At 67.3% G+C, this 165,775-nt stretch carries 160 protein-coding genes, 1 tRNA gene, 2 pseudogenes and 1 riboswitch; of the genes and pseudogenes, 77 read left to right on the top strand and 86 right to left on the bottom strand.

Annotation, left to right across the window (positions count from 1 at the left end):
- The 4 genes from NVU01S_RS34210 to NVU01S_RS34195 form a co-directional block, all read left to right on the top strand.
- Window positions 1–779, top strand: a 779-nt coding sequence (locus tag NVU01S_RS34210) for an aldolase/citrate lyase/malate synthase family protein (RefSeq protein WP_507762150.1), incomplete at its 5' end; no start/stop codon positions are given.
- Window positions 780–1,025: 246 nt separating this feature from the next.
- On the top strand, window positions 1,026–1,325 hold the full coding sequence (locus tag NVU01S_RS34205; RefSeq protein ID WP_014984413.1) for an ArsR/SmtB family transcription factor: 300 nt from the start codon (window positions 1,026–1,028) through the stop codon (window positions 1,323–1,325).
- A gap of 88 nt (window positions 1,326–1,413) precedes the next feature.
- Window positions 1,414–3,243: a phosphoenolpyruvate carboxykinase (GTP) gene (locus NVU01S_RS34200; RefSeq protein ID WP_043674949.1), complete on the top strand. Its 1,830-nt coding sequence runs from the start codon at window positions 1,414–1,416 to the stop codon at window positions 3,241–3,243.
- A 2-nt stretch (window positions 3,244–3,245) separates the two neighbouring features.
- Complete coding sequence (locus tag NVU01S_RS34195; protein WP_167829411.1) at window positions 3,246–4,901, top strand: SulP family inorganic anion transporter; 1,656 nt, start codon at window positions 3,246–3,248, stop codon at window positions 4,899–4,901.
- 108 nt (window positions 4,902–5,009) lie between these two features.
- Here the strand turns inward: NVU01S_RS34195 and NVU01S_RS34190 are convergent, their stop codons facing one another.
- The gene (locus NVU01S_RS34190; protein ID WP_043675127.1) at window positions 5,010–5,381 is read right to left on the bottom strand and encodes a hypothetical protein; all 372 of its coding nucleotides are present in this window, start codon (window positions 5,379–5,381) and stop codon (window positions 5,010–5,012) included.
- Window positions 5,382–5,537: 156 nt separating this feature from the next.
- On the opposite strand from NVU01S_RS34190, the gene NVU01S_RS34185 reads away from it, so the two are divergent.
- On the top strand, window positions 5,538–6,371 hold the full coding sequence (locus tag NVU01S_RS34185) for a 1-phosphofructokinase family hexose kinase (RefSeq protein ID WP_082032170.1): 834 nt from the start codon (window positions 5,538–5,540) through the stop codon (window positions 6,369–6,371).
- Between the two features lie 97 nt (window positions 6,372–6,468).
- Window positions 6,469–7,455 (top strand): Acg family FMN-binding oxidoreductase, encoded by a 987-nt coding sequence (locus NVU01S_RS34180; protein ID WP_043674951.1) that lies wholly within the window; start codon window positions 6,469–6,471, stop codon window positions 7,453–7,455.
- A gap of 39 nt (window positions 7,456–7,494) precedes the next feature.
- Here the strand turns inward: NVU01S_RS34180 and NVU01S_RS34175 are convergent, their stop codons facing one another.
- The 4 genes from NVU01S_RS34175 to NVU01S_RS34160 all read right to left on the bottom strand — a co-directional run bounded on the left by NVU01S_RS34175 (window position 7,495) and on the right by NVU01S_RS34160 (window position 9,984).
- Complete coding sequence (locus NVU01S_RS34175) at window positions 7,495–7,923, bottom strand: arsenate reductase ArsC (protein WP_043674953.1); 429 nt, start codon at window positions 7,921–7,923, stop codon at window positions 7,495–7,497.
- Window positions 7,920–9,011, bottom strand: a complete 1,092-nt coding sequence (gene arsB / locus NVU01S_RS34170; RefSeq protein ID WP_043674954.1) for an ACR3 family arsenite efflux transporter — start codon at window positions 9,009–9,011, stop codon at window positions 7,920–7,922. Before arsB ends, NVU01S_RS34175 begins: the two co-directional genes overlap by 4 nt.
- On the bottom strand, window positions 9,008–9,277 hold the full coding sequence (locus tag NVU01S_RS34165; RefSeq protein ID WP_244467364.1) for an ArsR/SmtB family transcription factor: 270 nt from the start codon (window positions 9,275–9,277) through the stop codon (window positions 9,008–9,010). The genes arsB and NVU01S_RS34165 overlap by 4 nt, the downstream gene beginning before the upstream one ends.
- A gap of 182 nt (window positions 9,278–9,459) precedes the next feature.
- Window positions 9,460–9,984 (bottom strand): ArsI/CadI family heavy metal resistance metalloenzyme, encoded by a 525-nt coding sequence (locus NVU01S_RS34160; RefSeq protein WP_043674958.1) that lies wholly within the window; start codon window positions 9,982–9,984, stop codon window positions 9,460–9,462.
- A gap of 101 nt (window positions 9,985–10,085) precedes the next feature.
- Here NVU01S_RS34160 and NVU01S_RS34155 point away from each other — a divergent pair, with 101 nt between their 5' ends.
- Window positions 10,086–10,442 carry an Rv2640c family ArsR-like transcriptional regulator gene (locus NVU01S_RS34155; protein ID WP_043674959.1) on the top strand — a complete coding sequence of 119 codons (357 nt, stop codon included), beginning with the start codon at window positions 10,086–10,088 and terminating at the stop codon, window positions 10,440–10,442.
- Window positions 10,443–10,551: 109 nt separating this feature from the next.
- Here the strand turns inward: NVU01S_RS34155 and NVU01S_RS45375 are convergent, their stop codons facing one another.
- Window positions 10,552–11,418 (bottom strand): DUF302 domain-containing protein, encoded by an 867-nt coding sequence (locus tag NVU01S_RS45375; RefSeq protein WP_082859555.1) that lies wholly within the window; start codon window positions 11,416–11,418, stop codon window positions 10,552–10,554.
- 242 nt (window positions 11,419–11,660) lie between these two features.
- Here NVU01S_RS45375 and NVU01S_RS34145 point away from each other — a divergent pair, with 242 nt between their 5' ends.
- The 4 genes from NVU01S_RS34145 (at window position 11,661) to NVU01S_RS42780 (ending at window position 13,947) form a co-directional block, all read left to right on the top strand.
- Entirely contained in the window at window positions 11,661–12,257 is a 597-nt protein-coding gene (locus tag NVU01S_RS34145) for an Rv1733c family protein (RefSeq protein WP_425287702.1), read from the top strand.
- A gap of 4 nt (window positions 12,258–12,261) precedes the next feature.
- Window positions 12,262–12,549, top strand: a complete 288-nt coding sequence (locus NVU01S_RS34140; protein WP_043674961.1) for an SHOCT domain-containing protein — start codon at window positions 12,262–12,264, stop codon at window positions 12,547–12,549.
- Between the two features lie 20 nt (window positions 12,550–12,569).
- Complete coding sequence (locus NVU01S_RS34135; RefSeq protein WP_043674963.1) at window positions 12,570–13,469, top strand: universal stress protein; 900 nt, start codon at window positions 12,570–12,572, stop codon at window positions 13,467–13,469.
- A gap of 169 nt (window positions 13,470–13,638) precedes the next feature.
- The gene (locus tag NVU01S_RS42780) at window positions 13,639–13,947 is read left to right on the top strand and encodes a serine hydrolase (protein ID WP_082032171.1); all 309 of its coding nucleotides are present in this window, start codon (window positions 13,639–13,641) and stop codon (window positions 13,945–13,947) included.
- Window positions 13,948–14,168: 221 nt separating this feature from the next.
- Here NVU01S_RS42780 and NVU01S_RS34120 read toward each other — a convergent pair whose 3' ends face one another.
- The 7 genes and pseudogenes from NVU01S_RS34120 to NVU01S_RS34095 all read right to left on the bottom strand — a co-directional run bounded on the left by NVU01S_RS34120 (window position 14,169) and on the right by NVU01S_RS34095 (window position 22,628).
- Window positions 14,169–14,447: a hypothetical protein gene (locus tag NVU01S_RS34120; RefSeq protein ID WP_043674971.1), complete on the bottom strand. Its 279-nt coding sequence runs from the start codon at window positions 14,445–14,447 to the stop codon at window positions 14,169–14,171.
- A 45-nt stretch (window positions 14,448–14,492) separates the two neighbouring features.
- On the bottom strand, window positions 14,493–16,769 hold the full coding sequence (gene ppsA, locus NVU01S_RS34115; RefSeq protein ID WP_043674974.1) for a phosphoenolpyruvate synthase: 2,277 nt from the start codon (window positions 16,767–16,769) through the stop codon (window positions 14,493–14,495).
- Window positions 16,770–16,898: 129 nt separating this feature from the next.
- A complete protein-coding gene (locus NVU01S_RS34110; protein WP_244467358.1) occupies window positions 16,899–17,471 on the bottom strand; it encodes a flavodoxin domain-containing protein in 573 nt (190 codons plus the stop codon).
- A gap of 53 nt (window positions 17,472–17,524) precedes the next feature.
- Window positions 17,525–18,898 (bottom strand): annotated as a pseudogene (locus tag NVU01S_RS34105) (HAD-IC family P-type ATPase); the annotation flags it as partial.
- A gap of 170 nt (window positions 18,899–19,068) precedes the next feature.
- The gene (locus NVU01S_RS45495) at window positions 19,069–19,497 is read right to left on the bottom strand and encodes a cation-transporting P-type ATPase (RefSeq protein WP_373864232.1); all 429 of its coding nucleotides are present in this window, start codon (window positions 19,495–19,497) and stop codon (window positions 19,069–19,071) included.
- 71 nt (window positions 19,498–19,568) lie between these two features.
- Window positions 19,569–21,959 (bottom strand): lysylphosphatidylglycerol synthase domain-containing protein, encoded by a 2,391-nt coding sequence (locus NVU01S_RS34100; RefSeq protein ID WP_043674976.1) that lies wholly within the window; start codon window positions 21,957–21,959, stop codon window positions 19,569–19,571.
- A gap of 90 nt (window positions 21,960–22,049) precedes the next feature.
- Complete coding sequence (locus NVU01S_RS34095) at window positions 22,050–22,628, bottom strand: phosphatase PAP2 family protein (protein WP_244467359.1); 579 nt, start codon at window positions 22,626–22,628, stop codon at window positions 22,050–22,052.
- A gap of 355 nt (window positions 22,629–22,983) precedes the next feature.
- Here NVU01S_RS34095 and NVU01S_RS34090 point away from each other — a divergent pair, with 355 nt between their 5' ends.
- Entirely contained in the window at window positions 22,984–23,406 is a 423-nt protein-coding gene (locus NVU01S_RS34090) for an Hsp20/alpha crystallin family protein (protein ID WP_043674982.1), read from the top strand.
- Between the two features lie 193 nt (window positions 23,407–23,599).
- Window positions 23,600–24,946: a wax ester/triacylglycerol synthase family O-acyltransferase gene (locus NVU01S_RS34085; RefSeq protein ID WP_244467360.1), complete on the top strand. Its 1,347-nt coding sequence runs from the start codon at window positions 23,600–23,602 to the stop codon at window positions 24,944–24,946.
- Here NVU01S_RS34085 and NVU01S_RS34080 read toward each other — a convergent pair whose 3' ends face one another.
- From NVU01S_RS34080 to NVU01S_RS34060, 5 genes are all read right to left on the bottom strand, one after another.
- Complete coding sequence (locus tag NVU01S_RS34080) at window positions 24,947–25,825, bottom strand: universal stress protein (protein WP_043674985.1); 879 nt, start codon at window positions 25,823–25,825, stop codon at window positions 24,947–24,949. It lies immediately after the preceding gene.
- A gap of 29 nt (window positions 25,826–25,854) precedes the next feature.
- Entirely contained in the window at window positions 25,855–26,772 is a 918-nt protein-coding gene (locus NVU01S_RS34075) for a universal stress protein (protein ID WP_043674987.1), read from the bottom strand.
- A gap of 121 nt (window positions 26,773–26,893) precedes the next feature.
- Window positions 26,894–28,660, bottom strand: a complete 1,767-nt coding sequence (locus NVU01S_RS34070) for a GAF domain-containing sensor histidine kinase (protein WP_043675145.1) — start codon at window positions 28,658–28,660, stop codon at window positions 26,894–26,896.
- A gap of 78 nt (window positions 28,661–28,738) precedes the next feature.
- Window positions 28,739–29,386, bottom strand: coding sequence for a response regulator transcription factor (locus NVU01S_RS34065; protein WP_014984441.1), 648 nt, complete (start codon window positions 29,384–29,386; stop codon window positions 28,739–28,741).
- Window positions 29,387–29,413: 27 nt separating this feature from the next.
- Window positions 29,414–30,943, bottom strand: coding sequence for a bifunctional aminoglycoside phosphotransferase/ATP-binding protein (locus NVU01S_RS34060; protein ID WP_052280881.1), 1,530 nt, complete (start codon window positions 30,941–30,943; stop codon window positions 29,414–29,416).
- A 613-nt stretch (window positions 30,944–31,556) separates the two neighbouring features.
- Between NVU01S_RS34060 and NVU01S_RS45070 the strand changes: the two genes are divergently transcribed.
- A complete protein-coding gene (locus NVU01S_RS45070) occupies window positions 31,557–32,006 on the top strand; it encodes a hypothetical protein (RefSeq protein WP_244467361.1) in 450 nt (149 codons plus the stop codon).
- Between the two features lie 9 nt (window positions 32,007–32,015).
- Here the strand turns inward: NVU01S_RS45070 and NVU01S_RS34050 are convergent, their stop codons facing one another.
- Together NVU01S_RS34050 and NVU01S_RS34045 are read right to left on the bottom strand one after the other, a co-directional pair.
- Window positions 32,016–33,038 carry an Acg family FMN-binding oxidoreductase gene (locus NVU01S_RS34050; RefSeq protein ID WP_043674993.1) on the bottom strand — a complete coding sequence of 341 codons (1,023 nt, stop codon included), beginning with the start codon at window positions 33,036–33,038 and terminating at the stop codon, window positions 32,016–32,018.
- Entirely contained in the window at window positions 33,035–34,051 is a 1,017-nt protein-coding gene (locus NVU01S_RS34045) for an Acg family FMN-binding oxidoreductase (RefSeq protein WP_052280882.1), read from the bottom strand. The genes NVU01S_RS34050 and NVU01S_RS34045 overlap by 4 nt, the downstream gene beginning before the upstream one ends.
- 256 nt (window positions 34,052–34,307) lie before the next feature.
- On the opposite strand from NVU01S_RS34045, the gene NVU01S_RS42775 reads away from it, so the two are divergent.
- The gene (locus NVU01S_RS42775) at window positions 34,308–34,736 is read left to right on the top strand and encodes an excalibur calcium-binding domain-containing protein (RefSeq protein ID WP_082032173.1); all 429 of its coding nucleotides are present in this window, start codon (window positions 34,308–34,310) and stop codon (window positions 34,734–34,736) included.
- Window positions 34,737–34,757: 21 nt separating this feature from the next.
- On the opposite strand, the gene NVU01S_RS34040 is transcribed toward NVU01S_RS42775, so the two are convergent.
- From NVU01S_RS34040 to NVU01S_RS43715, 6 genes are all read right to left on the bottom strand, one after another.
- Window positions 34,758–35,627: an SDR family NAD(P)-dependent oxidoreductase gene (locus tag NVU01S_RS34040; RefSeq protein WP_052280883.1), complete on the bottom strand. Its 870-nt coding sequence runs from the start codon at window positions 35,625–35,627 to the stop codon at window positions 34,758–34,760.
- A gap of 33 nt (window positions 35,628–35,660) precedes the next feature.
- The gene (locus NVU01S_RS34035) at window positions 35,661–36,473 is read right to left on the bottom strand and encodes an NADPH-dependent F420 reductase (protein WP_014984449.1); all 813 of its coding nucleotides are present in this window, start codon (window positions 36,471–36,473) and stop codon (window positions 35,661–35,663) included.
- Window positions 36,467–36,847: a winged helix-turn-helix transcriptional regulator gene (locus NVU01S_RS34030; RefSeq protein ID WP_014984450.1), complete on the bottom strand. Its 381-nt coding sequence runs from the start codon at window positions 36,845–36,847 to the stop codon at window positions 36,467–36,469. Before NVU01S_RS34030 ends, NVU01S_RS34035 begins: the two co-directional genes overlap by 7 nt.
- Before the next feature lie 70 nt (window positions 36,848–36,917).
- On the bottom strand, window positions 36,918–37,514 hold the full coding sequence (locus NVU01S_RS34025; RefSeq protein ID WP_014984451.1) for a carboxymuconolactone decarboxylase family protein: 597 nt from the start codon (window positions 37,512–37,514) through the stop codon (window positions 36,918–36,920).
- Window positions 37,514–38,077 carry a nitroreductase family deazaflavin-dependent oxidoreductase gene (locus NVU01S_RS34020; protein WP_014984452.1) on the bottom strand — a complete coding sequence of 188 codons (564 nt, stop codon included), beginning with the start codon at window positions 38,075–38,077 and terminating at the stop codon, window positions 37,514–37,516. The genes NVU01S_RS34025 and NVU01S_RS34020 overlap by 1 nt, the downstream gene beginning before the upstream one ends.
- A 430-nt stretch (window positions 38,078–38,507) precedes the next feature.
- A complete protein-coding gene (locus tag NVU01S_RS43715; RefSeq protein ID WP_014984453.1) occupies window positions 38,508–38,768 on the bottom strand; it encodes a transposase in 261 nt (86 codons plus the stop codon).
- Window positions 38,769–39,088: 320 nt separating this feature from the next.
- Between NVU01S_RS43715 and NVU01S_RS43710 the strand changes: the two genes are divergently transcribed.
- The 3 genes and pseudogenes from NVU01S_RS43710 to NVU01S_RS34005 all read left to right on the top strand — a co-directional run bounded on the left by NVU01S_RS43710 (window position 39,089) and on the right by NVU01S_RS34005 (window position 41,545).
- Window positions 39,089–39,613: a hypothetical protein gene (locus NVU01S_RS43710; protein WP_014984454.1), complete on the top strand. Its 525-nt coding sequence runs from the start codon at window positions 39,089–39,091 to the stop codon at window positions 39,611–39,613.
- Between the two features lie 104 nt (window positions 39,614–39,717).
- A pseudogene (locus tag NVU01S_RS45490) lies at window positions 39,718–39,864 on the top strand (Tn3 family transposase); the annotation flags it as partial.
- A 148-nt stretch (window positions 39,865–40,012) separates the two neighbouring features.
- Window positions 40,013–41,545 carry a carboxylesterase/lipase family protein gene (locus NVU01S_RS34005; protein WP_043675001.1) on the top strand — a complete coding sequence of 511 codons (1,533 nt, stop codon included), beginning with the start codon at window positions 40,013–40,015 and terminating at the stop codon, window positions 41,543–41,545.
- A gap of 70 nt (window positions 41,546–41,615) precedes the next feature.
- Here NVU01S_RS34005 and NVU01S_RS34000 read toward each other — a convergent pair whose 3' ends face one another.
- The 14 genes from NVU01S_RS34000 to NVU01S_RS33935 form a co-directional block, all read right to left on the bottom strand.
- On the bottom strand, window positions 41,616–42,413 hold the full coding sequence (locus tag NVU01S_RS34000) for a hypothetical protein (protein WP_052280884.1): 798 nt from the start codon (window positions 42,411–42,413) through the stop codon (window positions 41,616–41,618).
- Window positions 42,414–42,773: 360 nt separating this feature from the next.
- Window positions 42,774–44,177, bottom strand: coding sequence for a wax ester/triacylglycerol synthase domain-containing protein (locus NVU01S_RS33995; RefSeq protein WP_063776003.1), 1,404 nt, complete (start codon window positions 44,175–44,177; stop codon window positions 42,774–42,776).
- Window positions 44,178–44,199: 22 nt separating this feature from the next.
- Complete coding sequence (locus NVU01S_RS33990; protein ID WP_043675007.1) at window positions 44,200–44,994, bottom strand: efflux permease Rv1217c-related protein; 795 nt, start codon at window positions 44,992–44,994, stop codon at window positions 44,200–44,202.
- A 6-nt stretch (window positions 44,995–45,000) separates the two neighbouring features.
- A complete protein-coding gene (locus tag NVU01S_RS33985) occupies window positions 45,001–45,891 on the bottom strand; it encodes an ABC transporter ATP-binding protein (protein WP_043675010.1) in 891 nt (296 codons plus the stop codon).
- A 32-nt stretch (window positions 45,892–45,923) separates the two neighbouring features.
- Window positions 45,924–46,655, bottom strand: coding sequence for an SDR family NAD(P)-dependent oxidoreductase (locus tag NVU01S_RS33980; RefSeq protein ID WP_014984461.1), 732 nt, complete (start codon window positions 46,653–46,655; stop codon window positions 45,924–45,926).
- 109 nt (window positions 46,656–46,764) lie between these two features.
- Window positions 46,765–49,953: a beta-phosphoglucomutase family hydrolase gene (locus NVU01S_RS33975; RefSeq protein WP_043675013.1), complete on the bottom strand. Its 3,189-nt coding sequence runs from the start codon at window positions 49,951–49,953 to the stop codon at window positions 46,765–46,767.
- A 19-nt stretch (window positions 49,954–49,972) separates the two neighbouring features.
- Complete coding sequence (locus tag NVU01S_RS33970; RefSeq protein WP_043675016.1) at window positions 49,973–50,635, bottom strand: hypothetical protein; 663 nt, start codon at window positions 50,633–50,635, stop codon at window positions 49,973–49,975.
- A gap of 1 nt (window position 50,636) precedes the next feature.
- Complete coding sequence (locus NVU01S_RS33965; protein WP_043675159.1) at window positions 50,637–51,260, bottom strand: DUF2267 domain-containing protein; 624 nt, start codon at window positions 51,258–51,260, stop codon at window positions 50,637–50,639.
- A 14-nt stretch (window positions 51,261–51,274) separates the two neighbouring features.
- Window positions 51,275–52,195, bottom strand: coding sequence for a universal stress protein (locus NVU01S_RS33960; RefSeq protein WP_043675018.1), 921 nt, complete (start codon window positions 52,193–52,195; stop codon window positions 51,275–51,277).
- Window positions 52,196–52,221: 26 nt separating this feature from the next.
- Entirely contained in the window at window positions 52,222–53,295 is a 1,074-nt protein-coding gene (locus tag NVU01S_RS33955) for an alcohol dehydrogenase catalytic domain-containing protein (protein WP_043675021.1), read from the bottom strand.
- A gap of 21 nt (window positions 53,296–53,316) precedes the next feature.
- Window positions 53,317–54,192 (bottom strand): universal stress protein, encoded by an 876-nt coding sequence (locus tag NVU01S_RS33950; RefSeq protein WP_043675024.1) that lies wholly within the window; start codon window positions 54,190–54,192, stop codon window positions 53,317–53,319.
- 39 nt (window positions 54,193–54,231) lie between these two features.
- Window positions 54,232–55,143 carry a universal stress protein gene (locus tag NVU01S_RS33945; RefSeq protein WP_043675027.1) on the bottom strand — a complete coding sequence of 304 codons (912 nt, stop codon included), beginning with the start codon at window positions 55,141–55,143 and terminating at the stop codon, window positions 54,232–54,234.
- A gap of 116 nt (window positions 55,144–55,259) precedes the next feature.
- Entirely contained in the window at window positions 55,260–55,787 is a 528-nt protein-coding gene (locus NVU01S_RS33940; protein ID WP_014984469.1) for a flavodoxin family protein, read from the bottom strand.
- 10 nt (window positions 55,788–55,797) lie between these two features.
- Complete coding sequence (locus NVU01S_RS33935; protein ID WP_014984470.1) at window positions 55,798–56,232, bottom strand: hypothetical protein; 435 nt, start codon at window positions 56,230–56,232, stop codon at window positions 55,798–55,800.
- A gap of 124 nt (window positions 56,233–56,356) precedes the next feature.
- Here NVU01S_RS33935 and NVU01S_RS33930 point away from each other — a divergent pair, with 124 nt between their 5' ends.
- A complete protein-coding gene (locus NVU01S_RS33930) occupies window positions 56,357–58,060 on the top strand; it encodes a SulP family inorganic anion transporter (protein WP_082032175.1) in 1,704 nt (567 codons plus the stop codon).
- Window positions 58,061–58,081: 21 nt separating this feature from the next.
- Here NVU01S_RS33930 and NVU01S_RS33925 read toward each other — a convergent pair whose 3' ends face one another.
- Genes NVU01S_RS33925 through NVU01S_RS33915 form a run of 3 tightly spaced genes read right to left on the bottom strand, consistent with a single transcriptional unit; the run spans window position 58,082 to window position 60,258 of the window.
- Entirely contained in the window at window positions 58,082–58,417 is a 336-nt protein-coding gene (locus NVU01S_RS33925; protein WP_043675032.1) for a spore germination protein GerW family protein, read from the bottom strand.
- An 11-nt stretch (window positions 58,418–58,428) separates the two neighbouring features.
- Window positions 58,429–59,301 (bottom strand): universal stress protein, encoded by an 873-nt coding sequence (locus NVU01S_RS33920; protein ID WP_043675035.1) that lies wholly within the window; start codon window positions 59,299–59,301, stop codon window positions 58,429–58,431.
- Window positions 59,302–59,343: 42 nt separating this feature from the next.
- A complete protein-coding gene (locus NVU01S_RS33915; protein ID WP_043675037.1) occupies window positions 59,344–60,258 on the bottom strand; it encodes a universal stress protein in 915 nt (304 codons plus the stop codon).
- 306 nt (window positions 60,259–60,564) lie between these two features.
- On the opposite strand from NVU01S_RS33915, the gene NVU01S_RS33910 reads away from it, so the two are divergent.
- Window positions 60,565–63,159 carry a cation-translocating P-type ATPase gene (locus NVU01S_RS33910; RefSeq protein WP_244467363.1) on the top strand — a complete coding sequence of 865 codons (2,595 nt, stop codon included), beginning with the start codon at window positions 60,565–60,567 and terminating at the stop codon, window positions 63,157–63,159.
- Between the two features lie 403 nt (window positions 63,160–63,562).
- Here NVU01S_RS33910 and NVU01S_RS33905 read toward each other — a convergent pair whose 3' ends face one another.
- From NVU01S_RS33905 to NVU01S_RS33890, 4 genes are all read right to left on the bottom strand, one after another.
- Window positions 63,563–64,081 (bottom strand): hypothetical protein, encoded by a 519-nt coding sequence (locus tag NVU01S_RS33905; RefSeq protein ID WP_052280886.1) that lies wholly within the window; start codon window positions 64,079–64,081, stop codon window positions 63,563–63,565.
- A gap of 95 nt (window positions 64,082–64,176) precedes the next feature.
- A complete protein-coding gene (locus NVU01S_RS33900; protein WP_052280887.1) occupies window positions 64,177–64,668 on the bottom strand; it encodes a hypothetical protein in 492 nt (163 codons plus the stop codon).
- 376 nt (window positions 64,669–65,044) lie between these two features.
- Window positions 65,045–65,653, bottom strand: coding sequence for a DUF5134 domain-containing protein (locus tag NVU01S_RS33895; protein ID WP_043675042.1), 609 nt, complete (start codon window positions 65,651–65,653; stop codon window positions 65,045–65,047).
- A complete protein-coding gene (locus NVU01S_RS33890; RefSeq protein WP_052280888.1) occupies window positions 65,650–67,032 on the bottom strand; it encodes a PepSY-associated TM helix domain-containing protein in 1,383 nt (460 codons plus the stop codon). Before NVU01S_RS33890 ends, NVU01S_RS33895 begins: the two co-directional genes overlap by 4 nt.
- A gap of 287 nt (window positions 67,033–67,319) precedes the next feature.
- Here NVU01S_RS33890 and NVU01S_RS45300 point away from each other — a divergent pair, with 287 nt between their 5' ends.
- Both NVU01S_RS45300 and NVU01S_RS43700 read left to right on the top strand, forming a co-directional pair.
- Window positions 67,320–67,448: a hypothetical protein gene (locus NVU01S_RS45300; RefSeq protein ID WP_280140794.1), complete on the top strand. Its 129-nt coding sequence runs from the start codon at window positions 67,320–67,322 to the stop codon at window positions 67,446–67,448.
- The gene (locus NVU01S_RS43700) at window positions 67,445–67,600 is read left to right on the top strand and encodes a hypothetical protein (RefSeq protein ID WP_156161712.1); all 156 of its coding nucleotides are present in this window, start codon (window positions 67,445–67,447) and stop codon (window positions 67,598–67,600) included. Before NVU01S_RS45300 ends, NVU01S_RS43700 begins: the two co-directional genes overlap by 4 nt.
- A gap of 44 nt (window positions 67,601–67,644) precedes the next feature.
- Here the strand turns inward: NVU01S_RS43700 and NVU01S_RS33880 are convergent, their stop codons facing one another.
- The 4 genes from NVU01S_RS33880 to NVU01S_RS33870 form a co-directional block, all read right to left on the bottom strand.
- Complete coding sequence (locus NVU01S_RS33880; protein WP_063048209.1) at window positions 67,645–68,127, bottom strand: DUF3558 domain-containing protein; 483 nt, start codon at window positions 68,125–68,127, stop codon at window positions 67,645–67,647.
- 347 nt (window positions 68,128–68,474) lie between these two features.
- Complete coding sequence (locus tag NVU01S_RS45485; protein WP_373864235.1) at window positions 68,475–68,657, bottom strand: DUF6348 family protein; 183 nt, start codon at window positions 68,655–68,657, stop codon at window positions 68,475–68,477.
- A gap of 53 nt (window positions 68,658–68,710) precedes the next feature.
- A complete protein-coding gene (locus NVU01S_RS33875; protein WP_043675048.1) occupies window positions 68,711–69,184 on the bottom strand; it encodes an NUDIX domain-containing protein in 474 nt (157 codons plus the stop codon).
- Window positions 69,168–69,935, bottom strand: a complete 768-nt coding sequence (locus NVU01S_RS33870) for a helix-turn-helix domain-containing protein (protein WP_043675051.1) — start codon at window positions 69,933–69,935, stop codon at window positions 69,168–69,170. The genes NVU01S_RS33875 and NVU01S_RS33870 overlap by 17 nt, the downstream gene beginning before the upstream one ends.
- Before the next feature lie 166 nt (window positions 69,936–70,101).
- Between NVU01S_RS33870 and NVU01S_RS33865 the strand changes: the two genes are divergently transcribed.
- Together NVU01S_RS33865 and NVU01S_RS33860 are read left to right on the top strand one after the other, a co-directional pair.
- Complete coding sequence (locus tag NVU01S_RS33865; protein WP_244467367.1) at window positions 70,102–70,926, top strand: SAM-dependent methyltransferase; 825 nt, start codon at window positions 70,102–70,104, stop codon at window positions 70,924–70,926.
- A 44-nt stretch (window positions 70,927–70,970) separates the two neighbouring features.
- Window positions 70,971–71,690, top strand: coding sequence for a 3-keto-5-aminohexanoate cleavage protein (locus NVU01S_RS33860; protein ID WP_043675175.1), 720 nt, complete (start codon window positions 70,971–70,973; stop codon window positions 71,688–71,690).
- Window positions 71,691–71,861: 171 nt separating this feature from the next.
- Here NVU01S_RS33860 and NVU01S_RS33855 read toward each other — a convergent pair whose 3' ends face one another.
- Both NVU01S_RS33855 and NVU01S_RS33850 read right to left on the bottom strand, forming a co-directional pair.
- A complete protein-coding gene (locus NVU01S_RS33855) occupies window positions 71,862–72,173 on the bottom strand; it encodes a hypothetical protein (RefSeq protein ID WP_156161714.1) in 312 nt (103 codons plus the stop codon).
- Window positions 72,174–72,192: 19 nt separating this feature from the next.
- A complete protein-coding gene (locus tag NVU01S_RS33850; protein ID WP_156161715.1) occupies window positions 72,193–72,546 on the bottom strand; it encodes a hypothetical protein in 354 nt (117 codons plus the stop codon).
- Between the two features lie 175 nt (window positions 72,547–72,721).
- Between NVU01S_RS33850 and NVU01S_RS33845 the strand changes: the two genes are divergently transcribed.
- Both NVU01S_RS33845 and NVU01S_RS33840 read left to right on the top strand, forming a co-directional pair.
- Complete coding sequence (locus NVU01S_RS33845; RefSeq protein ID WP_043675060.1) at window positions 72,722–73,195, top strand: hypothetical protein; 474 nt, start codon at window positions 72,722–72,724, stop codon at window positions 73,193–73,195.
- Complete coding sequence (locus NVU01S_RS33840) at window positions 73,192–74,382, top strand: JmjC domain-containing protein (RefSeq protein WP_052280890.1); 1,191 nt, start codon at window positions 73,192–73,194, stop codon at window positions 74,380–74,382. The genes NVU01S_RS33845 and NVU01S_RS33840 overlap by 4 nt, the downstream gene beginning before the upstream one ends.
- Before the next feature lie 330 nt (window positions 74,383–74,712).
- Here NVU01S_RS33840 and NVU01S_RS33835 read toward each other — a convergent pair whose 3' ends face one another.
- Complete coding sequence (locus NVU01S_RS33835) at window positions 74,713–75,339, bottom strand: peptide deformylase (protein ID WP_043675063.1); 627 nt, start codon at window positions 75,337–75,339, stop codon at window positions 74,713–74,715.
- A gap of 107 nt (window positions 75,340–75,446) precedes the next feature.
- On the opposite strand from NVU01S_RS33835, the gene NVU01S_RS33830 reads away from it, so the two are divergent.
- The gene (locus NVU01S_RS33830) at window positions 75,447–75,728 is read left to right on the top strand and encodes a hypothetical protein (protein ID WP_156161716.1); all 282 of its coding nucleotides are present in this window, start codon (window positions 75,447–75,449) and stop codon (window positions 75,726–75,728) included.
- Window positions 75,729–76,062: 334 nt separating this feature from the next.
- Window positions 76,063–76,629, top strand: a complete 567-nt coding sequence (locus tag NVU01S_RS33825) for a hypothetical protein (RefSeq protein WP_156161717.1) — start codon at window positions 76,063–76,065, stop codon at window positions 76,627–76,629.
- Between the two features lie 7 nt (window positions 76,630–76,636).
- Here the strand turns inward: NVU01S_RS33825 and NVU01S_RS33820 are convergent, their stop codons facing one another.
- Window positions 76,637–77,107 carry a nuclear transport factor 2 family protein gene (locus tag NVU01S_RS33820; RefSeq protein WP_156161718.1) on the bottom strand — a complete coding sequence of 157 codons (471 nt, stop codon included), beginning with the start codon at window positions 77,105–77,107 and terminating at the stop codon, window positions 76,637–76,639.
- A 135-nt stretch (window positions 77,108–77,242) separates the two neighbouring features.
- Between NVU01S_RS33820 and NVU01S_RS33815 the strand changes: the two genes are divergently transcribed.
- Complete coding sequence (locus tag NVU01S_RS33815) at window positions 77,243–78,490, top strand: aminotransferase class I/II-fold pyridoxal phosphate-dependent enzyme (protein ID WP_052280892.1); 1,248 nt, start codon at window positions 77,243–77,245, stop codon at window positions 78,488–78,490.
- 4 nt (window positions 78,491–78,494) lie between these two features.
- Here the strand turns inward: NVU01S_RS33815 and NVU01S_RS33810 are convergent, their stop codons facing one another.
- Genes NVU01S_RS33810 through NVU01S_RS33800 form a run of 3 tightly spaced genes read right to left on the bottom strand, consistent with a single transcriptional unit; the run spans window position 78,495 to window position 81,096 of the window.
- A complete protein-coding gene (locus NVU01S_RS33810; protein WP_043675071.1) occupies window positions 78,495–79,580 on the bottom strand; it encodes an S-(hydroxymethyl)mycothiol dehydrogenase in 1,086 nt (361 codons plus the stop codon).
- A gap of 8 nt (window positions 79,581–79,588) precedes the next feature.
- Window positions 79,589–80,752 (bottom strand): NAD(P)/FAD-dependent oxidoreductase, encoded by a 1,164-nt coding sequence (locus NVU01S_RS33805; RefSeq protein WP_043675074.1) that lies wholly within the window; start codon window positions 80,750–80,752, stop codon window positions 79,589–79,591.
- The gene (locus NVU01S_RS33800; protein ID WP_175068932.1) at window positions 80,749–81,096 is read right to left on the bottom strand and encodes a bifunctional 3-phenylpropionate/cinnamic acid dioxygenase ferredoxin subunit; all 348 of its coding nucleotides are present in this window, start codon (window positions 81,094–81,096) and stop codon (window positions 80,749–80,751) included. Before NVU01S_RS33800 ends, NVU01S_RS33805 begins: the two co-directional genes overlap by 4 nt.
- Before the next feature lie 195 nt (window positions 81,097–81,291).
- Between NVU01S_RS33800 and NVU01S_RS33795 the strand changes: the two genes are divergently transcribed.
- The 10 genes from NVU01S_RS33795 (at window position 81,292) to NVU01S_RS33750 (ending at window position 96,351) form a co-directional block, all read left to right on the top strand.
- Window positions 81,292–83,745, top strand: coding sequence for a GcvT family protein (locus NVU01S_RS33795; protein WP_043675077.1), 2,454 nt, complete (start codon window positions 81,292–81,294; stop codon window positions 83,743–83,745).
- Window positions 83,746–83,750: 5 nt separating this feature from the next.
- Window positions 83,751–84,899: an N-methyl-L-tryptophan oxidase gene (gene solA, locus NVU01S_RS33790; RefSeq protein ID WP_043675186.1), complete on the top strand. Its 1,149-nt coding sequence runs from the start codon at window positions 83,751–83,753 to the stop codon at window positions 84,897–84,899.
- The gene (locus tag NVU01S_RS33785; RefSeq protein ID WP_156161719.1) at window positions 84,896–86,047 is read left to right on the top strand and encodes an aromatic ring-hydroxylating oxygenase subunit alpha; all 1,152 of its coding nucleotides are present in this window, start codon (window positions 84,896–84,898) and stop codon (window positions 86,045–86,047) included. The genes solA and NVU01S_RS33785 overlap by 4 nt, the downstream gene beginning before the upstream one ends.
- A gap of 6 nt (window positions 86,048–86,053) precedes the next feature.
- The gene (locus NVU01S_RS33780; protein ID WP_043675083.1) at window positions 86,054–87,535 is read left to right on the top strand and encodes an aldehyde dehydrogenase family protein; all 1,482 of its coding nucleotides are present in this window, start codon (window positions 86,054–86,056) and stop codon (window positions 87,533–87,535) included.
- A gap of 62 nt (window positions 87,536–87,597) precedes the next feature.
- Entirely contained in the window at window positions 87,598–89,127 is a 1,530-nt protein-coding gene (locus NVU01S_RS33775; RefSeq protein WP_043675086.1) for an APC family permease, read from the top strand.
- Window positions 89,120–90,676: a GMC family oxidoreductase gene (locus NVU01S_RS33770; protein WP_043675089.1), complete on the top strand. Its 1,557-nt coding sequence runs from the start codon at window positions 89,120–89,122 to the stop codon at window positions 90,674–90,676. Before NVU01S_RS33775 ends, NVU01S_RS33770 begins: the two co-directional genes overlap by 8 nt.
- A gap of 7 nt (window positions 90,677–90,683) precedes the next feature.
- On the top strand, window positions 90,684–92,525 hold the full coding sequence (locus NVU01S_RS33765) for a putative nucleotidyltransferase substrate binding domain-containing protein (protein ID WP_043675092.1): 1,842 nt from the start codon (window positions 90,684–90,686) through the stop codon (window positions 92,523–92,525).
- Window positions 92,526–92,537: 12 nt separating this feature from the next.
- On the top strand, window positions 92,538–93,323 hold the full coding sequence (locus NVU01S_RS33760; RefSeq protein WP_043675095.1) for an IclR family transcriptional regulator: 786 nt from the start codon (window positions 92,538–92,540) through the stop codon (window positions 93,321–93,323).
- Window positions 93,324–93,525: 202 nt separating this feature from the next.
- Window positions 93,526–93,622, top strand: a riboswitch (glycine riboswitch).
- 42 nt (window positions 93,623–93,664) lie between these two features.
- Window positions 93,665–94,987 carry a serine hydroxymethyltransferase gene (gene glyA / locus NVU01S_RS33755; protein WP_043675097.1) on the top strand — a complete coding sequence of 441 codons (1,323 nt, stop codon included), beginning with the start codon at window positions 93,665–93,667 and terminating at the stop codon, window positions 94,985–94,987.
- On the top strand, window positions 94,984–96,351 hold the full coding sequence (locus NVU01S_RS33750) for an L-serine ammonia-lyase (protein ID WP_043675100.1): 1,368 nt from the start codon (window positions 94,984–94,986) through the stop codon (window positions 96,349–96,351). The genes glyA and NVU01S_RS33750 overlap by 4 nt, the downstream gene beginning before the upstream one ends.
- 10 nt (window positions 96,352–96,361) lie before the next feature.
- Here NVU01S_RS33750 and NVU01S_RS33745 read toward each other — a convergent pair whose 3' ends face one another.
- From NVU01S_RS33745 to NVU01S_RS33720, 6 genes are all read right to left on the bottom strand, one after another.
- Entirely contained in the window at window positions 96,362–97,588 is a 1,227-nt protein-coding gene (locus NVU01S_RS33745) for a globin domain-containing protein (RefSeq protein ID WP_043675103.1), read from the bottom strand.
- A gap of 9 nt (window positions 97,589–97,597) precedes the next feature.
- On the bottom strand, window positions 97,598–98,053 hold the full coding sequence (locus NVU01S_RS33740) for an RrF2 family transcriptional regulator (RefSeq protein WP_043675105.1): 456 nt from the start codon (window positions 98,051–98,053) through the stop codon (window positions 97,598–97,600).
- Between the two features lie 162 nt (window positions 98,054–98,215).
- Complete coding sequence (locus tag NVU01S_RS33735; RefSeq protein ID WP_052280898.1) at window positions 98,216–99,235, bottom strand: alpha/beta hydrolase; 1,020 nt, start codon at window positions 99,233–99,235, stop codon at window positions 98,216–98,218.
- A 90-nt stretch (window positions 99,236–99,325) separates the two neighbouring features.
- A complete protein-coding gene (locus NVU01S_RS33730) occupies window positions 99,326–100,150 on the bottom strand; it encodes an acyl-CoA thioesterase (protein WP_043675108.1) in 825 nt (274 codons plus the stop codon).
- 20 nt (window positions 100,151–100,170) lie between these two features.
- Window positions 100,171–100,389, bottom strand: coding sequence for a hypothetical protein (locus NVU01S_RS33725; RefSeq protein WP_043675111.1), 219 nt, complete (start codon window positions 100,387–100,389; stop codon window positions 100,171–100,173).
- Between the two features lie 54 nt (window positions 100,390–100,443).
- Entirely contained in the window at window positions 100,444–100,878 is a 435-nt protein-coding gene (locus tag NVU01S_RS33720) for a nuclear transport factor 2 family protein (RefSeq protein ID WP_043675114.1), read from the bottom strand.
- 200 nt (window positions 100,879–101,078) lie between these two features.
- On the opposite strand from NVU01S_RS33720, the gene NVU01S_RS33715 reads away from it, so the two are divergent.
- Entirely contained in the window at window positions 101,079–102,044 is a 966-nt protein-coding gene (locus NVU01S_RS33715; protein WP_043675115.1) for an alpha/beta hydrolase, read from the top strand.
- A gap of 32 nt (window positions 102,045–102,076) precedes the next feature.
- Here the strand turns inward: NVU01S_RS33715 and NVU01S_RS33710 are convergent, their stop codons facing one another.
- A complete protein-coding gene (locus NVU01S_RS33710) occupies window positions 102,077–102,544 on the bottom strand; it encodes a hypothetical protein (protein ID WP_156161720.1) in 468 nt (155 codons plus the stop codon).
- A gap of 113 nt (window positions 102,545–102,657) precedes the next feature.
- Here NVU01S_RS33710 and NVU01S_RS33705 point away from each other — a divergent pair, with 113 nt between their 5' ends.
- The 3 genes from NVU01S_RS33705 to NVU01S_RS33695 all read left to right on the top strand — a co-directional run bounded on the left by NVU01S_RS33705 (window position 102,658) and on the right by NVU01S_RS33695 (window position 104,337).
- Window positions 102,658–103,068 carry a hypothetical protein gene (locus tag NVU01S_RS33705; RefSeq protein ID WP_043675121.1) on the top strand — a complete coding sequence of 137 codons (411 nt, stop codon included), beginning with the start codon at window positions 102,658–102,660 and terminating at the stop codon, window positions 103,066–103,068.
- Window positions 103,068–103,553 carry a pantetheine-phosphate adenylyltransferase gene (coaD, locus tag NVU01S_RS33700; protein ID WP_082032179.1) on the top strand — a complete coding sequence of 162 codons (486 nt, stop codon included), beginning with the start codon at window positions 103,068–103,070 and terminating at the stop codon, window positions 103,551–103,553. The genes NVU01S_RS33705 and coaD overlap by 1 nt, the downstream gene beginning before the upstream one ends.
- Before the next feature lie 115 nt (window positions 103,554–103,668).
- Complete coding sequence (locus NVU01S_RS33695; RefSeq protein ID WP_156161721.1) at window positions 103,669–104,337, top strand: DUF6304 family protein; 669 nt, start codon at window positions 103,669–103,671, stop codon at window positions 104,335–104,337.
- A gap of 151 nt (window positions 104,338–104,488) precedes the next feature.
- Here NVU01S_RS33695 and NVU01S_RS33690 read toward each other — a convergent pair whose 3' ends face one another.
- Window positions 104,489–105,922 (bottom strand): FAD-binding oxidoreductase, encoded by a 1,434-nt coding sequence (locus NVU01S_RS33690; RefSeq protein ID WP_156161722.1) that lies wholly within the window; start codon window positions 105,920–105,922, stop codon window positions 104,489–104,491.
- Window positions 105,923–106,192: 270 nt separating this feature from the next.
- On the opposite strand from NVU01S_RS33690, the gene NVU01S_RS33685 reads away from it, so the two are divergent.
- From NVU01S_RS33685 to NVU01S_RS33665, 5 genes are all read left to right on the top strand, one after another.
- A complete protein-coding gene (locus NVU01S_RS33685; RefSeq protein WP_052280896.1) occupies window positions 106,193–107,836 on the top strand; it encodes a M14 family zinc carboxypeptidase in 1,644 nt (547 codons plus the stop codon).
- A 28-nt stretch (window positions 107,837–107,864) separates the two neighbouring features.
- Window positions 107,865–109,403, top strand: a complete 1,539-nt coding sequence (locus NVU01S_RS33680; RefSeq protein WP_082032181.1) for an ADP-ribosyltransferase — start codon at window positions 107,865–107,867, stop codon at window positions 109,401–109,403.
- A gap of 9 nt (window positions 109,404–109,412) precedes the next feature.
- Window positions 109,413–109,658 (top strand): hypothetical protein, encoded by a 246-nt coding sequence (locus NVU01S_RS33675; protein ID WP_063048208.1) that lies wholly within the window; start codon window positions 109,413–109,415, stop codon window positions 109,656–109,658.
- A gap of 163 nt (window positions 109,659–109,821) precedes the next feature.
- Window positions 109,822–110,067 carry a hypothetical protein gene (locus NVU01S_RS33670; RefSeq protein WP_043678468.1) on the top strand — a complete coding sequence of 82 codons (246 nt, stop codon included), beginning with the start codon at window positions 109,822–109,824 and terminating at the stop codon, window positions 110,065–110,067.
- A gap of 298 nt (window positions 110,068–110,365) precedes the next feature.
- Complete coding sequence (locus tag NVU01S_RS33665; RefSeq protein WP_082032341.1) at window positions 110,366–111,628, top strand: IS30 family transposase; 1,263 nt, start codon at window positions 110,366–110,368, stop codon at window positions 111,626–111,628.
- A 128-nt stretch (window positions 111,629–111,756) separates the two neighbouring features.
- Here NVU01S_RS33665 and NVU01S_RS33660 read toward each other — a convergent pair whose 3' ends face one another.
- The 4 genes from NVU01S_RS33660 to NVU01S_RS33645 form a co-directional block, all read right to left on the bottom strand.
- The gene (locus NVU01S_RS33660; RefSeq protein WP_156161858.1) at window positions 111,757–111,990 is read right to left on the bottom strand and encodes a hypothetical protein; all 234 of its coding nucleotides are present in this window, start codon (window positions 111,988–111,990) and stop codon (window positions 111,757–111,759) included.
- A 36-nt stretch (window positions 111,991–112,026) separates the two neighbouring features.
- Window positions 112,027–112,109: transfer RNA gene (locus tag NVU01S_RS33655), tRNA-Tyr, on the bottom strand.
- Between the two features lie 225 nt (window positions 112,110–112,334).
- Window positions 112,335–112,754 carry a VOC family protein gene (locus NVU01S_RS33650; protein WP_063048207.1) on the bottom strand — a complete coding sequence of 140 codons (420 nt, stop codon included), beginning with the start codon at window positions 112,752–112,754 and terminating at the stop codon, window positions 112,335–112,337.
- A complete protein-coding gene (locus NVU01S_RS33645) occupies window positions 112,751–113,635 on the bottom strand; it encodes a sigma-70 family RNA polymerase sigma factor (protein ID WP_043678473.1) in 885 nt (294 codons plus the stop codon). The genes NVU01S_RS33650 and NVU01S_RS33645 overlap by 4 nt, the downstream gene beginning before the upstream one ends.
- A gap of 101 nt (window positions 113,636–113,736) precedes the next feature.
- On the opposite strand from NVU01S_RS33645, the gene NVU01S_RS33640 reads away from it, so the two are divergent.
- Together NVU01S_RS33640 and NVU01S_RS33635 are read left to right on the top strand one after the other, a co-directional pair.
- Window positions 113,737–114,150, top strand: a complete 414-nt coding sequence (locus NVU01S_RS33640) for a VOC family protein (protein WP_043678475.1) — start codon at window positions 113,737–113,739, stop codon at window positions 114,148–114,150.
- A gap of 47 nt (window positions 114,151–114,197) precedes the next feature.
- A complete protein-coding gene (locus NVU01S_RS33635) occupies window positions 114,198–114,590 on the top strand; it encodes a VOC family protein (RefSeq protein WP_082032340.1) in 393 nt (130 codons plus the stop codon).
- Here NVU01S_RS33635 and NVU01S_RS33630 read toward each other — a convergent pair whose 3' ends face one another.
- Window positions 114,591–116,126 (bottom strand): carboxylesterase/lipase family protein, encoded by a 1,536-nt coding sequence (locus NVU01S_RS33630; RefSeq protein WP_043678481.1) that lies wholly within the window; start codon window positions 116,124–116,126, stop codon window positions 114,591–114,593.
- Between the two features lie 101 nt (window positions 116,127–116,227).
- Here NVU01S_RS33630 and NVU01S_RS33625 point away from each other — a divergent pair, with 101 nt between their 5' ends.
- The 4 genes from NVU01S_RS33625 (at window position 116,228) to NVU01S_RS33610 (ending at window position 120,891) form a co-directional block, all read left to right on the top strand.
- Window positions 116,228–117,469 (top strand): ROK family transcriptional regulator, encoded by a 1,242-nt coding sequence (locus NVU01S_RS33625; protein ID WP_043678483.1) that lies wholly within the window; start codon window positions 116,228–116,230, stop codon window positions 117,467–117,469.
- A 112-nt stretch (window positions 117,470–117,581) separates the two neighbouring features.
- A complete protein-coding gene (locus NVU01S_RS33620; protein ID WP_156161859.1) occupies window positions 117,582–117,953 on the top strand; it encodes a hypothetical protein in 372 nt (123 codons plus the stop codon).
- A 203-nt stretch (window positions 117,954–118,156) separates the two neighbouring features.
- Entirely contained in the window at window positions 118,157–119,503 is a 1,347-nt protein-coding gene (locus NVU01S_RS33615) for a hypothetical protein (RefSeq protein ID WP_052281154.1), read from the top strand.
- Window positions 119,503–120,891, top strand: coding sequence for an outer membrane protein assembly factor BamB family protein (locus tag NVU01S_RS33610; protein ID WP_043678487.1), 1,389 nt, complete (start codon window positions 119,503–119,505; stop codon window positions 120,889–120,891). The genes NVU01S_RS33615 and NVU01S_RS33610 overlap by 1 nt, the downstream gene beginning before the upstream one ends.
- An 11-nt stretch (window positions 120,892–120,902) precedes the next feature.
- Here NVU01S_RS33610 and NVU01S_RS33605 read toward each other — a convergent pair whose 3' ends face one another.
- The 7 genes from NVU01S_RS33605 to NVU01S_RS33575 form a co-directional block, all read right to left on the bottom strand.
- The gene (locus tag NVU01S_RS33605; RefSeq protein ID WP_043678489.1) at window positions 120,903–121,982 is read right to left on the bottom strand and encodes a PQQ-dependent sugar dehydrogenase; all 1,080 of its coding nucleotides are present in this window, start codon (window positions 121,980–121,982) and stop codon (window positions 120,903–120,905) included.
- A 66-nt stretch (window positions 121,983–122,048) separates the two neighbouring features.
- Window positions 122,049–123,710 carry a sensor histidine kinase gene (locus tag NVU01S_RS33600; RefSeq protein WP_244467451.1) on the bottom strand — a complete coding sequence of 554 codons (1,662 nt, stop codon included), beginning with the start codon at window positions 123,708–123,710 and terminating at the stop codon, window positions 122,049–122,051.
- Window positions 123,711–123,789: 79 nt separating this feature from the next.
- On the bottom strand, window positions 123,790–124,437 hold the full coding sequence (locus tag NVU01S_RS33595; RefSeq protein WP_043678491.1) for a response regulator transcription factor: 648 nt from the start codon (window positions 124,435–124,437) through the stop codon (window positions 123,790–123,792).
- Between the two features lie 112 nt (window positions 124,438–124,549).
- On the bottom strand, window positions 124,550–126,031 hold the full coding sequence (locus NVU01S_RS33590) for an alpha/beta hydrolase (RefSeq protein ID WP_043678492.1): 1,482 nt from the start codon (window positions 126,029–126,031) through the stop codon (window positions 124,550–124,552).
- Window positions 126,032–126,182: 151 nt separating this feature from the next.
- Window positions 126,183–127,184, bottom strand: coding sequence for an Acg family FMN-binding oxidoreductase (locus NVU01S_RS33585; RefSeq protein WP_052281155.1), 1,002 nt, complete (start codon window positions 127,182–127,184; stop codon window positions 126,183–126,185).
- Window positions 127,185–127,314: 130 nt separating this feature from the next.
- Entirely contained in the window at window positions 127,315–129,540 is a 2,226-nt protein-coding gene (katG, locus tag NVU01S_RS33580; protein ID WP_063048205.1) for a catalase/peroxidase HPI, read from the bottom strand.
- 35 nt (window positions 129,541–129,575) lie between these two features.
- Window positions 129,576–129,992 (bottom strand): Fur family transcriptional regulator, encoded by a 417-nt coding sequence (locus tag NVU01S_RS33575; protein WP_373864234.1) that lies wholly within the window; start codon window positions 129,990–129,992, stop codon window positions 129,576–129,578.
- 235 nt (window positions 129,993–130,227) lie between these two features.
- On the opposite strand from NVU01S_RS33575, the gene NVU01S_RS33570 reads away from it, so the two are divergent.
- Both NVU01S_RS33570 and NVU01S_RS33565 read left to right on the top strand, forming a co-directional pair.
- On the top strand, window positions 130,228–131,238 hold the full coding sequence (locus NVU01S_RS33570; protein WP_043678498.1) for an alpha/beta hydrolase: 1,011 nt from the start codon (window positions 130,228–130,230) through the stop codon (window positions 131,236–131,238).
- The gene (locus tag NVU01S_RS33565) at window positions 131,235–132,656 is read left to right on the top strand and encodes an MFS transporter (RefSeq protein WP_052281156.1); all 1,422 of its coding nucleotides are present in this window, start codon (window positions 131,235–131,237) and stop codon (window positions 132,654–132,656) included. Before NVU01S_RS33570 ends, NVU01S_RS33565 begins: the two co-directional genes overlap by 4 nt.
- On the opposite strand, the gene NVU01S_RS33560 is transcribed toward NVU01S_RS33565, so the two are convergent.
- Window positions 132,649–134,754: an AMP-binding protein gene (locus NVU01S_RS33560; protein WP_043678560.1), complete on the bottom strand. Its 2,106-nt coding sequence runs from the start codon at window positions 134,752–134,754 to the stop codon at window positions 132,649–132,651. The genes NVU01S_RS33565 and NVU01S_RS33560 overlap by 8 nt on opposite strands.
- Before the next feature lie 288 nt (window positions 134,755–135,042).
- Here NVU01S_RS33560 and NVU01S_RS33555 point away from each other — a divergent pair, with 288 nt between their 5' ends.
- The 3 genes from NVU01S_RS33555 to NVU01S_RS33545 all read left to right on the top strand — a co-directional run bounded on the left by NVU01S_RS33555 (window position 135,043) and on the right by NVU01S_RS33545 (window position 137,474).
- A complete protein-coding gene (locus tag NVU01S_RS33555) occupies window positions 135,043–136,128 on the top strand; it encodes an alpha/beta hydrolase (protein ID WP_043678501.1) in 1,086 nt (361 codons plus the stop codon).
- 140 nt (window positions 136,129–136,268) lie between these two features.
- Window positions 136,269–136,949: a hypothetical protein gene (locus tag NVU01S_RS33550; protein ID WP_043678503.1), complete on the top strand. Its 681-nt coding sequence runs from the start codon at window positions 136,269–136,271 to the stop codon at window positions 136,947–136,949.
- A 78-nt stretch (window positions 136,950–137,027) separates the two neighbouring features.
- Window positions 137,028–137,474 (top strand): nitroreductase family deazaflavin-dependent oxidoreductase, encoded by a 447-nt coding sequence (locus NVU01S_RS33545; protein ID WP_043678507.1) that lies wholly within the window; start codon window positions 137,028–137,030, stop codon window positions 137,472–137,474.
- 16 nt (window positions 137,475–137,490) lie between these two features.
- Here NVU01S_RS33545 and NVU01S_RS33540 read toward each other — a convergent pair whose 3' ends face one another.
- Both NVU01S_RS33540 and NVU01S_RS33535 read right to left on the bottom strand, forming a co-directional pair.
- Window positions 137,491–138,885, bottom strand: a complete 1,395-nt coding sequence (locus NVU01S_RS33540) for a condensation domain-containing protein (protein ID WP_043678510.1) — start codon at window positions 138,883–138,885, stop codon at window positions 137,491–137,493.
- On the bottom strand, window positions 138,882–145,226 hold the full coding sequence (locus tag NVU01S_RS33535; RefSeq protein ID WP_043678513.1) for a type I polyketide synthase: 6,345 nt from the start codon (window positions 145,224–145,226) through the stop codon (window positions 138,882–138,884). Before NVU01S_RS33535 ends, NVU01S_RS33540 begins: the two co-directional genes overlap by 4 nt.
- A gap of 370 nt (window positions 145,227–145,596) precedes the next feature.
- Between NVU01S_RS33535 and NVU01S_RS33530 the strand changes: the two genes are divergently transcribed.
- The 4 genes from NVU01S_RS33530 to NVU01S_RS33515 all read left to right on the top strand — a co-directional run bounded on the left by NVU01S_RS33530 (window position 145,597) and on the right by NVU01S_RS33515 (window position 149,043).
- Entirely contained in the window at window positions 145,597–147,783 is a 2,187-nt protein-coding gene (locus tag NVU01S_RS33530) for an MMPL family transporter (protein WP_043678516.1), read from the top strand.
- A gap of 95 nt (window positions 147,784–147,878) precedes the next feature.
- Complete coding sequence (locus tag NVU01S_RS33525) at window positions 147,879–148,313, top strand: SRPBCC domain-containing protein (protein ID WP_043678562.1); 435 nt, start codon at window positions 147,879–147,881, stop codon at window positions 148,311–148,313.
- The gene (locus NVU01S_RS33520) at window positions 148,300–148,644 is read left to right on the top strand and encodes an ArsR/SmtB family transcription factor (RefSeq protein ID WP_043678518.1); all 345 of its coding nucleotides are present in this window, start codon (window positions 148,300–148,302) and stop codon (window positions 148,642–148,644) included. The genes NVU01S_RS33525 and NVU01S_RS33520 overlap by 14 nt, the downstream gene beginning before the upstream one ends.
- Window positions 148,645–148,656: 12 nt before the next feature.
- Window positions 148,657–149,043: a VOC family protein gene (locus NVU01S_RS33515; RefSeq protein ID WP_043678519.1), complete on the top strand. Its 387-nt coding sequence runs from the start codon at window positions 148,657–148,659 to the stop codon at window positions 149,041–149,043.
- 44 nt (window positions 149,044–149,087) lie between these two features.
- On the opposite strand, the gene NVU01S_RS33510 is transcribed toward NVU01S_RS33515, so the two are convergent.
- The gene (locus NVU01S_RS33510; protein WP_244467452.1) at window positions 149,088–149,648 is read right to left on the bottom strand and encodes a BPL-N domain-containing protein; all 561 of its coding nucleotides are present in this window, start codon (window positions 149,646–149,648) and stop codon (window positions 149,088–149,090) included.
- Window positions 149,649–150,101: 453 nt separating this feature from the next.
- On the opposite strand from NVU01S_RS33510, the gene NVU01S_RS33505 reads away from it, so the two are divergent.
- The 6 genes from NVU01S_RS33505 (at window position 150,102) to NVU01S_RS33480 (ending at window position 155,835) form a co-directional block, all read left to right on the top strand.
- A complete protein-coding gene (locus NVU01S_RS33505) occupies window positions 150,102–151,079 on the top strand; it encodes an ABC transporter ATP-binding protein (protein WP_052281157.1) in 978 nt (325 codons plus the stop codon).
- Window positions 151,076–151,891 carry an ABC transporter permease gene (locus NVU01S_RS33500; RefSeq protein WP_043678520.1) on the top strand — a complete coding sequence of 272 codons (816 nt, stop codon included), beginning with the start codon at window positions 151,076–151,078 and terminating at the stop codon, window positions 151,889–151,891. The genes NVU01S_RS33505 and NVU01S_RS33500 overlap by 4 nt, the downstream gene beginning before the upstream one ends.
- Before the next feature lie 5 nt (window positions 151,892–151,896).
- Window positions 151,897–153,030 carry a sensor histidine kinase gene (locus NVU01S_RS33495; RefSeq protein ID WP_043678522.1) on the top strand — a complete coding sequence of 378 codons (1,134 nt, stop codon included), beginning with the start codon at window positions 151,897–151,899 and terminating at the stop codon, window positions 153,028–153,030.
- Window positions 153,027–153,647: a response regulator transcription factor gene (locus NVU01S_RS33490; RefSeq protein ID WP_043678524.1), complete on the top strand. Its 621-nt coding sequence runs from the start codon at window positions 153,027–153,029 to the stop codon at window positions 153,645–153,647. The genes NVU01S_RS33495 and NVU01S_RS33490 overlap by 4 nt, the downstream gene beginning before the upstream one ends.
- A gap of 182 nt (window positions 153,648–153,829) precedes the next feature.
- A complete protein-coding gene (locus tag NVU01S_RS33485; RefSeq protein WP_043678526.1) occupies window positions 153,830–155,290 on the top strand; it encodes an alpha/beta hydrolase in 1,461 nt (486 codons plus the stop codon).
- 59 nt (window positions 155,291–155,349) lie between these two features.
- On the top strand, window positions 155,350–155,835 hold the full coding sequence (locus NVU01S_RS33480) for a pyridoxamine 5'-phosphate oxidase family protein (RefSeq protein ID WP_043678529.1): 486 nt from the start codon (window positions 155,350–155,352) through the stop codon (window positions 155,833–155,835).
- A gap of 39 nt (window positions 155,836–155,874) precedes the next feature.
- Here the strand turns inward: NVU01S_RS33480 and NVU01S_RS44670 are convergent, their stop codons facing one another.
- Window positions 155,875–155,982: a DUF1707 domain-containing protein gene (locus tag NVU01S_RS44670; RefSeq protein ID WP_218023641.1), complete on the bottom strand. Its 108-nt coding sequence runs from the start codon at window positions 155,980–155,982 to the stop codon at window positions 155,875–155,877.
- The gene (locus tag NVU01S_RS33475) at window positions 155,982–156,824 is read right to left on the bottom strand and encodes a MerR family transcriptional regulator (protein WP_043678531.1); all 843 of its coding nucleotides are present in this window, start codon (window positions 156,822–156,824) and stop codon (window positions 155,982–155,984) included. The genes NVU01S_RS44670 and NVU01S_RS33475 overlap by 1 nt, the downstream gene beginning before the upstream one ends.
- A 409-nt stretch (window positions 156,825–157,233) precedes the next feature.
- Here NVU01S_RS33475 and NVU01S_RS33470 point away from each other — a divergent pair, with 409 nt between their 5' ends.
- The 5 genes from NVU01S_RS33470 (at window position 157,234) to NVU01S_RS33450 (ending at window position 161,055) form a co-directional block, all read left to right on the top strand.
- On the top strand, window positions 157,234–157,701 hold the full coding sequence (locus tag NVU01S_RS33470; RefSeq protein WP_373864231.1) for a helix-turn-helix domain-containing protein: 468 nt from the start codon (window positions 157,234–157,236) through the stop codon (window positions 157,699–157,701).
- A gap of 160 nt (window positions 157,702–157,861) precedes the next feature.
- The gene (locus tag NVU01S_RS33465; protein WP_043678534.1) at window positions 157,862–158,872 is read left to right on the top strand and encodes a hypothetical protein; all 1,011 of its coding nucleotides are present in this window, start codon (window positions 157,862–157,864) and stop codon (window positions 158,870–158,872) included.
- A 15-nt stretch (window positions 158,873–158,887) separates the two neighbouring features.
- On the top strand, window positions 158,888–159,532 hold the full coding sequence (locus NVU01S_RS33460) for a hypothetical protein (RefSeq protein WP_043678535.1): 645 nt from the start codon (window positions 158,888–158,890) through the stop codon (window positions 159,530–159,532).
- Between the two features lie 111 nt (window positions 159,533–159,643).
- Window positions 159,644–160,555, top strand: a complete 912-nt coding sequence (locus NVU01S_RS33455; RefSeq protein ID WP_043678570.1) for a bile acid:sodium symporter family protein — start codon at window positions 159,644–159,646, stop codon at window positions 160,553–160,555.
- A 119-nt stretch (window positions 160,556–160,674) separates the two neighbouring features.
- On the top strand, window positions 160,675–161,055 hold the full coding sequence (locus tag NVU01S_RS33450; RefSeq protein ID WP_043678538.1) for a low affinity iron permease family protein: 381 nt from the start codon (window positions 160,675–160,677) through the stop codon (window positions 161,053–161,055).
- Here NVU01S_RS33450 and NVU01S_RS33445 read toward each other — a convergent pair.
- Window positions 160,983–161,444 carry a GNAT family N-acetyltransferase gene (locus NVU01S_RS33445; protein WP_167829440.1) on the bottom strand — a complete coding sequence of 154 codons (462 nt, stop codon included), beginning with the start codon at window positions 161,442–161,444 and terminating at the stop codon, window positions 160,983–160,985. The two genes, NVU01S_RS33450 and NVU01S_RS33445, sit on opposite strands and share 73 nt — an antisense overlap.
- Window positions 161,445–161,512: 68 nt before the next feature.
- Window positions 161,513–162,238: a GntR family transcriptional regulator gene (locus NVU01S_RS33440; protein WP_043678540.1), complete on the bottom strand. Its 726-nt coding sequence runs from the start codon at window positions 162,236–162,238 to the stop codon at window positions 161,513–161,515.
- A 121-nt stretch (window positions 162,239–162,359) separates the two neighbouring features.
- Between NVU01S_RS33440 and NVU01S_RS33435 the strand changes: the two genes are divergently transcribed.
- Genes NVU01S_RS33435 through NVU01S_RS33425 form a run of 3 tightly spaced genes read left to right on the top strand, consistent with a single transcriptional unit; the run spans window position 162,360 to window position 165,744 of the window.
- Window positions 162,360–163,775: a sugar porter family MFS transporter gene (locus NVU01S_RS33435; protein ID WP_043678542.1), complete on the top strand. Its 1,416-nt coding sequence runs from the start codon at window positions 162,360–162,362 to the stop codon at window positions 163,773–163,775.
- Window positions 163,772–164,671, top strand: coding sequence for an N-acetylglucosamine kinase (locus NVU01S_RS33430; RefSeq protein WP_043678544.1), 900 nt, complete (start codon window positions 163,772–163,774; stop codon window positions 164,669–164,671). Before NVU01S_RS33435 ends, NVU01S_RS33430 begins: the two co-directional genes overlap by 4 nt.
- Window positions 164,672–164,724: 53 nt before the next feature.
- Window positions 164,725–165,744, top strand: a complete 1,020-nt coding sequence (locus tag NVU01S_RS33425) for an SIS domain-containing protein (RefSeq protein ID WP_209444868.1) — start codon at window positions 164,725–164,727, stop codon at window positions 165,742–165,744.
- The last annotated feature ends 31 nt before the right edge of the window (window positions 165,745–165,775 follow it).

Genomic DNA, 165,775 nt, shown 5'->3' with positions numbered 1-165,775 from the left:
ACACCTCCATGGAGGCCGGGCCGATGGTCCGCAAGGCCGAGATGAAGGGCCAGCAGTGGATCAAGTCCTACGAGGACTGGAACGTCGACACCGGCCTGGCCACCGGACTGCCCGGCAAGGCGCAGATCGGCAAGGGCATGTGGGCCATGCCGGACCTGATGGCCGACATGCTGGTGCAGAAGATCGGCCACCCCAAGGCCGGCGCCAACACCGCGTGGGTGCCCTCGCCCACCGCGGCCACCCTGCACGCCACGCACTACCACCAGGTCAACGTGCTCGACCGGCAGCAGGAAATCCTCAAGGGCGGCCCGCGCGCCACCGTCGACCAGATCCTGGAGATCCCGCTCGCCGCGGCCCCGAACTGGTCGGCCGAGGAGAAGCAGCAGGAGCTGGACAACAACTCGCAGTCCATCCTCGGTTACGTGGTGCGCTGGATCGACCAGGGCGTCGGCTGCTCCAAGGTGCCCGACATCGAAGACGTCGCGCTCATGGAAGACCGTGCCACCCTTCGCATTTCCAGCCAGCTGATGGCGAACTGGCTGCGCCACGGCATCGTCACCGCCGACGAGGTGGTGGCCAGCCTGGAACGGATGGCGCCGATCGTCGACCGCCAGAACGCCGGCGACCGCAACTACCGCCCCCTGTCCCCGGACTTCGCCGGCAGCATCGCCTTCCAAGCCGCCAAGGAACTCATCCTCGAAGGCACCAAGCAGCCCAACGGCTACACCGAGCCGATTTTGCATCGGCGTCGTCGGGAAGCCAAGGCGGCTTGTAAGTAGAGCGGTTCTGTGCTCGGAAGGTAGTGGCCAGTAGGCATTTGCGCTAACCCCCGAGGCCCGCTCCGGAGATGTCCGGAGCGGGCCCGCGGCGCTATCGTAGGGCAGCTCGAACGCTGGTTCACCCGCTCGCGACGGCGCACTGTTTCGCTGCTTGCTAAACTCTGCAATTGGGAGTGGTCGAAGCGCTACTCCTGCTGCGACGGAAGGGTGTGGCACGTGCCAGGATTGAGCAGGCCGCTATACCAGATGAAGGCCGACTTCTTCAAGACGCTCGGACATCCTGTGCGGATCCGTGTGCTGGAGTTGCTGAGTGAGCGTGAGCACGCGGTGTCGGAAATGCTGAGCGAGATCGGCGTAGAGTCGGCGAACTTGTCGCAGCAGTTGGCGATTCTGCGCCGGGCCGGGCTGGTGCGTGCTAGCCGTACGGGCTTGTCGGTGACCTATGAGCTCACGTCGCCGGAGGTCGCCCAATTGCTGGCTACGGCAAGGGCTATTCTCACAGGTGTTGTCGCTGGTCAGGTCGAGGCGCTAGAAGAGCCTGCCTGAGTCCGAGGTCTTTTGGGGCGTTCTTCGCATGCCCTTTGATTGCAGAATTTCTAAACTAAGTACCTAGTAGTTCAAGAAGGAGAATCGCGTGTCCGACCACGCCATCGCCATCCAGCCCTCCGCCGTGCCGACCGACCATACGGGTGTCCTGTCCTGGGTGGCCGAGGTTGCCGAGTTGACCGCACCGGATCGAATAATGTTCTGCGACGGATCCCGAGCGGAGTGGGATCGGTTGACCACTGAGCTGGTACGCCAGGGCACGTTCGTCCGGCTGGACGGCAAGCCGAATTCGTTCTGGTGTGTGTCGGATGCAGAGGATGTGGCTCGGGTAGAGGACCGGACCTTCATCTGTTCCGAGGACCGTGACGATGCCGGTCCGACCAACAACTGGGTGGATCCGGTGGACATGCGCACGGTGATGAGTGAGCACTACCGCGGATCAATGGTCGGGCGCACAATGTTCGTGATCGCCTACTGCATGGGGTCGTTGGACGCCGAAGATCCGAAATTCGGTGTGCAGATCACCGACTCGGCGTATGTAGCAGTGTCGATGCAGATCATGGCCCGTTCCGGCGCCCCGGTGTGGGAAAAGCTCATCGAAGGAACCGAATTCGTCCGATGCCTGCACTCGGTCGGTGCTCCGCTGGCAGACGGGCAGGCAGACGTCGCATGGCCGTGCGACAAGACGAAGTACATCGCGCATTTCCCGGAAGCCCGCGCCATCTGGAGTTACGGCTCGGGCTACGGCGGCAACGCGTTGCTCGGCAAGAAGTGCTTCGCGCTGCGCATCGCGTCCGTGCTCGGTCGTGACGAGGGATGGCTCGCCGAGCACATGCTGATACTGAAACTGACGTCCCCACGGGGCAAGACGCACTACATCGCGGGTGCGTTTCCCTCCTCCTGCGGCAAAACGAATCTCGCCATGCTGGAACCGGCATTGCCGGGCTGGAAAGCCGAGACGATCGGCGACGATATCGCATGGCTGCGTTTCGGAGCGGATGGCCGTTTGTACGCGGTGAACCCGGAGGCGGGTTTCTTCGGAGTCGCACCGGGCACGGGTGCCACGACGAACCCCAATGCGATCGCCACGATCGACGTCGGCAATTCGATCTTCACCAACACCGCGCTGACCGACGATGGCGATGTGTGGTGGGAAGGCTTGACCGAGGTCGCACCCGGCCACCTCATCGACTGGCGTGGCAAGGACTGGACGCCGAAGTCGGGAACGCTCGCCGCACATCCGAACTCGCGATACTGCACGCCGATCGAGCAGTGCCCCTCGGTGGCCGCGGAATGGAACGATCCGACCGGAGTACCGATCTCTGCCATCTTTTTCGGAGGGCGCCGTGCCACGACGGTCCCGCTGATCACCGAGTCGTTCGGCTGGGAACACGGGGTGTTCACCGCATCGGTGCTGTCCTCGGAGACGACCGCCGCAGCCGCTGGGCAGATCGGCGTCGTGCGCCGCGATCCGATGGCGATGTTGCCGTTCCTCGGCTACCACGTAGGCGACTATTTCGCGCACTGGTTGCGGCTCGGGGCGGCCGCAGATCCTGCCGAACTGCCGAAAATCTTCCAGGTCAACTGGTTCCGCCGAGGCACTGATGGACAGTTTCTGTGGCCGGGTTTCGGTGAGAACGTACGGGTCCTGAAATGGGCGCTGGAACGTCTCGACGGCGCGGCCGGCGCCGTCGAGACGCCGATCGGTTATGTGCCGAATTCTGCGGACTTGGACCAGTCGGGTCTGTCCGATGGGTATCGCGACTCGGTGGCCGATGCCTTGGCCGTGCACGTCGAGGAATGGGTGGCCGAGGTCGCGGCAATTGAGCAGTGGTACGACACGATCGGTGCGAGGATGCCCGAGGCCCTGCGCGTCCAGCTCTCCGCGCTCAGGGCTCGCCTCGCAGTGGCGCACTGATCGTGCGTGCGTTTCTGCCGAGTTGGTCGGACTGGAGCCCGGGTGTCCGCGCACCGGGTGCGGATCTACTGTCGGGTTTGATCGTCGCCCTGGTGGCGCTTCCGCTGGCGTTGGGCTTCGGAATCGCCTCGGGCCTCGGCGCGTCAGCCGGGCTCGCCACCGCCGTTGTCGCGGGCGTGGTGGCCGCGGTGTTCGGAGGCTCGGGCTTCCAGGTCTCAGGACCCACCGGCGCAATGACTGTCGTGTTGGTTCCGATCTTCCACCGGCACGGCGCACCCGCCGTGCTGGCCGTCGGGCTGCTGGCCGGCGTCGTTCTGGTGGTGCTGGCCTTCGCGCGAGTGGGACGCGCAGTCCGCTACATGCCCGCACCGGTGCTGGAGGGCTTCACGGCGGGAATCGCGACAGTGATAGCGCTGCAACAGGTTCCGGCTGCGCTGGGGATCGCGCACGCGAACGGGGAGAAGGTGTGGCAGTCGGCTTTCGACGCGGTCCGCCAGTATGCCTCGAATGCGAACCCGATGCCACTGATCACCGCGTTCGTGGTCGCCGCCATCGTCCTGGGTGGTGGTCGGTTGCTACCGAGGTTGCCGTTCGCGCTGATCGCCGTGACCGGGGCGACGGTGGCGGCCCAAACCATGCACCTCGAGCTCACCCCGATCGGTGCCATTCCTTCCGGATTGCCCTGTCCCAGTTGGGAATTTCTGCACCTCGATGAACTTGGAGCACTTGTCGCACCCGCCCTGGCGGTGGCGGCCCTGGCCGCGCTGGAATCACTGTTGTCGGCCTCCGCCGCGGACGCGATGGCAGTGGGCGCTCGATACGATCCGGACCGAGAGCTACTCGGGCAGGGGCTGGCCAACATCGCGGCCCCTTTGTTCGGCGGAGTGCCCGCGACCGGTGCTATTGCTCGTACTGCCGTCAACGTGCGCTCCGGTGCGCGCACTCGGCTGGCGGCCCTCACGCACGCGCTCATCCTCGCGGGGATCGTCTATCTGGCCGCGCCGTTGGTTGCGGACGTGCCCTTGGCGGCGCTGGCCGGTGTGCTGCTGGCCACCACGGTGCGCATGGTGGAGACGGCCTCCCTCGCGGCAATCGCACGGGCGTCGAAAGGAGACGCTGTCATCATGGCGGTGACCTTCGGCGTCACTGTCGCCATGGATCTGGTCACCGCGGTTGCGGTGGGGGTCGGCGCCGCGGTGCTGCTCGCCGTGCGGGCAGTGGCGAAAGAGGCGCGGCTGCAACAATTTCCGATCGACATCGGGAGCGACGACAAGGAACGCTGGACGGAGGAGCATGAGCTGCTGCACGACCACATCGTCGCCTATCGGATCGAAGGGCCGCTGTTCTTCGCCGCCGCGCATCGGTTCCTGCTGGAGCTCGCCGAGATATCGGACGTACACGTGGTGATTTTGCGAATGTCTCGCATCACGGCGTTGGATACGACCGGCGCGCTTGTGCTCGCGGATGTCATCCGAAAGCTGGAGCATCGGCAGATCACCGTCCTGATGTCGGGCCTGCGCGCCGATCACCGTCGCCGCCTGGCTGCTATCGGCGCATTACCGGTCGGCGGTGCCGCGCACATTTTCGGGCACACCCGAGAAGCCATCGTGCACGCGCGTGGGCACCTGCCGAGCGGCGTCGAAAGCGCGCGACGGTGAAAGTGGCGTTACCGTTCGACCTGTTTCACCGCTGTGCAGCCGCTGGTGATCGCCCAGCGGCTGCCGGAGGCGAACCGCGTCGTCGTTGCCGAACTCGGCTGTGGCGGTTCAGACCTCGAGATCCTCCTCGATGTCTTTCAAGCGACGCCGGGCAAGGGCAAGGTTGCCACGGCTGCGATCCAGGGCGAGGTAGAGGAACAGGCCCCTGGTCCTTCGGCCATGAGTCGGGCGGATCAAGTGATATTGGCTGCCGAGGGTGATCAGCACATCCTCGATGCCTTCGTCGAGCCCGAGTTGCTCGATCGTGCGCATCTTGGCGCGGACCAGTTCGGTATTGCTTGCTGCCGCGAGTTCGATATCCAATGCCTTCGAGCCACCCAGGTGGCCTAGCGGCATGCCACTGCCGTAGTCGACGACAGCGGCACCGAGCGCGCCGTCCAGCAGCATCATGTCCTTCAATGCAACGTCCATGTCCGCCATGGTCATTCCTCTCTAGCGCGGCTTGAAAACCTTCGCGCGCCGAGACGCTACCTACGCGCTCCGGGGCTTGTCCGGCGATTGCTGAAGAATTCCATTAGGTATGCAATTTATATGTTCTGCAATCAAGCAGGTCGGATACCATGACGTGGTCTCGGAGTGCAGTGGTCGGACGGGACCTGCGGCTGCCGACCGAGGCCATTCGGCACTGTGGTCATCCGGTGCGCGCGCGTGAAGGCGCACAGTGGCATCGAGATAGGGGCCCACACCCGCGAAGCTGTCGTGGTAGCGGAGACGGATGTCTGGCACAGCTACCACCTGGTGCCGCCGGGCGAGGAATTGACCGCCGCCGAGCGAGAGCGTTGCTTGTCCGCGATCACCTCTGCTGCGCAACGGTTTCCGTACCTGGTGCTGACCGGTAGCGTCCCGCCCGGCATGCCAGACGACTTCTGTGCTCGGATTGCGCACGGCATCGACCAGACTGTCACTCGCGTCGTTCTCGACATAGCAGGGGCACAATTGCGAGAAGTATTGGGGGAGAGGTCATTCGCGATCCGGCTCGACCGTCGCGAGGCGGCGGGCCTGCTCGGGCGGCCGATCGAGTGTTTCGAGGATGCGCAGGCGGCGAACGATCTGCTTTTGGATGTCGGTGCCACCGGCAATGCGATGACAACTGTGGCCGCGCTGGGTGCCGTCTACTCGAACCGCGCTTCGCATCATCGGATTTCCGCACCCGTGTCGGCATCGCCGCGGCGCAGCGATGCGTGCGCGGGCGACAGCTTGGTCGCAGCGTTCACCCATCGGCTTGCGGCAGGTTCGGACTGCCTGCGCGCCTGCGAATACGGAGTCGCCGCCGCCTCTGCGACCGTGATGCGGCCTGGTACCGAGGTCTTCGACGTCGCGACCGTCGACTCGCTGCTCGGTGCGGTGCGCACCCATCGGGTCGATCGTCAATCCGCGGCCGAGCCGGCATCGCTGTCCGAAGGTCCTTGAGTTCGAGGGCCTTTCGGTTCGTGCGGGGGCCATCGTGCCCTTATCCGCCACCCCGCTGCGGTGAGACGGTAGACGGAGACAACCTGGAGGTAACGACATGGACCACGGACTGCCCGACGACAACACCGTCAAGACAGCACTGGCGCTCGCGGTGCGGGCGCCGTCGGTGCACAACTCACAACCGTGGCGCTGGCGGATCGGCAGCAGGTCGGTGCATCTGTACCTCGATCCCGCGCGAGCGCTGCCTGCCACCGACCCCGATCAACGGGAGATGGTGCTCAGCTGTGGTGCGGCACTGCATCATCTGCGTGTCGCTCTTGCAGCGCTCGGCTGGTCGGCGGTGGTGCATAGGCTGCCCAACCCGGCCGATCCGAACCATCTGGCGTCGATCGAGCTGCTGCGTCACCGGCCTACGCCGACGGAAGTCGAGCTGAGCGCTGCCATCTCGCGTCGGCAGACCGATCGTAGGCACTACACCTCCTGGCCGATCCCGCGCGGGTATCTCGGACTCGCCGCCGAACGTGCGTCAGCGCTCGGGGCGCTCTTGCGTCAGGCCACGGATCGCTCACGGGAACACCTGATCACGGCCACCCATGCCGCGGCGGTTCAGCACGCGATGAATCCGGAGTACCGATTCGAACTCGCGAACTGGAGCGGCACGCACAGTGCCGCCGAGGGCGTGCCTGCACGTAGTGCGCCCGCTCCTCGGGCGGAGGACGAATTGCCGGCTCGAACGTTCGTCGCCCCGCAACTGAGCGACACCGCCCATGAGCCGGATTTCGCGGACCTGCTGGTGCTCGCCACCTCCGGCGACGACCGGATGTCCCGATTGCAAGCAGGTGAGGCACTGAGTGCAGTGTTGCTGACCGCGACCAATGTCGGCCTGGCGACCTGCGTGCTCACCGAACCGCTCGAGATCGCGGAACTGCGCCACGATGTTCGACGTGGTGTCCTCGACGGTAACGCCTACCCCCAGGCGATCATTCGAATCGGCTGGGTGCCCACAAGCGCGGCGCCCCTGCCGATGACACCACGTCGAGCTGTCGACGACGTTCTGGACCCCTTCGACGCTCCGATCGGTTGAACGCGTTTCGCGTCGCCAGTAGGCACAGGTCGATGGCGGTCATTGCGGTGAGGGTATGCCGAGTTCGTCGAGCAGGCCACGCACGCGGTGTTCGATCTCGTCGCGAATGGGGCGCACGGCATCGATGGCTTGTCCGGCGGGATCGTCGAGTTTCCAGTCCAGATAACGCTTTCCGGGAAAGTAGGGGCAGGCGTCCCCGCAGCCCATGGTGATCACCACGTCGGAGGATTCGACGACGTCGCCGGTGAGCACCTTGGGTACTTCGGTGGAGATGTCGATGCCGACCTCGCTCATGGCCTGTATCGCGATCGGATTGACCGCCTCGGCAGGGGCCGAGCCGGCCGAGCGAACCTCGACCTTGCCTGCGGCGAGGTGGGTGAGGAACGCGGCGGCCATTTGGGAGCGTCCGGCGTTGTGCACGCAGACGAACAACACGCTCGCGACGGTGGGGGTGGGTCGGCCGGTCATGCGGGGTCTCCGGTTCGATGCTGGGTCGTGCTGTGCGGGAGGCGGTTTCGCAGGGCGAGGGAGACGTAGACGAGCCCGACGAGGACGGGGACTTCGATGAGCGGGCCGACGACTCCGGCGAGTGCTTGCCCGGAGGTGGCGCCGTAGGTGGCGATGGCGACGGCGATGGCGAGCTCGAAGTTGTTGCCCGCGGCGGTGAAGGCCATCGTGGTCGTGCGCTCGTAACCGAGGTGCAGGAGTACTCCGAGTAGGTAGCCGCCTCCCCACATGAGCGCGAAGTAGACCAGTAGGGGGACTGTGATTCTGACGACGTCGAGGGGGTGGGAGGTGATCTGGCGGCCTTGTAGGGCGAACAGGATCACGATGGTGAACAGCAGTCCGTAGAGCGCCCACGGCCCGAGCGCGGGTAGCAGCTTGGATTCGTACCAGGTTCTGCCCCTGGCTTTTTCGCCGAATCGCCGGGTGAGGTATCCGGCCAGGAGTGGGATGCCGAGGAAGATCAGGACCGATTTCGCGATCTGCCATGGCGAGGTGTGGATCTCGGTTCGGGCCAGCCCGAGCCAGCCGGGCAACACCGAGAGGTAGAACCAGCCCAGGACGGCGAACATGACGACCTGGAAGATCGAGTTGAGTGCGACCAGGATGGCGGCGGCTTCACGGTCACCGCAGGCCAGATCGTTCCAGATGATCACCATCGCGATACACCGGGCCAGGCCGACAATGATCAGCCCGGTCCGATACTCGGGTAGATCCGGTAGCAGCAGCCAAGCCAGGGCGAACATGAGCGCGGGTCCGATGACCCAGTTCAGAACAAGGGAGCCGAGCAGCAGGCGACGGTCGCCGGTGACCGCGTCGAGGCGGTCGTAACGAACCTTCGCCAGCACCGGGTACATCATTACCAGCAGCCCGAGCGCGATCGGCAGCGAGATCCCGTCGACCTGTACCGCCGACAGGGCGTCCCCGAGAGCGGGGATCGCCCGGCCCAGCCCCAGCCCGGCGGCCATGGCTGCCCCGATCCACACCGGCAGGAACCTGTCCAGGCGCGAGAGCTTCCCGACGACGTCGGGGTGTTCGGAGGTGGTGGTCATGTGCTCACCGCCACATCGGCTTCGATCGCAAGTAGGCCCGAGAGGCGTTGCAGCGCTTCGGGAATCACCCGGTAGTACACCCAGGACGCGCGGCGTTCGCTGGTCAGCAGCCCGGCCTGGCGCAGCACCTTCAAGTGGTGGGACACGGTCGGCTGGCTGACCTCGAGTCCCTCGGACACATCGCACACGCATGCTTCGCCACCGGCGCGGGCGGCGATCGCGGAGAGCAACCGCAGCCGCACCGGATCCGACAGGGCTTTGAACATGACGGCCAGTTCGGTCGCGGTGTCCGCGTCCAGGGGTGGGCGGATCCGGGGTGTGCCCGCACAGCCTGGTGCGGGCACACCGATCAACGGCAACTCCGACTTCGACATGCATCGATATTGACAGTTATCGATATCAGCGCGCAAACGAACAGCCGATGAACTCGCCCATCCGAGGGCGTGGGTCAGCAGCAGCTCGCGCCAGAGGCGAGAGCTTTCTCCCTGGCCACGCTGCCACAGCACGCACCCTCGGCCGCGGCTTCTTCGGCGGTGCCACAGCACACCTGCACAGCTTCGCCATCGGCACGCTCTGAATCGGCGAGTTCGGGTGCGGTGCCGAAGGATTCACTGTCGGCCAGCACCGTGTAGACCTCCCAGCGCTCAGCATCGGGGGCGGTGACCCACACCTTGTCCTGGGTGGCGAAACAACACGTAGTCGCGATCTGCTCTTCGGTGAACAACCCCGCCTCCGACAGCCGGGCGATCTCGCCGTGCACCCGCTCGGAGGACTCGACCTCGACCCCGAGATGGTTGATGCTGCCGCCGTGGCCGGCGTTTTCGATCAGGACCAGCTTCAGCGGCGGCTCGGCGATGGCGAAGTTGGCGTAACCGGGCTTGCGCTTGGCCGGCTCGGTGTTGAACAGCGTCGAATAGAACGTGATCGCCTGGTCGAGATCATCGACGTTGAGGGCGAGCTGGACACGGGACATGATGACGAACCTCCACTTGTGAGACATATGTCGAAGAACCGACGAGACCGAGTGTGCCTCACCTTTTCGACATATGTCAACGAGGTGGGTAGTCTGGTTCCATGCCCAAGGCGCTACCCGTGATCGACATGTCCGCCCCGGTCTGCTGCCCACCCGTCGCGGCCGGACCGGTCGACGACGCCGCCGCACTCGAAGTGGCGTTGCGGCTCAAGGCAATCGCCGACCCGGTCCGGGTGAAGCTGATGTCGCTGCTGCTGACCAGCGCGACGGGTGCGGAGAACAGCGGCGAGCTCGCCGCCGTCGTCGGCGTATCGGAGTCCACGGTCAGCCACCACCTCGGTCAGCTCCGCACCGCGGGGCTGATCGAATCCGAACGCCGGGGTATGAACACCTTCCACCGCGCGCGTCGCGACGCACTCAGTGCCCTCTGCTTGGTCCTCGACCCCAACTGCTGCTGACTGGAAGTAACCGGACTGAGCTTAACGAAGCCGAGACCGCGCGTGCTCATCGGCACTTTGACGCTCAACGGATTCGCCGGGCACGAAAGGGGGTGGACGCTCGATAAGCCTATCTCGGGCCGGCTGCCACCACGGTGAGCGCCGCGGCCAGGTGCGAGCGCGCGTCTTGTGCGATGGGGCGCAGTCCTGGTTGGTTGTCCGCGCGCAGCAGCAGATCTGGGTCCACCGCTTCGACGACAATGGTGTCGTCCTCGGCGCGTACCACCACGTTGCAGGGCAACAGTTTTCCGACCTGGCGGTCGATATCGAGCGCCTGCCGGACGAGGTTCGGGTTGCAGGCGCCGAGGATGACGTAGTCTTCTATGTCTGTCCCGAGTTTGGCGAAAAGTGTTGCTCTGATGTCGATTTCGGTCAGGATGCCGAAGCCCTGCGTGGTGAGTGCGTCACGTACCAGCGATACGGCCTGGGCGAACGGCGCCGAGACGCGCACGGTGAGATCGGCCGCAGCGATGGGGAGGCGGATCTCGGTGAGCAGGTCGCGTGGATCGAGCGCTTCGTCCGGCGCGACCAGGTATACCTCGGTGGGTGGTCCGGCCTGCTGGTACGGCGAGCCGCGCAGCCACTCGTAGAGAGCGTTGTAAGCGTCCCCGATCAGGTGGTAGGAACCTCGATGAGTGAGGCGCGCGAACGTCTGAGGTTCGGTCTGCCGCAGCGTCATTTCCTCGTTGGCGCCGCCGATCGGATTCGGGAAGACCGGTAGCCCGAAGTCGACCTCGGCCTTGGTGCCAGGCCGGAATTCGCCGATATAGGTGGTGGTCGGCGGTCCGGCGGGCGCGAGTCCGTTGGCCGCGGCGAGCCCGTAGAGCGCGTCCATTCCGTTGCCGATGTCTGCGCCGGCCTGGTCGGTGCGCACGGTGCGGCGCAGTTCGAGGATGGTGTACGGGGTCGAATGGTCGACCGAGATCTGATACGTCATGGCCAGCTCCTCGGGTTCGCCTGTCCGGCTGGGGATCGGCGTGCGGTATCGACGCTAGGTAGCAGTCGAGGTGCGCCACTAGTGCCGAACCGACGCGCGCGGAGGGACTTTCGGCCGCGGTTGCCGAGACGAGCCCTGAAACAGGTCACTCGGCCGCTGACGAGGGACCTTGTTCCCTGCCCGCGGGTGGCGCTGAGCGGGATCCTTGAAGACAACACAGGACTGAAGCGAGGCGAACGGCGATGTCGGAGCACACGATTATCCCGATCCACACGTCATGGATTCGACTGATTCGCTGGTGGTCGACCCGGCCGTGGAGCCCCAATCCCATGCTGCGGACATCGGATCGCTGTGAGGCGTTGGTGCGGATCATCGCGATACTGGCCGTGCTCGTCGCGGTGCCGGTGGCGGGTGCGCTCGGCACATCGGCCTATACCGAGAGTGCCGCACGGATCGACCTCGAGCGAACCACGAAACACAGTGTCAGCGCGGTACTTACGGAGAACCCGACCAAGACCGCGCCGTACGAGTACCAGGCCCGCGTTCAGTGGATGGACGCAGAACATCCGGGTACTGCCGTCGTACCGGTGCCGCGCGGACGGCAATCAGGTGACCTGGTGACGATCTGGCTCGGCGCGGACGGTTCGCCGACCACCGAGCCACCGGAAGCCGTAGCCGCCGTCGTGACCGGGATCGGTGTGGGCGTCGTCGTACTCGTCGGCACCTGGCTGTGTGGTTGGTGCCTGGTTCGTGGCACCGGATGGGTGCTGGATCGGCACCGCAACGCCCGATGGGCCGATGAGTGGCGGCAACTCAGCCGCCCGATCAGTAAGGACTGAGAAAATGATGTATTGGTATGGCGACGCTGCGCACTGGTGGATGTTCGCGCTCATGATCTTGTTCGCGCTGCCGCTGTGGGTCGCCGTTGTCGTCGCGATCGTTGCGCTCAGCAGGGGCGATCTCGCCCCGGAACCGAAATCGCAGGGGCCCGTGCGGCTGGCGCCGGAGGCATTGCTGGCCGAACGTTTCGCCAGCGGCGAACTCGATGAGACCGAGTACCGGCGTCGACTGGCCGTGCTCCGCCCGACCTCGGCGCCGAAACACGGCGACGCACACCACCCGCAGCACTGAACCCGAGAGGCTGAAATCCCATGACTACCGAAAACGTCTCGTCGGCAACACGATCCGACCCGATCATCGCCGCGGTCGACGGCTCGGCGAGCTCGTACCAGGCGGCGGCGTGGGCGGCTGTCGAAGCAACCCTGCATCGTCGCCCACTCCATCTGTTGACCTCTATGGCGATCCGGACCGGTTACGGGCCGGGGATGTCGCTGGGTGAGTCCGATCTCGAGTGGCTGCGGCGCGACGGCGAACGAATCCTGCACGAGGCCAAGCGAATCGCTCGAACGGCCGCGCCGGGTGAGGAACCCGTCATCAGTACGGAAGTGTCGTTCGAACTGGTGATACCAATGCTGATCGAGCGGTCCGCGCACGCGTCCATGCTGGTGGTCGGCAGTCGCGGGATGGGCGCGTTCCAGCGCGGGCTGCTCGGCTCCTTCAGCACTGCCACGACCCACCACGCCCACTGCCCGGTCGCCGTGATCCACGGGATCTCGGCGATAGACCCGGTCTCGGCAACCCTGCCGGTGCTCGTCGGCGTGGACGGCACCGCCAACAGCGTGCCCGCCCTGGAGCTCGCCTTCGAGGAAGCATCCCGCCGCAAAGTAGGTCTCACCGCGCTGCACGCCTGGAGCGACGTCAGCGGAATGGATCTGCCGGTCGCAGGCTGGGACGGCGCCCAGGAGTCGTCCGAGGCCATCCTCGCCGAAAGTCTCGCCGGCTACGCCGAGCGTTACCCCGATGTCACCGTACGCCGAATCGTCAAGGCCGACCGCCCTGTTCGCTCATTGCTGGACGAGTCGGCGAATGCCCAACTGGTTGTGGTCGGCAGTCACGGACGCGGCGGCTTCGCGAGCATGCTGCTCGGCTCGACCAGCAACGCGCTGTTGCACTCGGTCGAGGCACCGATGATCGTCGTCCGCGAACGTTGACCCGGCACCACCGGCCTGCGCCGGTCCCGACCGCGGGACCGGCGCAGACGGCCGGGCCTGGGACCAAAGTCCCTCGAATCCCCTCCGATGGGCTCCATCGGGCGAGTCGTCCTCGGCGCACGCTATTTCCTGAGCATCGTGGAGCGAAGGCTCCGGCCAGGGATACCGGCTGGTTCCCGCCCGGCCGGAGCTCGGCGACGCCACGCTGCTGCATCTGCTCACCCACACCTCCGGCATCAGCGAGATCGTCCGGCCCGCACAGGCATTGCGTCCCGACTTCGGTGAGAGCGTGGCACAGCAGCGACCGGTGCCGACGCCGGCCGAGTTCTACCGGGGTGCACTGCACACCAACGCCGAACCCGGGACGCGGTGGATTTATACCGATCACGGCTTCGCCACGGTCGGCCAGATCATCGAGGACGTCAGCGGCGTGCCGCTGGCACGGTACCTGCGCGAGCACATCTTCGGACCGCGGTAGGCCGATATTGCGAATTCTGACCCCGGTCCCTGCCCTCCTGCGGGGGCTGCCCTTGCATCCCGACGACGACAAGGACGCTTACGCGTTCCGAATCGATCTGTCCGCATTCGGGATACCTTCTGCGCGAGTGGTATTCGGCACAGACGCGTACACCGGCAGCAGGACGTTGCATGCAGACCTGCTGCCGATGGCGCTGTACAAGCGTAAGTAGGGTAGTGCGATCAGTGCTGTGCGGGCGGCAGTCCGGCACGGCGCTCGGCGAGGCGGCGCAGCCGTTCGTGTTCGAGCAGGAACAACGTGATGCTGATGCCGAAACAGAGTGCGGTCGCGCTGGATCCGAGAATGACCCACCCTGCGAATCCGTAGCCTGCCGCGGTGAGGGTGCAGGCCAACCCGACGATTCCGCACAGGAACAGGGCGATGCCGGGAATGTTGTAGGTGTCGGCGAGACTTTCGCCCGGCTTGCTGTGGTATGGCATAGGGGAAGACTTGTCGCTCATCGTGTTTCCTTCGCTGGTTGTCAGATGGTGGTCGGCGGTCGCGGATTACGCCCGCTCGTCGTTGAGAGCTCGATTGAGCAGTAGCCGCCGCTCGGCCGCGGCGACGGTGCGGCGGGCTGCCGCGGCGGCGTCCGGGGTGACCGAGATCGACGTAATCCCCATGCGCACGAGGTGTTCGGCGAATTCGGGGTGGTTCGACGGCGCTTGGCCGCACAGCGACGAGGTGATGCCGAGGCGGCGGGCGGTGGCGACGATGCGGGCGATGGCGTCGAGGACCGCCGGATCGGATTCGTCGAAGAGTTCGGCGCATTGCTCGGAATCACGGTCCACGCCGAGCATGAGCTGGGTCAGGTCGTTGCTGCCGATCGAGACACCGTCGACGCCGAGCCCGACGTACTCGGGCAGCCAGTGCACCACCGACGGCACTTCGGCCATCACCCAGCGGTGCAGGCCACGATGCGTGCCGAGCGGACTGGCATCGACCAGTTCGAGGCAGGCCTCCAGCTCCCAGCGGGTGCGCACGAAGGGAATCATCAGGTGCAGGTTCGGGGTCTGCTCGCGGACTCGGGCGAGGGCGGCGAGTTCCAGCGCGAAGAGTTCGGGCTCGCGGATGTAGCGGTAACAGCCCCGATAGCCGATCATCGGGTTGTGTTCGACCGGCTCGTACCGGCTGCCCCCGGTAAGCGCGCGGAACTCGTTGCTGCGCAAGTCTGTTGCGCGGTAGATGACCGGGCGTGGTTGGAAGGCGGCGGTGATCCGGTGCAGCGATTCGGCCATCCGGTCCACGAAATGCTGTTCCTCACCACGCGCGACGAGATCACGCGGGTGCCGGCCGTCGAGGGCGGTGGTGAGCAAGGTTTCGGCGCGCAGCAGCCCGACTCCGTCGACGTCGGTCTGCGCCACCTTCTCGGCGGCTTCGGGCAAGGCGAGGTTGACATAGATTCGGGTGGCCGTCGTCTCCGCGGTAGCGAGGGGGACAGGTTGAACTGTGACAGTGCTGGTGCCCGACGTCGGTTTGCCCGCACGAACCTCCCCGGCGGATCCGTCGACAGTCACCACGAGGCCGTTGCCGAGCACCGTGGTCGCGGTGCGGGCGCCCACGATGCAGGGCACACCGAGCTCACGCGCGACGATCGCCGCGTGGCAGGTCATGCCCCCGCTGTCGGTGACGATCGCCGCGGCACGGGTGAGGGTGGGCAGCCAGTCCGGGTTGGTCATCGGTGCGACCAGTACTTCACCGTCGCGCAGTGCCTGCCCCTGAGCGGGGGAGGACAGGACGCGTACCGTACCGGTGGCGGAGCCCGGGGCGGCGGCAAGCCCACGGACGAGGACCGGCAGTGGGATCGGGCCTGCGATGGGCTGCTGGGGGTTGTCGGGCAGCATTGTGATCGGTCGCGCCTGCACCAGCCAGAGGGTTTCGTCGTCGAAAGTCCACTCGACGTCCTGTGGTCGACCGTCGTGGTGCTGCTGGACGGCGAGTGCGAGACGCGCGACCGCGGTTGCCTGTGCGTCGTTCAGCACCGGCGCGTTGGTCCCGGTCAGATCGATCTGCCGATCGCCGTCGGGGCCGGCGACGATCTCGAAAGTTTGATGCCCCCTCCGGCTTTCGAGCAACGTGGGTCCGTCGGAGTCGAACAGATACGTGTCCGGTTCGGTGGCGCCGGACACCACCACCTCGCCTTGCCCGCGCGCGGCGTCGATGACGACTCGGTCGCGGCGGCCGGTGGCGGGGTCGGCGGTGAATGCCACGCCCGACTGCCGGGCGGCGACCATACGCTGCACCACGACGGCCATCTCGGGTCGCTGATGCATGCCACGCCTGGCCCGATATGTCACGACGCGGGGGCTGAACAGTGAAGCCCAGCACTCGATGACGGTTGTCAGCAGTTTGTCGTCACCGCGCACGTTGGTACGGGACACGTTCATACCGGCGAAGGAGGATGTGGCGCCGTCCTCGCCGATGGCGGAGGAGCGCACCGCTACCGTCACCTCGTCGCCGAGGGTGTGGTACGCGGACAGGATGGCGTCGGCAACCGCTCCGTCGATTTTCGCGGTGTGCACGAGTTCGCGCATGCGGCGGCACAATTGGGTGATTCGCGCGGTGTCGTCGATGGATTCAAGTGCCTCGGTGTGCAGCCGGTCCAGTTCGACGCCGTGCGGGCCTTTGGTGATCACCTCGTCATAGCACGAGCGGAGAACGACGAAACCGGGTGGCACGGGCAGCGCGGCGGCCACCAGTTCACCCAGATTCGCGCCCTTGCCGCCGGCCTTGTCCGCGTCGGCGAGCCGCAACTCGCTGAATCCGGCTACATAGTCGCCCATTTCGGCTCCGATCTCGGTATCTGATTGGTACTCAGCGTCTCTCGGAGCGCTGTTCGATCACTACCGCCGAAGGTCCCGACCCGATGCGCCGTTGGGCCTGGTTTCGTCCGGCGGCCGTCATCGCGGCGGTCAGGGGCGCACGGTTGCCGTGTTGGCTTTGGGCAGGCCGAGCGATTGGGCGATCATGGTCGACCAGGTGCGGATCGCGTGCCAGTTGCGCAGGTCGCCATAGCGGCCTCCGCCCATGAATCGGTAGAGCAGCCGCGCCCGCAGCGAGATGCCGGCCCGTTCATAGTGTCCGGCAAAGGCGCGATAGTCCCACGGGCTGACCGTTTCGCACAGGGCGGCAATCTTTTTCGGCACAATGGCACCGAGACGTCGACCGACCGGGCCGCGTAACGCCGGGCCGAGCCCGACGCTGAACAGCCACACATCGGACTTACGCAACTCGTCGCGATGGTTCCGCACAAACGCCTCGGCTTCAGGCAACAGGGCCATGTTGTGCACGGCGCTGCCCAGGATCACGCCGTCGAAGCGGGTCAGCTCGGGTGCGTGCTCGACGTCGCTGAGTTCTACCTCGGCGCCACGGTCGGTCAGATCCGCAGCGATGAACTCCGCGATATCGCGCGTGGATCCTTGGGCGGTCGCGTAGAGGACCGCGATTCTGATGGGTTTCGTTTCCATGCCTTCAGCGTGGCTCACCCGCCCATCGCCAGGTCAGAGCCGTGATGCCCGGCCGATAGGGACCAACGACCTCAGTGTGTGCCGGTCCGGCTGCGGTGGCGGGCACGCACCGCCTTGTGCGCGGTGTCGGCGAGCACGAGCACCGGAATCGCCAGGGCGGCGACCGACCAACCGAGCCAACTCGGCGGAGCTCCGCCCAGCAGGCCCGGTAGCGGCGGCAGCCAGAGGAAAGCGACCAGTAGCACCAGCTCGGCCGCTATCGCCCACAGCAGCAACGGATTTCCTCGCCAGCCGCGTGCCCCGACCCAGTGCGATTCGCTGCGGCAGGCGAAAGCGTTGGTCAACTGCCCGAGGACAACCGCGGTGAACAACGTGCCGGACGCCGTCGCGATCAGCCCGGGGTCGGCCGGGGCGCCGGGGCGCCAGCCGCCCGCCCCGAGGACCAGCAGGAAAGCGAGCATGCCGAGGCCCGCCTCGGCCGGTCCGAGCACGCCGAAGACCCGCCGCAGCAGTTTCGCGTCCATCAGGGTGCCGGTGCGTGCGGGCCCGGACATGGTGCGTGGGTTCGATGGTTCGACACCGAGCGCAAGGGCGGGCAGCATGTCCGTGCCGATATCGAGTGCGAGCACCTGTAATACAGTGAACCCCAGCGGTATTGCGCCACCCGATGCGGCCCACACGGCGAACGGGGCGAGCTCTGCGACATTGTCGGTCAGGTGGTAGGTGAGGAACCGCCGGATGTTCGCGAACGTCGCGCGACCGAGCTGGACCGCCGCGACGATGGTGCCGAAATGGTCGTCCAGTAGCACTAGGTCTGCTGCTTCCCGGGCGACATCGGTACCCGATGCCCCCATGGCGATGCCGATATCGGCCGAGCGCAGCGCCGGTCCGTCGTTGACGCCGTCGCCGGTCATGGCGACCACGTGTCCGTGCCGTTGTAGCGCCACCGCGATTCGCAACTTCTGTTCCGGCGCCACCCTGGCGACGACGACACCGTCGCGGTCGAGCAGGGCCGCCAGATCCGCGTCGTCTGCCGGAAGGTCTTTGCCTTCCACTATGATTCGGTCGGCCCCGAGCAGGCCGACCTCGGCGGCGATCGCTGCTGCGGTGCCGGGGTGATCGCCGGTGATCATGGCGATTTTGATGCCGGCGCGACGGCAAGCGGTGATCGCGTCGGCGACATCGGGCCGCGGCGGGTCCTCGAGTGCGATCAGTCCGAGCAATCGTGCGGGCCGGGCGGGATCGGCCGCGACTGCCACGGCGATCACCCGCAGCCCACGTGCCGCCATGCGGTCGACCTGCGCGCCGGCTGCGGCGACCGCAGGATCCGCGGGGTCGCAGAGCGCGAACACCGCTTCCGAAGCACCGGTGATGTGCTTACCGTCGGCGTCGGTGACCGACGCACGACGGGTGTGGGTGTCGAAGGACTCCCGGGCCGTGGCCGGTGGTGCGGGGCGCGCACCGGCGCGTGTGGCCAATACATGCACGGCGACTTCCATCGGGTCGCCCACCGGCAACCATCGGCCGCCGTGCTGGTGTGCGTGCGCATCGGGTGAACACCGTGCCGCCGAGTCGGCGGCACAGCGCGCGGCGGCGACCGCGGCTTCCGCACCGTTCAGCGTGCCTTCCGGGTTGTAGCCCGCACCGCGAACCGTGGTGCGGCCCTGAGGTGTCCACACCTCGACGGCCTCAGACGTACGCGGCCGTCCCGGCGTACCCGAGCGCGCACCGGGAGCAGATCACGCAGGCGCTCGGCGGCACGATCTGCACGGTACTCCTGCGCGAAGGCGAAACCACCGTTCAGCACGACGACCACCGCGATGGCCACGGCCAGTGCCGGCATACCGGCCAGCAATGCCAAACCGGCTGCCGCCCAGAGCATCAGGGCGAAGAAGTGGGTCAGTTGTGTCAGCAGGAGCAGGACCGGATTCGGTCGTGGTGGAGCGGGTAGCGTGTTCGGCCCGTCCCGGTGTAGTCGTGTGGCGGCCTCCGCCTCGGACAGACCACACCGAGCGGCAGTTGGCGTGTGGGTCGACGGATGCATGGTGTCAGCCTGCCTGTCTGTACTCGCGCGGGTCAGAGCCCTCGTACCCGGGTCAGCAGGACCAACGTCTCTCATAGAAACCGCTGGTGTCGCAGTGATTTGAAGGAGATGAAGCCTGCCGCCGCGGGCAGCCAGAATGTCGCAAGGCGGTAGGCGAGCACGCCCGCGACTGCCGGCGGGCCCGCGACGCCGCCGACCATCAAACCCGCGACCAGTGCCGCTTCGACCACACCCAGACCAGCCGGTGTCGGGCTGGCCGCACCCAGTGCGGACCCGCCGAGAAAGACCGCAGCGACCAGCGCCGCGGAAGCTTGCCCCCCGAACGCGTGCACGGCGAAACCGAGCGCCGAAATATAGGCGATATTGCTGCCGACCTGTCCGCCGATGAGCAGGACGGCACGCCGCGGCTCGCGCAGGATGCTGACCATGTCCCGCGCGGCGGTGTGTACATCGGCGAGCAAACCAGGACGACGCAGCAGCACTGCGACCGCGATGCCGAGTACGGTCATCACCGCGACGAAGGCGATCAGCAACGTCCACGCCGACGGCAGGGCCGCGGTGAGCAGCAGCCGGGTCTGCCCCAACCACACACCGACGGCGGCCAATTCGACGAGGTGCAGCACGACGCCGGACGTGATCGTGAGCGCCACGGCTGCGACCGCGGTGGCCCTGCTCAGACCACAGCGTTCCAGATATCGCTCGTTGACCGCGGTACCGCCGAGACCGTAAGGCATCAGGCGATTTGCGAACGACGTCGCCAGCTGCACATTCATGGTTCGACCGAACGCGAGCGGCTGCGGACTGGCGCCCGACAACGCCAGTGCCGCCGCCGCGTAGGACGCGGCCGACATCGCCAGTGCGCCCGCCAGCCATTGCCACTGCGCCTCATCGATGGTGCGCACGGTCTGGCCGAGCTGTCCGATCTGCGGCAACAGGACATAGGTGGCGAATATCGTCGCAGCGATCCAGCCCAGGGTGCGCCAGCGGAACCGCAGCAGCACCTCCGGTGGCGCGAGGGTGGTTTCGGTCGCATCGGCGACGGCGGTGCGCAACTGCACGAGCAGACCGCGCCGGTGCCGGACGGCACTACGCGTGGCGGTCGCCAAAGCGAGCGGTTGCAGCAAGGGGGCCGCTTCAGCCAGCGCGGCGGAGCCGAGGACGGTGCGAGCGGTATGCACCGCGCGCTCGGCGCCGACCTTCAGGCCCATCGATACGAGGAGCTCCGCGACATCGGCGGCGAGCCGACGATCCGAAGCGCCGGACTCACCGAAGCCGAAATCGACGATCCACGGCGTTCCGCGCTCATCGATGAGTATGTTGGCCAGCCGTAGATCGCGGTGGGCGATGCGGGCGGCCCGCAACAGAGCGAGCTGGCACCAGATGTCGGACAGCAGCTCGTCAGTGACCGGCTCGGGGACCGCGCGTGCGAAATTCCTTCCGGGGATTCGCGTTTCGGCGAGCCAGCCTTCGCCGTCGGGGGTGACACCGACCGACACGACCGTCGGGGTGCGCACGCCGGCTCGTTGCGCGAGCAAGGCGATGAAGGCCTCGTGCTCGGCTTCTTGTTTCGGTGTGGTGAAGGGAGTTTCGTCCTCGATCTCGCGGAACACCAAGTGCCGGAACAGTTTGAACAGCACATCGGAGTTGCGTTCGTGGTAGCCGATGACTTTGACGAACAGGTCCCCGGTCCCGTTCGCTGTGCTCACCAGGAACGGGCGTGAGCCGCGCGCGTCCAGTGTCACGGGAGCGACATGCAACGGTCGTAACCCGGCGGCGGCGAGGGCACGGTGCAGGGCGGGTGCCTCCGTGCGGTGCACCGGTGCGCCCCAGAGCAAGTGCAAGGCTGCGGCCACGGTCCAGCCGAGGGCGGCACCGCCGAAGACATCGAGGACGAGGTGGGCCCCGACGAAGACGCGCGACATCGCGACCACACCGGCGAGTGCCCAGACGATCCGGCGCCATGGTCGCGGCAACCAGGGCGCGGCCGCGGCGGCCAACGCGGCCGCGACGGCGGCGTGCCCGGACACGAAGCCGAGGCCGCCCTGTTCGGTGCGCAGGTTCAGTTCATCGAGCAGGACATCCGGGCGTGCCCGGCCGATCAGTGACTTGATCTCGATCGCAAGCAGGTACGCCAGGGTTCCGGCGGCGGCGAGGTCGCGCGCCAGCCTGACCCTTCGCGTGCACAGCGCCGCGACGGCAGCCACCCCGACCGCGCCGATGGTGCCCAACTGCATGACGACGAACAGGATCGGCATCACCCAGGAGGGAAGATCATTGATCACCCGGAACAGGTCGATCTCAAGCGCGGGCACCTCCGTGTGCCGTGCGACGAGTGACGAAATGGTCAGTGCCGCAACACCGAGCGCGACCCGAACGGCATCGCCCAGATGGCGTTGAACAATGCGTGGGTAGGTCTCGCTCGGGGTCTGTGCGGTGAGCGCCTGTACTGCTTCGGCCGTCATCGTTTCGTCTTTCGTCGGTGTCCTGAACTGTCGCAAGCCGGAACACCGCTCGAACAGGGGACTTCGGCTCGCCCGCCGAGGACCATCGGCCTACGGGTCGCGGCGTCTGGCCAGGACGCCCAGCACCAGGTCGATCGAGCCGCCCACGGCAAGACCGGCACCCGCGCCGCCGATCACATCGAGCGGTGTGTGGGCTCCGAGATAGACCCGTGCCAGAGCGGCGACGACTGCGATCGACAGCACGGTCATCCTGGCGCGGCGTCGCAGATACGGCCCCAGCAACGCGACCGTGCCGAACAGGAGGATCGCGTGCCCGGACGGAAACCCCGCCCCCAGTGTCGGCACATCGCGCAGGATCGTCTCCGGCCACCGTGCGCCCGGACGAGGCTGGTACACAATCTCTTTCAACACCTCGCGTTCGACGACGAGCTTCGCCGGAATCAACAGCAGCAAGCCGATGGCCAGCCGGGATCTGCCGGTGTAGAAAGCGAGCGCGGCGACGACGGCGGGCGCGACCAGCACCCCCGTCAATTGAGCGAACCAGAGTGGTGGTTCGAGCAGGTCGGGTAGCGCGTTGATACGGAGAAAAGCGGCGCGGTCGGCTTGCGCGGCCACTGGCCACGCGGTGGCCGCTACGCAGAGCGCCGTGAGGGCCGAGCCGCCGAGCACGAGCCACACATCATTCGCCTGGCGTCGTTTCCCTACTGTCGCGTCCATTCACAGGTTCTCCTCAGTGTCTTGCTCGGCGCGGGTCGAAGTGATTCCACGGACCAGCTTCCGACGCTCAGATCCTTCGTCAAAGAGCCGAAAGTTGTTCACGCGGTGGAGTAACGGTCCTTTGCGCAACGGGCTGCGCTGGTGGTGCTCACCGATCGGAGTCCGAGACGGTCCGATGCTCTAGTGGCTTTGGTCCTTTTCCGTGGCAGACGACGGTAGGTGCCACCGGTTACCCGATGCTCTACCTGTTGCCGACCTGAACGGGTGGAATCGATGGCGTCCGAGGACATTTCATCGAGGAGGAACCATGAGTCTGCTTCCCGCCCATCGCGAATCGTTGCTGCCTGATCTGAATGATCTGTGGAACTCGTTCGCGCCCACCGGAATGGCACCGATTTTCGGCTCGCACCTGTTGCGGGTCGAGGACGCGGTCGAGGACGGGCACTATGTCGTGCGCGCGGAGATGCCGGGAATCGATCCGGCCAAGGACGTCGAGGTGTCGATCCGGGGCCGGCAGTTGACGCTCAAGGCCGAGCGCACCGAAAAGCACGAGGAGAAGGGGCGTTCGGAGTTCAGCTACGGATCGTTCTATCGCTCCGTGACGCTGCCGCACAACGCCGAGGAAGACGGTATCGAGGCGAGCTACGCCAAGGGCATCCTCACCGTCAGCATTCCACTCGGTGAACCCAAGGAAGTCGCGAAGAAGGTCGAGGTCAAAGAGGCAGAGTAGATCACGGCGGACGCTGTCCACCGGCGGGCAGCCCGGGCGGTGGACAGCAGCATCTCGGGTGCACGAGTGTCGACCAGGTCACCGGAGACACTCTGACCGTCGCGGTCGCTACCAGTGGGCACGTGGCCGTAGTGGAGCGCTTCGCCGTGACCGGCGTCGAATGCTGAGGCCGAGCCTCGGAACGGAAAGATCTATGATGTCCGAATTGGGCCCGCTGGACTCGGGTTTCATGGAATTGGAGGACGGCGACCGGCATGTGAGCGTCGGGATCGGCGCCGTCGCGATCCTTGCGGGATCACCGCCGACGAGAGCCGAACTCGTGGCGGAGTTGGCGGCGCGACTGAACGTCGACGCCCGTCTCCAGCAGAAGGTGCGCCGCGCACCGTTCGATATCGCTGCACCGGTGTGGGTGGCGGACTCGAATTTCGATCTAGCGCACCATATTCGGTGGTTGGCCTTACCTGAGCCGGCGGACGAGGCGGCGCTGTGCGAATTGGTCGCCGAGGTGATGGAGGAACGGCTGGATCGGGATCATCCGCTGTGGCAGTGCATCGTCGTCGAGCGTCTCGCCGGCGATCGGTGGGCGATGATCGTGAAGGCGCACCACAGCATGGTGGACGGGATCTCCGGCATCACGCTGTTCGAACGACTCTGTGATGCCCCGCTCGGCCGGCGGCTGACCGCCGTGCCGAACGGTGTCGACAAGCCTCCGGCGTGGGATCACCTACTGCTGAATGTGTTGCGACTGCCCGTGACGGCGCCACGGTTCGCGGTGCGCACCCTGCGCGCGGCCGTGCCGTTGGTGCTGTCGGCTGCGTTGCCCGCCGCCGGGTCCTCGCTGAACGGTTCGATCGGGCGGCAACGTCGGTACGCCGTTGCCCGCACCACTCTGCCCGTCGTCCGGGAAATCGGCGCGGCCTTCGGCGCCACGGTCAACGACGTCGTCCTGGCCGCCGTGGCCGCGGCGTTCCGCACCGTCTTGGTGGCTCGAGGCGAGGAACCGACAGCGGACAAGCTGCGGATTCTCACACCGGTCTCCGTGCGCGCGGAGGACGCGAAAGGCATTCTCGACAACCGGGTTTCGGCGATGCTGCCGCTGCTTCCGATCGAGTCCGCCGATCCGGTCGAGCAACTGGCTCTGGTGCACAGCCGGATGAGTGCACACAAGGCGAGCGGTGAGGCAGCAGCCGCGAACTCCTTTCTCACCCTGGCCCGCTGGCTGCCATTCGCCTCCATCGCGTGGACTGTGCGCTTGGTGTCCCGATATCCGCAGCGCGGTATTTCGGGCTTGGCCACGAATGTGCCCGGGCCGCGGCGTCGACTGTACCTTTACGGCCGGGAAGTACTGGAGATCCTGGCCTATGTGCCGATCGCGATGCGCGTGCGCACCGGTATCGCCATTCTGAGCTACAACGATCAACTGCGATTCGGCATCACCGGCGATTACGACAGCACTCCGGATCTGCCCCTGCTCGCCGCACGTATCGAGGAAGCCATCGACCACCTACTGCAGCGTGCTCGGGAAGTCGCGCAGACCTGATCAGTTCGGCGGGCGCGCGATGATGACCGGGCAATCGGCCGCGTGCAGGACCGCCTGGCTGACCGAGCCTAGGGTCATGCCCGCGAAACCGCCGCGGCCATGGCTGCCGACCACGATCAACTGGGCTTGTTCGCCCTCTTCGAGGAGTCGTTCGGCTGGTTGCCCCTCGGCGACAATCCGTTCCACCGCGAGGTCGGGATACCGATCGGCATAGCCGGCCAGCGCCTCCGACAGCAAAGCGGTTGCCTCGGTCTGCATCTCGGCATGCGGAAGGTACCGATGGAATTCCGACCAGGTGAGTACGGCGCGGACCGGCACGTTGCGGCGGAACGCCTCGTCGAAGGCGATCTCGACGGCGCGGGTGCTACACGGCGATCCGTCGACGCCGACCACCACCGGCCCGCGCACGCGCCGCGCCGAATACCTTTCGGGCTCGGGCACGATCGCGACCGGGCAGTGCGCATGCCGGGCTAGTGCGGTACTCACTGACCCGAGTAGGCCGCGCCGAAAAGCACCGGCGCCGCGTGTGCCGACCACCAGTAGCCGCGCATCCTTCGAGCAATCCAGGAGAGCGGGGATCGGCGGAGCTTCGACCAATAGGGTTTCGATGACGAGTTCATCGACGGCTTCGGCTGCCGCCGTGGCGAATCGGCGGGCCGCTGCGAGCGTTGTGCCGCAGGCGGCGAGGTACTCGTCATGGTCGATCCGGCGGAAGTCGACCCCGGGCCCGAAGTCGGCCCGTGCGCCCGCGGCGAACACGATATGCAGCGGTGCATTGTGGTGCACGGCGTCGGCGGCGGCCCAGCGCAAGGCCTCGTCGGCCGCGCCGGATCCGTCGATGCCGGCTACCACGGGTGGGTTGATGCTGTTGGTGGACATGGAGTTTCGTCTTTCTCGAAAAGGAATGTCTACTTCGGTCGCACGACCATGACCGGACAGTGCGCGCGCTGGATCAGGGCCTTGCTGGTGGAGCCGAGCAGCAAGCCGCGGAATCCGCCGCGGCCCCGGCTGCCGACGACGACGAGTTGGGCGGAGCCGGACCAGTCGATCAAGGCGCGTCGGGGACCGAACGGGTACACCTTGCGGATGACCTGCACGTCCGGATACTTTTCCGGCCAGCCGGCGAGTTGCGCGCCGATAACGGCCTGCCCGGCGAGCTGGACGCCGTTGTTGGGGAGCCGATGCGGGACCTCGGAGAACCGGTCGAAGAACGGATCACCCCAGGCGTGTACGGCCACCAATTGAGTGCGACGCTCACTCGCTTCGGCGAACGCCGCTGCGACGGCGGGCTCGCTGTACGCGGTGCCGTCGAGGCCGACGACCACGGGGCCGACCCGGCGCGTCTGCTGTTCGGTGCCGGTATCGCGGACGACCACGATGCTGCCCTGACCGTGGTCGACTACTGCGGTCAGCGTAGAACCGAGATACCCGAGCGCAGTGCGATTGCCGGAGGTGCCGAGTGCGACAAGGTACGCGCTGCTCGAGTGACGGATCAGCAGGCGTGCCGGATTAGCCTCGGAGACTTCGGTTTCCACATCCAGCGACGGATCGATCTGGTGGGCCAGGCTACGGGCGGACACTACGAGATCGATACCGTGCCGACGGATTCTGTCGACCACAGCGGGCACCATCGTGTTGTAGATCCCGAGCAACTCCGCTGACGACGCCAGATCGAGGCCGTGTGCGATATGCAGCCGCCGGTTGTGTCGAGAGGCCGTCTCGGCGGCCCAGCGGACGGCGAGATCGGACGCTTCGGAACCATCGACGCCGACGACCACGGCGGCGGTGGCCGATCGCCGTGGGTCGTGGGTGGGGGAGGTGGACATGAGCGGATTCCCTTCGGGTCCCGTATTTCTGGTACCCGTAGGTTAGGAATCCGACGTGGGTCGACACGTCTGTCGTTGGTCCCGACTATGCGGGTCCAAAGGCCGCAGATATCGCTCTTGGTCAGGCTCCCCGTGGGGGCTGCACCGGCAGTGGCGCGGACCAGCGCAGGGTCGTCCCGCGATCGGTACCCCGTTCGATGTCGAAGCGACCGCCGGCTTGCTCGGCGCGGGTCGCGAGATTGTTCAACCCGCTCATGCGGGACAGTTCCTCGGGCAGGCCGTCGCCATCGTCGGTGATCTCGATGGTGACGTCGTCGCGGACCGCGAGATTGATCGATACCGTGGTCGCCGCCGCATGCCGCACCACGTTGCTGACGGCTTCGCGCAGCACCGCTTCGACGTGCTCGGACAGCGGCGGTGCCAGCACCGACACCGGTCCGGCGAGCCGTATCGTCGTGCGCAATCCACTGTCCTCGGTCATCTCGGCAATGATCGAATGCAGTTTCTTGCGCAGGGTCGGCGCATCCGCGCTGGTGCTGCTGTGCAGGTCGAAGATCGAGTGCCGGATCTCCTGCACGATGGACTGGATGTCTTGGATGGTCTCGGTGAGCCTGGTCTTGACCTCGGGCGTGCGGGCCCGCTGCGCCGTGCTCTGTAGTGACAGCCCGACCGCGAAGAGTCGCTGGATGACGTGATCGTGCAGATCGCGGGCGATGCGGTCGCGATCGGAGAGCACGTCGAGTTCGCGCATGCGTCGTTGCGTGGCCGCCAATTGCAGCGCCAACGCGGCTTGATCGGAGAACGCAGCCATCATCGCCTGCCCGGCGGCGTCAAGGGGTTGCGATTCCGCGGGCCGGAGCGTGACCAGCACCCCGATGACGGTGTTCTCGGCGCGCAGCGGGAGCACCAGCGCGGGACCGAAGTCGGTGGCGAATTCCAGCAGCGGCCGATACATCAGCTGATCGGTGGCGACCACCTCACCGGACCGGAACGCGATGCCGGAATGCGACTCCGACACCGGAATTCGCTGTCCATGGAGTTTGTTCGACCCGTTGCCCGCAGCGGCGACGACGACGAGTTCACCGACCTCGTCGTGTGGGATGTCGGGGTCGTCGGGGAGGGCGAGAAACGCGGTCGCGGATTGGGTGAGCTCCAGCGCTCGGTCGGCGACCAACTCCAGTACCTCGCCCGGGTCGCCGCCGCCGAGCAGTTGGGTGGCCACATCCTGGGTAGCCTCGAGCCATTGCTGGCGGATGCGGGACTGCTCGTAGAGGCGCGCGTTGGCGATGGCGGTGCCGGCTGCCGCGGCGAGGGCTTGGACGATGACCTCGTCGTCCTCGGTGAATTCTTGGCCGCCCGCTTTTTCGGTGAGGTAGAGGTTGCCGAATACTTCGTCGCGTACCTTGACCGGCACGCCGAGGAAGGTGTGCATCGGCGGATGATGTTCGGGGAAGCCCACCGAGGCGGGGTGGGTCGAAAGATCGGTCAGCCGTATGGGTTTGGGTTCTTCGATGAGTACGCCGAGCACACCGTGTCCGCGCGGGAGGTCGCCGATCAGTACCCGGGTGCGGTCGTCGATGCCTTCGTAGACGAATTCGGCGAGTTGCAGGCTGTCCCTGTCGGTTTCGCGGACGCCGAGTGCGCCGTAGCCGGCGTCGACGAGTTCGATGGCGGTGTGCACGATGGTGCGCAGGGTGTTGTCGAGGTCCAGGCCTGCGGTGACCACCAGCATCGCCTCGATCAGCCGGTCCATCTGGTCGCGCACGCCCACTATCTGGGCGATGCGTTCCTGGACCTCGGCGAGCAGTTCGCGCAGGCGCAGCTGGGACAGTGTCTCGATGACGGGGCTCTGCCCAGGTGTCTCAGAAGCGGGCGCCTTGCCTTCCATCTGGGTCATCTTTCCACGCGTCGCCGCCGGACGCGATGGGCTGACCAGGCACTCCGTCCTCGGTTAGCAGGCAGCGACTCATTCCCGCAGCGGTGGTGTGTTGAGCTTGGAGGCGATGACGGCGGCTTGGGTCCGTCGCTCCACCCCGAGCTTGGACAATAGTCGGGAAACATAATTCTTCACGGTCTTCTCGGCCAGGAACATGCGTGCGGCGATCTGCCGGTTGGTCAGCCCTTCGCCGAGCAGTTCGAGCAGGATGCGCTCTTGATCGGTCAGCCCGGTCAGGGGCCCGGCTTTGTCCTCGGCTTCCTCGCGGAGTTTGGCCATGAGCGCGGCCGCCGCTCGATTGTCGAGCAGTGAGCGTCCGGCGCCGACCTCGCGAATCGCGTCGACGAGTTCGGTGGTGCCGATGTCTTTGACCACGTATCCGCTGGCGCCGGCGAGGATCGCGTCGAGCATCGCCTGCTCGTCGGTGAACGAGGTCAGGATCAGACAGCGCAGGCCGGGGTGCTGGTCGAGTAGTTCGCGGCATAGTTCGATGCCGTTGCCGTCGGGTAGTCGTACGTCGAGGACGACGACGTCGGGGCGCAGTGCGGGGATGCGCGCCATCGCCTGGGATACGGTGCCGGCCTCGCCGATCACCTCGAGGTCGGGTTCGGCGTCGATCAGGTCGGCGACCCCGCGTCGCACGATGTGATGGTCGTCCACCAAGAAGACTGTGACCATTCCGGTGCACCTCTCTGAGCAGTTGACTCAGCCTACGAACATTTTGTCCCTCGTGTCGCGGACTTGGTCCTTCAATGGGTGACCAAAGTCCCTTGACATATCCGTAGGGGTCGAGTTCTGCCAGGCCCGGTACGCGCTGGCGATCGTGTCCTCGAGCGGCAGCTCGGTGTCGAGGACGATGGCCTGCGGCCACGGCGCGGTCGCGGCAGACATCGCTGCGGCGATGTGTGGTGTGGCATCGGAGTCGCTGGACCCACGCTGGCTGATCCGTCGACCGGCCACCTCGGGGGCGCACACGCAGTGCAACTGGACCAGGTCGGCGTGGACGTCGACAGCGAGTTCCGTGGCGCGTTGCCGTTCGCTCGCATCGATCCAGCTGGCATCGAGAACCACTGGTACTCCAGCACAGAGCAGGAGGCGGGCCCTGGTCAGCAGCTCGGTGTAGACCCGAGCCTTGTTCGCCGCGGAATACGCTCCCGCCTCGAAGGTTCCGCTGCCGCCGAGGACTGCACCGGTGCTACGCAATTGTTTGCGTACCTCGTCGCTGGAACAGAGGGCCGCACCGGTGGCCGCTGAAAGATCCTTGGCCACAGTGGATTTTCCGGTACCGGGCAGGCCGCCGACCAACACCAGTCGAACGGCGCCGGTTTCGAGATGGCGAGCAGCTATACCCAAATGCCGGTGCACCCGGTCGCGCGCAGCAGTGTCGCCTTGGTCGAAGCGAATCGCGTCGACTTTTGCCCGGACCAGGGCGCGGTAGGCGATGTAATGATCACGTAGCGATCGCGGCGCCGGGTCCGCGGTGATCAGCAAGTAGTCGTCCAGTAGTTGCGCACCCAGAGCGGAATGGCCGCGGAACTCCAGATCCATTGCCAGGAAGGCGATGTCGTCCAGGCAATCGACGTAGCGCAAGCGGTCGTCGAAGTCCAGGCAGTCCAGCACGCGGAAGCCGTCGGCCAAGTCGAAGATGTCCTCGGCGAGCAGGTCGCCGTGTCCGTCGACCATGCGGCCGTCCGCAATCCTGTTCAGCAGCAATGACTCTCGTCCGTCCAGATATCGCATCGCCAGCCCGTCGACCCGGTCGACCACCTGTTGATCCGCCACCGGCTGTTCGGCGAGGCTGCTCAGGAGGATCTTCCACCGGCGACGCAGTGCGTCCGGCGTACCTTCCTCGTCGATCTCCGGACTGCGTCCGGCGCTGTGATGGAACAGCGCGAGCACCTGGACCAGCGCAGACAATCTCGCACGCGAGAGCGCAGGATCATCGAGGATGTTCGACAGCCTGCGCTGCTCCGGCATCCGGCGCATGAGCACGATCGGTTCATCCGGCCCGCCGGCCGGATCGGTGAGGTGTGCCACGCCGAGGTACACATCAGGCGCCAGCCTGCGGTTGAGTTCGACCTCACGGGCACACGCGCGTTCGCGCAGCGCAGGAGTGCTGAAGTCGAGAAAGTCGGTGCGCAGTGGTTTTTTCGCCTTGTACGCCCGATCGCCGAAGAGCACCACCAACCCGGTGTGCGTCTCTCGCAATTCTGCGCGCGGTCCGTAATCGAGCATGGTGCACAGCCTTTCGGAGGATTCGTTTCCTGTAGCCAGGATCACTCCGGGTGGCCGTGCCCGGCGATGGCCGAAGGTCATGAATGCCATGGGTCTTGCGGATCGTTTCCTGAAGTCCCTCGACTTCAGGACCTGCTGCTCTTACCCGCCTCGTGGGTGACTGGCAGCGTGGTCCCCGACTAGGAAAGGACGATCGACGATGAATTACGGATGGCCCGAGGATGATGCGTTGCGTGCGGCAGTCGTGCTCGCGACACGGGCGCCATCTGTCCGCAATTCGCAACCGTGGCGATTCCGCGTCGGCGATCACCGCATCGACCTATACCTTGACCCGGTCCAGGTACCGGCGCCGACCGATTCGGCCCAACGCGACGCCGTCTCGAGTTGTGGTGCCGCACTGCATCATCTTCGGATCGCGTTGGCGGCCGCAGGGTGGTCGGCAGTTGTGCGTCGGTTGCCGAACCCAGCGGATGCGGACCACCTGGCCTCGCTGCGCTTGGTGCCGCATCGACCGACCATGATCGAGTTGGCGCTCGGTAACGCGATTCCCCGCCGGCAGACAGACCGGCGCAGCTTCAGTTCAGAGCTCATCCCACCCGGAAGTGTGGGCCTCGTGCGTGAACGGGCGCACGCGCACGGGGTCACGGTCCGGCAGGCCCTGGGCACAGAGCGTGAGCAGTTGGTCGAAGTGCTGGCCACGGCTGCGGCGCGCAATGCGGGCACCGACCGTAATCGGACTGCGCTCGGTAGCGAATCCGACTGTGCCGAACTCTTGGTGCTCGGCACAGCGGCCGACGACCGGCTGGCGCAACTGTGTGCCGGTGAGGCGCTCAGCGCAGTGCTGCTGACCGCGACGAACATCGGTTTGGCCTCCTGTGCGCTGAACGAATCACTGCGGGACGCCGATCTTCGGCAGTGCGTCCGCGCCCGGGTCCTGAACGGCCGAGGTCACCCTCAATCGGTGGTGAAGATCGGGTGGGCGCCAACCGACACCATCACACCCCCGGTTACCCCACGTCGCCAACTGTCCGACGTTCTCGACCTGTTCGGCGCGGTGTCCTGAACGCGGTACCTACATCATCAGGTCTCGGGTGCGATTTCTCGGGTGCTCCGGCTGGAAGTCGAAGACTTCGGACAGCGGGCGCCGCGGCGATGCGGTGACCGTCGTGTCGTCGGGGGCATTGCCGACTCGGACGACGACCTGCGCCGCACCGGGCCGGGAAAGTAGTTCGGCCAGAACAGATCTGGTAGCGGTGAGTTCGGTGAGGTGGGTCAGTTCACAGGTAGCCAGACCGCGTGCCGTGCATTCCAGCAAGATGTTGGACAGTGTCTCCCCGGTGTGCAGCCATTGCGTGAACGAGTCGCCGGTGGAACTGAGCAACAGCAGACGGGAACGGTCTTCGAGACCGGATCGCCGGTTGGCGTACGGGGCAAACGGAAAGGCCCGTCCCACGGGCGTTCGGGCCGCTTCGGCCGACGATGTGAGTGCGCTTGCGGGTATCCCACGTGACTCCGACGATCCACTCCACCAGTGCAATTCGTCCTGGTACGCGGTGTCGTATCGACGCAGCGCGGTAATGTGACGTGTGGCCTCGGCCAATCGAGGACGGTCGCCGTCGGTGATTTCGTCTACCACCACCTGGTGTGGCCGAGCGAGTTCACGCGCGGTCGCGAGCACATCCGGCCAGTGGTCGGGCGGCAGCATCGGCAGTCGGTCGGTATGTCGCCGGGGTATGGCGCGGACTCGTGCCGCGGTCCTGTTCAACGGACCGCTCCACGGTCGAAACCGCAGAGCGGCAAGCAGTTCCGGGCAGCCCGGCTGCGGGATGCGAGTGATATGGGCGAACCAGCCCATGGACACGAAGGCTTGCCGAGCATGATCGAGCGCCGCGCCGCAGCTGATGATCGACTGCCGGTACTGCGGGTCTCCGGCGGGCAACTGCCGCGTGGTATCGCGGTAGAGCAACAACTTCGATCCGTCGAATACCCAGTGCCAGGGCTGTGTGTTGTGCACCGACGGTGCTCGGCAGGCGAGGGCCAGCGCGGTGCGAACCACGGACAGGCTGGGGGTGGTCGAGCCGTCGGGTACGGTCATGGCTCCGGCTGCTCTCGGCGAAACGACAGGATGTCGGAGACCGGTCGGCGATGCGACATCGGAGTGGCTTCGTCATCGTCCGGTGCAGTGCCGACTCGGATTACGACCTGCGGCGTTACCGAGTGGCCGAGCAGGTCGGCGATGGCCTTGCGCGCGGTCGGTAGTTCGGTGATGTGGGTCAGCGCGCAACTGACCTGTTCGGCAACAGTGCATTCCAGCAGTACCGCCGACAGTGCCTCGCCGCTGCGTAGCCACGCCGACACGGAGTCGCCGGTAGAACTGAGCACCATCAGTTGGGCCTGGTCTTCGACGTCCGCGCGCCGCGACGAATGCGGCGCAGCGGGGAACGTACGAGCTACCGGGACCCGGGCGGCCTCGGCGTCCGAGATGAGTGCGCTGCGGGGCACGCCCTCTGGCGCATGCGAATGCCCACTCCACCAATGTAATTCGGCCTGGTACTCCATGTCGTAGCGGCGCAGCGCCGTCGCGTGCTGCGAGGCGGCAGCCAGCCGCGCGCCGGCGCCGGTGTCGAGGACATCGATCTGAATGTCGTGCGGATTGGCGAGCATCCGCGCGGCGTGCACGAGCTCGGCCCAGTGCTGTGGTGCCAGCATGGGCAGCCGGTCGGTGCGGCGCCGTTCGATAGCGCGGGCGCGCGCGTGGACCCCGGCGGGCGGATCCGGCCACGGGCGGAACTCGATGGTCGCCAGGTGATCGAGACTATCCGGGTCCGGCAATCGAACGGTATCGGTGTGCCAGCCGAACTCGGCGAATACGGTGCGCAGATGGTGCAGTACCGCGCCACAGCTGATGACCAGCTGCCTGCCGTGCGGATCGGTCGAGGTCAGCAGGCGTTCGTTGTCGCGATACAGGTGCAGGCGCGTGCCGTCGAACACCCAGCGCCACGGCTGGGTGTTGTGCACCGAAGGCGCACGCCCGGCCTGCCGCACAGCCGCCGTGATCGTCGGCCGATCCGGTACGAATGTTTCGGGAGATGCGTCGCTTACGGTCATGCATCGAGTGTCCGCCGCCGAAATGGCAGGAACTACGGGACTTCCGCCCGTACCGGAAGGCACAAAGTCACCCGGGATCCGGCGCTGTGCTGTCATGGCGGGTAACGAGGCCGAAGGTGGAAACCATTAGGGCCCTTCGACTCTGAAGCACAGCGTCGGTACGGCGAATCATCGGTGATACGCGATCACTCCGTCGGGGGAGTGAACCATTCGGATCAACACTCGATCGCGTCAATTCACCAGAACAAGGCACATCATGACTACAACACCGCGACACTGCGCCGCTGCCGTCCTCCTGATCGCGGGAATTTCCCTCGGGTCCACAGCCTGCGGGCGTACTCCTGCGATCGCTCCCACCGTGCATCCGACGCCGTCCTCGACTCTCAGCAAACCGGCGACCGCGACGCCGACCCGGACCTCCTACACGACCACGTCGGTAACCACTCCGGCGATCGTGCCGAGCCTGGTCACGCCACCACCGACGACCGTCGCGATACCGCAGCGATTCGTGCCGCCCGCGCCCGCTCCCGAGCCGCCGGCGACACCTTCGGCGCCCCCCGCACCGACTACCTACTACGCCAACTGCGCCGCCGCCCGGGCGGCCGGCGCAGCTCCTCTGCACCGCGGTGAACCCGGCTACCGTCCGGGCCTGGATCGTCCCGGCGACGGAGTCGCTTGCGAATAGCGGATGGCCGCGGTGCGGAGTTCAGGAGTGGTCGGCTCTGTCGAAGCGGGGTACTCCTGGCACGTGGCTCGCGCTGTCGCCGTGGGCGGCGATGGATACCTGATGCCATGCTTGCCAGGTGGCCAGCCGTGATTCGTACGCTGCGGTGATGCGTTCGAGTCCGTCGTTGCCGAATAGCAACCTCAGTGGTGGGGAGGCGGCGTCGACGAGGGTGAGGAGCGCGGCTCGGGTGGCGGCGGGATCCCCCGGGGAGCGCGTGGTAGCGGCGGTGGTGGTCGCGTCGCGGATGTCGCGATAGGCCTCGATCGTGGTGGTGGGTTGCATGGAGGTGTTGAATCCTGTGGAGAATCCTTGGGGTTCGATGATCGTCACCGCGATGCCGAAGGCGGAGACCTCCGCGGCGAGTGCTTCGTGGAAGGCTTCGAGGGCGAATTTGGTTGCCGCGTAGGCTCCGGCGCCAGGGTAGGCGATCTGCCCCAGTAGTGAGGAGACCGCGATGATGTGGCCGGATCGCTGGGCGCGCAGGATCGGTAGCGCGGCTCGCACGATCCGTATCGCGCCGAAGACGTTGGTTTCGAACACCGCGTCGATTTGGGCGTCGTCGAGTTCCTCGACCATTCCCAGTTGTCCGTAGCCTGCGTTGTTGACCACGACATCCAGGCGGCCCAGCACATTGTGGGCGCACTGGATGGCTCGAGCGCCGGCGCTTCGCTGGGCGACATCCAACTGAATCGGAACTACAGCGTCGCCGAAGCGTTCGACCAGTTCATCGAGTGTCGCGACGGTGCGGGCGGTCGCAGCGACGCGGTCGCCCCGTTCGAGTGCCGCAAGGGCCCATTCGCGTCCGAGACCTCGTGAGGCGCCGGTGATGAACCAATTTCTCGACCCCACCTGTCTACTCCTTTCTGATCGTCGGGATGGAGGTTATTTCTGGGCATCGTGGACTTTGGACACGGCGTCTTCTGTGTCAGCGGCCATCGCGTCGATGATCTGGTCGAAGCTCAACCCTTGCTCACGCAAGCTGCGGATGGTGTCGTATCCGGCGGCGGTCACGTCGTCGAACTGGGCGCGGTTGGCCCGGTAGATTGCCGGGTCCTGCGGTTGCGCGGCATCGAGGTGCTTGCGCAGCGCGGCCGCGGGCAGGTCGGTGGCATAGACCGGTGAGCCGGGTTGCTGACGCCAGGACTGTGCGAGGGTGCCGCCGTCGACCGGGTCGAATCCGGCCTGGTCGACCAGCTGACTCAGGCGATGTTTGGCGGTTCCGTCGGGACCTGCGATCGGCAGCCCGAACCGTTGCGGCGACCCCGCCGGGCGGCCGCCGTCACGCAGGCTCACGTAGGTGATGTTGTTGAACGCTTTGAAGATCGGGCGTCCGATCAGCCCTGACAGCCATAGGGTGTCCGGCTCCGGGGTGTCGGTGTCGCCCAGTCCGGGCAGGATGCCGTCGCGGCCCGGGTAGTAGTTGCCGGTGTCGACGATGATCGTTTCCGGCCCGGCGTGCTCGGCTACCGATCTCGCTGCGGTGGGCAGTGCGCTGTAGGGAAGAGCCAGGAACAAGATGCCCGCAGTGGCGGCCACATCGGCGGCCCACCCGGCACTCATCCCGTCGACAAGCAGATCCGACAATGATTCTGGTTCGTGTGAGTTGGCGACCTGCACCGTGTTCCCGACCGCGGCAAGATGCCGAGCGAGGGTGCCGCCGAGGATTCCCGCGCCGATCACACCGATTTTCACCATAACTGTGACTCCTTTCCAGCAGGGTCGACGGCGTCGGCGAGTGCGGCGCCGTGCTCATACATCCAGCGGCCCAGTGCGCGCACCGGACCATCGAGAAGGCTCATGCCCAAAACGGTGAGTTCGTATTCGACCCGAGGGGGTCGTTCGGCGAATCTGTGACTGGTGATCAACCCGAAACCAGTCAGTCGTCGCAGCGTTTCGGTCAACGATTTGTCACTGAGTTCGCCGACCCGCTCACGCAACTCGCTGCGCCGGTGCGGACCGTCGTGCAAAGCGGCCAGGACCACCATGTCCCAACGATGGGAAAACAATTCCGCACCGGTGCGGATACGGCAGTCCGCGAACAGTTCCTCGGGGTCGATGTTCGGGCTCATACCGCAATCATGCATATCGGTTTCCTACCGTTCGGTGCGCGACACCATCGCGTGCATTGGCGGCCGGTGCTCACGGCGCCCACTGCCGGGCGATGCGGTCGATGAGAGAATCGACCAATCCGTTGGCCCGGTCCCAGAAAGCCGCGGCGTCGACCTGTTCGGGCACATCGACCTCCACCTCGAGCACGGTGCTGAGCCGGGCGATCGTCAGATAGTTGCCGAGCAGGGCGAGGATCTCCACGAGGTGACGATCACTGAACCGGGCACGGAACCGATTCAGAACCGCCGCGGGTGGGCGTGGCCGGTGCACGCAGGTGGTGACGAACTCCAGCAGCACCTGCTCGTGTTCGGTGAACACCGGTGCGCTGAAATGACGCGCGGCGAGCGCGTCGAAATGGCTGCCGGTCAAGCCCGTCTGCGGGGCGGTGCGCAGGTGCTGGCGCCATTCGTAATCCGAACCGTAGAGCTGAGCGCACGCCAGGATCACCAGTTCCCGCTCGCGTGCGCCGAGCGCGGTGTGGGTGAGCAGGCTCGTGGAATACACCGAGAACAAGCTCAGCAGGATCGGTGAGTGCCCGGCCATCCGGAACACGTTGATCTGGTCGGCCAGTATCGGTGCCAGCGACGCCGGCACCTCGGCGGGTTCGGGGTAGGGGATGCGTGCCATCACCGCCGCCCGGCGGGGTCCGCGGGCGGGTCCAGGATCAACCGGAACAGCGGCAGGGTCCGCGCGGTCTTGGCCTGGTTGCCGACCTGAAACGGCAGCACGTGCACCAGCTCAGCGAATACGGCGTCACGTTCACTGCCGGACAACTCTTTCGCCGTTGCCGTGCGGACCTCGCGTCCGAGTTCGACGCGGACCCGCGGATCGGCCCGCAGGTTGTGCACCCAAGCGGGCGCCTTGTCCGAGCCGTTGTCCGAGCCGACGACGACGGGATTGCCGTGATCGTCGTAATAGGACAGCGGTGTCTGGCGCGACGCGCCGGATTTCGCGCCGGTGTGGTGCAGGATCAGCAGCGGAATTTTGCCGCGATAATCGCCGCCGATCTTTTTCTCCGGATCGTAGTAGCGGTCGATGACGCCGCCGTTGCGGCGGAAGGCCCGCATGAATCGTTGGTTGTAGGCGATCTGTTCCTCGATCGGCCACGACCACATCTTCGCGCTCGCCCCGAACTTCTCATAACCCTGTTCATCGGAAACGATCCCGGTTACGTCGTCGCTTTCCGGCACAACAGTCCACCTTTCGTCGGCCGAGTTCCGGCACCCACACGGTCTTTCCACCAACCAGGATGAATCTTCTGACGCCTACCAATCGGTGCATGACCACACAGTCGGCCGCCATCCCGACACCCACGGTCACCGAAAACAAGTAGCCCGCGACACCGAAGCCGGTGCCCGGAGCGCGTCGAACCTTTGCGCCAGGCGATGACTGCCGCGATGCAGCCGACGGTTCTTGCACCGGCACGGTGATAAGGTGCTGCAGCAGCGGATCGGAGCCGAGGAAGGCCTCTTGAAGACCTCGCCGCGGAAACACGAGCCGTTGTCGGAGACCACCGCGATCGGCGCCGCAGCCACGCCGACCGGCTCACCCTCCGGCCCGAGGCCCTCGGCTACTCCCCGGTCGTCGCGTAGGTCATCAAGATCCAGGACATGCTCGGCTTCAGCGACGGCGAGCCGGAGACACTTCAGCGCGTCGTGTCCGCGCGCGGTCGTCGTGACCGTGATGGCGAGGCAGTATTTGGGCGCGGTTCGAGGGCCTCGCGCCCGCCTCCAGGAATGCCTGCTTCCATTTCGAGACCGCGACCGCGCTCACGCCCCGTCGCCGCGCCGCCTCGGACACGCTCATCTCGCCCCGGAGGACCGATAGGACGATCCGCAGCTTGTCCTCGACCGGGATCCTCGACCTCGCCGACCGCGACATGGCGTCTCCTTCTGGGCTTGTGGGTCCAGGACCGTTAACCTGGCGAACCTGCCACATATGGTGACGCACTAGACCGACCAGAACGGCTATTCGCCATTGAGCGACGGCGCGTTTCGTGTACTCACGGCCCGGAGTCTCACTGCAATGCATTTCTCGGATATATGCGGACTGCAAGTTGCTGAAAACATCCGATTATATGATTAAGGAACGTTTCGCCAGGGAATCCACGGAGGCGGACGACCAGTCCGTTCGGCGCTCGTAAGCTTGAAATGTGCAGCTTCGATGTCTCGCGCTGCTGTGGTGTTCAAGGGAGGTATTTCATGCCGGCGGAATGGGTGGCCATCGCTCGCGCGATAAGTATGGCGAATTCCCTGAGCCAAGCGCTCGCGCGAAACGATCTTCTCCTCGAAGCCATCGGGAGAAATCGGGCAGACACCGCCAAGCGGTTGGCGCAAGAATCCGAAAACCTTCATCTCTCTGCTGGTGAACGAGAGGACAAGCGGAGAATGGCGTTGGGTGAGCTGGAAGGCGCGTACACGGCCGCCTTGGCAAAAGCAGCAAAACCGACGGGCATCAAGAGTTGGTTCATGGGTGTGCCGTCCGAGGCGCACAACGCCGCAGCTCGTGCCGCGGTATCGCTTGCTGTCGCGAACGGTGCGCTCGGCCGATACGAATCCAAGAACCAGAACATGGCCCGTGCGAGGAAGCACTTCGAGGATTACATCGAAAGGCGAGAGGACGAAGAACGTTGGAGGCCAGGGTTGGAGGGGCCCATCGAGGTGGATCTCGAGAAGACGGCGCGGGAACGAGCGGCATTCGCTGAGGTGGTCGCCAGGGTCGGATAGCGCAACAAAACGTAGTTTCGATTCACCAAGTGGCGCGGCTAGCTGGACTGCTTCACCCACGCCACCGGAAGCACACTCGCACACCGGAGTTCAAACGCAACCTCGCGGTTATTGCCCGGACGACCGAGTACTACGGGCTGGCGGTGGACCAGCTACGCCGCAGTGGCCGGCGCATCGATGACGAGGTGCTCGCCCATATCTCGCCTGCGCACCGGGAGAACGTCAACTTCTTCGGCGCGATCGAGGTCGACCCCGGGGTGTGGCTGGTTGGATTGTGGTGCAGGTGACATTCTTCTGGTTCGAGCTAGGGCGGTGAATGTCCTAGGTGCCTTTTAGCGTGGCTCACGAGTAGTTCGGTGCCGCGGTTCGCGGCCTGGTCAGCGATGGAAGGAGTCGACGATGAACAGCACTACCGATCCTGTGGTGACGATCCGATCGGGGCGGGTCCTGGGCCGTGCGGATGGTCCGGTGACGGTGTTCGAGGGCATTCCGTACGCGGCCGCTCCGGCGGGGGAGCTCTTGTTCGACGTACCGCGCCCGGCTCCGGCCTGGGCGGGCGTGCGTGATTGCACGGCGCCGGGGCCGTGGGTGCCGCAAGGGGTGTCGATCGCGAGTCCGGATCTGCTGGAGTCCTCGCTGGCCGAGGACAACGAGTGCCTGAATCTGAACGTGACGACCCCCGATGTCGGTGGGTCCGGACTGCCGGTGATGGTCTGGATTCATCCCTCGGCGTTCCAGGCGGGCAGCAATTCCGAGCCGCGCTTCGCCACCACTGCCGCGCTGGCGCGCCGTGGCGTAGTGGTCGTGGCGATCAACTACCGGCTCGGCGCGCCCGGATTCGCCGAGATCGCCGGGGCACCGAGTAACCGGGGCCTGCGCGATCAGATCGCGGCCTTGCAGTGGGTGCAGGACAACATCCGCGTCTTCGGCGGCGACCCGGACAATGTCACCATCTTCGGCAGCTCGGCCGGGGGTCTGAGTTGCGCGCTACTGTTCGCCTCCCCAGCCGCGGCGGGACTGTTCCATCGGGCGATCCCGCAGAGTTCCGGCCCGGTGGTGGTCGCCGACCCCGACGAGGCCCGCCTCGCCGCCCGCACCTGGGCGACACGCCTGGGCGTCGAGCCGACACGGGCCGCGCTGGCGGGAGTGTCGCGCAAGGACGTCATCGGTTCTCAGCTGGCGGCCGTTCTCGATTTCATCCCGAACCTGGATGCCCGGCTGTGGGGTGCGGCGACGATCCGCGCGGGTTTCGGTGTCGTGCCGTTCATCCCGGTGCTCGATGAGCAGATATTGCCACAACGCCCGGTCGAGGCGGCCGCCTCGCGCGCCACGCACGGGGTGTCGCTGTTGTTGGGGCAGTCGACCAGCGAGGTCGAGGCGATCGCCGCGACCATCGCACCCGCGGCGGGCACGCCGGGCGAGGATCCGAGCCTGGCGCGAGCGCTGGGGTTGATCGGCGCGGACGACCCAGCCGTGCTCGAGGTGTTTCGCCACAACCGGCCCGCCGGCGATGCGCAGCGGCTGTTCTACGCGATCGCCGCCGAGTACCTGGCCCGCGCGCCCTACATGGCGCTCGCCGAGAACTACGCCGCAGCCGGCGGGACGGTGTTCCTCAACGAGTTCGCTTGGGCCACACCGGTGATGGGCGTGGCCGGGCACAGTGCCGAGCTGCCGTTCCTGTTCGAAACCTACGAGGTCTTCCAATCCATGGGGTTGCTCGGCGAGGACATACCGATGCAGCTGACCGAGGAGATGCAGCGCGCCTGGATCTCGTTCGCCACCCATGGTGATCCCGGTTGGGCGCCGGTCAGCCTCAGTCGCCCGAACCCGGTCAAGGTCTTCGACGCCGACTCCAACCCGGTCGAGCCGACTCCACGGGCCGACGAACTCGCCGCGGTCCGCGCATCGAAGGCTCTCGCCAACCGCGGGTGATGTGAATTCGCGCTGTAACGTGCGCTCATGTTGGGTCCCTTTGGTCGACGGTCATTCGAATGGCCATCTATCAACGCTCCTGGTTGCGGAATGCGGCGCTCGGGGCGGCCTGTTGCGCCCTGAGGATGCGCAGAAGGAAGACACCGGAGACCGCGGCCATGGTGAGCGCCATCAGTAGCCCGCCGAAGAGTCCGATCAGGGCAGTGCGGGCGGTGGACTGCCCGGGCTGCCACAGTGGGGTGGTGACGGTGGTGAAGACGAGCAGGGCGGCCAGCCAGGCTGCGGCATTGGCCCAAATCCATTGGCCTGCATGGTGTATATGGCGGCGCAGGGCAAACCATTGCGTCACGCCGATCGACAGCAGGATGACGACCCCGCCGATGGTCGCGGCGGGAATGACGACAGCAGGCGGCCAGGAGTCGAGCCCATCGCCGGCGACTACCGGGATCACACCGATCGACCAGGCCAGCAGCGCGCCCAGTGCGGTCGCGAGAATCCAATCGGCGCGACGAAATCCGGGTACGACGGAACCGAGTACGCGGGCTTGGAACCAGCCGAGGACGGTGCCTTCGATCGCGCCTGCGGCGAGCAGTGCGAGGGCGGCGGTCGCGGGTGCGGCGTCCCGCACGAGAGCTCCTGTCAGCGCGGGTGCCGCGAAGCCGAACAGCTCGCCGAGGGTGACGCTGATGCACCAGCGTCGCCAAAGGCCGACGTACTTCGGTTCGGCCGCCACGGAGCTCGGGAGGTTGTGCGCGGCCTGCAATTCGATGACGACGAAGGGATCCGTAGCGGGGATGAGCATGCGGGGATATTTCGCCTGATAGACCGCGGCCACTTCTTCGTGTTCCAGCGATCCGGGAGGTGTCACGTGACCCGTACCGTATTGCCACCGGCCGTCGAGCCATACCGAGATCGGCCGGGGTGTACGGAAGTTACGCCACCACGACTTTGTGTGGGCGCGGGCTACTCGGACGACGACGTTGTGGTCCGAGCGGGCATAGGAGACGGGAAGAGCGACGTGGCGACCCGAAAGTCGGCCCTGGTAGCGCAGTTCCGTCAGATTCCGCCGCAGCCCGGCCGTCATGGGCGAGTGCAGCATCCTCGAGATCACGGATGCGCCGAAGCCTGGTGCCTCGTATCGGGTGGTGCTCGTCATATTTCTATGGTCGTCCGCGAGGACGCCTGTCGGCAGGCCCAAACGGCTCTCGTTCCGGTTGCCGATGGTCCCTCAGTCGGAAGTCCGATCGGCCTGACGGTGCGCCTGGTCGGAGCCGAGGGGCATTGCGCCGAGACGCCGGAACCTGGTGGCGAGCGCGGCGGTGAGGGTCTGCTGCTCGATGACGATGTCCGGGTCAGCAATGACGGTGACGCCCAGCGTGCCCTCGTAGGACAGCACCGCAAAGGTCACGCCGACGTTGCCTGGCGTCGACACCATCGGGATGATCCCTTCGATGCGGCTGCCGCCCAGGTGCAGGGCCTGCCCCGAACCGCGCACGTTCGTCTCGAAGGTGTGCACGAGGCGTTGGTGCGCGATGAACGACTGGAACAGTCCGACTCGTTGCAGCATCCGGAAGACCACACCCAGCGGTGCGGCTGAGGAAGCACGGATGGTCGTCTTGCCCATGGTGCTCGTCACCGCGGTGATGTCGGCGAGCCTCGTCGAATCGTCGTCGATCGCGGGGACCGAGATCGGCCGGACACCGGTGTCGTTGCCGAGGTCGGTTGGTCCGCTCGCGCGGCGACCTGAGATCGGTACCGAGATCACCAGTTGGCGCGGCCGCTCACCTCGCGCCCGCAGAATATCGAGCAGCGCACCGCTGATCGCGGCGAGCACGACATCGTTGACGGTGCCGTCCGCGCGGTGCGCAGCGGCGACGACGTCGGCCAGGCCGACGGTCACCCGGGTGAGGCAGCGCCGCGGCGATGTGGGCTGATTCAAGGAGATCCGTTCGGCCGGCCGCATAGTTGTCCAGCTGAATCCGAGTTCACGTAGCCCTGCGGCTGTCTCCCGGATTCCATGTGGAATCGAGCGCAAGGCGCGCAGCCGTGTTCGAGCGGCATCGGCCGCCAGCGCCCACCCGCTCGGCGGCGGCCGGGGGAAATCGGATTCCGCCGGTGCTGACCCTTCGTCGCCGAGTGCCGCGAGCACGGCCAAACCGCCGAGACCGTCGGTGAGGACATGGTGCGCGACGACAACCAGCGCGCACTGCCCTGGCGAGCGCACCAACCCGGCCCGCCACAGTGGCCGGTTCTTCGCCAGCGGTGTGCAGAGCAGGTCGGTGGCGATATCGAAGAGTTCCGACTCGGAAACCTGTGCCGACCGGTCGATCACCTGAACGTGCTGGTCCACACTGAAGGACGGGTCGTCCACCCAGATCGGCCGACCGCAGCCGAACGGCGTGTGCCGCAACGTCTGTCGGAATCGCGGTATCCGCGGTATCCGCTCGGCCAGTAGTGCGCGAAGGTGTGCCGGATCCGGCGGACAGGTGCTGTCGAAAAGCAGGATCGCGCCGAGGTGCATGGGCGTCGACCCGCGGTCGTCGACCATGACGGTGAGATCGGTCGGGCTCGCCCGGTCGATCACCGGTGAATGGGACCGCGCCGGCGTGCCGGGTACGTGTGCTCTGATCATCACTGGATCTCCGTGACCCGGCTCAACTGCCCGCTATATCGCGGCGATCGAAAATCGGCAGTGCGGCCAGGACACAGCAGATTCCGGCCGCTGCAAGCCATAGGTAGGAGAGCGGAAGACCGGCGCCCATCGGTCCGTCGGCTACCGCCTGATGGAACGGTGACCACGGTCCCCACGGCTGTACCGCGGTGACCAGTTTGCTCGCTACGTAGAGCACGTAGGCGGCAACGGCGAGAACCGAGGCGACACCGAGAGCGAGCACTCGCCTGCCGGTAGCGGCGCCGATCGCGACGGCGAGCAACCCGAATTCGATACCCAGCAGCATCATCGACAATGCCCCCGACGCGGCAGCGCCCACTGTCACGCCCAACCCGAAAATGGCCGAGCACACGACGAGGGACCCGAACAGCACCGATCCGAGGACCGCAACGGCGGTCACGACTACGGCGGCCTGCTCCAGCGTCAGCCGAATCGGTGAAACACCATTCACGAGAAGCACTTCCAGCGTGCCGCGTTCTTCCTCACCGGCGATGCCACGTGCACCGCGACCGATGGCGAAGACCATGAAAAGAATCGGCAGCAGCATGCTGAACAGCTCGGCGTTCAAGAACCCGGTCCCGGTGGTGAACTCCTCGAGGTTGAACAGCGTGCGCATGGCCTCGGGATAGTTGTTCAGGAACTCCTGCATGCCGGACATATCCGAGAAGGTCGGCCAGATCGCGGATTCGAGCAGCACGAGCAGCACGACCCCGATGCTCCAGCCGAGGAGCCCGCGGCGTTGATCACGCAACGACTTGGTGTACACGGTGCGCAGCATGGTGATTCAGCCCCGTCCGTAGTAGTTGAGGAAGACCTCTTCGAGGTCGGGTTCGTGGCTGACGATGTCGGTGACCTCGAACGGTGCCACCGCACGCAGCAGCGCCGCGGTGGAACCTTCGAGTTCGATGTGCACCGCCTTGCTGTTGCGCATGACCGACCGCACTCCGCTGGTGTGTCGTAGCCGGTCGAGATCCGGTGGCGCACCACCGAATACGAGATCGATGCGGCGCAGCGGCCGTGCGGTGAGCGCGCCGATCGATTGCACTTCGACCAGGCGTCCCTGCCGCAGGATGCCGACCCTGTCGGCGACCTCCTGGACTTCCGACAGCACATGCGAGGACAGGAATACCGTGCGTCCCGCGGCCTTCACCTCATGGATCAGAGCGTGGAATTCTCGCTGTACCAGCGGGTCCAGTCCAGCGGTGGGCTCGTCGAGCACGAGCAGATCGGGTTCGGACATGAAGGCCTGGACGAGGCCGACCTTCTGCCGGTTACCGTGCGACATCGCGCCGATGCGCACCGTGGGATCCAAGCCGAGCCGTTCGATCAGCTGCTTGCGGACCTTGTCATCGACGCCGCCGCGCAGGCTGGCCAGGTACCGGAGGTACTGATCTGCGGTGAGATCGGGATAGCCGACGAATTCGCCTGGCAGGTAACCGATATGGCGCTGTGCTGCGGATCGCTGGTGCACCGTGTCCGCGCCGGCGATGGTCACACTGCCCATGGTCGGGCGCATCAGCCCGACCAGCAGCCGGATGGTGGTGGTCTTACCCGCGCCGTTCGGTCCGAGATAGCCGAAGACGACTCCGGCGGGGACTTCGAGATCTACGTCGACCAGGGCGGGCTTGTGCCCGTAGAGCTTGGTCAACCCTGAGGTACTGACTATCGCTGACATGGCAGTTCGTCTTTCGTGCGGTGGTGGCCGATTCAGCCCGCCGCGCCCGCGGTCGCGCCGCCGTCGAGGACGAATTCCGAGCCGGTAGAGAAGGTGGCCTCGGTGATGAGGAAGCGCACCATCGCCGCCACCTCGTCCGGCTCGCCGAAGCGGGCCAACGGCTGGGCGGCCGCCATCGATTCATCCAGACCGGCGGTCATCGGCGTGTGAATCGGGCCGGGATGCACCGAGCACACCCGGATGTCGTCGCGGCCGAGCTCGAGGGCGGCGGCTTTGGTGAGACCACGCAGACCCCATTTGCTGGCGACGTAGCCGCCGATGCCCGCGTAACCGACCAGCCCCGCCGTCGAGGAGATATTGACTATCACACCGCCGCCCCCGGCCCGCAGGTGCGGAACGGCCATGTGCATGCCGAGCCAGGATCCGTACAGATTGACCTCGACGACGTGGCGGAACATCGCCGGTGACTCGTCCTCGATGCTGCCGAAATCGAGGATTCCCGCGTTGTTGACCAGGATCGCGAGCGGCCCGAAAGTGGCGGCGGTCTGGTCGATGACGTCGCGCCACATCGACTTGTCGGTGACGTCGAGGCGTTGGAACATGACGTTCGGCCCGAGTGAACGGGCAAGTTCGGTGCCTTCCCGCTCGAGCAGGTCGGCGACCACGACCGCGATGTTCTCCTTCGCGAGTGCTCGTACGATGGCGGCGCCGATGCCGCGCGCGCCACCGGTGACGATGGCACTTCGTCCGCTGAAATTGTTCATGGCCGACAACCCTCCTGATGTTTCGTGTCCCTAGAGCGTGGCGTCTCATGGCCTCCGTGCGAGCCTGGCGAAAGTCCTCAGTGCACAGGACTATCCGACTCTGTCTCGGCTACTCGACCGGCAGTCGGGCATCCGCCGGGGCGAGGTCGAATTCCTGGGTCTGGCCGCTGTGCAGGGTCGCGGACGAGCCCGCGACATCGAGATCGATCGGTGCGGCACTTGCGGCCGGTCTGCTGGTGAGGCGCAGTCGATGGTGATCGAGAGCGACATCGATGCGGTGCCCGCGGTAGTGCAGGCCGAACCGGACGCCCGAGAGTTGCTGTGGCAGCCGCGGATCGAAGACCAGCCGATCACGGTAACAGCGCAGGCCGGCGAACGCGCGGATCACGATGTCGACCGTGCCTGCCATCGCGGCGAAGTGGATGCCGTGCTGGGTGGTGCCGCCCTGGGTGTCGTCGAGATCGGCCACCAGGGCCCGCTGAAAGACCGCCCAGGCCCGTTCGGGTCGCATCCGGGCCAGCACCGAGGCGTGTACCACCTGGCTCAGGGTGGACCCGTCACTGGTGCGGTGTAGGTAGTAATCCACTGTGCGATCAAGGGTTTCGCGGGTGCACGGGTAGCCGAGACGGTCGAGGAATTCGAGCAGGCGGCCCGGGCCGAGCAGATAGATCAGCATCAGTACGTCGGCCTGTTTGGCGAGCTTGTACCGGTTGGTGGTGTCGCCTTCGGCTTCGAGGATGAGATCGAGCCGGCCGATGTTGCCGTAGCGGTGCCGGTAGTTGTCCCAGTCGAGTTCGGCGAGTTCGGCGTAGCCGTCGAATTGGCTGAGCACGCCGTCGTGGAACGGCACCGCCATCCGCAGGCTGCGGCGCGTCCACTGCGCGGGTTCCGCAGGATCATCGATATGCATTCGGCGGCAGAGCGTTTCGCGGGCGTGCCCGGCGAGGAGGTCCAATGTTTCGACCGCTTTGCCGCATACCCAGGCGGCGAGTACGTTGGTATAGGCGTTGTCGCGCAGCCCGGTGCCCGGGGCGTCGGGATACCCGTCGTGGTATTCGTCGGGTCCCATCACCCCGTCGAGGTGGTAGCGATCGGCGGCGCGGTCGTGGCGGGTCATGGCGGTGAACAGTCGTGCGACTTCGATGATCAGTTCGGCGCCGTGTTCGGCGAGCCAGGTGAGGTCGCCGGTGCATTCGTAGAATTGCCAGGCGTTGTAAGCGATCGCGAGTCCGACATGGCGTTGGTGCCGCGAGTTGTCGGGCATCCACCGTTTCGAACGGGGATTGAACAGTTGCGCCGGCGTCTCCTCCCGGCCGTCGCTACCGCTCTGCCACGGAAACAGCGCACCGCGCCAGCCGTGTTCGGCCGCCGCGAAACGGGCGGCGGGGAGCCTGCGGGCACGGTATCGGAGCGCGGCCTTGGCCACCTCGGGCCGATGCAGGGTGAGTAGCGGCATGACGAACAGTTCGTCCCAGAAAATGTGGCCGCGATAGCCTTCCCCGTGCAGACCGCGCACGGGTATTCCCGCATCGTGCTCGGCCGTGTGCTCGGTGAGTGTTTGCGCGAGGTGGAACAGGTGCAGATTCAGCACGAGCCGGGTCTGGGTGTCGGTCCCGTCGAGTTCGATCGCCAGCTGGTCCCACAGCGCGGTCCAGGCATCGTGATGTTCGAGGAACAGTCCGGTGAAACCCGCAGGTGCACGGTTTAATTCGGTCACGGCGCCGAGGGCGGGCGCGGCGATGGCGTGGTCTCTGGACGTGACGATCGCGACGACCTTGTCGACGACGGTGGGCTGTCCGTCTTGTACGGGGACATGCAGCACTTGGGAGTAATGCTCTGCACCATCGTTTTCGGCGACCGGACGGCTTGCGATCGTGCCGCGAAGGGTGGTCCGGGCCGCGACGGCGATGCGGATGCGGCTCGAACTCGTCTCCGCCTGCACCGTGAAGGTGTGCTCGTCGACCGGATCGGCCTCGATCCGAGTCAGCTGCCGGTGGGTGAACGAGGGGTACTCCGCGACGTTGGAGTTGGTCACGCCCGCATCGATACCCGATCGAACGTCGACCTCGCCGCTCCAGCCCTGCGGGACCACTGTCGTCTCGAGCGCGGCTACGTGCGGTCGTGCCATCGAGACGATGCGGCGCTGAGTGACCAGGAGCGTTCGTCCCTGGGGCTCCACCAGTAGCGCGGTGCGCGTGTAGATTCCAGTGCGCAGGTCGAGGTCGCGGCGTTCGTTGCGGACCGCCACCGCCTCGTCGGACCACCAGACACCACCGAAGCGGATGTCGAGCGGGAGCCAATTCGGGACATTGACGATCTGCTCCTCCTCGATCGTGCGCTGCGCGAGGGTTCCAGTACGCCGGTTGTATACACCAGCGATATAGGTTCCTGGGTAATGCGTTCGGCCACAGAAATATTCGGGCGAGCAGCCACGGGTGCCGAAGTAGCCGTTGGCGAGTGTCGTGAGGGCCTCGCGCTGTCGCTCGTGCGCGGAGTCCGAACCGCCGTAGCTGAGCAGCCAGGGATCGGTGAATAGCACGCCGAGGTCGAGCTCGGCGACGTCGCGCACGACGAAGTCGGCCCCGGCGGCCGCCAGACCGTCCGGGTGCAGTCGGCGATCGACGCCCACGACGAGTCCGAATCCGCCCGCCACGCCGGCTCGCACACCTGAGGGCGCGTCCTCTACCACCGCCGCTCGTTGCGGGGGGACGCCGAGGCGGCGCGCTGCTTCGAGAAAGAGTGCGGGGTCGGGTTTGCCTGGCAGCGCCAGTGTTTCGGCAGTATCACCGTCGATCACGACATCGAACAGATCGGTGAGACCCGCGGCTGTCAAGATCGCGTGCGCATTGCGGCTCGCGGTGACCAGGCCGACGGGCACCCCTCCGTTGCGTAACCGGCACACCAGGTCGACGGTGCTGGGAAAGGCCCGGACGCCTTGCTGGGCAAGCAGTGTCAGGAAGATCGAGTTCTTGCGATTGGCCAGACCATTAACCGTCCACGCGTCGTCCGGGTCGGTGTCGCTGCCCGGTGGCAAGGTGATGCCGCGGGACGACAGGAAAGCCGCGACTCCGTCCGTGCGGGCCCGGCCGTCGACCAGACGGTGATAGTCCGCATCCTCGAACGGACGCGGCGGCACTGTCGTGGTGAGCCGGTCATCACGTAGAACTGTGTCGAACAACTGTTTCCACGCGGCCGCGTGGACTGTGGCGGTGTCGGTGACCACTCCGTCCATGTCGAACAGTACGGCGTCGTAGGGCGGACGAGCGCCGAGCGGGCCGGACGGTGCGATGTGTGCCATAGCTGCCGGGCTTTCGCGGCTAGCCTGTCCGAGCGTCGACCGGACGCTCGGCAACCGGCGTGCTGTTGCGTTCGGCCCGCTGTTCGATGCCGATGAGCATCTTGCGCTCCATGACCCAGCTGCCGGGCTCCATGACGAGCCGGTTGAAGAGTCTGCCCGGCAAGCGGGCGCCCGGTACCGCGATCCGGTTCCGGCTCACCAGCCGGGTGCCTCCGTCGGTCGGGTACAGCCCGAACGACCACACCCAGTTCCCGTCCGCGGACGCGAAGACCAAGGCGTGCTCGGGTTCGAGAACGGCCACACGCATGCGTGGCCCGCTCGTACCCAGGGCGAAAGAGTCTCCGACAGAGATGTTCTGGAACTGTGGGAGAATCTCGTTCGCGCTGTGCATGTTCAGCCCGAGCAGGTTCTCGATCCAGTCGTAGGTGTAGGCGCCGCCGCGGCCGGGACCGAGCTGGACCAGCCATGGCCAGATCGCACCCGGGCTGGTCGCGATCGTGATCGCCCTGGTGGCAATGACGTCCGGTGCGGTGAGCAATTCGTCACCCGGCATTTCACGAGTGACTTCGTCCTCGGTTGCGCCCCAGGTCAGGCACCAGCGGCGCAGGAGCACCTGGTAGCCCGCTGCCAGACCGGCCAGATAGGTCGCGGTTCCCACGACGAGTGCTGTCTTCGTTCGCATTTCACGGCTCATCTGCGTATTCGGCCAGGAGTAACCGGTGGGCCTCCTGGGCAGCGATCTCGGATCGGGTACTGGCGGGTTCGATATCGGGGCGATATTCCAGTCCGCGGGTGAGCACCGCGACCGCCTCGGTCAGCGTCTGTACGCGATCGGACAGTTCGGTGAGTCGATCCTCTACTGTCTCTTCGTCATTCGGTCCCGGTGAGGTGCCGAGCAGGATTCGGTTCAGCGGGGCGGGCAGCCGGGAGAACAGATGATCGAGCAACCCGGGGGAGCACAGATCGCGGAACGCGTCGGTGACGATCCACAGCAAACCGACGGCTTCGTCGTCGGTGACGCCCGCCGCGCACGCGAAATCGGCGAGCATATCGTTCACTTCGCGCCGTTTCGGCGCGCGGTCCGGCACCCAGCCTTCGAAGAAGATGCCACGCAACAGTTCTGGCAGCTGCGCGCTCAAATGTGCGGCGGCGTGCAGTTCGAGGCGGTCACGCACGGTGTGCAGCCACGCCCGGGTGGCTCGATAGGCGAAGAGGCGATCGTCGGTGGCCATGCCGTCCGCGACATGGCGCAGCCAGACGTTGGCGGAGTGCACGGCAGGGCCGAAAGGATCTCGTTTGTGCGACATGACGGTCTCCTCGGTCATTCCTGATGGGTGACCATGACAGGGCAATGGGCATGCTGGACAAGGAAATTGCTGGTGGATCCGAGCAGCAGTCCGGTGAACGCGCCGTGGCCGCGGGTGCCGACGACGAGCAGCTGCGCCGTGCCGGACAGCTCCATCAGCGGCCGGACCGGTCCACCGGAACTGACCAACCGAGTGACGCGCACGTCCGGGTACTTCTCCTGCCAGCCGGCGAGACGTTCGGCGAGCAGCGCGTCTTCGGAGTTCTCGATCTCGCTCTCGACGAGTCCGAGATCGGCTCTACCTGCGAATCCGTAGAAGTTCCAGTCACTCCAGGCGTGGACGACAATCAATTCGGCGCCGCGATCCGAGGCCTCGGCGAAGGCGGCGGCGATGGCCGCGTCACCCGCGGTGGTCGCGTCGGCCCCGACCACCACCGCGCCGGTTCGTTCGTGCACCTGCCCGGATCCGTTGCCGCGGACCACAACGACCGAGCCGTGGCCGTGGCTGGTGACTGCGAGCAGGGTCGAGCCCAGGTGCGCGAATGTGCCTGCATTGCCGGTGGCCCCGAGCACCACCAGATGCGCTGCGCTCGAGGCCTGGATGAGAACTTCGGCCGCCTTGGCGTCGGACACCTCGGTGGTGACACTGAGCTCGGGGTCGACCTGGAGCGCGAGCCGGTAGGCATCGTCGACGACCTTACGGCCGCGCTGGAAGCTCATCTCGATGATGGGGCCCGTCAAGACGTCGTGTCTGGCGAGTTTGGCGCGGGTAGCGGCCAGGTCGAGGCCGTGCAGAAGATGAAGTCCTCTGCGACGGCGGGACGCGGCGTGCGCGGCCCAGCGGAGCGCGTCGTCGGATCCGGCCGATCCGTCGACGCCGACGACGACGCGCGCTGATGCGAGGCGGTGCGGTGTTGCGTTCTCCGGAGTGTTCATCTCGTCTTCCTCGGTGTTCGGGTGGATTACAGTGCGGTGGGCGCGGATTCGCCGACAGCGGATCGGGAGACCATGACCTTGAGAGCGCCGGTCTGCGCGGAGCGGGCGAAAACGTCATAGGCGATGGGGAATTCGGACATCTCGAAGCGGTGCGTGACGATCGGTGCCGGATCGAGCTGCCCGCTGCGGATGAGCTGGATCAGCGTGGGCGTGGAGTTCGTATCGACCAGTCCGGTGGTGATCGTCAGATCGCGGATCCAGATCCGTTCCAGGTGCAGCGTTGCCGGGGCGCCGTGCACGCCGATGTTGGCGACATGCCCGCCCGGTCGTACGAGATCGACGGAAAGCTCGAAGGTTTCGGGTGTACCGACAGCTTCCATGACGACGTCGGCGCCCAGCCCGTCGGTCAGTCGCGCGATGCGTGCTCGGACGTCGTCGCGTCTGCTGTTGAGGGTGATATCCGCACCGAGCTTCGTGGCGGCCACCAGCCGGCTGTCGGTTACGTCGATGACGACGATATGGCCCGGACTGTACAAGCGGGCGGTCATGATCGCGGCCAGGCCGATGGGCCCGGCGCCGACGATGACGACCACATCGCCGGGCCGGACGCCACCGTGGAGGACGCCTACTTCGTGGCTGGTGGGCAGGATGTCGGCCAGCATCAACATCTGCTCGTCGGTCAGGCCGGCCGGTATCGCGTGCGTCGACAGATCGGCGAAGGGCACGCGCACGAATTCGGCCTGGGTGCCGTCGATCAGGTGACCGAGGAGCCAGCCGCCACCACCGAGACACTGGCCATAGCGGCCCTCCTTGCAGAATCGGCACGCACCGCACGCCGAGATGCACGAGATCAGAACTCGGTCACCTACTTTGCGTGTGCGGACGCTCGAACCGACCTCGGTCACTGTGCCCACCGCTTCGTGGCCGAGGATGCGCCCCGGCGTCACTTCGGGGACATCGCCTTTGAGGATGTGCAGATCCGTCCCGCAGATCGTGACCGCGTCCACGCGCACGATCACGTCGGTACCGTCCTGGATCACCGGTTCGGGGACTTGCTCCCAGCTCGGTTGACCGGGGCCGCGAAAGGTCATGGCGTACATCTGAATCCACCTCTGATTGGATCAGTTCGATGGGCGGGTGATGATGACCGGGCAGTCGGCGCCGTGTAGTACCGCCTGACTGACCGATCCGAGCGTCATGCCGGGGAAGCCGCCGTGGCCGTGGCTGCCGACCACGATGAGTTGCGCCGTGCCGGCCGCCGCGAGCAGGCTTTTGGCCGGGCGCGCTTCCTTGACGAGCCGCGACACCGCGACCTCGGGGAACTTTTCCTGGTACCCGGCGATCGTCTCGGCGAGCAGTGTCTCGGCTTCGGTCTGCATGTCCGTGCGCGGGATGTAGCGGTTGAATTCCGACCAGGTGAGGATCGCGAGCAAGGGCGCGCCGCGGCGCGCCGCTTCATCGAAAGCGACTTCGAGCGCATGCGCACCCCCGGCGGATCCGTCGACGCCGACCACCACCGGACCGCCGGCCCGCTCCGGTGCGGCATCGGTCGACTCGGGGACGACCGCGACCGGGCACTTCGCGTGCCGGGCCAGGGATGTGCTCACCGAGCCGAGCAGACCTCGGCGGATTGCGCCGTATCCATGGGTGCCGACGACGAGTAGGCGCGCCTGTGCGGACCGGTCGCGCAGCACCGGAATTGCGGGGGCTTCGACAACGAAGGTGCTGACCTCCAGATCTGGGGTTCCTGCCGCGGCAATGGCCGTCTCGCGGGCCTTGGCGGTGATGTCGGCACCGGCCTTGCGGTATGCGTCGTAGTCGATCTGGGCGAAAGCGATGCCCGGTCCGAAGTCCATCGGTGCGTCGATCGCGTAGACGATATGCAGCGGTGCGCCGTGTCGGGCCGCTGCCCGAGCGGCCCAGCGCACGGCGACGGTGGCGGCGGGGGAGCCGTCGGTGCCGACCAGCACGGGTGGGTTGATGATGTTGTTGGACACGTGATTTCAGCCTTTCGAGGCGAGCGAATGGGGAGCCGGTCAGCTCGCGTGGACTACCTGGACCGGGCAGTGCGCGCGCTGGACCAGCGCGTTGCTGGTCGACCCGAGCAGCAGCCCGCGGAATCCACCACGGCCACGGCTGCCGACGACCACGAGCTGCGCGGCTTTGGACCACTCGAGCAGGTAGTGCCGAGGTCCGGACAGATACACCTCGCTGGTGACCACGACCTCGGGATACTTGTCGTGCCACCCGGAAAGCTGCGTGGCGAGCAGTGCGTGCGCCTCGGCCGCGACGGTGGGATCGGTGATGGTGCCCGAGAATCCGGCGAACCTGTCGAAATGCAGATCGCTCCACACGTGCACGGCGACCAAGCGCGCGTTTCGATCTCGCGCTTCGGCGAAGGCGGCGCCGAGCGCGACTTCGCCCGCCGCGCTCCCGTCGACACCGACCACCACGGGAGCGGTGGAATCGGGAGACCACTCGGTGCCACGGACGACCACGATGGATCCGTGGCCGTGGCTCGCCACCGCCAGCAGGGTGGATCCGAGATGGCGAATGGTTGCGCCTTCGCCGGACGCACCGATCGCGACGAGGTGCGCCGCGGCGGACCGATCGATCAGCAGTTCTGCCGGATTCGACTGGGATACTTCGGTTTCCACGACGAGGCTAGGCTCGAGGCGCAGGGCCAGCGCCCGCGCGGCGGCTACCCGTTCGCCACCCTGGCGGCGAATCGAGTCGAGCACAGCGGGAATCATGAGGTCATAGCTGCCCAGCACCCCGCGCTTGGCGGCGATATCGAGTCCGTTGACGAGCCGCAGTCGGCGGCTGCGGGCCGCGGCGGTGGTGGCGGCCCAGCACACGGCGTGGTCGGCGGCCGCGGAGCCGTCGACGCCGACTACCACTGGGGCCGTGGCGATTCGGTGCGGATCATCGGTGAGCTGGGTGGCCATTTCTTCGCCCTTCGAAGGTGCTGTGTTGCGGTACTTGTACGTTAGAAATGCGGAGGGTCCCGGCGCGGCTGTCGTTGGTCCCGAGCCCAGAGGCCCAAAGGCCGCAATCTCCCCGTTCAGCAGTGGTGTGCGAGGCGGTCGTATTCGGTGTGGGCTAGACGCTCGGCCCAGGCCCGGGCGCGCGCCTGCTCACCCGCGACGAGCGGTCCGGTCATCCCGTCGACGAGGAAGTCCACGGGTTCGTCGGCCAGCTCGTAACCGATGCGGCGCAAACGTTTTCCGGTTGCTTGCGCGGCGGATCCCGGCAGCCACGGCGGCTTCGCCACCTTGGTGCCGAACGCCGCGGCACGGCGACCCTCGGGCACGCCGAGCGCCGCATCGAGCCACTCCCGGATTCCGATGTCCACCGCCACTGCCGCCTCGGTGCGCGCCGCGGCATCGAGCCGGGTCTTTCGCCGGCTCAAGCCGAAGGCGTGCGTCGGCCCGCCCACGACGAGCAGATCCACCGTCGGTGCGGGCACATTCGCGGCAGCGGACACATTGATCAACTCCACGGTGCCGAACTCGCGCAGGCCCTCGGCGATGGCTTCGGCGACCGCAGCGGTGTTGCCGAACATCGATTCGTAGACGACTCGTGATCGCATCTTGTTCTCCTCAAGAAAGTTTCGGTTCGCTGCTATGCCTGTGACCGACCCGGAACTGCACAGCGCCCACGGCGAGGACGATCAGGCCGAGGAGCACACAGATCGGTTGCAGTACACTGAATTCGCGAATTACCGCTATCTGCACCGCAATCCAGCCGATCAGGGCCAGGCCGGCCACCATCGCGAAGATCGGTGTCCGTTCGTCGTCTCGGGCCGCGAGCACACCGGCCGCGGTCATCGGCAGGCCGACAACGACGGCCAGCATGAGGCCGCCGAAGACCGGACTGCGGAATGGGAGTCGTTGATCGAGGTCCGCGCCGAGACCGATCACCCCGGTGATCAGGCCGAGCGATCCGGCGAAAGCCCAAATCGCGACGACACCGGACACCAGGCACACCGTGGTCTGCAACGTGCCGGCTTTGCGTACGTAAGTAGTGAGTACCATTCACTTACTCTTCGCCCGCGGGCCGCTGCGCGGCAGGGCCCGATGGCCCCGGTCACCGGGCCGGAAGTCGTGTTCGGCGGCTTTCGCCGTCCAGCGGCGGTGCGCCGTGCACAATGCTGGAACAGTGTTGAGACGATGGCTGCCGGGGCTCCGGCAATTCGAGGGTTACCAACGGGCGTGGCTGCGGTCCGTCGTGGTCGCCGGCGTTACGGTGGCCGCGTATCTGATTCCACAGGTGATGGCTTACGCGACGGTGGCGGGATTGCCACCGGTGGTCGGTCTCTGGTCGGCGATCGGGCCCCTGGCCGTGTACACGCTGCTGGCTACCTCTCGGCAGCTGTCAGTAGGTCCGGAGTCGACGACCGCTCTGCTGACCGCAGTGGCGCTGGCCCCGCTCGCTCTGGGGGACGCGGACCGATACGCCGCGCTGGCCGCAGTACTCGCCCTACTGGTCGGCGGACTGTGCCTGGTGGCTTCGGCGGCCCGCCTCGGGGTGCTGGCGGATCTGTTGTCCAAGCCGGTGTTGGTGGGTTATCTCGCGGGCACGGCGGGCATGATGATCGCGGGCCAGCTCGGGCGGGTCACGGGGGTATCGGTCGAGGGCGAGTCGCTGTTCGCGCAACTGCGCTCGTTCGCAGGTCACGTCGATCAGTGGCATTGGCAGACCAGCGTGCTCGCGGTAGGTGTGCTCAGTGGGCTGTTGCTGCTGGCCTGGCGCACACCCCGGATACCGGGTCCGCTGTTGGCCGTATTGCTATCGGCCGGTGTCGTGGCCGCATTTTCCTTGCAGCGCTTCGGGATACGAGTCGTGGGTACGGTTCCCTCCGGCATCCCGGTGCCGGGCCTGTCCGGGGTCGCCTTCGCCGACGTGGCGGCGCTGCTGCTGCCCGCGGTGGGGATCGCAGTCGTCGGATTTTCCGACAATGCCCTCACCGCAAGAGCTTTCGCCGCCCGTCACGGAACGCACGTGGATGCCAACACCGAGCTCGCCGCGCTGGGTGCGACCAACGTGGCGGCCGGACTGACGCACGGATTTCCGGTGAGCTGCAGTGGCAGCAGAACCACGATCGCCGATGTCATGGGAGCGCGGACCCAGCTGTATTCCGTTGTCGCGCTCGGCGGCATCCTCGTCGTATTGTTCGGCGCACGCGGGGTACTCGCCGCCTTTCCCACTGCGGCACTCGGCGCATTGGTGATCTACGCGGCACTACGACTCGTCGATGTGACAGAGTTCCGGCGGATCGCTCGATTCCGGCGCAGCGAATTGCTGCTGGCGCTCGGCACGGTCGCCGCGGTGCTGGCGTTGGGTGTGCTCTACGGCGTGCTCGTGGCGATCGCCTTGTCGATCTTCGATCTGCTGCGGCGCATCGCTCGCGGCCACGACGCCATTCTCGGATTCGTGCCCGGGCTTGCGGGCATGCACGACATCGACGACTATCCGGCGGCGAAACCCCTTACCGGACTTGTCATCTACCGGTACGACGCCCCGCTCTGCTTCGCGAACGCGGAGGACTTCCACCGGCGGGCTCTGGCCGCGGTGCAGACGTGGGAGCGGCAGAGTGGGGCACCGGTGCGCTGGTTCGTCCTCAATGCCGAGGCCAACGTCGAAGTCGATCTGACCGCACTCGACGCGGTCGAGCAGTTGCGTGCCGATCTGGCTGCGCAGGGCATTGTGTTCGCGATGGCGCGGGTCAAACAGGACCTGCGTGACGATCTGGATGCGTTCGGGCTGACCGGTGTGATCGGTGCGGATCGGCTCTACCCGACGTTGCCCACGGCGATCGCGGCTTTTCGGGCGGACCAGCGCGCCGGACCGCCCGAGTCGTAATGTTCCGAAAGACCCGGAGCGTTATTCCACGTAGGCCCGTGCGATGCGAGCACCGACAACCAGTGCGGTGACCGCGACGACTCCGACGGCGAAGATCAAACGGTTGATATCGATCGCCGGTTGCCAGGCCACCTGACCGTCTTTGATCACGAAGGCCCCCACCGGCTTTGCCCCGAGACCGAATCCGCCGCCGGAACCCTGCTGTCCTTCGCTGTCGGACCCTTCGCCTGCGCCGCTGCCGCCGGACAGTGCTGCGGCCGTGATCACGGTGGTGCCGTTGCGCTCCACCGGTTCGGCGAACACGCGGCCGGCTTTCATCGAATCGGTCGCCGCTGCCAGGACATCTGTAGCTTTCATTGTGGTTTCACCTATTTCGTTCGAGCGATGATGATCGGGATGTGGACGCCGTGCAGGATGGCTTGGCTGACCGAGCCGAGGGTCATGCCGGCGAACCCGCCGCGGCCATGGCTGCCCAGGACGATCAATTGGGCGTGCGCGGCCTCCGCGACGAGACGATGTGCGGGACGCTCCTCGACGACGACCCGGCGCACCTGCACATCGGGGTACTGATCGGCGTATCCGGCAAGGCATTCGGCGAGCAGTTCCTCGTCTTCCTGCTGCATGTCGGCCCGTGAGTTGTAGCGGAAGAATTCGGACCAGGTGTGCACCGCGACAAGGCCGACGCCCCGGTTGGCCGCCTCTTCGAAGGCGATCGCCACCGCACGCAGGCTGCTCGGCGATCCGTCGACACCGACCACCACCGGCTGTCCGCTGCGGTCCGGCGCGTCGGCGGCGGCCGCCGGGATGACGGCGACGGGGCAGTGTGCGTGCCTGGCGATCGAGGTGCTCACCGAGCCGAGCAGTCCGCGCCCCAGTGCGCCCATGCCGTTGGTGCCGACCACGACCATCCTGGCTTCCTTGGAACGGGCGATCAGGGTAGGGATCGGTGGGCCGTCGATAACGCGCGCGGCGATTTCCGCGGTCCGGTCCGGCGGAAACAGGTCGGTCGCGAGTTTCGTTGCCTTGTCGAGAATTTGGGCGCCCTCCCGACGGTATCGTTCGGCGTCGAAAGGCAGGTATTCGATGGTGGGCGGGTAGTCGAGGGGGACGCCGGTGCTGTGCAGCAGCTCCAAAGGAGCATGCAGCCGAGCTGCTTCGGCGGCCGCCCACTGGACGGCCGCCAGCGCTGGTTCGGAGCCGTCGACGCCGACGACGATCGGTCTGGTGTGCTCGGTGGACATGGTGACTTCCTTGCTATCTGGCGGAATGCGCTGTCGAACGGGTTATTCGGGGTGCACGACCATGACGGGGCAATGGGCATGCTGCACAAGCCAATTGCTGGTCGAGCCGAGCAGCAGGCCGCGGAACCCGCCGCGTCCCCGGCTGCCGACCACGATCAGCTGGGCGGACTCGGACCACTCGTCGAGGTGTTTGCGCGGCCCTGCGGAATAGATCTTTCGTGTGACCGTGACGTCCGGAAACTTCTCCTGCCAACCCGAGAGTCGTTCGGCGAGTAGGGCGTTCTCTGCGACGTCCAGATCGGCGACGGGTATGTCGAGGTAGGACACACCCGCGTATTCGCCGGCAGACAGGTCACTCCACGCGTGCACCGCGACGAGCTCGGCACCACGCAGCGAGGCCTCGGCGAACGCCGCGCCGATCGCAGCCTCGCCGACGGCACTGCCGTCGATACCGACCACGACCGGACCGGACGTGCGTGCCTCCGGCTCGGTACCGCGCACCACCACGACAGAGCCGTGCCCGTGTGCGGTCACGGCGAGCAGCGTCGAACCGAGGTGGGCAAAGGTGCCGACGCCAGGGGTGGTACCGAGCACAACCATGTGTGCCGTCTTCGAACGGGCGATCAGGAGTTCGGCGGGATTGGCTTCGGACAGCTCGGTCGCGATGGTGAGATCAGGATGCGCCGAATGCGCGAGTTCGGCGGCGGCAGTGAGCACCTGCTCGCCGTGTGCCCGCATCGTGTCGGTGACAGCGGGCGACATGATTTCGTAGTTGCCGAGGACCGCGCGAACAGCGACCAGGTCGAGGCCGTGCTCGATACGCAGATCACGTCCCCGTTGTGCCGCGATATCGGCCGCCCAGCGGACAGCCCTCTCCGACGCCGGGGAACCGTCGGCGCCGACGACTACGGCCGCGGCGACGGATTCGTGCGGAATTTCTTTGTGCTGAACGGTCATTGCGCTTCGCCCTTCAGGTGATCCGGCTCGGTCAACGCTTCCGGGTGGACTGATAGGTCGAAACGATGACCATCAGCGCGATGACAACGGCGATGATGACGGCGGCGGTGGGCCAGTCCATGGTGGCTCCTCGATAGGGATTGAATCGCGTGTATCCACTGTCGATGCGTACGGTGTTGGGCTGTAGAGCAATCCGGCTCCCACGCGAGGTCCATCAGTCACAACTTGCGATTGCGAACGAAGTGCCCTCGCCAGAGGGCCCTGCGGCTCTACTGGCGGGTCTGGCGATTCTGATCTGCTCGATTCGTGACAATCGGTGCGCAGACAACGCCACACGCGACTTCTGGCCTTTCCGCCGTCGAGGCCGCCGAAAGGTTGGCCCGCGACGGCGCGAACTTACTGCCGCAGCCCGCGCCGATTCGACTGTGGCAGAGAGTGTTCGGTCAGCTCCGGGATCCATTGATCGTGGTCCTGCTGCTGGCGGCCGGATTGACCGCGGTGACCGCCGACTGGACCGACATGGCGGTGATCCTCGTGGTCGTCGTGGTCAACACCGCAGTCGGGGTCGGCCAGGAGGTAAGGGCCGATCGGGCGATTTCGGCGTTGTCGCGGCTCACCGCGCCGGTCGCCCGGGTGGTCCGCGACGGTGCCCAAAAGCAGGTCGACGCGGCGGATGTGGTGGTCGACGACCTGCTGGTGCTGAGCGAGGGCGATATCGTGCCGGCCGACGCGGTGCTGGTCGAAGCGGCTGCGTTGCTTGTGGACGAGTCGGCACTGACCGGGGAGTCGATTCCGGTAGACAAGGATGTTGCTGCTGATTCGGCGCTGTCCGCGGGGACGGTGGTCGTGAAGGGCCGCGGCCGAGCGCAGGTCACGGCGGTGGGCGGGGCGAGTGCGACCGGCCGGATCGCGCACCTGATGAAACGGCCTATCGAACCGACGCCGCTGCAACGGCGCCTCCTGGATGTCGGGCGGTTACTGGCCGGTGTGACAGTGGTGCTGTGTGCTGTCGTGCTCGTGCTGGGACTGCTTCGCGGACAGCCAGTGGAACTGATGGTGGTGACGGCGATCAGTTTGGCCGTTGCCGCTGTGCCCGAATCACTGCCCGCTGTAGTCACTTTGAGCCTCGCCATCGGCGCGCGGCGGATGGCCGAGCGGCATGCGCTGATCCGCAGGCTTCCCGCGGTAGAGACCTTGGGTTCGGTGACGGTCCTGGCCACCGACAAGACCGGCACGCTCACCGAGGGGAGGATGGTCGTGCACGAACTCTGGACTCCGGTGGCTCGGGCTACCGTCACTGGCTCCGAATACGCGCCCAACGGCGAAGTGCGATCGGGTGCAACGGTTCTGGGTAGAGATGACGTGCCTGCTGTGCGCGACCTGCTGGCGGCGGCAGCCATGTGTAACGACGCCAGGCTGTTCGTGGACGAGGACGGCGAGTGGGCCGCGCACGGTGATCCCACCGAGATCGCGCTGCTGTCCGCGGCGGCAAAAGCAGGACTTCATCGCGACGAGCTGGAGCGGCAGACCCCGCGATATGCGGAACGGCCGTTCGACAGCGAACGCAAACGGATGAGCACCGTGCACCGGCTGCCCGGCGGCCGGTATCGGGTGATCTGTAAGGGTGCACCGGAGTCGGTGCTGGAACCTGCGGTGCTGCACGAAGAACCAGCACTGCTGCGGCAAGCGCTACGGGAAGCCGAACACCTTGCGCGGCAAGGCTTTCGCGTGCTCGCGGTAGCGCAGGGCGACGATGCGGCCGAGCCGCGACCGGATCGGGATCCCGAACATGGATTGGCTCTGCTCGGCCTCATCGCGATCTACGATCCGCCCCGCACCGACGCCGCGGGAACTGTGGCCGCGTGCCGCGGGGCGGGCATACGGCCGATTCTCATCACCGGCGACCATCCCGGCACCGCACACGCGATCGCCACCGAACTGGACATCATTCGTGCCGCCGAGCCGGTGATCGACTGCCGCGATCTGACACCGTCCGATCTGACGACCGGCACCGTGTTCGCGCGAGCGACCCCCGGTCAGAAGCTGGACATCATCCAAGCGCTGCGCGACGACGGGCAGGTGGTGGCGATGAATGGGGACGGTGTCAACGACGGCCCCGCTTTGCGTCGCGCGGACATCGGCGTAGCGATGGGCGGGCGCGGCACCGAAGTCGCGCGGCAGGCGGCTGACCTGGTGCTCGCCGACGACGACCTGGGTACCGTGGTCGCCGCCGTCGAGGAAGGACGCCGGGTCTACGCCAACATCCGGCGCTTCCTCGTATATGGATTGTCCGGTGGTGTCGCCGAGATCTCGGTGATGCTCGCGGGGCCGCTTCTCGGGCTCGCCTTGCCGTTGTTGCCCGCGCAGATCCTGTGGATCAACCTGTTGACTCATGGTCTGCCCGGGGTTGCCCTCGGTGGCGAGCCGGCCGACCGGGACGTCATGTCGCAACCCCCGCGACCACCGACCCAGAGCATTCTCGGCGCGGGCCTGTGGCAGCGCGTGCTGCGCATCGGTGTGCTCCTGACGGTGGTGACCCTGGGCGTCGCGGTGTGGGCGTACCACACCGAGCGTCCTTGGCAGAGCATGGCGTTCTTCGCCTTGGGCGCAACCCAATTGGGCGTGGCACTCGGTTCCCGTACCCGTCCGTGGACCCTGGCCAACCCGCTGTTGCCTGCCGCTGTCGCCGGCGCCTTCGCATTGCAATTGGCCGGGCTGTATCTACCGCCGCTGCGCGGACTGCTCGGCACCGAGCCGCTGAACGTTGCCGATCTTGCCATCGTCTGCGCAGTGTCGGTGCTGGGCTATGCGGGAGTTCGACTGGACCGCTCGATCGACCGTGCGAGGCACCCGATTGCAGGGCGAGGGAAGGGCCGGATCACGCGTGCAGCGCCCGGGTGACATCCGGGAGTCGGGCCGTGGACTTTCGGCCCCTGTGAGGTGCCGGCGCGACAAGCGATCGTGGAAGGACACGACGGCATGGTCGCTGCCAGCTACAGCGGCTGTACCCAGGAGGACCCGATGATCGACTCGACTACGAAATATCCGACTGATCTGCGCCAAGAGCGGGTGGACTGGCCGGATCCGAGCCCACTGGCGTCATGGTGGGACAGTGTCATGTACGTGAACCGCACGTCGAGCCCCGAGGTTCGTCGGACTTCACGGTGACGAAACCTGTTGTGGCCAAACCTGGCAAATCCAAGAGGTTCCGCCTCGATGGAAGCCGACGTATCAGAACGACCGGACCTGTCGATCCATTCCCGAGTCCACGCGGCGCCGCAAACAGAGCCAGATCATGGCCCGATCAAGCCCTTCGCACGGTGATCAGTGCCGCTGTCGTGGAGCGGTTGAGGACGATGAGTTTGGCGACGACGTCGAACGGTTCGTAGTCGCCAGTTCTGGTGAGCAGGCGGACTATGCCAAAAGCTCGGCCGGTGTCGAGGTCGCGCTGCATCCGTCGCACGACTGCTCTGTCCGAGGGGTGGAGCTGCGGCCGCCCCTGCCGACGGATCTCGTCGTATTCCCAGGCGAGGTCGGGGCAGGGCTCGCCATACCAGCGCAGCAGACGGAGGGGGCGGAGCTCGAAGATCGCGCGGTACTCACCGGGCTCGGCGGTCGTTGCGGCTACCAGCTCTGCCAGCATGATGGGTGATTCGGGGTCGTCGCGCTGCTCGGCCGGCCCGAGGTCGTGCGAGATGTTCGCACAGTGACGGGAGTTGAGTTCGACATGGAGATCGCTTCGCGCCGGTCGGGCGATCCGGCGGTACGGTCGAGGCCGTCGGTGCCGCGGCCGGACGTCAGCGGCGATCGCATGCCGGCGCATGCCAGTAACTCACCGCTGTTGCTCCAGCACCCCCGACAGCTTGGTTCCGCACAGGTAGCGCGGGCCAGAGCGGCGCCGGCATCGAACTCGCTCGGTCAAGCCAACACCCGCGCGAACCATCCGTCCGGCTCGAGGTCGGGAACGGTAGGCCGCGGAGGCTGCCAGGTCGACGGTGGTTGTCGAGGCCACAGCACTTGCGCTCGGCGGACCGCGGCGAGGAACGGTTCGCTGTCGAGGTCAATCCGGCATTCGCGGATTCCTGCGGCCGGCCAGCAGACGATGATCGAGAACGGACCGGCAGGTGGAACGGGCGTGAGGAAGTAACTGGCACTGCTGTATTCGGGTCCGCCGCCGCTGTGGCCGTGCGTCAGCATCGGTGTCTGCGCGTCCTGGTCTGCCGAGTTGGACAGTGTCGTAGCGGTGCGACCATCGGCGAACTCCGTTCCGATCAGAATCGACTCGTCAGCGGCCACGAAGTGGCTGCTGAACGCTCCGAGCGCCGAGACCAGCTCCGGCAGGCGCGCGTGCACACTGAAATGCAGTTCCATGCCCTGGCTGTAGCATCGAGCATCGTTGAAGGCGATCACGACATCGTCTGTTCGCACAAGGACTACATCGACGGCCACCGTTGCGGGGACCTCGTTCAGCGGGATCGACCTTGCTCTTGATCGCTCTGTGGCGCTGGATATTTCACTCATTCTGCCTCCCCTTGTTTGCTGCGTCGCTACGTCGCTGGTGTGCGCGTCGCCGCATGGTGAGCAACCCTAGTGGCAGATGCCGACATGACGCAGCATGTCTTCGGCGCGCCCCGTAAGGCCTTGTCAGTCAATGGTTTTCGTCGATGTGACAACACGCCGATCTGGTCGGCATCGGCGCGGCGGATCAGTTCATGATCAGTTCGACGTCAGGCAGGGCGCGCTTAGGTTCGGATGCGAGTGTGGTCCTTCCCGGTGCTCCAGGACCTCAGCCGGTGTAGGACAAGAACATGACCGCGGTCGCGCCTGCCATGAGCGCGTGCATCGCGCCCAGGCGGCGGTGGGTGAGGTCGTGCACGGTCGAACGCCGATAAGTGTGAGCAACCCAGATCGCGGCCAGCACGAGATAGCCGAGCCCGATGGCCAGATCCAGGTTTCCGGCCCACGAAGGCAGGTGCATCGACATCGTCGCCGGCATGGACATGGTGACGCCGCCGCCCATGTTCATCGAGCCCTCCGCGGAGGTCACGGACGTGCCGCCGACGATCGAAGAGTCCATCACGGCGTACATCCACACCATGGTGGCCATCATGAGCGCGTGGTAACCGTGTTCGAGCCGGTGCTCTCGGCGCGCGACGAGTAGGACGACGAACACCGCCGCCGCGACGGCGAAGAACGTCATGCCCACGACCGTGGAAACCTGCGGTAGTCGAGACCACACCATGGCGAGCATCGCCAGTGACATCACCACGTGCAGGAGGCCGGTGATCCGGACCGGGACCGTCGTGGACCGCGCAGCGGCCCTGGTCGCCCAGAACACCGCGGTCGCCAGAAACCCGACGGAGACGGCCCAGCGTACGAAGGGGTCGGTGATCACGATGCCACCCGCTTCCGGCGTCGGACCAGTTCACCGGCGACGACGTCGCCGAGGACGAACACACCGAGGGTCATGCCGAAAAGTGGTGCGCACCAGCCGATTCCGGCGAGTACCGCGACCGCGACGACGGCTTCGGCCGGGTGCAGGCCTGCCAGCGCGCCGCGGCGTGGCGCGTTCGGCCATCCTCCTCGGGTGGGTCGCCGCTTCCACCACATGAGGTAGCCGCGCACGATCACCGTGATCAGGCACACGACCAGCAGTGCCAGCGCGATCTGGTTCGCGAGCCCGAACAACAGACCCATGTGGGCGTCGATGGCCCAGTTGGTCAGCTTCGCGATCAACGGCCACTCGGCGAAGCGGCTCTCGTCCACGATCGCTCCGGATCGGCCGTTGACCGCGACCGCGTCGAATCGGGTCGGGAAATCGCGTTTACGTTCATAGACCTGCCATGCCGTGCCGGTCGCCGTGGGTGGCTTCAGCCACAGTGGCGGCTGCAACCCCGCGTCGAGGGCGCTGCGCAGGACAGTGTCCGCGCTCGCCGCCGGATCGAGCGGGGCGTCGGTGGTGGTTTCCGGCAACGCTGTCGACACCGATGGTGTGGTCCAGCTCAGCTGCGACCGCAGGGTCTCGACGTGTTCACCGGTGAACCGCGACCACGTCAGGCCGGTCACCGACAACCCCAGCAGTCCGATCACGATCCAAACGCCCACCGCACCATGCCAATTCAACGTCCGCCCGCGCGATCCGGTGCGGGTGCCGCGGCGATCGGGGACCACGAGACGGCGAACACCGCGTCGGCGCGTCTGCGCGATCCACATGGCGAGTCCGCCCAGCGCGATCACCCACAGCCAGCTCGCCGCGATCTCGCTGTAGTACCGACCGAGTGCACCCAGGTGCAAGGTTCGGTGCATCTCGTCGAACCACGCCCGGATCGGCAGCCACTGCCCGTAGGTGGTCAAGGTGCCCTGCACCTGCGCCGTATAGGGATTGACGAATACGGTGCGCGTGTAATCCGGCGCGACATCCGTTGTCGCGAAAGCGATCTGGGTCGTCTCGCTGGCTACCGTGGGCGGCTTCACGCTGGTGATCGGCGCGTCCGGGTACACCGTGCGCGCCGCCGCGATCTGGTCGGCGAGGCTGCGTGTTTGTGGGGCGTATCCGTCGACGGTCACTTCATGGCGGAACACGATCCCGTCCAGCTGTGGTGTGAACGTGTACAGCAGGCCGGTGACGGCCGCGATGAGGATGAACGGCCCGACCAATACACCACCGTAGAAGTGCAGCCGTAACAGCACCGGTCGCCACCGTGCCCAGGCGGTGGGCTGGGGAGGGTGTTCGCCGTCGCCTTCGGGCGGCGTCTTCGCCAGTTGATCGACCATCCCGCCGACTCCTTACTCTCCGGGTGCACCTCATCCGCACTCCGCGAAGAGATAGTCGGACCGGGGCCGCCGAAAGTTCCCACGGGACATATTGTTTCCGTTCGGGGGAGACGTAGCGGCGAGTAATGTTCGTGACCAGGACACAGCGCCGAGCAGTGCTCCTCCGGGCGGGTTGCGAGCGAGGTCATCGGGGGCGGTGGGAACTGGAAGCGGTTCGGCAACGACTCCTTTGGTAGGGCGACGTATCGAGTCGTGCCCGAACGGGGTCGAGTTGGAAGGAACCTGTCGTGGGTGAAGTCGTGTACAAGGTGACCGGAATGAGCTGTGCGCACTGCGTGACCGAGCAAGCGCCGGTGTCGCTTCGATCGGTCGGTGCCGCGCTGGAGGCCGCCGGATACGAGTTGGCGCAGGCGTGAAAACCGGCCGGTCCCCGGCTTGGGCTCGGATCGTCCAATTTCTCCTGGTCCTGATCGTGGTTTTCGTGGTGGCGTGGTTGGCCGGGCATGCGGTGTCGCTCGACGAGCCGACGCCGCAACATCCCGGAACCGAACACGGTCAGGCCGGCTGACGTCCGCAATCGTGCACCACCGCCAGATGGTCGGCGGGGCAGGGCTATCGCGGTAGTACCGGCACGATCGATCGACTGACCAGATCCAGACGCTGGCAAAGGTTTTCGCGTTCGACGAGGCTGGGATCGATGAAGACGCGAATCTGGAATCCACCCTGTTCGGCCGCAAACACGACGTTGCAACCGAAAGGTTTGGAATCGCCGGCGATCCGGAATTGCCGCCCGGTGCGACCTGCGAGCGTGACGTCTTGGAATTCGACGAGTGCCGGCTCCCGCTCGGTTTCGGTCACAGTTTCGGCGGTGGAGTACACCGTCACCGCGTAGGCGTACCCAGGCGCATCCCAACGGCAGATTTCCTGCCTGGAGTGCAGCGGTCGCGTGATTCCGCTGTCCTCGGTCGCCGGGCGCAGGCCCGCGGACTGGAGGACATCGTCGGAGATCTCGGTGCACGGATTCCACAACGCCACAGGGCTTTCCGGCCTCTCGTTGTCGTTGGCGCTGCACGCGATCAGACCCGTGGCGACCATGGGCGCCACGACTACCGTCATGGCTCGGTGTCGCATCTCCGTGCTCGGTCTGCGGCCTCGAATCGCTCGCAACGACGATAGGTGTTTCGAATTCATGTCCGACCTCCACGATGAACAGATAGTGGACCAGCGAATCGAACCTGCCAGCAGTGCGCCGAAACGACCGGCCCTCACACACATTGCCGTCTCCGAGGGCGGGGTCGTTACACCACTCGGCGCGCCTCCTGGGCATCATCGAATGAGCCGTACCGTGTCCTCGACCCGGGGCACCCCGTCGGCCGCTACACGACGGTCGCCCTAGCCCACGGGTAGTGGCGTTGTCTCCCCAGGGGCAGGCGCGACGGTGTTCACGACACCGACCGCCTTCCTGCCGGGATCAGCATCGCCAATGTCCGCATGGCGCAGAACCTCTGACCGCCTGGTGCGGCGGCGACCGTAGCCTCACCGGCGGGCCATGGCTCGTTATCGAGCAGCACCTCGTTGACCTGTATCCGGCCCTTATCGGTATTGGTGAATAACCCGCAGCCAATGAATTTGCGGAGTCAGTGTTTCCGCGCGCAGCAGCGTGTCGAGCATCGATTTGCTAGCCCAGATATGGCTGGCTGCGTCGTTCAGCGTGATGCTGGAGCCTCAAACGGACTGTGTCGTGGACAGGAAGGTGGGCCAGTTCAGTGAAGCTGATGAACCGAACTGCGGTCGATTCGTCGCTGACTTCGATTTGGCCGCCGGTTACTCGGCCGTAGTAGGTGACGGCGAACTCTTGCCGAACCTCGCCGTCGGAATACTCGATGACGTGCCGGGGGTCGGTGTAGATGCCGAGGAGGCCGGTGATTTCGATGTCGAGCCCGGTCTCCTCGCGGGTTTCACGGATAACGCATTCCTCCAGTGTTTCGCCGATTTCCATGGTTCCTCCGGGTAGGGACCAATTTCCGGAGTCTCCACGGCGCTGCATCAAGACCGCGCCGTGATCGTCGGTGACCAGTGCCGAGCCGCCTGGGACAAGGCTGTTCGCCGCGGGCGCGTTCGGGTCTTGGTAGTAGTCACGCCGTGAGCCCATTGGCGCATCCTTGGGTTGTCGTGTACGGGGTGACTGTTCCCCAGATTTGCTCGAATTGGTCGGCGAAGGATTCGAATATCCCGTAGGGGGACAACTTTCGCAGGTGCAGGGCGGTGTGCTGGTAGCCCCTCGCGCGAAACAGGTAGGGGGTGACGATCATCTCGTCGTCGAAGCGGAATACCGAGTTGTAGAGATGGCTGGTGTGCAGGCCGATGGTGCAGCCGGGAGTGTCTGCCAGCGGGCCGAGCATGGATAGGGCGTTGCGGATCCGTCCGGGGAGGGTGCCACCCATCTGCTCGAGGGTGTCTCGCTCCATCGCGTGAGCGCAGTCGGGGTCGGCGAATCCCAGTCGAACCACGCATCCTGCACGGCATTTGGCGGCGATGACCTCTGATGCTTTGGGTAGGAGTTCGAACACGAACGGGTACGCGTATCCGATGATGTCGATTCGCTCAGTGGCCTTGTGCACCAACGAAGTCCACAGGTCGTTGGGAATTTCGGCCCGGTGCGCGTAGGCCGCTATGACCTCGGCGGTGGCCGGTGCCCCAGCTTGTAGGTCGGGCCTGGTAGGTGGCCACAGCGTTTCTTCGGTTTCGTGAAGCAACTCGGCTATCCGGACCCTGGTGCTGCGGTGTGGTATCCGACCTGCCAGCCACCGGTTCACGGTCTTCGCGTCCACGCCGACCGCGGTGGCCAGCTCGCCGGAACCTAGTCCCGCCCTCAGCATTGCCGCCTGTAGGCGCTGATTCATATTGGTGATCCTACGGGACGTAAGGGACGTTTGAAACGTTCTCGAAAGAGTCCTCAGCGCAGTTCAGGTGTCTAGGAAACATTCCTACCGTTGGGTTACAGAGTTCAGTGCCTACGAGGGGAAGATGTTGCCCGCGTTGAATCGCTCACTCGGCATCAACCCCCGGGTGCCGAACAGCCGACTTGAAGTCGAGTCCCTCGACGTCAGGGCATCGGGGGAGTTGCCTCGCACGCCGGATCCGTTCAACCCCGACGCTCTGAACTCGGCTCGGGTCTGGGACTACCTGCTGGGCGGGAAGGACTATCGCGAGGTCGATCGAGACATAGGAAACCAAATGCTTTCTCGCGCACCCGAAATCAAGACCCTGGTCTGGTTCGTCCGGGGTTTCATGCTGAAAGCGGTGCAGATGGCCGCCGATGCCGGCGTCCGGCAGTTCATCGATCTCGGCTCGGGTATTCCGAGCTCGCCGAACGTGCACGACGCGGCTCGGGAAATCGAGCCGACAGCGCAGGTGGTATATGTCGACCACGACCCCGTCGTGCACGCCCACTGTGACGCCTTGCTGGCCGGCCCACGCGGTATCACGGCGCTATTGGGTGACATTCGTCGTCCCCACGGCATCCTCGATCAGCTGAAGACCGTGATCGATTTCAACGAACCAGTCGCGATCACCGCCATCGGCGTGCTGCATTACGTGATGGACAGCGAACACCCCGCCGAGATCATCGCGGTGTTCCGCGAACGGCTGGCACCAGGCAGTCTGCTGGCCATCGCTCACGGCTCCATCGATTCCGATCCGGAGGTACTCCAGGTGCTTACTGGCGCCGACGGCACCTCGGCCCAGGTCTGCTTTCGGTCTGCGGCACAGACGGAGGCATTCTTCGATGGCTTCGAGTTGCTCGACCCCGGTGTGGTCCCGGTCCAGAGGTGGCTGCGTCCCGGCCTGCCGAAAACCCGGATGATCATAGACGGTGGTATCGGGCGCCGGTGAACGCCGTCGAGCCGGGGCTGGTCCTGGCTGGCAGGATCGTGCCCATGTTGCAGGCTTGTCTGAACGGCGCCAGGACTCGAACCGACTGCGGCCACCTGCCGATCTCCCCGGCGGAACTCGCCGAGGCTGCCCGCCGGGCAGTCGAAGCGGGGGCCGAAGACATCCATCTGCATCCCAAGCAAGCAGACGGCACCGACACCCTCGACCCCCAGCATGTCGCGGTGGCGCTGACCGCGGTCCGCGCCGCGGTCCCGGGCGTACCGGTCGGTGTGACGACGGGTGCCTGGACGATGCCCGAGGCCGGTAAGCGCGCGCAACTGGTGCGCTCGTGGACGGTGTTGCCCGACCATGCCTCGGTGAACTGGCACGAGGACGGTGCCGATCTGGTTGCCGAGGCACTGCTGGACCGCGGCATCGGTATCGAGGCCGGCCTGTACTCCGGCACGGACGCCGTAGCACGGTTCGCGGCCTGGCCATCGGCTCACCGCGCCCTGCGGATTCTGGCCGAGATCACCGATACCGACCCGCGCGCTGCGGCCGCGGCAGCCGATGCCATGCTCGCCGAACTCGCTTCGGGCCCAGCACTTCCGGTGTTGCTTCACGGTGAGGACGGCGCCGCTTGGACCGTTGCGCGGCTGGCTGCGGCCCGTGGCCTGTCCACCCGGATCGGACTCGAAGACGTCCTCGAACTGCCCGACGGTTCACCCGCCCCGGACAACGCCACCCTGATCCGGATCGCCCGCGCGCTAATGCACCAGCCATAGTTCCGCCGCCGCGATTCGGTGCACTGTCTTCGACCATCCAGAGGTCGCTCAATCCTGAGCATCGGCGCTAACGCAGCGGCCTGCTCATCGGGGCGATAGTGGGATGGGGAAGTTTTGTGATCGACATTCCTCGATCCGAGCGGCGCGCAGTCCCTCGATCACGCCGGCGGATCAGTAGTCGCAGCGCCAGTTGTAGGCGGTGGAGCCGCCGCGAGCGTGCAATCCGTAGATCGTCTGGCAGTACTTCTCGATGTCGACACCTTTGAGGGCTCCGCCGCCGCCCACCAAATAGCAGCGCCAGCCCCACCCGCCAAGATTGGGATAGGCCAAGGTGGCACGCCACCCGACCTGCCCATAGGTGACTTGGCACGCGACATGCATATCGACCGGTTCCGCGGCTGCTGCTTCGCCGGCACCGGCGATGAGCGCACCACCACTGAGGGTGAGCGCGAGCATCATTCGCGCGAAAAGCTTTGTGCGCATAGTTGTTTCCTTTCCGAGGTCAGCGCCAGCAGCGCCAGGCGTAAGGGTTTCCGCTGTCGAGCAGTCGGGCGTAGGCGCCGTTTCCGTAGAGGATTCGGCAGCCGCCGTTCATATCGATACCGCGGGCCTGATGAATGCGGTCGTTGTAGCAACGCCAGTTGTAGGGGCCGCGGGGTGGGACGAGCTCAGGTACCCACCATGCGTCATTGCCGTTCTGTGCCTTGCACACCCGGACCAGGTCCAGCCCGCCCAGCTCTCCTGCGTGTGCTGGTCCCGCCATGATCGAGCTGCCCAGGAGGAGGCCGGTCGCGGCCATACTCGTGACGGCAATTCTTCGCACATCGGATGCGAGATCTTTTACCAGTTTGCGCATCGCCACTCCTTTGCTGTCGGGAAACGCGTGTAATGCCAACTGACGCTACGGGTTCGAAGTCCTGCGCAGTATCGGACGTTTGACCGACTATCGGTCCGGTCAACGGACCAGGTGGTGTACGAATTCGCGGTTCGCGGCGAGGATTCCAACTGAATTCTGCTGCAAGGAGTTTCACATGATCGACAATCCGGATCTGCCGCCTGCGGTGCACTACGTCGTAGCGGGGGAGCAGGCAGTTGATGCTGAACCCATCGAGGACCCTTCGCCGAACAGTCAGCCGGGGGATGAACCCGCAGTCGGGGCGCTGACGTTCACTGTCGGGGTCGGTATCGCCGGAGATGCGGTGGATCGAGGGCCGATCGACCCGCCGGAGCCGGTTGTCGGTGCAGGGGGTGGCGTCCCGCGGATCCGGCCGGTCGCTGAGACGAGTGCGGTGATCGCTCCGTTGGCGGTCTCGGGTGCGGAGGGGCTGTTCGGCTTCACCGTGAAACTCGAACCGCTGCAGCGATGGGCGAACAATCCGCTGGATCGATGGGATGGTCAGGCGACGGGTCGGACGCTCGAGCCGCTCGATCGATGGGATGCCGATCGGGAGTCCGATGTGGTCGAGCGCAGGCTGGATCCACTCGAACGATGGAGTGCGCAATGAGTGGAGCGCGCACGCTCGGGCTGGCCGAATGGTTCGCACCGCACTCGCTGGAGGAGTTCGCGGGTTCCCTGCTCAGTCGACGCCCGTTTGCCGGGCCGCCGCGCCCGGACCTGGTCGAGCGCGTACGGAACGCGTTGGGCATCAACGGGATCGAGGATGTGTTCGCCAAACCTGGGGTGACCGTGGACGCCTGGTTCCATGATCTCGACGGCAGGCTCGGCTCCGCGCCCATCGAGGCGGCGACCGCGAACCGTTTCTATGCGGCCGGTACGACCCTGCTGTATCGGGCGATTCCGGAGTTCGCGCCGTTCGTCCGGGAGGCCGCCGAAGCGTTCCGGCTGGCGCCCGGCGCGGTCAAATGTCAATTGTTCTGCAGCCGTGCGGGTGGCGGAACGCGGGCGCATTTCGACGCCATCGACGTGATCACGATCCAGCTCACCGGCCGCAAGACGTGGCGGATCGCGCCCAACGCGTTCGCGCCCGCACCGCTCGACGGCTGGACGACGCTGGAAACGGTTTCTCCGCTGTTGCGCAACTACGCGTCCGCGCTGCCGCCCACCGAAATACCGGACGGCGTCACCGAACACGTGCTCGAGCCGGGATCGGTACTGCACATCCCGCGCGGCTACTGGCACGAAACCAGCTCTGCCAGCGACTCGATCTCGCTACACCTCGCGCTGCTCACGCCGTTGCGGGTCGAACTGCTGTTGGCCGCGTTGAAGAGTGAGTTGTTACGCGACGAACACTGGCGTGGCGCGATGTACGACTTCGGCGATACCGACACTGCCGCAACGCGACTGACTGCCGATATCGCCGGTATCGGTGACGCACTGCGCCGCCTCGACCCGGCCGATCTGCTCCGTCCTTCGCTCGATGAGCATTCGGTGGAACCGGCGACGACCTTCGTCCGGGCGGGCCAGTGCGGCTTCGGCATCGACGCCGTCGACGAAACCTCCGCCCGAATCACCGTCACCGCCTACAGCTTCCGCGAAACCCGTTCCTCGCACACCAGGGTCAGCCGCGACCTACTCCCTGCTCTGCTGTGGATAGCCGCGCTGCCCACCGGTGCCACCCTCGACGTCGCGGACCTCCTCCGGATCACCCCGACCGTGACGAAAATTGCCGCCCGGCAACTCCTCGCCACCCTCGAACAATCCAGGCTCATCCGCCGCCCCGCCCACCGATAGATGCTTCCAGCTAAGACCCATCAGCGGAGTCGCTGAGCGGTTCCGGAGGCGGTGTGGTCCAGCGGAAATCGGAGCTGCGGTATTCGGGTTCGACATAGGAGTCGGGGTGGTAGCGGACGGTTTGTTGGTGATAGTGCAGGACGGGTTGATCATGAACGGCCACGGGTAGTTGGGCTGTGGCAGCTCCCGCATCCAGACCATCAAGTCCTCGTGGGACAGGTCGGTACGTGGCATCGACGGTTCCCCATCCTTGATCGCGGGCGGCCTTCAGAGTCTGGCGGTGGCGAATTCTGGGTCCTGCGAGGAAAGTTGTCGAGCACTAGTGCCGTGTTATGGAAGTGAAAAGCCAAGCGCGTCAGCAGCTTCGACTGGTGTCGGCTGCGCCCAACGCGACAAGTAGGTCTCGTTGCCGGCCAGCGAGCGGGTGAGCGCCTTATCGATATAGATCGTGCCGTCGAGATGGTCGGTTTCGTGCTGGAAGATGCGGGCGGGCCAGCCGGTGATTCGTTGGACGTGACGCACGCCGTCGAGATCGTCGTATTCGGCCTGCACGGTTTCGGGCCGGGGCACGACGGCTTGGTAGCCGGGCATGCTGAGGCAGCCCTCGTAGAAGCCGACCGGGTCGCCTGCCGCGGTGTACGCCGGGTTGATGATCGTGAAGTCGCGCACCGGGATTCGTTTTCGCGCCGTCGCGACCTCCGCCGGGACTTCGGCCGTGTCACCGATCACGGCTATCCGCAACGGGATTCCGATCTGCGGCGCGGCCAGGCCGACGCCGCGGGTGGCATGCATGGTCGCGAGCATGAGTTCGCTCAGCTCTTTCAGCACGGTGGCGTCGAGCTGTCCGGTCACCGGGTCGGCGGGGCGGCGCAGCACGGGATCCCCCATCGCGGTCAAGGGGGCGACGCCGCCTCGATATTTGTCCAGTAGTTCGACGACCATGTCGGTGACGTTCATTGCGGCCTTTCTGGTCCTGATGGGTTCTGCGGGGAGGGCGCGGTCGATGAGGACGGCGGCGATGGCGCGGGCTCGGCGAAGCGGGCGGTTACGGACACCTTGTCGTCGTGGGCATGGCGGCGGGCGGGTGGTCGGTGATCTCGACGGCGGCCCCGATGAACGGGCGCCGCAGTGTCACCTCATCCGCCGGTATCGACGGTGGTTTGTCGAAAGCGGCGAGCAGCCGTGCGGTAGGCAGTGCGGTTCGACACCTCGGCCACGTGCGGAGCTGGTTCATGCCGGTGTCGTTGATGCCCTGCTCTCGCTCATGCGGCCACGATACCCGCGACGATTCGTCCTATGTCAACGGTATGGAGTCGGCCGTCGACGGCGGCACCTCGGCGATCTGAGTGGTCGGCGGCCGGGGCCCGGCGCTTCGCGCCCCGGTCGCCGACACACCGATCCGATACCCTGGGCGCTGCACTGGAGATTGTCGGATGTGAGGAAGTTTTATGGGAAGCGTTGTTCTCGACGTTGTCGCGTTGCTCGCAAATCGTGCGGCGATGTTCTGGAACTGGATGGCCACCGGCTCGTCCGGATTCCCGCCGCTCTGATTTCGCGGCAGTCGCGAACGCCCTGGTCTGTGGACCGGGGCGTTTGTGTTTTCGCGGGCTTGCCCCAAGATCGCTGCGGGGTTGAGGGATTTCGCTGTCCGTGGCGGCCCGCACCCGTATCTTGATCACCGTGAGCACCGCCACGACCGCGCGTCGCACGCCAGGTTGGTTCGCACTCTGGATGGGGCTCTTGACCGCCCTGATCCTGCTGTGCTGCCTAGCCCTGTTCTGGCAGTTGGCTGCCGAAGGCACCTTCCCCACCAAGGTCGTGCTGTGGTTGGCGATCGGCGTGCTGGGCGCGATCGCGCTGCTCTTCGGACTGTTCGGCCTGGTCCGCTACCGGTCCTTCTTCTACAGCCTCATCGCGCTGGTCGTGCTGGCCGTCTTCGGCGCGCTCGTCTGGTACAACGTCCCCGAGGACACAGGGTGGAAGCTGTCCCGCGGCATCCTGCAGGACCAGGCGGTCGACTGCAACAATCCCGGACAGCGCACCCGCCTCGGCGTCTACACGATCACCTTCGTCACCCGCCGCGACGGTGGCTGCCTCTTCTACACCCAAGGGGGAGAGTCGAATTCGCAACGCGGTTTCGCCTACTTCCCGGAAACCGCGCCACCGCACCTCGGCGCACCGCAATCCCCGGGGATCGGGTACGAGCCGTTCGAAGGGCACTGGTACCGATTCACCGAGGAGTCCTGAGCCGCGCTCAGTCGGCGCTGACCAGGTAGCGTTCCGGAATCGGTTGGCCGGGTGACTCGTTGGACCAGAAGATGGTCACCACCCACCACCGTTCGTCCTGGTGCAGCAGTTGAATGCTGTTGATACCGCGGACGAACGGCTCGCCGTCCGGTGTCAGCCGAGACTCGTAGGTACTCAGCGCGTGCACGATCGGCCCGAATCGTTCGGTCCGGCGGGCGATCTCGACTTCGTAGAACGGCTGGGTGCGCAGGAGCGGTGCGATCTGTTCGATGAAGGCATCGCAGTCGAGCGCTCGCCCACCCACATGGTGTTCGGTGAGCGGTTCCGCGGGAATCAACCGCGCTCCCGGCAGGAACAGCGCACGCATCCGATCGAAGTCACGCTCACCCGCCGGACCGGAGATCACGTCGTAGAGCGTGCACAGGATCGCGTCGACAGTCGCAGTGTCACTGCGGTTCTGGTCGGTCATCGTGGTCATCAGTGCATTCTCGCCGCCCGCGCCCACCGTTGGACCTGCTCGGTTCACTGAGCGAACCGAGCGGAGCGCAATACGCGGGCAGCGGTGCAGACTTGGTGCGTTGCGGGGGCTTCCACGAGATCGAAGGACAGGCCGATGCGCAGTGCGGGGGACATCGCCCGACTGACCGAGGAACTGGTGACCGCGGCCGCGGACGCCGGATTGATCATGCGCAGTGCGGAGGATGAAGAACTCGATGGCCGGACAGTGCGGCTGGACGGTCGGCCGCGGCTGAATTTCGGCTCGTGCAGCTATCTCGGACTGGAACTGGACCCCCGGCTGCGGGCAGCGGCCTGCGCGGCCGTATTGCGTTACGGGACACAGTTTTCGTCCTCCAGGGCCTACTTGGAGGCCCCGCTGTATCCGGAGCTCGAGACGTTGCTCGAGGCGATGTTCGGCGGCCACGTGCTGGTCGTGCCGAATACGACGTTGGGTCATCAAACAGCATTACCCGTCCTGGTCGGTCCTGCCGACGCGGTCGTCCTCGACGCGCAGGTCCACCACAGCGTGCACGCGGCGATGCCGCAATTGCAGGTCCAGGGGACGACCATCGAAGTCGTCGGGCACAGCGACCTCGCACAACTCGACAGCGCGGTCGCGCGTCTCGGCCGCACGCATCGGCACGTCTGGTACCTGGCCGACGGCGTGTACAGCATGCGCGGTGACGTCGCGCCGCTACCCGACATGGCGCGGCTGCTGCAGCGCTACGACCAACTCCACCTCTACCTCGATGACTCACACGGGGTCGGCTGGTGTGGACGCCACGGTCACGGTCCGACCTCGGATCTGCTGGCCGGGCACGACCGGGTCGTCGTGGCGGCATCATTGAACAAGTCTTTCGCGGCGGCGGGCGCGGCGCTCGTGCTTCCGTCCTCCGAGCTGAAGCATCAGGTCCGGATTTCGGGTGGCCCGCTGATGTTCTCCGGACCCGTGCAGCCGCCGATGCTCGGCGTCGCGGTGGCCGCGGCCCGGATCCACCTGAGTCCTGAACTCGCCGAACGGCAAGCCGCACTGCGTGCGCGAATCGAGTTCTGTACCAGGCTGATGCGTGAACACGGCCTGCCCTTGGCCGAGGCGACCGCGAGCCCGATCCGACATCTCACCCTCGGCGCACCCGCGCTCGCGCAACAGGTTGCCGCGCAGCTTCTCGACGCGGGCGTGTACACCAACCTGGCCACCTTCCCGGCGGTGCCGCTGCGTGCCGCCGGTATTCGCATGACGCTCACGCTGCATCAGGGGCTTGCGGACATCCGGGAACTGGTGGCGGCACTCGACCGGTACGTGCCGGTCGAGTGCCGTACGAGGGAGCGCGATACCGGAACTCGGTTCTGCACAACGGGATAGCGGTCTACCAGACGACCACGGAGCGGAGCACGTCACCGCGGTGCATGGCGTCGAAGGACTTCTCGACCTCGTCGAGGGAGATGCGTTCGGTGACGAAGCGGTCCAGTGGTAGCCGACCCTGTCGGTACAGGTCGACGAGCATCGGAAAGTCGCGTTCGGGCAGGCAATCGCCGTACCACGAGGATTTCAGCGCCCCGCCGCGGGAGAAGAGGTCGATCAGCGGGAGGTCGAGGGTCATGTCCGGGGTCGGGACGCCCACCAGCACCACGGTGCCCGCGAGGTCGCGTCCGTAGAACGCCTGCTGCCAGGTTTCGGGGCGGCCGACCGCATCGATCACGACATCGGCGCCGAAGCCGTCGGTGAGTTCCCGGATCCGCTCGACTACGTCCTCGGTACTGGCATCGATGCGGTGGGTGGCGCCGAATTCCGTCGCCCAGGCCAGCTTTCGGGGATCACGGTCGATCGCGATGACGGACTTGGCGCCGGCCAGGTGCGCGCCCGCGATCGCCGCGTCGCCGACACCGCCGCACCCGATCACCGCCACGCTGTCCCCACGCGAGACCGCGCCGGTGTTCATCGCCGCGCCGATGCCCGCCATCACGCCGCACCCGAGTAGTCCGGCGATGGCCGGATCGGTGGTGGGATCTACTCTGGTGCACTGCCGTTCGTGCACGAGGGTCTTGTCGGCGAACGCGCCGATGCCGAGGGCGGGGGAGAGTTCGGTGCCGTCGGTGAGGGTCATCTTCCGGCTGGCGTTGCTGCTGGCGAAGCAGTACCACGGACGCCCGCGGCGACAGGCCCGGCACTCGCCACAGACGGCCCGCCAGTTCAATACGACGAAATCGCCTGTCGCCACATGGGTCACCGCGTCGCCGACGATTTCCACGATGCCCGCGGCCTCGTGTCCGAGCAGGAACGGGAACTCGTCGTTGATGCCGCCTTCACGGTAGTGCAGATCGGTGTGGCACACCCCGCACGCCTGCACACGCACCACGACATCGTGGGCGCCCGGGTCGGGGATCACCACGTCCACGAGTTCTACCGGGGTTCCCTTGCGGCGCGCGATGACGCCGCGAACGGTTTCGGACACGAATCCTCCTACGGGCTGGCGACGGCCGCGGGCCGGCGCTCGATCTGTTTGCGGTAGCGGGTGAACAGGCGGGCGTTGTCGATCGCGAACACGGCGACCGGTTCGCCGTCGCGTTCGTAGAGCGCGGTGCACGAGGGCGTCGACGGGTCGCCGTCGAGGAACCGGAGCGTGTCGCCCGCGCGGTGCTCGCCCGCGAACTGGATCATGTGGCCGTACTGCTTCGACCAGAAATAGGCGGTCGGCGCACGGTCGGCGGGCACACCGAGCACGGCCGCGGCCGCGATCCGCGCTTGGGCGGTGGCGTTGGACCAGTGCTCGCTGCGGTGGTGCCCACCCAGCGCGTCGTGGTAGGTGCGAGCACAGTCGCCGATGGCGTAGACGCCGGGAATCGAAGTGCGGCACCGCGAATCGGTCAGGAATCCGTTGTCGATCCGCAGCCCGGAATGCTGCGCCCACTCGGTATTGGGTGTCGCGCCGATGCCGACGATCACGGTATCGGCGGGCAACACGGTGCCGTCGGTGAGCCGCACGGCCTCGACCCGGCTTTCGCCACGGAATTCTGCGACGGCGACGCCGGTGCGCAGGTGCACCCCGTTGGCCGCGTGCAGGTCGGCGCACAGCGCGCCGAGCAGTGGACCGAATACACCGGCCAGGGGTGCGGCCGCGAGTTCTATCACGGTCACCTGCACGCCGAAAGACGCTGCGGTCGAGGCAATTTCGGAGCCGATGAGCCCGGCTCCGACGATGACGACGGCGCGGGCGGTGCGCAGCGAAGTCCGGATCGCGCGCGCGTCGTCGACGGTGCGCAGCGTGTGGATCCCGTCGAGCGCCGGTGTGCCGGGCAGCGGACGGGCGCGGGCACCGGTCGCGAGCACGAGCGAACGCCCGGTGTGCACTGTCCCGTCGTCCAGCGTGACGGCGGGACCGGTTGCGGTCCGGATGATTTCGACCGCTCGGTGGCCCAGGATCCAGCGGGTCCCCGGATCGTCGCCGACTGCGCCGAGGGTGAGATCGACGTCGTCGCGCAGGAATTCCTTGGACAGCGGCGGGCGGTCGTACGGTGCGTGCACTTCGTCGCCGACGACGGTGATCGATTCGCCGTAGCCGCGCTCGCGCAACTCGCGAACCAGCGAGAACCCGGCCAGTGACGCGCCGATGACGACGACGCTCATGGCCGGACCGCGACCACGACGGCGCCGTCGAGCACCCGCACAGGGTAGGTGCGCACACCGATCTTGGCGGGCGGCCCCGAGACCTGTCCGGTGCGCAGGTCGAAACACGACTCGTGCAAAGGGCATTCGACCGTGCAATTCTCCACCCAGCCGTCGGCCAGTGACGCATCCTGGTGGGTGCAGGTGTCGTCGATCGCGAAAAGTCCACTCTCGGTGTGGAATACCGCGATCGGTGAGCCGCCGTCGGGGTGCACGGTGGCGGCCTCACCGACCGGCAGGTCGGTCAGGTGTGCGACGAACAGCTCGGTCCCGGAGGTCGCGGTGTGGTTGGCAAGGGATTCCATAAACCCTCCATGAGTTGCTTAGAGCGCAACAGAAATCGCGATACGCAACAGTGTGCATCGGTGTCGCGGAGGCGTCAACCCCGGAATCGCCCGGTGAACGGCCGGTTTCCAGCGGTTGACAGCACGCGGTGCGAGGCGGACTATTTGTTGCGTAATACGAATTCGTTGCGCTACTAGCAACAACGGAGGCACCCTTTGGCTCACCGGAAAGTTGTCGTCATCGGAGCCGGGATCGTCGGGGCATCGCTGGCCGATGAAATGACCGCACGAGGTTGGGCCGATATCACCGTGCTCGATCGCGGACCACTGTTCGTCACCGGCGGATCCACTTCGCACGCACCGGGTTTGGTGTTCCAGACCAACCCGTCGAAAACGATGACCGAGTTCGCCCGCTACACCACCGAGAAATTCCGCGGACTCGATCACCCGGCCGGCCCGGCGTTCGATCCGGTCGGCGGTCTCGAGGTCGCGACCACGCCGGAGCGCTGGCAAGACCTGCACCGCAAGGCGGGCTGGGCTCAATCGTGGGGAATCGCAGGGCGTTTGCTGAGCGCCGAGGAATGTGTGCGGCTCTACCCGCTGCTCGACGGCGACCGCATCTTCGGTGGGTTCCACACTCCGACAGACGGTTTGGCGAACGCAGTGCGCGCGGTGGAAGCCCAGGCGAGAGCTGCGACGGCACGCGGTGCGCGCTTCCTGCCCAACCAGGAGGTGCTCGGCATCGCCGAGCGCGACGGCCGGGTGGTCGGCGTCGTCACCGCCGAGGGAACCATTCCCGCCGATATCGTCGTGTGCGCCGCGGGGTTCTGGGGTGCGGAGCTGGCGAAGCAGGTGGGTCTGGTCGTACCGCTGGTGCCGATGGCGCACCAGTACGCCAAGACCGGGAGCCTGGCGACCCTGGCCGAGCGCGTGGGCGCACCGGGTACGGCCGCCTTGCCGATCCTGCGACATCAGGATCAGGACCTCTACTATCGCGAGCACGGTGACCGGATGGGCATCGGCTACTACGGTCACGCGCCGATGCCGGTGGATATGTCCACCCTGGCCGCGGCGACCGCGAGCGAGGCGATGCCTTCGATGCTGCCGTTCACCGACCCGGATTTCGCGCCTGCGTGGCGTGCGTCGATGGAACTGCTGCCGGCACTGGGAGATTCGAAACCCGAGGAAGGGTTCAACGGCATCTTCTCGTTCACCCCGGACGGCTTCTCGATCATGGGCGAGCACCGCGACCTCGCCGGATTCTGGGTCGCCGAGGCGGTCTGGGTGACCCATTCGGCGGGCGTGGCGAAGGCGGCGGCGGAATGGATCATCGAGGGTGCGCCGAGTATCGACGTGCACGAATGCGACCTCTACCGTTTCGAGGACGTCGCGCGCAGCGATCAGTTCATTCTGGAGACGAGCGCACAGGCTTTCGTCGAGGTCTACGACATCATCCATCCGCACCAGTTCCGGACGAAGTTGCGCGGCCTGCGCACCAGCCCGTTCTACGCCCGCCAGCAGGAGCTGGGCGCGTTCTTCTTCGAGGGCGGCAGCTGGGAGCGCCCGGCCTGGTATGAGGCCAATGCCGGACTGGCGCAACGGCTTCGCGACGAAGGTGTGCCGTTCCCGGAGCGCGACGTATGGTCGAGCCGGTTCTGGTCGCCGATCTCGATCGCCGAGGCCCGCTGGACCAGAGAACACGTCGCGCTGTTCGACATGACGCCGCTGACCCGGTACGAGGTGGCCGGCCCCGGTGCGCTCGAGCTGCTCCAGCGGCTCACCACGAACAATCTGGACAAGTCCGTCGGCTCGGTCACCTATACGCTGCTGCTCGACGAAACCGGTGGTATCCGAAGCGATCTCACGGTGGCCCGGCTGGGCCCGCAGCGGTTCCAAGTGGGGGCCAACGGCCCCATGGACTTCGACTGGTTCACCCGCCACCTGCCCGCCGACGGCGCGATCCAGCTGCGCGACATCACCGGTGGCACCTGCTGCATCGGCGTGTGGGGACCGCGCGCCCGAGATCTGGTGCAGCCCCTGTGCTCCGGCGACTTGGCGCACGAATCGTTCAAGTACTTCCGGGCCCTCCAGACGTATCTCGGCGCGATTCCGGTCACCATGATGCGGGTGTCCTACGTCGGTGAACTCGGCTGGGAAATCTATGCCTCCGCCGAATACGGCAGCGCACTCTGGGATCTGCTGTGGGAGGCGGGTACCGCGCACGAGGCGATCGCGGCCGGGCGGATCGCGTTCAACAGCCTGCGGATCGAAAAGGGCTACCGCAGTTGGGGCACCGACATGACGGCGGAGCACCGGCCCGCCGCGGCCGGTCTCGACTTCGCGGTGCGGATGACCAAGGGCGACTTCGTCGGCAGGGACGCCCTGGAACACGCGCCCGCTCCGGCGATGGTGTTGCGCAGCATCGTCTTCGACAGCCCGGCCGCGGTGGTGCTCGGCAAGGAACCGGTGTACGTCGACGGCGAGTGCGCGGGATACGTGACCAGCGCGGGCTATTCGGCGACCGTCGAACGCACCATCGCCTACGCGTGGCTGCCCGCGAGCGTGCACGTCGGGGACCCGGTCGAAGCCGACTACCTCGGTACCCGCTGGGCCGCGACGGTGCACGCCGAACCGGTGGTGGACCCGGAGATGTCCCGGATCAGGAGGTGAGCGTGATGACCACGGCGACAACGGGCTACGACGTCATCGTGATCGGTGTCGGCGGCATGGGCAGTGCCGCCGCGTATCACCTGGCGGCGCGCGGGCAACAGGTGCTCGGACTGGAGAAGTTCGGCCCCGCCCACGACCGCGGTTCCAGCCACGGCGGTTCGCGCATCATCCGGCAGTCCTACTTCGAGGACCCGGCCTATGTGCCGCTGCTGCTGCGCTCCTACGAACTCTGGGCGAAGCTGGCGGCCGACGCCGACCGGGAGGTGTTCCGGCTCACCGGCGGTCTGTACCTCGGCCCGCCGGACAGTCTCACGGTCGCGGGGAGCCTGCGGGCCAGCCGCGAATGGTCACTGCCGCACGAGGTCTGGGACGCGGCGCAGATCCGCCGGCGGTTCCCGAACTTCACGCCCGCGGACGACGACATCGCGGTGTACGAGGCCAACGGCGGGTTCGCCCGGCCCGAGGTGACGGTGCAGGCGCACATCGATCTGGCGTTGCGGGCCGGGGCCACACTGTCGTTCGGCGAAGAGGTGCTGGGCTGGGCTGAAACCGCGTCCGGCGTCACGGTGACCACGGCGCGTGCCACGTATCACGCCGAGCAACTCGTCGTCTGTCCCGGCGCCTGGGCGCCACAGTTGCTGGCGGACTTCGGCATTCCGATCACCATCGAACGTCAAGTGCTGTACTGGCTCGATCCGATCGGCGGGACCGCGGCGTTCGAGGGCGAACCGATCTACATCGCCGAGGACGCCTCCGGCATGCAGATCTACGGTTTCCCCGCCATCGACGGCCCGGCAGGCGGGGTCAAGATGGCGTTCTTCCGCAAGGGCATCGTCTGCACCCCGGACACCATCGACCGGGTGGTGCACCCGCACGAGATCGAGGAGATGCGGACCCGGGTCTCCGCGTTGCTGCCTGCGCTGGCCGGGCCGTGCGTGCACTCCGCGACCTGCATGTACTCCAATACCCCCGACGAGCATTTCGTCATCGCCCGGCATCCCGGCGGTACCCGGGTCACTATCGCCTGCGGCTTCTCCGGGCACGGCTTCAAATTCGTCCCCGTGGTGGGGGAGGTGCTGGCCGATCTGGTCATCGATGGCTCGACCAGGCACCCCATCGCGCTGTTCGACCCGCAAAGGCTGGTGACCACATGATGACCGATCCGCCGCCGGTGACCACCCCGGCGCTCATCCCGACGCTCGGTGGCAAGTGGTACGTCGACGACGGTGTCTTCGCGGCCGAGCAGGAGCAGCTGTTCGAGCGAATGTGGTTCTGCGCCATCAGATCCGCGGATCTCGCGCAGGCCGGGCAGTTCAAACGGGTGCAGGTCGGCCGGGAGAGCGTGCTGGTCGTGCGCGGCCGCGACGGCGCTCTGCGCGCCTTCCTGAACATCTGCCGGCACCGCGGCGCGATGCTGTGCACCGAGGACCAGGGCCAGGTGCGCCGCAACCTGCAGTGCCCGTATCACGCGTGGACCTACGGCCTGGACGGGAAGCTGGTCGCCGCGCCGAACATGGCGGCGCTGAAGGACGCGACGGGCGCCGATATCGACCGGGTCGCCTACGGCCTGATCCCGGTCGCGCTGCGCGAATGGCTCGGCTACGCGTGGGTCTGCCTCGCCGACGACCCGCCGGTGTTCGAGCGCGACGTGGTGGGTGCGGTCACCGAACGGCTCGGCGATCCGGGCGCGATCGACGCCTACGAGATCGAGACACTGGCGGTGGGCCGCCGGGTGGTCTACGACGTGGCGGCGAACTGGAAGCTCATCGTGGAGAACTTCATGGAGTGCTACCACTGCGCGACCATCCATCCCGAACTCACCGAGGTGCTGCCCGAATTCGCGCAGGGTTTGGCCGCACAGGTGTTCGTCGGCCACGGCGCGGAATTCGGCGCCGATATCGCCGGATTCACCGTCGACGGTTCACCGGGTTTCGACCGGCTGCCGGGGGTTACTCCCGAACAGGACCGCCGCTACTACGCCATCACGATCCGGCCGACGGTCTTCGTCAATCTGGTCCCGGACCACATTATTTTCCACCGGATGTTCCCGATGTCCGCGGACCGCACTATCGTCGAATGCGATTGGTTGTACACCAAGGATGTGGTCGCCGCGGGACGAGATGTGTCCCGCTCCGTCGAATTGTTCCATCGAGTGAACGAGCAGGATTTCGCGGCATGCGAGCGAACGCAACCCACCATGTCCTCGCGCGCCTACCGTAAGGGCGGGGTGCTCGTGCCCGCCGAGCATCACATCGCGGAGTTCCACGAGTGGTTGTCCTGTCGTATCGGTGACGTGAGGTGACATGAGATGAACGGTGATCCGGATCTGCTGATCGATGGTCGATGGACGCATGCCGAGGACGGCGGCGTGCGGCAGATCATCGATCCGGCCGACGGCTCGGTGGTCGCGACGGTGGACGAGGCCACCCCGCGCGACGCGCAGGCGGCCGTCGCCGCCGCCCGCGCGGCCTTCGACGCGGGCGACTGGCCCGCGACGCCGGTCGCCGAGCGGGCGGCCCTGCTGCTGCGGATCGCCGATCTCCTGGCCCGCGACAAGGACCGGTTGGCCCGGCTGGAGACCGCGGACACCGGAAAGACGCTGGTGGAGAGTGAGATCGACATCGACGATGTGATCTCGGTGTTCCGCTACTACGCGAGCGCGATCGCGGTACAGGCCGACCGGCTGATCGACGTGGGCGATCCGGCGGTGCTCAGCCGGGTGGTGCGCGAGCCGATCGGCGTCTGCGTGCTGATCGCGCCGTGGAACTATCCGCTGCTCCAGATGTCGTGGAAGGTCGCGCCCGCGCTGGCCGCGGGCTGCACCATGGTGCTCAAGCCGAGCGAGGTCACCCCGCTGAGCACGATCGAATTCGCGCGGCTCGCCGAGGAGGCGGGGGTGCCCGCGGGGGTGCTGAACCTGGTCCAGGGCAGCGGCGCGGTGCTCGGGGCGGCGCTGACCGGCACTCCCGACGTCGACTTCATCTCGTTCACCGGCGGTCTCGCGACCGGCCGCACGATCAGCAAGGTCGCCGCCGAACACGTCACCAAGGTGGCGGTGGAGCTCGGCGGCAAGAATCCGCACCTGGTGTTCGCCGACGCCGACTGGGCGAGTTCGGTCGACCAGGTGCTGACCGGTGTGTTCCTGCATTCCGGGCAGGTCTGTTCGGCGGGCACCCGGTTGATCGTGGCGGAGACGATCGCCGACGATTTCGTCGCCGAGCTGGCGAGCCGGGCCGAGCGCATCCGGGTCGGCCCCGGCTTGGACCCGGCCAGCGAAACCGGTCCGCTGGTCTCCGAGCAGCACCGCGAAAAGGTGGAAGCCTATGTCGCGCTGGGTATCTCGGAGGGCGCCAAGCTGGTGACCGGCGGGGCGCGGCCGAGTGATCCGGCATTGCAGGCGGGCAGCTTCTACCTGCCGACGATCTTCGACCGCTGCGACCGGTCGATGCGCATCGTGCAGGAGGAGACCTTCGGCCCGATCCTGACGGTGGAACGGTTCCGCACCGAAGCCGAGGCGATCCGGCTCGGCAACGACACCGAGTACGGCCTGGCGGCCGGCGTGCGCACGTCGGACCCGGCTCGCGGCGAGCGGGTGGTGCGCGCGCTGCGCCACGGTACGGTGTGGCTCAACGACTTCGGTTATTACACCGCCGCCGCCGAATGGGGCGGCTTCAAGAAATCCGGAAACGGGCGCGAGCTCGGCCCGACCGGCCTGGCCGAATACCAGGAAACAAAGCACATCTGGCACAACACGGCACCGAAGCCGGCGGAGTGGTTCAAGGGCGTCTGAGCACAAGTTGTAGATCTCGGCCGGACAGCCCGTACGGCCAACCGCGGAAGGCACGGTAGACAATGGTAGCCACGGAACGCAGTGTGTCCGATGACAGCGGAATGGAAGATTTCGGATACAAGGAATCACTCGATCGAAGTATCGGGAAATTCGCCAGCTTCGCGGCCGGCGTCAGTTATATCTCGATACTCACCGGCACCTTCCAGCTGTTCTATTTCGGATTCGGTAGTGCCGGTCCGGCGTATCTGTGGTCGTGGCCCATCGTTTTCGTCGGGCAGCTGGCGGTCGCGCTGTGCTTCATGGAACTCGCCGCGCGCTACCCGGTCGCCGGCTCGGTCTACAACTGGTCCAAGCAACTCGGCAGCAGAATCGTCGGCTGGTCCTCGGGCTGGTTGATGCTGACCGCCTCGATCGTGACGCTGGCCGCGGTGGTTCTGGCACTGCAGTTGAATCTGCCGCGACTGTGGAGCGGTTTCCAGATCATCGGCGACGGCACCGGTGAATACGACTACGCCACCAACGCGGTGTTGCTCGGCACCATCATGATCGTGTTCACCACCACGGTGAACGCGCTCGGCGTGCGGCTGATGGCGATGATCAACAGCGCGGGCGTGTTCATCGAACTGATCGCGGCGGTGCTGATCGCGATCATCTTGGCGGCCAACGCGACTCGTGGTCCGCAGGTGTTCTTCTCCACGCACGGCTACGGCGCGGGTGAGGCCGGTGGTTACCTCGGCGCGTTCCTCGTGGCCTCGCTCGCCTCCGGGTACGTGATGTACGGCTTCGACACCGCGAGTTCGCTGGGGGAGGAGACCGTGGAGCCGCGGCGCACGGCACCGAAGGCGATCCTGCGGGCGGTGCTGGCCTCGTTCGTGATCGGCGGGGCGATCCTGGCCTTCGCGGTGATGGCGGCGCCCGATCTGGCCGATCCGCAGATCGGCAGCTCCAGCGGTGGCCTGCAATACATTGTGGAACAGGTGATGTGGGGCCCGCTGGGCACGATCTTCCTGTGCTGCATCGTGATCGCGGTGACGGTGTGCTCGCTGGCCGTGCACACCGCCGCCATCCGGCTGACCTTCGCGATGGCCCGGGACAACGCGTTGCCGTTCGGCGAGAAGCTGGCCCGGGTGCATCCGAAGACGCAGACGCCGGTGATCCCCGCCGTCCTGATCGGTGTGCTCGCCGCGTTGATCCTGGTGGTCAACATCGGCCAGCCGAAGATCTTCACGGTGCTGACCTCGATCGCGATCATCATGATCTATCTGGCCTACCTGATGGTGACCGGACCGATGCTGAGCCGGCGGTTGCGCGGGCAGTGGCCGCCGAAAGAGCTTGCCGCGGGGGGCTATTTCACGATGGGACGCTGGGGCATGGTGGTCAATATCGTCGCCGTGGTCTGGGGTGTCGGCATGGCGCTGAATCTGGCCTGGCCGCGCCAATCGGTTTACGGCACACCTTGGTACAACACCTGGGGTGCGTTCGTCTATATCGGCGCGATCCTCGCGGCCGGGCTCGCCTGGTACGGGATCAAGGGCCGCAAACGAATCGGAACGCTCGCTGCACACGCCGCGGAGGTGCGCCACGATGTCTGACTCGGTGTTCGACTATGTGATCGCGGGCGGCGGTACCGCGGGCTGCGTGCTCGCCGCCCGGCTCAGCGCGGACCCCGACGTGTCGGTGTGCCTGCTGGAGGCGGGCCCGTCCGACGTCGGTGACCGGGCCATCCTCGAACTCGACCGGTGGATGCACCTGCTGGATTCCGGTTACGACTGGGACTATCTGGTCGAGCCGCAAGAACGCGGGAACAGTTTTCTGCGGCATGCTCGCGCGAAGGTGCTCGGCGGATGTTCCTCGCACAACTCCTGTATCGCGTTCTGGCCGCCCGCGGAGGGTTTGGACGAGTGGGCAGCGCTCGGCGCGAAGGGCTGGAGTGCGGCCGAGGTGCTGCCCTACGTGACGCGATTGGAGAACAACGACGCTCCCGGTCCGCAGCACGGCCGCAGCGGCCCGGTCCGGCTGCGCGATGTGCCGCCCGTGGACCCCTGCGGGCTGGCGGTGCTGGAAGCGGCTGCGGCGGTGGGCTTGCCGACCGTGCAGTTCAACCGGGGCGCCACCGTGCGCAACGGCGCTGGATGGTTCCAGATCAACGCGGCGGAAGACGGCACGCGCATGTCGACATCGCACGCGTACTTGCATCCCGTGCTGGATTCGCGCCCGAATCTGGTGGTGCGCACCGATTGCTGGGTCAGCGAGATCCTGTTCGACGACGCGCGCAACGCGACCGGTGTGCGGTATCAGCGGCCCGATCGCACCGGCTACGACAGTGTTTCGGCCCGGCGCGAGGTCGTCGTCACCGCCGGCGCCATCGATACCCCGAAACTGTTGCTGCTCTCCGGTATCGGTCCCGCCGAGCAGCTGCGCGAGATCGGCATTCCGGTGCGGGTCGACGCACCGGGTGTGGGCGCCAATCTCGACGACCATGTCGAGGGACTGGTGTTCTGGGAGGCGGCGCGGCCGATGGTCGACACGTCCACCCAGTGGTGGGAGATCGGTCTTTTCGCCACCACCGACGACACCCTGCGCCTGCCGGACGTGATGATGCATTACGGCAGCGTGCCGTTCGATATGAACACGCTGCGCCATGGTTATCCGACCACCGACAACGGCTTCTGCCTGACGCCCAACGTCACCCAGGGCCGCTCGCGCGGCACGGTGCGATTGCGCAGCAGGGACTTCCGGGACCGCCCGAAGGTCGATCCGCGCTACTTCACCGACCCCGACGGCCACGACGAACGGGTCATGCTCGCCGGAATCCGGTTGGCGCGCAAGATCGCCGAGCAGTCGCCGCTGCGGCCGTGGATCGCCCGGGAGCTGGCACCGGGGCCCGAGGCCGGCACCGACGACGAACTGCTGAGCTATATCCACGCCACGCACAACACGGTCTATCACCCGGCCGCAACCGCCAGGATGGGCGCGCCGGAGGACCCGATGGCGGTGCTCGATCCGGAGCTACGGGTGAAGGGGGTGTCGCGATTACGGGTGGTGGACGCGTCGGCGATGCCGAAATTGCCCGCGGTGAACCCGAACATTACTGTCATGGCCATGGCCGAGAAGTGCGCGGATCTCATCAGGGCGACGTGAGCCGGAAATGCCTGCGGAGGGCGAACTAGCGGCGTTCCTCGGCGGACACGCGCCGTTCCAGTCGATGCCGCGTGCCGACCTCGACCGGTTGGCCGCGGCCTCGACCCTGCACGAATTCGCGGCGGGCGCCGTGATCCGCGACTATTCGACACAGGTGCCCGACGATATCTGGATGCTGTGGCAGGGGCGGGTCGCGCTGCGCCCCAGCGGCGGTGCCGACGGTGATCGCACCATCGACACCGTCGAGCGCGGCGGGATCTTCGGCTACGTGCCGCTGCTCACCGGCGGCAGCGCCGAATTCGTCGCGCTGGCAATCGAACCGAGTCTGCTGATCCGGCTGCCGGGCGAGCTGGTCCGGGTGTGGTTCGCGCAACCGGACGGACTCGCGTTCCTGGCCTCGTCGAACTGGAAGACCTGGTCCGGTAACCGCGCCCCGGTCTCGCCGGCGCTCGGCAGCCGACCCGCCGGTGAACTCGTCTCGAGCGCACCGGTTTTCGTGACGCCGCAGACCAGCGTTCGCGATGCGGTGGTCCGGATGACCGAGCGGCACGTCTCGTCCGTGCTGATCCGGTTGCCCGACGGCGACTTCGGCATCTTCACCGACCAGGATCTGCGCGCCCGGGTGGTGGCGGCGGGTCTACCGGTCGACGTGGCGATCGCGCGGGTGATGAGCGCGCCGGCGCGCCGGGTCACCGCGGACCTGACCGGCGAGGCCGTGCTGATGGAGATGCTCGACTGCGGGTTGCGGCACCTGCCGGTCGTCACCCGGCGCGGCGAGGTGCTCGGCGTGCTCGAGGACTCGGATCTGCTCGCGGCCTCGGCCCGGCAGAGTTTCACGCTGCGCCGGGCCATCGGCGCGGCGACCGACCCGGCGCAGTTGCAACGGGTGGCCCGGGAAATCCCGGGCACCACCGTGGATCTGTTCCGCAACGGCACCAAAGCGTCTGCGACGAGCGGCATCCTGTCGGTGGTGGTCGACGCGGTGATCCGCAAGGCACTCGAACTCGCACGCGCCGAATTCGCGGACGCGCCCGCCGGTGGCTTCTCCTGGCTGACCCTCGGCAGCATCGCCCGGCGCGAGGCGATGCCGTCCTCGGATGTGGACAGCGCGCTCTGCTGGGTGGACGAGTTGTCCACCGCGAGTGGACAACTGCGCGCAATCGCACAGCGCACGCACGCCATCCTCGACGCGTGCGGGTTACCGGCGGACAGCAACGGGGCGATTGCCGCCAAGCCGAAATTCGCGCGTTCACAGCGCGAATGGACCACGGCCGCGGCCCATTGGCTCGACGATCCGCTGCACGGGCGGGGTCTGATCATGTCCTCGCTGCTCATCGACGGACGCGTGGTGTGGGGCGATCCCCAGCTGCGCGCGGTGCCCGCGGCCTTCGGACGGATGGCCGCCGAGCATCCCGACGCGCTGCGCCTGCAATTGCTGGACGCGTTGTCCGGGAAGGTTCGGGCCCGGTCGCTGCGCGATGTGCTCTCGCGGCGCGGCGGCACGTTCGATCTGAAGACGCACGCGCTGGTGCCCATCGTCAACCTGGCCCGCTGGGGCGGTCTCGCCGCAGGCCTGACCGCCGCGAGCACACCGGAGCGGCTCAGCGCGGCCGCCGCGGCCGGGGTGCTCACCGAACGCGACGCCACCGTGCTCACCGAGGTTTTCGTGACGTTGCAGCGCATGCGGATGGTGCATCAGGTCGGGCAATTGTCCGCCGGCCACCACCCCGGCGACGTGGTCATGATGTCGGAACTGTCGCCGCTGAATCGGAGCCTGCTCAACGAGGCATTGCGCGAGACAGCCGCCGTGCAGCGACGTGTCCGTGTTCGCGCAGCAACCTCGGCTTAGAATGGCGGTGTCATGGCGAATCGAGACGGCGAGGATCGAGGGCGGGCGGCCGCGGTGCAGTCCGTCGATCGCGCCCTGCTCGTGATGGAGATCATCGCCAAGCTCGGGCAGGCCGGCGTCACGGAAATCGCCGCCGAACTGGGCGTGCACAAATCTACCGTGTCGCGGTTGGTCGCCGTGCTGGAATCGCGCGGCTACGTCGAGCAGCTGTCCGATCGCGGTAAATACCGGCTCGGCTTCTCCATCGTCCGGCTGGCCGGATCCACCAGCGCCCAGGTCGATCTCGTCGGGCAGAGCCAGGGCGCGTGCAACGCGCTGGCTGCCGAATCGGGGGAGACCACGAATATCGCTGTGCTGGACGGTGATCGGATCATCAACATCGTCGAGGCCGCGGGCACCGGCTCGATCGCGTTGCGCTCCTGGGTCGGGCAGAGCTGCCCGGCGCACGCGACGTCCAGTGGCAAGGTGCTGCTGTCGGGTCTGGAACCGGCGGACATGCGCAAGCGGGTGGGCACCAAACTGACGGCCTACACGCCGCATACCGTCACCAAGGTCGCCGATCTGGCGACCCAGCTGGTCGAGGTCCGCGAGAACGGCTGGGCCAGCGTGTGCGAGGAGCTGGAGATCGGGCTGAACGCGGTGGCCGCACCGGTCCTGGACAACAACGGCGTGATCGTCGCTGCGCTGAGCGTGTCCGGCCCGTCCTACCGGCTCGGCCCGGACCGCTTCGCCGCGATGGCGGAACTGGCGATCGCGAGCGCCGCGGACATCAGCCGCAGGCTCGGCTACTACGGCTGACGAACCACGTTCGCCGGAGGCGCTCCGGCGTTGACAACGCGCGCGCTCGCCGACAATACTGAGTCGCATATAGGGCAGTTGTTGCGCTATATGCAACAATTGCATAATCGCCTCACACGCGGCGGGAGATCTCCATCTTCGTGACGGAGAGCCGAAGGAGCAACACCTCCCGGGAATCTCTCAGGCCCAGTACCGCCGCGCCTCGGGCAACTCTGAAAAGTAGTGTCCGCAGTGACACTCGCCGACGGGGCAAGCGCGGTCCGCGTGAATCTCTCAGGCCATAGGACAGAGCGGGAGGAGCCACACCCACGCGCGCGACCCGCGTCGACGAAAGGCTCCCTATGGCAGACCCGGCCCTCCGCACCGACCTCGACGTGCCGCTGCACGAATTCGATCCGCTCGTCGCCGAATTGGTCGGCCGCGAACTCGGCAGGCAGCAGCACGGCCTGGAAATGATCGCGTCGGAGAACTACGCACCCCTGGCGGTCATGCAGGCGCAGGGCACGGTCCTGACCAACAAGTATGCCGAGGGCTATCCGGGCCGCCGCTACTACGGCGGATGCGAGCACGTCGACGAGCTGGAGTCGCTCGCGCTCACCCGGCTGCGCGCGCTGTTCGGCGCGGATTACGCCAACGTGCAACCACATTCGGGGGCGCAGGCGAATGCGGCGGTGATGCACGCGCTGCTGCGTCCCGGCGACCGCATCCTCGGGCTCGCGCTGGACCACGGTGGTCACCTCACCCACGGCATGAAGATCAACTTCTCCGGACGGCTGTACGACGTTGCGGCATACCATGTTCGGGCCGAAGACCAGCTGATCGATATGGCGGAGGTGGCGCGCCTCGCGCGCGAGCATCGGCCGAAGTTGATCGTGGCGGGCTGGTCGGCCTATCCCCGGCACCTCGACTTCGCCGAGTTCCGGCGCATCGCCGACGAGGTCGGCGCGTACCTGATGGTCGACATGGCGCATTTCGCCGGCCTGGTCGCGGCCGGATTGCATCCCTCGCCCGTGCCGCACGCCCACGTGGTCACCTCGACCACGCACAAGACCCTGGGCGGACCGCGCGGCGGATTCATTCTCGCCACCGCCGAATTGGGCAAGAAGCTTGATTCCGCGGTGTTCCCCGGCCAGCAGGGCGGGCCGCTCGAGCACGTGATCGCCGCGAAGGCGGTCGCGTTCAAGATGGCGGCCGAGCCGGCCTTCCGCGACCGCCAGGAACGCACCCTGACCGGCGCGCGGCTGCTCGCGGACCGGCTGCTCGCGCAGGATTGCCGCGCCGCCGGTATCGGACTCGTCAGCGGCGGCACCGACGTCCACCTGGTCCTGGTGGATCTGCGCGCCGCCGAGCTGGACGGCAAACAGGCTGAGGATCTGCTGCACAGCGTGGGAATCACGGTGAACCGCAACGCCGTTCCATTCGACCCGCGCCCGCCGATGGTCAGCTCCGGCCTCCGGATCGGCACGCCCGCGCTGGCTGCGCGGGGCTTCGACCGCGCGGCCTTCGTCGAGGTCGCCGATATCATTGCGACGGCCCTGCGGGTGGGCCGGCCCTGGCGCGAATTCAGCGTGCGGGTGGAGGTCTTGACGCAGAAGTTCCCGCTCTATGCCGGGGTGCACCAGGACCTCTCGTCGGCCACCGACGCCGCGCGGGAGCTCGCGTGACCATCAGCGTCTTCGACCTGTTCAAGGTCGGCATCGGCCCGTCGAGTTCGCATACCGTCGGGCCCATGCGCGCCGCGGGCGCGTTCGTCGATCGGCTGAAAGGCACCGGCGTGCTGCACGATACGGCCGCGCTGCGGGTGCTGCTGTACGGCTCGCTCGGCGCGACCGGACGGGGCCACGGCAGCGTGGAGGCGATCGTGGCCGGACTGGCCGGGGCCCGCCCGGAGTCCGTCGATCCGGACACGATGCGCGATATCGTGGCCGAGGCGCGCGCCGACGCGCGGATCTATCTCGGTGGGGCGCAACCGATCACGTTCGCGATGGACGAGGACATCGAGCTGCTGGCGCGTACCAGGCTGCCGTTCCACACCAACGGCATGCTGTTCGCCGCCCGTGATGCGGCGGGCCGGGTACTGCTCGAATGCCGGTACTACTCGATCGGCGGCGGCTTCGTCCTGGACGAGGACGAGATCGACGGCCGTGCGGCCGAAGCGCCGATGGAGGTGCCCTACTCGTTCGGGTCGGCGGACGAATTGCTCTCGCTCACCGCGGCCACCGGCCGATCCATCAGCGAACTCGTCCTGGCCAACGAAATGACCAGGCGCAGCGGCGATCAGGTGCGCGCGGACCTGCTCGCCATCTGGGCGGTCATGCAGGGGTGTGTCGAGCGCGGCATGTCGAGCACCGGGGTGCTGCCGGGCACGCTGCGGGTGCGCCGCCGCGCCGCGACGCTGTTCGACCGGCTGCGCGCCGAAGCCGAGGACAACGATCCGCTGCGCGCGATGGAATGGGTCACGCTGTACGCGATGGCCGTCAACGAGGAGAATGCCGCGGGCGGGCGGGTCGTCACCGCGCCGACGAACGGCGCCGCGGGCATCATTCCGGCTGTGCTGCACTACATTCAGCAGTTCGTCACCGATACCGCGGACAGCGTGGTCGAGTTCCTGCTGACCGCGGGCGCGATCGGCCAGCTGATGAAGGAGAACGCGTCGATCTCCGGCGCCGAGGTGGGGTGCCAGGGCGAGGTCGGTTCCGCGTGCGCGATGGCCGCCGCCGGACTCGCCGCCGTGCTCGGCGGCACCCCGGCACAGATCGAGAACGCCGCTGAGATCGGCATGGAACACAACCTCGGTCTGACCTGCGATCCCATCGGTGGCCTCGTGCAGATCCCGTGCATCGAACGCAACGGCATCGCGGCCGTGAAGGCGATCACCGCGGCGCGCATGGCGATTCGCGGCGACGGGCACCACCACGTCTCGCTCGATCAGGTCATCCAGACCATGCGCGCCACCGGGGCGGACATGCTCGACAAATACAAGGAGACCTCGCAGGGCGGCCTGGCTGTCGCTGTCGTCGAGTGCTGAGCGGCGCGCACTATTCGCCGAGGAGCCAGTCGTTGGGTGCGAAGGATTCGAAATGCACTCGGCCGGAAGGTATCCGGGCGGCGAGCGACTGGGCGCGCACGGACCGCAGGAAGGCGTGGCTGCCGCACAGGTAGTAGTCCGCGTCGTCCGGCAAGACGATGTCGGTGAGGTCGATGCGCCCGCGTCCCTCGTCCTGATACCAGGTGTGCAAGCGGACGTTCCGAAGTCCGTCGCACAACCCGCGGACGCGCTCGCGGAGCGGGTGGACGGCGGCGGAGCGGTCGGCGTGCAGCACGAGGGCGGGCCGGTCCGGAGTATTGGCTGCCAGATAAGCCACGATGCCCGCCATGGGTGTGATGCCGACTCCGGCCGAGATCAGCACCACCGGGGTGTCGGCGGCTGGGTCGAGGGTGAGATCGCCGAAGGGCAAGGTGATTTCGAGGCGATCGCCGACGCCGATGGTGTCGTGCAGCCAGGACGAGACCTCACCCGCGGGGGCGTCCGGCTCGGCTGCGACCACGCGAACCGTGAAGGCGTAGCGGCCGGTGCCCGGCGCCTCGACCAGACTGTATTGACGGAGCTGGCGGGCGCCGTCGGGCAGGTCCGCGCCGACCGAAATATAGCTGCCCGGAAGGAAATCCGGCAGCGCACGCCCGGGGTCGGCGGACTCGACGACGAAAGTCACCACCCCGGACGGATCCGCGGTGCGGTCGACCACGACGGCCCGGCGGAAGACGTCACCCGGCGCGACCCCGGCCGCGTCGTAGAGTCCCGCTTCCAGGTCGATGAGGGCGGTGGCCATCAGCCAGTAGACGCGGTCCCACGCCGCCGCGACCGCCTCGGTCACCACCTCCGGGCCGAGCACCTCGACGATGGCGGCGAACAGGTGCCGGTGCACGATGTCGTACTGAGCCGCGGTGACACCGAGCGAAGCGTGCCGGTGCCCGATGCGCGAGAGCAGGTCGACGGGGTGCGGCAGTTCCGGGTCGACCAGATGCCGGGCGAAGGTGACGATGGACGAGGCCAGCGCGCGCTGCTGGGTGCCCTGTGCCTGGTTACCCCGATTGAACAGATCGCGGCCGAGCTCCGGATGCGCGGCGAACATCTTGCGATAGAACAGTGGTGTGATCGCGTCGATCCGGGTGCCGATCAGCGGCAGCGTGGCGCGGATCACCGCCTGGTGGGCGGGTTCCAGTTCCGGGGCGATATCGCTGGGCGAACCGGTCGCGGTGGGCATGGCTTCTCCTCAATTCTCTTGCGCGGGCAGGGCAATGGCGGGCAGGTGCAGCAGCTCGACGATGCGGGGGCTCACCAGATCGGCGAGGTGGTAGTTGTCCAGCTCGCGGTAAAAGGCTTCTTTCGCGTCCTGGAGAACTCGTCGCAAACGACAATTGGCGGCCAATGGGCACGGATGTTCGCCGAGGCATTCCACCACTTCGGCATCGCCCTCGAGGGCTCGAATGATGTGCCCGACGGTGGCGGCCCGGCCGGCCTCGGTGAGGAAGATCCCGCCGCCACGCCCGCGGTAGGAGGCGACGAAGCCGAGGTCGGCGAGTCGCGATACCGCTTTCGCTACCTGGTGCTCCGAGGAATCGACCTGTCGGGCAACGAGTTTGGCGGTCACGCGATGGTCGGCCGAGCCGCTGACCGCCAGCCGCATCATGGTCCGCAGGGCGAGATCGGTGGACCGGGCGAGCTGCATGACTTCACGGTACGTAATCGCGCGGGGAAAAAGCGCGTGCGGCGGGTGTGCTGTCTAATACGTGGCTGCGCGCCGATTATATGAGCCAGGCCACAGCCGGGGAGTGAACCCGGTGCTCCGCACGGCAATTCCAGCTATTGCGGAGCACCCGGGCAAGGTAGGTCAGCCGATCCCGATCGACTGCGCCAGGAAAGGCCATGACGTGCGCAGGTCGTCTTCCCAGTAGCCCCACGAATGGGTGCCCACCGGGCGGTCGTCGAAGGTCACCGGAATGTTCAACTCGCGCAAGCGGTTCGTCAGATTCACCGTGCAGTAGTGGATGGCCGCCTCGATCGGGCCGCCGAACGCGATCTGCACCGGCAACGGAATTCGGCCCTCCTGCACCCGGCGATCGCCAGGGGTGTCGTGCGGAGCCGCGGCGATACCGCTACCCGAACTCAGGTAAACCGCTGTGCCACGCAAACGTTCGGCGTTGACGAGCGGGTCGTTGGCGCGCCACAGCGGTCCGTTGCGCGGACCCCACATGTTCTCGACGCTCTGCCCGCCGCCCCAGTTCTCCACCGTGAGCCGGACGAATTCCTGGCCGATCGGGTCCGAGGTCTGCGCGCACCCGCTGTAGGAGGCCACGCTGTTCCAGAAGCCGGGCTTGGCGATCGCCAGGTTCAGCACCGAGGTGCCGCTCATCGAAACACCGGCGAGGGTGCGAGTCCCGTTGGCGCCCAGGAACTCTTCGATCACCGGCGGCAATTCCTCGTTCAGGAACGTCTGCCATTTGTTGTAGCCGAGCACGGCGTCCGCGCGGACCCAGTCGGTGTAATAGGAATTGGCGCCACCGAAGGGCGTGACGACATTGACGTCCTTGCCGCGCAGGAAACTCACCGCGTCGGTCTGCACATCCCAGCCGCTGTCGTTCGGGCCGCCGCCGGAACCGTTGAGCAGATACATCGTCGGCCGCGGTGTCGTCCGGTCGGCGGCCCGGATGACCTGGATCGGGATCGGGCGGTCCATCGCGGGGGAATACACCATGACGGTCTGCTGCCGATCGTTGACATCTGTTACCGACACGATGCCCGCGGGCGCGGCGGTCGCGGTGCCGGCCGCACCGGCCAGACCGGCCGCGGTCAGGGTGGTGGCCAGCGCCCAGCGCAGGGCGCTTCGTCGTATCCATCGCCGTGATCTCAAATCGTGGATCCTCTCGTAGCTGCCGCCGTGCACAGCGGCATTACCAGGGATTCGCGCCGCTCGGGCCGCCGGTTTGGTCCGGCGGGCGAGTCAGTCCTTGAAATAGGCGAGCTGGTGACTGGTCGCCAGCAGCGACCCGTCCGGTGTCCACAGTTCCGCGGCGTGATCGAAGAAGCCGTTGCCGAAGCGGCGGCCGCGCGCGGTGGCGAGGAGCGGCTGATCGGCCTGGGTGGCGAGCAGTTCGTCGTCGGCGTGGAAGTACACCGTCAGCGAGACCGTGCCTGCCGGGACGAACCGGCCGATGCGCAGCATCACCCGCGGAAAGAACACGTCGGTCAGTGCGGTCAGCGCCGGATAGTCCAGTGGCCGCGGCGGGTGATCGCGCACCCACAGCGTGGTGGTCGAGGACGGCTGGGCGTCTGCCTCCGTCGTGACGAGACCGCCTGTGACGAACCGCATGTCGTAGTTCTCGACCCAGGCCAGGAAGTCCGGCACCGGTCCCGGCGGCACGGTGGTCGCGGGCGGCGCCTGCGGCGCGACGGCTTCGGTGTGCGCCCAGGTCTGTCGCCGGATACCGAAGAGCGCGGTGGCCGTGGTGGCGACTACGCCGTCCTGGGTGATCGTCAGCGTCCAGTGCTGGGTGGTCCGGTTCGTGCGGGCCGGTATCGCGCTGACCTCGAACGGGCCCTCGGCGATCGGCCCCGCGTAGTTCACGGTGAGCGACAGCGGCGCACCGAGACACTCCGGATGCCGCTGCACCGCCCGGATCAACGTGGCGGCGGTGATTCCCCCGAACGGCCCGACCATATTCGCGTACTCCGGCGTGGTCCGACCGGTGAACGTCCCGACATCGAGGGGCGTGAGTTCGACGGCGGCGTCGAAGGGATGCTGGGTGACAACGCGAGTATGACTCATAGTGGCCCCAGCGTATCTATTCACGATGGTGCGGGTTCTGCGCGTGCCCACTGATCACCGTGGGGCGTTGAGCAACGGACCTTGCGCACGGCCGCGGCGCTGTCCCCGCGCAGCAGCGCGTCCAGATCGAGCAGGCCGACCGTCGTGCCGAGTGTGCGCGCGGCCAGCGTCTCTGCCGCGAAATGCGGATCCGTGCGGCGCGGATCGAGTGGATCGGCGCAGGACAACAGGCTGAGCATGGTGCCATCATGCTGCGAATACCGGAACCGGCAAACCGCTTTTCGCTGTCGGGACTAGCCGGAGCAGGCAGCGGTGATCGCCGCGGTGTCCCAGTAGAAAGGGTTGACTTCGGTGATTCGACCGTCGTCTACGGTGATCGTTTGCAGGATAGGAAATTCCAGCTCTCGTCCGGTCCTGCGGGATCTGGCGTGCACGTGGGTCAGGACGACGAGCGGGTTCGACTCGGATAGGAACACTTGGCTTTTCAGCTCGAAGCGGTCCCAGGTCGCACTCATGGCGCGGAAGAACTGGTCGAGCCCCGCGTGTCCGCGCCAGGTGCCGCCGTACGGCAGCGAATCCGCTTGCCGGAGCACGACATCCGCCGCGAAGAACGGTTCGAGCGTGCTGAACGACGCCGTCCCGGGACCGCCGGCGGCGAAGTACTCGGCCTCGGCCGCGTACATGCGCTCGAGTACGAGTCGGCGTGCGGAGGTGGACGTTGTGGTCATGGACTCACTATCGATCTGTTGTCCGTGGCCTGCTGGCGGCAATCGGACGGCGCGATAGTCTGGTCATCGCCTAGGGCAGAATCTGTCCTAGGTGGGTTCTACGGTGGGTTTCATACCGATGGTCATCAGCATTCGGACCGGCACGCCGGCGTGCGGACTGTGGGACTTTCGGTCCACTCATTGAGAAAGGATCGGCGATCATGGGCATTTCCGAAGCCGCAGACCGGGCTGACACCTTCGTCGCGCACAAGTTCGAGGAGCGGCTCGTGGATCTCGGGGAGATCCGCATGAACTATGTCGCCGCGGGTGACCCCACGTCGCCGGCGCTGCTGCTGATCCCCGCCCAGGGCGAATCCTGGTGGGGATATGAGAACGCAATCACCCTGCTGGCGAACGACTTTCGGGTCTTCGCGATCGATCTGCGCGGGCAGGGGCGGTCCACCTGGACGCCGGGGCGGTACAACCTCAACACCTGGGGTAACGACGTCGAGCGATTCATCGATCTCGTGATCGGACGGCCGACTCTGGTGGCGGGCAACTCTTCTGGCGGAGTGATCGCAGCCTGGCTGGCCGCCTACGCCAAACCAGGGCAGATCCGGGGCGCGATGCTCGAGGATCCGCCGTTGTTCGCCTCGCAAGCGGCCCCGCCCTATGGTCCCGGCATCATGCAGACCCTCGGCCCGATCTTCGCGTTGTGGGCCAAATGGCTCGGACCGCAATGGTCGGTCGGGGACTGGGACGGTATGGTCGCGGCCGCGCCGCGGGAACTGCCCGAGTTCCTGCACCCGGGTATCGCATTCCTGTTCGGCGACGGCACCGGCGAGGGTGCCGCGGCCACGCCGCCGCAGCATCTGCAGGAGTACGACCCCGAATGGGCGCAGGCCTGGGCCACCGACGTCGCCAACGCCGGCTGCGACCACGCCACGATGCTTGCGCAGAATCGGGTTCCGGTCCTGCTGACCCACCACTTCCACTTGACGGACCCGGAGACCGGGCGGCTCATGGGCGCGATGACGGATATTCAGGCGCAGCAAGCCCGTCGCTTGCTGGCGGCGACCGGTCAACCGGTCACCTTCACCGCTCTCGACGCGCCGCACACCATGCACGACCCCGAGCCGGACCGATACTTCGAGGTGCTCACGGAGTGGGCGTCCGCGCTGGACTGACCGGACCTCGACCGCGGGAAACGCGGCCGGTGTCACTCCGGTTCGAACAAGTGGTCATAGCCGACCGCGAAGGTGCGGTCGGACGGATCGACGACCACGCGGCGGCGATCACCCGGCCGCGGGTACGGGACGCCGGTCTGTATCTCGCACTCCGCTTCGAAAGTGTCGAAACCGGGGCCGCTGATCCGGACTTTCAGCTCGGCCACGTCCGGATTCTCGCCGCCCGCGACGATCCGTACCGCGATGATCTCCGCGGTCGCGGGGACCGCCGCCTTGTCGAATCGCTTAGCGTTCCAACGCCATTGGTATGTGGTCACCGCAAGCGCGACGCCGATCGGCATGGTGATGATGCCCGGGCACAACCCATTCCACAACGAATCACCGGCCAGGGCGATGACAGGTCCTGCCGCGACGAGTGCGGCCGCCACCGCATACGTGAACACCCCCGCAACCGGCCCGATTAGCTCGACCTGACCTGCGCTGCGTTCACCCTCGGACATGCCGCCACTGTAAGGGGATCAGGGCGGGGCCAGTTGCGGGAATCGGCACGGGCGGGGGCGGGGCGGATTACGATCGAGGTCGAATTCTCGTGGCGTCGGTCAGGAGGACCGCAATGCTCGGTAGCAGAGGTGCGTTGGTGGCGGCGTTGGGAGCCGCGGCCACGGTGCTGTGCACGATCCCGGCGAGTGCCGCTCCCGAGGACGAGTTCATCACGCTGAACTCCGTGGTCACGCCCGCTCCGGAGGGCTTGCAGGCCACCGGCACCTACCTGTGCGAGGCGGGCATCGGTTACCTCGACGTCTCCGCGCAGATGGAGACCAACGGCAGCGGCACGATCCAACTGACCAGCTCTCCGCCCGGGGCAACCCTGCAATGCACCGGCCGGGTGGAAACCTGGTCCGTCGTGCTGAAGCCGACCAACGGCATGCCCGTGCTCGTGCCCTACACCGAAGGCACCGGCACCGCACAACTGAACCGAAAATACTGGAAGACCGACTCCGGCCCAATCGCCCTGCACCTCTAGTGCGGTCGAAAGCCCTGTGCACCGGTTCTTTTGACCCGGTGACGTACGGTCACCTCAACGTGTTCGAGCGGGCCGCCGCCCAATTCGACGAACTCGTGGTCACCGTGATGGTCAACGCGACCAAGACCACCATGTTCACCCTTGCCGAGCGCATCGAGATGCTGTGTGAGGTCACCGCTCACCTCCGCAACGTGCAGGTAGCGTCCTGGTCGGGCCTCCTGGTGGATTTCGCGCGCGAACAGGGGATCACGGCGATCGTGAAGGGCCTGCGCCGCGGCGATTTCGACTACGAACAGTCCATGGCGCAAACCCACCGCACCCTCACCGACATGGACACCTTCTTCATCGCCAGCGACCCGGCCTACGGTTCCGTGTCCAGCTCGCTGGTCAAGGAAATCGCCGCATCCGGTGGAGACACGGTCGGTCTAGTGCCGGCGGTCGTGCGCGACAGGCTGTCGCAGAGACTGGTGGAAAGCAGGGCTTGAACGTCCTTGCCGCGCGATATTCGATGCGACAAGCGATCTCGTGGTGCGGTCGTGTCGATCCACGAGATTCGGCGATTCTGGGTGTGGCGGCACACGCAGCGAGACAATGGGTTTCATGGTGGATCGGATGCGGGCGTGGTCCTTTCCCGGCGGCTACGAAGACGATCGTGGTGCGGAGCCGGTCGAATGGCGAATCGAGCCGGATGAGGTATCGGATTCACGAGAACTGTTCGACCTCGAAGCGGTGATCAGAGGTGTCCGGGTCCGGGGCGATCTCGAGGACCTGACACCGTATTCTGCCGATACCCACGCACGCGAAATCTTTTCACTGGACGGCCGGTCCGGCAACCTCGCCCGGTACACGGTGACCGGCGAGTTGCCCTGCACTGTGGAGGTATCGGGTGTTCGGCGGGTGGAGGTCATCCGATTCACGTACGCGCAGCATCCGTATCCCGAGCACGACATGATGCACCTCGCGCTGTCCCTGGATGGTGAAGAGTACGAAACCGACTGTGATGCACTGGAAACCGGACTTCCGCGACTTGCTGACGCGTTGCCGGCGGGCGTTTCCCTGAAGTGCTGTTTCACCTGCCTGTACTCCGACTATATGCCGAGTAGTGGGCAGGCGATGGGGATAGCGTGCTTCCGCGACGACAAAGAACGGTATCTGGCCATCAGGTCGAAATTCGACATCTGGCGTCTTCGGCGCACGGAGTGGGTTCCGGAAACCTACCTGTGCTCGGAATACCAGCGTCGAGTACGCGGCACGGGATATCGCGGTTGAGTCGTCGAGGTCCGAAGGTGGACAACGCTTCTCGGCTGTGTGGCGGCCATCGCTCCGGCCGCGCGATTGCTGCGATCCCTAGCCGTCGGCATCAGGACGGTGGATTGCGCCGGTTCCTCAGTCGACGAGCACGGTGTCGGTGACAGGGGAGTCATTCCGGTGTGCTGAGGGACTGGCGGCGTCGGAAGAATCCCTCGGGGTCGTAGCGGTGTGCGATCTCGGCCAGGCGGGGGTAATTCGAGCCGTAATAGGCTGTGCGCCAGTCGGTCAGGGCTGGGTCGGGGAGGTTCTGGTACGTGTAGGGGGAGGACCAGCGGCGCAGGATCGGTTCGCAGGTGTCGATCCACGCGGAGCCGCTCGCACGCAGATCGTCGGTGATCTCGTCGTGGGACTCCACCACCAGACCGGCGTAGTAAAGATGGTCGCGATGCACGAAGGCGGTCGCGTCGGCGGGGACGCGATTGCATGCCCCGCCCATCGCGCCCAGTTCGAGCGCGCGAATCTGATCGCCCGCCGGGGTGTCGGTGAACGCGGTCAGGATCTGCTGAATGCCTTCGGCGGGTATGGTTTCGGGCACGAAGTGTCCGCGCTCCCGATGCCAGCCATCGCGTGGCAACTGTGCTTCCGGATTTGTGCCGACTCGATGTGACTGCGCGCGAGTGAGTTCCGCGCATCCCATCCACGTGCGCAGAGTGTCGTCGTATGAACCGGTGTGCAGAAACTCTGCGTCCGGTTCTCGGCCGACTCTGTGTCGCAAATCCTCCAGTAGCACTGGCAGTTCGCTCGGATCGCCGAGCCAGGCGCCGAGCACCATGACCTCCGGCTGCTCGCCGGCTTTCGGATGTTCCAGCGCGAAGCGCACATTCGAGGCCAGATCGTCGGGCGCATGCGGTGCCCAGCCTTGCCACGCGTCCCATACGCGCGCCGCGTCGGACCAGTCCCAGCTCAGGCTGTAGCTGGTGACGGGTGCCGCCGGCACCGCCTCCAGCACCAGTTCGGTGACGATGCCCAGGTTGCCGCCGCCGCAGCCGCGCAACGCCCAGAACAGATCGGCATGCCGTTGTTCGTCGCAGGTGAGGATGCTGCCGTCGGCGACAACGACCTGGATCTCGCGCACCCGGTCGCAGGTCAGCCCGTACTTGCGGGTGGCGATGCCAATTCCGCCGCCGAGCGTGAGCCCGGCCAGTCCGACGGTCGCGCAGGTGCCCGCCGGAATCACCCAGCCGTCAGGGACCGTTTCTTCGAGCAGATCGATGGTCTGGATGCCCGCACCCGCCCGGATCAGCGTCCCTTCCCGCCGCACCCCGGCGATTCCGGTGACATCGATGACCAATCCGTCGGTGGTGGAGTGGCCGGCGCAACTGTGCCCGCCGGAACGAGCGGCGACCGGCAGCGCGTGCGCCCGGGCAAACAATACGGCCTCGCGCACATCGTCCACGGTCGTGCAGTAGCACACGCCCGCGGGCCGTACCGTGTCGAATTCCCGTATCTGCAGGGCGCGGGCATCGTCGTAGCCGGAGTCACCGGGCCGCACCAACCGCCCCGCGATCCGTTCCGCCAGCGCCTGCCACGCCGCCTCGCCCACGATCACCGCACCTTCTCCCTCACGCCTCGTTCGAACCGAAGGAGCATACGAACAGCAACCCCAAACCGCCAGTGAATTCTCCGAGGCGAATGGTGCGCCATGCTTTCTCTAACGATCGACGGACCGTTGGGTGGACCGGGGTGTTGGCTGGGCGGGGATTTCCGGGCAGGGTGAGGGAAAGACTTGGGCGGCCCAGGGGGAGTGATGGCAGATCAGGAACCGCGTGTTCAGCGCTACTTCGTTGAAGTTTCGGCGGAAAGTGCGGCCGCTATGCGCGCACTGTCCGGGCGGGGGCTCGACCTGTTCCGGGCGACCGTGGCCGGAGCCGACGACGGAGTGACGATTGCGGGATATCTTTCGGTGACGGAGATCGGCGGTCTCGCCGAGGATGGTTACACCGTCACGGTCCAGGCCGTGCGCGAAACCCCGCCGCTGGAGATCGCGCCACCGAAGGCCTCCGCGATAGCAGCGCAAGACGTCGAAACATTCTCTGTCCCAGCCGGTTATCTGACCTACAGCCAGATCGAGGGCTGGATTTCCTCGATGGTGCGGCTCAGTCCGGCTTTCTGTACGAGGGTGCAATTGCCGTTGGCTTCGGTGGAGGGCAGAGCCATCAGTGCGCTGCGCATCCGAGCCGGAGACCGCGCCGAGCGGGACGGGGTGCTGCTGCTCGGCGGCGCGCATGCCCGTGAGCTGATCAATCCGGATCTGCTGTGCCACTGGATGTATCACCTGACCTCCGCCTACCGGAAAGACACCGATCTCACCTTCGGGCCGGTCACCTACAGCAACAGCACCGTGCGGCTGCTGCTGGACTCGTTGGACATCTTCATCGTGCCGTTGGTGAACCCGGATGGGCGGGAATTCGTGATGTCGGCCGACCGGATGTGGCGCAAGAATCGCTCCTACAATCCCGGATCGGATTGTCGGGGCGTCGATGTGAACCGCAACTACGACTTCCTGTTCGACAGCGGTATCGGCACCACCGCGTTCCCGTGCGACTATCAGACTTACCGTGGGCCGCAGGCGTTCTCGGAACCGGAGACCCGGAACATCCGCTGGCTGCTCGACGTTTTCCCGCACATCATCGGCATGGTCGACGTGCATTCCTTCGGCGAGATCATCGCCTACCCGTGGGGTGATGACGACAACCAGACCACCGACCCGGCAATGAATTTCCGGGTTCCGCATCCCGACCGCGGAGTTCCGAACGACAACCTCTATCGCGAGTACATGCCCGCCGAGGATCTGGACTGGTACCGGCGCACCGCGGGCTTGATGCGCGACGCCATCACCAGGGTGCGAGGCAGCGTTTACACAGTGCAGCAAAGTGTTTCGCCGCCGCTGCTCTATCCGGTGTCGGCGTCGGTGGACGATTACGCGTATTCCCGCAACTTCGTCGACCCGGCCAAACGCAAGGTTCGGTCCATCACCATCGAGACTTCCAAGCCGGTGCCGCGCGGCGAGGAACTGCGCGGCTTCCAGCCCGTGTACGAGGAGGCTCGACAGGTCATGGTCGAGAACGGACCGGCGCTGATCGAGTTCTGCCTCAGCGTCATGTGCCCCGGTCGCGGTGCGGCCGCGATGCGCACCACGCTCGATCGCCACCTGCCCGAAACGGGAGCAGTACGCGACGCCTACAACGACCTCATGAACCTGTCGCCTCGGGTAATGGAAGCGCTGGCCGCAGATCCGGACATGCGTGCCGGCGTGGCGAAAGCCCTGGCACAACTCGCCGACAGGTCGGCGCACGACCACGACCCGGTCCTCGACGAGCAGGCGATCGCCGCACTCACCCCGGTCGTGGCCTACCTCGCCCAAGCTGTGCCCGAAGCCCAACCCTCGCTGGACGTCTTGACCGCCTTGGCGGCCCAATCGGTAGGGAGCCCGATCAGCCAAGCCTTGAAAAGCTAGGTATTAAGATCTGCATCGTTCAGGAGGGATGACCGGAGGGGGCGACAGCAGTGACCGGAACCGTGCCAGGCGGGCGGGCCGTTCATTGACCGGATCGCTGCTCGACGTCGACACCGCGGTCTACTACGACACCGCTACCAAAATCGCGGCTGGTGCGTCCGCGTGGTGGTCGGCCATCGATGCGCGCTGGCCGGAACTGGCCAAGGCCACCAACATGACCGGGTCGTACTCCGAGGCCAAGGAGTGGGGTAAGTCCTACGACCAGCGCGCCAAAGACATCTTGTCCATGGTCACCAAGGTCGCCAGCGCCGCACACGCCTATGCCGTGGTGCTCAACAATTGCGGCTACGAACGCGCGCTGGCCGAGCACGGCGCGACTATCGATGCGGGCCCAGCCCCGGTCAAACCTCCGACCCCGATGTACCCGGTCCTCAATTGCCGAGTTCCGCTCCCGTCTGCGGGCGGCCCCGGCAACGGGTTGATCGATGAGGGATTGGGCCTGGTCGAGAAGATCGGGCTCACCGTGCCCGACGGCAACGCCACCACCATTTCCAACGCCGCGATCACCTGGGACGCCACCCGCACCGCGGAAGGGGCGGCAGGGTTTCCGGCGATTCTCGAGGCCGCCGCGGTCGCTTTCGCCGATGTGGTCGCGCCGGAGGTCGAGTTCATCGATGAGGATCTGCGCGCACTGAAAGCGGCCGCCGAGGCCGCGCTCACCGCGATGGCCGACCTCGCCCAGTCGTGCCGGGATCATCGCGCCGCCCTCGATGAACTGCGCGAGCTGCTCGCGCAGCAGCTCGAAATGGTGCGCGACGCACTGATCCAAGAGCTGGCGATCACCGCCGCAATCTCGGTCGCTTCCTCGTTCATCACCTTCGGTGCCGGGGCAGCTATCGGTGTAGCGGGTGCCGCAGCCATCTGCGCGCGCTACGCGCGCCCGATGCGGGCGATTATCGAACAATGGCTCACCAACCGCCGGATCGCCGCCGGGGTGAAGCTCGACGCCGACCTTGCCCGCCACGTGCGCGAATGCGAACGGCTCGAGGAATTGGGTCCGGCCGGACGACTCAAACCCAAAGCCGATCCGACGCCAGGGTCGCTGCTGTCCGACGCCGACCGCGCCGCATTGTGGGACTACACCGGTCCTGGCGGCTCGGAGGCGCTGAACTGGCAGTTGCGGCACGGTGGTATCAGCCGGTATCAGCAGATGCGTGAGGGGGAGATCAACGCCGCGCTCGACAAGCTGCCCGACTACCAAGGCCACGTGACACGGCGGGTGGACCTGAGTGCTGAGGATCTGGCCCGTTACCGCGAGGCAGCCAACCGAGACGGCATCATCACCGAGCCCGGTTTCACCTCCGCGTCACGTACGCCTGAGGCTGCATTCGACCGGCCCGTGGAATTTCGCATCTTCAGTGAGCACGGGAAGTCAGTAGAGGAGTTCGCCCGCCGACCGAGCGAGCAAGAGGTGCTGTTCAAGTCCGGGACCAACTTTGATGTCCGCCAAGTCGTGGAAAATGACCCGAGTGGGCGAATCATCATCTACATGAACGAGATCCCTTAGGAGGAAACGATGGCCGAGTACTACAAGGGGCGCAAGTTCAGCAGCCGTGTAGAGTTAGGACTGCCGCCACGTGACCCGGTGCGGGACGCAGAAATTGCGGCGGGATGGGCCGAATTCAACGCTCGGCGCGAGGCCGTGCCGCCCGAGAAACGTATCCATCTGTCGAGCCGGTTCGGTGACGAGGACTGGAACGATGATGCCGACTGGGACGACAGCACCCGATACGCGCCACCCGCGCCGCCCGCCGACGAGTAGACCCAGGGCGGGCACTGACGGCTCCGATTAACGGGCCGTCGACCCCCGACGGCTCTAACCCAAGGCCGATCCGACGCCAGGGTCTCTGCAGTCCGACACCGACCGTGCCGCGCTGCGGGACTACACCGGCATCTACATGATCGAGATCCCTTAGGAGGGACCGATGGCCGAGTACTACAAGGGACGCAAATTCACCAGCCGGGAAGAGGCAGGGTTGCCGCCGCCCTCACCGGAGCGGGACGCGGAAATCGAGGCGGAATGGGCCGAGTTCAACGCTCGGCGCGAGGCCGTGCCGCCCGAGAAGCGGATCCATCTGTCGAGCCGGTTCGGTGATGAGGACTGGAACGATGATGCCGACTGGGACGACAGCACCCGGTATGCGCCACCCGCGCCGCCCGCCGACGAGTAGGGCGAGGTAGGCGCTGATGAGGCTACCGGCGACCCCACGGTCGGCGGACGGGAAATAGGCTCTGTCTCGAAGTCCCACCCGACGCGCCCAGCACCATCCCGGTAACTCCCGCGGCAGGCACACCAATCTGGGCAAGTCACACATCGGCAGCCAGCCAACAAGCCCGAACGCAAGCAAACCAAACGACAGTTAGCCCCGTGTCGACACCCGAAAGCCGCACATCTGCACCACTTCTCGGGATTCACACCCCGGCGGATTCAAGTGGTGATTGCAACGCGGCTGATCAGGGAGTGTTGTGATGGTTCGTGTGTCGCGTGTGGTGTTGGGGGAGTTTTGGGGGTTGGTGGGTGAGGGGGTTTCGCCGTCGGTTGCTGGGGTGGCGGTGGGGTTGTCTGCCAGTACTGGTAATCGGTTGTTCGTTGAGGCTGGTGGGGTGAAACCTTGTGTGGGTGTGGTTGATTCGGTGGGGTCGAGGCCTCGATTGTCGTTGGCTGAGCGTGAGGAGATCGCGGTCGGTGTCGGGTGTGGGGAGTCGGTGCGTTCGATCGCGGATCGGCTTGGTCGTGCGGCGTCGACGGTCTCGCGGGAGATCAGGCGTAATGGCAGTCCGGGCAGGCATGGTCGCGTGATCAGGTATCGGCACGAGTATCGGATCGGGGCCGGTGTGCGACGTGGGCCTGTTGCGCGGGTGCACTATCGAGCGGGTGTGGCCCAGTACCGCAGTGAGCGTCGGGCTCGGCGTCCCAAACCGGCCAAGCTGGCCGGTGATGCGAGGTTGGCGGGGCTGGTCGGTGACTGGTTGGCTGCCAAGTACAGTCCCGCCCAGATCAGCCACCGGTTGCGGCGGGAGTTTCCCGAGCAGGAGCAGATGCGGGTGTCTCACGAGACGATCTATCGGAGCTTGTTCGTGCAAGGCCGTGGTGGTTTGCGTCGTGACCTGCATCAACAGTTGCGTAGTGGGCGGGCGATACGCAAACCCCGCCGCGGGGTCGGGCAACGCGGTTCACCCATCCCGGGCATGATCAATATCAGTGCCCGGCCCGCCGAGGTCGAAGACCGGGCTGTTCCGGGTCACTGGGAAGGTGATCTGATCATCGGCAAGAACAGTCGATCAGCGATCGGCACCCTGGTCGAACGCATGACCCGGTTCGTGATCCTGCTCCACCTTCCCACCGACCACTCCGCACTCGCGGTCCAAGAAGCGATGATCACGAAAATGAGCCGGCTACCGTCGATCCTGCGCAGAACACTGACCTGGGACCAGGGCCGGGAAATGACCAACCATGCTCAAATCACAGCCGCGACCGACCTCGACATCTACTTCTGCGACCCACATTCACCCTGGCAACGCGGCACCAACGAAAACACCAACGGCCTTCTGCGCCAATACTTCCCCAAAGGCCAAGACCTGTCGGTCTTCCCCGCCGACTACCTCGACTACGTCGCCACCCAACTCAACAACCGACCCCGCAAAACCCTCAACTGGGCCAACCCCGCCGAAGCACTCGATGAACTACTCTCCAACCCGACCAATCCACCCACTGTTGCAACAACCACCTGAATCCGCCAGGGTGTAAATCCCGAGAAGTGGTGCAGATGCTAATGGCCCCGTCTCACCACTTCGAGACAGAACCTAGGCGTACGCGCCGTCACGGTCGGTGGCCAGCCGAGTCTCGAGAAGCTGAGCGGCTACTCGTCGTCCTCGTCGATGTAGTCTTCGAGATGGCCGAGGTGGCGGAGTGGGAGCGACCAACCCGTCACCTCCGAGAGGGCTGCTTCGTAGATCAGCATGGCCTTGCGTAACCGTTCCCCTTGGCGGACGACGGTGACCGGGTCGTGCGGGGTTTCTTCGCAGACCGAGGCGTGGGCACGCAATTCCGCGCACACGTCCTCTGCTGCGCGGCCCAGAACTGAATCCGTCACGGCGTGCGTCCTCCACGTAGCCATCGGCCCCCATCGTGGGGCGGGAGGGATTCGAACCCACTCAGCGCGTGGCACTCGGTTTACAGCCGAGCCCGACTCTCCAACGTCGACGCCGCCCCGAATCGCTCGACAGCGCACTGCGTTTCAGCGCGACCGGTCGACCGGTCGAACACGGCGATATCGCGCCACCCGCACGCCCGCCCTCCTTCGGCCCCTCGAAAGTCTCCGATCCCATCGTGCCAAACCGGCCCACCCCTTCCAACCCATTTTCGCTCCTGCCGGGCTTGCGTGCGGTGTGCTCCGTCGATGAATTCGGTGCGCTGCATGCGGAGTGGCGGGCGGGGTCAGGGGTTCATCTGTTGGGTGAAGCGGAGGAGGTTGCCGGAGGGGTCCAGGAAGGCGCAGTCGCGGGTGTGGTCGGGGCGGGTGATGGGTTCTTGGATGACTTCGGTGCCGGCGGCCTCGAGGCGCTCGAAGGTGCTGTCGCAGTTGGTGGTTCGGAACTCCAGGCGACCGAGTAGGCCGACGGTCATCAGGTCCTCGATCGCACGGCGGTCGGCGGGTGAGATGCCGGGGACGGCGTCCGGGGTTTCGAGAACGATCCGGACCGGCGGTTGCGCCGACGGGCCCATGTGCAGTGACAGCTTTCCGCCGGGTTCGCCGTGGACTTCGAGACCGAGCACGTCACGGTAGAAGTCGACGGCCCGGCCGAGGTCGTGGACGGCGAGACGCAGGGTCGTGAGGCGCAGCTCCAGGTCGGTCATGCTTCGTCCGCGTTGCGTCCGGCGGCCGGGTCGACGAGGTAGACGATGGTCGAGTCGGTGATCCCCTGGGCGTCGGTTTCGACGTCGACGCGGGTGATCTTCCCGTCGTGCACGGTGAAGCCGATGACCGCCCGCGCCTGCCCGCGATGCAGCCACACCGCGGCCGGGACGCCGTCGACCAGCGCGAGCCGCGCGGCCTGCGCTCGCCCGGAGAAGAACGCCGCGACCGCGGTACCACCGCGGATCTCGCCGACCACGGCATCGGGATCGAGCAACTCGACTAGGGCCTCGAAATCCCCGTGTCGGGACGCGGCGAGGAAGGCGGCGACGACCTCCCGCTTGCGCGAGCGCGCGGCTCCGGAGGCCTCTGCCGCGCCCTGCACGCGCCGCCGGGCCCGGCTGGCGAGTTGCCGTGCCGCCACCGGAGAGCGGTCGATGATCTCGCCGATCTCGCCGAACGACACCGCGAAGATGTCGTGCAGCACGAACGCCAACCGCTCGGCCGGGGTCAGCACATCGAGTACCACCAGCAGCGCGACGCCCACCGAATCGGCCAGCAGCGCTTCGTTTTCCGGACCGGTCGGGGCCGTGTGCCGCAGGTCGGCGGCCGGGACCGCAGGTTCGGGCGGCAGCGCTCCGGCCGACTCCTCACGACGGACGCGACGGGCCTCGAGCATGTTCAGGCAGACCCTGGCGACCACCGTCGTCAACCAACCGGCCGGGTTCTCGATCTGGTCGGTGTCGGCCCGCCCGACCCGCAGCCACGCCTCCTGCACGGCGTCCTGGGCCTCTTCGGGTGATCCGAGCATGCGGTATGCCACCGCCTGCAACTGGTCTCTGTGCTCGGTGAACTGTTCGCTCAACCAGTCCTGCTCGGCCATCTGTCACGTTCCTTCGTCGGGGGCTGTCATACCTATTGACCGGCCACACCACACCGATGTGACAACCCGCCGGTCCACGCCTCGAATCCCCAGGGAGAAATATGAAAGCGCATGTGAGTTCGATCCTGCTCGGCGTCGCCGATCTGGAGCGGTCCAAGCAGTTCTATGTCGACGGACTGGGCTGGAAGATCAAGGACGACTACGGCGTCTCGGTGTTCTTCGAACCGGAGGGCGGTTCCCGGGTCGGTTTCTACGGTCGCGAAGGGTTGGCCGGTCAGGTCGGCACGAGTCCGGAGGGCAGCGGCTTCAGCGGACTGGTCCTGACTTATGTCGTCCGGAGCGAAGCGCGCGTCGAGGAGATCGTCGCCGAGGCCGAGAAGGCAGGAGCCACCGTGCTCAAACCCGCGGGCGCACTGCCCTGGGGCGGCTACGGTGGCTCGTTCGCCGATCCGGACGGCTACATCTGGAGTCTCGGCTACAGCGCCGAGGGAGCCGATCAGCCGTATGCGGAATAGCCGCTGCGGCAAGAGATCTGACGAGTACCGGCGTTGAAGGAGGAAACGTGCCGATACACCTGAAAGCCGTCATGCTCGGCGTGCGGGATCTGAACCGCGCCAAGCAGTTCTACGCCGAGGGCCTGGGCTGCGAAATCGACAAGGACACTCGCAAATTCGTCGCGTTGCGGTTGAACGACGGGGCGTTGAACCTGGCACTCTACGAATGGGACGCGGCGGCCGCCGATGCCGGTGTTCCCGCAGCAGGTTCCGGTTTCCGCGGTGCCTCGTTCCACCTCAGCCCCGACTCGCGGGCGGCGGTGGACGAGATCATGCGTACCGCCGTCGCCGCGGGCGCCGAGGTGGTCAAAGCTCCGGGTCCGGCCGAATGGGGTGGGTACTACGGCTATTTCAGCGACCCGGACGGCTACCTGTGGAAGGTGACCACCGCCGGGTCGTGATCAGGTCAGGGGCAGCCAGAGCCGACGTTGCGCGGCGAACGCGTCGGCGCGGACCTGGCTGTGCTCCGACCAGATCATGGCTTGCCGCTGCGCGAGGGTGTAGCGCGGCCAATTCCGGCCGGGGTCGGCCTCTTTCACGAAGGCGACCCAGGCGGCGTGGACGGCGTCGGCGAGGGCTTGCGGCGGTGCGGCGCCCTCAGCCTCGGTGACACCCGGCGCGTGCAGCAGATCGAAGGCGAAGGGGAGGTCCAGGCAGTGCGCCGCCATGCCCTGATAGCTCGGAGAGGTTGCGGTCCACTCGAATTCGTAGAGCCAGGTGGGCAGGTTCTGGGCGGCGCGTGCCTCGGCGATCCGGTAGGAGGGGCCGCGAATGATCGTGTCGCTGATGGCCTGCCCGGCGAGTTCGGTGGGGTTCGCGCCCGGGTAGGCGGCGCGCAGCGCGTCCGGATCGACGCCGCGGCCGGCTTGGGCGAGCGGGCTCGCGGCGGCCGCGTCCGGCTGCTGAGCGGCCGGCGTCGCCGCCATGTTGAATTCGTGTCTGGTGAAGCCGAGCAGGAGCGGAACATCGCCGCCCGCACCGCTTTTCAACAACTCGGGGGTGGACTCGGGGATCAGTGCACCGTCGGCGAACGGTGCGAGGCCGAGCATCGGCACGGATTCGCTGCCGGGGCCGGGCGCTTGCAGCGCGTCCTGCATATCGAGCAGCGCGTTCTCGGGGACCGCGCGCAGTGCCGCCGCGGTCGCCGGCACACCGGTGCGCCGGGTGAACAGTTCGGCCACCGCACGTCCTGCGGCGGGATCGTTCGGTTGTGTCACCGCCCCGGACGCGCAGATGCCGGCCCGGAACAACCCGCGCGCGGCGGGGGTGGCCAGCAGCGCCCAGACCGCGCCGCCCCCTGCGGACTGGCCCGCGACGGTGACTTTGTCCGGATCGCCACCGAACGCGGCGATATTGTCGCGGACCCAGCGCAGGGCGGCTATCCAGTCGAGTACCGCTCGATTGTCCGGGGCGCCGTCCAGGCGCAGGAACCCGTCGATCCCGAGCCGGTACCCGACCGAAACCACGATCACACCAGCACGATTGAAGGACGCGCCGTCGTACCAGGGGCTGGCCGGACTGCCCGCGACGAAGCCGCCACCGTGGATCCACACCAGCACCGGCAGCCCGCGGGCGGCCGGATCGGGGGTGAAGACGTTCACGCTGAGGATCGCGTCGCCGGGGATGCTCGGCTCGGGGATGGTCGTCACCGCGGCCAGTGATCTGCGCTGCGCAGTGGGTCCGTAAGCGGCGCATTCGAGCGTGTCGGTCCAGGGCGTGGGTGGTGCGGGCGCGGCGAACCGCAGCTCGCCGACCGGCGGTCGGGCGAACGGCACGCCGAGGAAGGCCAGGCCGGTGTCGCGGCGGATACCCCGGACCGGGCCGTAGGTCGTCCGGACGACGTCCGAAGGCGAACGCTCGGTGGTGCAGGCCGCCGCCACCGCGAGGGCACCCGCGCCCAGCAGGACGGTGCGACGCCGGATGCGCGCAGGGGACATGGCAGACCTCGATTCGGTTCGTGCGACCTCGGTATGTTCGCGAGTCGGGGGCGAATCAGTCAACGGTTGAAAAAATTCGTGACCTGCATAGTCTCGGAGAGATGGCGAGCAGTGGGGCACACGATTCGGTGGCGGTGCGGCGACGCAACCTGGGTGCGGTGCTGCGGCACGTCGCCGAGCACGGCCCGTGCGCGCGCACGGAGATCGCGGTGGCGACCGGACTGTCGCACGCCTCGGTCACCACCATGGTGGCCGATCTCGCGGTGCGCGGACTGGTGCGTGAAGACGGGGTACGGAATCTCGGCGGACGTGGGCGGCCGCGGCGACTGCTGCGGTTGGTGGCGCGGCGCGCGGTGACGGTCGCAGTGCAGATCAGTGCCGAGCACATCCGCGTGGCCCTGGCCGATCTCGCGGGAAGCCTTATGTGGCAGGACATGTCACCCCACGATGGCACCGCCGGTGTGCCGGCGGCGCTCGCCGATCGGATCGCGGACGCGGTACGACGGGCCCGAGCCGCGGCACCCGATGCGGAGCTGGTGCGCGTCGCGGTGGCGATGGCCGGGCCGGTCGCTGCGGACGCTGCGCAAACTGTGCTCCTCGCACCGGATTTCGGCTGGTTGCGTCCGGTTCGCCTGCGCGCGCTGATCGATCGGCGGCTCCCGGAGCTGACCTGCCCGATCGACGTCATCAACGACGCGAACGCCGCCGCGCTCGCCGAATACCACGCGCATCCCGGACGGCCGCGAGCCGTGGTCTACCTCGCGGCAGGCACCGGAATCGGCGGGGGCATCGTGCTGGATGGCGTCATCCACACCGGCAGTCACGGGGTCGCGGGCGAGCCGGGACATATGCCGGTGGCCTTCGACGGGCCGCTGTGTGTCTGTGGTGCTCGTGGTTGTCTGGTGTGTTACGCCGGTCCCGAAGCGGTGCTCGGTGCGGCCGGTCTCGGTGATCTGTTGCGGCGCAACGGACTGGCACCCGCCGCCGCTGAACTCGTCGGGGCGCTGGGGCGGGGTGACGAGCGCGCGCTCGCGGCGATCGCGAGTGCCGGGCGGGCGTTGGGTGCGGCGATCCTGTCCATCACCGCCCTGCTCGACATCGACGAGGTGATCCTGGGCGGCGCACTCGCGCAATGGTTTCCGTGGCTGGATCCGATCATCGGTCAGCAATTCGCCGGACGCAGCGCCCTCGTGCCCACGCTCGCACCGGAACTCACCCCGGCCCACCTCGGTCCCGACGCCGCCCTGCTCGGCGTAGTCGAATTCGCCCGGCGCGCAGCACTGTCCGACCCCGCCACCGTCCCACGCCTGCATCGTCCGCCCGTCGCGCAACCCTCGAGCTGAGATGCATCACCCGACCTGCTGAGCGAGCGCTGTGCCGAACGGAGTGCTGCCGGCACGGTGCCACGGCACGGGTCGAGGCGGTGGAGTGCAGCGGGGTCCATAAGCTGCAGGGATGGCTGATTCTGCGGCGGACGGTGCGAGCGTCACGAGGATGGCGGGGTTGGGGGCCTTGGTCGCGGTCGTGCTGGCACCTGTGGCGGCCGCATTGGTCGCGATCGTCTACCGGTTTCCGGTGCCGCTGTCGGGTTACGCCCGCGGGTTCGGTGGGGCGGGGGATGCGGCGTTGGGAAGTTTGTTCTATCTCATCCTCGGCGGTGCTCCGGTGCTGGCGATCCTCGGGGTGTTGGGTGGTGTGGTCGCGGTTCGGGTGGCCGGTGCGGACCGACGCCGTGCCCGTATCCTCACGCTCGGTGCGGCGGCCGGTTCGGCATTGCTGGCGGCAGTCGCGTTGGCGGTACTCGAATTCTTCATCGGCGCTTGGTAATAGGGCACCGGCTCGGCGATTCGCCGACCGTGCCGCGCCGGTGATGGGTGGGTTGAGCCGAACGAGTCCGGCGTTCCTGGCGTTGGTTCCGCTCGCATTCCGTCGTCCGCCCGAGTAGCGCCGGGCGCGCCTGCGCGATGTACCTTGTGCCGCGTTTGGTAGACATCCCCTGGAATGTCGACGGGCTAGGGAGGGCGTGACGCATGGACAGCGGTGAGAAAACCGACTCGGCCGAGCCGTCGCGCGCGGTGACCGGGTGGACCGTCGCGCTGATCTGTGTGGCGATCGTGGCGAGCGGCGTCATCGTGGGCGGGCTGCTGCACGAACGCGAGCCGGAGCTGACGACCGCGCCGGTGCCCGCGTCCAGCACGGAAGAGCCGTCGCGGGAACGGTCCTATAGCACCCCGCCGGTGGTGTTCCCGGTGGCGATTCCGGGTTGCGCCACCGTCGAGCCACCCAGTGCGGGCACCTCGATGGCGTTCGTGGAGTCGGCCGAGTCCGGCTACGACAACCCCGCGTATCCGTGGTTCTCCGGCCCCAAGGCGGTCGCGATGTCGCAGGCGGCGCAGGATGCGCTGCCCGGTGAGGTCGAGCTGGCCTTCGCGTCCGTAGCGCGTTCGCTGCGCTTCCGCCCCATCACCGATCCCGAAGACTCCGGCGAGCAGTCCGGCTTCGGCGGCTGGACCAGTGCGGACGCCATCCTGCGCCGGGGCAGTGCGACGGGAAATCTCAATCTCTCGGTGCGGCGCTCCACCGCGGCGGCTCCGCCCTGTGTGGCAGGCGATCTCGACGAACGCAAGCACCTCGCCGACGGGATCGTCGACGTCGACGACACCTGGTACGAAGTGGACGGCGTCCGCACCCTGTCGCGCACCGCGCACGCGTACCTGACCGACGGCACCGCGGTCACGGTCACCGCCACCGACACCGATGGCGCCAACCATTCCGGCACGGTGCCGTTGAGCCTGGATGAGCTGGTCGCCGTGGTGACGGCACCGGGCTTGCGGGTCGGCGCACCGGTGCCGCCCGGCACCCCGGACGTGCCCGAATCCTGCAATGGCGAGACCGAGGGCGGCGGCACGATCGACCAGGCCACGGCTCGCAGGCTGGACGCCGTGCTGGCCCGGATCCCGCTCGACGGGCTCACCCTGGATCGGCCATTGGGACAGTTGCGTCCTGTGGACTTCGGCGGCGGCGGGGTGTGTCAGGCGGTCCGGATCACGACGCCGGGGCAGCAGTCGCGGTTGGAGGTCGCCGTCCTCACGGGGCAGCGTCTGCCGGACCCTTCGGCTTCCGCATCGGACGGCGAGCGCGTGACCTCGCGCCGGCTGCCGGACGGAACCGTCGTAGAGACGCGGGAATCGCGTTTCACGACGATATCGACGCAGCCTGGGGCACAACCTGTGCCGCAGCTCATCCGTTCGGTCACGGTCACCCGCACGTCGGGCGCCCGGGTTCGCGTCGGCACTACCGTCGACGAGCCCACCCCTGCCTTGACGTTCGAGAGGCTCGAGGCGATCGCCCTGACGCCAGGTCTCGAGGTCCGGTGATGCGCTCCGTTCCCGGATTGCGCGGACTGATCCTCGCCGCGGTGGCCGCCGTACTCACCACGGCTGGTGCGGTTTACGTGCTGACCCAGCCCGCGGACGAGGTCCGCAAGATCACCGGCACGGCGGCCGCGGCACCCGGCCTGGCCTGGTCCGTCGCCGCCGCCACCCGCGGTGAGGACGGGCTGGAGTTCCGTGATCCTGTCGCGGGCACCGAATTCGACGTCGGCGGACCGGGATTCATCGATGCGGGCGACACCCTGGTCACGGTGACCGGTGCCGCGAACGGCGATATGGCGCTGCGGGATCCGATGTTGGTCGGCCTCGACGCGAAGTCCGGCGCGGTGCGCTGGCGTGCGCCCGCCCCGGGCCTGCGTGGTTGCGCGGCGGCCCCGGTAGACGGCCGAATCGTGTGCTACGCCAACGCTTCCGAGGCCTCCGAGCTGATCGGCTACGACCTCGGCAGCGGAAAGATCACCCGTACGCCCACACCCTGGCTGGTCTTCGCGCTGGCAACCCTCGGTGATCGTGTGTACGTCGCCGAGGGCGATGTCGAATCCGACGACGTGCGGGTGCACGCCGGAACGTTCGCGGACCCGCAGGCGTCCTGGTCCCGCGACTTCACGCTGGGCACGGCCTGGGAAGATCTGTCGGGCGACGCCCTGACGGTGACCGACGGTCAGGGCGTGCTCGCCCTCGGTGCCGGGCTCGCGGGATTCGATCTCGATTCGGGCGCGCCTACTTGGACGGCGGAACTGAACGGATGCTCGCGCGCGTCGGGCGTACGCGGCGCACTGGTCCAGCGCGTGCACACCGAGTGCTCCGGCTATCGGGTCACCGGCTCCGACCTGCTCGACCGCACCGGCCGGGTGATCGCGACGACCGATCAGGCAGCCACCCAGTCTCTTTCGATCGATAGTCCGGCCGACGACACCGTCCCGGTGCTGCTCGCCGACAGTGCCCGCGATCGCCGCACCGGTGCGGTCGTCTGGACCAACTCGGATCTCGTCACCGCCGCGCGAGGCAGCGAGACCGGCAACACCACCACGGGTACCGCGATCGCCGTTGTCGGCGCGGCTGCGCTGCTCCGAGATGATCAGGCGCACACCATGACCGGATTGGACATGCGCACGGGCCACCGATTGTGGCAGGTCCGTGCCGAGCGCTACGGCACGGCAGCCGCCTGGGACGGGCAGGTCGTCGTCCTGTCCGATGCCACCGGTCTGTGGGCGGTCGACCCGAAAACCGGTGCGACGGTGTGGGATATCCCGTTCACCGCGGTGGACGTCACGCCCGACGTGCTGAGCGGCGGCGGGCAATTGCGCGCCCGCACAACGGGCCACTTCTTTTACGCCTCCGCCCGCACCCTGATCGCGTTACGGCCACTCTGACGAGCGAACGCTCAGCGCGCCGGGAATCGGACGACGCGGTCGTCCCCGGTGCGGACGGTGCCGCGTCCGTCGGTGTTGGACGTGCTGACCCAGAGCGAGCCGTCCGGCGCGACCTGCGCGGTGCGCAACCGGCCGTAACGGTCCCGCAGCTGCGCGACGGGCTGGCCGAGGGTGCCGTCGGTGCGCAGCGGGATGGTCCACAGCCGCTGTCCGCGTAAAGCCGCGACGTACAACGTGTTCGCGGTGATCGCGAGCCCGGACGGCGAAGCTTCCTGGGTGGTCCAGGTGACCAGGGGATTGGTGTACTTGCCGCCTTGCGTGTCGCCTTTGCCCTCGACGATCGGCCACCCGTAGTTGCGTCCCGCCTCGATCCGATTGACCTCGTCGTAGGTGTCCTGGCCGAATTCGGTCGAGTAGAGCCGCCCGGTCGGATCCCAGGCCAAGCCCTGCACGTTCCGGTGGCCGAGGGTGTAGACCGGCGAGTTCGGCGTCGGATTGCCCGGTGCGGGCCGTCCTTCGGGCGTCAGCCGGAGAATCTTGCCGTTGGGGCTCGCCGGATCCTGCGACCGCTGTTTCTGTCCCGCGTCGCCGGTGCCCGCGTAGAGCATGCCGTCGGGCCCGAACGCGATCCGGCCACCGTTGTGTGTGCTCGCCTTCGCGATTCCGGTGAAGACCGCCTCGGGTTGGCCGTCCAGCCGGAAGCGCACGATCCGATTGTCCGCGCTGGCGGTGAAATAGGCGTACACGTAACCATTTTCGGCGTACTGCGGCGACACCGCGAGGCCGAGCAGGCCGCCCTCACCGCGGGCCACCACCCCTGGAACGCGATAGGCCTGCACCGGTTTGGTGCCGGGTGAAATGCGCAGGATCACACCGGTATTGCGCTGCGCGACCAAGGCCGATCCGTCCGGCAGAAAGGCCAGACCCCACGGGATGGCGATATCGCGCGCCACTTCCTGCGGGGCGCTGAGGTCGGGCACGCCCGCGGAGCGCTCCGCCAGCGAACCGGGCGTGGCCACGAAAGCCGTTGCCACCAAGAAGATCACCGCGGCACCCGCGTAACGTGCCGCACGTCGAAGTGCCGAAGTCATGACTAAGTAGAACCACATCCGGACGCCCGACTCGACTGGCGACGGAAGTGGGGAGGCCGCGCGGTGTCAGGAGCGTGGCGGCTGGTCGGGCAGGGGCGCCGACCAGCGCAGGACGGTGCCGTGCAGGTCGTTGCGGCGGATCTCGAAACTGCCGCCGGCTTGTTCGGCGCGGGCGGCGAGGTTCGCCAGCCCGCTCAGCCGCGGCGACTCCTCGGGTATGCCGCTGCCGTCGTCGGTGATCGCGATGGTGACATCGTCACCGACCGCGAGCTGGACCGATACCGTGGTCGCCGCCGCATGCCGGACGACGTTGCTGAGACCTTCGCGCAGCACCGCTTCCACGTCTTCGGACAGCGGCGGCGCCAGGACCGAGACCGGTCCGGCGAGCCGGACCGTGGTGCGCAGGCCGGTGTCCGCGGTCATTTCGGCGATCACCGCGTGCAGGCGCTTGCGCAGCGTCGGGGCGTCCGCGGCGGTGCTGCTGTGCAGGTCGAAGATCGAATGCCGGATCTCCTGCACGATGGACTGGATGTCCTGAATGGTTTCGGTGAGTTTGGCGGCCACCTCGGGCGTGCCCGCGCGTTTCGCCGTGCCCTGCAGCGAGAGCCCGACCGCGAACAGGCGCTGGATCACGTGATCGTGCAGATCGCGGGCGATGCGGTCGCGATCGGAGAGCACGTCGAGTTCGCGCATCCGCCGCTGCGTCGCCGCCAAATGCAAAGCGAGCGCGGCCTGGTCGGAGAAGGACGTGATCATCGCTTGCGCCGCGGCGTCGAGCGGTCGCGCGCCGGGCGGGCGCAGGGTGACCAGCACGCCGATCACCGTGTGCTCGGCCCGCAGCGGAAGCACCAGTGCGGGACCGTATTCGGCGGAACCGTCGAACTCGGGCTGGAACATCAGCTGTTCGCCCCCCACTACCCGGCCGGTGCGGAAGGCGGTGCCCGAATGCGATCCGGTGATCGGAATACGTTGTCCGGGTAGCTTTTCCGAGCCGGTACCGGCCGCCGCGACGACCAGCAACTCGGTGACCTCGTCGCGCGGGACGGCCGGGTCCGCGGGCAGCGCGAGGAACACGACCGCCGAGCGGGTGAGGCGCAGCGCCCGATCGGCGACCAGCTCGAGCACCTCGCCCGGTTCGGTGCCGGCCAGCAGCTCGGTCGCCACGTCCTGGGTGGCCTCGAGCCATTGCTGGCGGATCCGGGACTGCTCGTAGAGCCGGGCGTTGGCGATGGCGGTGCCGGCCGCGGCGGCCAGCGCCTGCACGATGACCTCGTCGTCCTCGGTGAATTCCTGGCCACCGGCCTTTTCGGTGAGGTAGAGATTGCCGAACACCTCGTCGCGCACCATCACCGGAACACCGAGGAAGGTGTGCATCGGCGGATGATTCGCCGGGAACCCGACCGACGCCGGATGGGTCGAAAGATCGCGCAGCCGTATGGGTTTCGGGTCCTCGATGAGCACGCCGAGTACGCCGTGGCCGCGCGGTAGATCGCCGATCAGCACCCGGGTCCGGTCGTCGATGCCCTCATAGACGAATTCGGCGAGTTGCAGGCTGTCCTTCTCGGTTTCGCGGACGCCGAGCGCGCCGTAACCGGCGTCGACCAGTTCGATGGCGGTGTGCACGATGGTGCGCAGCGTTTTGTCGAGGTCCAGGCCCGCGGTCACCACCAGCATCGCCTCGATCAGCCGATCCATCTGGCCCGGGTCGCCGGGCCCGCTGCCTGCCATGCCGGTCATTTTCGCACGCGCGAGCGCGCAGGCCCGCCGCGCCGGCCAACCGCTCCCGAGCCGGTCGGCGGTTCGCGGGTCATTCGCCCTTCGGCGGTGCATTGAGTTTGGAGGCGAGCACCGCGGCCTGCGTGCGCCGCTCGACCCCGAGCTTGGCCAGCAGCCGGGAGACGTAGTTCTTCACCGTTTTCTCGGCCAGGAACATCCGCCCGGCGATCTGCCGGTTGGTCAATCCCTCACCGAGCAGCTCGAGCAGGGTGCGTTCCTGCTCGGTGAGACCGGCCAGCGGGCCGGTTCGGGCCGCGGCCTCTTCCCGGAGTTTCGCCATGAGCGCGGCGGCGGCGCGATTGTCGAGCAGCGAGTGCCCGGCGCCGACCTCGCGAATGGCGTCGACGAGTTCGAGGGCGCCGATGTCCTTGACCACGTACCCGCTGGCCCCGGCCAGGATTGCGTCGAGCATCGCTTGCTCGTCGGTGAACGAGGTCAGGATGAGGCAGTGCAGGCCGGGGTGTTGGTCGAGTAGTTCGCGGCATAGTTCGATGCCGTTGCCGTCGGGTAGTCGTACGTCGAGGACGGCGACGTCGGGGCGCAGTGCGGGGATGCGCGCCATTGCCTGGGACACGGTGCCCGCCTCGCCGATCACCTGGAGGTCGGTTTCGGCGTCGATCAGGTCGGCGACCCCGCGTCGCACGATCGCGTGATCGTCCACCAAGAACACTGTGACCATTGCGTTGCACCTTCCTGGGCCGTTACCTCAGCCTACGAAGATTTACCCGCCGCAGGCCCGGCGTCGGGCCTCGAATCGGTGACCGAAGTCCCTTGACAAACGCGGTCGCACCTCACCCTACGTGCGCGCAGCGTACCTCCCCGGGAGGCGGGGCCAGATCGATCAGATAGCGGAGCACAGGCTCGTCCACGCAGGCCACGCCGCTATCGAACGCGCCGTGCTGCACGCTCTCATAGGTGATCAGCGGCGCGTGCAGGGCGCGGGCGAGTGCTACCCCGCCGGGATGCGGTGTCGCGGGATCGCCGGTGGTGGCGACGACGAGCACCGGGGGCAACCCGGTCACGTTCGGGACGTGGGGTTGCGACGCGGGGGGCACCGGCCAGAATGCGCAGAGGTCCAGCGGCGCTTGCCCGCTCGCCCGCCCGTCGTCGAATATGGGGGCGGCGGCCCGCATTCGGCGATCGAGTTCGGCCGCCGCGGCGCGATCGGTGACTCGGACCTCCTCCAGGCACATCACGGCGTTGTGCAGGTCGCGTGCCACCGTGCCCGGACGCGCGAAGAAGTCCGCGACCGCGAGCAGGGTGTCACCGCGACCCTGGGTGAGTTCGGTGAGCCCCTGGGTGAGCTGCGGCCAGGTCTGCGGCGTGTAGAGCGAATTGACGATCCCGGACAGGGCATCGGGATAACCGAGGCCGCGCTGGTCGGAGGTGGTCGCCGGCCGCTCGATCAGGGGGTCCAGCAACGCACGCAACGATATTCGTACTCGTGCCGGATCGGGGTCCACACCGATCGGGCAGGTCGGCGTCGTGACGCACGCGGCCGCGAACGCCTCGAACGCGTGCTGGAATCCGGCCGAGAAGGTGACCTGGTCGATCATGTTCGTCGCCGGGTCGACGCCGCCGTCCAAAACCATGGCGCGGATGCGCTGCGGGAACAGCTCGGCCATGGTCGAGCCGAGCCGAGTGCCGTACGACCCGCCGAAGTAGGTCAGCTTCGGATCGCCGAGCACAGCTCGGATGACGTCGAAGTCCCTTGCCACATCGGCGGTTCCGACGTGTGCGAGTACGTCGAGCCCGGTGCGTTCGACGCATTTCGCGACATAGTCCCGGTGTTCCTGCTCGGTCTGTGCGATACCGGCCGGGGAGAAATCGAGGTCCAGGTCGCTGCGCTGGGCCTGGAACTCTTCCTCGGTCAGGCAGGTCACCTTCGGTGTGGACGCGCCCAGGCCGCGCACATCGACGCCGATCAGATCGAAGCGTTGGGCCAGCGGCGTTTTCGCGAACACGGCCGGATACGTCAGGCCGGGGGCGCCCGGCCCGCCCGGATTGGTGAGCAGTGCGCCGATCCGGTCGCCGTCGGCGGGGCGACGGGAGATGGCGATTCGCGCGGTGGCACCGGCGGGTTCGGCATAGTCGAGCGGCACTTCGATATGAGTGCACTGGTATCCCGCATCGGCGATCGCGTCGGTGCCCGGGAATTCGGCGCACGAAATCCACTGCGGCGACTGCCGGTAGAACTTGTCCAGCGCGTCGGGTGCCTGTTCAGAGCTGCCGCACGCCGTACTGAACAGCAGCGCCACGGTCGCCGAGATCATCCCGATCCTGCGTGCCCGGATACGCATGGCCTACCCCCATCGCCGATCCCACCGGGAGTCATTCTGCCGCAACGAAACAGAACAGACCACCCGGCAGATTCCGGGGCACGGCGACCAACGGGCGCCGCCGTGCCCCGGGCCGGTCCTGTCGTTATCCCTGACGAAACGACAGGATGTCGGGGACGGGGCGGCGCCGCGACAGGACGGGCACCTCGCCGTCGGGTGCGACGCCGATCCGGAGCACGACCTGCGGGGTGCCGGGATGGGGCAGCAGATTGGCGATCGTCGTTCGGGCGGTGGTCATTTCGGTGATGTGGGTGAGCGTGCATGTGGCCAGCCCCGCCGCGGCGGCTTCCAGCAGCACCGCCGAGAGCGCCTCGCCCGTGTGCAACCACTCGCGCACCGAGTCCGCGGCGGAGCTGAGCACCACCAGCCGGGCACGGTCCTCGGTCGCCGCGCGGCGACCGGACTGTGCCGTGGCGGGGAACGCGCGCCCGACGGGCACACGGGCGGACTCCTCGCGGGAAATCATGGCGCTGCGCGGCACCACGTCCACCAGATCGGAATGCCCGGTCCACCAGTGCAATTCGGCTTGATACTCCATGTCGTACCGGTGCAGCGCGGTCGTGCGCTGCGCCGCGAGCGCGAGGCGCGGGCCCGCAGCCGGACCGAGCACATCGAGTTCGATGTGGTGCGGATTGGTGAGCAACCGTGCGGCGTGCAGGAATTCGGGCCACTCCCGCGGCGGCAGCAGCGGCAGCCGATCGGTCCGCCGTAGCTCGATCACCCGCGCCCTGGCGTGCACGCCCGCGGGCGGGTCCGGCCACGGGCGGAACGAGATCGTCGCCAGGCGATCGGGCCGGGCCGGATCCGGTAGCCGGACGACGTCGGTGTGCCAGCCGCGCACGGCGAGCGCGGTACGCAGGTGATGCAGCACTGCCCCGCAGCTGATCACCAGCTGCCTGCCGCGCGGGTCGGTCGAGGTCAGCAGCCGGTCGTCGTCTCGATGCAGATGCAGGTAGGTGCCGTCGAACACCCACTGCCACGGCTGGGTGTTGTGTACCGAGGGCGCCCGCCCGGCCAGTCGCACGGCCGCCGTGAGCGTCGGCCGATCCGGCGCCAGTGTCCGGGGGAGTGCGTCGCTTGCGGTCATGTCTCGAGTGTCCGATGCGCGAGCCGGCCGCCGATACAGGACTCGGACCCGAATCGGAAGGCCGAAAGTCACTCGCGGGCCGCACGAAAACAGGCCGCCCCCGAAGGAGCGGCCTGTTTCCGATCGACGATCAGGCGAGGTCGAACCGGTCGCTGTCGACGACCTTGACCCACGCGGCGACGAAGTCGTCGACGAACCGCCGGCCCGCGTCCTGCTGGGCGTAGACCTCGGCGATCGCGCGCAACTGCGAATGCGAGCCGAAGATCAGGTCGTTGGCGGTCGCGGTCCAGGTGGGCTGACCCGCGCGGACGCCCTGGTAGACGTTCTCCGCCGACTCCGCGGCCTTCCACTCGACGCTCTGGTCGAGGAGGTTGACGAAGAAGTCGTTGGTCAGCGTGCCCGGTCGCTGGGTGAACACGCCGTGCTCGGTGCCGCCGTAGTTGGCGCCCAGCGCACGCAGACCACCGATGAGCACCGTCAGCTCCGGCGCCGTCACGTCGAGCAGGTAGGCCCGCTCGAGCAGCAGCCGCTCCAACGGCGCCTTCTCACCGGCCCGCACGTAGTTGCGGAAACCGTCGGCCCGCGGTTCGAGCACCGCGAACGACTCGACGTCGGTGTTCTCCTGCGTCGCGTCGGTGCGTCCGGGGGCGAAGGGCACCGTCACGGCGTGCCCCGCATCCTTGGCCGCCTTCTCGATCGCCGCGGCACCGGCGAGGACGATCAGGTCGGCCAGCGAGACCTGCTTGCCGCCGGCGGCGGAGCCGTTGAAGTCCTGCTGGATCTGTTCCAGCACCGGCAGCACCTTGGCCAGTTCGGCGGGTTCGTTGAGCTCCCAGCTCTTTTGGGGCTCGAGCCGGATCCGGGCACCGTTCGCGCCGCCGCGCTTGTCGGTGCTGCGGAAGCTCGACGCGGAGGCCCAGGCCGTCTTGACGAGCTGCGGCACCGACAGGCCGGATTCGAGCACCTTGCTCTTGAGCGCCTCGATGTCCTGCGCGTCGATCAGCGCGTGCTCGACGGCCGGCACCGGGTCCTGCCAGAGCTGCGGTTCGGGCACCCACGGGCCGAGGTAGCGGCTGATCGGACCCATGTCGCGGTGCAGCAGTTTGTACCAGGCCTTGGCGAATGCCACGGACAGCTCTTCGGGGTGCTCCAGCCAGCGGCTGGTGATCTCCCGATAGATCGGGTCCTCGCGCAGGGCCAGGTCCGAGGTCAGCATGGTCGGGGTGCGGCCGGGACCGTCGAACGGATCGGGGATGGTGCCCTCGCCCGCGCCGTCCTTCGGCTTCCACTGCCACGCGCCGGCGGGGCTCTTGGTCAGCTCCCACTCGTAGCCGTACAGGTTCTGCAGGAACCCGTTGCCCCACTGGGTCGGCGTGGAGGTCCACACGACCTCCAGGCCGCTGGTGATGGCGTCCTTGCCCTTGCCGGTACCGTGGGCGCTCTTCCAGCCGAGGCCCTGCTGCTCGATCGGCGCGGCTTCGGGTTCGGCGCCCACCAGGTCGGGGTTGCCCGCGCCGTGCGTCTTGCCGAAGCTGTGGCCGCCGACGATGAGCGCGGCGGTCTCCTCGTCGTTCATCGCCATGCGGCCGAACGTCTCGCGGATATCGCGCGCGGAGGCGACCGGATCGGGCTGACCGTTCGGCCCTTCCGGGTTCACGTAGATCAGGCCCATCTGGACCGCGCCGAGCGGGCCCGACAGCTCACGGTCACCGCTGTAGCGCTCGTCGCCGAGCCAGGTGTCCTCCGGACCCCAGAAGACCTCTTCCGGTTCCCAGATGTCGGGGCGGCCGAAGCCGAAACCGAAGGTCTGGAAGCCCATCGAGTCGAGTGCCACGTTGCCGGCGAACACCAGCAGGTCGGCCCAGGAGATCTTGTTGCCGTACTTCTGCTTGACCGGCCACAGCAGCCGGCGCGCCTTGTCCAGGTTCGCGTTGTCGGGCCAGCTGTTGAGCGGGGCGAACCGCTGCGCGCCCTGTCCGCCGCCGCCGCGGCCGTCGGCGATGCGGTAGGTGCCTGCGGCGTGCCAGCTCATCCGGATGAACAGACCGCCGTAGTTGCCGTAGTCGGCGGGCCACCAGTCCTGCGAGTTGGTCAGGACTGCCGCGACGTCCGCCTTCAGCGCTTCGACATCGAGCTTCGCGAACTCTTCGGCATAGTTGAAACTCTCGCCGAGCGGGTTCGACTTGGACGAATGCGCGTGCAGCACCGAGAGATCGATCTGCTCCGGCCACCAGTCCTTGTTGGTGCGGGGGCGGTGGTCGGTCTGCGGCGTCGGGGACGGGATCGCCGGGTTCTCGCTCTCGCTCGCGCTGCGAGTTTCGGTATCAGGAGTAGGTGGACGGCTGTCGGACGTCACGGTATTCCTTCCTTGATGAGTAGTGCGGGCTGTGGTCAGGGACGTGGTGGAGCGGCGGTCTTCGCCGCACAGTCGGGGCAGCGGCCCCAATAGATGACTTCGGCCTCGTCGATGGCGAAGCCGCTGTCGTCGGACGCGGACAGGCAGGGCGCTTCGCCGATCGCGCAGTCGACGTCGGCGATCCGGCCGCAGTGGCGGCACACGACGTGATGATGGTTGTCGCCGACCCGGGTCTCGTACCGCGCCACCGAACCGGACGGCTGGATGCAGCGCAGCAGGCCGGCGGCGGTGAGGGTGTGCAGCGAGTCGTAAACCGCCTGGTGCGACACCGCCGACAGGCGGGAGCGCACGGCCCGGATGATGGAATCGGTGTCGGCATGCGGGTGCTCGTGTACGGCGCTCAGTACCGCGACCCGGGGCGCCGTCACGCGCAGCGAAACTCCCCGCAGCATCTGCTGGAATTCCATGGCCGTAGGCACGAACCAGAGTCTTGTCCGTTTTCTGGAATGAGTCAACCATTGGCCGCCGGTCGAATCCGGGTGCGCGCCCGTTGTGATCGACACCAGGAGCCCGCGGTGACGGTCGGTCAGGTGTCCCAAGGAATGCGGGAAGGCCGGGCCGGGGCGACCGGGGCCGGTTAGCGTCTGCGCACATCGGACGAGTGCACGAAGTGGCCGGAGGTGCCGCGTGGTCGATCGGATTTTCCGGGGCGCGTCGGTGCTCGCGGCGCGGTGCGCGACCGCGGTGCTGGTGGGCGCGCTGCTCACGAGCACCGCGCGCGCCGAGCCGCCGGTGACTGCTCCGGACGGCTCGCGCGTGCTGAGCTTCGCCGAGGGCCGGGCAGGCATCGACATGATCGTCCACTCCGCGTTGATGGGAAAACCGGTGGCCTTGAAAGTGCTTCGGGCACCGGATGATTCGATACCGGCGCCGACACTGTATCTGCTCAACGGCGCAGATGGCGGGATAGATCGAAATTGGGCCGACGCGACCGATGTCGCGGAGTTCTTCGCCGACAAACAGGTCAATATCGTCATCCCGTTCGGCGGCGAGGGCAGCTACTTCACCGACTGGCGCGCCGACGATCCGGCGCTGGGCAAGCAGCGCTGGGCCACCTTTCTCACGCGGGAGCTGCCGCCGATCGTCGACGCCATGCTGAACACGACCGGCGCGAACGCGATCGCCGGGATCTCGATGGCGGGCACGGCCGTGTTCCAGCTGGCCCTGTCCGCGCCCGGGGTGTATCGCGCGATCGGTTCGTACAGCGGGTGTGTACGGACCAGCGACGCGCGCGGTCAGGCCGTGGTCAACGCGGTGGTCGCCAGTCAGCAGGGTAATCCGGTGAACATGTGGGGACCGCCGAGCGATCCCGCGTGGGCCGCCAACGATCCCTACCTGCACGCCGAAAAGTTGCGTGGCACAGCGATATACGTGGCCAGCGGGAACGGCAATCCGGGGCCCTACGACACCGTCGACGGCGTCCGCGGCGATCTGCTGCAACTGACCTATCAGCTGATCTTCGGCGCACCGCTGGAGGCCATCGCGCACGTCTGCACCCGGCAGCTGCGAGACCGGTTGCGGGAGTTGCGCATTCCGGCGACCGTCGACCTGCGCGCGACGGGCACGCACTCGTGGGGTTACTGGCAGCAGGACCTGCACAACTCCTGGCCGATCTTCGATGCGGCGTTGCACCGGTGAGGGCGCTCGGCGCCAAGCTGCCCGATATCCGGCTCGCGGGTGGCCTCGACGCGTGGCTCGCGTTCACCGGCTGCCTCATCGCGGTGTTCATGCAGATGATCGACGTGACCATCGTCAATACCGCGCTGCCGGAGCTGACCGCCGACCTGAACGCGTCGGCGGCACAGCAGTTGCTGGTGGTGTCCGGCTATTCGCTGGCCTTCGCGTGCACCTTGCTGACCGCCGCGCGGATCGGGGCCATCCTGGGCCGTCGCGTGGTATTCCTGGTGTCGGTCACGGCTTTCACGGTGTTCTCGGTGTGGTGCGGAATGTCTACCAGCGCCGTGGAATTGGTGATCGCACGCATCTTCCAGGGCGCTGCGGGCGCGGGTATGGCCGCGCAGACCATCGCCATCCTGATCGCGAGCTTCCCACCCAGCCGGCACCAGGTGGTGTTCGCGCTCTACGGTGCGACCGCGGGCTTCGCGGGCATGCTCGGACCGATCGTCGGCGGCGTGCTGGTCACGGCCGATATCGCCGGTCTCGGTTGGCATTCGGTGTTCCTGATGAATCTGCCGATCGGGCTGCTCGCCTTCGCGCTCGGGTACCGGTACCTTCGGCTCGACCAGCCGCCGGAACGCGACCGGCTCGATCTCGGCGGGGTGGCGCTGTCCACCGTCAGCCTGTTCGCATTGCTCGCCGCGCTCGTCGATATCCAGCAGAACGGTTGGCGTCCGGTCCCTTTCGTGGTGCTTGCGGCGGCGCTGGCGCTGGGCGCGGTATTCCTCGGCTACGAGCGCAGGCTGGTCTGGCGCGGCGGCAGCCCGCTGGTGCGCCTGGATCTGTTCGCCGACCGCGGTTTCGCGATCGGCGCCGGACTGGTGGCGTGCTTCTTCGGCCTGTTCACCGCGTTCGTGTTCACCGTCTCGATCACCCTGCAGGACATCCTGCACTTCTCGCCGCTGCGCACCGGCATCGCGATGACACCGTTCGCGCTCGGGGCGGGCGCGGGTGCGCTCGCCTCACCGTTTCTCGTAAAGCGTTGGGGCGTAAAGATACTCGCGGGCGGGATCGCGGGGTACGGCGCCTTGGTCGCGGTCGGTGCGGGATATCTGCGCCTGACCGGCGGGGAGGTGAATCTGGCGCTGGCGCTCGGCCCGGTCTTTCTGTCCGGACTCGGCGTCGGTCTGTTCGGGGTGCAGCTGCAACCGCTGATGCTGTCGGGCCTGCGTGAGCGTCAGATGGCCGAGGCGTCCGGTCAGTTGCCCACCATCGAGCAGATCGGCAACGCGGTGGGGCTGGCGCTGCTCAGCGTCGTGTTCTTTCGCGTCCACACGCTGAGCGGCAGCGTGCTGATGCTGTCGGCCATCGCGATCGGGGCACTCGCCGTGGGCGCGGCGACCCTCGCGCTGCCCGATCCGGCGGACAAGCTCAGGTGACCAGGTGGGGCCCGCCGAGCGGGGATTGCACCGAACCCTCCGCCGGCGGGCCGCCGGTGAGCAGATGTTTGATGATCTTGCCGGTTTCACCGCGCGGCAGCGTCGGCAGGAAGGTGACGTCGCGCGGCACCGAGAAGCGGCTCAGACGATGCCGGATATAGGACCGGATCATGTCCGAATCCAGCCCCGCCCCTTCGCGTTTCACCACGAACGCGGCGAGCCGCTGGCCGAACTCCTGGTCCGGTACGCCGACCACGGCCACCTCGCTGACCTGTGGCAGATGCGCCAGGGCCTCCTCGACCGGGCGGGGGAAGACGTTCTCGCCGCCGGAGATGATCATCTCGTCGTCGCGCCCCGCGATGAAGAGCCGGCCCGCGACATCGAGGTAGCCGAGATCGCCGGTGTCGAGCATGCCGTCGGCCTCGGTGGGCGGCGCGGAGTTCACGTAGCCGTCGAAAAGCATGTGGTTGCCCACGAAGATATGCCCGGTGACGCCCAGCGGCACCGGTCGCTGATCGGGGCCGAGCACCGCGATGCGGGTGCCGAGCGGTGGCCTGCCCGCGGTGGTCGGCGCGGTGCGCAGATCGTCGGGGGTGGCGATGGTGGCCCAGGAGACCTCGGTGGAACCGTAGACGTTGTAGAGGATGTCGCCGTAGACATCCATGAACTGCAGCACCGTCGCCCCGGCCAGCGGGGCGCCGCAGCTGACGACGGCGCGCAGGCTCGAGGTGTCGTAGCGGGCGCGTACCGCGGCCGGGAGATCGAGGATGCGGTTCACCATGGTGGGCACCACGATCATGCTGGCGACGCGGTGCTCGGCGACCAGCCGCAGGCAGTCCTCGGCGTCGAAGCGCTCCGGCAGCACGACGGTGGCCCGCAACGGCGTGCTGATCTGCAAACCGGCCAGGCCCCAGGTGTGGAAGAGCGGCGCGGGGATGAGCATCGGCTCCGCCATCGGCAGCGGAATCCGCGACAGCAGCGCGGCGATGGTGCCGAAGCCCTTCGGCTCCGGGCGGCGCGCGCCCTTGGGGGTGCCGCTGGTGCCGGAGGTCAGCACGATCAGCCTGCCCGCGCGGTTCGGCAGCCGGAACGGCCGCTCGCCCTCGGCGATCAGATCGTCGAGGGTGGCCCGGCCCGGCACCGGCGGGCGGCCGTCGGTGTTGAAGCGCGGCAGGTCGGCGTGCAGATAGTGGACCAGTCGCTCGAGGTCGCCGTCGACGAACAACGCGGCGAGCCGGTGCCGCTGCACGATGTCCTCGATCTGCCTGCCGGACAGGCCGACGTTCAACAGCGCCACGTCGACACCGAGTTTGCCTGCGGCGACCATGCATTCGACCATGCCGGCGTGGTTGCGGGCGAGCAGCCCGATGGTGTCGCCGAAGCCGAGGTCGAGCGCGGCCAGCGCGCCGGCCAGTGCGCTTGTCCGCGTGTGCATCTCGGCGAAGGTGCGGGTGCCGGAATCGTCGATGATCGCGATCCGGTCCGGTGCATACGCGGCCGCCGTGGCGTAGCCGCCCGCCAGGTTGAAGCCCCACTTGGCAAGGGAGCGGGCCTGTTTGACGCCGGTCGCCAGGCTGCTGGTGCGCCCGACGCCGACGGTGACCATCTGTTTGGCGACGCTCACCTGCCTGCGCAGCGGCGAGTTCTCGGCGTTGACCACGGTCGAGGTCCGCGCGCCGCGGATGACGTCGACCGCGCGCCGCAGGCCGGCGTTCACCCAGGACATCACCGCGGCGTTGGACCCCTCGGCGATCCCGGGATGCAGCCGGCCCGGGGCGAACACGGTGACGACGATCTTGGTGCGCTCCTCGTCGCCGCGCAGCCGGACCGACACGAAACTGCCGGTACCCGGGCACTGCAGCTCGAAGCTCTCGTACCAGCGGCGCACGGTGAGGCGCAGCTGATGGGTGCGGATGCCGGATTCGGCGGTGCCGATGCGCACCCGCACGATCCGGCTGTCCGGACTCTCCTCCACGAGCTCGCAGGCGCCTATTCCGGCGAACAACCGTGGATAGGTCTGCGGTTCCAAGAACAGATCCCACAGCGCTTTACGGGCGACCGGGAAGTCCGCCCCCACATCGATGACGTCGGTAACCAACTCACGCACTTCTCGTCGGCCGGTTCGAACAGCTCGGGGCCGGCGGGTGCCCCTCGATCCGCGGGTCACCCGTCGCGCCGATGCGTCAGCGGATCGGCAACCTGCAATCGCTCCCAGTATGGGGCTGATCTGCCCAGTTGCTCACCATTTACTCCTACATTGTGTGCGCTGCCCAACGGTGCACCGGCGGCGATGTGAATCCACCCAATCCGCACCGGGATTGCGGCGCACGGCCTCGAACGCGGCTTACCGTCGGGCGATTACGCCTGGTGGTGTGCGGAGGTGCGGATGGGCAGCGGGGACGGACAGCTCGGCCGCCGGGTAGCTGCACTGCTCGGCGTCGCGGTCGTGCTGTGCTCCGGCGCAGCGGCTTTCGCGGACCAGGCGGCGACGATCGCGGACCAGGCGGCTGCGATCGCGGACCAGGCGGCTGCGGCGGCGCGGCCGTCGGCGAACGGGTCGCGGCTGATCGACGTGCGGCCGGGCCCGGGACGTGTGCTCGACCTCACGGTGCACTCCGTGGCGATGGGCCGGGCCGTGCCGGTCGAAGTGCTTCCGGCCGTGAATGTTTCGCAGCCTGCGCCGACCTTGTATCTGCTCAACGGGGTCGACGGCGGCGGCGAGCCCGGGCGGTGGCGCGACAGCCGGAATTGGCTCACCGAGACCGACGCCGAGCGCTTCTTCGCCGATCAGCAAGTGACGGTGGTGATGCCGGTCGGCGGGGGCGGCAGCTTCTTCGCGGACTGGCGCGCCGACGATCCGATCCTCGGCAGGCAGCAGTGGACGAGCTTCCTTGCCACGGAATTGCCCGCGATCATCGACTCGGCGTTCCGCGGCACCGGCGCGAATGCCATTGCGGGGCCCTCCATGGCGAGTTCGGCGGTGTTCCGCTTGGCCCTGGCGGCGCCCGGCCGGTTTCGCGCGATCGGTTCCTACAGCGGCTGTGTGCGCACCAGCGATCCGTTCGGGCAGGCGATGGTCGATGCCGTGGTGCTCGGCAAGCAGGGCAACCCGGTGAACCTGTGGGGCCCGCCCACCGATCCCGCCTGGGCGGCCAATGATCCCTACCTGCACGCGGATCGGCTGCGCGGCACGACCATCTACGTGTCGACGGGAAGCGGCCGTCCGGGGCCGCTCGACACGCTGGACGGACCCGGCATCGACGCGGATCCGCTGAAACTGCTGGATCAGCTCACGGTCGGCGGCCTGCTGGACGTCGTCGCGTCGGCCTGCACGGCGCAACTGCGTACCCGGCTGCGGGAGTTGAATATTCCGGCGACGTTCGATGTGCGGGAGGGCACGCATTCCTGGGGCTATTGGCAGCAAGACCTGCACAACTCCTGGCCGGTACTGCGTGCGGCGCTCGGCCCGTAACCGGATGACCTGTGCGGGCCCCACTTCGGGCCGCGCTGATTTTGTGAGTCGTCGTAGCGCCGGTGAATTCGAGCCGAGTCCTCGGCCGGAACGCATTTGAATGGGGATCGAAGGTTTGTTCCGGCCACCAAGGAGGAAATGTGGGCGCCACGTTCCGTGATCCCGTGATTCCCGATGGCGAGAAATCCGTGTACACCGGGGGAGTCGCCGATCAGCCACCGTCGTTCGAGGTGACCAGTGTGGTGACGAGGGCTGAACTCGATTACCACTCGACGCTCGAATTGCGGACCGGCGAGGCCGCGACGACGGTGACCGTCGAACAGCGGTTCAGCCGGGCGGGCGGCTGGTTGCGCGCGGCGGACTATCGGGCCGAAACGCGGTCGCGGGGCGTCGTGGTGTCCCGTGAGGAGGCGCACTTCCTCGACACCACGCACCTGCAATTCGGCAGCGGCATAGCGCCTTTCCCGTCGGACGTGGTGCCGTTCCTCGGTGGGCTGACCTTGCTCCGCGGCTTGGATTTCTACGCGGGCGCGGAGCTGTCGCTGGACCTGTGGCTGGCGTTCTCGGTGCACTGGCCGGTGCTCGCCCGGGTGCAGAAGCCGACCATCGTCGAGGTGCCCGCGGGCCGTGTGCGCTGCTGGCCGGTGTACCTGCGGCCGGGCTTCGCGCACGTGAACACCATGCTGGACAAGATGATCGGCGGCTTCCTGCCCGCGTCCACCGCCCACTTCGAGATGGACCCGCCGCACCGGCTGGTGCGGTTCGGCTTTCCGACCGAGCCTGCCGCCGCCCCGCGCGGGGTGATGGAGTTGGTCGCCTAGCTTGCCCCGGCGGATTCCCGAGGTTGCTCTTGTCCAGGTGCGTACCATGATCGGTACGCGACGACGGGGGTGCATGCGATGCCGTTCGAGGGCGAGTACGGGCCGAGCCCGGCGCAGTGGATACGCGAACAGGTCGAGCTGTACGAAAAGTCGGGCGGCACACAGGGAACGACGCTCTGGGATACCGGCTTGCCCGTCGTCATCGTCACCATGCGCGGCGGGAAGAGCGGCAAGATCCGCAAGATCCCGCTGATGCGCGTGGAGCACGAAGGGCGCTACGCCGCCGTGGCTTCCAAGGCCGGCTACCCGCGTCACCCGGTGTGGTACTTCAACCTCAGATCCGATCCGCACGTCGAACTCCAGGACGGGGCCGCGCATCACGATATGACGGCCCGCGAGATCACGGGGGACGAGAAGGCCGTGTGGTGGTCCCGCGCGCTCGCCGCGTATCCGCCGTACGCCGAATACCAGGAGAAGACCGAGCGGGTGATCCCGGTCTTCGTGCTGGAGCCCGGGCACCGGTAGGACACCGAGGCCGGGACTACGACGATCGGCCGGCCACCGCGGCGAAGATCGTCCGCATCGCCGCCACGTAGCGGCGCACGGACTCGTGCGCCACCGGCGTATCCGGGTAGATGACGCTCAGCGTCGTTTCCGACGGCATCCGGTTGATCCAGACCAGCACTTCCTCCGAGGCGGCCCGGTTGGCGAAGATGCCACCGTGCACCAGGTCGAAGAATTCGTGGCCGACGAAGTCGCGCGCGTCCACGAACGAGATCATCGGTGCCGCCCAGCCGGGCCGCACGTCGACGTCGGTGTCGGCGGGCAATAGTTCGAGTACGCGATGAAAGGGCGTGGGCGCGAGCCGGATCCCGTTCTCATAGGCCCGCTGCGCGATCGTCACCACCCGGCCGAAGGCGGTGGTGGTGATCGGGAAGGCGACCGGTACCAGCGCGACATACCATCCCACCGAGGCCCGTTCGGCGGGAGTGGTGCGGGTACTGATCGGGGTCATGCCGAAGTAGTAGTCGTTGCCGGTGAGTTCGGCTTCGGCGAGGGCCGCCGCGGCGAAGATCCCGCCCACGAACTCGGCCCCGTGGCTGCGGCAGACCTGCTCGAACCGGCGTGCCTCGGCTTCGGTGAGCAGCGTGCTCGTGCGATGCGCGCTGCGGTTGTAGCCATCGGTACGTTTGCCGAGATCCAGCGGGAAGGAGGGCAATTCGCCGTCGTTGCCCCGAATCAATTCCAGCCACTTCTGCACACCGGGCGAGGTGAGGCTCAGGCGGGCGGTGAGTTCGCGTTCGGCGCAACAGTATTCGAGATAGCTTGCGGTGGGGTCGAGCAGGTCGCCGACCTGCCAGGCCTCCCGGGCGTAGAGGTAGGCCAGGTCGGCGCAGGACAGGTACTGTCCGAGGCCGTCGGTGTGCAGATGGTCCACCGCGAGGTAGACCGTGGTCGACTCGCCGTGCGCGATCGCGCCGAAGGAGAAGCAATCCCATTGGAACGGGCCGGGGGTCGTCTTCTGCACGTGCTCGCGGATGGCGGCCGCGTCGTCGAGTTCGCCGTAGTCGATCGGCGCGAACTCGACCACTTCTTCGGGTACCAGGTGCCGCCGGACCGTGCCGTCGGGTGCCATGGCGAACCAGGTGCGAAAGGTGTCGTGGCGCAACAGGAACGCGTTGATGCTGCGCGTCATCGCGGCGTAATCGAGTTCACCCGCGGGTATTTCGGCGGTCACCAGGCACAGGCCCGAATAGCGGAAGTCCGCCGCCGCGTGCCGGTCGGCCAACCGCAGATACTCCTCCTGCTGGTGCGAGGGCGGCGCCGGATGCGCCGGGGCGGTGGCGGCCCGCGCCACGGCCGCCGGGGTGGCGACCCAGGTCACCAGGCGGCCGGGCGGCGGGTTCCACTCGTCGATCAGTCCGAGGTCGATCACGGCGCCGCCACCGGCTCGGGGATCGGTTGCGGGCGGCCGGGTTCGGCGGCGAGAACGAGTTCGGCGACCTTGGGTCCGGCCTGTTCCAGGCTGAACGATCGGCCCATCTGCAAGGACATAAGGTCGATGCCGAGCGTTTTGGTGACCCGTGCGCCGAGTTCCACGGCCATCAGAGAATCCAGGCCGAGTTCGGGCACCGGCACCGTCATATCGATCGACTCCACCGGCACGCCCATCACCACGGCCAGTTCCGCGGCCATCTTGCGGGCGATGAACGGCCCGCGCTTGCTGTCGTCCAGGTCGACGAGTTCGGCACGCAGGCGGGCCAATTCGGAGGTGTCCTTGGCCGAGGCCTTGGCCAGCTCGATCGTCCGGCCGGTGCGGGTCAGCTGCGGGAAGGTGCCGGTGAGTTTGGCCCAGTCGGTGGGGATGATGGCGGCGTTGGTGTCGCGCAGGCGCAGCGTCTGCTCCAGATACGCGGTGGCGTCGGCCATATCGATCGGGCCGAAGCCGACCAGGTCGAGATATTTGGTGGCGGTCGCGTCGGCGGCCATCCCGCCGGTCGCGCCGGAGAGGTGACCCCAGCCGATGCACAGGGCGCGCTCGCCCGCCCTGGCCCATTCCTCGGCGAGCGCCTCGACCGCGACATTGGCCGCGCAGTAGTTGTATTGGCCGTAGATGCCGTACATCGAGCCGCCGGAGGAGTACAGCACGAACATGTCCAACTCGATGCCCGCCTCGGTGACCGCGCGGTGCAGGGCGCGGGCGCCGTGCACCTTCGGCCGATACACCTGCGCCAGCTGCTCGGGTGTCATGAGCTCGATGCGGTTGTCGGACACCGCGCCCGCCGCGTGGAACACCCCGCGCAGCGGATGTTCGGCCGTGTGCGCGCGGGCGAGCACCGCGGCGACGGCCGCGGTGTCGGTGACATCGACGAGTGCCTCGATCACCTCGACGCCGACGGTCCGCCACGCCTCGAGTTGCCGCCGGGCCTCATCGGTGCTCGCTCCGCTGCGCCCGAGCAGCACGAGCCTGCGCGCGCCGCGCAGCACCAGCCAGCGCCCGGTGGCCATGCCGAAGCCGCCGAACCCGCCGGTGACGAGATAGCTCGCGTGCTCGTGGATCTCGATATCGGGCAGGTACGGCCGCACCGGCGGGTGCGGCGCATCGATGCGCAACGCGATCCGAGCCAGTCCGGTCGAGCGGATCACCTCCTCGAAAGCCGTTCCCACCTCGTGGGTTTCGAACATCTTGTACGGCAGCGGCCGATAGACGCCCGCCACGACCTGCTCGTACACCCGCTGCAGCAGGCCGGCCAGTCGTTGCGGGTGGACCGCGACCAGGCGGTCGAGATCCATCGAGTAGTAGGCCACGTTCTTGTCGAAATTGGCCAGCTCCAGCAGGCCACCGGTGTAGATATCGGCCTTGCCGACCTCGACGATGCGCCCGAATTCGGCGACGGCGGTGAAGTTCTGCCGCAGGATCTCGCCGGGAGCGCTGCTGAGCACCACCGCTGCGCCGACGCCGCCGGTCAGGGCGAGCACGTCGTCGACGAAGTCGAGCGAGCGCGAGTTCACCGCGTGATCCGCGCCGAGATCCAGGATGTGCCTGCGCCGTTCGTCGGTGCTGGCCGTGCCGATGATGCGCGCGCCCCGCGCCTTCGCGACCTGGATGGCGGCCGTGCCCACTCCACCGGCCGCGCCGTGGATCAGAACCGTCTCGCCCGGCTCCAGCCGTGCCAGCTCCAGTAGGGCGTATTCGGCAGTCGCGAAAGCGATGGCGCTGGTGCAATAACCGGGGTCGGTATCGGCAGGCAGGGGGATGACGAGTTGCCGGTCGATCAGGGCGAAGCGTCGCATCATGCCCTTCGCCGCGACCGCCACCAGATCGCCGACGCCGAGACCGTCGACGCCGGGGCCGACCCGCACCACCGTGCCGACGCCCTCCATCCCGGGAACAGTGCCGAAATAGGTTGGTGCCAGCTCTCTTTCGCCGAGCAGGCCGATAACCTTGAGTGGATCCTTGTAATTCAGCCCGATGACCTGCATCCGCACCTCCACCTGCCCGGGGCCCGGTGCGCGGCGCGGGCATTCGCGCCAGGCCAGCGCCGACAGCAGCCGGGTGCGCGGGAGTTCGAGCTCGAAGTTCGCCTCCGGGTCGGCGAGCGGTGCCGCGGTGTCGTGCGCCGCGAGACGGTCCGGCAGCGGCTTGGTCACCACCGGGGCCCAGCGCTGACCGTCGCGCAGCAGCACCTCGTCGGTGTTGTCGTAGGAGAACGCGCCCGGTATCGCGAGTTCGGTGACGATCTCGGCGATACCGGTCTCGGGGGCCACATCGATCAGCCGCCAGCGCAACGAGGTCTGTTCGTTCAGCAGCACCCGCCGTGCCCCGGCCAGCGCGGACTGGTGCGAATCCGGCGCGATCGTGCTGTCCGGCACCGTGAACGCGCGCTCGGTGATCAGCGTGACGTGCACCGAACCGTCGCCGAAGACGGACTGCGGTGTCTGCTCCTCGGTCTTCGGATCCGCGAATTCACGCACCGCGACGGCGATCCGCTGCAACATGCGCAGATCCTCTAGATCATCGGTGCCGGAACCGGCGACCACGCACACGTGCAGGCGGGTGGATTCGTCTGTGCGGGACTGCCGCAGCTGCTCGGTGAGCGTCGTTTCCAGATCCGGTCCGGCGAGGTAGTGCCGGGCGCCCGGGATCGCGGCCGCCAATTGCTCGGCGCGAGGGCTCTTTCCGAGCCCGATCACGAAGATCGTGGCCGTGCCGACGTTCGGCAGTGCGGTCTGGTCGATGGGGTCGCGTCGCTCCATGGTTTCGCGGTAGTAGAACTCGGCCATCCGGTGCAGTGGATCGTCACCGGGCTTCAAGGCGCCGATCTGGAGTCCGGTCAGGCGCAGGACGAGATTGTGCTCCGCGTCGAGCACGTCGACATCGGCGCGCAACCGCGCCTTGGGGTCGCGGCGGGCGACCACCGTGGCCCGCTCGGGTATCGGGGCGAGCAACCGGACGGCGGCCACGCCGACGGGCACCATGATGCCCTCGTTGATCCGCTCGTCGGCGAAAAGCAGTGCCGCCGTTTGCATGGCGGCGTCCACCACCGCCGGGTGCGCGAGATGGCCGGAGTCCGCGGCGATCGTGCCGTCGACGGTGGCGACCGCCGTATCCCGACCGACCCGCATGGACGTGACCCGGCGGAACGACGGACCGTACTGGAGCCCCGCCGCGGCCAGCCCGGTGTAGAACATGTCCGGGTCGATATCGATACCGACCTCGATCTCTGGAACGGTTGCCTTCGAAGGAAGGTGACTGCCGGTGAGGGTGCGCCCGAAGGCGTGCACGGTCCAGGCCGTTCCGGTCGCGTTGCGGGACCGGATCAGGAAGCGGCCACTGGACTCCTCCACACTCAGCGCCATGAGCGGCACATCCGGTGCGGCCATGATCAACGGCGCGACGAAGCGGACCTGCTCCAGCGCAACGCGTTTGACGCCGAGCCGAGTGGCCGTTGCACTGAGTGCCGCGTCCAGGTAGGCGGCGCCCGGCATGATCCGGACGCCGTTGACCACGTGATCGGCCAGCCACGGTAGCAATTCGGTGCCGACCTGGAGCAGCCAGTCCGCGCGACCCTCCACATCGGGATCGCCGAGCATCGCGTAGGTGTCCGGGGAGCCGAGCCTGGCCTGCTCGAAAAGGGGCAGTGTCGACTGCAATCGGGTGCGCTGCCACGGGTAGCGGGGGAGCGGGACGTGCGCGGTCCGCGGACCGCCGGCCGGGAACAGTTGCTCCGGGTCGAGCACACCCGCGCTGTACAGGCCGATGAGGGTGCGGCGGATGCTCACGGAATCGGCGGTCTTGCGATCGAGCGTCGGCACCGTGGTGCCGTGCACATCGGCCTCGACCAGGGCCTCCCGAATGTTGCCGGACAACACCGGATGTGGGCCGACCTCGAGGAACACCCGGCTGCCCGCACCGATCGCCCGCACCACCGCGTCGTAGAAGCGCACCGGCTGACGGACGTTCGCGCACCAGTAGCCGGCGTCCCACGTCCCCGCGGTGACGAGTTCGCCGGTCACCGTTGAATACAGCGGCACGGTGGGCGCTTTGGGCGCGAGGTCGGCGAGCTCGGCCCGCAGCTCGGCGAGGATCGGGTCCATCAACCGGCTGTGGTAGGGCACCTCCACCCGCAGCCGGCGCGCGAAAGCGGCGTCCTCGGTGAGCATTTCCGCGATCTCGTCCAGGCGCTGCGGGTCGCCGGAGAACGTGAGCGAGCTCGCGCTGTTGATCGCCGCGAGATCGACGCGCGGGTCGTCGGCGACGAGTTCGCGGGCCCGCTCGAGCGGCAGGCCGACGGCCAGCATGCCGCCGGAGCCCGCGGTGCTCGCCTGCAATCTGGCCCGGTGGTAGGCGACCCGCACGGCCTCCCGTAGCGAGAGCATCCCGCTGACATAGGCCGCCGACACCTCGCCCACGCTGTGGCCGATGATCGCGGCCGGGGTGATCCCGTACTGGGCCAGCTCGCTCACCAGCGCCACCTGAACCAGGAAGTTGGCCGGTTGCGCCACCTCGGTGCGCGAGACCCGCGACTCCGCTTCGGGCTGCAGGAGCGCGTCGACGATGGACCAGTCCGCCAGCTTGCCGAACTCGGCGTCGATGAGCGCTGCGGTCTCGGCGAAGATGCCACCGGCGCAGAGCAATTCGCGCGCCATGCCCCACCACTGCGGTCCCATGCCGGAGAACACGAACACCGGTTCGGCGATGCGGGCCGCGACCGTGCGCGCCGCGTCACGGCCCTCGCCCGCGGCGAACTGCCGCAGCTGGTGCCGTACGTCGTCGGAGTCGCCGATCAGCACACCGGTGCGGAACTGGTGGTGCGCCGAGCGCGTCCAGGCGGCCTCGGCCAACCGGTCCGGATCGGCACCGGCGTCGAGCAGATCGGCGAAGCGGCCCGCGATGGCGCGCGCGGCGCCGGTGCTGCGGGCGGAGAGGGGCAGGATTCCGTAGTGCCGTGGGGCGGGCGCGGGGCCGGGGGGCGCCGGTTGCGCGCGGTACTCCTGGAGAATCGCGTGCGCGTTGGTGCCGCCGTAGCCGAAGCCGTTGACCGCGATCGTCATCGGATCGGCATGCGGCGGCAGCGGTTCGGCGTCGACCTGGATGCGCAGGCCCAACTCGTCGAGCGGGATGTCCGGATTCGGCTTGTCGAGCCAGCCCTGCGGCGGAATCACCCGATGCCGAATCGCCAACGCCGCCTTGATGACGCTCGCAACGCCCGCCGCGGCTTCGGTGTGGCCCAAGGTCGCCTTGACCGAGCCGACGCCCAGCGGCCCGGTGCGGCCCGCCGGTGCGCCGAAAGCGCGGCCGAGCGCCCGCAATTCGACCGGGTCGCCGACCAGGGTGCCGGTGCCGTGCGCCTCCACGTAGGTGATCGCATCCGGGGTCAGGCCCGCCCGGGTGCACACCGTACGGGCAAGGGCCTCTTGGGCATCCGCGTTCGGCACGGTGATCGCCGTGGTCCGGCCGTCCTGATTGGCGCCGGTGGCCTTGACCACGGCGTACACGCGGTCACCGTCGCGCACCGCATCGTCGAGCCTCTTCAGCACCACCATGCCCGCGCCCTCGCCCCGGCCGTACCCGTCGGCGGCGGCGTCGAAGGATTTGCACCGACCGTCCGCGGCGAGGAAGCTGCCCTTGCACATCAGCACGAACGTCTCCGGCTGCAACATGACGTTCACGCCGCCGGCCACTGCGATGTGACAGTCGTCGTTGTCGAGGGCCTGGCAGGCGAGATGGAAGGCCACCAGGGACGACGAGCACGCGGTGTCGACCGTGAGCGCGGGACCGGTGAGGTTGAGCGCGTAGGCGATCCGGTTGGACAGCATGGTGTACGAGGCGCTGGCCGGGGTGTGCATGTCGGTGTGGAACAGCGCCGGACCGACCACACCGATCACCGACTGGTCCACCACGAACCCGCCCACATACACGCCGACCGGGGTTCCGGCGGTGCGACCCGCGAGGCCGGCGTCGTCGAGCGCCTCCCACGTCACCTCGAGCAGCAGGCGCTGCTGCGGGTCGAGCACGGTCGCCTCGCGGGCCGAGATGCCGAAGAAGTCCGGATCGAACTCCCACGGGTCGATCGTCATGAACGCGCCGTGCTTGGTATAGCTACGGCCAGGCGTGCGCGGCTCGGGATCGTAGTACCGGCGATAGTCCCATCGGTCCGGCGGCACCTCGACCACGCCGTCCCTTTTGTCGAGGACGAAATCCCAGAATGTCTCGGGCGAATCGATCCCGCCCGCGTATCGGCAACCGATACCGACAATAGCGATATCCGACATGGAGGTCCTCCCGAATACGGCCATTCGTTATCGCCGGACACCTCGACGATACGTATAACAAAGTCCGACACAATAGTGAACCTGGTCGAGTATATCGGCGGCGCGTAGTGCTCTGAAACAGTCTGGAGATCGCGGCAAGCAGGCATGAGATTATTTGTGAAGCAACCTAATTCAGGCCGCTGTACAGCCCGCTATCGGCCGCTGAGCTGCTGCTTTTCTGCGGTCATAGGTATGGATCACAGCAGTTCGCGGCAAGAATTGTGCGCTGTCGGAACTCCGGTGTGTTCCATAGTCGGGACACGCTGCCGCTGGTACGTTCCAGGCGGCTCCGTCGAGTCGAACAATTCACACGCACAGGAGGAGGCGGCGTTTGTTCGCCGATTTCGGACAGTGGGCGGATTTCGTCGTCCGGCGGCGCTTCGCGGTGCTCGGCGTCGTCGTTGTCGCCATGCTCGCGCTGGGTGCGTACGGTCTCGGGCTCGGCGGCGAACTGAGCGCGCGCGGCTGGGACGATCCGACCTCGGAATCCGCACAGGCGGCCCGGCTGCGGGACGAGGTATTCGGCCGTGACCACAGCGGTGACCTGCTGCTGTTGTTCCATGCGCCCGCCGGCAAGACGATCGACGATCCCGTGTTGGCCGCTGCGATCGTCGCGGGACTGAACGAGCTGCCGCGGCGCTTTCCGGACGAGATCGCGAAGATCAACGGGACGTACTGGCCGACCGAAACCGGCCTGACACTGCCGGACCTGTTCGGTTCCGCGGACCGCACGCACGCGTTCGCATCCCTCGCGGTGCGCGGCGGCGACAACACCACACTGCTGCGCAACTACGGCAAAGTGGCCGGCCGACTGGACATTCCGGGTGTCGACATGGAGGTCGCGGGCGGGCAGGCAGTCGCGGGCGCGCTCAATGACACCATGGTGCGCGACCAGCGGCGGCTGGAGTTGATCGCGATCCCGATCGTCGCGGTGCTGCTGTTCTTTCTCTTCGGTGGGGTCGTCGCGGCGGCATTGCCGCTCGTGGTCGGCGGCTTGACCGTGCTCGCGGCCTGGGGCGTGATCCGCGGCATCACCGCCGTGGTCGAGGTGAATTCCTTTGTTTCGCCGGTGGTTTCGATGATCGGGCTGGGTCTGGCCGTCGACTACGGGTTGTTCATCGTGAGCCGGTTCCGGGACGAACTCGCCGCGGGGCACGACAGCGCGGCGGCGGTCCGGCGGACGGTGCCGACCGCCGGTCGGACGGTGGTGTTCTCGGCGACCGTCGTGGTGGCCGCGGCGGCGGGGATCCTGTTGTTCCCCCAGGGTTTTCTGCGCTCGTTCGCCTACGGCGCGATGGTCACCGTCACGCTGGCGGCGCTTGCCGCGCTCACGGTGCTGCCCGCATTGCTCGCGGTGCTCGGCCCGCGTGTGGATGCGCTGGGGTTCGCCTGGTTTCGCCGAGCCAGGGCCGGAGACGATGTGCGGCAGAATATTTGGGGGAGAATTGCCGGGGCGGTCATGAAAAGGCCGTTCCTCGTCGCGGTGTCGGTGTGTGCCGGGCTGCTGCTGCTCGTCGCCCCCGTGCAACACGTGACGTTCGGTGGGATCACCGAGAAGTTCCTGCCGCCGACGGACCCGACTCGGCTGGCGCAGCAGCACTTCGACGAGATCTTTCCGCTGCGGCGGATCGATCCGATCCAGCTGGTCATGATCACCTACCGCACCGCCGATATCGAGACGGTACTCGTGCGGGCGAATCAGGCGCCGGGTCTGGCCGCGCCGTTCCCCGCGCCGCTACCGGGCCCGGCCGACCCGTTCGTCTATACCACCGACACCGTCCTGGCGGGCTCGGACCGGGCCGACGCGGCGATCGACTATCTGCGTTCGATGGAATTGCCGAGCGGGACAACGTTACTGGTGGGTGGTCAGCCGGCCGCGCAGCGCGACAGTATCGACGCGCTGCTGCACCGGCTACCGCTCATGCTCGCACTGGTGTTCCTCGCGACGACCGCGCTGCTGTACCTGACCTTCCGCTCGCTGGTGCTGCCGCTCAAGGCCGCGGCCCTGAACCTGCTCGGCCTCGGCGCCACCATCGGCGTGCTCACCTGGGTCTTCGTCGAGGGGCACGGGTCCGGTGTGCTGGGCTTCACCGCACAGCCGATCATGCCGCTCGTCCTGATGCTGATCGTCGCCGTGATCTACGGTCTGTCCACCGATTACGAGGTCTTCCTGCTGGCTCGCATCGTGGAGGCCCGGCGCGCGGGGGAGTCCACCGCCGACGCGATCCGCACCGGCGTCGCGCACACCGGCCGCATCATCACCGCGGCCGCCGCGATCCTCATCGTGGTCACCGGTGTCTTTGCCCTCTCCGACCTCGTGATGATGCAATACATTGCCCTGGGTCTGGTCACGGCGCTGCTCATCGACGCCACCATCCTGCGTTTGCTGCTGGTCCCCGCCACCATGAAATTGCTGGGCGATTTCTGCTGGTGGTCGCCCGCTCGGGTGTCGAAAGCCTTGCCTCCCATTCCGATCCCTGAAGGGAAGATCCGCACCGCCGCAGACGACCGCAGCTGAGTTGTGCAAACCCCCGACACCTTGCCGCAGTTGTTGCAACCCGTTGGTTGCGATATAGTATCGCAACCCGTTGGTTGCTAAATCTGGAGGCTTTGGTGCCCCTACCTGATCGCATCGAGCGTGTTCTCGATCTGCAGCATCCGCCCGAGAAGGTGTGGCACGCCCTGACCACGCCGGAAGGGCTCGGTGGTTGGTTCGGATCCCGAGCCGAAATCGAGGAGCTACGTCCCGGTGGCACAGCGCGGGTGTGGTGGGCGGCCGAGGGACCGCACACCCTGTGGATCCAGCATGTCGAGCCGCCCCGTCGATTCTCGTTCACCTGGGCGATCGAAGGATTGCCGAGCGGCGATCCGCGCCGGACACACGTGGAATTCTTGCTGAGCCCGACGTCGACCGGCACCCGGCTCACGGTGACCGAGAGCGGCTTCGCCCAGCTGCCCGACGAACAGGCCGGTGCGTACGACGGCAATGTCAAGGGGTGGGCAATGGAGTTGACCGAACTGACCGAGTATCTCGATGCCGCGGCCTGACGATCTCGAGACCGAACTGGTCGCCCAGGCGGTATTCACCGCCTTGGCGGACCCGACACGTCGCGCGCTGCTCGCCGAACTCGCTGCGCGCGGCCCGGCGACCGCGACCGATCTGGCTGCCCGCCTGCCCATTTCGCGCCAGGCGATCACCAAACATCTCGGCCTGCTCGCCGAGGCCGAACTCGTCCGCGCCGAACCCGGTGAGCGACGCCGGGTCCGGTATCGGTTGCAAACCCGGCCGATGGCAGTGGCTCAGTCGTTTCTCGCCGCCCTCGCACACACCTGGGACAGCCGCCTGAGCGCACTGCACGATCACCTCGATCGGACATAGGAGAACAACGCCATGACACCCCTCTTCCGCGGTGGACACAACATCGCCATGAAACTTCCCAAGGCCCAATTCGACCGGACCGTCGCCTTCTACCGTGACGTGCTGGGTATGGAAGTCACCGACGACAGCGGCGAGCCCGTCGCCGCGGGTGTGATCCAAAGTGCTGCAGTACAGTTCGGCCCTGTAACCCTATGGCTCGACCGTGTGGACAACTACGCCCATGCGGACCTGTGGTTGGAACTGTTCACCGACGACGTCGACCGCGCGACCGAATACCTTGCCGCCCGAGGCGTAGCCGTGCAGGACGAGCTGGAACCGCTGCCCGCGGGAATGGCTGCCCACTGGATCAGCAACCCGGTCGGTGTCCCGCACATCGTGCGTCTGCCGGATAACGAGTGAACGCTCGCTAGAGCCCGAGGGCAGCACCGTATTTCACCATCGGATCACCTTCGCGCAACCGTCGCTTCGAGCAATTCGAAGGCCAGATCCCAACGCACACCGTCTGGATTGGTCAATCCCTTGTCCGCATACCAGGATTCGTCGGCCTCCGGGTGCGGGCCGCTCACCCCGACCCGGCCCTTGCCGTACGGGGCGACGACCACCGCGGCCGATCCGTTGGGGTAGGTCGCCAGGACGGTCGCGTCCGCACCCCGATCCAAATGGAACGCGGGCCCGTCCTGGAAGTACATGTGCCGTGGCGTGCCCCGCCAGTCGACCGGTATGACGGTGTCGCGGGCGTCGGGGACTGTGGTGTCGGGTGCGTCGATGTAGCCGTCGGTGTCGCCGGGCAGCAGGTCGAATCCCGGATCGCGCCCGGCCAGGTAGCCGCCGAAACACACACCGAGATAGCTGCCGCCGTCACGGACCCAGTCGCGAATCGTCTCGGCCGAACCACTCAGGTCACGCCAGGTCGCTTCCAGGTCGGAGCCCCCGCCGGGCTGGACATACAGCTGCGCACCGGCCAGAACCGCCGCGGTAAGCGGCTTCCCGGTCCCGGGCCCCACATACTCGACCCAAAACGGTCGCGGTGCCCGCCGCAGCACCGCCCCGATCGCCGCCGCACAATCAGCACAGCCTTGCGGCCCGTCATAAACCAGCGCCAGCGGCAGTTGAACGTTCGGCTCACCTGCGTCGGACCGAGCACAGGCGACCGGCAACAAGGCCACAGCCAGGAAAACGCCGAGAAAGACCCGACGCAGACCCCTCGACCGCACTCCGCGCGCACCCACCCATGAGATCACTCGGCGATCGATCGGCATACCGACAGCATCACCGCCGAGCGGACCTTCCGCCACCCGCCAAGCGGCCGAGCCGTGTCCGCCGATAGGCCGAAAGCTGAACGGCCCGGTCGGTCGGCGCGATCTGACATTTGTCATGGCGGGCACGTGGGGGATTGCACGGGATTCGGTGACTGGGCTTACTACTGGGGGTGGGCTGGGTTCGCGATCGTTGAAGGCATGAACAGTGCAACGTTTGGGGCGCGGCCGGGGCGGCAGCGCAATGACGAGGTCATCGCCGCTCGGGGACTGCGCCGCACCTATGGTCACGGGAAGACGGCGTTCGAGGCGGTCAAGGGGGTGGATCTGCGGGTGGCCGAAGGGGAGGTCTTCGCCCTGCTGGGCACCAACGGCGCCGGTAAGACGTCGACGCTCGACATGCTGGAGGGGCTGGCCGCGCCGTCCGACGGTGTCGTAGAGGTTTTCGGCCTCGATCCGCGCCGGGACCGGGCCCAGGTGCGCGCCCAGGTCGGCATCATGTTGCAGTCGGGTGGGTTGCCCGCCGAGCTGACCGTTCGCGAAACGCTGGAGATGTGGCGCGGGACGTGCACCGACCCGACGACCAGCGCCACGGTGCTCGAGCTGGTCGACCTCGCGGACCGCGCTGATGTCCGGGTGGGGTCGCTGTCGGGCGGCGAGCAGCGCCGCGTCGATCTGGCGTGCGCGCTGCTGGGACAGCCGCGACTGCTGTTCCTGGACGAGCCGACCACCGGCCTCGATCCCGAAAGTCGCCGGGGCACTTGGAAATTGCTCGCCGATCTGAAAGCGTCCGGCGTGACCATGGTGCTCACCACGCACTACCTGGACGAGGCGGAGGCGCTGGCCGACCGGATCGCGATCATGCACAAGGGTGCGGTCGCGCGGGCGGGCACGCTGCGGGAGATCGTCGACGGTCATCCGGCGCGGATCGTCTTCGATCACCCCGGTCTGCCGTTGCCGCCGTTGCCCGGCGCACAGCTCGACGCGCAGGCACGCGTCACCGTCACCACGCACGATCTGCAGGGCCATCTGTTCGAACTGCTCGGCTGGGCGCGGGCGCACGGCTTGCAGCTGGGCGGCCTGGAAGCCCGCGCCGCCTCCCTCGAATCGGTGTTCCTCGATATCGCCGACGAACCGGTCGCCGCCGCGACCCCCGAACTGATCGGAGCAGCCCGATGACCACCCTGACGTCCACCGGCACCACCTTTCGCCGCCGTCCGCTGACCGCGCTCGCGAAAGCGGAGTATCTGCAATTCCGGCGGAACAAGACGCTGATGTACATGGCGACGCTGTTCCCGGTCGGCATACCGCTGGCCTTGTATTTCATCGCGATCAAGGACACCGCGCCGACCACGTCCACCGCAGCGGTGACGTTCGAACTGCTCGCGCTGTCGGCCCTGCTGTTCGTGCAGTACTACTCGGTGCTGTCGATGGTGACGACCCGGCGCAGCGAAGGCGTGCTGAAACGGTTGCGCACCGGTGAGTCCGCGGACTGGCAGATCATGCTCGCCCCGGCCGTGCCCGGTGCGCTCGCGACGCTGGCCTGCACGGTGGTCGTCGCCGCGGTGGTGTACGGCACCGGCGCGCCCGCTCCGGTCAACCCGGCGGCGATCGTGCTGGCGCTGCTCGCCGGGATCGTGCTGTTCTCCCTGCTCGCGCTGGCGACCAGCGCGGTGACCAAGAATGCCGAAGCCGCGCAGATCACCTCGCTGCCGGTGATGACGATCGCGATGCTCGGCCTCGCGTCCATCCGGAAGGTGCTGCCGGACCGGCTGGCCGACCTGGCCGACTGGACGCCGTTCGCGGCCGTCTCGGATCTGGTCTCGCTCGGCGCGTCGGGTCGGTTGGCCACCGCGGCCACCGCCGATCCGGCGCTCGATTTCGCGGGCACCTGCGCCGAACTCGGCCGCCCGTTTGCCACACTGGCGATATGGACCGTCCTGGCGCTCGCGCTGACCCGCAAGAGCTTCCGCTGGGACGACCGCGGTTGAACCGGATGAGCGCCTGGTGGCACGAGCTGTCCGGACCGGCCAAGTTCCGGCTCTACACCAGGCTCACCCTGCAGTCGAGTGTGGCCGCGGTGGTGATCGTGATGGCGTTCACCGTGCGCGCGCCGTGGGCGGTGGCCGGGGTGCTGGCCGCCGGCCTCATCGCGATCCTCGCGCTGGAGGTGCAGCCGGAGTTCGCCGGGTCGACCGGATGGATCTCCCGGCGATGGGTGTTGCCGGTCGCGGTCGCGGTGCAGATCGGGATTCTGCTGACGTTCGCGGTGATCGCCCGGCTGGCGACCGAGGACGAGGTCACCGATCGCGCGGCGGTGACCGGTCTCTACACGGCCATCCTCGCCACCTACTCGCTCGTGTCCTTCCTTCGGCACCGATGGTGGGCGACCCTGGGGATCGCAGTGGTGACCGGACTGCTCTACGGATCGTCGCCGCTGGCGGTGCTCGGCTTCGCGGGCGGGACCTACCTCGCTGGAATCGCCCTTGTCGGAACGACATTGCTCACGCTGTGGGGCCTGCGGGTCGTCGAAGAACTGGATCGGGCCAAGGGAGTCGAAGCCGAATTGCAGGTCGCCGAAGAGCGTTTGCGTTTCGCGCGGGACCTGCACGATGTGGTGGGCCGCAGCTTCTCCGCGATCGCGGTGAAAAGCGAACTCGCCGCGGTGCTTTCCCGGTCCGGCAAGGCCGAGCCGGCGGCCGCCGAGATGGACGAGGTCAGGACACTGGCCGTCGAATCCATGGACCAGATGCGCACACTGGTCCGCGGCTACCGCGGCATCGATCTGATGAACGAGGTGGCGGGGGCGCGGTCGCTGCTGTCGGCGGTGGGCTGCCGACTGGACGTCGAAGGCGATCCGGCGAACGTGCCGGCGCGCTGCCACGAGGTCGCCGCCTGGGTGGTGCGGGAGGGCACCACGAATATCGTGGAGCACTCTGCGGCGACCACGGCGGTGCTCGCGCTCGGGGCGGCCGGGATGTCCCTGCGCAACGACCGTCCGCACGGTGCGCCGGGTGCGCGTTCGGGGCTGCGCGGGGTCGCAGAGCGGCTCGCGGCCATCGGCGCAACCCTCGACGTGCTCGCCTCCGACGAGCAGTTCCTCCTCGAGATACGTTGGGAGAAAGAGTGATTCCGGTATTCCTCGCCGATGACGAGACGCTGGTCCGGGCCGCGCTGGCGACCATGCTCGACCTGGAAGCCGATCTCGAGGTGGTCGACCATGTCGGCTCCGGCGAGGAACTCGTCGCCGCGTGGCGGCGCCGCAGCGAGGCGGGCGCGCCGGTCGCCGTCGCCGTGATCGATCTGCAGATGCCCGGCATCGACGGCATCGAGACCGCCGTCGAACTGCAACGTCTCACGCCCGGCGCGGCCACCTTGATCGTCACCAGCCACGGCAGGCCGGGCTATCTGAAACGCGCCCTGGCCGCGGGCGTGCGGGGCTTCCTGCCCAAAACGACCTCGGCCGCGACCTTGGCGGCGGTGATCCGCACCGTGCACGGCGGTGGCCGCTACGTCGATCCGGAACTGGCTGCCGAAGCCATCAGCGCGGGCGACACCCTGCTCACCGCGCGCGAAGCCGATGTGCTCGAATACGCCATCGACGGTGCGTCGGTCGAGGACATCGCGCGCCGCGCGCACCTCTCACCGGGCACCACCCGCAACTATCTGTCCTCGGCGATGGCGAAACTCGGGGTCGCCAACCGCTACGAGGCGGCGCTCAAAGCCCGCGAAAAGGGCTGGATCTAGGGGCCGGGCGCGGAAGACCCGCCCAGCAGTACTACTGGGCGGGTCGCTTCCCCGTGCACCGTGTGGACGCCGCCACGCCTCACGGCACGACCCAGCATAGGGCGGATCGGCGCCGGCGCCGTGGTCTTGCGGCCCGTGTCGCCGATCGGCTGCTCGAAGCACGCGGAGAACCAGGAGAAATCATGCGAAAAACCCTTTTGCCGGTCCTCGTCGCCCTCGTGGCGGCCTCGATGGCGCCCGCGGTCGCTACCGCTACGCCCGGCTTGGCGTGGGGTGCCTGTCCGGCCGACGTCACCGCACCCGGCCTGCAATGCTCGGTGCTCGAGGTGCCGCTCGACTACCGGAACCCGGACGGACCGCAGATCGAGGTCGCCATCTCCCGGTTGCGCAGTGCGGACCCGGCGCAGCGCCGAGGCGTGCTGCTGACCAACACCGGCGGCCCCGGCGGGGCGGGGCTGAGTTTCCCCGCGGACCTGAAGAAGCTCGGGCTGCCGCAGCGCGTCCTCGACCGCTACGACGTGATCGGCTTCGATCCGCGCGGAGTCGGCCACAGCGCACCGGTCACGTGTGCGCTGTCCCCGGCCCAGCAGACGAGCAATATCCCGCCCTACGCGCGTGATCCGATCGATGTGGCGCAGCGGGCAGGAGCGGTGAAAGATATTGCCCAGCAATGTGGTACGTCCGCATCGGCGGCAACGCTGCCGTTCGTCAGCACCGCGAACACCGCGCGCGACATGGACCGGATCCGGGCGGCGCTGGGGGAGGAGCAGGTGTCGTATCACGGCATCTCGTACGGCACCTATCTCGGTGCGGTGTACGCCTCGTTGTTTCCGGAGCGCACCGACCGCGTCGTGCTCGACAGTGCCGTCGGGCCGGGCGGTTTCGACAGCCTGCACTCGCGCAGGTTGGGCGAGGGGTTCCAGGATCGGTTCCCGGATTTCGCGGCATTCGCGGCGCAGCATCCCGAATACGGTCTCGGGGACACGCCGGAGCAGGTCACCGCGAAGTACTTCGAGCTGGCCGGCCGGCTGGACGCGATACCGAATCCCGCGGGCGGCGGCTATGGTTCGCAGTTCCGGCAGGTCACCTTCGCGCTGCTCTACTACGACAAGACCCTGCCCGCGCTGGCCGAGCTGTGGCGGGCCGCGAGTACCGGCGCGCTGGAACAGACGCCGCCGGTCGCCGCCGAGCAGCCCGACCTGGACAACTACCTGTCCAGCCAGTTGCACGTGCTGTGTAACGACACCGCTTGGCCGCGTTCGGATCTCAGCTATCAGGCCGACGTCGCGATCGACCGGGTCCGCTACCCGATGTTCGGCGCGGCGGCGGCCAATGTCTGGCCGTGCGCGTACTGGCCGGCCGACCCGGTGGAACCGCCGGTGCGGATCGGCGACCGCGGCCCGTCGAATGTGCTGATCGCGCAGAATCTCCGGGATCCGGCGACGCCGCTGTCCGGTGCGCGGGAACTCGACAGGGCCTTCGGCGACCGCGCTCGGCTGGTGACCGCGGACCAGGGTGGCCACCTCGCCTACCTGTTCAAGGACAACACTTGTTTGAACGACGTTGTCACCGCGTTCCTGACCACCGGGCAACGGCCGGAGCGCGATGTGGCCTGCCCGGCGGAGCCGACCGGCGAACGCTAGCCGAGCGCCGGGCGTAGTTGTCGTGACCCCGCACTACGATCGAGCCGAGGAGGTGCCGCATGGCAGAAACATTCGAGGCGATCGAAGCCGACTTCGTTCGGTTCACGCAGGAGATCGTCTGGTGCACAGTCACTTCGGTGGACGGTAAGGGCCGCCCGCGGTCGCGGATCCTGCATCCGCTGTGGGAGGTGCGCGACGGTCGTCCGATCGGCTGGGTCGCGACGGGCAAGACCCCGGTGAAGGCGCGGCACCTGGCCGCCAATCCGGTTGTGGCATTTTCGTATTGGAGCCCGGCCCAGCACGTCGTGCAGGGTGAGGCCGTGGCCACCTGGGTGGACGATGTCGCGGAGAAGCGGCGGGTGTGGGATCTGTTCCAGACGACACCGCCGCCGGTCGGTTACGACCTGAGCATGTTCGCCCCCACCGGGCCGGAGAGCTCGCAGTTCACGCTGCTGCGTTTGGATCCCGATCGGATCCAGGTGCTCGACGGCGCGGGTTTCCCGACGAACTTCACGCCGCGCATCGCCCGGCTCGGCACGCCGTAGCACGCGTTCGGTACGTGGGACGCCTTGTGGCACAGTCGATTACCCGACCTTCGGGCGTCCCTCGGGGAAGTTCTGGGCCAGTGCGGCGACCACGCGTTCGCGATCGGCGTCCGCGGCAAGCAGATCGGGGTTGAGGTAGGGATTCATCACTGCTCCGGAGATTGATCGGCGGCCAGGAATTTGTCCACCGCCTCGACGCCGTCGTCGGCGGGCTCGAGGAGGCGCTCGTTGAGCACGGGGATCGGACGGTCCAGCCAGGCGGGGAGTTCGCCTTCGGCGGGGAGCAATTCGTGCCGGGTGGCGAACTCCTCGGCGAGATGGCGCACCGACTCGCGCAACGCGCTGACCACGACGCCCTCGGCCAGGCCGGTCAATTCCTCCAGCAGGGCGCGGACCCGGTCGAGCTGGTCGGTTTCAGTGCTGTCGGCCTGGATGCGCGGCCACAGGGTGCGTTCGAAGATATCGCCGAAGTCGGCCGCGATCTGATCGGTGTGCGCCCGCAGCCGGATCACCTGGTCGAGCACCTCGGCGGGTGGGATATCGAGGTCGGCGACCCGCATCCCGCTGGTCAGTGCCCAGCGCCGGGCCTGCGGGCGCCCGCGCCGCCAGCGGACCAGTCCGAGCTGAGTTGCCTTGCGCAGCAGGGTGGGTCGCAGCTCCTTGGCCTTGATCATCACCCGGATCTCGCGCAGGCCGAGCGGTACCCAGTCCTCGGGGCCGCCGGGCAGGGCGAGCAGATCCGCCACCGTCGCGCCCTGTTCGCGGGCCGTGAGCAGTTCGGTGATGGAGGTGAGCGAGAAGCCGCGATCCTGCAGGCGCTGCACCAATTCGAGCCGTTGCAGGTGCGAGCTGTCATAGCGCGCGGTGCGTCCGGCGCGGCGCGGCGCGTGCAGCAGTCCTTTCGACTGGTACATCCGCACAGTGCTGGTGGGCACGCCGGCGCGCGCGGCCAGGTCTTCCACGGTGAGGTCTATGCTCTTCGTTCGCACGGTTCCAGCGTTGCAGTGTCCAGTCGGCTAGTCAACACTCTTCTAGTAAATACTCACAGTGTTGTTGTTTCTGCACCTCAATGCCTATGGATTCGCAAAGTTTTCGAAGATTCGAAAAGGTTGGCTCGCGGGATCGAGGTGTGGGTGCCGCGATCCGGCGACGCGGTGGGTCGGGGACTTTGGTCCTGCGGATGAATTGCCGATGGCCCTATCGGTGGCCGCCGCCGCACCTCGATTCTTGTTTGCCAGAAGATGCGGACGTGAAAACGGCTGTGGTTGAAGGTAATACCTACCGGGGTGACCTCGGTCACATTGTTAGCTGAGTGATTGCGGAGATCATGGATGGTCTGCTGTTCTGGGAAAAGTTACGTGCACGGTTGGATCGCTCTCTTGTGGGGTGGGTGAACTGGTGAAGACGATTTCGGGACAGGAAGCAGCCCCGCCGGGGACCGACGACGACCCGGCCGACGCGTTGGCCGCGCGGCTCGACGCGCTGTTCCACACGGTGCGCGATCCGATCGGCAAGCCCTACACCTATGCGCGCGTGGCCGCCGCTTTGCAGGCGGCCGGTTGCCCGGTCTCGAACTCCTATCTGTCGCAACTGCGTTCGGGGGTCCGGAGCAATCCGTCCGAGCAATTGCTGGCCGCACTGTCGGCATTCTTCGGCGTGCCGCTCGACTATTTCTACGGCGGCGTCGAGCCGGTGGCGGCGTCCGGCGATCGCCCGCTGCTCACCGGGCTGTGTAACGAGAGCCTGCGCAAACTGCTCGACCTGGCCGCCGACCTGTCCGACGAATCGCAGGAACTGCTCACCGCGCTGGCCGAACGACTGCGCATCAGCGAAGAGCACGCGCCTGCCACAGCCGAGCTGGATTGACCGCGCCCAGGTGTGATTTCGGGACGCGTGCCGGTTTCCGCCCCCGGTGACGTTGCGGGCCGCATTTCCGCTGTACCCGCTCTTTTTCGACGTATCATAATGATCCGCCGACGGCTCGGCGCAGACGAATCATCGCGTAATTCGACTGGGGATGTTGGCTATGTGGTGGAATCCGGTCGACGAGGAATCGGAAACCCTACGCCGCAATGTCGAGGTGCTGACCGCTCGTTACCGCGACCATCTGGCTGCCGTCGCGAACGGCCGAACCCCGCAACTGGTCTGGGGAGTGGGTAGTGCGCCGGATCCGAGTGGCCGATGGAACAACGAACTCGTGCTCGTCGAATGCGCCGCACTCGGTGCCGACAGCGGAATCACGGTCGGTCGCTATACCGCATTCGACTTGCTGCAGCGAGCGGACCCGCGTGCGCGGCGGCAATTCGCGGACGCGCCCGCCCTGCGACTGCTGATCGAGTGGCGGATCGGTCCGACGACGCTCATCGACGTCACCACCCGTCCGCTGCCCGCGGCCGCGCAGGTACAGCTGCGCGACCTGGTCCGCGAGAACGCGGTACCCAACCGCACCGCGACCGTCGGGGTGTCGTGCACCCGCACCGCGACGCACACGCCCGCGATCGTCACCGCGGGTCACCTCGTCACCGGGGTCGGCGATCGGGTGCAGATCTACGCGTCCGGTCAGCGGACACCGAGTTGGATCGACGGCACCGTGACCCACTGGTCCGATCCCGCGGTCACCGGCGGCGCGGGCTACGACTATGCCGTGGTGGAACTGCTGGACCAGCACGACCAGATCCTCAGCGTGACCCACACCGGACCCGCCGGGGCGCCGCGGCCACCGTACGCGCCGATCGACGTGACCGCCTATGGCGCGACTTCGGGCAGTCGCGCCGGCCAGGTCAGCGGCGCGCTCACCCAGCTCGGCGACGCCGCCCGGCAGTGGTCGGACTGCTGGCAGATCGGCCCGTCCTACCTGCTCGGCCTCGGCGACTCTGGTGGGCTCGTGCTCGGCACCGGCGGCGCGTACAGCGGAAAGGTCCTGGGGCACTTCGTCGGTGGCTCCTACTGGCCGAATCAGCCTGGTCTGGTTCACCAATACGTGCAGGACATGTCCTCCTGTCTCAATTCCGGTCTCGGCCGCCACATCACGCTTTGACGCAGAGGATCCACCATGACCATCGCTTCCATTGCCCAGCTCGCCGTCGATCGGCACCCGGCGTCGCACCCGGATCCGCCGAAGGGGTCGGGAGCGGTGCCCGCGTCCACTGAAGGGGGCGGACCGGGCAGGCAGGCCGAGAACGGGACGGCTGTCCTGGCGCGAGCGGTGCCGACCGACATCATCGTCTTCTACACCGCGCTGGTCGGCCTGCTCGAAGGAATACAGAAGGACAGCAACGATTCCTACTATCCGCTGCGCTGGTTCATCTACGTGGCCGCGTTGCTCGCCACGCTCGTCGCGGTCACCGTCGCGAGTCGTCTCGCGCTCGACAAGGTGGGCGCTCCCGAACCGACGCTGCCTGTCGGCCCCCCGATCGGGCAACCGGTACCGGCCAGCCCGCCTGCCCCGCCGAATCACCCGACGCCGGACGTCCGGCGGCGGCAACTCTCCGCGTGGTGGCAGCGGTGGCGCCCGCCGCCTGCCGAAACGATCACCGCCACTTTTGCTTTCGCGGTGTGGGGTTTGATCACCCCCGGCTCACCGCTCTACGTGGCGCTGGATTCTCCGGTCTTGCCGATCGTTGTCGGAATTCTCACCGCGGGCGGCGCTCTCGTGATGACCGTGGTGATTTCGCCGATTCTGGGGCGGGCTGCCTGAGCCCGTAGTTCTATGGGCGTGACGTTATCTTGCGTCCCCTGAACACTTCTGGCAGGTTCGGATTTATCCGCGCGCGCCGGAACAAGCCGGTGACTGCGATTGGAGGACACCATGGACTCTCCGCTCGTCTCCGTGGGTCTGCCCCTGGTGTTGATCGTGATCATGTTCGGGCTGGGGCTTTCGCTCACCGTGGCCGACTTCACGCGAATCGCCAAGAACCCCAAGGTCGTCAGTATCGCGCTGGCCTGTCAGCTGCTGTTGCTGCCGTCGATCGCGTTCGGTCTGGTGCTGTTGTTCGATCCGTCACCGCATCTGGCGGTGGGCGTGATGTTGCTCGCGGCCTCGCCGGGCGGCACGGCGGCGAATCTGTTCAGTCATCTCTTCCACGGCGACGTCGCATTGAATGTGTCGCTCACCGCGGTGAATTCGGTGATCGCGGTGGTCACCGTCCCCTTGGTGACGAACTTCGCCCTCGGCTATTTCGATCCGGGGGAGTCGGGCACGGTGGGGTTGCAGTTCGGCAAGACCGTGCAGGTGTTCTCGATCGTGCTGATTCCGGTCATGCTCGGCATGCTGGTGCGCCGGTTCGCGCCGGGTTTCGCGGACCGGATGGACAAACCCGTCCGGATCGGTTCCGCGCTCACGCTGACGCTCGTGATCACCGCGACGATCGTCGACCAGCGCGGCGATGTCGTGGCGTATGTCCGCGCCATCGGCGTCGCCATGATCCTGTTCTGCCTGATCAGTTTGACCGTGGGCTATCTCGTCCCGCGTGTGCTCGGCGTGCAGGACCGCCAGGCCATCGCCTGCTCGATGGAGGTCGGCATCCACAACGGCGTCATCGCCATCACCATCGCCATCAGCGTGCTGGGCAGCACCGAGATGGCCATCCCCGCCGCTGTCTACGGTGTCGCCATCTTCCCCCTCGCCGCGGGCTTCGGCTGGCTGGTCACCCGCAAACGTCCGCAACCTTCCCGCGCCGCGGCGGTCGACCGCGCGGACCCCGCCGAAACCACCCGCTGACCCGCCCGCGCGCGGCCCTGTTTGCGTGCGCTTAACCGGGCTAACCCGAGGGTGACCGGCGTTCGAGGATGGGATGAGTCATGCGGGATACGGCGCGACGTGGTGGGGGTAGTCGGACGATGCCGTCCGATGTGCGGGGGAAGTTGACGATCTTCGATCGGTTCGCCACCGGGGCCGCGGCGCTCACCGCGAAGGCGGGGTTCTTCGTGTTCTGCGTGCTGCTGGTGCTGCTGTGGGCGCCGACGTTCCTGCTGCTGCCGAGCATCGACACCTGGCAGCTGGTGATCAACACCGCGACCACGATCATCACGTTCCTGTTGGTGGCGCTGCTCCAGAACACGCAGTCGCGCTCCGATGAGGCGGTGCAGCAGAAGCTCAACGCGATCGCCGACGCACTGGCCGACTTCATGGGCGAATTCAGCGACGATCACCCGGAACTCGAACGCCACCGCCGCGAACTCGCCGACGCGGTCGGGCTGGAAAACCGCGAATCGGCTTGACCGGCACGCCACATGAAGTGGTTGCCGATGCCGTGGATCTCGGCGCGTGCGACGATCTCGAAGCCGAAACTGCGATACAGCACCACATTTCGCGCTACGTCGGTCTCCAGGAACGCGGGCATCCGCTCGGCGTCCACCTTTGCCAGGAACGCGGCGAGCAGCCGTCGCCCGATGCCCTGCCCCTGCTGATCGGGGCGTACGCCGATCGGCCCGATATGCCAATGGGGTTGGCGCGGATCGTGTTCGGCCAGCACACGCGGGGCGGTGACGGCTCGCGCCCGATCCCCCCGGGTCACCGCGAGGGCGTTCGGATTGTCGGCGAAGGCCGCGCCGAGTACGTCACAGGCCGCGGCCAGGTCGGTGCGCCGCATCGGCCGGATTTCCGTCATGGCGTCCATCGTGCCGCCGGGCCGGGCGCGCGTCCCGGGTCCGGTCCGTCCACCGGACCGCGCCGGGTTCAGGTGCGGGCGACGAAACGGAACCGGTCGCCGCGATAGATCGAGCGGGTCCACTCGATGGGGCGGCCCGCGGGATCGCAGGCGCGGCGCTGGATCAGCAGGGTGGGGGAGCCGACCGCGACACCGAGCAGGGCCGCCTCCGCCGGTGTGGTGAGGGCGGTTTCGACGGTGTCCTCCACCCCGGCCACCTCGATCCCGTAGCAGTCGCGCAGGGTCGCGTAGAGCGAGCCTTTGTCGGCGAGGCGCCGGCGCAGATCCGGCAGCTTGTCGGCGAGGTGCGCGATCTCGATCGCCAGCGGCTCGCCGTCGACCGAGCGCAGGCGTTCGAGGCGATGGATCCGGGTGCCGGGCGCGATCGCGAGCCGAGCGGCGACCACCTCGTCCGCCGCTACCTTCGTCAGCGCCAGGATGCGCGAATCTCCTTGCAGTCCTTGCGCATCGAGGTCGTCGGTCAGCGACGTCAACTGCTGTAGATGCACCACCTTGGGCGGCGCGACGAACGTCCCGCTGCCCTGCACTCGCCGCAACAGTCCCTCGGCGGCGAGCTCGGCGAGGGCCTTGCGCAGCGTGGTCCGCGAGGTGGCGAGCTGTTCGGCGAGCACCCGTTCCGGCGGGAGCGCGGTGGACGATTCCAGCGTGCTGATGAGCTGGCGCAGCGCCAGTTTGGTGCCGTAGTAGCGCGGCTGCTGCGTGGTGTCCGGCACGGTGCCGGTGGTGTTGCCCATGCCGCCGAACCTACCGCGCCGCCCCCGGAGTTGACGCCGGAATTGGTGTATGCCAATCTCGTCACCGGCAAATTGGTGTACACCAATTACTTCCCTGATCAACGGTGAGAGGCGAAGAAACATGGGGTTCGTGGCCGAGCTGCGGGCGTCGTCCCGGTTGGGGGTGCTGGTCGGCGTGGCCGCCGCCAGCGTCGGGGTGATCTACGGTTACGACCTGTCCAACATCGCGGGCGCGTTGCTGTTCATCACCGACGAGTTCGGGTTGACCACGCGGCAGCAGGAACTGCTCACCACAGCCGTGGTGATCGGCGAGATCGCGGGCGCGATCGGCGGCGGTGTGCTCGCGAACCGGATCGGCCGCAAGAAGTCGATGGTGCTCGTCGCCGCGACCTACGGCGCGTTCGCGGTGCTGGCCGCATGCTCGACGGCCTTGCCGATGCTGATGGCGGCGCGGCTCGCGCTGGGCATCACGATCGGCATCTCGGTGGTCGTGGTGCCGGTGTTCGTCGCGGAGTCCGCGCCGACCCGGGTGCGCGGCGCGCTGCTGGTGGCGTACCAGGTCGCCACGGTGATCGGCATCATCATCGGGTACCTCGCGGCGTATCTGCTGGCGGGTACGCAGAGCTGGCGCTGGATGCTCGGTCTGGCGGCGGTGCCCGCCGTGCTCACCACCGTTTTGCTGCTGCGGCTGCCCGACACCGCGCGCTGGTATGTGATGAAAGGCCGGATCGAGCAGGCGCGTCAGGTGCTGCGCCGCGTCGAGCCGGACCTCGACACCGACGCCCAGCTCGCCGAGATCGAGCACGGGCTGCGCGAGGAATCCGGCGGCGCGCTGCGGGAGATGCTGCGCAAGCCGTATCTGCGGGCCACGGTCTTCGTGGTCGGGCTCGGCTTCTTCATCCAGATCACCGGCATCAACGCGATCGTCTACTACAGCCCCCGGCTGTTCGAGGCGATGGGATTCCGCGGTCACTTCGCCCTGCTCGTGCTGCCCGCTCTCGTGCAGGTGGCTGCCTTGGCGGCGGTACTGGTCGCGCTGGTGCTCGTCGACCGGCTGGGCCGCAGGCCGATTCTGCTGTCCGGGATCGGCATGATGATCGCGGCCAACGCGCTGCTCATCGCGGTGTTCGTGGCCGGCTCCGATTTCGGCGGGGTGCTGACCGTGCTCGGGTTCGTCGGCGTGCTGCTGTTCACCGTCGGTTTCACCTTCGGATTCGGGGCGCTGGTGTGGGTGTACGCGGGCGAGAGCTTCCCGGCGCGGCTGCGCTCGACCGGGTCGAGCGCGATGCTCACCTCGGATCTGGTCGCGAACGCCATCGTGGCGGGCGCGTTCCTGACCATGCTCGAATCCCTCGGCGGTGCCGGAACTTTCGCGGTGTTCGGCGCGCTCGCGATCGTCGGCTTCGGGTTCGTGTACCGGCTGGCGCCGGAGACCAAGGGCCGCCAGCTCGAAGAGATCCAGTACTACTGGGCCAACGGCGGCCGCTGGCCCGCGGACGGGCGTGCGGTCACGCGGGATCAGGACGTGCGCGCATGACCGCCGTATTGGGCCTGGACATCGGCGGCTCGAAAACGATGGCCGTGCGGGCCGAGGACGGGGTCGTGGTCGCCCAGGCGCGGGCGGGCAGCGCCAACGTGGCCTCGGTCGGCGCGGCTGCGGCCGGTCACCAGCTCGACCTGATCCTCGAACGCGTCGGCGGCGACGGGGTCCGGGCCGTATGCGCGGGCGCGGCGGGCGCCGACACCCCGGAGGGGCGTGCGCGCCTGCAGGATCTGCTCGCGCAACGCCTGCCCGATGCGATGATTCGAGTGGTGCACGACAGTGAGCTCGTCCTCGCGGCCGCGGGGCTCGACGAGGGCATCGCGCTCATCTCGGGCACCGGCTCGGTGGCGTGGGGCAGGCACGCGGGCCGGACCGCGCGCGCGGGCGGCTGGGGCTACCTGCTGGGTGATCAGGGCAGCGGCTACTGGGTGGCGCGCGAGGCGGTGTGCCGGGCCCTCGCCGCGGTGGACCGCGGCGAGCCCGCCGACCCGCTGGGCCAAGCGCTGGCCGCCGAATGCGGGCTGCGCTCGACCGAACAACTGCTCGACCATTTCTACGACCACACCGACCGCAGATACTGGGCTCGGCGCGCCCGCGTGGTCATCGAGATGGCGGCGAGCGGCGACCCGGTCGGCCGGGAGATCCTGGCCGCGGCCGTCGCCGATCTGACCGACCTGGCCGGCACCGTCGCCGACCGACTGTCCTACCCCGGGCCGGTGATCGTGGCCGGCGGGCTCGCGGTGCACCAGCCGCTGCTGCAGGGCGAGTTACGGCGCGCGCTCGCCGGGCGCGGACTCGGCGACGTACGCGTGCTCGACGTCGACCCGGTGCACGGCGCGGTGCGACTGGCGCGGCAGCTGCCGGCCGGCCGCGCGGCCCTGCCCGGATAAGCCTTTCTACTTCGAGGAGTGACATGACCGACCAGGACAATCCCGGCGCCCTGATGGCGAGCGAGATTGCCGAACAACCCGCGGCGTGGCAGCGGCTGCTCACCGAGGGCACCGACGCCATCCGGCGCGCGGCCGCCCGAATCGCGCAGTACCAGCCACGATTCGTGCTGTTCGTCGCGCGCGGCACGAGCGATCACGCCGCGCTGTACGGCAAGTACCTGGTGGAAATTCAGCACGCGCTGCCCGCGGGGCTGGTCTCGCCGTCCACCATGACGATCTACGACAGCGCCCCGGATCTGCGCGACGTGCTGTTCGTCGCGGTGAGCCAGTCCGGCGGTTCACCCGATCTGGTGCAGTCGGTGCAGGTGGCGCGGCGCCAGGGCGCGTTGACCGTGGCGCTCACCAACAACCCGGCCTCCGCGCTGGCCGCCGCCGCCGAGATCCACGTCGACGTGCTGGCCGGCCCGGAACGCGCGGTCGCGGCGACCAAGTCCTACACCGCGGAACTGCTCGCGCTGTATCTGCTGCTCGACTACGCGCGAGGCGGCGACGGCGCGGGCACCGCCGAGTTGCCCGGCCTGGGCCGCCGGGTGCTCGATTCCGGTGCGGCCCTGGCCGGGGTGGCCCAGCGCTACCGGTTCGCGCAGCGCCTCATCACCTCCGCGCGCGGGTACTCCTATCCGACCGCGCGCGAGGCGGCGCTGAAACTGATGGAGACGTCGTATCTTTCGGCGCAGGCCTTCTCCGGTGCGGATCTGTTGCACGGCCCGCTGGCCACCGTCGACCCGTCGGTGCCGGTGCTGGCGATCGTGCCGGACGGCGCGGGCGGACAGGCGATGCTGCCCGTGCTGTCCCGGCTCGCCGAGCTGCGCGCCGACGTGTTCGGCGTCGGCACGGCCGACGCGCTGGCCGGGCTGTCCGGCGGTGTCACCCTGCCCACCGGCATCCCCGAACCCCTGTCCCCGCTCGTGGAAATCCTGCCGCTGCAACAGCTCGCCCTGCACCTCGCGATCGCCCGCGGCGGCGACCCGGACCGTCCGCGTGGCCTGAAGAAGGTGACCGAAACCCTCTGAGCGTCCCGAAAACTCTGAGCGTCCCGAAAAC

The organism is Nocardia vulneris (genome assembly GCF_001613425.1).
Classification (GTDB): domain Bacteria; phylum Actinomycetota; class Actinomycetes; order Mycobacteriales; family Mycobacteriaceae; genus Nocardia; species Nocardia vulneris.
The sequence above is the reverse complement of the archived record's forward strand: the minus strand, read 5'-3'. Positions and strand labels throughout refer to the sequence as shown.

Bases quoted from the DNA above. Each gene is read 5' to 3' on its own strand.
- NVU01S_RS33975 (WP_043675013.1), bottom strand. From the start codon at position 49,953: ATGGCACACATCGCACCGTCCGGCCCGCTCGGCGCTCGTCCGCCCTAC.
- NVU01S_RS34165 (WP_244467364.1), bottom strand. From the start codon at position 9,277: ATGTTCAAAGCCCTGTCGGATCCGGTGCGGCTGCGGTTGCTCTCCGCG.
- NVU01S_RS33430 (WP_043678544.1), top strand. From the start codon at position 163,772: ATGACCGCCGTATTGGGCCTGGACATCGGCGGCTCGAAAACGATGGCC.
- NVU01S_RS33720 (WP_043675114.1), bottom strand. From the start codon at position 100,878: ATGACCACAACGTCCACCTCCGCACGCCGACTCGTACTCGAGCGCATG.
- NVU01S_RS33855 (WP_156161714.1), bottom strand. From the start codon at position 72,173: ATGCGCACAAAGCTTTTCGCGCGAATGATGCTCGCGCTCACCCTCAGT.
- NVU01S_RS42775 (WP_082032173.1), top strand. From the start codon at position 34,308: ATGACTACAACACCGCGACACTGCGCCGCTGCCGTCCTCCTGATCGCG.
- NVU01S_RS34080 (WP_043674985.1), bottom strand. From the start codon at position 25,825: ATGTCCACCAACAGCATCAACCCACCCGTGGTAGCCGGCATCGACGGA.
- NVU01S_RS33980 (WP_014984461.1), bottom strand. From the start codon at position 46,655: ATGAACAATTTCAGCGGACGAAGTGCCATCGTCACCGGTGGCGCGCGC.
- NVU01S_RS34035 (WP_014984449.1), bottom strand. From the start codon at position 36,473: ATGGTGAAAATCGGTGTGATCGGCGCGGGAATCCTCGGCGGCACCCTC.
- NVU01S_RS33605 (WP_043678489.1), bottom strand. From the start codon at position 121,982: ATGACTTCGGCACTTCGACGTGCGGCACGTTACGCGGGTGCCGCGGTG.
- NVU01S_RS33545 (WP_043678507.1), top strand. From the start codon at position 137,028: ATGCCGTTCGAGGGCGAGTACGGGCCGAGCCCGGCGCAGTGGATACGC.
- NVU01S_RS33780 (WP_043675083.1), top strand. From the start codon at position 86,054: ATGAACGGTGATCCGGATCTGCTGATCGATGGTCGATGGACGCATGCC.
- NVU01S_RS34050 (WP_043674993.1), bottom strand. From the start codon at position 33,038: ATGACCGTACCCGACGGCTCGACCACCCCCAGCCTGTCCGTGGTTCGC.
- NVU01S_RS33515 (WP_043678519.1), top strand. From the start codon at position 148,657: ATGACACCCCTCTTCCGCGGTGGACACAACATCGCCATGAAACTTCCC.
- NVU01S_RS33440 (WP_043678540.1), bottom strand. From the start codon at position 162,238: ATGGGCAACACCACCGGCACCGTGCCGGACACCACGCAGCAGCCGCGC.
- NVU01S_RS34085 (WP_244467360.1), top strand. From the start codon at position 23,600: ATGATGTCCGAATTGGGCCCGCTGGACTCGGGTTTCATGGAATTGGAG.
- NVU01S_RS33880 (WP_063048209.1), bottom strand. From the start codon at position 68,127: ATGGTCGCCACGGGTCTGATCGCGTGCAGCGCCAACGACAACGAGAGG.
- NVU01S_RS33505 (WP_052281157.1), top strand. From the start codon at position 150,102: ATGAACAGTGCAACGTTTGGGGCGCGGCCGGGGCGGCAGCGCAATGAC.
- NVU01S_RS33925 (WP_043675032.1), bottom strand. From the start codon at position 58,417: ATGAAAGCTACAGATGTCCTGGCAGCGGCGACCGATTCGATGAAAGCC.
- NVU01S_RS33995 (WP_063776003.1), bottom strand. From the start codon at position 44,177: ATGATCAGAGCACACGTACCCGGCACGCCGGCGCGGTCCCATTCACCG.
- NVU01S_RS34175 (WP_043674953.1), bottom strand. From the start codon at position 7,923: ATGACCGGCCGACCCACCCCCACCGTCGCGAGCGTGTTGTTCGTCTGC.
- NVU01S_RS33935 (WP_014984470.1), bottom strand. From the start codon at position 56,232: ATGGTACTCACTACTTACGTACGCAAAGCCGGCACGTTGCAGACCACG.
- NVU01S_RS33520 (WP_043678518.1), top strand. From the start codon at position 148,300: ATGCCGCGGCCTGACGATCTCGAGACCGAACTGGTCGCCCAGGCGGTA.
- NVU01S_RS33730 (WP_043675108.1), bottom strand. From the start codon at position 100,150: ATGAGTCATACTCGCGTTGTCACCCAGCATCCCTTCGACGCCGCCGTC.
- NVU01S_RS34090 (WP_043674982.1), top strand. From the start codon at position 22,984: ATGAGTCTGCTTCCCGCCCATCGCGAATCGTTGCTGCCTGATCTGAAT.
- NVU01S_RS33990 (WP_043675007.1), bottom strand. From the start codon at position 44,994: ATGCTGCGCACCGTGTACACCAAGTCGTTGCGTGATCAACGCCGCGGG.
- NVU01S_RS43715 (WP_014984453.1), bottom strand. From the start codon at position 38,768: ATGTCGCGGTCGGCGAGGTCGAGGATCCCGGTCGAGGACAAGCTGCGG.
- NVU01S_RS34190 (WP_043675127.1), bottom strand. From the start codon at position 5,381: ATGGCGGACATGGACGTTGCATTGAAGGACATGATGCTGCTGGACGGC.
- NVU01S_RS33610 (WP_043678487.1), top strand. From the start codon at position 119,503: ATGCGCTCCGTTCCCGGATTGCGCGGACTGATCCTCGCCGCGGTGGCC.
- NVU01S_RS34135 (WP_043674963.1), top strand. From the start codon at position 12,570: ATGACTACCGAAAACGTCTCGTCGGCAACACGATCCGACCCGATCATC.
- NVU01S_RS33675 (WP_063048208.1), top strand. From the start codon at position 109,413: ATGGCCGAGTACTACAAGGGGCGCAAGTTCAGCAGCCGTGTAGAGTTA.
- NVU01S_RS33705 (WP_043675121.1), top strand. From the start codon at position 102,658: ATGCTCGGTAGCAGAGGTGCGTTGGTGGCGGCGTTGGGAGCCGCGGCC.
- NVU01S_RS33555 (WP_043678501.1), top strand. From the start codon at position 135,043: ATGGGCAGCGGGGACGGACAGCTCGGCCGCCGGGTAGCTGCACTGCTC.
- NVU01S_RS33835 (WP_043675063.1), bottom strand. From the start codon at position 75,339: ATGAACGTCACCGACATGGTCGTCGAACTACTGGACAAATATCGAGGC.
- NVU01S_RS34120 (WP_043674971.1), bottom strand. From the start codon at position 14,447: ATGAGCGACAAGTCTTCCCCTATGCCATACCACAGCAAGCCGGGCGAA.
- NVU01S_RS34030 (WP_014984450.1), bottom strand. From the start codon at position 36,847: ATGAGCCCGAACATCGACCCCGAGGAACTGTTCGCGGACTGCCGTATC.
- NVU01S_RS33620 (WP_156161859.1), top strand. From the start codon at position 117,582: ATGGCTGATTCTGCGGCGGACGGTGCGAGCGTCACGAGGATGGCGGGG.
- NVU01S_RS33805 (WP_043675074.1), bottom strand. From the start codon at position 80,752: ATGAGCGTCGTCGTCATCGGCGCGTCACTGGCCGGGTTCTCGCTGGTT.
- NVU01S_RS33680 (WP_082032181.1), top strand. From the start codon at position 107,865: ATGACCGGAGGGGGCGACAGCAGTGACCGGAACCGTGCCAGGCGGGCG.
- NVU01S_RS34205 (WP_014984413.1), top strand. From the start codon at position 1,026: ATGAAGGCCGACTTCTTCAAGACGCTCGGACATCCTGTGCGGATCCGT.
- NVU01S_RS33445 (WP_167829440.1), bottom strand. From the start codon at position 161,444: ATGACGGAAATCCGGCCGATGCGGCGCACCGACCTGGCCGCGGCCTGT.
- NVU01S_RS33695 (WP_156161721.1), top strand. From the start codon at position 103,669: ATGGTGGATCGGATGCGGGCGTGGTCCTTTCCCGGCGGCTACGAAGAC.
- NVU01S_RS33425 (WP_209444868.1), top strand. From the start codon at position 164,725: ATGGCGAGCGAGATTGCCGAACAACCCGCGGCGTGGCAGCGGCTGCTC.
- NVU01S_RS33465 (WP_043678534.1), top strand. From the start codon at position 157,862: ATGTGGTGGAATCCGGTCGACGAGGAATCGGAAACCCTACGCCGCAAT.
- NVU01S_RS33710 (WP_156161720.1), bottom strand. From the start codon at position 102,544: ATGTCCGAGGGTGAACGCAGCGCAGGTCAGGTCGAGCTAATCGGGCCG.
- NVU01S_RS33745 (WP_043675103.1), bottom strand. From the start codon at position 97,588: ATGCCCACCGCGACCGGTTCGCCCAGCGATATCGCCCCGGAACTGGAA.
- NVU01S_RS33625 (WP_043678483.1), top strand. From the start codon at position 116,228: ATGGCGAGCAGTGGGGCACACGATTCGGTGGCGGTGCGGCGACGCAAC.
- NVU01S_RS33820 (WP_156161718.1), bottom strand. From the start codon at position 77,107: ATGACCACGATGACCGACCAGAACCGCAGTGACACTGCGACTGTCGAC.
- NVU01S_RS33725 (WP_043675111.1), bottom strand. From the start codon at position 100,389: ATGCTCAGCCTGTTGTCCTGCGCCGATCCACTCGATCCGCGCCGCACG.
- NVU01S_RS34065 (WP_014984441.1), bottom strand. From the start codon at position 29,386: ATGGTCACAGTCTTCTTGGTGGACGACCATCACATCGTGCGACGCGGG.
- NVU01S_RS33590 (WP_043678492.1), bottom strand. From the start codon at position 126,031: ATGATCTCGGCGACCGTGGCGCTGCTGTTCAGTACGGCGTGCGGCAGC.
- NVU01S_RS33575 (WP_373864234.1), bottom strand. From the start codon at position 129,992: ATGCTGCGGGGAGTTTCGCTGCGCGTGACGGCGCCCCGGGTCGCGGTA.
- NVU01S_RS33890 (WP_052280888.1), bottom strand. From the start codon at position 67,032: ATGGTCGATCAACTGGCGAAGACGCCGCCCGAAGGCGACGGCGAACAC.
- NVU01S_RS33585 (WP_052281155.1), bottom strand. From the start codon at position 127,184: ATGACCGCAAGCGACGCACTCCCCCGGACACTGGCGCCGGATCGGCCG.
- NVU01S_RS33665 (WP_082032341.1), top strand. From the start codon at position 110,366: ATGGTTCGTGTGTCGCGTGTGGTGTTGGGGGAGTTTTGGGGGTTGGTG.
- NVU01S_RS33850 (WP_156161715.1), bottom strand. From the start codon at position 72,546: ATGCGCAAACTGGTAAAAGATCTCGCATCCGATGTGCGAAGAATTGCC.
- NVU01S_RS33765 (WP_043675092.1), top strand. From the start codon at position 90,684: ATGCCTGCGGAGGGCGAACTAGCGGCGTTCCTCGGCGGACACGCGCCG.
- NVU01S_RS33760 (WP_043675095.1), top strand. From the start codon at position 92,538: ATGGCGAATCGAGACGGCGAGGATCGAGGGCGGGCGGCCGCGGTGCAG.
- NVU01S_RS33500 (WP_043678520.1), top strand. From the start codon at position 151,076: ATGACCACCCTGACGTCCACCGGCACCACCTTTCGCCGCCGTCCGCTG.
- NVU01S_RS33955 (WP_043675021.1), bottom strand. From the start codon at position 53,295: ATGTACGCCATGACCTTTCGCGGCCCCGGTCAACCGAGCTGGGAGCAA.
- NVU01S_RS33860 (WP_043675175.1), top strand. From the start codon at position 70,971: ATGTTGCAGGCTTGTCTGAACGGCGCCAGGACTCGAACCGACTGCGGC.
- NVU01S_RS33965 (WP_043675159.1), bottom strand. From the start codon at position 51,260: ATGTCGCACAAACGAGATCCTTTCGGCCCTGCCGTGCACTCCGCCAAC.
- NVU01S_RS33715 (WP_043675115.1), top strand. From the start codon at position 101,079: ATGGGCATTTCCGAAGCCGCAGACCGGGCTGACACCTTCGTCGCGCAC.
- NVU01S_RS33535 (WP_043678513.1), bottom strand. From the start codon at position 145,226: ATGTCGGATATCGCTATTGTCGGTATCGGTTGCCGATACGCGGGCGGG.
- solA (WP_043675186.1), top strand. From the start codon at position 83,751: ATGACCACGGCGACAACGGGCTACGACGTCATCGTGATCGGTGTCGGC.
- NVU01S_RS33915 (WP_043675037.1), bottom strand. From the start codon at position 60,258: ATGACCGTTCAGCACAAAGAAATTCCGCACGAATCCGTCGCCGCGGCC.
- NVU01S_RS33480 (WP_043678529.1), top strand. From the start codon at position 155,350: ATGGCAGAAACATTCGAGGCGATCGAAGCCGACTTCGTTCGGTTCACG.
- NVU01S_RS45375 (WP_082859555.1), bottom strand. From the start codon at position 11,418: ATGACGTATCAGATCTCGGTCGACCATTCGACCCCGTACACCATCCTC.
- NVU01S_RS33775 (WP_043675086.1), top strand. From the start codon at position 87,598: ATGGTAGCCACGGAACGCAGTGTGTCCGATGACAGCGGAATGGAAGAT.
- arsB (WP_043674954.1), bottom strand. From the start codon at position 9,011: ATGACCACCACCTCCGAACACCCCGACGTCGTCGGGAAGCTCTCGCGC.
- NVU01S_RS33920 (WP_043675035.1), bottom strand. From the start codon at position 59,301: ATGTCCACCGAGCACACCAGACCGATCGTCGTCGGCGTCGACGGCTCC.
- NVU01S_RS33595 (WP_043678491.1), bottom strand. From the start codon at position 124,437: ATGGTCACAGTGTTCTTGGTGGACGATCACGCGATCGTGCGACGCGGG.
- NVU01S_RS33485 (WP_043678526.1), top strand. From the start codon at position 153,830: ATGCGAAAAACCCTTTTGCCGGTCCTCGTCGCCCTCGTGGCGGCCTCG.
- NVU01S_RS33875 (WP_043675048.1), bottom strand. From the start codon at position 69,184: ATGGGCTCACGGCGTGACTACTACCAAGACCCGAACGCGCCCGCGGCG.
- NVU01S_RS34155 (WP_043674959.1), top strand. From the start codon at position 10,086: ATGCCCAAGGCGCTACCCGTGATCGACATGTCCGCCCCGGTCTGCTGC.
- NVU01S_RS33495 (WP_043678522.1), top strand. From the start codon at position 151,897: ATGAGCGCCTGGTGGCACGAGCTGTCCGGACCGGCCAAGTTCCGGCTC.
- NVU01S_RS33600 (WP_244467451.1), bottom strand. From the start codon at position 123,710: ATGGCAGGCAGCGGGCCCGGCGACCCGGGCCAGATGGATCGGCTGATC.
- NVU01S_RS34025 (WP_014984451.1), bottom strand. From the start codon at position 37,514: ATGGCACGCATCCCCTACCCCGAACCCGCCGAGGTGCCGGCGTCGCTG.
- NVU01S_RS33740 (WP_043675105.1), bottom strand. From the start codon at position 98,053: ATGCAGCTCGCCCGGTCCACCGATCTCGCCCTGCGGACCATGATGCGG.
- NVU01S_RS34145 (WP_425287702.1), top strand. From the start codon at position 11,661: ATGTCGGAGCACACGATTATCCCGATCCACACGTCATGGATTCGACTG.
- NVU01S_RS33840 (WP_052280890.1), top strand. From the start codon at position 73,192: ATGAGTGGAGCGCGCACGCTCGGGCTGGCCGAATGGTTCGCACCGCAC.
- NVU01S_RS33460 (WP_043678535.1), top strand. From the start codon at position 158,888: ATGACCATCGCTTCCATTGCCCAGCTCGCCGTCGATCGGCACCCGGCG.
- NVU01S_RS34180 (WP_043674951.1), top strand. From the start codon at position 6,469: ATGGACCACGGACTGCCCGACGACAACACCGTCAAGACAGCACTGGCG.
- NVU01S_RS45495 (WP_373864232.1), bottom strand. From the start codon at position 19,497: ATGCATCCGTCGACCCACACGCCAACTGCCGCTCGGTGTGGTCTGTCC.
- NVU01S_RS34075 (WP_043674987.1), bottom strand. From the start codon at position 26,772: ATGTCCACCTCCCCCACCCACGACCCACGGCGATCGGCCACCGCCGCC.
- NVU01S_RS34160 (WP_043674958.1), bottom strand. From the start codon at position 9,984: ATGTCCCGTGTCCAGCTCGCCCTCAACGTCGATGATCTCGACCAGGCG.
- NVU01S_RS33800 (WP_175068932.1), bottom strand. From the start codon at position 81,096: ATGGAATCCCTTGCCAACCACACCGCGACCTCCGGGACCGAGCTGTTC.
- NVU01S_RS33640 (WP_043678475.1), top strand. From the start codon at position 113,737: ATGAAAGCGCATGTGAGTTCGATCCTGCTCGGCGTCGCCGATCTGGAG.
- NVU01S_RS33870 (WP_043675051.1), bottom strand. From the start codon at position 69,935: ATGAATCAGCGCCTACAGGCGGCAATGCTGAGGGCGGGACTAGGTTCC.
- NVU01S_RS33645 (WP_043678473.1), bottom strand. From the start codon at position 113,635: ATGGCCGAGCAGGACTGGTTGAGCGAACAGTTCACCGAGCACAGAGAC.
- ppsA (WP_043674974.1), bottom strand. From the start codon at position 16,769: ATGGGCGACTATGTAGCCGGATTCAGCGAGTTGCGGCTCGCCGACGCG.
- glyA (WP_043675097.1), top strand. From the start codon at position 93,665: ATGGCAGACCCGGCCCTCCGCACCGACCTCGACGTGCCGCTGCACGAA.
- NVU01S_RS43710 (WP_014984454.1), top strand. From the start codon at position 39,089: ATGCCGGCGGAATGGGTGGCCATCGCTCGCGCGATAAGTATGGCGAAT.
- NVU01S_RS33905 (WP_052280886.1), bottom strand. From the start codon at position 64,081: ATGCGCCGGCATGCGATCGCCGCTGACGTCCGGCCGCGGCACCGACGG.
- NVU01S_RS34060 (WP_052280881.1), bottom strand. From the start codon at position 30,943: ATGCTCGATTACGGACCGCGCGCAGAATTGCGAGAGACGCACACCGGG.
- NVU01S_RS33630 (WP_043678481.1), bottom strand. From the start codon at position 116,126: ATGTCCCCTGCGCGCATCCGGCGTCGCACCGTCCTGCTGGGCGCGGGT.
- NVU01S_RS33650 (WP_063048207.1), bottom strand. From the start codon at position 112,754: ATGACCGACCTGGAGCTGCGCCTCACGACCCTGCGTCTCGCCGTCCAC.
- NVU01S_RS33945 (WP_043675027.1), bottom strand. From the start codon at position 55,143: ATGGCCACCCAGCTCACCGATGATCCGCACCGAATCGCCACGGCCCCA.
- NVU01S_RS33960 (WP_043675018.1), bottom strand. From the start codon at position 52,195: ATGAACACTCCGGAGAACGCAACACCGCACCGCCTCGCATCAGCGCGC.
- NVU01S_RS33845 (WP_043675060.1), top strand. From the start codon at position 72,722: ATGATCGACAATCCGGATCTGCCGCCTGCGGTGCACTACGTCGTAGCG.
- NVU01S_RS34005 (WP_043675001.1), top strand. From the start codon at position 40,013: ATGAACAGCACTACCGATCCTGTGGTGACGATCCGATCGGGGCGGGTC.
- NVU01S_RS33940 (WP_014984469.1), bottom strand. From the start codon at position 55,787: ATGCGATCACGAGTCGTCTACGAATCGATGTTCGGCAACACCGCTGCG.
- NVU01S_RS34140 (WP_043674961.1), top strand. From the start codon at position 12,262: ATGATGTATTGGTATGGCGACGCTGCGCACTGGTGGATGTTCGCGCTC.
- NVU01S_RS33985 (WP_043675010.1), bottom strand. From the start codon at position 45,891: ATGTCAGCGATAGTCAGTACCTCAGGGTTGACCAAGCTCTACGGGCAC.
- NVU01S_RS34070 (WP_043675145.1), bottom strand. From the start codon at position 28,660: ATGGAAGGCAAGGCGCCCGCTTCTGAGACACCTGGGCAGAGCCCCGTC.
- NVU01S_RS34100 (WP_043674976.1), bottom strand. From the start codon at position 21,959: ATGACGGCCGAAGCAGTACAGGCGCTCACCGCACAGACCCCGAGCGAG.
- NVU01S_RS33815 (WP_052280892.1), top strand. From the start codon at position 77,243: ATGCGCAGTGCGGGGGACATCGCCCGACTGACCGAGGAACTGGTGACC.
- NVU01S_RS33770 (WP_043675089.1), top strand. From the start codon at position 89,120: ATGTCTGACTCGGTGTTCGACTATGTGATCGCGGGCGGCGGTACCGCG.
- NVU01S_RS44670 (WP_218023641.1), bottom strand. From the start codon at position 155,982: ATGAATCCCTACCTCAACCCCGATCTGCTTGCCGCGGACGCCGATCGC.
- NVU01S_RS33455 (WP_043678570.1), top strand. From the start codon at position 159,644: ATGGACTCTCCGCTCGTCTCCGTGGGTCTGCCCCTGGTGTTGATCGTG.
- NVU01S_RS33670 (WP_043678468.1), top strand. From the start codon at position 109,822: ATGGCCGAGTACTACAAGGGACGCAAATTCACCAGCCGGGAAGAGGCA.
- NVU01S_RS33450 (WP_043678538.1), top strand. From the start codon at position 160,675: ATGCCGTCCGATGTGCGGGGGAAGTTGACGATCTTCGATCGGTTCGCC.
- NVU01S_RS33685 (WP_052280896.1), top strand. From the start codon at position 106,193: ATGCGCGCACTGTCCGGGCGGGGGCTCGACCTGTTCCGGGCGACCGTG.
- NVU01S_RS33615 (WP_052281154.1), top strand. From the start codon at position 118,157: ATGGACAGCGGTGAGAAAACCGACTCGGCCGAGCCGTCGCGCGCGGTG.
- NVU01S_RS33970 (WP_043675016.1), bottom strand. From the start codon at position 50,635: ATGCGAACGAAGACAGCACTCGTCGTGGGAACCGCGACCTATCTGGCC.
- NVU01S_RS33785 (WP_156161719.1), top strand. From the start codon at position 84,896: ATGATGACCGATCCGCCGCCGGTGACCACCCCGGCGCTCATCCCGACG.
- NVU01S_RS34045 (WP_052280882.1), bottom strand. From the start codon at position 34,051: ATGACCGTAAGCGACGCATCTCCCGAAACATTCGTACCGGATCGGCCG.
- NVU01S_RS33435 (WP_043678542.1), top strand. From the start codon at position 162,360: ATGGGGTTCGTGGCCGAGCTGCGGGCGTCGTCCCGGTTGGGGGTGCTG.